This window comes from Ignavibacteriota bacterium (assembly GCA_016713565.1).
Taxonomy (GTDB): domain Bacteria; phylum Bacteroidota; class Ignavibacteria; order Ignavibacteriales; family Melioribacteraceae.
Genome location: JADJOX010000001.1, coordinates 1 through 230,686 on the forward strand (window position 1 = coordinate 1; position 230,686 = coordinate 230,686).

The 230,686-nt window shown below is 30.4% G+C and carries 197 protein-coding genes, 1 tRNA gene and 9 pseudogenes (1 of these 207 cut by a window edge); 109 read left to right on the forward strand and 98 right to left on the reverse strand.

The features are described 5' to 3' along the window. Window positions 1-784: 784 nt before the first annotated feature. The 3 genes from IPK06_00005 to IPK06_00015 are packed head-to-tail and all read right to left on the reverse strand — an operon-like array spanning window position 785 to window position 1,790. Window positions 785-1,156, reverse strand: a complete 372-nt coding sequence (locus IPK06_00005; protein MBK7978404.1) for a hypothetical protein — start codon at window positions 1,154-1,156, stop codon at window positions 785-787. Between the two features lie 2 nt (window positions 1,157-1,158). Continuing rightward, the gene (locus IPK06_00010) at window positions 1,159-1,362 is read right to left on the reverse strand and encodes an alkaline phosphatase family protein (GenBank protein ID MBK7978405.1); all 204 of its coding nucleotides are present in this window, start codon (window positions 1,360-1,362) and stop codon (window positions 1,159-1,161) included. Beyond that, complete coding sequence (locus IPK06_00015; protein MBK7978406.1) at window positions 1,332-1,790, reverse strand: hypothetical protein; 459 nt, start codon at window positions 1,788-1,790, stop codon at window positions 1,332-1,334. The genes IPK06_00010 and IPK06_00015 overlap by 31 nt, the downstream gene beginning before the upstream one ends. A gap of 531 nt (window positions 1,791-2,321) precedes the next feature. Here IPK06_00015 and IPK06_00020 point away from each other — a divergent pair. From IPK06_00020 to IPK06_00085, 14 genes and pseudogenes are all read left to right on the forward strand, one after another. Then, window positions 2,322-2,676 (forward strand): annotated as a pseudogene (locus IPK06_00020) (cupin). Window positions 2,677-2,743: 67 nt separating this feature from the next. Beyond that, a complete protein-coding gene (locus tag IPK06_00025; GenBank protein MBK7978407.1) occupies window positions 2,744-2,929 on the forward strand; it encodes a hypothetical protein in 186 nt (61 codons plus the stop codon). A 270-nt stretch (window positions 2,930-3,199) separates the two neighbouring features. Further along, window positions 3,200-3,418 carry a hypothetical protein gene (locus IPK06_00030; GenBank protein ID MBK7978408.1) on the forward strand — a complete coding sequence of 73 codons (219 nt, stop codon included), beginning with the start codon at window positions 3,200-3,202 and terminating at the stop codon, window positions 3,416-3,418. Between the two features lie 392 nt (window positions 3,419-3,810). Continuing rightward, a complete protein-coding gene (locus IPK06_00035; GenBank protein ID MBK7978409.1) occupies window positions 3,811-4,206 on the forward strand; it encodes a hypothetical protein in 396 nt (131 codons plus the stop codon). A gap of 62 nt (window positions 4,207-4,268) precedes the next feature. Further along, window positions 4,269-4,478, forward strand: a complete 210-nt coding sequence (locus IPK06_00040) for a hypothetical protein (GenBank protein ID MBK7978410.1) — start codon at window positions 4,269-4,271, stop codon at window positions 4,476-4,478. Window positions 4,479-4,519: 41 nt separating this feature from the next. Beyond that, complete coding sequence (locus tag IPK06_00045) at window positions 4,520-5,203, forward strand: hypothetical protein (GenBank protein ID MBK7978411.1); 684 nt, start codon at window positions 4,520-4,522, stop codon at window positions 5,201-5,203. Further along, the gene (locus IPK06_00050) at window positions 5,178-5,495 is read left to right on the forward strand and encodes a hypothetical protein (GenBank protein ID MBK7978412.1); all 318 of its coding nucleotides are present in this window, start codon (window positions 5,178-5,180) and stop codon (window positions 5,493-5,495) included. The genes IPK06_00045 and IPK06_00050 overlap by 26 nt, the downstream gene beginning before the upstream one ends. A 172-nt stretch (window positions 5,496-5,667) precedes the next feature. Further along, complete coding sequence (locus IPK06_00055; GenBank protein MBK7978413.1) at window positions 5,668-6,807, forward strand: hypothetical protein; 1,140 nt, start codon at window positions 5,668-5,670, stop codon at window positions 6,805-6,807. 11 nt (window positions 6,808-6,818) lie between these two features. Further along, a complete protein-coding gene (locus tag IPK06_00060; GenBank protein ID MBK7978414.1) occupies window positions 6,819-7,601 on the forward strand; it encodes a response regulator in 783 nt (260 codons plus the stop codon). Between the two features lie 179 nt (window positions 7,602-7,780). Next, window positions 7,781-8,221: a hypothetical protein gene (locus tag IPK06_00065; protein MBK7978415.1), complete on the forward strand. Its 441-nt coding sequence runs from the start codon at window positions 7,781-7,783 to the stop codon at window positions 8,219-8,221. A gap of 28 nt (window positions 8,222-8,249) precedes the next feature. Then, window positions 8,250-8,780 (forward strand): hypothetical protein, encoded by a 531-nt coding sequence (locus tag IPK06_00070; GenBank protein MBK7978416.1) that lies wholly within the window; start codon window positions 8,250-8,252, stop codon window positions 8,778-8,780. Window positions 8,781-8,837: 57 nt separating this feature from the next. Beyond that, a complete protein-coding gene (locus IPK06_00075; GenBank protein MBK7978417.1) occupies window positions 8,838-9,266 on the forward strand; it encodes a hypothetical protein in 429 nt (142 codons plus the stop codon). Window positions 9,267-9,301: 35 nt separating this feature from the next. Continuing rightward, window positions 9,302-9,775 carry a hypothetical protein gene (locus IPK06_00080; GenBank protein MBK7978418.1) on the forward strand — a complete coding sequence of 158 codons (474 nt, stop codon included), beginning with the start codon at window positions 9,302-9,304 and terminating at the stop codon, window positions 9,773-9,775. A 105-nt stretch (window positions 9,776-9,880) separates the two neighbouring features. Continuing rightward, entirely contained in the window at window positions 9,881-10,306 is a 426-nt protein-coding gene (locus IPK06_00085) for a hypothetical protein (protein ID MBK7978419.1), read from the forward strand. Between the two features lie 531 nt (window positions 10,307-10,837). Here IPK06_00085 and IPK06_00090 read toward each other — a convergent pair. Further along, window positions 10,838-11,833 (reverse strand): SDR family oxidoreductase, encoded by a 996-nt coding sequence (locus IPK06_00090; protein MBK7978420.1) that lies wholly within the window; start codon window positions 11,831-11,833, stop codon window positions 10,838-10,840. A 157-nt stretch (window positions 11,834-11,990) separates the two neighbouring features. On the opposite strand from IPK06_00090, the gene IPK06_00095 reads away from it, so the two are divergent. Beyond that, entirely contained in the window at window positions 11,991-12,422 is a 432-nt protein-coding gene (locus tag IPK06_00095; protein MBK7978421.1) for a lipocalin family protein, read from the forward strand. Window positions 12,423-12,426: 4 nt separating this feature from the next. On the opposite strand, the gene IPK06_00100 is transcribed toward IPK06_00095, so the two are convergent. Beyond that, window positions 12,427-14,595 (reverse strand): TonB-dependent receptor, encoded by a 2,169-nt coding sequence (locus IPK06_00100; protein MBK7978422.1) that lies wholly within the window; start codon window positions 14,593-14,595, stop codon window positions 12,427-12,429. Continuing rightward, a complete protein-coding gene (locus IPK06_00105; protein MBK7978423.1) occupies window positions 14,592-15,140 on the reverse strand; it encodes a hypothetical protein in 549 nt (182 codons plus the stop codon). The genes IPK06_00100 and IPK06_00105 overlap by 4 nt, the downstream gene beginning before the upstream one ends. A gap of 147 nt (window positions 15,141-15,287) precedes the next feature. Between IPK06_00105 and IPK06_00110 the strand changes: the two genes are divergently transcribed. The 3 genes from IPK06_00110 to cysK all read left to right on the forward strand — a co-directional run bounded on the left by IPK06_00110 (window position 15,288) and on the right by cysK (window position 19,079). Further along, a complete protein-coding gene (locus IPK06_00110; GenBank protein ID MBK7978424.1) occupies window positions 15,288-16,976 on the forward strand; it encodes a glucose-6-phosphate isomerase in 1,689 nt (562 codons plus the stop codon). Window positions 16,977-17,301: 325 nt separating this feature from the next. Continuing rightward, on the forward strand, window positions 17,302-18,144 hold the full coding sequence (locus IPK06_00115) for a serine acetyltransferase (protein MBK7978425.1): 843 nt from the start codon (window positions 17,302-17,304) through the stop codon (window positions 18,142-18,144). A gap of 23 nt (window positions 18,145-18,167) precedes the next feature. Then, window positions 18,168-19,079, forward strand: coding sequence for a cysteine synthase A (gene cysK / locus IPK06_00120; GenBank protein MBK7978426.1), 912 nt, complete (start codon window positions 18,168-18,170; stop codon window positions 19,077-19,079). Between the two features lie 33 nt (window positions 19,080-19,112). On the opposite strand, the gene IPK06_00125 is transcribed toward cysK, so the two are convergent. Then, the gene (locus IPK06_00125) at window positions 19,113-20,333 is read right to left on the reverse strand and encodes a T9SS type A sorting domain-containing protein (protein ID MBK7978427.1); all 1,221 of its coding nucleotides are present in this window, start codon (window positions 20,331-20,333) and stop codon (window positions 19,113-19,115) included. A 220-nt stretch (window positions 20,334-20,553) separates the two neighbouring features. On the opposite strand from IPK06_00125, the gene IPK06_00130 reads away from it, so the two are divergent. Continuing rightward, window positions 20,554-21,546, forward strand: coding sequence for an NAD(P)-binding domain-containing protein (locus IPK06_00130; GenBank protein ID MBK7978428.1), 993 nt, complete (start codon window positions 20,554-20,556; stop codon window positions 21,544-21,546). 138 nt (window positions 21,547-21,684) lie between these two features. After that, window positions 21,685-22,458: a ParA family protein gene (locus IPK06_00135; GenBank protein MBK7978429.1), complete on the forward strand. Its 774-nt coding sequence runs from the start codon at window positions 21,685-21,687 to the stop codon at window positions 22,456-22,458. Window positions 22,459-22,462: 4 nt separating this feature from the next. Here the strand turns inward: IPK06_00135 and uvrB are convergent, their stop codons facing one another. Both uvrB and IPK06_00145 read right to left on the reverse strand, forming a co-directional pair. Further along, window positions 22,463-24,475, reverse strand: a complete 2,013-nt coding sequence (uvrB, locus tag IPK06_00140; protein MBK7978430.1) for an excinuclease ABC subunit UvrB — start codon at window positions 24,473-24,475, stop codon at window positions 22,463-22,465. Window positions 24,476-24,548: 73 nt separating this feature from the next. Beyond that, window positions 24,549-25,196, reverse strand: a complete 648-nt coding sequence (locus tag IPK06_00145) for a DUF2807 domain-containing protein (protein MBK7978431.1) — start codon at window positions 25,194-25,196, stop codon at window positions 24,549-24,551. A gap of 153 nt (window positions 25,197-25,349) precedes the next feature. Between IPK06_00145 and IPK06_00150 the strand changes: the two genes are divergently transcribed. The 13 genes from IPK06_00150 to IPK06_00210 all read left to right on the forward strand — a co-directional run bounded on the left by IPK06_00150 (window position 25,350) and on the right by IPK06_00210 (window position 37,166). Then, complete coding sequence (locus IPK06_00150; protein ID MBK7978432.1) at window positions 25,350-26,078, forward strand: esterase family protein; 729 nt, start codon at window positions 25,350-25,352, stop codon at window positions 26,076-26,078. Window positions 26,079-26,319: 241 nt separating this feature from the next. Beyond that, window positions 26,320-27,159, forward strand: a complete 840-nt coding sequence (locus IPK06_00155; GenBank protein ID MBK7978433.1) for an ATP phosphoribosyltransferase — start codon at window positions 26,320-26,322, stop codon at window positions 27,157-27,159. A gap of 121 nt (window positions 27,160-27,280) precedes the next feature. Then, entirely contained in the window at window positions 27,281-28,564 is a 1,284-nt protein-coding gene (hisD, locus tag IPK06_00160; protein MBK7978434.1) for a histidinol dehydrogenase, read from the forward strand. Beyond that, window positions 28,561-29,607 carry a histidinol-phosphate transaminase gene (gene hisC, locus IPK06_00165; GenBank protein MBK7978435.1) on the forward strand — a complete coding sequence of 349 codons (1,047 nt, stop codon included), beginning with the start codon at window positions 28,561-28,563 and terminating at the stop codon, window positions 29,605-29,607. Before hisD ends, hisC begins: the two co-directional genes overlap by 4 nt. Further along, window positions 29,604-30,203, forward strand: a complete 600-nt coding sequence (hisB, locus tag IPK06_00170; protein ID MBK7978436.1) for an imidazoleglycerol-phosphate dehydratase HisB — start codon at window positions 29,604-29,606, stop codon at window positions 30,201-30,203. Before hisC ends, hisB begins: the two co-directional genes overlap by 4 nt. Further along, window positions 30,200-30,787 (forward strand): imidazole glycerol phosphate synthase subunit HisH, encoded by a 588-nt coding sequence (gene hisH / locus IPK06_00175; protein ID MBK7978437.1) that lies wholly within the window; start codon window positions 30,200-30,202, stop codon window positions 30,785-30,787. The genes hisB and hisH overlap by 4 nt, the downstream gene beginning before the upstream one ends. Window positions 30,788-30,886: 99 nt before the next feature. After that, window positions 30,887-31,606 carry a 1-(5-phosphoribosyl)-5-[(5-phosphoribosylamino)methylideneamino]imidazole-4-carboxamide isomerase gene (gene hisA / locus IPK06_00180; GenBank protein ID MBK7978438.1) on the forward strand — a complete coding sequence of 240 codons (720 nt, stop codon included), beginning with the start codon at window positions 30,887-30,889 and terminating at the stop codon, window positions 31,604-31,606. Next, window positions 31,596-32,351, forward strand: coding sequence for an imidazole glycerol phosphate synthase subunit HisF (hisF, locus tag IPK06_00185; GenBank protein MBK7978439.1), 756 nt, complete (start codon window positions 31,596-31,598; stop codon window positions 32,349-32,351). Before hisA ends, hisF begins: the two co-directional genes overlap by 11 nt. 46 nt (window positions 32,352-32,397) lie before the next feature. Continuing rightward, window positions 32,398-33,012, forward strand: coding sequence for a bifunctional phosphoribosyl-AMP cyclohydrolase/phosphoribosyl-ATP diphosphatase HisIE (locus tag IPK06_00190; protein ID MBK7978440.1), 615 nt, complete (start codon window positions 32,398-32,400; stop codon window positions 33,010-33,012). Window positions 33,013-33,219: 207 nt separating this feature from the next. Beyond that, the gene (locus IPK06_00195) at window positions 33,220-34,296 is read left to right on the forward strand and encodes an NAD(P)-binding domain-containing protein (protein MBK7978441.1); all 1,077 of its coding nucleotides are present in this window, start codon (window positions 33,220-33,222) and stop codon (window positions 34,294-34,296) included. Between the two features lie 97 nt (window positions 34,297-34,393). Further along, window positions 34,394-34,819, forward strand: coding sequence for a SufE family protein (locus IPK06_00200; protein MBK7978442.1), 426 nt, complete (start codon window positions 34,394-34,396; stop codon window positions 34,817-34,819). Beyond that, on the forward strand, window positions 34,819-35,682 hold the full coding sequence (locus tag IPK06_00205; GenBank protein ID MBK7978443.1) for a hypothetical protein: 864 nt from the start codon (window positions 34,819-34,821) through the stop codon (window positions 35,680-35,682). Before IPK06_00200 ends, IPK06_00205 begins: the two co-directional genes overlap by 1 nt. Window positions 35,683-35,732: 50 nt before the next feature. Further along, window positions 35,733-37,166 (forward strand): hypothetical protein, encoded by a 1,434-nt coding sequence (locus IPK06_00210; protein ID MBK7978444.1) that lies wholly within the window; start codon window positions 35,733-35,735, stop codon window positions 37,164-37,166. A 13-nt stretch (window positions 37,167-37,179) separates the two neighbouring features. Here IPK06_00210 and IPK06_00215 read toward each other — a convergent pair whose 3' ends face one another. Beyond that, window positions 37,180-38,373 carry an MFS transporter gene (locus IPK06_00215; GenBank protein ID MBK7978445.1) on the reverse strand — a complete coding sequence of 398 codons (1,194 nt, stop codon included), beginning with the start codon at window positions 38,371-38,373 and terminating at the stop codon, window positions 37,180-37,182. Window positions 38,374-38,716: 343 nt separating this feature from the next. Here IPK06_00215 and IPK06_00220 point away from each other — a divergent pair, with 343 nt between their 5' ends. The 5 genes from IPK06_00220 (at window position 38,717) to IPK06_00240 (ending at window position 45,018) form a co-directional block, all read left to right on the forward strand. Further along, window positions 38,717-40,951 carry a carbohydrate binding family 9 domain-containing protein gene (locus IPK06_00220; protein ID MBK7978446.1) on the forward strand — a complete coding sequence of 745 codons (2,235 nt, stop codon included), beginning with the start codon at window positions 38,717-38,719 and terminating at the stop codon, window positions 40,949-40,951. A 134-nt stretch (window positions 40,952-41,085) separates the two neighbouring features. Continuing rightward, on the forward strand, window positions 41,086-42,210 hold the full coding sequence (locus IPK06_00225; protein ID MBK7978447.1) for an ATP-binding protein: 1,125 nt from the start codon (window positions 41,086-41,088) through the stop codon (window positions 42,208-42,210). Between the two features lie 111 nt (window positions 42,211-42,321). After that, on the forward strand, window positions 42,322-42,897 hold the full coding sequence (locus IPK06_00230; protein ID MBK7978448.1) for a sigma-70 family RNA polymerase sigma factor: 576 nt from the start codon (window positions 42,322-42,324) through the stop codon (window positions 42,895-42,897). 17 nt (window positions 42,898-42,914) lie between these two features. Further along, the gene (locus tag IPK06_00235) at window positions 42,915-43,877 is read left to right on the forward strand and encodes a zf-HC2 domain-containing protein (protein ID MBK7978449.1); all 963 of its coding nucleotides are present in this window, start codon (window positions 42,915-42,917) and stop codon (window positions 43,875-43,877) included. A 1-nt stretch (window position 43,878) separates the two neighbouring features. Continuing rightward, window positions 43,879-45,018 (forward strand): hypothetical protein, encoded by a 1,140-nt coding sequence (locus IPK06_00240; protein ID MBK7978450.1) that lies wholly within the window; start codon window positions 43,879-43,881, stop codon window positions 45,016-45,018. A 65-nt stretch (window positions 45,019-45,083) separates the two neighbouring features. On the opposite strand, the gene IPK06_00245 is transcribed toward IPK06_00240, so the two are convergent. From IPK06_00245 to IPK06_00285, 9 genes are all read right to left on the reverse strand, one after another. Continuing rightward, window positions 45,084-45,263: a hypothetical protein gene (locus IPK06_00245; GenBank protein ID MBK7978451.1), complete on the reverse strand. Its 180-nt coding sequence runs from the start codon at window positions 45,261-45,263 to the stop codon at window positions 45,084-45,086. A 26-nt stretch (window positions 45,264-45,289) separates the two neighbouring features. After that, on the reverse strand, window positions 45,290-47,068 hold the full coding sequence (locus IPK06_00250) for a bifunctional metallophosphatase/5'-nucleotidase (protein ID MBK7978452.1): 1,779 nt from the start codon (window positions 47,066-47,068) through the stop codon (window positions 45,290-45,292). A 210-nt stretch (window positions 47,069-47,278) separates the two neighbouring features. Beyond that, the gene (locus IPK06_00255; GenBank protein ID MBK7978453.1) at window positions 47,279-47,491 is read right to left on the reverse strand and encodes a cold-shock protein; all 213 of its coding nucleotides are present in this window, start codon (window positions 47,489-47,491) and stop codon (window positions 47,279-47,281) included. 219 nt (window positions 47,492-47,710) lie between these two features. Beyond that, entirely contained in the window at window positions 47,711-49,219 is a 1,509-nt protein-coding gene (locus tag IPK06_00260) for an oleate hydratase (GenBank protein ID MBK7978454.1), read from the reverse strand. Then, the gene (locus tag IPK06_00265; GenBank protein ID MBK7978455.1) at window positions 49,219-50,205 is read right to left on the reverse strand and encodes an aromatic ring-hydroxylating dioxygenase subunit alpha; all 987 of its coding nucleotides are present in this window, start codon (window positions 50,203-50,205) and stop codon (window positions 49,219-49,221) included. The genes IPK06_00260 and IPK06_00265 overlap by 1 nt, the downstream gene beginning before the upstream one ends. Before the next feature lie 12 nt (window positions 50,206-50,217). After that, window positions 50,218-50,946 (reverse strand): lycopene cyclase domain-containing protein, encoded by a 729-nt coding sequence (locus IPK06_00270; GenBank protein MBK7978456.1) that lies wholly within the window; start codon window positions 50,944-50,946, stop codon window positions 50,218-50,220. Window positions 50,947-50,948: 2 nt separating this feature from the next. Next, window positions 50,949-51,794, reverse strand: coding sequence for a phytoene/squalene synthase family protein (locus IPK06_00275; GenBank protein ID MBK7978457.1), 846 nt, complete (start codon window positions 51,792-51,794; stop codon window positions 50,949-50,951). Next, window positions 51,775-53,256: a phytoene desaturase gene (crtI, locus tag IPK06_00280; GenBank protein ID MBK7978458.1), complete on the reverse strand. Its 1,482-nt coding sequence runs from the start codon at window positions 53,254-53,256 to the stop codon at window positions 51,775-51,777. Before crtI ends, IPK06_00275 begins: the two co-directional genes overlap by 20 nt. Before the next feature lie 10 nt (window positions 53,257-53,266). Further along, window positions 53,267-53,713 carry an SRPBCC family protein gene (locus tag IPK06_00285; GenBank protein ID MBK7978459.1) on the reverse strand — a complete coding sequence of 149 codons (447 nt, stop codon included), beginning with the start codon at window positions 53,711-53,713 and terminating at the stop codon, window positions 53,267-53,269. A gap of 119 nt (window positions 53,714-53,832) precedes the next feature. On the opposite strand from IPK06_00285, the gene IPK06_00290 reads away from it, so the two are divergent. Together IPK06_00290 and IPK06_00295 are read left to right on the forward strand one after the other, a co-directional pair. Beyond that, on the forward strand, window positions 53,833-54,759 hold the full coding sequence (locus IPK06_00290; GenBank protein ID MBK7978460.1) for a MerR family transcriptional regulator: 927 nt from the start codon (window positions 53,833-53,835) through the stop codon (window positions 54,757-54,759). 33 nt (window positions 54,760-54,792) lie between these two features. Then, window positions 54,793-55,347 carry a glutathione peroxidase gene (locus tag IPK06_00295; GenBank protein MBK7978461.1) on the forward strand — a complete coding sequence of 185 codons (555 nt, stop codon included), beginning with the start codon at window positions 54,793-54,795 and terminating at the stop codon, window positions 55,345-55,347. A 29-nt stretch (window positions 55,348-55,376) separates the two neighbouring features. On the opposite strand, the gene folE is transcribed toward IPK06_00295, so the two are convergent. The 3 genes from folE to IPK06_00310 are packed head-to-tail and all read right to left on the reverse strand — an operon-like array spanning window position 55,377 to window position 59,775. Further along, a complete protein-coding gene (folE, locus tag IPK06_00300; GenBank protein MBK7978462.1) occupies window positions 55,377-56,051 on the reverse strand; it encodes a GTP cyclohydrolase I FolE in 675 nt (224 codons plus the stop codon). Window positions 56,052-56,109: 58 nt separating this feature from the next. Beyond that, window positions 56,110-57,471 (reverse strand): deoxyribodipyrimidine photo-lyase, encoded by a 1,362-nt coding sequence (locus IPK06_00305; protein ID MBK7978463.1) that lies wholly within the window; start codon window positions 57,469-57,471, stop codon window positions 56,110-56,112. 30 nt (window positions 57,472-57,501) lie between these two features. Then, a complete protein-coding gene (locus IPK06_00310; protein MBK7978464.1) occupies window positions 57,502-59,775 on the reverse strand; it encodes a TonB-dependent receptor in 2,274 nt (757 codons plus the stop codon). Between the two features lie 263 nt (window positions 59,776-60,038). Between IPK06_00310 and carA the strand changes: the two genes are divergently transcribed. Both carA and carB read left to right on the forward strand, forming a co-directional pair. Further along, window positions 60,039-61,112, forward strand: coding sequence for a glutamine-hydrolyzing carbamoyl-phosphate synthase small subunit (gene carA, locus IPK06_00315; protein MBK7978465.1), 1,074 nt, complete (start codon window positions 60,039-60,041; stop codon window positions 61,110-61,112). Between the two features lie 151 nt (window positions 61,113-61,263). After that, entirely contained in the window at window positions 61,264-64,482 is a 3,219-nt protein-coding gene (gene carB / locus IPK06_00320; protein ID MBK7978466.1) for a carbamoyl-phosphate synthase (glutamine-hydrolyzing) large subunit, read from the forward strand. Between the two features lie 61 nt (window positions 64,483-64,543). Here carB and IPK06_00325 read toward each other — a convergent pair whose 3' ends face one another. Further along, the gene (locus IPK06_00325) at window positions 64,544-64,915 is read right to left on the reverse strand and encodes a hypothetical protein (protein MBK7978467.1); all 372 of its coding nucleotides are present in this window, start codon (window positions 64,913-64,915) and stop codon (window positions 64,544-64,546) included. Further along, a complete protein-coding gene (locus IPK06_00330) occupies window positions 64,912-65,676 on the reverse strand; it encodes an SDR family NAD(P)-dependent oxidoreductase (protein MBK7978468.1) in 765 nt (254 codons plus the stop codon). Before IPK06_00330 ends, IPK06_00325 begins: the two co-directional genes overlap by 4 nt. Window positions 65,677-65,955: 279 nt before the next feature. On the opposite strand from IPK06_00330, the gene IPK06_00335 reads away from it, so the two are divergent. From IPK06_00335 to hslU, 6 genes are all read left to right on the forward strand, one after another. Beyond that, window positions 65,956-66,519, forward strand: a complete 564-nt coding sequence (locus IPK06_00335; GenBank protein ID MBK7978469.1) for a DUF3109 family protein — start codon at window positions 65,956-65,958, stop codon at window positions 66,517-66,519. Window positions 66,520-66,521: 2 nt separating this feature from the next. Continuing rightward, window positions 66,522-67,982 (forward strand): RNA polymerase factor sigma-54, encoded by a 1,461-nt coding sequence (gene rpoN / locus IPK06_00340; GenBank protein ID MBK7978470.1) that lies wholly within the window; start codon window positions 66,522-66,524, stop codon window positions 67,980-67,982. Between the two features lie 117 nt (window positions 67,983-68,099). Further along, a complete protein-coding gene (locus IPK06_00345) occupies window positions 68,100-68,741 on the forward strand; it encodes a hypothetical protein (protein ID MBK7978471.1) in 642 nt (213 codons plus the stop codon). Then, window positions 68,738-70,558, forward strand: coding sequence for a peptidyl-prolyl cis-trans isomerase (locus IPK06_00350; protein ID MBK7978472.1), 1,821 nt, complete (start codon window positions 68,738-68,740; stop codon window positions 70,556-70,558). Before IPK06_00345 ends, IPK06_00350 begins: the two co-directional genes overlap by 4 nt. Before the next feature lie 35 nt (window positions 70,559-70,593). Further along, a complete protein-coding gene (gene hslV / locus IPK06_00355; protein MBK7978473.1) occupies window positions 70,594-71,178 on the forward strand; it encodes an ATP-dependent protease subunit HslV in 585 nt (194 codons plus the stop codon). A gap of 18 nt (window positions 71,179-71,196) precedes the next feature. After that, window positions 71,197-72,558, forward strand: a complete 1,362-nt coding sequence (gene hslU / locus IPK06_00360; GenBank protein ID MBK7978474.1) for an ATP-dependent protease ATPase subunit HslU — start codon at window positions 71,197-71,199, stop codon at window positions 72,556-72,558. 173 nt (window positions 72,559-72,731) lie between these two features. On the opposite strand, the gene radA is transcribed toward hslU, so the two are convergent. The 4 genes from radA to IPK06_00380 all read right to left on the reverse strand — a co-directional run bounded on the left by radA (window position 72,732) and on the right by IPK06_00380 (window position 77,805). After that, a complete protein-coding gene (gene radA / locus IPK06_00365; protein ID MBK7978475.1) occupies window positions 72,732-74,081 on the reverse strand; it encodes a DNA repair protein RadA in 1,350 nt (449 codons plus the stop codon). A gap of 3 nt (window positions 74,082-74,084) precedes the next feature. Further along, on the reverse strand, window positions 74,085-74,816 hold the full coding sequence (locus tag IPK06_00370) for an ATP-binding cassette domain-containing protein (GenBank protein MBK7978476.1): 732 nt from the start codon (window positions 74,814-74,816) through the stop codon (window positions 74,085-74,087). A gap of 112 nt (window positions 74,817-74,928) precedes the next feature. After that, complete coding sequence (locus tag IPK06_00375) at window positions 74,929-76,875, reverse strand: cache domain-containing protein (protein MBK7978477.1); 1,947 nt, start codon at window positions 76,873-76,875, stop codon at window positions 74,929-74,931. A 123-nt stretch (window positions 76,876-76,998) separates the two neighbouring features. Further along, entirely contained in the window at window positions 76,999-77,805 is an 807-nt protein-coding gene (locus IPK06_00380; protein ID MBK7978478.1) for a hypothetical protein, read from the reverse strand. 146 nt (window positions 77,806-77,951) lie between these two features. On the opposite strand from IPK06_00380, the gene IPK06_00385 reads away from it, so the two are divergent. Both IPK06_00385 and IPK06_00390 read left to right on the forward strand, forming a co-directional pair. Continuing rightward, complete coding sequence (locus IPK06_00385; protein ID MBK7978479.1) at window positions 77,952-79,499, forward strand: HAMP domain-containing histidine kinase; 1,548 nt, start codon at window positions 77,952-77,954, stop codon at window positions 79,497-79,499. Continuing rightward, complete coding sequence (locus IPK06_00390; protein MBK7978480.1) at window positions 79,499-80,185, forward strand: response regulator transcription factor; 687 nt, start codon at window positions 79,499-79,501, stop codon at window positions 80,183-80,185. Before IPK06_00385 ends, IPK06_00390 begins: the two co-directional genes overlap by 1 nt. A gap of 54 nt (window positions 80,186-80,239) precedes the next feature. Here the strand turns inward: IPK06_00390 and IPK06_00395 are convergent, their stop codons facing one another. From IPK06_00395 to IPK06_00450, 12 genes are all read right to left on the reverse strand, one after another. Beyond that, complete coding sequence (locus tag IPK06_00395; GenBank protein ID MBK7978481.1) at window positions 80,240-81,553, reverse strand: hypothetical protein; 1,314 nt, start codon at window positions 81,551-81,553, stop codon at window positions 80,240-80,242. A 132-nt stretch (window positions 81,554-81,685) separates the two neighbouring features. Further along, window positions 81,686-82,816, reverse strand: coding sequence for an ABC transporter permease (locus IPK06_00400; protein MBK7978482.1), 1,131 nt, complete (start codon window positions 82,814-82,816; stop codon window positions 81,686-81,688). Beyond that, window positions 82,816-83,943: an ABC transporter permease gene (locus IPK06_00405; GenBank protein MBK7978483.1), complete on the reverse strand. Its 1,128-nt coding sequence runs from the start codon at window positions 83,941-83,943 to the stop codon at window positions 82,816-82,818. The genes IPK06_00400 and IPK06_00405 overlap by 1 nt, the downstream gene beginning before the upstream one ends. Before the next feature lie 2 nt (window positions 83,944-83,945). Then, window positions 83,946-84,875: an ABC transporter ATP-binding protein gene (locus IPK06_00410; GenBank protein ID MBK7978484.1), complete on the reverse strand. Its 930-nt coding sequence runs from the start codon at window positions 84,873-84,875 to the stop codon at window positions 83,946-83,948. Between the two features lie 62 nt (window positions 84,876-84,937). After that, window positions 84,938-86,254 (reverse strand): TolC family protein, encoded by a 1,317-nt coding sequence (locus tag IPK06_00415; GenBank protein ID MBK7978485.1) that lies wholly within the window; start codon window positions 86,252-86,254, stop codon window positions 84,938-84,940. Between the two features lie 11 nt (window positions 86,255-86,265). Further along, complete coding sequence (locus tag IPK06_00420) at window positions 86,266-87,180, reverse strand: ATP-binding cassette domain-containing protein (protein ID MBK7978486.1); 915 nt, start codon at window positions 87,178-87,180, stop codon at window positions 86,266-86,268. Between the two features lie 48 nt (window positions 87,181-87,228). Continuing rightward, window positions 87,229-88,194: an efflux RND transporter periplasmic adaptor subunit gene (locus IPK06_00425; GenBank protein ID MBK7978487.1), complete on the reverse strand. Its 966-nt coding sequence runs from the start codon at window positions 88,192-88,194 to the stop codon at window positions 87,229-87,231. Then, window positions 88,191-88,799: a TetR/AcrR family transcriptional regulator gene (locus IPK06_00430; protein MBK7978488.1), complete on the reverse strand. Its 609-nt coding sequence runs from the start codon at window positions 88,797-88,799 to the stop codon at window positions 88,191-88,193. Before IPK06_00430 ends, IPK06_00425 begins: the two co-directional genes overlap by 4 nt. Before the next feature lie 85 nt (window positions 88,800-88,884). Next, window positions 88,885-89,340 carry a GNAT family N-acetyltransferase gene (locus tag IPK06_00435; protein ID MBK7978489.1) on the reverse strand — a complete coding sequence of 152 codons (456 nt, stop codon included), beginning with the start codon at window positions 89,338-89,340 and terminating at the stop codon, window positions 88,885-88,887. A gap of 22 nt (window positions 89,341-89,362) precedes the next feature. Beyond that, on the reverse strand, window positions 89,363-89,848 hold the full coding sequence (locus IPK06_00440; GenBank protein ID MBK7978490.1) for a peptide deformylase: 486 nt from the start codon (window positions 89,846-89,848) through the stop codon (window positions 89,363-89,365). A 14-nt stretch (window positions 89,849-89,862) separates the two neighbouring features. After that, window positions 89,863-90,633, reverse strand: a complete 771-nt coding sequence (locus IPK06_00445) for a DUF1080 domain-containing protein (protein MBK7978491.1) — start codon at window positions 90,631-90,633, stop codon at window positions 89,863-89,865. Window positions 90,634-90,693: 60 nt separating this feature from the next. Next, window positions 90,694-91,281 carry a GNAT family N-acetyltransferase gene (locus IPK06_00450; GenBank protein MBK7978492.1) on the reverse strand — a complete coding sequence of 196 codons (588 nt, stop codon included), beginning with the start codon at window positions 91,279-91,281 and terminating at the stop codon, window positions 90,694-90,696. A 111-nt stretch (window positions 91,282-91,392) separates the two neighbouring features. Between IPK06_00450 and IPK06_00455 the strand changes: the two genes are divergently transcribed. Beyond that, complete coding sequence (locus tag IPK06_00455) at window positions 91,393-92,712, forward strand: MFS transporter (GenBank protein MBK7978493.1); 1,320 nt, start codon at window positions 91,393-91,395, stop codon at window positions 92,710-92,712. Window positions 92,713-92,817: 105 nt separating this feature from the next. Here the strand turns inward: IPK06_00455 and IPK06_00460 are convergent, their stop codons facing one another. From IPK06_00460 to IPK06_00475, 4 genes and pseudogenes are all read right to left on the reverse strand, one after another. Then, window positions 92,818-94,470 (reverse strand): sodium-dependent transporter, encoded by a 1,653-nt coding sequence (locus tag IPK06_00460; GenBank protein MBK7978494.1) that lies wholly within the window; start codon window positions 94,468-94,470, stop codon window positions 92,818-92,820. A gap of 118 nt (window positions 94,471-94,588) precedes the next feature. After that, window positions 94,589-95,914 carry a DUF389 domain-containing protein gene (locus IPK06_00465; GenBank protein MBK7978495.1) on the reverse strand — a complete coding sequence of 442 codons (1,326 nt, stop codon included), beginning with the start codon at window positions 95,912-95,914 and terminating at the stop codon, window positions 94,589-94,591. Window positions 95,915-95,941: 27 nt separating this feature from the next. Continuing rightward, window positions 95,942-96,475 carry a putative metal-dependent hydrolase gene (locus IPK06_00470; protein ID MBK7978496.1) on the reverse strand — a complete coding sequence of 178 codons (534 nt, stop codon included), beginning with the start codon at window positions 96,473-96,475 and terminating at the stop codon, window positions 95,942-95,944. Window positions 96,476-96,477: 2 nt separating this feature from the next. Then, window positions 96,478-97,159 (reverse strand): annotated as a pseudogene (locus tag IPK06_00475) (mutarotase). Window positions 97,160-97,272: 113 nt separating this feature from the next. Here IPK06_00475 and IPK06_00480 point away from each other — a divergent pair. Then, a pseudogene (locus tag IPK06_00480) lies at window positions 97,273-98,507 on the forward strand (MFS transporter). Between the two features lie 41 nt (window positions 98,508-98,548). Here IPK06_00480 and IPK06_00485 read toward each other — a convergent pair. Further along, a complete protein-coding gene (locus tag IPK06_00485; protein ID MBK7978497.1) occupies window positions 98,549-99,235 on the reverse strand; it encodes an NAD(P)-binding domain-containing protein in 687 nt (228 codons plus the stop codon). A gap of 97 nt (window positions 99,236-99,332) precedes the next feature. Here IPK06_00485 and IPK06_00490 point away from each other — a divergent pair, with 97 nt between their 5' ends. After that, the gene (locus IPK06_00490) at window positions 99,333-99,716 is read left to right on the forward strand and encodes a helix-turn-helix transcriptional regulator (GenBank protein MBK7978498.1); all 384 of its coding nucleotides are present in this window, start codon (window positions 99,333-99,335) and stop codon (window positions 99,714-99,716) included. Window position 99,717: 1 nt separating this feature from the next. On the opposite strand, the pseudogene IPK06_00495 reads toward IPK06_00490, so the two are convergent. The 7 genes and pseudogenes from IPK06_00495 to IPK06_00525 form a co-directional block, all read right to left on the reverse strand. Then, a pseudogene (locus IPK06_00495) lies at window positions 99,718-100,645 on the reverse strand (alpha/beta hydrolase). 11 nt (window positions 100,646-100,656) lie between these two features. Further along, a complete protein-coding gene (locus tag IPK06_00500) occupies window positions 100,657-100,983 on the reverse strand; it encodes a GIY-YIG nuclease family protein (protein MBK7978499.1) in 327 nt (108 codons plus the stop codon). A gap of 46 nt (window positions 100,984-101,029) precedes the next feature. Next, on the reverse strand, window positions 101,030-101,461 hold the full coding sequence (locus IPK06_00505; GenBank protein ID MBK7978500.1) for a nuclear transport factor 2 family protein: 432 nt from the start codon (window positions 101,459-101,461) through the stop codon (window positions 101,030-101,032). Window positions 101,462-101,479: 18 nt separating this feature from the next. After that, window positions 101,480-102,105, reverse strand: a pseudogene (locus IPK06_00510) (carbonic anhydrase). A 30-nt stretch (window positions 102,106-102,135) separates the two neighbouring features. Then, entirely contained in the window at window positions 102,136-102,864 is a 729-nt protein-coding gene (locus IPK06_00515; protein ID MBK7978501.1) for a 16S rRNA (uracil(1498)-N(3))-methyltransferase, read from the reverse strand. Between the two features lie 16 nt (window positions 102,865-102,880). Next, window positions 102,881-103,422: pseudogene (locus IPK06_00520) on the reverse strand (DUF1697 domain-containing protein). A gap of 24 nt (window positions 103,423-103,446) precedes the next feature. Beyond that, entirely contained in the window at window positions 103,447-105,510 is a 2,064-nt protein-coding gene (locus tag IPK06_00525; protein ID MBK7978502.1) for a chloride channel protein, read from the reverse strand. Window positions 105,511-105,694: 184 nt separating this feature from the next. Between IPK06_00525 and IPK06_00530 the strand changes: the two genes are divergently transcribed. The 4 genes from IPK06_00530 to IPK06_00545 all read left to right on the forward strand — a co-directional run bounded on the left by IPK06_00530 (window position 105,695) and on the right by IPK06_00545 (window position 110,532). Then, the gene (locus IPK06_00530; protein ID MBK7978503.1) at window positions 105,695-106,930 is read left to right on the forward strand and encodes a DUF819 family protein; all 1,236 of its coding nucleotides are present in this window, start codon (window positions 105,695-105,697) and stop codon (window positions 106,928-106,930) included. Between the two features lie 10 nt (window positions 106,931-106,940). After that, entirely contained in the window at window positions 106,941-107,762 is an 822-nt protein-coding gene (locus tag IPK06_00535; GenBank protein MBK7978504.1) for a M23 family metallopeptidase, read from the forward strand. A 1-nt stretch (window position 107,763) separates the two neighbouring features. Beyond that, on the forward strand, window positions 107,764-108,174 hold the full coding sequence (locus tag IPK06_00540; GenBank protein ID MBK7978505.1) for a hypothetical protein: 411 nt from the start codon (window positions 107,764-107,766) through the stop codon (window positions 108,172-108,174). Window positions 108,175-108,297: 123 nt separating this feature from the next. After that, a complete protein-coding gene (locus IPK06_00545) occupies window positions 108,298-110,532 on the forward strand; it encodes a beta galactosidase jelly roll domain-containing protein (GenBank protein MBK7978506.1) in 2,235 nt (744 codons plus the stop codon). 55 nt (window positions 110,533-110,587) lie between these two features. Here IPK06_00545 and IPK06_00550 read toward each other — a convergent pair whose 3' ends face one another. Together IPK06_00550 and IPK06_00555 are read right to left on the reverse strand one after the other, a co-directional pair. Next, window positions 110,588-111,778 (reverse strand): aminopeptidase P family protein, encoded by a 1,191-nt coding sequence (locus tag IPK06_00550; GenBank protein ID MBK7978507.1) that lies wholly within the window; start codon window positions 111,776-111,778, stop codon window positions 110,588-110,590. A 52-nt stretch (window positions 111,779-111,830) separates the two neighbouring features. After that, complete coding sequence (locus IPK06_00555) at window positions 111,831-112,037, reverse strand: hypothetical protein (protein ID MBK7978508.1); 207 nt, start codon at window positions 112,035-112,037, stop codon at window positions 111,831-111,833. Window positions 112,038-112,188: 151 nt separating this feature from the next. Between IPK06_00555 and IPK06_00560 the strand changes: the two genes are divergently transcribed. Beyond that, entirely contained in the window at window positions 112,189-112,956 is a 768-nt protein-coding gene (locus IPK06_00560) for a GMP synthase (protein MBK7978509.1), read from the forward strand. Between the two features lie 11 nt (window positions 112,957-112,967). Here the strand turns inward: IPK06_00560 and IPK06_00565 are convergent, their stop codons facing one another. After that, on the reverse strand, window positions 112,968-113,591 hold the full coding sequence (locus IPK06_00565; GenBank protein ID MBK7978510.1) for a hypothetical protein: 624 nt from the start codon (window positions 113,589-113,591) through the stop codon (window positions 112,968-112,970). A 133-nt stretch (window positions 113,592-113,724) separates the two neighbouring features. On the opposite strand from IPK06_00565, the gene IPK06_00570 reads away from it, so the two are divergent. Together IPK06_00570 and IPK06_00575 are read left to right on the forward strand one after the other, a co-directional pair. Beyond that, window positions 113,725-114,474 carry a sulfite exporter TauE/SafE family protein gene (locus IPK06_00570; GenBank protein ID MBK7978511.1) on the forward strand — a complete coding sequence of 250 codons (750 nt, stop codon included), beginning with the start codon at window positions 113,725-113,727 and terminating at the stop codon, window positions 114,472-114,474. A gap of 4 nt (window positions 114,475-114,478) precedes the next feature. Continuing rightward, on the forward strand, window positions 114,479-115,087 hold the full coding sequence (locus IPK06_00575; GenBank protein ID MBK7978512.1) for a class I SAM-dependent methyltransferase: 609 nt from the start codon (window positions 114,479-114,481) through the stop codon (window positions 115,085-115,087). 111 nt (window positions 115,088-115,198) lie between these two features. On the opposite strand, the gene IPK06_00580 is transcribed toward IPK06_00575, so the two are convergent. After that, window positions 115,199-116,167: a threonylcarbamoyl-AMP synthase gene (locus IPK06_00580; protein MBK7978513.1), complete on the reverse strand. Its 969-nt coding sequence runs from the start codon at window positions 116,165-116,167 to the stop codon at window positions 115,199-115,201. Window positions 116,168-116,279: 112 nt separating this feature from the next. Here IPK06_00580 and hisN point away from each other — a divergent pair, with 112 nt between their 5' ends. From hisN to IPK06_00595, 3 genes are read left to right on the forward strand one after another with little or no spacing between them, the layout of a single operon-like run. Beyond that, complete coding sequence (gene hisN / locus IPK06_00585) at window positions 116,280-117,002, forward strand: histidinol-phosphatase (protein MBK7978514.1); 723 nt, start codon at window positions 116,280-116,282, stop codon at window positions 117,000-117,002. Window positions 117,003-117,047: 45 nt separating this feature from the next. Next, window positions 117,048-117,560, forward strand: coding sequence for an O-acetyl-ADP-ribose deacetylase (locus tag IPK06_00590; protein ID MBK7978515.1), 513 nt, complete (start codon window positions 117,048-117,050; stop codon window positions 117,558-117,560). After that, window positions 117,557-118,771, forward strand: coding sequence for a serine hydrolase (locus IPK06_00595; protein MBK7978516.1), 1,215 nt, complete (start codon window positions 117,557-117,559; stop codon window positions 118,769-118,771). The genes IPK06_00590 and IPK06_00595 overlap by 4 nt, the downstream gene beginning before the upstream one ends. A gap of 1 nt (window position 118,772) precedes the next feature. On the opposite strand, the gene IPK06_00600 is transcribed toward IPK06_00595, so the two are convergent. After that, window positions 118,773-119,663, reverse strand: a complete 891-nt coding sequence (locus tag IPK06_00600) for a DMT family transporter (GenBank protein MBK7978517.1) — start codon at window positions 119,661-119,663, stop codon at window positions 118,773-118,775. A 317-nt stretch (window positions 119,664-119,980) separates the two neighbouring features. Then, entirely contained in the window at window positions 119,981-121,270 is a 1,290-nt protein-coding gene (gene eno / locus IPK06_00605; protein MBK7978518.1) for a phosphopyruvate hydratase, read from the reverse strand. A gap of 153 nt (window positions 121,271-121,423) precedes the next feature. Between eno and IPK06_00610 the strand changes: the two genes are divergently transcribed. Continuing rightward, a tRNA-Arg gene (locus IPK06_00610) sits at window positions 121,424-121,497 on the forward strand. A 615-nt stretch (window positions 121,498-122,112) separates the two neighbouring features. Here the strand turns inward: IPK06_00610 and IPK06_00615 are convergent. The 12 genes from IPK06_00615 to IPK06_00670 form a co-directional block, all read right to left on the reverse strand. Further along, complete coding sequence (locus tag IPK06_00615) at window positions 122,113-122,622, reverse strand: SLBB domain-containing protein (GenBank protein MBK7978519.1); 510 nt, start codon at window positions 122,620-122,622, stop codon at window positions 122,113-122,115. A gap of 55 nt (window positions 122,623-122,677) precedes the next feature. Further along, on the reverse strand, window positions 122,678-124,111 hold the full coding sequence (locus tag IPK06_00620) for a sugar transferase (protein ID MBK7978520.1): 1,434 nt from the start codon (window positions 124,109-124,111) through the stop codon (window positions 122,678-122,680). A 158-nt stretch (window positions 124,112-124,269) separates the two neighbouring features. Next, window positions 124,270-124,698: a hypothetical protein gene (locus IPK06_00625; protein MBK7978521.1), complete on the reverse strand. Its 429-nt coding sequence runs from the start codon at window positions 124,696-124,698 to the stop codon at window positions 124,270-124,272. Further along, complete coding sequence (locus IPK06_00630) at window positions 124,685-126,499, reverse strand: carbamoyltransferase (GenBank protein MBK7978522.1); 1,815 nt, start codon at window positions 126,497-126,499, stop codon at window positions 124,685-124,687. The genes IPK06_00625 and IPK06_00630 overlap by 14 nt, the downstream gene beginning before the upstream one ends. A gap of 41 nt (window positions 126,500-126,540) precedes the next feature. After that, window positions 126,541-127,509 carry a glycosyltransferase gene (locus tag IPK06_00635; GenBank protein MBK7978523.1) on the reverse strand — a complete coding sequence of 323 codons (969 nt, stop codon included), beginning with the start codon at window positions 127,507-127,509 and terminating at the stop codon, window positions 126,541-126,543. A 10-nt stretch (window positions 127,510-127,519) separates the two neighbouring features. Beyond that, complete coding sequence (locus tag IPK06_00640; GenBank protein ID MBK7978524.1) at window positions 127,520-128,455, reverse strand: glycosyltransferase family 2 protein; 936 nt, start codon at window positions 128,453-128,455, stop codon at window positions 127,520-127,522. Between the two features lie 237 nt (window positions 128,456-128,692). Beyond that, window positions 128,693-129,094: a T9SS type A sorting domain-containing protein gene (locus tag IPK06_00645; GenBank protein MBK7978525.1), complete on the reverse strand. Its 402-nt coding sequence runs from the start codon at window positions 129,092-129,094 to the stop codon at window positions 128,693-128,695. Between the two features lie 185 nt (window positions 129,095-129,279). Continuing rightward, window positions 129,280-129,546 carry a hypothetical protein gene (locus tag IPK06_00650; GenBank protein ID MBK7978526.1) on the reverse strand — a complete coding sequence of 89 codons (267 nt, stop codon included), beginning with the start codon at window positions 129,544-129,546 and terminating at the stop codon, window positions 129,280-129,282. 17 nt (window positions 129,547-129,563) lie between these two features. Next, a complete protein-coding gene (locus IPK06_00655) occupies window positions 129,564-129,872 on the reverse strand; it encodes a hypothetical protein (GenBank protein ID MBK7978527.1) in 309 nt (102 codons plus the stop codon). 485 nt (window positions 129,873-130,357) lie between these two features. Next, window positions 130,358-130,582: a T9SS type A sorting domain-containing protein gene (locus tag IPK06_00660; protein ID MBK7978528.1), complete on the reverse strand. Its 225-nt coding sequence runs from the start codon at window positions 130,580-130,582 to the stop codon at window positions 130,358-130,360. A 99-nt stretch (window positions 130,583-130,681) separates the two neighbouring features. Beyond that, window positions 130,682-133,807 carry a CotH kinase family protein gene (locus IPK06_00665; protein MBK7978529.1) on the reverse strand — a complete coding sequence of 1,042 codons (3,126 nt, stop codon included), beginning with the start codon at window positions 133,805-133,807 and terminating at the stop codon, window positions 130,682-130,684. Window positions 133,808-134,010: 203 nt separating this feature from the next. Continuing rightward, window positions 134,011-136,476 carry a hypothetical protein gene (locus IPK06_00670; GenBank protein MBK7978530.1) on the reverse strand — a complete coding sequence of 822 codons (2,466 nt, stop codon included), beginning with the start codon at window positions 136,474-136,476 and terminating at the stop codon, window positions 134,011-134,013. 371 nt (window positions 136,477-136,847) lie between these two features. Here IPK06_00670 and IPK06_00675 point away from each other — a divergent pair. The 33 genes and pseudogenes from IPK06_00675 to IPK06_00835 all read left to right on the forward strand — a co-directional run bounded on the left by IPK06_00675 (window position 136,848) and on the right by IPK06_00835 (window position 184,918). Next, window positions 136,848-137,840, forward strand: a pseudogene (locus IPK06_00675) (NAD-dependent epimerase). Window positions 137,841-137,873: 33 nt separating this feature from the next. Then, entirely contained in the window at window positions 137,874-139,310 is a 1,437-nt protein-coding gene (locus IPK06_00680; GenBank protein MBK7978531.1) for an MBOAT family protein, read from the forward strand. Between the two features lie 52 nt (window positions 139,311-139,362). Then, on the forward strand, window positions 139,363-140,268 hold the full coding sequence (locus IPK06_00685) for a hypothetical protein (GenBank protein MBK7978532.1): 906 nt from the start codon (window positions 139,363-139,365) through the stop codon (window positions 140,266-140,268). Window positions 140,269-140,291: 23 nt separating this feature from the next. Beyond that, entirely contained in the window at window positions 140,292-141,797 is a 1,506-nt protein-coding gene (locus tag IPK06_00690) for a lipopolysaccharide biosynthesis protein (protein MBK7978533.1), read from the forward strand. A 24-nt stretch (window positions 141,798-141,821) separates the two neighbouring features. Further along, window positions 141,822-143,840, forward strand: a complete 2,019-nt coding sequence (locus tag IPK06_00695; protein MBK7978534.1) for a hypothetical protein — start codon at window positions 141,822-141,824, stop codon at window positions 143,838-143,840. 8 nt (window positions 143,841-143,848) lie between these two features. Beyond that, window positions 143,849-144,784 (forward strand): glycosyltransferase family 2 protein, encoded by a 936-nt coding sequence (locus IPK06_00700; GenBank protein ID MBK7978535.1) that lies wholly within the window; start codon window positions 143,849-143,851, stop codon window positions 144,782-144,784. 107 nt (window positions 144,785-144,891) lie between these two features. Then, on the forward strand, window positions 144,892-145,806 hold the full coding sequence (locus IPK06_00705; protein ID MBK7978536.1) for a glycosyltransferase family 2 protein: 915 nt from the start codon (window positions 144,892-144,894) through the stop codon (window positions 145,804-145,806). After that, on the forward strand, window positions 145,806-146,864 hold the full coding sequence (locus IPK06_00710) for a hypothetical protein (GenBank protein ID MBK7978537.1): 1,059 nt from the start codon (window positions 145,806-145,808) through the stop codon (window positions 146,862-146,864). Before IPK06_00705 ends, IPK06_00710 begins: the two co-directional genes overlap by 1 nt. Before the next feature lie 86 nt (window positions 146,865-146,950). Further along, window positions 146,951-148,714 carry a heparinase II/III family protein gene (locus tag IPK06_00715; protein MBK7978538.1) on the forward strand — a complete coding sequence of 588 codons (1,764 nt, stop codon included), beginning with the start codon at window positions 146,951-146,953 and terminating at the stop codon, window positions 148,712-148,714. A 2-nt stretch (window positions 148,715-148,716) separates the two neighbouring features. Further along, on the forward strand, window positions 148,717-150,075 hold the full coding sequence (locus IPK06_00720) for an O-antigen ligase family protein (GenBank protein MBK7978539.1): 1,359 nt from the start codon (window positions 148,717-148,719) through the stop codon (window positions 150,073-150,075). A gap of 445 nt (window positions 150,076-150,520) precedes the next feature. Beyond that, window positions 150,521-151,225, forward strand: coding sequence for a glycosyltransferase (locus tag IPK06_00725; GenBank protein MBK7978540.1), 705 nt, complete (start codon window positions 150,521-150,523; stop codon window positions 151,223-151,225). 6 nt (window positions 151,226-151,231) lie between these two features. Next, a complete protein-coding gene (locus IPK06_00730) occupies window positions 151,232-152,326 on the forward strand; it encodes a glycosyltransferase family 4 protein (GenBank protein ID MBK7978541.1) in 1,095 nt (364 codons plus the stop codon). A gap of 12 nt (window positions 152,327-152,338) precedes the next feature. After that, on the forward strand, window positions 152,339-153,334 hold the full coding sequence (locus IPK06_00735) for a glycosyltransferase family 4 protein (GenBank protein ID MBK7978542.1): 996 nt from the start codon (window positions 152,339-152,341) through the stop codon (window positions 153,332-153,334). Next, a complete protein-coding gene (locus IPK06_00740; GenBank protein MBK7978543.1) occupies window positions 153,277-153,525 on the forward strand; it encodes a glycosyltransferase in 249 nt (82 codons plus the stop codon). Before IPK06_00735 ends, IPK06_00740 begins: the two co-directional genes overlap by 58 nt. A 77-nt stretch (window positions 153,526-153,602) precedes the next feature. Beyond that, window positions 153,603-153,968, forward strand: a complete 366-nt coding sequence (locus IPK06_00745) for a hypothetical protein (GenBank protein MBK7978544.1) — start codon at window positions 153,603-153,605, stop codon at window positions 153,966-153,968. 45 nt (window positions 153,969-154,013) lie between these two features. Then, window positions 154,014-154,754 carry a glycosyltransferase gene (locus IPK06_00750; protein MBK7978545.1) on the forward strand — a complete coding sequence of 247 codons (741 nt, stop codon included), beginning with the start codon at window positions 154,014-154,016 and terminating at the stop codon, window positions 154,752-154,754. A gap of 176 nt (window positions 154,755-154,930) precedes the next feature. Then, entirely contained in the window at window positions 154,931-157,183 is a 2,253-nt protein-coding gene (locus IPK06_00755; protein MBK7978546.1) for a polysaccharide biosynthesis tyrosine autokinase, read from the forward strand. A gap of 94 nt (window positions 157,184-157,277) precedes the next feature. After that, window positions 157,278-158,087 carry a hypothetical protein gene (locus tag IPK06_00760; protein MBK7978547.1) on the forward strand — a complete coding sequence of 270 codons (810 nt, stop codon included), beginning with the start codon at window positions 157,278-157,280 and terminating at the stop codon, window positions 158,085-158,087. Then, a complete protein-coding gene (locus IPK06_00765) occupies window positions 158,088-159,272 on the forward strand; it encodes a glycosyltransferase family 4 protein (GenBank protein ID MBK7978548.1) in 1,185 nt (394 codons plus the stop codon). Next, entirely contained in the window at window positions 159,272-161,152 is a 1,881-nt protein-coding gene (gene asnB / locus IPK06_00770; protein ID MBK7978549.1) for an asparagine synthase (glutamine-hydrolyzing), read from the forward strand. Before IPK06_00765 ends, asnB (IPK06_00770) begins: the two co-directional genes overlap by 1 nt. A 16-nt stretch (window positions 161,153-161,168) precedes the next feature. Continuing rightward, entirely contained in the window at window positions 161,169-162,698 is a 1,530-nt protein-coding gene (locus IPK06_00775) for an FAD-dependent oxidoreductase (protein MBK7978550.1), read from the forward strand. Further along, complete coding sequence (locus IPK06_00780; GenBank protein MBK7978551.1) at window positions 162,698-163,678, forward strand: NAD(P)-dependent oxidoreductase; 981 nt, start codon at window positions 162,698-162,700, stop codon at window positions 163,676-163,678. The genes IPK06_00775 and IPK06_00780 overlap by 1 nt, the downstream gene beginning before the upstream one ends. 32 nt (window positions 163,679-163,710) lie before the next feature. After that, window positions 163,711-164,901 carry a polysaccharide pyruvyl transferase family protein gene (locus tag IPK06_00785; GenBank protein MBK7978552.1) on the forward strand — a complete coding sequence of 397 codons (1,191 nt, stop codon included), beginning with the start codon at window positions 163,711-163,713 and terminating at the stop codon, window positions 164,899-164,901. 25 nt (window positions 164,902-164,926) lie between these two features. Beyond that, entirely contained in the window at window positions 164,927-166,819 is a 1,893-nt protein-coding gene (asnB, locus tag IPK06_00790; protein MBK7978553.1) for an asparagine synthase (glutamine-hydrolyzing), read from the forward strand. A gap of 182 nt (window positions 166,820-167,001) precedes the next feature. Beyond that, a complete protein-coding gene (locus IPK06_00795) occupies window positions 167,002-167,601 on the forward strand; it encodes an acyltransferase (protein ID MBK7978554.1) in 600 nt (199 codons plus the stop codon). A gap of 26 nt (window positions 167,602-167,627) precedes the next feature. Beyond that, window positions 167,628-169,229, forward strand: a complete 1,602-nt coding sequence (locus tag IPK06_00800) for a Coenzyme F420 hydrogenase/dehydrogenase, beta subunit C-terminal domain (protein ID MBK7978555.1) — start codon at window positions 167,628-167,630, stop codon at window positions 169,227-169,229. A gap of 44 nt (window positions 169,230-169,273) precedes the next feature. Beyond that, window positions 169,274-170,278, forward strand: coding sequence for a flippase-like domain-containing protein (locus IPK06_00805; GenBank protein ID MBK7978556.1), 1,005 nt, complete (start codon window positions 169,274-169,276; stop codon window positions 170,276-170,278). A 22-nt stretch (window positions 170,279-170,300) separates the two neighbouring features. Then, complete coding sequence (locus IPK06_00810; protein ID MBK7978557.1) at window positions 170,301-173,222, forward strand: immunoglobulin domain-containing protein; 2,922 nt, start codon at window positions 170,301-170,303, stop codon at window positions 173,220-173,222. 216 nt (window positions 173,223-173,438) lie between these two features. Then, window positions 173,439-173,792 carry a hypothetical protein gene (locus IPK06_00815; GenBank protein MBK7978558.1) on the forward strand — a complete coding sequence of 118 codons (354 nt, stop codon included), beginning with the start codon at window positions 173,439-173,441 and terminating at the stop codon, window positions 173,790-173,792. Window positions 173,793-173,897: 105 nt separating this feature from the next. Next, on the forward strand, window positions 173,898-176,672 hold the full coding sequence (locus tag IPK06_00820; protein ID MBK7978559.1) for a T9SS type A sorting domain-containing protein: 2,775 nt from the start codon (window positions 173,898-173,900) through the stop codon (window positions 176,670-176,672). Window positions 176,673-176,866: 194 nt separating this feature from the next. Continuing rightward, complete coding sequence (locus tag IPK06_00825) at window positions 176,867-179,926, forward strand: VCBS repeat-containing protein (GenBank protein MBK7978560.1); 3,060 nt, start codon at window positions 176,867-176,869, stop codon at window positions 179,924-179,926. Window positions 179,927-179,999: 73 nt separating this feature from the next. Further along, window positions 180,000-182,285: a T9SS type A sorting domain-containing protein gene (locus IPK06_00830; protein ID MBK7978561.1), complete on the forward strand. Its 2,286-nt coding sequence runs from the start codon at window positions 180,000-180,002 to the stop codon at window positions 182,283-182,285. 89 nt (window positions 182,286-182,374) lie between these two features. Further along, window positions 182,375-184,918, forward strand: a complete 2,544-nt coding sequence (locus IPK06_00835) for a CRTAC1 family protein (protein MBK7978562.1) — start codon at window positions 182,375-182,377, stop codon at window positions 184,916-184,918. A 76-nt stretch (window positions 184,919-184,994) separates the two neighbouring features. Here the strand turns inward: IPK06_00835 and IPK06_00840 are convergent, their stop codons facing one another. The 4 genes from IPK06_00840 to IPK06_00855 all read right to left on the reverse strand — a co-directional run bounded on the left by IPK06_00840 (window position 184,995) and on the right by IPK06_00855 (window position 190,062). Further along, the gene (locus tag IPK06_00840; protein ID MBK7978563.1) at window positions 184,995-187,718 is read right to left on the reverse strand and encodes a T9SS type A sorting domain-containing protein; all 2,724 of its coding nucleotides are present in this window, start codon (window positions 187,716-187,718) and stop codon (window positions 184,995-184,997) included. Between the two features lie 305 nt (window positions 187,719-188,023). After that, window positions 188,024-188,818: a LysE family transporter gene (locus tag IPK06_00845; GenBank protein MBK7978564.1), complete on the reverse strand. Its 795-nt coding sequence runs from the start codon at window positions 188,816-188,818 to the stop codon at window positions 188,024-188,026. A 128-nt stretch (window positions 188,819-188,946) separates the two neighbouring features. After that, window positions 188,947-189,447: a histidine phosphatase family protein gene (locus tag IPK06_00850; GenBank protein ID MBK7978565.1), complete on the reverse strand. Its 501-nt coding sequence runs from the start codon at window positions 189,445-189,447 to the stop codon at window positions 188,947-188,949. A 15-nt stretch (window positions 189,448-189,462) separates the two neighbouring features. Next, on the reverse strand, window positions 189,463-190,062 hold the full coding sequence (locus IPK06_00855) for an HD domain-containing protein (protein ID MBK7978566.1): 600 nt from the start codon (window positions 190,060-190,062) through the stop codon (window positions 189,463-189,465). A 128-nt stretch (window positions 190,063-190,190) separates the two neighbouring features. On the opposite strand from IPK06_00855, the gene IPK06_00860 reads away from it, so the two are divergent. Together IPK06_00860 and IPK06_00865 are read left to right on the forward strand one after the other, a co-directional pair. Then, window positions 190,191-190,760, forward strand: a complete 570-nt coding sequence (locus tag IPK06_00860) for a hypothetical protein (GenBank protein ID MBK7978567.1) — start codon at window positions 190,191-190,193, stop codon at window positions 190,758-190,760. Beyond that, window positions 190,757-192,679 (forward strand): hypothetical protein, encoded by a 1,923-nt coding sequence (locus tag IPK06_00865; protein MBK7978568.1) that lies wholly within the window; start codon window positions 190,757-190,759, stop codon window positions 192,677-192,679. Before IPK06_00860 ends, IPK06_00865 begins: the two co-directional genes overlap by 4 nt. A 15-nt stretch (window positions 192,680-192,694) precedes the next feature. Here the strand turns inward: IPK06_00865 and IPK06_00870 are convergent, their stop codons facing one another. From IPK06_00870 to IPK06_00940, 15 genes are all read right to left on the reverse strand, one after another. Then, complete coding sequence (locus tag IPK06_00870) at window positions 192,695-193,291, reverse strand: SCO family protein (GenBank protein ID MBK7978569.1); 597 nt, start codon at window positions 193,289-193,291, stop codon at window positions 192,695-192,697. A 3-nt stretch (window positions 193,292-193,294) separates the two neighbouring features. Next, window positions 193,295-194,032, reverse strand: coding sequence for a sulfite exporter TauE/SafE family protein (locus tag IPK06_00875; protein ID MBK7978570.1), 738 nt, complete (start codon window positions 194,030-194,032; stop codon window positions 193,295-193,297). Between the two features lie 76 nt (window positions 194,033-194,108). Next, window positions 194,109-195,074, reverse strand: a complete 966-nt coding sequence (locus tag IPK06_00880) for a hypothetical protein (GenBank protein MBK7978571.1) — start codon at window positions 195,072-195,074, stop codon at window positions 194,109-194,111. Beyond that, complete coding sequence (locus IPK06_00885) at window positions 195,071-195,739, reverse strand: ABC transporter ATP-binding protein (GenBank protein MBK7978572.1); 669 nt, start codon at window positions 195,737-195,739, stop codon at window positions 195,071-195,073. The genes IPK06_00880 and IPK06_00885 overlap by 4 nt, the downstream gene beginning before the upstream one ends. Then, complete coding sequence (locus IPK06_00890) at window positions 195,736-196,848, reverse strand: FtsX-like permease family protein (protein ID MBK7978573.1); 1,113 nt, start codon at window positions 196,846-196,848, stop codon at window positions 195,736-195,738. Before IPK06_00890 ends, IPK06_00885 begins: the two co-directional genes overlap by 4 nt. Before the next feature lie 62 nt (window positions 196,849-196,910). Continuing rightward, complete coding sequence (locus tag IPK06_00895) at window positions 196,911-197,222, reverse strand: hypothetical protein (protein ID MBK7978574.1); 312 nt, start codon at window positions 197,220-197,222, stop codon at window positions 196,911-196,913. After that, a complete protein-coding gene (locus IPK06_00900; GenBank protein MBK7978575.1) occupies window positions 197,215-198,333 on the reverse strand; it encodes a nitrous oxide reductase accessory protein NosL in 1,119 nt (372 codons plus the stop codon). Before IPK06_00900 ends, IPK06_00895 begins: the two co-directional genes overlap by 8 nt. 109 nt (window positions 198,334-198,442) lie before the next feature. Continuing rightward, window positions 198,443-198,886: a FixH family protein gene (locus IPK06_00905; GenBank protein ID MBK7978576.1), complete on the reverse strand. Its 444-nt coding sequence runs from the start codon at window positions 198,884-198,886 to the stop codon at window positions 198,443-198,445. 23 nt (window positions 198,887-198,909) lie between these two features. After that, window positions 198,910-200,382, reverse strand: a complete 1,473-nt coding sequence (gene ccoG / locus IPK06_00910) for a cytochrome c oxidase accessory protein CcoG (protein MBK7978577.1) — start codon at window positions 200,380-200,382, stop codon at window positions 198,910-198,912. A gap of 129 nt (window positions 200,383-200,511) precedes the next feature. Continuing rightward, on the reverse strand, window positions 200,512-201,327 hold the full coding sequence (locus IPK06_00915) for a c-type cytochrome (GenBank protein MBK7978578.1): 816 nt from the start codon (window positions 201,325-201,327) through the stop codon (window positions 200,512-200,514). Beyond that, window positions 201,314-201,520 carry a cbb3-type cytochrome c oxidase subunit 3 gene (locus IPK06_00920; GenBank protein ID MBK7978579.1) on the reverse strand — a complete coding sequence of 69 codons (207 nt, stop codon included), beginning with the start codon at window positions 201,518-201,520 and terminating at the stop codon, window positions 201,314-201,316. The genes IPK06_00915 and IPK06_00920 overlap by 14 nt, the downstream gene beginning before the upstream one ends. Before the next feature lie 10 nt (window positions 201,521-201,530). Further along, window positions 201,531-203,654 carry a cytochrome-c oxidase, cbb3-type subunit I gene (gene ccoN / locus IPK06_00925; GenBank protein MBK7978580.1) on the reverse strand — a complete coding sequence of 708 codons (2,124 nt, stop codon included), beginning with the start codon at window positions 203,652-203,654 and terminating at the stop codon, window positions 201,531-201,533. A 40-nt stretch (window positions 203,655-203,694) separates the two neighbouring features. After that, window positions 203,695-203,877 carry a cbb3-type cytochrome oxidase assembly protein CcoS gene (gene ccoS / locus IPK06_00930; GenBank protein ID MBK7978581.1) on the reverse strand — a complete coding sequence of 61 codons (183 nt, stop codon included), beginning with the start codon at window positions 203,875-203,877 and terminating at the stop codon, window positions 203,695-203,697. Further along, window positions 203,877-206,294: a heavy metal translocating P-type ATPase metal-binding domain-containing protein gene (locus IPK06_00935; GenBank protein ID MBK7978582.1), complete on the reverse strand. Its 2,418-nt coding sequence runs from the start codon at window positions 206,292-206,294 to the stop codon at window positions 203,877-203,879. The genes ccoS and IPK06_00935 overlap by 1 nt, the downstream gene beginning before the upstream one ends. Before the next feature lie 235 nt (window positions 206,295-206,529). Continuing rightward, window positions 206,530-208,296, reverse strand: a complete 1,767-nt coding sequence (locus IPK06_00940) for a DEAD/DEAH box helicase (protein ID MBK7978583.1) — start codon at window positions 208,294-208,296, stop codon at window positions 206,530-206,532. Window positions 208,297-208,534: 238 nt separating this feature from the next. Between IPK06_00940 and typA the strand changes: the two genes are divergently transcribed. Further along, the gene (typA, locus tag IPK06_00945) at window positions 208,535-210,340 is read left to right on the forward strand and encodes a translational GTPase TypA (GenBank protein MBK7978584.1); all 1,806 of its coding nucleotides are present in this window, start codon (window positions 208,535-208,537) and stop codon (window positions 210,338-210,340) included. A gap of 87 nt (window positions 210,341-210,427) precedes the next feature. On the opposite strand, the gene IPK06_00950 is transcribed toward typA, so the two are convergent. The 3 genes and pseudogenes from IPK06_00950 to IPK06_00960 form a co-directional block, all read right to left on the reverse strand. Further along, a complete protein-coding gene (locus tag IPK06_00950; protein MBK7978585.1) occupies window positions 210,428-210,910 on the reverse strand; it encodes a pyridoxamine 5'-phosphate oxidase family protein in 483 nt (160 codons plus the stop codon). 30 nt (window positions 210,911-210,940) lie between these two features. Continuing rightward, window positions 210,941-211,577: pseudogene (locus IPK06_00955) on the reverse strand (MarC family protein). Window positions 211,578-211,703: 126 nt separating this feature from the next. Continuing rightward, window positions 211,704-212,315, reverse strand: coding sequence for a threonylcarbamoyl-AMP synthase (locus tag IPK06_00960; protein MBK7978586.1), 612 nt, complete (start codon window positions 212,313-212,315; stop codon window positions 211,704-211,706). Window positions 212,316-212,584: 269 nt separating this feature from the next. On the opposite strand from IPK06_00960, the gene queC reads away from it, so the two are divergent. The 5 genes from queC (at window position 212,585) to IPK06_00985 (ending at window position 218,870) form a co-directional block, all read left to right on the forward strand. Further along, complete coding sequence (gene queC / locus IPK06_00965; GenBank protein ID MBK7978587.1) at window positions 212,585-213,277, forward strand: 7-cyano-7-deazaguanine synthase QueC; 693 nt, start codon at window positions 212,585-212,587, stop codon at window positions 213,275-213,277. A gap of 10 nt (window positions 213,278-213,287) precedes the next feature. Beyond that, window positions 213,288-213,662, forward strand: coding sequence for an NADPH-dependent 7-cyano-7-deazaguanine reductase QueF (gene queF, locus IPK06_00970; GenBank protein ID MBK7978588.1), 375 nt, complete (start codon window positions 213,288-213,290; stop codon window positions 213,660-213,662). Window positions 213,663-213,871: 209 nt separating this feature from the next. After that, window positions 213,872-215,263, forward strand: a complete 1,392-nt coding sequence (locus IPK06_00975; protein MBK7978589.1) for a tyrosine phenol-lyase — start codon at window positions 213,872-213,874, stop codon at window positions 215,261-215,263. Window positions 215,264-215,492: 229 nt separating this feature from the next. Beyond that, entirely contained in the window at window positions 215,493-218,036 is a 2,544-nt protein-coding gene (gene glnD, locus IPK06_00980) for a [protein-PII] uridylyltransferase (protein MBK7978590.1), read from the forward strand. Between the two features lie 6 nt (window positions 218,037-218,042). Next, on the forward strand, window positions 218,043-218,870 hold the full coding sequence (locus IPK06_00985; protein ID MBK7978591.1) for a glutamate racemase: 828 nt from the start codon (window positions 218,043-218,045) through the stop codon (window positions 218,868-218,870). A gap of 15 nt (window positions 218,871-218,885) precedes the next feature. Here the strand turns inward: IPK06_00985 and IPK06_00990 are convergent, their stop codons facing one another. From IPK06_00990 to lysA, 5 genes and pseudogenes are all read right to left on the reverse strand, one after another. Then, window positions 218,886-219,416, reverse strand: a complete 531-nt coding sequence (locus IPK06_00990) for an NUDIX hydrolase (GenBank protein MBK7978592.1) — start codon at window positions 219,414-219,416, stop codon at window positions 218,886-218,888. 57 nt (window positions 219,417-219,473) lie between these two features. Further along, a pseudogene (locus tag IPK06_00995) lies at window positions 219,474-219,678 on the reverse strand (GxxExxY protein). Between the two features lie 122 nt (window positions 219,679-219,800). Then, on the reverse strand, window positions 219,801-220,142 hold the full coding sequence (locus IPK06_01000) for a DUF1232 domain-containing protein (protein MBK7978593.1): 342 nt from the start codon (window positions 220,140-220,142) through the stop codon (window positions 219,801-219,803). 89 nt (window positions 220,143-220,231) lie between these two features. Next, window positions 220,232-222,259, reverse strand: coding sequence for a S9 family peptidase (locus IPK06_01005; protein MBK7978594.1), 2,028 nt, complete (start codon window positions 222,257-222,259; stop codon window positions 220,232-220,234). A gap of 259 nt (window positions 222,260-222,518) precedes the next feature. Continuing rightward, a complete protein-coding gene (lysA, locus tag IPK06_01010; protein ID MBK7978595.1) occupies window positions 222,519-223,775 on the reverse strand; it encodes a diaminopimelate decarboxylase in 1,257 nt (418 codons plus the stop codon). A 138-nt stretch (window positions 223,776-223,913) separates the two neighbouring features. On the opposite strand from lysA, the gene IPK06_01015 reads away from it, so the two are divergent. Both IPK06_01015 and serS read left to right on the forward strand, forming a co-directional pair. Continuing rightward, the gene (locus IPK06_01015) at window positions 223,914-226,370 is read left to right on the forward strand and encodes a leucine--tRNA ligase (GenBank protein MBK7978596.1); all 2,457 of its coding nucleotides are present in this window, start codon (window positions 223,914-223,916) and stop codon (window positions 226,368-226,370) included. Window positions 226,371-226,482: 112 nt separating this feature from the next. Next, window positions 226,483-227,760: a serine--tRNA ligase gene (gene serS / locus IPK06_01020; GenBank protein ID MBK7978597.1), complete on the forward strand. Its 1,278-nt coding sequence runs from the start codon at window positions 226,483-226,485 to the stop codon at window positions 227,758-227,760. 4 nt (window positions 227,761-227,764) lie between these two features. Here serS and IPK06_01025 read toward each other — a convergent pair whose 3' ends face one another. Then, window positions 227,765-228,334, reverse strand: coding sequence for a YdeI/OmpD-associated family protein (locus IPK06_01025; protein ID MBK7978598.1), 570 nt, complete (start codon window positions 228,332-228,334; stop codon window positions 227,765-227,767). A 276-nt stretch (window positions 228,335-228,610) separates the two neighbouring features. Here IPK06_01025 and IPK06_01030 point away from each other — a divergent pair, with 276 nt between their 5' ends. Together IPK06_01030 and IPK06_01035 are read left to right on the forward strand one after the other, a co-directional pair. Continuing rightward, window positions 228,611-230,356 carry an ABC transporter ATP-binding protein gene (locus tag IPK06_01030; protein MBK7978599.1) on the forward strand — a complete coding sequence of 582 codons (1,746 nt, stop codon included), beginning with the start codon at window positions 228,611-228,613 and terminating at the stop codon, window positions 230,354-230,356. Beyond that, a protein-coding gene (locus tag IPK06_01035) for an ABC transporter ATP-binding protein (protein ID MBK7978600.1) crosses the window boundary here: on the forward strand, window positions 230,356-230,686 show its start. Its footprint extends 1,454 nt past the window's final position; 331 of the gene's 1,785 nt are visible here — the first part of the coding sequence; the start codon lies at window positions 230,356-230,358; the stop codon falls past the right edge of the window. Before IPK06_01030 ends, IPK06_01035 begins: the two co-directional genes overlap by 1 nt.

Below are 230,686 nucleotides of genomic sequence, written 5' to 3' on the forward strand. Positions count from 1 at the left end.
GAAAATTTATTTAAGCATTTATACACCCATCACCGTTTGATTATTTTGACGGAAAATCAATAGCTTATTTTCAACCGTTTTCTATCAGGCTTATACAAATTGGTTATTACAATTACGAAACAAGTGATTTTACTGATTTACTAATTGATGTAAGATAAATACGCCAGCAATATTTGTTTTGCTCCGTAAAATGCTGAATTAAATTTCAACAAAAATTAATCGGAAAATATAATGAGTTACATATATAACTATGGCGGCAATACTACTTTATATTTATGGCGGCAACGATACTTGGTCGGCTACAAGCGTCAATATTGGTCCAAATACAAACGCGGTAAAAGATTAAGAAAGCGGAAATCACCAGACCAGAATAAACAGTTTTACAGGTGATGAAAAAGAGAAAATTTATTCGACTTTAGAAAAATGGCTTAACATAAATTGAAAGATAATATTGCTGAATAAGTCACAATTAATTTTGCATAATTGCGACTTATTTTAAAACACGGAAAAAATTGGATAATTTTATTTTTTAAGCAAAAGGAATTCAATACAATCACTTGGCGGTGTTACTCCGATAAAATCACAAACCGTTCCGCAATATCTTCAATATAAGCTTCATCATTTCTTGTTTGGGCGGGAACATTTTTCCCATAAATTAAAATGGTATATGATTATCATAATTGTGTCTCGATCCATGCTGTGTGCCATATTTTTTTTTTTTCGAATTCCAAATAAAATGTTTTAGAGAAATAATATATATCCGGATCTTCTTATTACCATCCGTTCAAAATGTAATTGTTTGGTGATCTAAGATAAGACATTTTATCAAGTTCGGATTTCGTAAATACTTCGACATTTCAGGAAAACTGCTCAACATGTAATTTTTAATTTCTTGCTCAACTTTTATATTATCTAATTTTAGTTTAGAAATTTCTTCATAATTTAAGTAGAGATTTCTTGAAAATCTTGTTTTAATCAAATCTTTACTTCCAAAAACTTTCTCTAAGTGATTTGTTAGTTTTTCATTAAAGTTGGAATTATCTAAAACTCCGGCGTCAAAATGCATATCTTGAAGATACCGAGTATTTTCCATTCCGCCGTGATCGGCTGTAAGGAATAGTAAGTAATTGTCTTTCCCGACTTGGTTATCCAACATTTTCAGTAATTAGAAAGCTGCTCATCCAATCTTAAATAAGTATCCAATACTTCATAAGACTGTATTCCATAATCATGTCCAATCTTATCAGGAGTTGAAAAACTCACGGCGAGATGATCGGTAAATTCACCTTTGCCTAAATTTTCATTTTTTAATATTTCTTTAACAAAATCAATTAGTATTTGATTTCCAAATGGTGTATACAAGAGTTTATTAAACTTTTTAGATTGCTCAATATTTTCAATGAATGCGGGAATGACGTTTTTCCTTCATTAAAAACATCCTCTTCATATTGTGAATTATCGTCGGGTAAATTTTTATATATCTCCGGCGATTTTAATAAATTCCATTCTTTATTCAAATAAGAATCAACAATACCCGAATTATTAAAATTTGTTACCCAATCGGGTAATTTTTTCAGATAATAAAATGAAGAAATAAATTTTCCGGTGTTATCATCAAACCAATATGCCGCATTTGCGCTTCTTCCGGCAGGCAACATTGCCCCGCGATCTTTTATAGAAAGACTAATTACTTTGGACTTTCCAAAACTATTAAGTTTAATTTGATCTCCAATAGTTGTACTTAAAAGCTGTTCAGGTGAAAGTTCTTTATCAATTCCTTCAACAAGCATTTTGTCTGCTGGACTAACAGCTGTAACACAGTTAACATTTTCAAACGTTGTTCTATCTTTCCAATCATTGCAATAGTTCCGTGAAAGTACGGAATAGTTCCTGTATAAATTGATGCATGTCCCGCGCCAGTTACAGTTGGAATATAATTTATTTTACAATTTGTAAAATTTGTTCCCGTTGTTCAGCAATTCTTTTAAATCCGTTATTGCCAAAATGATTGTAAAATTTTTCCAAATAATCATAACGCATTTGATCAACAACAATTCCAAACAACTAATTTAGGTTTTTCATCTTTTGGGCATAGCCAATTAATGAAAATATAATTGAGAACAAAACAATATTTTAATCACAACAACCATTCTTTTTTAATAAAGGAATATAAAATAATAATTTGAATTTAAAAAAAATTATACATTTCATGAGATATAAAAATTTAACAAAAATTTAAAATTGAAAATCACATTATTGAGAAAATGCATTATATTGATTTATAAAATTTTGTAAAATTCATTTGTACAATAGAGGTTATTATGCCAAAAATAATTAGTTCACCGTCAATAATTGAATCAGCCGGAAATAAACCTAAAATAATTAAAGAATATTTTGGAAGAGTGAATTCACAAAGCGAAGAAGTAAGCATTGCCAAAATGAATAGTCCGCAAGGCTGGATTGAGCCGGGACAGCAGCCGGAATTCAACGAATATACTATTGTGTTAAAAGGAATTCTTAAGGTTGGAAACAGAAAATGAAAATTTTGAAGTTAAAGCTGGCGAAGCGATTTTAACGGAAAAAGGAGAATGGATAAGATACAGCACTCCTTTTGAAGATACCGAATATATTGCGGTTTGTCTTCCCGCATTTTCGCCAAAAACAGTTCATCGAGATGGAGAAGTAGAAAAAGATTATAACTATGTTGAAATTTTAAGAACATACAGCCAAAGTCGATATTGCAATGATCAAAAGTCTTCTTGATGGAAACGCGGATTATTATTTTCATGGTGAAAATTTTATGTCAATTAGACCATTATTAGAACCGGCTATTTTAATGGTAAATGAAAATGACGTTGATGATGTTAAAGAAATATTGAAAGATTTTGAATTGAATTTTTTGGGCGTGAGTTTTAAAGGAAGAGGATGATAATGAGGATGAATAATTTTAGAAAAATAATTTTAGTTTGCCAATAATCATATAATGAATTTTGACTTTAACATTTTCATTTGCTAATATTAATCCCCCACTTTGTCCCTTTTGAGAATAAATGTCAACCGAACTGCGACCCAGAATAAAGATAATTTCCAAACTTGGTAAAAACAAGTTATGGATATAATATTGCAAAAATATATGATCCTAATTCTCAATTTAAAGGATGGATCAAAGAAGGATTTGCGGTAATTTATACACTCCAAAATGATAAGCATATTTGGACACCGCAAATTAATCTTCCAGATAGATGAAATTGAAAACGGAACTGAAATACGCGGAACTATTGGTCCAAATGAAAATATTTGGACTGCTTTCGCGTTCACATTTTCTATATTGGGCTTTTTTGCGTTTGCATGCTTATTCTGGGGACTTTCACGACTAAGTTTAGGTTATTCCGCAACTATTCTTTGGGCAGTTCAATAATTCTGATCATTATTTTGGGTGTTTACATGCTTGCCAAAATTGGTCAGCAACTTAGCAGAAACGAAGTAAGACAATTAAGAAAATTTGTTGAATCCGCTTGTGAGGAATAACTATTTTTCCATTATGTATTTGTAAAATTAATGTAAAGTGCAAATTGCACAGAAAGGAAATTATTTTTGGGGAAAATAATTTTCGAAAAGTTTTTTTATTATTTTCAAATACATTGCTTCTACTACGCAATTATTTTTTTCCTATTAATAAACATCACCTCCAACTATTCTCAAAATTTAAGTTCAGGCAAAATAGGGCAGTTTTTTGTAAAAAATTATAGTCCAAATGAATACAATTCTGGAATTCAAAACTGGTGTATTTTACAAGATCAAAGAGGATTGATGTATTTTGGTAATGATGATGGAATTTTGGAATATGACGGTTCTTCTTGGAGATTAATAAAAACCAGCAACAATTCTATTGTCAGATCAATGTGTATGGATTCAAAAGGAAGAATTTATGTTGCTGCATCATCTGATTTTGGCTATTTAGATGCTGATTCAATTGGACAGCTTCAGTTTGTTTCACTTCGTAAACTTAGTTTAAATATTCCAAATTTTGGAGATGTTTGGGATGTTAACGAAAATTCAAATGGAATTTATTTTAAACCCAAGATCAAATTTTTCGTTTTCACAATAATAATATTACAATTATTGATTCAGTTTTTTCATACAGATTATATAAAGTTGGAGACGATATATTTGTTAGAAATAACGGAATTGGTTTACAAAAAATAATTGGTAACTCTGTCAAATTAATTCCAGATGGCGAAAGTTTTGCAAGCATTGGAGTTTATGATATGATTCCTTTTAATGATAAAATTTTAATTACTACAAACACAAACGGATTATTTCTTTATTACGGAAATAATTTTACAAAATTCAAAACCGAAGCTGATCAATTTTTATTTCAAAATAAAATTTATAATGCGTGTAAACTTTTAATGAAAATATTGCATTTGCAACTCAAAGAGGCGGAATTACTATTATTGATAAAAATGGAAAATTAATTCAGAATATTAATTCTACAAACGGACTTAAAACAGATATTGTGTATGATGTTTATCCGGATTACCAAGGAAGTTTATGGCTTGCAATGACAGATGGACTTGCAAAAATTGAAATTGATTCACCATTTAAAATTCTTCCAATTGAAAAAACCGGCAAAAATTATTTTTCATCAATTTATAGATTTAATAATAAAATTTATGCTACAAATTCATTCGGACTTCTCCAATATGATGAAACTACTTTAACATTCAAAACATTTAAAGGAATTTCTTCAAGCGGTTATAATTTTTTCTCATTTGGAAATTCACTTTTTGTTCTTACAATGGATGGAATTTCAAAAGTTAATAGTGATAATACAATTGAGAAATTATTTGATATGACTGCTTCCGTTGGATGCAAATCAAATATTGATACAAATATTTTTTATGTAAACCATAGAGAAGGAATAAATATTTTAAAATATAAAAATGGCAGATTTCAACTTTTAATAAAACTACCTCAAGTTCCTTTTGAAATTGCAAATATTAGTGAAGACGGAAATGGAAGTTTATGGCTAACAACTTATTACCAAGGCGCAATTCAAATTTCATGCAAGGATGATTATTTATTTAATGCTGTTGATTCAACCAAAATAAATATAGATTATTATGATAATAACAACAAACTTCCGGGAAATTTAGCATCAATATTAATAATTGATGAAAACCTTTTTTGCAACAGATAAAGGATTTTTCAATTTTGATGAAAATACAAAAAAATTTCATCCGGATTCAATTTTGGGAACGACTTTTACTAGTTCAACTCATTTGATAAAATTTTATGTAGAAGATTATGATCATAACTTTTGGATTTTGGCAAAAACGGAAAATGGATTAGAATTCGGTAAAGCTATAAAACAAAACTCAGATAATTATTTGTGGACACCATCTCCGGAATTTCAAAGATTAGACTTAAGCAGAATTTTTACAATGTATTCAGATTATAGTCCAATTGAAAAAAGGAAATTTTATGGATAAGTTCGGATGAAGGTTTAATTCAGTATTCTCCTAAAAATAATAGATTTCTGAAAGAAAAATTTGCAACATTTATAAGAAATGTATTTGTTAATCATGATTCATTAGTTTATGCCGGTACAAAAATCAAAAAACTTCGAAAAAAAATATTTTCTCTTTTAGAAATAATGATTTGGTGTTTCAATTTACCTCAACAAGTTATGATAAATCTGAACAAAATGAATATCAATTTATACTTGAAGGATATGAAGAAAACTGGTCGCAATGGAGTAATGAAAATATAAAGGAATATACAAATCTTTCAAACGGAGATTATACTTTTCGTGTTAAATCCAAAAATATATATGGAAAAATTGGAAGTGAAGATTTATATACCTTTACAATTCTTGCGCCCTGGTATTTAACGTGGTGGTCATATCTTATTTATGCATTTATATTTTTAGGAATATTATATCTTATTAGAGATTATGAGTTAAAACGAATTCGCAAAAAACATTCTTTGGAACTTGAATTAGCAGCTTTTGAAAAACTAAAGGAACTCGATCAGTTAAAATCCTATTTTTTTGCAAATATTTCTCATGAATTTAGAACTCCGCTTACATTAGTTTTGGGACAAATTGAAAGTGTTCTTTCATCAAATATTGAAACTAAGGAAAAAGGAAAACTTCACGTTGCAAATAGGAATGCACGAAGGCTTTTAGATTTAATTAATCAGCTTTTGGATCTATCAAAAATTGAAGCCGGAAGTATGAAACTTGAAGCTAAACAGCATAATATTGTTTCTTTTCTAAAAAGTTTATTTTATTCATTTGAATCAATTGCAGAAACACACAAAATTAGTTTAAAATTCAAATCTGATTTTGAAAACATTCCAGTAATTTTTGATCCGGATAAAATGGAAAAAGTTTTCTATAATTTCATTTCAAATTCAATAAAATTTTCAAAATCTGGCGGTGAAGTTTCGGTAAGTTTAAGTTTAAGAGGAGATTCATTTGTTTTAATAAAAATTAAAGATAACGGAAAAGGAATTAGTAAAAAGCACTTACCTCATATTTTCGATCGATTTTATCAAGTTGAAGGTTCAAACACTCGCGAATTTGAAGGAACCGGAATTGGATTAGCTTTAGCAAATGAATTAATTCTACTTCATAACGGAAAAATTAATGTTGAAAGTGAAGAAAATTATTGGACGGAATTTACAATTGAACTTCCTATGGGCGATTTAAATTTGGAAAAAGAACAATTGGTCGATTATTCCTCAAAATTTACAAATCAAAATGATATTGAAAATTTGAATGAAGAAAAGTTGAAATAATTGATTCACAGTTGGAAAATAATTCCCGAAATAAAAATTCCGAAATTATTCTAATTGTTGATGATAATACGGATGTGAGATCATATATAAAAGAACAAATTGAAGATGAATATAAAATTTTTGAAGCTTCGAATGGAGAGGAAGGAATTATAAAAGCAGAGGCTGAAATTCCGGATTTAATAATTACAGATGTAATGATGCCTAAAATAGATGGTTATCAATTTTGCAAAGAAATTCGCGGTAATAATAAAACAAGCCATATTCCAATAATTATGCTAACAGCAAAAGCAGCCTTAGATGATAAAATAGAAGGTTTGGAAACCGGAATTGATGCTTATCTAACGAAACCATTTAGTGCTAAAGAATTGATTGTTAGAATAAAAAATTTAATTTATCAGCGTAAACAATTAAGAAAGAAATTTAGTAAATCCACAATTCTAAAGCCTTCAGAAATTACAGAAATTTCTGTAGATCAAAAATTTTTGGAAAATGTAATAAAATTTATTGAATACAATTTTGATAATGAAAATTTTACAATTGAAGATATTGCATCTAAAGTTAATATGAGTATTTCTCAATTAAATAGAAAGTTAAATGCATTAATTGATCAGCCGGCTGGACAATTAATAAGATCACTTCGTTTGCAAAGAGCTGCGGATTTGTTAAAACAGAATGTTGGAAATGTAGCAGAAATTTGTTATATGGTCGGATTTAATGACCAAGCATATTTTTCCCGTTCATTTAAAAAACAATTTGGTTTCAGTCCATCAGAATATAAAAAAAGTACGGTATGAAGATTATTGATTAATCATTTGAATTAAATTTCCTTTCTAACTAAAATTTTCCCCCAAACAACTTATTTGAGCGAATAATACAAACTCTTGCGCAAATAATACAAGATATCCGCAATATTTCAAGTTACTTTTGTAATGAATTTTCAAACATTCAAAAATGTTAGAATCGATAGAAAATTGTGAAATCAATTACAATCAATGGAATTTATAGCAATCTCGGAAAAATTAAAATTGATTCTCAAAAATCAATTGAATGGAGAACAATTAGTAATGAAAATCCGCCAATTTTACCTTTTGGCAGTAAAATAGAACTTGCTATCTCATATAATGAAAAAGATTATCTAAACGGAAATAATGGAATTGTTTGGGCGACTTATGATTTAAGACAAGCTGAGATAATTCAAAATACTTTAGTTGCTCAGAATATTAATTGCGAAATGAAAAATGAAAACCTATCTGAATTCGAAATGTTTTTAATCAAAATTATTAATACTGAAGACATTAATGACGCCGTAAATTTTATTTGGAAAAGTAATACCGGTTTAAGACTTCTGCCTGATTGGAGTTATTCTTTTGGTGAAACAAATAAAAGTTTTGAACAGTGGTTAAGCGGTAATTAAAATTTTTAAATAAATATTCAGAAATAATATGAAAGGAATATTAATGAAATCCGTTAATTCAACTCTGTTTATAATATTTATAATAACCGCTATATTTTCCACTTTATCTGCACAAACCGATGAAAGAAAATTAGCTGAAACTCTAATGTTTGGAAAACCTTTCTTTAAACAAAATACTGAGTTTGAATGGGAATATTATGATGCATTAGCAGAAAAAAATAACTCAATTGAAAAGTTAGAAAACAAAGAATTGAGTTTGACATATCAAAATATAATTGGCAAAGAAATGGTTTTTGAATATGATCTATTTACCGTTGAAATAATTATCACAACTGATTCAACACTTTCTTGGAAGGATTCTAAAAGTAAAAAAATAAATAATGAAAAAACCAAAACAATTCACATTGATAATAAAACAATATTAAAGTCCTGGGTAGAAGTTGATAATACGCTAGTTGTTATGTTTGCAGATTTCTACCAAGGTGATACACACGCTTTTCTATACAATAGTGATGGAAAAATTGAAATAGCTAACGGATCAATTAAACTTAAAGATTAGATTTAAACTTTCAACAAACTTTGTAAAAATCAACAATATAATAAAGGAGATCATTCTATGAAATACATTCTTACAATCACACTTTTTTTACTTATTTCAATTTCGAGTAAATCAACATTTGCCCAGCAAACGGGTAATGCTTTTATAATTCAAAATCTTGAAGCAGCTTTCCCCGAAGATGGAAGCGCCGCTGAATTTGATTCACTTACTCATCAATTTCAAATAAAGGTTTGGGATAAAAATCCATATGTAGTTAGTCACAAAACTGTAAGACATTGGTGGGGTGATAATAACAGAGACATCATAGAAATAACAGAAATAAAATCTTGGGAAGATATCCCCAAAGCAATGCAGAAATTAGATGAACTATTTAAAGAGGTTTGGAAAACTAAGGAAGACCGAGAAAAATTTAATAAAGCATATGATAAATATTTTACCGGAAAGCATTCAGATGAAATTTATAGAGAAGTAGTATTTAATAAATAAGAATAATTAATAACAAGAAAATAGGAGTTAGTTACATGAAAAACAGATCAAAGATAATTTTATTAATCGCTTTAACATTTTCAATTTTCACCTCAAACTTATTTGCTCAGCAATGGAGTAGTGAACAGAAGGAAGTTTGGGCTGGAATAGAAAAATATTGGGAAGTTTCTTCAAAAGGAGATGTACAAGGATTTATGTCATATTTTGATGAAAGTTATATAGGGTGGAGCTATCAAACTGTTGTTCCCCAAAATAAATCTAATACCTCAAAATGGATAACAAATGAATTTAAAAATAATACTACATTACTATATACTTTGACACCGGTAACTATTTGGGTTAAAGGTGATTTTGCGTTTGCTAACTATTTTTATTCACAAATAGAAAAAAATAATCAGATCGGAAAAGAAGAGCAGACAGCAGGAAAATGGACAGATATCTTGATGAAAAAAGACGGTAAATGGTTTTTAATTGGTGATCATGGCGGAAGAACATCTAAAACACAATAATGACGAAATAAATTTTGTTAAAAATTCTCAATCGTAAATAAATAAATATTTCATAAAGAGGAAAAAATGAAAAAAATAAATATCTTAACTCTACTATCGTTAATCATGGTTCTATTTTCTGTAAGCTTATTCGGACAAGAGCATTATACAGAGGGCAATGTACGTGTGGTAAGTTTTTATAGAACAAAACCTGGACAGTTTGATAACTACATGAAGTATCTTCGCACTCACTTTTTACCAGTTCAGGAAGAAGCAAAAAAGCAAGGATTACTTGAAGGATATTATATTCTTCTAAATACACCATCAAGTCCTGAAGATTGGGATATTGCATTTGCCGCATTGTACAAGAATTTTGGTGTTGCACTAGATTATAACCAAGCCGACGAGGATAAAATGGATAAAATAAGTGAAATGCATTATAAAACTACTGATCAAGAAAAAATGCGTGAAATGACAGATATGCGGTTTGATATGAGAACTTATATCGGAACAAAATATTTCCGTGATATAACTCTTAAACCATTAAAATAATTTTGGGATAACAAAGTTATTACTTAATTAAGATGTCATTTTACTTTGAGGTGACATCTTAATTTTTTCTACAAAAAAACAATTACTTAAAACTTCCGATCAAATTTTAGAACTTGAGAATTAAATGATTATTAAGAAACGTTATTTACTAAATTTAATACTAATTTTATTCCGTTATTCTTAACATAATTCGGAAATCAATATCAACAAAATGATTAGATTTGGGATGTTGCAGTAAACTCAGAAGGCGTCTTTTTCAAAACTAAAAATAAAATTTATATAGATAGAGTTTTAAAATGAACTAATTTTATTTACAACTAAGATTAGCTTAAATCAACCCTTCATTTTTATTAACATTTTCTAATTCATCGCTATTTGGAATAAAATTAGATACAAAAGAAAGAATCAATCCAATTGGAAGAAGAATTATAAAAGTAAGTATTAGGTAAAGTATAAATGAAATAAGTGCAACGGAACCAATATCGAACTTTTTAATTTGTTACATGGCAACTCCAATTATATATTGTGAAATTATCGCAAAAAAATTTCTTCGTAATCATTAATAATTTTATCAATTAAATTATTACTTTCTTGTTTAATGATTTTTCTTTCTTGTTTTGCTTCAAACCAATTTATTGTTTCCTTAATTCCAATTTTAAACGGAATTGTAGCTTTAAAATCCGGAACAAATTTTTTTATTTTCGTGTTATCAAAAATTACGCTATAAGATTTATCACCTAACAAACTGCATTTCAAGTGTTCATCATATTTACCAATAAAATCCGATGGAATATGAATTATATTTGGTTCATTATTTATTGCTTCGGCAATTGCTTCATAAATTTGATTCCATGTCAAAATTTCATCACTAGTAATGTGAAACGATTCTCCAATGGCTTTTATGTTTCCTATTAAACCAATAAAACCTTTGGCAAAATCTTTTGCGTGCGTAATTGTCCATAGCGATGTTCCATCGCCATGCACGATAATTTTTCTTCCCGTTTTAATTCTGTCAACAACGGTGTATTCATTCCATCCGCCAATTGGAACCGGAATAACTGTATCATATGTAAGTGAAGGCCTTACAATTGTTACGGGAAACTGTTTTGATTGAAATTCTATCATTAAAGTTTTTTCACATTCTATTTTGTCTCTCGAATATTGCCAGAAAGGATTTTCTAAAGGTGTTGATTCGGTTATAATTGGTGAACTTGGCGGTTTTTGATATGCTGAAGCTGAGCTGATAAAAATGTATTGCTTTGTTTTTCCGGTAAATAATTTTAAATCTCTATCAATGTCATTTTTTGTAAACGCAATCCAATTAACAACTACATCCCAATTATGTTTATCCAAAGCAATTGAACAATTATCATAATTGGAAATATCACAAATAATTTCTTTTGCACCGGAAATTTTAATATTTCTTTTACCCCGGTTCAGCAAATAAAGCTCATAATTTTTTTCAATGCATAATTTACTGACTTCGGTACTAATGTTTCCGGTTCCGCCTATAAATAATATTTTCAATTACTTATCCATTTTTTGTTGTTAATAAAATTACAATATTTTATGAAAAATATTTTATTTACTGTAAATATTTTATTATTCATATAATTTTTTTGAAAAATTTCTTTTTATATTTTTTTATCTTACGTAACAAATTTATATTCTTGAAAGGGGAAAAATGAAGAAAATTGATTTTATATATATTTCAGTAATACTTTTCGCTGTATTAATTAGCTCGTGCAGTGAAGATAAAACCACAGAGCCTAAATTGATTTTAGATCCTGCTTTAGTAGGAACATGGGATTTAACTAAGATAATAGCAAAATTCGGTACTACAGATATTGAATTAACTCCGGAACAAGCCGGTTATAATGTAACAGCAAATTTTAAAGACGATCTCACTTTTGAGTCAACAACGGTAACTTCAGATTCAACAACAATAGATACCGGAACTTGGGGAACAAATGACGGAACTTTAACAATTACAATAGACGGCGAAGAACCGGAATCATCTCCATATACAATTGATGGAAATGTTGTTACTATTGAATCAACAGTACCTTACCAAGGCGTAGAAATTGACGCAAATTTGGAATTTACAAAACAATAAATAATTAGAAAATAATTTCCGTACTTAAAGAGAAATTTCTAAGTGGAGCTAAATTTCCTATTAGCTCCACATAATAATAATTAAATATATTTGCCGCAGTTAATGAGATTTTCCCAGGTATATTTAATGAAAAAAGATTTATTCCAACTCTTGCGTCAGTGACAAATATATCAACTCGTTTATCGCCATTTGGAATTAAGCCTAATTCTACGAATTCGTTATCAATATTTTCAACACGACTTGAATATCTAAAGTCAAATCCGCCAAAAAACATTTCGCTTTTGTAATTAAATCCAATAATTAAAGAATTTTTTGGACGGTACTTTAAATATGAATTTGTTTTTAGATCTTTTGCCCATAAAAAGTTATAACCGATATTTATCATTAAATTATCAATAATCATCGGCGTTGTAATATTTGTTTCAACTCCTTGAATTCTCGCTCGTGTCAAATTCATGAAAATAATGTCACCTACGGCATCAAATGAAGGTTCGATCATATCATAATATTCATTATTGTAAACGGCAAAGTCAAAATTTACTTTTTGGAAAATATTTGTATTCATACCGACTTCGGCTGATAAACTTGTTTCTGCTTTTAAAGTAGGATTTGGCTTAACCGTAACTCCGCTTGTGGTTGTTGAAGTAAATGCTTCCGCAAGTGAAGGTGTTCTAAATCCTTTACCGACTGAAGTTCTTAAATAGGTATCTTCTCCAACTTTATAATTTATTCCAAGTTTCGGCGAAATGGAATTTTCACTTTTTAGATCTTCAAGTTTGGAATTATCAAAACGTAAACCCGCCGATATATTCAAGTTATTTAAATATTTTAAATCCAGCTGAGAGTAAATTCCGATTCCGTCGGATTTTCTGTTACCGAAAATTGTTGAACCGACTTTATTATATTGATATTCAAAACCGGAAATTAAATTAACATTTGCCGAATATTTATAATTAATTTTTATCTCATTTCTAAATAATTTGCTGGTCGATCTATTACTGCTTTCGGATTGATCGGTCCAATAACTAATATAAGCGCTTGGAATATAGCTGAGTGAAAGTTCATCATTAAAAATATGATTGAACTTAAATCCTAAAATTGTTCTGTCAGATTTTATCGATTGTCCCAAATCGGCATCGGGAGGAACTAAAGGATCACTAATATCCTTCCAATAAATAAATGTACTTTTTTCTCGTGTATAGCCTGTTCCCCAAAATGAAAGTGTAGTGTTGACAGAAAAATTATAATCGGCTTTTAGAAATGCTGAATATCTTATTTGATCGTCATTTTTGCGATAACTTAAATCTTCATATCTTGATAATGAAGCAGATAGATTTAAGTTGCCAAGTGATCTTGAATGCGAAACAGATTGCTTATTAAAGCTCAGTGTTTTATTTGTCCATTTCCATTCATCATATTTAGGAGAAGAATAAAATCCGCCGTGCAGTTTTACTAAGGTTAACGGGTTTGAAGTAATTTTATTAGTGATAATATTAATTATACCGCCTATTGCGGAAGAACCATATAATGAACTTGAAGCTCCTTTAAGAATTTCTATGCGGTCAATATCATTTAAAGGAATTAATTCCCAAATTATTTCGCCGGTATCAGGCGTATATATCGGAATTTCGTCAATAGCAACAAGCACTCTTGTTCCGGCTCCTCTGCTGTAACCGCTTGAACCTCTTATGCTTATTTGATCTTGTGTCATTGTTATTCCGGGAACAAACCGGAAAGCATCATCAACTTTTTGATAATTTTTTTCTGAAAATGTTTTTGTATCTAATACATAACTGCTGGAAGAAATTTCTCGCAGATCTTGATCATATTTATTTGCTGAAATAGTCAACTGATCGAATTGATAACTTGTTGGTTTGAGTATAATAGTAATGTTTGTTGTATTGTCTTTAACTTCAATTAATTCCGATTTGAATTTTGTAAAACCAATAATGCTGGCCGAAATAAAATAATTTCCGTTTTTAACTTTTGAAAAGTGAAAATTGCCTTTGTCGTCGCTAGCCGCGCCAATTAAGGTCCCTTCAATTATTACATTTACACCCATTAAAGGATTATTGGAATTATCGGTAACCTTTCCGACAATATTTCCGGATTGCGCAAACATACTGCAACTAAATAACAGCGATATAAATAATGTGTAAAATATTTTAATCATTTTATTTTTTTCATCTCAAAAAAGGATTTGAGTAAATTGTTTATTTCGCTCGGCGGCTGAGGCGGAGGATTATTAAAATCACAAACAATATTTATATTTTCTACAAAAGTTCCTTGAGGAATGTTTAAAATTCCGGGCTGAGTTAAATTATTTTCCAAAGTATAAATTCCGGCAACAATCCAATCTTTTCTGGCTAATGATAAAGTATCCCTAATAGTTTGCGCTACCGCGACATATGAATAATCACCGGAATCAATATTGGATAAAACAGCGCCGGCATCATTTGTGGAATAACCGTATGTGCTTGAACCGAAAGGAATCAGCTCACTTACGAATTTCAAATTGAAAATACTGAAATCATCTATGGACAAAAGCGGATTTTTGAAGGCGACTACATACGTTTGTTTAGCTTCGGAATTCCAATTGCCAATAAAAGTAACAGTTCCGCTAAAACCGGCTTTTGTTTCAGCCAGCTCGGGCGACAATCCCTTATCGCATGATATAAGCAGAAATAATAAAATTATAATTATTGCAAATGCTCTCATACTTAAAAAATAATAAGCGGATTTTTAATAAACAATATTTGGCGGTTTAACAATATTTGAAAAACATGAATTTCAACTGATTCAGTCCGTCAATTGTAATATTGTTTTTATATTTTTAGATAAACAAAAAAATAAAATGAGAAAATAATGGAAAAACCAACTGTAAAAATTATCCTCGGCAAGTATGAGAATGAAATAAATAATTCGATAAATGAACTGATAGAGAAAAAAATTGTAACAAGAATTTGGGAAAAAGATTTTACGGTATGGTCAAATTCACCGCAAGAAGTAACTAACAGATTAGATTGGTTATTCAGTGCAGATGAAACTTTATCGCACATTAATGAAATAAATTCGTTTGTTAGTGAAATTAAGTTAGAAGGGTTTACTAATGCATTATTGTTGGGAATGGGCGGCTCAAGTTTAGCTCCGGAAGTTTTTTCATTTTCTTTCGGAAAAAAGCAAGGTTATCTTGAAATGAAAGTTTTGGATAGCACTGATCCAACTGCAGTTAAGAATTTTACAAATGATCTTGATCCTGAAAAAACATTGTATATTGTTTCTACAAAATCCGGCGGTACAATTGAAACACTTTCTTTCTTCAAATACTTTTTCACATTCTGCCAGAACAAACTAGGTGAAGACAAAGTTAAAAAACATTTTATCGCAATTACCGATCCCGGCAGCGGTTTGGAAAAAATGGCTCAGCAATTAAATTTCAGAAAAATATTTGTAAACAACCCAAATATTGGCGGAAGATATTCGGTACTTTCATTTTTTGGAACTGTCCCTGCCGCGTTAATTGGAATTGACTTAAATAAATTGTTATCAAATGCAAAATTTGTAGCGGAAGATTGTAAGAAAGAGAAGAATATTAGTGCGGAAATTGGTGTTATAATCGGTAAACTTGCAAAACTCGGAAGAGATAAATTAACATTTGTCTATTCAAATAAAATAAATTCATTTGGAACATGGGTAGAGCAATTAGTTGCCGAAAGTACTGGAAAAAACGGAGTAGGAATTCTTCCGGTTGAATCTGAAAGTTTAGAATCACCAGAGTATTACAGCGATGACCGAGTTTTTGTTTACACGCATTTTGTCGGTGAAAATTCAAGTTCCGGTAAAATTGAAGCGCTAAAAAGTGCAGGTCACCCAATAATAGAAATTATTTTAAATGATGAATATGACCTCGGCGGGGAATTTTTCAGATGGGAATTCGCTACAGCTGTTTCCGGATGGATCTTGGGAATTCAGCCATTTGATCAGCCTAACGTTGAATCAGCCAAAATTGAGGCAAAAGCAATGATTAGTAATTTTGTAGAAAAAGGAGAACTGCCGAAACTAAATTATTCAATTGATGAAAACGGAATTAAATTAAGCGGTAATGTTGGCACAAATAACTTGGAAAATGCACTGAATGAATTTTTGCAAAATTTAAATACAGAAAAATATAATTACGTTTCAATACAAGCTTATATTACTCCTAATGATGAAACAACAAATCTTATTCAAATACTAAGAACTAAAATTCAGAAAAAATACAAAGCTGCCGTAACAATTGGTTATGGACCTAGATTTTTACATTCAACTGGACAATTGCATAAGGGCGACGGTGGAAACGGAATTTTCATTCAATTTTTATCCGATCGAAAAGATGAGGAAAAAATTCCAAAAGAAATTGGCCAAAAAGAATCTGAATTTTCATTTGGAATATTAATTGACGCACAATTGATGGGGGACCGTCAAGCATTGTTAAATAATAATAGAAAAGTAATTACAATTAATTTAGGCAATGATGTAAATTCAAACATTGAAAAATTAACAAAGCTAATTTAAATGGATATCGCGGATTTTATCCGCGATTTACTATTTGTATTACTCAAAAAAAACGGGAATATAAATTATATCGGAAATTAATTTTACTCGTTTTTTATTCTTTACATTAATAAAATTTTATAAGTTGACATCGAGTATTTTATTATATATAATTCGGTAATGAAAAAATCAAATCATATATTACCTTTTAGCAAAAATACAAATTTAGCTCTCGGATACCATTCCACCTGCATCTGTTGATGCTCAAAATACACATTCTAAAAATTTTAAAATAATTTTTTAATCCAAATAATTATTCATTTGAATAATTGGAGGCTGTCTGTTAATGGAAACTAATTTAAATAATTTATCTAAAACTTTAATTGAAGTAAGAAAAGATCATAAATTCATTAAGCCAATAAAAGCTGAAGCACAGAAATTTATAAATGATCTAATGCAATTGCTGTTCCCGCATTTAACTGCGGATATTTATTATTCGGAAGAAGATATAAAGAGTAAATTAATTTTGCTGAAACGAAATTTAAAATTCCTACTTAAACTTTTGAACAATAACGAAGATAAAACAATTGACAAAATAAGCAATGATTTCTTTGGTAAAATTGAAAATATAAATTCCGAACTTTGGAATGACGCACAAGCAATATACGAAGGCGATCCTGCCGCGCATAGTGTTGACGAAGTAATATTAGCATATCCGGGTTTTAAGGCAATTGCGATTTTTAGATTCGCTCATGTTTTGTTTGATTTAAATGTACCAATACTGCCACGAATTTTAACGGAATATGCACACCAAGAAACCGGAATCGATATTCACCCGGGAGCAAAAATCGGACATTCTTTTTTTATTGATCATGGTACTGGAATAGTAATTGGTGAAACCTGTAAAATAGGGAATAATGTTAAAATTTATCAAGGTGTTACTTTAGGCGCATTAAGCGTTGATAAAAAATTAGCGCAGACAAAAAGACATCCAACAATTTGTGATAATGTAATAATTTATGCTCAGGCGGTAATTCTTGGAGGTAATACAGTAATTGGAAAGAACAGCATTATTGGAGGAAACGCTTGGCTCACGGAAAGTGTTCCTGAAAATTCAATAGTTTATCATAAAAGTGAAATTCGTCTAAGAAAATCAAACGAACCGGAACCTTTGGAGTTTATTATTTAATACAAAAAACGAAAGGAATAAAAATGAAAGTCAATAATATTTTACAAACAATTGGCAACACTCCACATTTGAAAATAAATAAATTATTTGGAGACAAAACAAATGTTTGGATAAAGCTTGAAAGAGCTAATCCAGGCGGTAGCATAAAAGATAGAATTGCATTAGCAATGATTGAAGACGCCGAACAAAAAGGAATCTTAAAAAAAGGAAGTGTTATTGTTGAACCGACTTCAGGCAATACCGGCATTGGTTTGGCGATGGTAGCTGCAGTAAAAGGTTATGAATTAATTTTGGTAATGCCTGAATCAATGAGTATTGAAAGACGAAAAATAATGTCCGCGTATGGTGCCAAATTTGAGCTTACTCCAAAAGAAAAAGGAATGAACGGTGCAATTGAAAAAGCAAAAGAAATTGTCAGCTCAAATTCAAATGCATGGATTCCGCAGCAGTTTGAAAATCCTTCAAATGTGGATATTCATTTTAAAACTACTGCCGCTGAAATATTTAATGATTTTCCCGAAGGAATTGATTATTTAATTACAGGAGTTGGAACCGGAGGACACATTTCGGGAGTTGCGAAAGCATTGAAAAGTAAATTTCCTAATCTGAAAGTTCTTGCCGTTGAGCCTGTATTATCTCCGGTAATAAGCGGCGGAAAGCCAGGACCTCATCCAATACAAGGAATCGGAGCAGGTTTCATTCCAAAAAATTTATATACAAATTTGTTAGACGGTGTAATTCAAGTAGAAAAAGAAGAAGCCTTTTTATTTGCGCAAAAAGCGGCAAAATTTGAAGGTTTATTCGGCGGAATTTCTTCCGGCGCTACTTTAGCCGCGATAAATAAAAAATTACCCGAAATTCCGAATGGAAGTACAATATTGGGTTTCAATTACGACACGGGTGAAAGATATTTATCAATTGCGGATCTTTATTAAAATTATTTAGTAGAGATTTGATTCTTCAAATCTCTACTTTATAACTGTCATTACTTTTGTTTTAGTTAAATTGTTGAAATATAATCGGTAAAAATAAATTCCGCTTGCAAGGTTTGAAGCATCGAATTGAATTTTGTATTTTTGAGGTTCACTAGTTTCATTGACTAATGTTTGAACCTCATTTCCTAAAATGTCATAAACTATAATTCGTATTGAATTTGAATTATATCTACGGTTTTTAAGATAGGGAATTTTGTACTCAATATTTGTAACCGGATTAAAAGGGTTCGGATAATTTTGATAAAGTTCAAATTCCGAAATTAACGTTTCAGAAAAATTTGTTTTGGTTGTATTTTCTCTCGAATGCTGCTGAAAAAAATCCCAAATTAAATCTGTCGCATTTATTTGTTTAGAAACCTGATCACCGCCGATTCGCGGAACTGTCCCGCCCGGCCAAGAATGTCCGCCGTCATAAGTTACATATAATACTATATTATTTTTATCTCTGCAATTCGTCCATGTTTCATGCAGATATTTTTCGTTATCATTAAAAACAGTGTCAAAAATTGAGCACGAATTTAAATTTGCCCAAATATTTAAAATTGAATCCAGAGGAGGATAAGTATAGTTTGCGAATCCATCGCCTAGACCGCCATCAATTGGAACATTATTATCTAAAAATGAATGAAAATGAATAATCGGGATTGCATTATTCGGTTCGAATTTATTTTCATTAACCATTACGGAAGCAACAGGTGCCACAGCGGCAAATCTATAGTTTAGCTCGGCAGCCAATCGATAAGTCATCATTCCGCCATTTGACATCCCGCTTGCATAAATTCTGTTTACATCAATCAAATATTTTTGCTCAATTGTATCTAATAATGCCGAGATAAACCCAACGTCGTCTACATTTGAACTTGCCGCATAACCGCAGCAACCGCCAGCATTCCAAGTTGAAATATTTAATGGACTTTTAACACCTTCCGGATAAACAACTATAAATGGTACTTTTGCCGTATCGGATTTGCTGCTGAATTGAGATTGTTCTTCAATATTATATGCATTTCCAAAACCGCCATGGAGAACTAAAACTAACGGATATTTTATATTTGCATTTTGATCATAATTTGCGGGCAGATGAACTAAATAATTTCTCCAAATTTCGTTGTGATAAAGTGAATCATATTGACCAGAAATATTTATTGTAAACAATAAAATGTAAAAAGTAATGATTGAATGTTGTTTTTTCATAAAATAATTATCAAATGTCGCATGTGTTTATTAATTAAATGTGTAATTTTCGACCACTTATATGAAAAATTAAATCAGCAAGAAAGTTACTGTAATATATCGAGTTTAAAAACAAACCTCTAAATAATAATTTTAAAATTATATGCTTAAAAAATGATTCTATTTTTGATAGAATCTTTGAGATAAATCATTCATCTTATATTGGAAAAAAGGAAACATAATGTTTGAAATACTTATTATCGGAGCTGGACCTGGCGGAATTAGCCTTGGTGCGGAAGCGCGTAATTTCGGAGTATCAAAAGAGAAAATTTTAATTATTGAAAAGTCTGCCGAGCATTCATTTACCATTAAGAAATATTATCCCGATAAAAAATTAGTTACGGCAAATTATAAAGGATTTACTCCGGTTTGCACTGGCGTAATGTGTTTAACAGATTCTTCAAAACATGAAACTATATCATATTTGGATATGGCTATTAATGATAATGAATTAAATGTGCACTATAATGAATCAGTATATAAAATAGATAAAATTGAAAGTGACGGGTCATTTAAAATTTATACAGATAAAAATATTTACGAATCAAGAGTAGTTGCAATTGCCGTGGGAATTTTAGGAAAACCAAATAAACCCGAGTATAAAATTCCAGTCGAACTTAAAGAAAAAGTGCTTTTTGATTTGACAACTTTTGAAATAAAAAATTCCAAAGTATTAGTTGTTGGAGGCGGTGATTCAGCTTCAGAATATTGTCAATTTTTATCAGATGAAATTGAAAATAATGAGGTTTATTTAAGTTATAGGAAAAACGAATTTTCACGTATGAACGACATTAATAAGCAAAGTTTATTAACTCTTGCTGAAAATAAAAGAGTCAACTTACTTTTAAATTCAAATATAAATTCAATTACTGCTGATGATAATAAACCGGTTGCAAATTTCAACGAAGAAATAATTGGAAGTGAAAAATTTGATTACATAGTTTATGCATTAGGCGGAAGCACACCGGAAAATTTTCTTAAAACAATTGGTATTGAGTTTAACGGACCTGACCCAATACTAAAAGAAGGTTATGAAACAAATATTGCCGGTTTATTTTTAATTGGAGATCTTAGCGCGGGACAAAAAGGCGGTTCAATAATATGGGCTTTTAATTCTGCAAATACTGCTATGCAGAAAATTTGTAAAAAATACTTAAGGTGTGATTTTAACTAATCTGATTCCTTGAAATAATTATTTCATTATTTGAAATATAAATATTGATTAGCGTCATAACATTTTATTCGAAAATTTAGTATACTAATTGTACAAGTAATTTGATTAGATTCTTATTTGGTTTAGGGGATAAATTTTTTGAGTAAAGTAATTTCTGTCATTCTTCCAAAAGGGGGTGTTGGGAAAACGACTTCTGCTGTAAATCTAGCTATTGCATTATCAAAAAGAGATTATAATACTCTTTTAATTGACCTTGATCCAACAGCATCTTGTTCTTTATCTTTAGGTTTTAATGAAGAAAATATTTTTGGAGATGTGTTTGATGTTTTCAGCTATTCAAAGACTATTGATAAAGTAATTCATCCTACAGAAATGGAAAAACTTTTTTGCATTCCTCAAATGAAATTAAATTCTATTGAAGAAGGAAGGCAAAATAGATTGTTAGCAAATAATTATTTGCTGCGAAATATTATTAATAGTATTAGAGAAAATTATGATTTCATAATTTTTGATTGTCCTCCTTATTTATTTGGTACAACTTCACTAGCATTAATTGCATCGGATTCAGTTCTTGCCCCCATTAGAACAGATGAATATTCTTTGGATGCGATAAAGACATTAACAAGAAGAGTTGACTATGTTAGAACATTATATAATAATAATTTGAAAATTGACGGCATATTTTTAACAGCTTACGAAAATAATATAAAAGCAGCGTTTAAGATAAAAACAGAATTGTATAAAAGATTTCCGAGCATGATGTTAAATATTTCTATACCGAAAGATGTAAATATGCTGAATGCTACTTTTAGGAAAAAACCACTTATTTTATTGTTGCCAAAATCCAGAGCTTCTGAGGCATATATGAATTTAGCGGATGAATTATTAACGAAATATAATTTGCAGTTTTAGTTTTCTATTTTATCATTTTTCTTAATTTCTCAATTTCATCTCTCAAAGAAGCAGCTTTTTCAAATTCTAAATCTTTTGCCGCATTTATCATTTCCTCTTCAAGTTGAGAAATCAAATCCTCTTTTTGTTCATTGGTCATGTATCGTAAAACTGGTTCGGCGACTTTTGTAAAAACGGCGTCTTTATCATTATCTTTTTTACGTAATTCCGCTATTGAGGTTGAATTTAGAATTTCCTCACGACTTTTATAAATTGTTTTGGGAGTAATGTTATTTTCTTTGTTATACTCAAGCTGAAGTTTTCTTCTTCTGTTTGTCTCATTAATTGTTTTTGCCATTGAGTTAGTTATAACGTCGGCATACATAATTACTTTTCCGTTAACATTTCTCGCAGTTCTGCCGGCAGTTTGCATTAACGAGCGCTCACTTCTTAAGAATCCTTCTTTATCGGCATCAATAATTGCAACAAGTGAAACTTCGGGAAGATCCAAACCTTCTCTAAGTAAATTTACACCTACTAAAACGTCAAAATCTCCTATTCTCAAATCTCTGATAATCTCTACTCTTTCCAAAGCATCAATATCGCTGTGAATATAACGGACTTTTATATTAATTTTATCCAAATAATCTGTTAAATCTTCAGCCATTTTTTTTGTAAGTGTTGTAACTAACACTCGTTCACCGGACTTTGATCTTGAGCGAATCTCTCCAATTAGATCATCAATTTGACCTTTTATTGGACGAATTTCAATTTCGGGATCTAACAAACCTGTTGGTCGAATAATTTGTTCAACGTAAGCCCCTCCGGTTTTTATTAATTCATAATCTCCGGGCGTTGCGCTTATATAAACAATTTGATTGGTCAGTTTGTCGTATTCTTCAAATTTTAAAGGGCGGTTGTCCAATGCCGATGGGAGCCTGAAACCATGTTCAACCAATGTTTCTTTTCTTGATCTATCGCCCAAATACATGCCCCTAATTTGAGGAATTGTAACGTGAGATTCATCAATGATTAAGAGATAATCTTTGGGAAAATAATCAAACAAACAAGACGGTCGTGAACCCGGAGGTCTTCCATCCATGTGGCGCGAATAATTTTCAATTCCGGCACAATATCCTATTTCTCTCATCATTTCAATATCATAACGTGTTCGCTGTTCAATTCTTTGAGCTTCAAGATATTTTTCTTCAGACCAATAGTACTTTAGTCTTTCTTTAAGTTCATCTTCAATTGTTAGAATTGCACTGTTAACTTGACTTTTTGTGGTGACAAAGTATTTAGCAGGATATATTGGAACAGAATCAACTTCTTTGATAAAATCACCTGTAATCGCGTCAATCAAAGAAATCTTTTCAATTTCATCATCCCAAAATTCTATCCTTATTGCTTCTTCATATTGGTAGGCAGGTATAATTTCAACAATATCTCCTCTTGCTCTAAAAGTACCTCTTGTAAATTCTATATCATTTCTAGTGTAATAAATATCAATGAGTGAGCGTAAAAGTTTCTTACGTTCAATTGTTTCGCCTTTTCGCAAAAATACAATTTGCTGTGCATATTGGTCAGGCGCGCCAATACCATAAATGCAGCTTACACTTGCAATGATTATTACATCATTTCTGCCTTCTATTAATGAAGTTGTGGCTTTCAATCTTAAACGATCGATTTCTTCGTTGACGGAAAAATCCTTTTCAATATATAAATCGCGTTTAACTACATAAGCTTCCGGCTGATAATAATCATAATAACTAATAAAAAATTCAACCGCATTGTTGGGAAAGAACGACTTAAATTCGGAATATAACTGTGCGGCTAATGTTTTATTGTGTGAAATAATTAATGTCGGTCTGTTAATATTAGCAATAACATTTGAAATTGTGTAAGTTTTTCCACTTCCGGTAACACCAAGCAATACTTGATGTTTTTCTCCGGAAATAATTCCTTCGGTCAACTGCTTTATTGCTTCCGGCTGATCACCAGATGGTTTATAAGAAGATACTAATTCAAATTTATTCATGCTTTTAAAAATAAAAATGTCATTTCAAACTTTGAAAATACGCAAAATTGAAATGACAATAGTTATTTAAAATTTACTTTTTGTTTACTGAACCGCCTTTTGATGTATCGATTGAAATATCTTCCGGGTTTCCATAATAATCAATCGAGCCCTCACCTTTTACTTTTGCTTTCAGTGACTTTCTTGCGTTTATTTCGGCTTTAGCTTCTCCGTAAATATTTACTGTGGCACTTTTGGTCTGCAAATCTTTAGCTAAAAGTTTACCGTCACCTTCCAAAGTAACTTTTAAATAATCTGCTTTTCCTTCAATTGAAATTTCTCCTTCGCCATCGCCGGAAAGTTCAAGTTCATCTGTGTTTAATCCTTTAACATTAATATAACTTTTGCCTTCTGAATCTAATTCAACAAGGTCATGTACTGAAATTTTAATATTAATTTCGCGAAGATTGGTAATTTTTTCTTTCAGTTTAATAGTTAATTTTTCATCTTCAACTTTTGTTTCAATTATTGGAATTATATTATCTTCCGCGTCAATTTTTAATGATGAAACTTCACCGCTGGTAATTTCGATATTAAAATTTCCGTTAACTTCAATTTTGCTAACGTAATCAATTTTTCTTTCCTCGGTTACAGAATTTCCGCTTCCTTTAATGCTTGAAGTAAAGCAGCCAGCTAAACTGACAGAAATAATTATTAGTGTAAAAAGTATTTTTATTTTCATTGCTACCTCATTTAAATTGAAATTATTTTTGAAAATATACTTATAAAATTTCGAAAAGTTTAGTAATGAAATAATTTTATACACTATTTTTAATAGTTGAATTTTCATTTTGGAAAAAATAAATTTGTTTTTGTTTAATTAAGGCTAATGTATATGAAAAGAGAAATCCATAAATGGTATAGTCCAAGTTTGTTTAAAGATATGGAAATTGCGGTTTACGGTCATTACGGAACTCCATTGTTAATGTTTCCAACTGCGGGAGCTGATTTTTTAGAATATGAAAGATTTCAATTAATTGATTCAATTTCGTGGTTTATTAACGAAGGCAAATTTAAGGTTTTTTCAATCAATAGCATCAATAACGAATCATGGCTGAATAATTCTATTTATCCTCCTCACAAATCATTACGGCACGGGCAATATAATCAATACATAATTGAAGAAGTTGTGCCTTTTATTTATAATAATTGTAGCAGCATTGTACCAATAATAACAACCGGTGCTTCACTTGGCGCTTATCACGCCGCAAATACTTTTTTTAGATCACCATCGGTTTTCAGAGGAACTATTGCGATGAGCGGTGTTTATGATCTGAAATATTATGCAAAAGGTTATTATGATGATCATGTGTATTTTAATTCGCCAATAGATTTTCTGCCCAACTCTTTTGATGAAAATTATTTGAATCAAATGAGGAATAATTTGGGAATCATAATTGCATCCGGACAAGGAGAGTTCGAAGATCCAAGTTCTTCAATCAGGTTATCTAATATTCTTAACTCAAAAAATATTCAGCATTGGTTGGATTTATGGGGATTTGACGTTAAACATGATTGGCCAACATGGCGAAACATGCTTCCTTATTTTTTAAGTAAATTTTAATAAATACACTTTTATGAATAAATTTACATTTATGTATTTATATATTTTTTTCTTAAAGATAGTAAGTTGATTTTAATTTTATTATAACTATTTTTACGCCAATTATGAAGAACTTAACAAAAATATTTCATCATCACCATTGCCTAAATTTAATTAGTGTCGGTGAAATTTAAATAAAATGAAAAATATTTAATTAAAGAACCCCGACAGAAGTTGGGGTTTTTTGTTATTAGAGGAAATTATGGCGGAAAATTTAAAATTAGCTGTTCAAAAAAAAGGCAGACTACATGAAAAATCAATGCAGCTTTTAAAAAGCTGCGGCATTGATATTGAAAATTTTCAAGACAGATTATTTGTAACCGCTTCAAATTTTAACTTGGATATTCTTTTTCTAAGAGATGATGATATTCCGGAATATGTTCAAGATAATGTCGCTCACGTGGGAATTGTCGGGGAAAATGTTTTGCTTGAAAAAGGGTTAAATGTAGAACTTGTAAAAAAACTCGGCTTTGGTAAATGTACTTTGTCAATGGGAATACCGGAAAAATTAGACTTAAAAAGTACATCTGAACTTGAAAATAAAACAATAGCAACCTCATATCCCAATATTTTGAATAATTACCTTAAAGAAAATAAAATTAGCGCAAAAGTTATTCAAATCAGCGGCTCAGTTGAAATTGCTCCTACGCTTGGAGTTGCGGATTATATTTGCGATTTGGTTTCAACCGGCAATACATTGAAGTTGAACAAATTAAAAAAATCCTTCAAAGTTTTGGATTCTCAAGCCGTTTTAATCAAAAGTAAAAAATTAGAAAACGATATAGAAATCAATAATATTTTTAACAAACTTCTTGTAAGAATTGAATCGTCGCTGAACGCGAGAAATTCAAAATATATAATGATGAATGTGCCTAAAGATTCTTTGAATAAAATAATTCAAATAATTCCTTCGTTAAAAAGCCCGACAATTTTACCGCTTTCGGATGAAGGACTTTATGCTGTACATGCTGTAATAAAGGAAGATAAGTTTTGGGAAATTAACGAACAATTAAAAGATGCCGGAGCTTCCGGAATTTTATAATTACCGATTGAAAACATAATTCTATAAATGTTTTGGGATTACTTTTTACAAAAATTTAAATTCAAATATATCGGTGTTTTCTTAAATATATAATAATCAACGAACGAAGCAATTTTTGAAAATGAAAACAATAATTTTCAGCAAACTTAGCAAAAAAAATAAAAGTTCAATTCTACAACGTCCGTCAATTGATATGACTAAAACATATCAAATAGTTCAGCCTATTTTAGCTGATATAAAGAAAAACGGAATTAAAAGTGTTGTTCAATACGCAAAAAAATTTGATGGGTTTTCAAGTAATCAAATTAAAGTAACTGAAAATGAAATAAATAATAGTGAAAAAAATGTAACAAACGATTATAAAAAAGCAATTAGAGTCGCGGTAAAAAATATAACTAAATTCCACAAAGAACAATTGCCAAAAAATTATTCCATTGAAACAATGCGAGGAATAAAATGCTCAAGAGAATTTAAAGCTATTGAAAATGTCGGATTATACATTCCAGGCGGAACGGCAATTTTACCATCAACTTTAATGATGTTGGCAATTCCCGCGAAAATAGCCGGTTGTAAGAAAATAATTGTGTGCTCACCTACAAAAAAAAATATGACTCCCGAAGTTTTATATGTGGCAAAATTATTGGGTATCAAGGATATTTATAAAGTCGGAGGAGCTCAAGCAATTGGTTTAATGGCTTATGGAACAGAGGAAATATCAAAAGTTGATAAAATATTCGGACCGGGAAATCAATTTGTAGCAGCGGCAAAAGCTTTAGTAAGTATTGATCCAAATGGCTGCGCGATTGATATGATAGCCGGACCAAGTGAGTTATTAGTAATCGCTGATGATTCTGCCGATCCAAAATTTATAGCTTCGGATTTGCTCTCACAAGCTGAACACGGAAATGATTCGCAAGTTATATTGTGTACAACAAGTATTCATTTAAGCAGAAAAGTCGCGCAGGAAATAAAAGTCCAAACAGAAAATCTTGAACGAAAGGAATTTGTTAAAGGTTCTTTGGATAATTCATTTATAATTGTTTTTGATAAAATTGATGACGCGATTGAGTTTAGTAATTCTTACGCTCCTGAACATCTAATTCTAAATTTTATAAATGTTAAATCAAAATTATCAAAAATACGAAATGCGGGCTCTGTGTTTGTCGGACAATATTCACCCGAAAGTGTTGGGGATTATGCGTCGGGAACAAATCATTCACTGCCTACTTACGGTTATGCAAAATCAATAGGCGGTGTTTCAGTAGAACAATTTATGAAAGGAATAACTTTTCAGCAATTAAGTAAGGAAGGATTGTTTAATATTTCTAAATCCGTTATTGAATTAGCTAATACTGAAAAGCTGCAAGCTCATGCAAACGCGGTTAAAATTAGGTTAATAAAATGATTGAAAAATTAGTTAGAAAAAATATTCTTAAATTAAAACCATATACTTCAGCGAGAGATTCTTTCTTAGAAGGAATATTACTCGACGCAAATGAAAATAGTTTGGGCAGTGTAATAAAAGATGATTACAATCTACAATTAAATCGTTATCCGGATCCGGCGCAAAATAAGTTAAGGGAAAAATTATCAAAATATTTAAATGTATCGCCGGATAAGTTATTTTTTGGCGTTGGTTCCGATGAAATTATTGATTTGTTAATACGAATTTTTTGTGAACCTAAAAAAGATTCAGTTATAATTCCTGAACCGACATACGGAATGTATCAAGTTGCTTGTGATATTAATGAGGTTGAAACAATTACTGTTCCGCTTAACAAAAATTTTCAAGTTGATGTTAATTCTACATTATCGGCGGTTAAAAAAAATACAAAAATGATTTTTTTATGTTCGCCTAATAACCCAACGGCAAATTCTCTAAGTAAAAAAAATGTAATTCAAATATTAAATAACTTTAATGGAATTGTTGTTATAGACGAAGCTTATATTGATTTTAACGAAACGAAATCATTTTTAAAGGAACTGAAGAAATATCCGAATTTAGTAATTACCCGAACATTCAGTAAAGCTTGGGGTTTGGCGGGAATTAGATGCGGATATTCAATAGCCGATGTGTTTATAACAAAATTATTATTTAAAATTAAAGCCCCTTACAATCTAAATAAATTAACCGCAAATGCTATTCTAAATTCATTGCAAAATGTAAAACGAAAAACCCAATTTGTTGAAAAACTTAATTCGGAAAAAGAAAAAATCGTAAGTGAATTAAAAAGTATTAAACAAATTCAAAAAATATACCCGAGCGACGCAAACTTTATTTTGTTCAAAATTAAAAATGCGACGGATATTTATAATAAGTTAGCTGCAAAAGGTGTAATTATAAGAAATAGAAGCAACCAATTAAATTTAGATGATTGTCTTCGCGTATCAATTGGAACTCCAAAAGAAAATAAAACATTTATTAAAAAGCTTAAAGAAATATTATGAACGGAAATGAACTTAAACGCAAAGCTGAATCGATTAGATCAACAAAGGAAACTAAAATAAAAATATCTGTAAATTTAGACGGAAGCGGTGAATCCAACATCAATACCGGAATAGGATTTTTTGATCATATGCTTGAGCAAATAGCCAAACACGCGAACGTTGATTTGGATATTCACGTTGACGGCGATTTGCATGTAGATGAACATCATACGGTTGAAGATGTCGGAATTACTTTAGGTGAGGTTTTGTTAAAAGCATTAGGTGATAAAAAAGGAATTCAGCGATATGGATTTTATGTCCCAATGGATGAATCGATTGCGTTATGCGTTATCGATTTAGGCGGGAGATTTTATTTGAAATTTAAAGCTAAATTTGAAAGAGAATTGGTTGGAGAATTTCCCACGGAATTAACAGAAGAATTTTTCAGGGGGTTGGCAAGCGGATTAAAAGCAAATATTTTTATTAAAGTGAAAGGGCAAAACGATCATCATAAAATTGAAGCGATTTTTAAATCATTTGCCAAAGCACTAAATGAAGCATGCAGACTTGATGAAAGAAACAAAGGAAGAATTCCTTCAACAAAAGGTATTATATGATAGCATTAATTGATTATGGCGCCGGTAATTTAAAATCCGTCGCAAATGCATTGGATGATCTTAAAACGGAATATAAAATCACAAATAAAAGTAATGAAATAAATGCTGCGGATAAAATTATTTTTCCCGGCGTTGGCGAAGCTGCTTCTGCAATGAATAAATTAAATGAAATGAATATTGTAGAAACAATTAAATCAACAAACAAACCGCTTTTGGGAATTTGTCTTGGAATGCAATTAATGGCTACTTTTTCAGAAGAACGAAACACAAAATGTTTGGATATTGTTAAATTAGTTGTTAAGCAATTTGATTCCTCAAAAGTAAAAGTTCCTCATATGGGTTGGAACATGGTTGAATATAAAACTACAAATAAACTTTTTACAGATGTTAAAAGCGGCGAAAATTTTTATTTTGCCAATTCGTATTTTGTACCAATTTCAGAATATACAATAGCTTCCACTAATTATGATATAATTTTTAGTTCGGCAATTAATAAACATAATTTTTACGGTGTTCAATTTCATCCCGAAAAATCCGGGAAAGTCGGACTTCAAGTTCTAAAAAATTTTGTTGAATTATGCTGATTTTAAATTTTATATAGTTGTAAAAAAATAATAAAACAATTTATTGTCATTGCTATTTTTAATATAGCATGATGTAATTTTAATGAAAGAAAAGTAATTATGTTAATTATACCTGCAATCGATATTATTGACGGAAAAGTTGTAAGACTTTCCAAAGGAGAATATAATTCAGTTGTAAATTATAATATTGATCCAATTGAACAGGCAAAAATTTATAACGAATTTGGTTTCGAATGGCTTCATGTTGTTGATCTTTCCGGTTCAAAAGATGGAAAAATTGAGACGATAAAAATAATTGAAGAAATTAAAAAAACAACTAAATTGAAAATTGAATTCGGCGGTGGAATTAGATCGTTAAATGACGTAATTGATCTTTACAATATTGGTGTTGAGGGAATAATAATAGGATCATTATCAATTACGAATAAAAATGAATTCGAATCAATTTTTGATAAAATTGAGCCATCTAAAATTATTATTGCGGCAGATGTTTTAGATTATCAAATTAGAATAAAGGGTTGGACAGAAAACTCTAATATACATTTGTTTGATCATATTGAATACTGCAGTAAATTAAAAATAGATAATTTTCTTTGTACCGATATTGCCGTCGACGGAATGCTGACCGGACCAAGCTACAATTTATATAAATCCGTAGCTGAAAAATATCCGAATATTAAATTAACGGCTTCGGGCGGAGTAAGCAGCATTCATGAAATTTTGCAATTAAAATATTTGCCATTGCGCGGCGTTGTAATTGGCAAAGCAATTTATGAAAATAAAATAAATTTAGAGGAGCTGGCAAAACTTGCTTTGTAAAAGAATTATTCCTTGTTTAGATATAAAGGACGGAATTGTTGTTAAGGGAACAAACTTCGTAAACTTACGCGAAGCAGGTTCAGCAGTTGAACTTGCTGAAAGATATTATGAAGAAGGCGCGGATGAATTGGTATTTTTAGATATTACCGCAACTTTGGAACGAAGAAAAACATTAGCTGAATTGGTTGAAGAAGTATCAAAGGTAATTAGAATTCCATTTACGGTTGGCGGAGGAATTTCTAAAATTGAAGATATTGAAAAATTACTTAACGCCGGAGCTGATAAAGTTTCGTTAAATTCTTCAATTGTAAAAAATCCAAATTTAATTTCCGACGCTTCAAAAAGTTTTGGAAGTCAAGCTATAGTTGCGGCAATTGATTCAAGAACAATTGGAGATATTCACAAAGTTTACATTAAAGGCGGAACCGAAGAAACTGAATTAGAAACAATTTCTTGGTGTAAAAAAGCTGAAGAACTTGGAGCCGGAGAAATATTGCTTACATCAATGAATAAAGACGGCACAAAATCCGGTTATGATATTGAATTACTCAAGTATTTGTCGGAAAATTTAACTATCCCGATAATTGCGTCCGGCGGCGCGGGAACAAAAGAGCATTTTCTGGAAGCATTTAAATATGCAAATGTCGACGCTTGTCTTGCCGCAAGTTTGTTTCATTATAAGGAATTGGAAATTATTGAATTAAAAAAATATCTATTCCAAAACAAAGTCAATGTAAGACTGTAAATATTATTCGCGTAATTTTTAATTTGCATTTATTTAAAAGGTTAATATGATAGACATTGAAAAAATTGATTTTGAAAAGCAAAACGGATTAGTTCCTGCGATTATTATTGATATAACTACCGATCAAGTTTTAATGCTGGGATATATGAATAAGGAATCATTGACCCATACAATTGAAAAGCAAAAAGTTGTTTTCTTCAGCAGAACAAAAAATAGGCTTTGGCTTAAGGGTGAAACTTCCGGAAATTACTTAAACTTAGTTTCTATAAATTCCGATTGCGATAATGATACATTGCTGATTTACGCAAAACCTGAAGGACCTACTTGCCACACCGGATCGTATTCATGTTTTTCCAATGTAGATAAAAATAACGTTCAATTTTTAAGTTACTTATTTGAGCTTATCAAAGATCGAAAAGTAAAAATGCCGGAAAATTCATATACAACAAAGTTATTTCAGAAAGGCTCAAACAGAATAATTCAGAAAGTTGGTGAAGAAGCAATTGAAACGGTTATTGCGGCAAAGAATAATGACAAAGCGGAATTAATTAACGAAGTTTCAGATTTATTTTTTCATTTGTTTGTAATGCTGGCCGATCAAAAAGTTGAATTTTCGGAAATTATTTCTAATCTTCAAAATCGTCATTCCAATAGAAAATAAAATATCAATAAAAATATATTATATCTTTTTATTTGTTTTATGATTAATTTATTGTCAAATTGACTAATCTCATTCTTACAAATCATTGTAAAATGATATAATCTTTAAATTAAAGGTTGGATTTCATTTTTCAACTTCTACTTTTTCAAAACCCCAAACTTTAATTATATAATTAATTAAAAATTTGAAAATAGAAGGAATGAAAACATGTTAAACAACATTGAAAAAAATAAATGGAATACTGTCATTATTGGTGCTGGTCAAGCAGGTTTAGCTACAGGATATTATTTATCAAAAAAGAATATTGATTTTATTATTATTGATAAATGCAGTAAAATAGGAGATTCTTGGCGTAAAAGATGGGATAGTTTACAGCTTTTCACACCTTCACAATATGATGGACTTCCTGGTTTAAAATTTTCAATGCCAAAAGATAGCTTTCCTACCAAGGATGAAATGGCAGATTATTTGGAAAAATATGTTAAAGAATTTTCACTTTTGGTCAAATTTAATACAGAAATATTTGAAATTAGTAAAATAACAGATGATTTTGAGATAGTTACATCCAATGGGATGATAATAGCTAAAAATTTAGTAATTGCAACTGGTACAAATCAAATTGGAAAAATTCCAGAGTTTACTCAAAACTTGAATAAGGATATTTTTCAAATTCATTCTTCTCAATATAAAAACCCTCAATCACTTCCAAATGGAAAAACACTTGTTGTTGGAGCAGGTACATCTGGTGTTGAAATAGCAATTGAACTTTCAAAAAGCAGAGAAACATTCATTTCTGGAAAACCAACTCCGCACATTCCCGATCCAATTTTTCGTTATGCGGGAGGAGCTTATTGGTGGTTTATAAGTAATATTTTAACTACTAATACACCGATAGGAAAAAAAGTTAAGGGTAAAATCTTAAAAGAAGGTGCACCATTAATTAGAGTTTCTTTTAACGAATTAAAATCTGCCGGGGTTAAACCACTTCCTCGAGTAATTGGAGTGCAAGATGGTTTGCCAAAATTGCAAAATGGTGAAGTTATATCAGTTTCATCAATTGTATGGTCAACTGGTTATAAACCTGATTTTTCTTGGCTAAACTTAGATGCAATTGATAAATCTGGATGGCCAGATGCTCAAAGAGGAATTTCGAATAAAATTAATGGATTATATTTTGTAGGCATGTTGTTTCAATTTGGTTTAACCTCAGGACTTGTTGGTGGAGTTGGGCGTGATGCAGCATTTGTTGTTGAGCAAATTATAAAAAAATACGGCAATAATTGATTTTTAATATTAATTTCAAATCGTACAAAAATATTTTTCCAGTTTATTTAATTTAACTTCTTAGTTAACTTTAGGAATTGAATAAAGAGAATCTAAAATGTCTGTAATTAATGAACAAAATAAATTGGTTGAAGAATTTTCCGAATTTACAGAATGGGAAGATAAATATTCTTTGCTTATAAAAATGGGTAAAGAACTTGGTGAATTAGATCCGGAAATTAAAATTGATAAAAACAAAATATCCGGCTGTCAATCGCAAGTTTGGATGCATGCAAAACTTGAAGACGACAGAATGATAATATTCGGTGATAGCGATGCGATGATAGTTAAAGGTTTAGTTGCATTGTTAATTAAAGTTTATTCAAACCAAAACCCAGAAGATATTCTTTCATCACCGCCGAATTTTTTGAATGAAATTGGAATCGATAAACATCTTTCTCCAACACGAAAAAATGGTTTAGGATCAATGTTAAAACAAATTCAACTTTTTGCAATTGCCTTTAAAACGTTAAGCAGCAAATAATGAATAAAATTATATTTTTTATTCTTTTTGTTTTTCATTTTACAATTTACCCACAAAACACTGTTCAAACAAAATTCGGCTCAATTTGCAGATTTGAATTTAATAATTCGCCTTTCCCAAGTAAATTAAGAGCGGATGGACATACATATAATAATAAATTCTATTCAAACGAAGAACATTATCAGGATTCTACTGTTTTAATTTTCATTCCAAAATATTTCAAACCGAATGATTCTGTTGATTATGTATTTTACTTTCATGGATGGTATAATAACATTGATTCCGCCTTGGTTCAATTCAATTTGATTGAACAGTTTTACAACAGTAAGAAAAACGCTGTGTTTGTTTTTCCTGAAGGACCGAAAAATTCACCCGATTCTTTTGGAGGAAAACTCGAAGAGAAAAATCGATTTACAGATTTGGTAAATGAAGTAAATGTAAAACTTGGAGAAATTTTTAAAACTCAAATTAATACCGGAAAAATTACTTTATCCGGTCACAGCGGAGCCTATAGAATAATAGCCTATATTTTATTAAACGGCGGACTTACAAACAAAATTAAAAATGTAATTTTATTTGATGCTTTGTATGCGGATACAGAAAAGTTTACATTTTGGATTGATAATTTTAACGGAAAATTTATCAATATTTATACAGATCAAGGCGGCACTAAATCAGAATCGCAAAATTTAGTTACATGTCTTGAAGGCTGGAATATTGATTTTAAAATTATTAAATCTGATGATTTTAATACTGAGGATCTTAAACAAAGCAGAATAATTTTTATTGAATCTAAACTTGATCATAATGAAGTTATAAGCACAAAAAATCAATTCCAAATATTTCTTGAATCTTCTTTTTAAAATATTAGTATTATTATTCAATAGCTTATTTAAAATAAAATGAATTAAAAATGCGACTAATATTAATTTTTCTGTTATTTATTTCGTCTTTATTATTTGCAAGCTTAAAGCCTTCCGAAACAGATAAAAAGATTATTGAGCTTGGATTAAATTATCAATTCGATGAAGCTGATAAATTACTTAAACAGCTTTTTGTAAATTCAAACGATATAAAAAATCATTATTTGTACCTTAATCTTGAGTTAATAAAAATAATTAAGGCTACAGATGACGCACCGGTAAATGAACGTCAAAAAGTAAAAGAATCTCTTAATAATAAAATGATACAATATTGTGAAAAAATTATTCCGCTGTATGAAAATAAAAAGTTATCTATTGATGAAAAGTTTTATTTAGGAAGTATATATGGATTGCTCGGCAGATTTTACGGAGTGAATAAATCATGGATGTCAGCTTTCAGCAATGGTAAAAATGGGAAGAATATTTTAGAAGAGATAATTGAAACCGATCCAAATTATACGGATGCTTATTTGCTTTTGGGAATGATGTATTATTATGCCGATAGATTGAGCGGAGTTACAAAATTGATTACAGGCGTTCTTGGTTTATCCGGAGATAGAAAAACGGGATTGGAATATTTACATAAAGTTGATAAGTATGGTGTTGTAACAAAGTGGCAAGCAACAATGATTCTTATAGAATTATACTCACGATTAGAAAATAACAAATTTTCAGCGCTTCCATTATTGGAAAAAATGTGTAAGAAGTTTCCTAATAATTCCCACTTTACAAATTGGTATTGTTATGAACTAATGAACGCAAACACGTTAAATGTTGTTGGAAAAATAATTAATTCTGACAATGCGAATAACATTAATGAAATTGTTAAAGCTCAATATTTTCACTTAACCGGTGAATATGGAAAATCCAATGAAATTTTAACAACTTTGTTCAAAGATGAGAATAAAATATTTCCATGGATTTATGAATATTCAAAATATATGAGAGCGGTAAATTATTATATGTTGAACGATACCGAATCATCAAGAAAAATTATAAATGGCTTAAATGAAGATTTTAAAAATTATTATGGTAAATTATTTACCAATTATGTATTTAGCAAAAACTTGCTGAAATATAGAGAATATATTTTAAAAGACGATTTTATCAAAGCGCAAGATATAAAGAATGAAATTGATAAAAATAAATTAAATGATTCGCAATTGGCTTTTATCAGTTTCTTTGATGGAATTCAAAATTATAAAGAGAAAAATTTAACAGATGCAGAAACAAATTTTATTAAATCTAAAAATTATAATAATGAAATTTACGGCAGCGATATCAATAATTACTTAATCAATATTTACAAATCAACAAATGCGAATAAAAACAACGTTGAAAAACTAATTGAAGAATTGGAAGATTCGGACGACGACAGATATGAAATAAGCATTGAAGAATTAGAAGAAAAATATGATTTATAAGAATTAATATTTATTAAACTGATTTTTTATAGTTTTTCAATTTAATATAAAGCAAAGCTGACGCGATACCGGAAAAGAATGTAAAAATCCATAATATTTGAGAACCCCAAACTTCGTAAATTTTGGCACCGCTCCAAGGCGCAATTATAAAAGCTAAACTATGCATCATTTGATAATAACCCATATATTCACCGCGTCTTTCTTCGGACGAAATATCTGTTGCAAAAGAAGCCGCAGAAGGAAAAAATATCATTTCGCCGAACGTCCAAATTATAATTGTAATAACTAATCCCCAAATTTCTGTAGTAAATGCCATACCGCCAAAACCAATGGCGGTTAGAACCGAACCCAATGCTAAACCTTTCCAATCTTCCCATTTGCTCATTAATGAGTTTAACGGAACTTCAACAATAATTATCATTACGGTATTTACAGCAATCAAAAATCCGAAAGTTGATCTTGAAAAACCTAATTGATCAACGACAAAAAGCGGCATCGAACTGAAATGCTGAAAGAAAACCATTACTACAGGTAAAGAAGCAAACAAGAAATACATAAATTTACCGTCCTGCCAAATTACTAATTTAGAATTAATCGTAAGATTTTTTTCTTCCAAATTTGAATCAACAGTTTTTGGTTTGATGTTCCATTTGGCAAAAACTAAAAACACTCCCGCTGCTATTGATGTTAAGCCGTCAACATAAAACAAAAGATGAAAATCTATAGAGCTTAATATTCCGCCGATTACCGGACCAATGCTCATACCTAAATTTATTGCCAAACGATACAAAGCATAAGCGGGTTTTCTTTGTTCCACTGTAACTTCATTTGATATGAAAGCCATTCCCGCCGGACGAAAAGATTCGGAAAATATTGCCAGAATTACGCTGATTACGCTTATGATTATATAATTATCAAAAAATGAATAAACAAAAAACAACAGTCCAGTTGAAAAAAGAGAGAACTTCATTAATGTTATTGGTCCTAGCTTATCACTTAACTTACCGGCAAAAGGTGACGTAATAAGTGCGCCGATACCATAAAAAGTAATTACTAATCCGGCTTTTCCGGGGGTTACTCCAATTTCTTGAGTTAGATATAATGCAAGAAACGGAAAAACCATTGTACCGGATCTGTTGATTAATGTTACGGCACAAATAAGCCAAATATTTTTTGATAAGCCGTTTAAGCTTTTCCACAAATTCATTGAGAAGATTTTAAAAGTGAGTGATAATTTTAATGAAATTAATTGTTAAATAAAAAGTAATGACTATGTAAACAGAAATTTTGTTTAATTATAAGCTTAGTATATGAATTTGAAAATTAAATGTAACCTTTTTGAAATATGATTCGTCTTAAAATGAAGAAAATAAAATATAGTTAGAACATTCTAAAAAAGAATCATTGAATAATCTTGTGACAACTTTTGACAATTCATAACAAAAAGATGACAATGGAACATGATTCACCGAGTATTTTTAATGGTAGTTTTTACAAAAGTTTTTTAATTCAGAATAAAATATCGAATAATTACTAAAATATTTAAACACATGAAAATATTAAAAACCATTTATCTTATTATAATGCTATCCACATTTCATGTGGTGATATTTGCAAATCTTCAATCAGACAAAGCAAAACCCGAATTCAATATTACCAAAATAGATAAACCAATTAAAATAAACGGCAAGATGGATAACATGCTTTGGCTTAAAGCGGAACCAATAGAAATAGCTTATGAATTTGTTCCAAAGGATAATGAACTTGCCAAAGAAAGGACAATTGTAAAAGCACTTTACGACGATGAATATTTATATTTTGGATTTAAGTGTTATGATTCTCACCCCGAAAAAATAAGGGCGAATTTATCCGAAAGAGATAAAATATTTTCAGATGATTATGTTATTTTAATTATTGATACTTATGGCGACGCGCAAAAAGGTTATGAAATTGCCGTTAATCCGCTGGGAATTCAAGGCGATCTTCTTGCGACATTTAATAATGAAGATATTAATTTTAATATGATTTATTATACTGCTGCGGAAAAGAATGATTCCGGATGGACCGCAGAAATGGCAATTCCATTCAGTAGTCTTTCATTCGATGACGTTGAAGAACCGGTTTGGGGATTTAATGCTGTAAGAACAATTCCGCGAGAAAGCAGAACGCAAAATTCATGGGTTCCAATAGATAAAAATATTCCGGGATTTATGACGCAATCGGGCATTTTAAAAGGATTGAAAAATTTGACATCAAGTTCTTATGTTGAATTACTTCCTTATGTAATTGGACAAAACACCGGAAATATTTCCGATTATGATAACCCAAGTTCTGAATTTAAATATAATTCCATTGAAGGAAGAATTGGAGGCGGAATAAAATATTCCCCAAATTCCAACTTAGCATTTGAGGCGGTTTTAAATCCCGATTTTAGTCAAATAGAAGCTGATGCCGATCAAATTAGTGTTAATACAACCTTTGCACTTTTTTATGAAGAAAAAAGACCTTTCTTCTTAACCGGTAACGAATTATTACAGCAGCCAATTTATTATTCAAGATCAATTAATAATCCTTTAGCTGCGTCAAGAATTGTAGGAAAAAGTGGAAAACTTTCTTATTTATATCTTGGAGCTTATGATAGAAATACGGTATTTGTAGTTCCGGGAGAAGAAGAAAGCAGCACGGTTTCAACAAATAAAAAATCCTTTGCAAATATCGGCAGATTAAGATATGATTTTGGTGATGAAGATTTTATTGGCGCAAAAATACTTACGCGAAATTTAAATGATGGTCATAATTATGTTGGCGGAATTGACTGGAATTTTAAATTTTGGAGTAACTGGATATTTGAAGGACAAGCTTATTTATCACAAACTAATGAAATAACAGATTCATCATTCATAGAATCGGAAAGAATTTTCGGAACAACAAAATATACCGCTAAATTAGATGGAGAGAAGTATTCGGGTAATGTTGTTCACCTTTTTCTTTCTCGTTCAGAAAAATCATTTTATTTCAATATTGAGTCTAACCATATAAATCCAACTTTTCAGACTTACAACGGATTACTGAACGTTAGCGCTTTCAGAGAACAAAAATTATATAATTCTTACAGAATTTATCCGGACAGTTCATTTTTTGATAGAATTGACATTAATTTGATTTCTCATATTCAGCATAGTTATAATGGAATATTGAGAGAATATAATATTACTCCGGCAATTAACTTAAACATGAAAGGGCAGACATATTTTTATGCTCAATATAATTTGTTGAAAAATGAGATGTATAAAAATGAAATGTTCAAAGAAGTAAGAAGTGCTTATTTTGAATTAAACACTCGGCCGGAAAAAGAAATTTCAATTAGCACATACGGTTCAATAGGAAAATTTATTTACAGATCGGATGATCCAACAATTGGAGTTGGACATAATCTTGGCGCGTCTTTAACTTTAAAACCTACATCAAATTTAAACATAAGTTTTTATTATGATCGCGCGAGACTTTCCGATAAAAATTCGGATAAATTATTTTACGACGGAAATATTTACAGAGGTGTTGCAATTTATCAGTTCACAGCCGAAGCATTTTTAAGAACAATTTTTCAATATAATTCATTTAACAAAACATTCAGGTTTTATCCGCTGTTCAGTTATCAAATCGGAGCCTTTACAACATTTTATGCCGGCGCGACAAGCAACTACACAAACTACAAACAAGATTTTGGAATTGTAAATACTGATCAGCAGTATTTTATTAAGCTTCAGTATTTGGTGAGTATGTGATTTTTTGTAGTTATCAATATTATTAAATCATTAGATTTTACACAATTCTCGTTACGAAAATTTCGTAATATTTATTACTTGATTGTTGTAGATAATTTTACGTAATTAAATTCATAATTAATTAAAATGAAATTATGAACAAGAGAAATCCATTTGTTACCTCGGGTTATGTATCGCCGGAATATTTTTGTGATAGAGAAAAAGAAACAACTCAAATCTTAAATGCGGTTAAAAATCAAAGAAATTTGACCATGTTTTCATTTAGGCGTATGGGAAAAACCGGATTGATTCACCATGTGTTTCAAAAATTATCCGTCAAAAAAGATTATTCCGTATTTTATTTAGATATTCAAGATACATCTGATATTGCGGAATTTACTAAGGAATTTGCAAAGTCGGTTCTTGGAAAGTTTGATACTATACCGAGCAAAATAATTCAAAATATTGGAAAAGTCTTTGCAAACTTAAGACCTTCAATAAGTTATGATTCCTTTACCGGTGAGCCGAAAATTAATTTGGAAATTAATACGGAAAGTGATGCCGTAAATTCTCTTCCGCAAATATTTAACTATCTTCAAGAACAAAAATCTAAAGTAGTTGTCGCAATTGATGAATTTCAGCAGATTTTAAATTATCCGGAAAAAAATGTCGAATCACTTCTTAGAAAACAGATTCAAAATGTGAAAAATGTAAATTTCATATTTGCCGGAAGTCAAAAACATATGCTGATTTCAATGTTCAAAGATCATAACAGACCATTTTATCAAAGCACTGAAATGCTGCATTTAAATCATATTGAAAAAGAAGTGTACAAGAAATTCATAGTTAAAAAATTTGCTGATTCGCAAAAAATTATAAGTGAACTTGAAGTTGATTATATTCTAAATTGGGCAAAGCAGCATACTTATTATGTACAGTTCATTTGCAACAGATTATATTCTTTAGACCAAAAAACAATAACACTTGAAATAATAAAAAATAGCATAAATGATATCTTAAATGAAAACAGAACCGTTTTTCATAATTATCAAAATTTATTAACCTCAAATCAATGGAATTTGCTGAAAGCAATTGCGAAAGAAGATACCGTAAAACAAATTACGAGTTCATATTTTATTAATAAATACAAATTAGGAAGCGCGAGCTCTACCGCATCTGCATTAAAAAGATTAGTTGAAAATGAAATGGTTTTTCAAATTGATGAGCAAAATTATTGCGTAAGTGATCTGTTCTTATCAAGATGGCTGAGCCGAATATAAAATATAAAAGTTAAGCCGTTTGTAAAAAAAAATATTAATAGAAATTATTCATTAATCATCACAACCTTTTTGCTATTATCCGGTCTAAATATTTAGAAAAATTAAAATTTTATGCAAGACGATAACCAATTAGTATTAAAAGCACAAAAAGGTGATAAACAAGCTTTTAAGCAGCTTGTTCTAAAGTATGATCAAAATGTTTTAAATATTGCATACAGTTATCGGAACAGTAAATCTGATTCAGAAGATATTTATCAAGAAGTTTTTTTAAGGGTTTACAAAGGTTTAAAAAATTTTCAGTCGCGTAGTCAATTCTCGACTTGGCTCTATAGAATTACGGTAAATGTATGCATCGAATATAAAAGAAAACAAAAAATTCATGATCATGATTCAATAAATAAATATGACGATGAAGAAGAAAATAAATTTTATTTTGAATCGAATTTGGACAGCGGTGAAAGAATAGATCAATATACAATTGATAATGAACAAAATGATCTTATAAGAAATGAAATCAATAAATTGCCGAGACAATTAAAAATGGCGTTTACGCTAAAACATTACCAAGAAATGAAAATTAAAGAAATTGCGGAAATTATGAATTGTACTGAAGGAACAATTAAAAGTTATTTGTTTGCGTCTTCAAGAAAATTGAAAGTAAAATTAAAACCTATTTTACAATACTAATTAAATGGTCATAAAAAATGGATCATAAAAAATATAAAGAATTATTGGAATTGAGGATACTTGACGAATTAAGTGAACCGGAAAAAATTGATCTGGAAAATCACTTTATGGAATGTACAGAATGTTTGGAAGAATATAATCAATTAAATAAAATGAATTCTTTGATTAAAAGAGAAAAAACTTCATTCCCAAATACACAAGAACTGCAGAATGTACGAAACAGATTATTCAATGAAATTGAAAAATTGCGGGAACCACAATCGTTTTTTTCAGGACTTAAACTTTTTTATACGGGAAATTTTGATCAAAAATATACATTGGCGTTTGGAAGTATAATTCTGATATTGATCGGTTTAACAATTGGCTACTTATTATTCAATAGAGAAACCGCTCCCAAAAATTACTTTACGGAAAATGAAATTGATCTTGATAAAATAGAAAACGGCGAAGTTAAAATAACCGATGTAAGTTTGCCTAAATCATTTTCTAATGCAGATGAATATGTTTTTAGGCTTGGAGAAAATAATCCAAAAATTTATAAGGGAAATTTAAACGATGAAACTATCCAAAAGTTATTGGCAATTACGTTTAGTGAAACCGAAAATCCGGGCTTCAAAATTAAAACCGCAAATACATTAATTGATTTTATGCCCAAAAATTTCAAACCTGATAAAAAAATTAAGGAAGTATTCATAAATACCGTAAAATTTGATAATAACCCTGGTGTTAGAAAAATCGCTTTGCAGGCATTAATAAATTTTCAATTTGATGATGAAATTAGAGATGCGCTGCTTTATACTTTGCAGAATGATGATAATGCTTCTAACAGAATGGATGCCATAAATGTTTTATTAACCATGAATGTAAACAAAGATTTAATTGATAATAAAGTGAAAAGCGAGTTAGAACAAAAAATTTTAAACGAAGAAAACTCGATTGTGAAACTGAGAACAACAAAATTTTTATTGGGAGAAAAGTAAAATGAAAAAGAGAAAATCAAAAATATTTTTAATGCTATTGTTTTTCGGTATTACCGTAATTGCGCAAACAAAGGAAAATTTAGTTAAAACATTTCCGGCAAGTAATGGAGAAAATTTAGATTTGAATATTAATCCCGGAAACATTGATATTAAAACTTGGGATAAAAATGAAGTAAAGATCGAAGTTGTTTCCCAAAAGAAATATGAAATAGAAAATATAATATCAGAAAAAAAAGGAAACACAATAAAATTTTATTTGGAATTGGACGAAGGCTGGAATAATAATATTACTGTTAAAGTAAATGCCCCTGCTAAATTTAATTACAAACTTCAAACAACCGGCGGGAATATTAATCTTACTAATTCAATCTTCGGAAAACTAAATGCTGAAACCGAAGGCGGCAACGTTAACTTTGATGATATTAATGGCAACGTAATAGTAAACACATCCGGCGGAAATATTAATGGAGAAAATGTTGACGGGGATGTTAAATTGCACACAAATGGCGGAAATATTTCACTCGGAAATGTTAAAAAGGGAAAATCAGAAATTGAAACAAACGGCGGAAATATAAATATTGGTGACGTTGCATCTGATTTAAAAGCAATAACCAATGGCGGAAATATTAATGTAGGCAATGTTGGCGGCAGTGCTGATTTATTAACTTACGGCGGACATATTTCAATTCAAAAAGTTTCAGGCTCCGCTAAGATGGAAACATATGGCGGTCATTTAAATTTACAGGGAGCCACAGGAAAAGTTATTGCTAAAACAATGGGCGGACATATAAATTTGGAAAATATTTCAGGTAGTATTGAAGCATCTACGGAAGGCGGACATGTTAATGCCGAATTAGATCCCAACGCAAATTCAAATTCTTTTTTAAGTACATCCGGAGGAAATATGCTATTAAGCATACCGGCTTCTGCAAAAACGGTAATTGATGTATTTATTGAAACAGACGAATTTGAAAAAGATGAAATAGAAAATATTTTGGTCTCGGATTTTCCCGCTGCAAAAATAAATGCTGACGGCGAAGAAGGTACGATAAACGCAACATATAATATTAACGGTGGCGGATCTAAAATTACATTAAAGTGCAGCGGCGGAAGTGTTCAAATTAAAAAATGGAATAAATAAAACAAAAGCATAAACAAACCGTAAGTTTATACTTGCGGTTTGCGTATCAAAAAAAAACTAAAAAATTATTTAATTATTGCTTCAATCGGTGTTCCAAAATAAACTCCCAAATAATAAGGCCAAAGTAGTAAAGCAAGAACCCCTTTCCAAAAAGTAAGGTTAAGAAAACCGAGTGTAAAAAGCCAGCCGACAAACCATAATCCGCCGCAAATACTATTATTTACAACTTTCACTTTTGAATCCATTCTTCATTTCTCCTAATTGTGAAATTCTAATATTTTCCAAAAAGCAATTTATAATCTTTTTCCTTAGCCAATTTTACCCATTCAATAGGCGTTACTTCCCAGTTTTTTGTTTCTGTTGGAGCAACGACTTTTTGTTTTTCAATCCATTGCATCAAATAGTATCTTAAATCTTTTTCGGTAGAATTTATAACTCTTTCAGTTAATTTATCCTGAGAAATTCCCGCTCCTTTTATTAAATGACCGCCGCCGCCGTTTCCACGATAACTATTTATCGCGACTTTATATTTTTTGTCCAAACTAAATTCTGAGCCATTTGAAAAAGATTTTATTGTTATTCTATCGCCGGGATTTTTGGAAACATCAACAATGTAATCGATTCCTTCGGCTGAATCAAAATTATAATATCTATTTTTCAATTCGGCTGTATTATTTCTTTTTGAAAAAATTAATTTTCCGTTTTCATCCTTTTCAAACATTAAAAGATCATCATCCTTATCTTTCATTGTGTTAAACCAAATTGAGTAAGAATATTCCAAATATTCTTTAATTTCTTTTCCGGTTAACTCCATTGTGTATAAAAGATTTTCGTATCTGTAGAGATCAAACATATCTTTTACATAGACTTTTCCGGAATCTATTTTTGCGTAAATAGATAGCGGAGCGGTAAACGAAATATCGGCGTTTGTCAATTCCAGCTGAATTTGGTGAATTAAGTCAACAAATGCGGAATTGCCGAAAACGGAATTTTTTGCGGAAACGGTTTTGGTAAAAGTTCCAATCTCTCTTGAAACAAAGTCTTTAACCAAATTAAATTCATGAGAAAATTTATTTATAAAAGTAGTATTGCTTTCAAAATTGGAGCTGCTAATTACTGATCCTAATATTTTCTTTTCCCATTTTTTATTCAAATTATTAAAATTCAATTCAAGACTTGCTTCAGTAAAATTATTTGACCTTGATGTGGGTCCTAAAATTAAAACCGAATCACCCTCAATATTTTTGATTTTAAAGTTCCATTCGTGATGATCATGACCGGAAAAAACTATATCAAAACCCGGGACTTGCTCTGCGACTAATTTTGCGGCATTTTCATTTCTTGGAGTTTCTGCGGTTTGATTATCATAAGTAAAATCCACACCGGAATGAAATAATCCAATAATAATGTCAGGTTTTTCTTTTTTCTTTATTATCGGCATCCATTTTTTTGCAGTTATTATCATATCTTCAAATTCAATTCCCGACCAGATATTTTTCGGAAGCCAATTAGGAATACCGGGTGTAATCATACCAAGTACGGCAATTTTAATTCCTTTTCTTTCAAATATTTGATAGGGCTGAAAATATGGTTCATTTGTTTTTGTATCTATTGCATTTGCCGCAAGCCAGGGAAAATTTAATTCATGATTAAATTTATCATAAACGGCATGTCCTGTTTCAATATCATGATTACCAACTGAACCGGCATCATATTTCATGAAATTCATTACATTTGCAAGAAGATGGCTTGTATCGGTTTTTACAAAATTATAATAATAAACAGATGGATCGCCTTGTAAAATATCACCGTTATCAAGAAGTAATACATTTTGAGAAGTATCAGCTCTTTCGTTTTCAACATAAGAAAAAATTTGTGCTAATGAGCTGTTTGACTTTTTATTTTCGGTAAAATCATAAGGAAAAATAGCGCCGTGAACATCGCTGGTTTGAATAATCTTAAATTTTACGGTTTGGGCAAAACTAAAATTTAACGAACAAAGAAAGTATATAAGATAAAATAAGGTTAGATTTTTAGTGTTAATTTTCATGTACGGTTTCTTAAGTTATTATTGAAAACCAAACTTAATAAATTTTTTTTTTGAAGTAATACTATTAGTGGTAATCTTTCAATTACAATAAGAAAAAATTATTCGAAAAATTATTTTAATTGAATTTTTAAACAGAGTAAAAATGTTAAGAACCATTTAAAATAAAAAGCTCCCTAAAAAGGGAGCGTGCAAGTAAATTTTGTAAAAGTTTTATTTTACGACTTGAACATCAGCGGCTTGAGGTCCCTTTTCACCATTGGTAACAACAAACTCAACTTTATCGTTTTCTTTTAAAGTTTTATAACCTTCGCCAATAATTGATTTAAAATGTACGAAAACATCTTCGCCATTTTCTCTTGAAATAAAGCCATAACCTTTTGAACTATTGAACCATTTAACGGTTCCTTTTGTACGCTCTGCCATTAACAGATTCTCCTAAATTAAATTAAAATGTTTTTTTTGACAGAGCTTTGAAAAGACTTTGAAAATTTAAACTGATGTAATTCGGTTTTTCTGAAACTACTTTTAAAGATACTGTCATTTGATACAAAACTATAGAAAGTAATTTGCATAGTCAAATAGAATAATTAATTTTTTTTAATTAAAAAAAATTCAAAAGGTGATTATTTAAGCGGGAAATTATTAATTTACCAATATTCCAATTTTGGGAACGGAGAAAATATTCTCGCATTGCAGATTTTCTTTTGTCAGAATATCATTAACCGCAAAGTAAGCTGAAGTCGCGGAAGCTTCCATTAGCATTGCCGGGGTTTCCAATTTTATCCAATCGCCGGTTATATATAAATTATTTATTTCTGTAATTGGCTCCGGACGATTTTTGTATAAACCAGTATGAAACGCGGTGAAATCTTTTTTGATTTGTAAGTTTTCATATAAAATTTTGGAATTCTTCAACTTTGGGAAATATGAAAAAAATTCCTTTAGAAACTGATTACGTACGTCATTTTCATTAAATTCATTTGGCAGAGCATATGAATGGAGTTCATATATTCCGCCGTTGTTTTTCTCTGCCCAGTCGGCGCTTTCCTTTTCCATATTATGATAAAATGTGACTGAATCAAGAATTTGTTCAGCGTCCGTAAATACGAAAAACGGAAGATCATCGCCAATTCTTTCATCCATCCAAATTCTAAGTACAGCATAACGCTGTGATATTTTTTGAGAATTAATTTTATTATAAAAATTAGGATGCTGATTTTTTATGAAGTTTGAATTATTAATTATACGCTTTGTTCCGTTTATGTCAGATGCAAAAATTACATAATCAAATAATTGTTTATTTACTTCAAACTTATTATATAATTTTTCAAATTCCGTTACTTCGGAATTTAAATTTATTTTACCGCCGTGCATTTTTATAAAATTTTCTGCTGGGTCTAAAAAAGTTTTGTAAAAGTCATCGTTTAAAACATCATAAATTAATCCGTTATCATTGCTAAGAAAGTAAAAATGAAAACTTTTTATCAATTCAGCTACTGATATATATTGAGGTTCGGCAAAAAAAGCCCGTGAAAATGTTGTGAACATTAACCTCATTTCGTTAGGCAAATTTATTTTTTCCGCAAAATCTTTAAAGGAAATGTTGTCGAATTTACTAAATGTTTTATCATTATCATAAGTCAGAAGTGCAAGTAATTGTGCAAATTTTGGATTTTTAAAAATATCTTTGAAAGAATAAATACCCGACTTTCTCATTGATAAAATATTTAGGACGGGAGTTTTAGAAATATCCTTAAAACTGAATTCACCGTAAGAATGTGTTTTTATCAGGTAATCATCAATTGGTATAAGATATTTATAGGAATCAATTTTTTTAAGAATTTCTCGCAAATTATAATACTGGCGAAAAAATGCGTGAAAACCGTGTTCAATATTTGTCTCATAGCCATCGTCAAATTTAACTTTCCAACTTCCGAGTTTTCCACCAAGAAAATTTTCCTTTTCAAACAATGTTACTTTAAAACCTCTTTCACTCAATAATATTGCGGATGTTAATCCTGCAATTCCACCGCCTATAATGGCAATTTCTTTATTTTCAGAAATTTTCTTGTTTAACTTTCTATCGACTTTATTAATCTTAACAATGTAATTATCTAATCTTCGTCTTATCAACTTTTCAAAAATATTCATCAATTTTCTTCCTTTAATCTCTTACGCCAATATTTTCTGAATGCTAAGGAAACTTCGTCTCCTTTTACGCTTACTTCATGCAGATTATCTTTTACTTTATCTAAAATTTCCTTTTGTGATTTCAGCAGCGCTATGTCTTCATTTACAATTTTATTGGATTTTCTCGCCATAAACCATCTTCCGAAAGCAGGGAAGAATCCAAAAATATTCTTCCATAATGTAATTTGGGTCATACTTATTTTTTTATCGTCAACTTGCATAAAATGCTCAAGTATTAATAAAATTCTATCGTTAAACCTTGCTTCTAAACGAGAGATATTAGGATAATAGAACCTATAAAAAACTTCAAGTTCCGGTTCATCACCAAAGTACATCTTTTCGGAAATATTCGCGGTGTTTGCTCTATAATATTTTCCGGAAATTCCGTCTTCGATTGTTTCAATTCTAAATTCCGCGGGAAATTCATTTATTTGTCCTAGCAATTGTTTAATAGAATCTTTATGTGTGTATTTAATATGATAAGGATCTATTAGACTTTCAGCTGCGGCTTCAAGATCAGCTTCAAAAATATGTTCTTTATAAGTGTAATTCCATTCAGCCATTTCAGGAATATTGGGTGGATTTACATTATTTACCTTTTCTTCATCACCGACAAATATCCAAACCCAATTGTTAAATTCTTTAATAGGATATTTTTTTATAACAGCTTTTGGCGGAATTTTTGTGCCTGGTAATTGAGATGGTATAAGAACACAATTTCCATTGCAGTCAAATTTCCAGCCATGATATCCGCACACAACATTATTTTCACTTAAATATCCGAGAGATAATTTTACATTTCTATGGCAGCATCTATCTTCTAGCGCGACAGGAATACCATTTCTTGTTCGATAAATTATTATGTCTTCATTTAATATTTTCTTAACTATTATTTTATTTGTCAGGTCCTTTGAATGACAAATTAAATACCATTTATTTTTAAGCATAGAAAATTCTTTTCATTTATTGTTTTGCAAACCGGAAATTGAATTCAGTATTTTTAATTTCTTCTCAAAAATAGTTGTTGAAAATATTATTAAAGAATATCCGAACAAAAAATCTTCAATTGGAATTGTAAAAATTCTAAATCCAATTTGATATACTTCATTATAAGTTACAATCGGTCGCCAAGTTAAATAGCCGTTAAAAATAAGAGTGAATAAGGAAACAATTGAAAGATAAATCCAAAACAATTTATATCGGATTATTTTAGCGCCGAACATTTTATCAAAAATTATTGAGCCAATTAAAAAAGTTAACGAAATTGAGGTATATTCTTTTTTAAAAATTAATGAAATTAAAATAAGAAATAAAAAAAATACAGAAATTACGGAAATAAAAAAATTTTCGTCGAAAGTCTGCTCGCTTGTAAAATACTTTTTATGATTTGTGTTATTAAAATTATTTAACATTACCCAAGTAAATAAGCAGGCAAAAGGTACTGTTATAAAAAACATTATTTCTTCAATTGGCAATTCAAAAATTCTAATTCCCAAAGTATATTTATCGGCAAAATACCAATGCCTGTTTGTTACAAATATATCCCAAATTATAAATGGAATTGCAGAAAATGCAATTGATATTATTGCCGGTCTCCAATAATTAAAAAAGTAGAATTTCTTAAATGAACCGAAAAATAAAGGTCCGGCTAAAACAATAATATTAAATATCAGATATTCGTATTTCACGGCTAAGTTAATTTTATGACTTTTATTTCCCAAAAAGATTTGAGAAAAAGATATAGTTTATAGAAGTTTGAAATTCTTACTCTTTTACTCATCAGTTGTTTTACGTCCAATCTTTTTATTTTTTTGAAAAGCATTAAATAATAAAGATAAGCCGAATATACTCCAAGTTTAACTCCAATTGGTAATTTCAAAATCCCTTTTAGTGCTTCGTGAAATTCTTCTTCAATTTCAAATTCCAAACATCTTTTATTAGTATTATTTATAAGCATTTCATGATGAACGTCGGGCAAATAAATTCTATTGCGATCATTTAAATCACTGTTTATATCTCTTAAAAAATTAACTTTCTGAAATGCCGATCCAAGCATTTTTGCCGAATAAACAAGTTCGTTGTACTTTTTGCTTTCGCCGTTGCAAAAGACTTTTAGGCACATTAATCCAACTACTTCTGCAGAGCCGTAAATATAAAGGTCATAGCTTTTTCTTTCATGGGAAGTTTCTTCAAGATCCATTTCCATACTTGTTAAAAAAGCATCAATTAAATCTGCTTCAATATTATACTTTACTGCAACTTTTTGAAATGAATGAATAATTGGATTAGTTGAAACTCCGTATTTTATTGCGTGATAAGTATCTTCTTTAAATTTATTCAATAAAAATTTCTTGTCTGCATGATGAAAAGTATCAACTATTTCATCTGCAATACGAACCCAGCCGTAGATTGCAAAAATAGGTTCTCTATACTCGGGAGAAAATGCTTTAATTCCCCAACTGAATGAAGTACTGTAAGCTTCGGTTAACTTCTTACTTATTTTTGAACATGTATTTTCATAATGATTGAACGTCATTGTTAATCCTTTCTACAACTAGTTTTGAACTAATTACAACCATTGGTAAGCCTGTTCCAGGAGTTGTTGAAGCTCCCACATAATAAAGATTCGTAAATTGCTCATCTTTGTTTTTGGGTCTGAATGCGCCGACTTGATTTAAATCATGAGCTAATCCAAGTCCGCTTCCTTTGTATAAATTGAACATCCGCTCCCAATCAATTGGTGTTTTAATTGTTTTCGAAATTATGTTTTCTTTTAAGTTAAAATTTGTCCTTCTGGAAATATCATCAATTATGTTTTCTGATAATTTTTCAGCGTCGTCCCAATTATTTTTATATCTTAAATCTGGTACGGGACAAAGAATAAATAAATTTTCACAGCCGTCCGGAGCGCATGATTCATCGGATTTTGAAGCGGCGTTAACATAATAATATGGTTTTTTAGGACTTACAGAAGAGGTAAAAATTGTGTCCGCATAATCTTTAAAATTGCTGCCGAGAAAATAATTATGATGAAGTAATCCCGGGATCTTTCCTTTTACACCAAGATAAATTGTAAATGGGGAAAGTGTCCAATGCATCTTATCCAATTTCTTTTCTATAAAAGCTTTTCTTTTTAAAACCTTACCTCTGAATGATGCCGCATCGCTGTTACTTATAAAAATATCCGCGTTCCACCTTTTACCGGAATTATCAATTACTTCGTATAATTTTCCGTTATTCGTGCCAATTGATTGGATTTCGGTATTAAAATTAAATTCTACGCCTCGTTCTTTTAAAACAGCCACAATGGATTTTATAATTGAATACATCCCCCCATGAATGCTCCAATAACCATTGTGGCGCATTTCTGTATAACTAAGCAAAGAATAAATTGAGGGTGTATGAAATGGAGTTGAGCCCAGAAAAAATGCTACCAAGGAAAAAATAATTTTAACTTCTTCGGAAGAAAAATTTTTATCAAGTTCAGCCCACATTGTTCTGAATAAGTAAGGGATATGTTTGAAAGGAACTTTCGACATTTTATAAAAATAATCCAACATTCCTTTGTAATTCGATTGAACTATTTGTAATTCAGTATCGTGGAAAAATTTACCCGCGCGATTTAAATACTCATCCAATTTTTTAGCGAGATTTGGTTCAATGTCTTTAAATTCATTTTCTAACTTTACTAGATCCTTAAAAATTTTCAATGGTTCTTTTCTTCCATCAAAAAAAACTTGATAAATTGGATCAAGTTCTCTCATGTCCAATGGATTAGAAATCCCTGCATCTTTAAAAAGATTGTCAAATTCGTAGGTCATACTCATAAAAGATGGTCCAAGGTCAAAGGTAAACCCATCCTTTTCAAGAATATTTAATCTTCCGCCCGGAGTTGAGTGCTTTTCTAAAATAGTAATTTTATAATTCGGATTTTTTGAAAGCCGTAACGCAGTTGAAAGTCCGCCTAACCCGGCACCTATAATGACAATTTTTTTCATTATAATTTTATTAGTTAAATTTTTCGCGTAAATAATTTTTTCTGAAATCAAAAATCTTTTTAATGTTTTTACTTACATATAAATTGTTTATCAAATTTTTCAAGGGATATAGGAACAGATCATATTCAATAATATCTGTCATTTTTGTTTTTCCATCAATATCTTCAAATAAATGTGTATGTTTCCATTTTTTATAAGGACCAAACTTCTGTTCGTCTATAAAAATTTTATTTGGATCATATTTAGTTATAAGAGTTCTCCAAGGAAATTTTAATAATCCCAATTTAATTGTATATCTAAATTCCGCTCCTTCTTTCATTACTAAAGGTTTTGGAGATATTATATTGAAACGTAATTCATTAGGTGTAATTATTTCTAAGTTCTCGGGATTTTCAAAAAAAGGAAATACTTCATTCACTTTTTTGTTAAAAACTTGTATTTGCTCAAATTTAAACATAATCATTTCTCTTAACAAAATATAGACAAATGTCTAATATTTGTCAAGATATATTTAAATTATCAAATTATTATATCAAAAAAAGTTGACAATAATTAGACAATTCTGTATTTTTAGGTATGAAAAATAACATTAAATATCCAATAAAAGCTGTTTCTGATTTAACAGGACTAACCGAACATGTAATAAGAGCTTGGGAAAAAAGATATAATTTAGTTATACCTGATAGAACAGAAACTAATAGAAGATTATATTCAAAAGATGATGTTGAAAAATTATCTCTGCTTTCAAAAGCTTCTAAAAGCGGATATTCAATTGGTGTAATTTCAAATTATTCCTTAGAACAATTGAATCAATTATTCGGTGAGAAAGAACCCTATATTAAAAAAGAAGAAATCACAGCTACTGATACTACAATAGATAATGTTATTGAGAATTGTATTTCATTCGTAAAAATTCTGGATAAAAAAGCATTTGAACATGAGCTTTATTCAGCTCAAATAAAATTTTCACAACCGATTTTAATAGAAAAGATAATTACTCCTTTAATTGAGAGAATCGGCGACTTGTGGAAATCCGGTGAAATTAGAATTATGCACGAGCATATTTCAACAACAATAATCAGAAAATTTTTAACGCAAATAATTGACGCAAATTTGGTGGATACAAACGCTCCGAAAATAATTATTGCTACACCCAAAGGTCAGCTTCATGAATTAGGAGCATTAATTGTTGGTGTTGTTGCCTCCTCTGACGGCTGGGATGTGACTTATATTGGTCCGGATTTACCGGGCGAAGAAATTGCAGCGGCAATTGAAAAAATAAATCCCAAAGTTGTAGCTTTAAGTATTGTTTATCCTTCAGACGATGTTCTTCTTGATAAGGAAATGTTAAAGATTAGCAGATTAATTAGCAGTGATACAGTTGTTTTAGCTGGCGGAAGAAGTGTTTTGTCTTATGAAAATATTCTTAGAAAAATGAATGTTAAAATAATTTCCGATCTTAATGAGTTTAGAGACCAGCTCGCATTAGCTCGATTAACATAACAGTACAAATTCATTTTAAATGAAAGGTATATAATGAATACAAAGACATTAATTTTAACAATTAGTTCATTACTTGGGATTTTTAACTCTAAAGGTGAACATAAACCAAATATTACAAATATTGTTGTTAAAGATATAAATATGAAAGAAGTAAAACTCTCCGATTATAAAGGAAAAGTTTTATTGATTGTTAACGTTGCAAGCAAATGCGGATTTACAAAACAATATGAAGGTCTGCAGAGAATTTATGATAAATTTAAAGATAAAGGATTTGTAATTCTTGGTTTTCCTTGTAATGATTTTGGCGGACAAGAACCCGGAACTAATGAAGAAATAAAGCAGTTCTGCTCATTAACTTATAGTGTCAATTTTCCAATGTTTGATAAAGTAAAAGTATTAGGAGATGATAAATCTCCATTGTTTGAAGTATTGACAAACAATACAAAAACCGGGAAATCCGATATTAAATGGAATTTTGAAAAATTCTTAATTGATAAAAACGGAGATGTAGTAGATAGATTTAGAAGCATTACAACTCCGGAAAGCAGTAATATTACCTCTCTAATTGAAAAAGAGTTGGCAAAATAAATTTTAAGTATCTTAAATATTAAAATGAATTACTGTTTTATATAATTCAGTAATTCATTTTTAATTGATGGTTCTGCAAATTTACCGCCGTAACTTGATGTAATTGTTGAACTATTTACATCATTAACACCTCTTGAAGCTACACATAAATGTTCCGCGTCAATTATAACAGCAACGTCTTCGGTTTTAAGAACATTTTTTAATTCATTTGCTATTTGAATTGTAAGTCTTTCTTGCACTTGCGGTCTTTTGGCAAAATATTGAGCAATTCTGTTCAACTTGGAAAGACCAATTACGTATTCTTTAGGAAAGTAAGCAATATGAGCTTTTCCAATAATCGGTACAAAGTGATGCTCGCAATAAGAATAAATTGTAATATTTTTTTCAACCAACATTTCGTTGAAATTAAATTTGTTTTCAAATAATGTTGGTGCGGGTTTGTTTTTCGGATCCAATCCGCTAAAAATTTCTTTAACAAACATTTTAGCTACTCTTTTAGGAGTGTCTTTTAAACTTTCATCTTCCAAATTCAAACCAAGTATTTCCATAATATCCGAAAATTTAGATTTTATCAATTCAATTTTGAGATCATCTTTTATATTAAATGCATCGGCTTTAATTGGAGTTTCCAAAGTTGTAAGCAAATGTTCATTATTATTTTCTTCGAATAATTTATGTATTACATTATTTCCAGGGTCTCGCATATTTATTCCTTTCAGAATATTTTAAATAAAAAATATAATTATTGTTTTATCTGCAAATTCAAAACAAACTTTGCTGATCAGTTAATTTGAATTTTTCCATATAACTTTTTACATCGAATTTTCTTTTACAGCCGTTATAGTTCATGTATCTTATTTTGCCGAAAACATTTCTTTCATTCCAAGCTCTATCGTGAGTTCCGCCAACTGACCAGGCAATTCCAGCATAGCCGTTTGGGTCTCTCCCATCTAATTCGTATTTATCATTTAGGTAAATTGCATTGTTGAATGCATCCTCAGGAGATTTAGTCCACTCCAATATTTTTTTTGCCCAGTACATTCTCATATATCCGTGCATCTTTCCTGTTGTATACATTTCTAATTGCGCGGCGTTCCAAAGCGCATCATGAGTTTTTGCCAATTCAAATTCTTCTAAAGAATAAACAAATTCTCTTTTATCGTTTCGATGAAGATTTAAAGTTTCCTTAGCCCAAGGATGAAGTCCGGTAAAGTTATCATAGTTTGGATTATAATTGCAAAAATTATCCGCAAGCTCGCGTCTTATAATTAACTCCTCTAAATATGAGGCAACCGAAACATCCGTTTGATCAAAATCATTTAGAAGTAACGCAATTCTTTGGGCTGAAATATGTCCAAAATGTAAATATGGAGAAATATTAGAAAGTCCATTTTTATTCGGATCATTTCTATCAATTGCATAATTATTCAGTTTGTACCAAATAAATTTTTGGAGAATATTTATAGCGGCATTTTCTCCGGGAATTAAATCATCCGCTGGTTTTACGCTAAAATTAATTTTTAGATTTTGATATAATTTATCCCAATCTATTTTATTTGAAATAAAATTCGACCTTTTTAATTTTTCCAACTTTGGAAATTCATGTAAATATTCAGGCAATAATTTTAGAATTTTTGGTCTTATTGTATAAGCCGCAAATTCAAGTTTTTTTGACGCTTTCCAAACCGGAATAATATTATGAGAATCAATTTCAAAAAATGGAATTTCAATTTTTTTTGCTGTCTTTTCCTTCCAATTAGATATTATTTTTAGAGGATTAAAATCAGTTACTAATAAGCCTGCATTGTGCTTAATTATAAAATTGGGAATTTCATCTTCAGGATTACCTGTAGTTATAAAAAAGCTGATATTTAGTTTTTCTAAATTTATTTCAACTTCCTTCAATCCTTCTATCATAAAATAATATTGCCTGAAAGTTGCGTTCTGAAATTCAGTTACTAAATTAAACACAACTATTAATTTTTCATTTGTTTCTTTAGCTTTTTCATAAGCATAAATTAAAGCCCAATTGTCTGAAACTCTTTGTTCGCGCTGCATCCAATAAACAACCGGTCCTTTTTTAGAGTCAGCGCTTTTTAATATTCTTAATCTATTTTCTATCATTATAAAAATGAAATGTTAAATAGGTTTTAGTTAAAATTCTAAACTAATACCGATTGAAGGTAAAATTCCAATATCAGCTTGTTCATCAATTTGCATTAATTTATAATCCCATTTAACTGTGTTTACATTTTTATGATTATAAATATTTTGTATGTCTATATAAGCAATTAAAGACATATTACTGAAATTCCATCTTCTATCTACTCTAATATCCAATCCGTGATTTGCGTTAAGCCGCTCAGTTAAATAATTAGCAACACTTTGTGTTCCATCATTATTATACGGAGTATACGCATTTCCGGTTGCGAGTCTGAACTTAACGGCAGCTTCCCAATTTTCGTTAAATATAAACCCTGAACTTAAACTGATTATCCAGCTTTGATCATATTGCCCGGTTCTTTCAATTCCATCAATTCCGGTAAACTTTGTTTGACTGTAAGTAACACTTAAGATACCATACAAATTATTTTTAGAAGATTTCTTTTGAACGGAAAATTCCACACCTCTTGAGTAACCTTTACCTTGACTTGATAAAGTTTCAAAACCATATGTAGAAAAATTATCGTCGGATCCGGGATAACCGGCGCCTGTATTGGCTAAAACTAAATACGGTCTTAATACGCTTGCAGGGTATTTTGAATAATCTTTGTAAAATCCTTCCAATTTTACTTGGGTATCTTCACTCAGTAAATGATCCAAGCCAATGATAAATTGATTGACTTGTATTTGTTTTAATCCTTTATTTTCATCAAGAGTCAACCAAATGTAAGAAGGATTCTGCCTGTAAATTCCGGTGCTGAAATTAATATTTGAAATTTCCGTAATTTTGTATGCGAGAGATAATCTTGGACTAAAAGAAATCTTCGTATCAATCGCATTAAAATAATCTCCTCTTAACCCCAAATTTATTCTCAATTTGTTAAACAAATTTGTGCTGTATAAACCATAAAGTCCTACTTTGTAAAAATCACTATTAACAATTGCAGAAGTAATGGGAAGTGTTTCACCAAAAGTAGTTACAAACTTTTCTGGAAAAAGAATATTGCTTTTATATAAAATATATTTTCCTGAAATTCCGAAATTCAATTCTGAAGTTTGATTTAACTTATAAACCAAATCTGTTTTTAATTCGTGTTCTGCTTCTTTTGATTTGTTAAGAAAGATCGGGTTTAACAAAGTATCATTTTGAAATCCATCGTAACTGACATAATTTCGGCTTAAAGAAACATTATAAAAACCATTTGAAAATAAATGCCGGAAAGAAATTCCCGTTACATATTGGTTTTGGTCATTTCCTAAAATTCTTGCATTATCAAAAATATCTTCAGAATTCTTGTTGTTAAATTTTACGCGGTCCAAAGCTCCTACTAATAAATAAGAGAGCTTATTATTGCTGTCAAAATCATAAGTATATTTTCCAAGCAGATCATAATATTCGGGGACAAAATTAAATCCTGCCGCGTCAAAGATAAAATCAAGATAACTTCTTCTAATTGAAAATATAAAATTATTTTTATCGGTAATCGGACCTTCTAAATTTAATCCAAATTGTGATGCAGAGACCAGAGCTTTGCCACCAATTTTATCTTTTCTGCCTTCTCTTAAATCAATCTTCAAGACGGAAGAAAGTTTATCTCCGTAATTTGCCTGAAATCCTCCGGTCGAAAAAGTTGTTTCGTTAACATAATCTAAATTAACAAAACTCAAAGGTCCGCCTGTTGCTCCCTGGTTTCCGAAATGATTAATGTTAGGTAGAACAAAGCCGTCAACCACGTATAAATTTTCTGATGGAGCGCCTCCTCGTACAACTAGATCATTTCTTCCGGCTCCTTGTCTTGCAACACCCGGCAATACAGAAAGAGCTCTAACAACATCTTCAAAACCACCAGGCGATCTTCTTATTTCTTCATAACTAAATTTTTTAACGCTGTTTACATCAATATCGGATTTATCAAAGTAACTTGAAGTAACCGTAACGTCTCCTAGCTCGATTACTGTCTGTCTAAGTTTTATTTCCAGGAAAGTTGGTTTTGCGGAGTTTACAACTACATCAAATTTAATAATTGTATTATATCCGATATAACTAGCTTTAACTTTATAACTGCCCATAGGAACATTATTTATTTCAAATTCTCCGCTTAGGTCTGATGAAGCTCCTAAATTCGTTTCCTCAATTACAATGTTTACACCGGGTAAAGCTTCATTAGTTATTTGGTCGGTTACTTTTCCGGTAATTTTTCCGTTATTTTGTGGGAGAATAATTCCGTACGTAAATAATAAAAGTATAAGAAAACTTAATTTCATAAAATTCCTAAAATTTTACTGTAAAACTAAAACATTGTCTAAATATTGTCAATATATTTTTAATTTATTTTAGACATATTTAGACAAAAATTCGACAAGCTTATCAAACATTTATTCATTAAAAATTCATTCCAGTGTATAGAATCATTATAAAATTCAGATTTATTGCATAACGCAAAATAAAACTATGGATATTACTTATAAAAATTGTATAATTGGCAAATCAATTTTTACAAACTTAACACCCCAAATTTTTATTTTTCATGCAAAAATCCAAAAGAATTTCGCTAATCCTTGAAGATGGCTCAGTCTATCACGGATTTTCTTTTGGTTACGAGTCTTCTACAGCCGGTGAAGTTGTTTTTAATACGGCAATGACCGGTTACCCTGAAAGCTTAACAGATCCTTCTTATTATGGACAAATTCTAATTTCCACATATCCTTTAATTGGAAATTATGGAGTTCCGGATGATAAATATGAAAATGGAATTCCGGATATTTTTGAATCTGAAAAGATACAGGTTAAAGGTTTTGTAATTTCAGATTATTCATTTGCTTACAGTCATTGGAATGCTAAAAAAAGTTTATCTGAATGGCTGATTGAAAATAAAGTGCCTGGAATTTTTGGCGTAGATACTCGGGCATTAACAAAAAAATTAAGAGAAAAAGGATCAATGTTAGGAAAAATTGTTTTTGAAAATGAAGATATTGATTTTTTCGATCCAAATGTAGATAATCTTGTTGATAAAGTTAGTGTGAAAGAAAAAATAGTTTATGGCAGTGGAAAGAAAAAAATTGTTTTAGTTGATATGGGTGTTAAAAACAATATTGTAAGGTGTTTATTAAGAAGAGATACAACTGTTATAAAGGTTCCTTGGAATTATGATTTTACAAAAGAAGAATATGACGGTATTATATTATCTAATGGTCCCGGTGATCCGACTTTTTGTAGTGAAACTGTAACGAATTTAAAAAATGCCATTAAAATTGGGAAACCGATTTTTGGAATATGTATGGGCAATCAATTACTTTCACTTGCCGCGGGCGGATCAATTTATAAATTAAAATACGGACATAGAAGTCACAACCAGCCTGTATTGCAGATTGGAACAAATAAGTGTTTTATAACTTCGCAGAATCATGGATACGCTGTTAATGATTCACATTTGGATGAAGGTTGGGAACAATACTTTGTTAATTTAAATGATGATACTTGCGAAGGAATTAAGCACAAAACTAAACCTTTTTTTTCAACTCAGTTTCATCCTGAAGCATCGAGCGGACCGACAGATACTGAGTTTTTATTTGATGAATTTTTAAATTTGATTGATAATTAAAGTAATTCTTAAACTGAAGAATGAGTTTTACAAATAATTCGATTAGATAAAAAATAAAGTAAAGCAAAATAAAATATGTTCTTCACAAATAACATATTTTAACAACTTGAACCGGGTTTAAGCCGGATTGATAGATTAAAAAAGTAATTTAATGAACAAAGAAATTAAAAAAGTTTTGATATTAGGTTCCGGGGCGCTTAAGATAGGCGAAGCCGGAGAATTTGATTATTCAGGTTCGCAGGCTTTAAAAGCTTTACGTGAAGAAAATATTGAAACTATTTTAATAAATCCAAATATCGCAACAGTTCAAACATCGGAAAATATTGCTGATAAAGTTTATTTCCTTCCGGTTACACCTTACTTTGTTGAACAAGTTATTGCCAAAGAAAATCCGGATGGCGTACTTTTATCATTCGGCGGACAAACCGCGTTGAACTGCGGAATTGAACTCTTTAAAACAAACATTTTTGAAAAATATAATGTTAAGGTGCTCGGGACACCAATAAGAGCGATAATTGATACCGAAGATAGAGAGCTTTTTGCAAATACCCTTAAAAAGGTAAATATTAAAACACCTAAAAGTATTGCGGTAACTTCAATTGATGATGCACTAAAAGCCGCAGAAGAATTAAACTATCCTATTATTGTTAGAGCCGCGTATACTTTGGGCGGACAGGGAAGCGGGTTTTGCTCAAATTCGGATGAATTAGAAATTCTTGCCTCAAAAGCTCTTTCATATTCAGATCAAATTTTAATTGAAGAATCCTTAAAAGGATGGAAAGAAGTTGAATATGAAGTAGTTCGCGATTGCTACAATAATTGCATTACGGTATGCAATATGGAAAATTTTGATCCATTAGGAATTCATACAGGAGAAAGTATTGTTGTCGCGCCTTCTCAAACATTGACAAATACAGAATATCATAAGCTAAGAGAAATTGCGATTAAATTAATTCAGCATATTGGAATTGTAGGTGAATGTAATGTTCAATATGCGTTGGATCCTTTTTCAGAAGACTATAGAGTTATTGAAGTTAACGCAAGATTATCACGTTCAAGTGCGCTTGCATCAAAAGCAACCGGATATCCGCTCGCTTTTGTAGCCGCCAAATTAGCTTTGGGTTATGGACTTTATGAACTAAAAAATTCGGTCACAAAAACCACATCAGCTTTTTTTGAACCAGCTTTAGATTATATTGTCTGTAAAATTCCACGCTGGGATTTGAACAAATTCCATGGAGTTTCCAATCAAATCGGAAGCAGCATGAAAAGCGTTGGAGAAGTAATGGCTATCGGTAAAACCTTTGAAGAAGCAATTCAAAAAGGTTTACGAATGATTGGTCAAGGCATGCATGGATTTGTAGGTAATAAAGATATTCCAGTTTCCGATATTAAAGATATGCTTATAAATCCGACCGATATGAGAATTTTTGTAATAGCTCAAGCATTTAAAGAAGGATTAACGGTTGATGAAATTTATGAATTATCAAAAATTGACAAATGGTTTCTTGTTAAACTGAAAAATATTTTTGATTATAAATATGAACTACAGAATTATAATTTATTGGAAGAACTGCCCGATCAACTGCTGATTGAAGCGAAAAAATTGGGTTTCTCTGATTTTCAGATTGGGAAGTTTGTTCTTAAAAGCATCACAACAGAAATTGAAAAAGATATTTTAAAAGTTAGAAATTATAGATTAAGTAAAGGCATAAAACCATTTGTAAAACAAATTGATACTTTAGCGGCTGAATATCCAGCTCATACAAATTATCTTTACTTAACTTACAGCGGAATTGAACACGATATAAATTTTATAAATGATGAAAAGTCAGTTGTAGTTTTGGGTTCCGGAGCTTATAGAATAGGAAGCAGCGTTGAATTTGATTGGTGCGGCGTTAACGCATTAAATACTATCAAAAAGGAAAATTATAGATCAATTATGATAAATTATAATCCCGAAACAGTAAGTACGGATTATGATATTTGCGATCGGCTTTATTTTGATGAACTAACATTAGAAAGAGTTCTTGATATTGTTGATCTTGAAAATCCTAAAGGAGTTATTGTTTCAACGGGCGGACAAATTCCAAATAATTTGGCAATGCGTTTACATAAGAGCAGCGTAAATATTTTGGGTACCTCTCCGCTTTCAATCGATAGAGCAGAAAACAGACATAAATTTTCTCAAATGCTAGATGATTTGAAAATTGACCAGCCAAGATGGAAAGAATTAAACACTATCGAAGGAATTAAAAATTTTATCGATGAAGTCGGTTTTCCTGTTTTGGTTCGTCCTTCTTATGTTCTATCAGGCGCGGCAATGAATGTTGTTTCAAACGAAAGCGAGTTAAACCACTTTTTGCAGTTAGCCGTTGAAGTTTCAAAACAATATCCTGTTGTTGTTTCTGAATTTATTGAAAACGCGAAAGAAATTGAAATTGACGCGGTTGCCGATAAAGGAGAAATTATTCTTTATGCAATAAGCGAGCATATTGAATTTGCGGGAGTTCATTCAGGTGACGCTACAATGGTTTTTCCGCCTCAGAAAATTTATTTTGAAACGGTTAGAAGGATTAAAGCCATTTCAAGAAAAATTGCGTCAGAGTTGAATATTTCCGGACCTTTTAATATTCAATTTCTAGCAAAGGATAATGATGTAAAAGTTATTGAATGTAATTTACGAGCTTCAAGAAGTTTACCTTTCGTTTCTAAAGTTTTAAAGGTGAATTTCGTTGAACTTGCGACCGATATAATGCTTGAAGCAAAATATATTAAACCTAACAAATCATTGTTTGAGCTTGATTATATTGGTATAAAAGCACCGCAGTTTTCATTCTCAAGATTGAGTAAAGCCGATCCGATTCTTGGTGTTGATATGGCATCAACCGGTGAAGTTGGATGTATCGGGGATGATTTTTATGACGCGCTGTTAAAATCAATGCTTTCAGTCGGTTATAAAATTCCTAAAAAAAATATTTTACTTTCAACAGGACCGGTTCAATCAAAGGCAGAACTTTTGGAAAGCTGTAAGTTGCTTATTGAAAACGATTACAATTTATTTGCTACGCGCGGAACGCACAATTTCTTAAAAGACAATAATGTTGAATCCGTTCTACTATATTGGCCGGATGAAAAACAAAGTCCTAATACAATTGAATATTTAAGAAAACGAAAAATTGATCTTGTAATCAACATCCCCAAAAATTTATCTAAAAGCGAATTAGATAACGATTACAACATTAGAAGAAGCGCAATAGATTTTAACATACCGCTAATAACCAATTCCAGATTGGCTCAAGCTTTCATTACCGCATTCTGTAAAAAAGATTTGGAAGATATTTCAATTAAACATTGGAATGAACATTAAATTTTAGAAGTAATAAAAAGAATCGAATCGTTTCAATTCTAATTTTATTTTTAAATAAATATTAAAACGAAGAAATTAAATAAATTAAGCTTCCGGTTAAAAACAAAATAAACAATGCGGCAGAGATTATATTTTTTAATCCGAAAAAATAAATTTGCTGCAAAGCTCTAAAGAACCAGAAAAACGCTATCAATTTTAATAATACTTTGCCCAACTGAGTTGAAATTAATTCGTTTGTATATAGTAATGAAATGTATGCGAAAATTATAAAAACGAATGTTAATGAAAGGTTTAATATTTGTAAAATATTTCCATTAACATAATTCATGCGTTTTAGTTCTTTATTCCATTTAAAGATTTTCCAAAATAACAAATGAAAAACGGCAAATGCTATATTGTAAAATCCCCCCAAAAGTATGATTGTACTTTTCACTTTTTATATTTTTCCACCGTTAAAGATTCCAATTTTTCATAGATCCAATTTGGAATTAAGGGAATTAGTCTTGTTGCAATTACAAGCTGCCATGGAAATTGAATCATTCGTTTTTCACTTTCTATTCCTTCAATAATAATTTTGGCGGCTTTATCCACATTCATCATAAACGGCATTTTAAATTCATTTTTATCAGTCATGGGGGTTTTCACAAAACCCGGACGAACAGTCAAAACTTTTACATTGTATTTATTTAATTCCGTTCTTAATCCTTCTAAATAAGTTGTTGCGGCGGCTTTGCTTGCGGAGTAAAATCCGCTTTTTGAATAACCTTTGGAATCAGCTAAACTTGAAACGCCGACAATTATTCCACTTTTTCTTTGCATAAAATCCGGAATAATTTTCTCTACCCAATAAATAATTCCAAAAACATTTGCGCCAAAAGTTTTTTCAGCTGCTTCGGAATTATAATTCTCAACGGGCATTCTTACGGAATAACCGGCATTTAAAATTGCAACATCAATTCGATTAAATTTTTCTATTACTTTTAAATATGCGGCGTTTACTTCATCTTTATTGCTAACATCACATTTAATAACTAATAGATTTTCATTTTCCGAAAAATTTTCCCTTAATAGATTTTCTCGCCTTGCAACTAAAGCAAGCTTAATATTTTTTTGGGCAAGCAATTGATGAGCAATTTCATTTCCAATTCCGGTTGATGCTCCGGTTAATAAAACTACCTTATTATCAAATTTCATTTTTAGTTTTTGCTTTTTCAATTTGTTAATTTACTAATTTGAAAAGTTTAAAATTACATCCAATGTAAAATTTTAGAGGCATTTATTTAGTAAAAGTTAATTATGATAATTTTTTAATGCAATATTTATTAATAACTTAGTTATTAATTTAAATACAATTTTTATTCAACTATTTAAAAATTGTAAATTTGCTAAAAATTTCTGTATTATTTTAAGAATTAAAACTTTGCAAGTAAACCTTTTTTCATTATCTTAGCAAAAATTATTCCAAAAATTGATATGATTGATTTTGAAGATATAGATAATGTTTTAGTGAGCAGAGAAATTTTAAAAACCAAATTTACCTGCAACTTGGAAATTTGCAAAGGCGCTTGCTGTACAATGAAAAGTGAATTCGGAGCTCCATTAAAGAAAGAAGAAATTGAAGAAATAGATAAAATATTAGATATAGTAAAAACTTATTTGCCTGCTAAAAGTGTTAAAGAAATTGAAAAAAACGGATTTTGGGAAGAAAAATACAAAGAATTAATGACTAGAAGCGTTGGGAAAAAAGATTGCGTTTTTGTTTTTTACCAAGATGATGTTGCTAAATGTGCCATTGAAAAAGCTTATTATGACGGAAAAGTAAATTTTATTAAACCTATTTCCTGCCATTTATTTCCGATAAGAATTTCTGATTTCGGCGGTGATGTTTTAAAATATGAAAAATACGATGTTTGCGAACCAGCATTGGAGAAAGGAAAAAAAACTAAATTATCAATTTTAGAATTTTGCGAAAAATCAATAAAACGTGCATATAATTCTGAATTTTACAACAAATTAAAGAAACTTAACGGAAAGTAACTATGTTATCTTTGCAGCAAAAACTCTCACTACAGCAAAAATTATCTCCTCAGCAAATTCAATATCAAAAATTATTGCAGTTAAATACCCTGGCTCTTGAGCAAAGAATTAAAACAGAATTGGAATTAAATCCTATTTTGGAAGAAACTTTGGAAGATGAAATTGAACTAACGCAGGAACAGGAAGAAAACTCCGACGATAAAGATGAACAAGAAGATGAAATTGAAATAAGCGGCGATGATGAGTTTGATGCCGAAGATTATATGAACGACGGCGATTTGGATAATGATAGAATAAATAAAAGTCCGGATGATGAAGATAACCGACCTATTGCGCCAGCAAAAATTTCCCAGACAGAAAGATTATTAGATCAACTCCATATTTTAAAATTGCCCGAACATCAAATTATTTTGGGTGAAGTTATAATCGGAAGTTTATCTAAAGACGGATATTTTAGAGAAGACCTTTCAAAAATTGTTGATGATCTTAAACTTTTTGAACACATTGATGTTACTTTGGAAGACGCGCAAAAAGTTCTAAGCATGATACAATTATTCGATCCGATTGGTATTGCCGCAAGAGATTTGCAGGAATGTTTATTGATACAAATCAGAAATTCATCTTACGATCCTTATTATTCTTATCTTGCAGAAAAAATATTGAGCGAAAATTATACTGATTTTGTTAATAAAAGATTCGACGCAATTCAAACAAAAATGAATCTTTCGCGTGAAACATTAAAATCAACTTTGGATTTAATTCATAAACTAAATCCTAAACCCGGAGCCGGAGCGCTCGAATCGGAAGAAGCAAATCAAATTACTCCGGATTTTATTATTGAAAAAGTTGATGAAGATTATATTATTACATTAAACGATAAAAGTATGCCATCAGTAACGATAAGTTCAACATATTTGGAAATGATTGACGGTAAAAAAAGAAAAAGAAAAGTAACGCCTCGTGAAAAGGAAACACATCAATTTTTAAGAGAAAAATTTGAATCCGCTAAATGGTTCATCGCTTCAATACAGCAAAGAAGAGAAACATTGATGAAGATCATGCGTTCAATTTTTGAAAAACAATATGAGTTTTTTGAAGGCGGTCCCAAATTCTTAAAACCTATGATCTATAAAGATATTGCAGATGAAATAATGATGGATATTTCAACAATTTCAAGAGTTGTAAACGGAAAGTATGTTCAAAGTCCGGTTGGAATTCATGAGTTGAAATATTTCTTCAGCGAAGGACTTTCAACAGATGACGGAGATGAAGTTTCAAACAAGCATATTAGAATTCTGATAAAAGAAATTTGTGATTCCGAACCTAAAGGCAAACCTTACAGTGATGAAAAAATCGCCAAAATTCTTGTCGATAAAGGAATTCATATCGCTAGAAGAACCGTTGCAAAATATCGCGAACAATTGCAAATTCCAGTTGCTCGTTTACGTAAAGAATTGCGATAGACTAATTTTGAATGCCTATTTTGGATTTATATACCTGACTTTTATTTATCTCTATTGCTAATGATTTTAAATGGAATCTACAATAATATTTTTAAGTTTTGATCAAAGCCGATTTTTATGAATTATGTATTTGATGCTCTAATTATTACTTTATTATTTTTTCTTTTCGCGCTATCTCATTCAATTTTAGCGGCATTTAATTTAAAGAAAAAAATTGCGGAAAAAGTTGGAACAAAGATCGCATTTTACAGATTTTTTTATAACATAAATTCATTTATTATTTTTGCCGCAATTTATTACATTTCACCCAAACCTGAAGTAAAAATTTACGACTTACAATTTCCTTACGATCTGTTTATTTTTACCGTTCAATTTGTTGGTATTATTGGTTTGTTTTGGGCATCATCATTCATAAACTTAAAAGAGTTTATCGGGTTAAATCAAATTAAAAGATATTTTCAAAATACATATGATGCCGAGAATTTAGATGAAGATCATGATTTGATAATTAAAGGACCTTTTAAATTTTCACGTCATCCAATTTATTTTTTTACAATTATAGTTCTGGGATTTAGACCTTATATGGATCTTTTTTATTTGATATTTTTTATAAACATAGTAATTTATTTTTATGTCGGTTCACATTATGAAGAAAAAAACCTGATTAAAAAATATGGCGAGGCATACCGTAAATATAAACTTTCTGTACCTAAAATTTTTCCAAATCCATTTAAACTAAATTCTAAAATTCCTTTATGAAAAAAATTAATTTCATAGTTCTGCTTTTTGCCCTTTCCATAAATATACATTCACAAAAAAAAGATGAAGTTTTGGCTAAGGTTGGTGAAAAAGTAATTACGGCGGATGAATTTAAAAACAGATTTGAATTATCGCCGCAGATTAAAAGAAAAAATTCCGAAAAGGGAATTCAAAAAGCAAAAGAAGAATTATTATATACATTAATTGCCGAAAAACTTATGGCAATTGAAGCGGAAAAATTAGGCTATGATTCTTCAATTTCGATGAAGATGAATTATGTACCAATGGAAAAAATGAATGTGCGCGACGCGGTTTATAAAAAGGAAATTAAAAGTAAAGTTGAACTGAATAATAAAAAGTTTTCAGAAGGTTTAATTCTGGCAAATAAAAAATACTTTGTTGATTATATTTATTCGCAAAATAAAGAAGCAATAGATTCGGCTTATCAGATACAATTAAATTCGAAAAATTATGATTCAACAGCCGCGCTTATTAAAAATGTTGAATTTGTTAAAGAACCATATGAAGTCACTTATGGTAAAATGGCAATTGAACCGGAAACGGCTATTTTTGCTTTAAAGAAAAATGAATTTACAAAACCGCAGGAGTCTCCAGACGGCTGGTATATTTTTAGATTGTTAAATATTTCCGGCGCGGAATATAAATCGATTGACGAAAGAGTTTCGCTAGTTGAAAAAACTGTAAAAAACAGAACCGAAGATTCGTTATATGATTCTTTCTGGAATAGTTTTTTCAAAAACAAAAGAGTTATTACCGATGGAAATCTTTTTTGGTATACAGCCGATTCGCTGCAAAAACTTGTTGAATATGTAAAGAACAGAGACAGCGTTGCCGAAAATCAAAAAATTCAAATTGGAGATGATGATTTTATAAAATTCAAAAATTCGTTGAGCCCCGATTCATTAAAAAAAAATTTTATAAAGTTTGATAAAAACCCAATGACATTGAATGATTTTTTGAATTTATTCATGTTCGAAGGTTTCTATGCATATTCTTCCGATATAAATTATATTGCCGAGCATTTGAATCAAAGAGTTAAAAGACAAATAGAAATGGAATTGCTGACACGCTACGGTTATGAACTTGGTCTGCAAAATGCAGACGAGGTAAAATCTTCAACGGAAATGTGGAAAGCAAATTATCTATCAACACTCTTTAGAAAAGATATTGTTTTGGAAACCAAAAAGGAATTTGAAAGTTCTGAAGTAAAATCAACAAGTGAAGCAAATCTGTTTGAAACCAAACTTAAAATTGTTGAAGTGTTAAGCGACTCTTTGGAAATAATACAAAAGGCGCTGTCGATTGCCGACAATACCGAAGATTTGAAACAATTTGCAAAAGTTCATTCGCAGCGAAAAGATGAAAAATTTAATTCTGGAGAATCGGAATATTTATCTGCAATTGAGCTGGGAGAAATTGGTAAAGTTGTTTCGTCCATGGAAATTGGCGATGTATTCGGTCCTTTGCAAATTGAAGGAAAATATTCATTATTTAAACTTGTAGATAAAAAAGAATTAAAAATTGAAAATTCAGGTAATGAAGCCGAAGAAAAAAACAAAGAAAACATTTTGTACAAGGAAACTTTAGATAAATTAGAGAACAAAACCGTAGAACTTGCTGAAAAGTACGGCGTCACAATAAATGAAAAATTACTAAACTCAATGAAATTAAATAATCTGCAAATGATGGTTATAAGATATATGGGTTTTGGCGGTTCAATGCTTGCATTTCCATACGTTTCGCCTTTTTACAATTGGAAAGAAAAGTTGGAACAAAAACAAAAAGAACCATTATAAAGTTTATTAAAAGAGAAATTTAACGTCCGAGGATAATGTTCCGCGGAGATATTTTTGATATAGAATTGGAGATAAAATTGGAAAGAAAAATTAGATCAACAACGGTCTTAGGCGTAATTCACAGTGGAGTTGCGGCACTTGGAGGAGACGGACAAGTTACACTTGGCAATACAGTTATGAAACATAATTCAATGAAAATTAGAAAATTACTCGATGGAAAAGTGTTGGTTGGTTTTGCGGGATCTGCCGCAGACGCATTTACACTTCTTGGTAAATTTGAAGAAAAGTTGGATCAATATAGAGGAAATGTTGAAAGAGCGGTTGTTGAATTGGCCAAGGATTGGAGAACCGATAAATATTTAAGAAAGCTTGAAGCATTATTGGCGGTAGTTTCTTCAGAAAAAACTTTTGTTGTTTCCGGAACTGGTGATGTAATAGAACCGGACGATAAAATTATTGCAATTGGTTCCGGAGGAATGTATGCTTTATCGGCAGCAAAAATGCTGGTAAAATACAGTAACTTGCCAGCTGATGAAATTGTAAAAGAAGCATTAAAAGTTGCTTCAGAAATATGCATTTATACAAATGATAAAATTAACGTTGAAACAATAGGGAAATAAATAGTGAAAAAAGATAAAATGAAAAATTTAACACCGTCGCAAATTGTTACAGAATTAAATAAATATATAATCGGACAAGATGAAGCAAAACGCGCTGTTGCAATTGCACTTAGAAATAGATGGAGAAGACAGCAGGTTACAGAAGGTTTAAAAGAAGAAATAATGCCAAACAATATTATAATGATCGGACCTACCGGAGTTGGAAAAACTGAAATAGCAAGAAGATTGGCAAAATTAACTGGCGCTCCTTTCTACAAAGTTGAAGCTTCTAAATTTACCGAAGTTGGTTACGTTGGAAGAGATGTTGAATCAATGATAAGAGATTTAACAGAGCTTGCGGTTAATATGGTAAAATCCGAACAAACTGAATTGGTGAAAGAAAAAGCCGACAAATTAACTGAAGAAAAAATTCTCGATTTACTTATTCCTCCGGTTAGAACAACCGTTAAATCAAACAATGAAATTGATAACGGCGAAAATGAAGAAATTGTTAGAAATGAAAAAACCCGGGAATGGATGCGTGAAAAACTCAAAAAAGGTGAGCTTGACGATAAACTGATTGAGTTCGATACCACAACTGCCGCAATGGGAATGCAGGTTGTAGGACCATTTGGCATGGATGATATGGGAATGAACATTCAAGAAATAATTGGAAGTATGATTCCCAAAAAGAAAAAGAAGAGAAAGACTACAATAAAAGAAGCCAGAACAATAATGGCGCAAGAAGAAGCGCAGAAATTAATTGACATGGATAATGTGCAGAAAGAAGCCGTTAGAAGAGTTGAAGAAACCGGAATCATTTTTTTGGATGAAATAGATAAAATTGCCGGAAATAAAGGCGCGCATAATGGGCCTGATGTTTCGCGAGAAGGTGTTCAAAGAGATCTTTTACCAATTGTGGAAGGTTCAACGGTAAATACAAAATATGGACCGGTTAAAACTGATCATATTTTATTTTTAGCTTCAGGCGCATTTCATGTTTCCAAACCTTCGGATTTAATTCCCGAATTACAAGGAAGATTTCCAATTCGTGTTGAGCTTAAAAGTTTAAACGAAGCCGATTTTATAAAAATTCTTACAATTCCTCAAAACGCATTGCTGAAACAATATGCCGCGCTTTTAGAGACCGAGGAAGTTGAAATTGTTTTTGAAGACAGCGCTATTAAAGAAATTGCAAAAACCGCCACAATTGTTAATGAAGAAGTTGAAAATATTGGCGCGCGCCGACTGCATACAATATTAACCACTTTGTTGGAAGATATTTTATTCGATGTGCCGGACAAAATGCCGGAAGGAAAAATTTCAATAACCGGAGAAATGGTTAACGCGAAACTGGATAATATTGTTAAGAACCGTGATTTGAGTAAGTATATTCTTTAATTTTTTGCGGAGATCTTAATTATGAGATCTCCTCATTTTTTTGAAAATAATTAAATAAATTATTACAGAATAAATAAAAAGTTTACTTCATTAACCTTCACTTTGCTGTGTTTTATTTATACATTAAATTTTTTGAGGATAAGCTCACTAAACTAAAGTATTTAATAAATCTCTTACTCTATTAACAAATTTATCGCTTCTTGAAGTTCTTCCGCGGAAATAATATTTATACTGCTTTTGTACTTTTTAGATTTGATATTATTTTGAGGAATTAAAATATTAGAAAATCCTAATTTTTCTGCTTCTTGTATTCTTTTATCAATGTGACTTATACTTCTGATCTCACCACCCAAGCCGACTTCGCCGAGTACGACAAAATTATTTTTCACGGCTTGGTTTTTCAAACTGGAAACAACTGCGGCACAAACAGCCAAATCAATTGCAGGTTCGTCTATTTTTAATCCTCCGGCAATATTTAAAAATACATTATATGTTGATAATCTTAATCCAGCTCTTTTTTCCAAAACAGCCAGCAATATTGATAAGCGCCGGTAATCAAAACCGGTTGTAACTCTTTGCGGATTGCCGAAATTTGTAGGAGTAACGAGTGCTTGAACTTCCAGCAAAACTGGCCGCGATCCCTCTATTGTTGATGTAACAACAGCGCCGGTTACATTTTCATTTCTCTCACCAAGGAAAATTTGACTAGGGTTTTTAACTTCTGATAAGCCGTTATCATGCATTTCGAAAATGCCGATCTCATTTGTATTCCCGAATCTATTTTTCTGCGCGCGTAAAATTCTGTAAGAATAATTTTTTTCGCCTTCAAATTGAAGAACAGTATCTACAATATGTTCCAGCACTTTTGGTCCGGCGATAAATCCTTCTTTGGTTACGTGTCCTATTAGAATTACGGAAAAGTTTAGTGTTTTTGCAAGATGCATTAAAAAATTTGTGCATTCACGTATTTGTGTAACAGTTCCCGGAGCATTATCAAATTCCGGTTTAAACGTTGTTTGGATTGAATCAATTATAACAACTTCCGGTTTGAGTTTATCTATTGCCGAAGTTATAATATCAAGATTTGTTTCAGAGAGAATAAAAATACTTTCTTCGTTTACATTTAATCTTTTGGCTCTAAGATTTATTTGCTTAACGGATTCCTCACCCGTTACGTATAATACCTTTGATTTTATTGAGGATGCGGCTTGCATTACCAACGTTGACTTACCAATTCCGGGGTCGCCTCCGATTAAAACAACTGAACCGATAATTAAACCGCCGCCTAAAACTCTGTCGAATTCATTTAAATTAGTTTTTATTCTTATATCTTCTTGAGAATTTATTTCGCTTAATTTGAAGATATTTTCTTCACTTACTTTTTGCTTAGATTTTTTTGTTTTGGATTCAACAAATTCTTCTGAAAATGAATTCCATTCTTCACAGTTTGGACATTTGCCAAGCCATCTTAATGATTCAAATCCGCAGTTTGTACAAATATATTTTATGGTTTGTTTTGACATCTGTTAAATTTCTGTTCGGTGAATAAAATCTTTAATAATTTTATCGTTTGATGATAAAAGCTGTTCCGGTGTGCCTTCAAAATAAATTTTTCCTTCGTGTACCATCGCAATTTCATCAGCCACATTTTTTACGCTGAACATATCATGTGTAACAACAATTGAAGTTACTTTTAATTGGTCGGCTAAATTTTTTATCAGATCATCAATAGAATCCGACATAATCGGATCTAACCCTGTTGTCGGTTCATCGTATAAAATGTATTCGGGTTCGGTTATTAAGGCTCTCGCTAAGCCGACTCTTTTTTTCATTCCGCCTGAAAGTTCGGAAGGTTTCAGATTTTGCGTTTTAGGCAAATTAACTAATTCGAGCATTTTCTCAATTTTAATATCTAAATCTTTCTGGGTTATTTTATATTCATTTTCGATTATTGGTAACGCAATATTTTCACCAACTGTCATTGAATCAAAAAGCGCCGCGCCTTGAAATAAATAGCCGAATTTCCTTCGGATATCATAAAGTTCTTTATGATTATTAGGATCGACTTTCTTACCGCCGACTTTTATATAGCCTTGATCTGGAAAAAGTAAACCGACAATATGTTTAAGTAAAACGCTTTTACCGCTTCCGCTTTTGCCTATTATTACGCTTGTTTCACCTTCTTCAATTGTCAGGTTTATACCATTTAAAACTTTTTTACCGCTGAACATTTTATGAAGATTTACAATTTCAATCATTTTTGTAATTAGATAAGTTAAAAACTATAATAAAAATAACACTAAATATTTTTAGAAAATGAAATAAAATCGGTTAATAGATAACCGATTTTATTTTAACTTAGGAGCGAAATCAAACTGTTGCGTAGGATTTTATTTTTTTATTCCTTATAAATTCTTGAGGAGTTTCTTCCAAATCGTTTACTTTAAAAGATGAAACTAAAGTTAAGAGCAACTCAGAACTTTTTAACAATTCGGTTATTGATTGAGAAACTTGATGTATCCCTTCAGAATTCTCACTTGAAACTGAAGAAATTCCATGAATATTTTTACCAATTTGCTCCGCGGTTGATGATAGTTCTTCATTTGCGGTTGCCACTTGATCTATTTGTGATTTTACATCTTCTACAAATTTAGTTATTTCATCCAGCAATATTTCCAATTCAACAATGTTTTTCATCCCGTCATTTACAACACTTTTTGAATGTACCATCTCTGAATTTGCGAGTTGAGCATCATTTTGAACTTCTTTAATTGTTTGCGCAATTTCCTTTGTCGCTGTAGATGTTCTTTCTGCTAATTTTTTTACTTCATCTGCAACTACCGCAAAACCCCTGCCTTGTTCACCGGCTCTAGCTGCTTCAATTGCAGCGTTCAATGCCAATAAATTTGTCTGTTCCGCAATTTCATTAATTACTTTTGCTACATTACCAATTTGACTTGTTCTGTTTGCCAAAGAAGTAATGGTTGTTGAAGTAATTTCATTGGTATCAACAATTTTTTGCATTTTTAATTTAGATTCTTTTACCTTGCCTAAGCCTGCTAAAGCGCGTTCATTTGATTTAAGCGAGGATTCAAATGCTGCAGTTGAATTATGAGAGGTCTCTAAAATTGTTTTTGTCATTTCCTCTACTGCAGTCGCTATTTCTTCTGCTTGACTACTTTGTTCAAGCGCGCCGGCAGACATTTGTTCCATTGTTGCTGATATTTCATTTGTAAAAGAAGTATTTGTATTAGCTGTATTTTTAACTTTATATAAAAGTGAACTAATATTTTTTGCTACTAAATTAAAACCATCGAAAAGTCTGCCGATATCATCATTGGCATTATGGGCTTTTATTGTTGTCGTTAAATCACCATTAGCTGCTTTTTCCATTGCGTCTAACATAATTACTGCGCTTTTTGAAAGATATTCTGATTTTTCTTCAGATTCCTGCTGAGCGTTTTGAGCTCTTTCTGCAGCTACTTCAGCCTCTTTGGATTTCTGATTTATTTCTTCAATCGACCGCTGAATACTTCTGCTCATTAAGTTGAAGTTACGAGCAAGTTTTCCAATTTCATCTTGAGTGTTAATTTCTACTTCTACATTTGATTTCCCGGTAGCTAGCGATTCAGCAGCTTTGGTTAATTCTTTAATTGGCTTTGAAATTTTTATACTGCTGAAGATAATAAAACTTAATGAAATTAAAATGAGAATTCCGAAAATTTTAAATATTTGTAAAGTAAGTTCTGAGACTGCTACTTCAACATCTTCAACATAAATTCCGGCGCCTAAAACCCAATTCCACTCTTTAAAATATTTTACATAAGATATTTTTGGTACAGGTTTATTATATCCTGGTTTTGGCCAGTAATAGTCAACAAATCCGCTTCCTTGAGATTTACAAACTTTTGCCATTTCATTAAATAAATAAACACCGTTTGGATCCTTTATATCGCGAAGTGATTTGCCGTTTAATTCAGGTTTTATAGGGTGTGCGATCATTTTGGGATAATCATCATTAATCCAAAAATAATTTTGTTCGCCGAATCGTAGTGCTTGAATCTGATGAATTGCTTCCTTTTTTGCTTCTTCTTCTGTTAAAGTATTATTTTTAAAATCATTGTAAACATTTTGAATTATTCCATAAGCAACTTCTACGGCTTGCTTAATATTTTCACCTTTATCATTCATCATGGATTTACTGAATTGCGGTAAAATTTCCATAAATAAGAATAAAGTAAAAGGAATAATAGCAGTTAAGGATAATGCTAGAATTTTGGCAAGTATACTCCAATTTTTAACGTTCAGCTTGTTCATTTCCCCCCTCATGAAAAACTATTGTTAATAATCGGAGGAAAAAGAAAAAATATTAAATGTTTCGAATAGTTTTTTATATAAAACTGCTGAAATTATCTAAATTCCAGCAGTAATTAGGAGAGTTTATTTTACAATTATTTTTTTTCTAATCTCTTTTTTTCCTTTGGAATCAATTTTCTCTTTTTCAAGATATTTTTCAGCTTCCTCTCCAACAAATGTTTCCACTTTTTCTTTACCGTTTTCTATGGTTTTAACCGTTACTTTTTTAACTCCGTTTTCTTCTTCCACATTTACATTTTTTTCGATTTTGTTTTTTACGCTATCACCTTTTTCAACCCAAATTGACATTGAATCGCCATCTTCATCTTCATTAATTTCAATTTTCATATCTTCACCGTCTTTCATCTTATCCAAGTAATCATCGGCTTCCTTGCCTTCATAAACTTCAATATTTTCCTCACCATTTTCTTTAGTTGTAACAGTAACGGTTTTTTCGTCATCAGCGCCTTCAACCTGTACCTTTACCGTTTTTGTTTTCTCAATTTTATCAAAATCACCATCGTCACTCTTGAACATTAAAACTCTTTTCCCTTTACCTTTGTGTTCAATTATATTACCATGACAACTATCAGATTTTATATAAAAAATATTTTCATTATCATCTTCCAATCCTTCAATATTTTCTGTAATAATTTTATCATCATCAGAAATTATTTGTATGCGTTTCTTTAAATCCTTTGATTTCATTCTTTGCAGTAATTTTTCGGCTTCATCGCCTTCAAAAATTACGTCGCCTTTATCAGTTGTTACAACAATTTTCTTTGCTTCTTTAATTTGGTTTAATTTCTCTTTGATATTTTTATCTTGACCCGAAACAAAATTGAATGTTAATAAAATTAACAAAGTTGTGAATATTGCTTTTGTTTTCATTTTCTCCTCGTTATTGAATTTATTAAAAAAATATTCTAACGTCAAAATAAAGCTTTGATTAATTCAATATTGTTAAAAGATTCTTAATTTTTGTTAAAAAATGTTAAAATCAAGCAATTTTGATTTCTTAACAATAACTTTACAGCATGAAAGAAAAATCATTAAAATTTATAATAGCGCTTATTACATTTGCCGTAATTGGATTAATTGCAATTCAATTCTTTTGGATCAAGCTGGCGCTTAAATTGGAAGAAGAAAAGTTCAACAAAAATGTTGGATTTGCCTTAAACGATTTGGTTAAGCAAATTGAAACAAAAGAAACGGCTGAAGTTATGGTTAAAATAATTTCACCGCAAAATGATAAAATATATTTGGGCAAAGACAAAAATAATACACAAAAGAAGATTGTAAAGCACAAAGAATATTTAAAGAATAATGTTTTGGTTTTTAATTCGGATGACAGCAGCGTAGTAACTGTAAATGTTGAGGGAAAGAATGATTCAAATTTCTCAACTATGAAAGTTGTTAAAAATTTATCGGCTAACGGAGACAGCACGGTTCAAGAAACAATTATATGGAATGGGAATCTTGATACATTAATTCATAAAAAGACCAAAATAATTGAAAATGTTTTTAATGATTTGGTTTTTTCGGAAAAATCAGAAAATATTTTAAATAGAATAAATGAATCGAAAATTGATTCACTGCTTGATGACGAATTAATTAAATACGGAATAAAAAGTGATTTTGGTTTTGGAATTATAAATAACGACAGTATTATTTATTCAAAAAATATTATTGATAAAAATGACGCTTTAAATTCAAGCTATAAAATTAATTTGTTCCCTAATGATTTTGTTAAAAATCAAAATTTCATTTCCTTACATTTTGATAACCGTCAGTCTTTTTTAATTAAGTCTATTTGGTGGATGCTGCTTCTTTCGGTAATTCTAACTTCGCTCATTATTGTTTTATTTTATTTGACAATAAAAATGTTAATAAGACAAAAAAAAATAACAGAAGTAAAAAATGATCTGCTGAATAATATTACACATGAATTTAAAACTCCAATCTCTACAATTTCACTCGCGGCAGATGTTATAAATGAAGAACCGGATATTGATAAGAAAAGATATTCGACAATTATTAAAAATGAATCACAGCGGTTGACTAATATGGTTGAGTCAATTTTATCTGCGGCTGAATTGGAAAGCAGTAAATTTACATTAAATAAAACTCTTGAAGATCTGCATGAAATAATTAAAGAAGTTTGCGGCAAATTTGAATTAACTATAGATAAAAAGAACGGTAAAATAAATTTGGATTTACGTGCATCCGATTCAAAATTATACTGCGATAAACTGCAGTTCTCAAATGCAATAAGCAATTTGATTGATAATGCAGTAAAGTATAACGAAAATGTTCCTGAAATTAAAATTTCAACAATGAACAGCAACTCCACATTTGAAATACTAATCGAAGACAATGGAATCGGCATGGATAAAAAATATCATTCAAAAATATTTGATACTTTTTACAGAATTCCAACCGGAAATATTCATAATGTAAAAGGTAATGGAATCGGCTTAAGTACCGTAAAAAAAATAATAGAAGCTCATTTGGGAAAAATATTTATAGAAAGTGAAAAAAATAAAGGTTCAAAATTTATCATTCATCTTCCAAAGATATATTAATGAAAAAGTATAAAATTTTATTAGTTGAAGACGATTTGAATTTGGGAAATATTTTAAGTGAATATTTATCATTAAAAAATTACGAAGTTGAACTATGCAAAAATGGTGAAGAGGGAATTGAGAAATTTAAAATGAATAATTTTGATTTATCCATTCTTGATGTTATGATGCCGAGAAAAGACGGATTTACTTTGGCTAAAGAAATTCGAGCAATAAATAAAAATATTCCAATAATTTTCTTAACGGCAAAGTCGATGCTGAAGGATAAAATTGAAGGTTTCAATATTGGAGCTGATGATTATATAACAAAACCGTTCAATACAGAAGAGTTGATATTAAGAATTAATGCCGTGCTTAAAAGATCACAAAATGTCATATATGAAGATGCTGTTTTTAATATTGGGAAATATATTTTTGATTACCGGAAAAGAACGTTGAAAACAAATAACAAAACCATTTCTCTAACATCCAAAGAAAATGAGTTATTAAAGCTGCTTTGCGAAAACAGTAATCAAACTGTGGAAAGGGAAAAAGCGCTTCCGCAAATATGGAAAGATGATAATTATTTTACTTCACGAAGCATGGATGTTTATATAACAAAATTAAGAAATTACTTAAAAGATGATAATTCCATTGAAATAGTAAATGTTCACGGTATTGGTTTTAAACTTTTAATAAACTCTTGATTTATAAAAAAAATAATTTTCAAAAAAGTAATTATATTAAATTTTCTATAAGATCTAGGAATCAACTTTATTGAATTTGGCTTTAATCTGATTAAAAGGAAACATTAAAAAACTTACCGCGCAAATTCTTCCAAAAATAAACGCAAGCATCGCAGAAGTAATTCCTGTAATGTTAAATACTTTTATTGAAATAAAAAGCGTTACAATAATTACAGTAACTTCTATTATTGTTGCAAAAGTAATGGGAGTTGTATTTTTATAAACGACAAGAATTGCTCTTTGTAATGAAATTAAAACAGTAAACGCCGGCATTATGGAAATTATAATTGTCGGAATTTTTGAAAAACTGCTTAGCTCAATCGAAAGTCCGGAAACGGTATTAAACCAAAAGTATGAAGCTGGAGTAAGTGAAATAGCAATTAAGCACAAAGCTAAAAACAGGGCAAGTCGTTTTGCATATTTTGAAATCTCAAAATAATTTTCGCCATTATCGCCGACCAAAGCGATTACAACTTCTTGATATGATAATCCCAAACTTCTAAATATAAATACTAATGAATTTATAACCGGAAGCACCGCAAGTGATTCCAATGACATTCTGCTTTGTCCGATAAAAAACGCGACTAAAGGATGAACTCCAAGTCCGATGAAAGAAGTAAGCGCTAATGGATAGTAAAAATTGAAAATGCTTTTATAAGTTAAAATTTCTTCGGAAATTAATTTATCATCTTTTATTTGTTTTAAAATTTTATTTGCCATTAATCTGCTGGCAATTGCTTCGGCTAAAACAGCTGATGATAAAGCTGAAGCGCCTACAACCGCACCCGGCAAATTACTGAAAGTGAATAATATTAAGGCTGTAAAAGTCATGCATGTTAATCTAACAACTGTTCCATAGGCAACGCGTTTTGTCAAATTATTTCTGATTAAAATTCCCTGATAAAACCTTCTGTAACCAATTGCGCCGGGCCATGGAAGAAGTACAAAAAATGCTTTATAAGTTAATTTTGTAACTTCTTTATCAAGTGAAATTAAATCGATTGCTATGAAATTAAAAATGGAAGGAATTAATATTATAAGCATGAATAAGGTGATGAAAGAACTGACTATAAAATTAAAATTCCTTAATTTCTTAAATGATGAATAATCTTTTACTAATGCTGTAGAAGCGCTCATCATCATAATTACTGGAGCTTCCACAATTAAAGCAAAGGAAAATGCAACACCGTAAGCCGCTAAATTATATTTGGGATCGATTAAACGCGCAATTACCGCGGCAAGAAACGGTCCTTCCAAAGACATCATTAACCAAGTTGCCGCAAGCGGAAACCAAAATTTAAAGATTTTTATTTGATTGAGTTTCTGCAAAAAATTTATAGAATTAAATTGTAAGTTGAAAGATATCTGTTTTTTCGAATTAAACAACAGAGCTTAATTTCTTTGCGGAATTTTTGAAAGGTCAAAGTTTATTTAAATTTATTCTTTTATTAAGAATTAAAGCTAATCAAGTTTTTTTCTGAAACGGAATGAGCTGAAAACTAAAATAAATATTCCCATAAAAAACAGAATCGTTATTTCCTGCCAAAGATCAACAATGCCGATTCCTTTAAGAACTACACCGCGAAGTATTGTCAAAAAATATTTTAAAGGTATAAAATAACTGATATATTGTAAAATTTTAGGCATGTTTTCAATTGGAAACGCAAAACCTGAGAGATAAACCATCGGCATCATAATTCCGAAAATTGCAATCATCATTGCCTGCTGCTGAGTTTTTGAAATTGTTGATACAAAAAGTCCTAAACCCAAAGTAGATAAAATGTAAAAGAACGAAGCTGTAAATAGAAAAATTATACTGCCTCTTACGGGAATGCTGAATAAAATATTCATCATTGTAATTACAAGAACAACCGAAATAAATCCCAAAATAGTAAACGGAACAAGTTTTCCAATAATCAATTGAAATGGTTTTATGGGGGTAACAATAATTTGTTCAAGCGTTCCAATTTCTTTTTCCTTTACAACCGCTAGCGAAGTTAAAATTAAAGTTATTATACTTAATAATAAACCGACAATTGCGGGAACCATAAAATATCTAGTCTTTAAGTACGGATTGTACCATGTTCTTACTTCGGCAGAAATTTGTCCTGCAGGCAATATTTTAATACCTTTCTTTGCGCGATAATCCATAATGATATTTTGCGAATATTCAGAAATTATTTTTGATATATATCCCGCGGCTATTGATGCCTTGTTTCCGTCGGAGCCGTCAAATATCGCTTGAAGTTTTACAGTTTCATTTCTGTTAATATTTTTAGAAAAATCTTTAGGAATAACAAAACCTACGAGAACATTGGCTTTATTTATTTGATCAGTTAATTCTTCATAACTATCCGCATAATAATCAATTGAAAAAAATCCCGAGCTTTCAAACCTTTCTATAAAATTTCTGCTCGTTTCGGTTTTATCATAATCCAAAAATAAAATATGAACATTATTTACATCCATTGTTGCCGCATAACCTAAAAATAAAAGCTGTAAAACGGGAGCGACTAAAACAATTCCAAACATTTTGGGATCGCGCTTAAATTGTGAAAATTCTTTTTTTATAATATTTAAAATGATCTTCATTATGAATTTTCCTTTTTGAGATAAATTTTACTCGCCAATGTGAGAAGTATTACAGCAAACAATATTAAATATAAAATTTGATCCCAAATTGCTTCAATGCCTACACCGCGCAGTATAATAGCTCTTAAAATCTTGATGAAAAATTTAGCCGGAGTAATGTTCGTTAATAATTGAATAAATGGCGGCATGCTTTCTATAGGAAAAATAAATCCGGATAAAATAACGGATGGAAGTAAAGAAACCATTGTGGCTACAGTGAAAGCAATTTGCTGCGAATCTGAAATTGTTGAAATAAAAATTCCGATGCTCGTAGATGTAAACAAAAATATAATTGTGGTAAACGCTAAAAGAAAATAATCACCTTTTACTTCAACGTTGAACAGTAAATATCCGAAAATCAAAATGAAAACCGCATTGAACAACGCCAAAACGATGAACGGAAAAGTCTTGCCTAAAAGCAATTCCAGAATTTTAATTGGTGAAACATTTATTTGTTCAATTGTACCTCGTTCTTTTTCACGCACAAGAGACAATGAAACGCTGACTACCGCAACAATAACAAGAATCATTGCAATCAATCCTGGTATTAAAAATCTAGTAGTCTGCAAATCTTTATTGAACCAGAAAATCGGATTAAAATCAAATGGAATATATGCCTTAATTCCTTTTTGCGACAGTAAGTAATTTGTTTTATGTGAATTGAAACTCGCGGTGGCGGCTGTTACATAATTTTGAACTATTGTCGCTGTGTTTCCATCTACTCCATCCGTTAAAAACTGAACTTTTACGTTTTGTTTTGAGTTGAAGTTTTGAGAAAAATCTTTTGGAATTATTAACACACATTGCGCTATTTTTTTATCCAGAATATCATTTACTTCACCATCGCTGTTTACAAAATAAGAAATTCGGAAATATTCCGATGAGGTAAGTGAATTATAAAACTCCCGGCTTAACTCAGTTTTATTTTGATCATAAACTGCCAGCTTAATATCCTTTACATCAAAGTTTACCGCATAGCCAAATACAATTAAAAGAAAAACGGGAAAGAGAATTAAAATGGATAACATTCTGATATCTCTGAAAAGATGCTTGAATTCTTTTTTCGTTATTGCATAAATTCTTCTAATACTCACTTTTTATCCTTTTCCAACAAGTGAATAAAAACGTCTTCTAAGGTTGGAACTATTTTATCTATTTTCTCAATATGAATTTGCGGAAGTTTTTTTAACTCATTAATAATTTGATTTTCATTTACAAAATTATTGTTCATTATAATATGAATTGAATTTCCAAATATTGAAGTCTCGTCTACAAAATTTGATTTATCAAAAATTTCCATAGCCTCAATTACATTGCTGCATTGAATTTCATAAATAGGGTTAGTTAGATATTTACTTTTAAGTACTTTGGAATTACCTTCTGCTATTAAGCTACCAGCATTAATTAAAATTATATTCCCGCAATATTCCGCTTCTTCCAAATAATGTGTGGTTACCAAAACCGTTATACCTTCATCGGAAAGATCATTAATCAAATCCCAGAAAGATCTTCTTGAAATCGGATCAACTCCGCTTGTGGGTTCATCCAGAAAAACAATTTTTGGTTTATGAATAACAGCTGTTCCCAAAGCTAATCTTTGCTTAATTCCGCCGGGTAAAGAGCCGGTTAAAATATTTTCTTTCCCGATTAAATTTGCGGTTTTTAAAATCCATTGCATTCTTTCATTAAGTTCTTTTCCCTCTAAACCGTAAACTCCGCCGAAGAATTTAATGTTTTCTTCAATTGTCAGGTCATTGTAAAGAGAAAATCTTTGCGACATATAACCAATATTTTTCTTTACAAAATCAGATTGTGATTTAATGCTGAATCCGCCTACAAGCGCGTCTCCGCTTGTTGGTTCAAGCAGTCCGCACAACATTTTAATTGTTGTAGATTTTCCCGCGCCATTTGCGCCGAGAAACCCGAATATTTCACCTTCTTTTACTTTGAAAGATATATTATTAACCGCAACAAATTTGCCGAAAGTTTTATTTAAGTTATTTACTTCTATCGAAAACATTTTTTTTATTATCCGGAGTATTTAATTCTTCATAAATCATTTTTTATACTGACAATATTTTTTTAATATAATTTTTTACCAACAGCTTTATCTAATTTTATTTTAGCCAATTCATAGTCAACCAATGAATTTAGCAATTCAGTTTGCGACGAAAATTTTGATGTTTCGGCATCAATCAAATCAGTAGAACTAACTAATTGTTCTAAATACTTATCATTTGTAATTCTATAATTTTCCTCCGCCTGCTCAACTGTTAACTTGTTAAGTTCTACTTTCTTCATTGCGGATTGCAATTGTAAAAATGTATTGTAAACATCAATTTCCACGGCGTCTTCCAGTTGAGCTTTACTCGTTTCCAATTGTATTAAATTACTTTCAGCCTGCTGCGACTGAGAGGAATTATAGCCCCAATTCCAAACATCCCAGCTTAATGAAATTCCAACGTCCCAAGTATCATCGAAACGGTCTTTCATAGGAAAAATTCTTTGATTTGGACGGCTGTAATAAAAATCTGAAACAAAGAATACAGATGGATACCAGCCGGATTTACTTGCGCTAAGTTGTTCTTCACCTGCGGATAATTTTTTTGCCAATGATTTTATTTCAAGTCGGTTTGATTTAGCCTCGTTCAATAAATCATTAAAATCAAAATTAACTTTGTTGAAATTAATTTCTCTGGAAGTAATTTCAATATTATCAGTAATATTATTTCCAATAGTTTTGTTGAGCAAAGCCTTCGCGACTTCCAAAGAATTATTAAGTTCAATTTGCTTTAATTGTACAGATGATTTCTGAACTTCCAGCTTCAGAATATCATTTTTGGTAATTAAATCATTTTCTAAAAAATTGCGCGAATCTTTGAGATGGGCTTCCAGACTTTTAATATTTTCTTCAACAATTTTATTGGCGTTTTCAATTTTATATACATTCCAAAATGCGGAAATAATTTTAAATGTTTCTTCATTCATTTCCTTTGTATGATCCAATTCAGCTGATTCCAAATTATAATTCGCGGCTTCATTAAGTGAAGACAACTTAAATCCGGTAAAAATCGGCTGCTGCAGTGATAACTTTAAATTATATGTATTTAAAATCGCATCTTGAATTCTAATTGGATTAGGTAAAAACGACATTGAAATTTCAAATGGAGGAACATCGCTTAAGCGCATATACGAAGCATTAAATTTAAGCTGTGGTAATCTTTGAGAATTGATTTCTTTAACCTTTGCCGACGCTGATAAAACTTTAGCGTCTGATATAATTAATGTTTTACTATTTTGAATTCCCAATTGAATAATTTCATCCAAAGAATATTTTTTATTTTGTCCGTAAATTATTGATGCGATTATAAAGGAAATTATTAAAATTTTATTTTTCATATAAAACTCTTTTATTTCTGATTGTTAACAAGATGAATGAAAACATTTTCCAGTGAAGGAATATTTATTCTATGATCGTGTATTTTAATTTTATTTTTTGTTAAAAGCTCTGAAATTTGCGAGTAAACTTTTTCCGGATCATCTGTAATTGTATCTAGTCTGTCTCCGAATAATTGAACGTCAATCATTAAATTATCTTTAATCATTTTTGAGGCACTTCTAACATTATCGCAAACAACTTCAAGCACTTTTTTATTAATTGAATCTTTAATGTTGTTTGGAGAATCCAAAGCGATAATTTCACCTTTATTCATCAAGGCAACTCTGTTGCATCTTTCGGCTTCGTCCAAGTATGGCGTCGACATAAAAATGGTAATTTCTTCTTTTAATAGATTTGAAAGAATTTTCCAAAAATCTCTTCTTGAAACCGGGTCGACACCTGTAGTTGGTTCATCTAAAAATAATATTTTTGGTTTGTGAATTAAACTGCAGGCTAACGCGAGCTTTTGTTTCATTCCGCCTGAAAGTCTGCCTGCTTGTCTACCGCGGAAATCTATAAGTCGAGTAAATTCTAAAAGTTCATTTCTTCGTTTGCCGTAATTTTTTACGTTGTGAATTTCCGCAAAGAATTCAATATTTTCATCGATCGATAAATCTTCATATAAACTGAATTTTTGCGATAGATAGCCAATATTATCTTGAATCTTTTTTCTGTTTGTTTTTAAGTCAAAATTAAGAAGTGAAATATTTCCGATGTCGGGTTTTAATAATCCGCATAAAGTTCTTATGGTTGTAGTTTTGCCGGCTCCATCCGGACCAACCAATCCAAACATTTCACCTTTGTTAACATTAAATGAAACACCATTTACAGCTTTAATAGTTCCATATGATTTGCTGAAAGACGATATGTTAATTATGCTGCTCATTTGCAAGTTTATCAAATTATGATATTCAAAATTTCTTATTACCCAATTTTATATTTTTATTTCAGCGTCAGCAGGCATTCCGCTTTTTAATTCTAAATCAGGATTGGCAATTTCCACTTTAACTTTGTAAACCAACTTTGTTCTTTCATCAGGAGTTTGAATATTTTTTGGTGTAAATTCAGATTCGGGTGAAATATATACGACTTTTCCACTAAAGGATTTATCTTCATATGCATCAATAAAAACATCCACCTTTTGATTAAGTTTTACTTTTGGAAGTTCTAACTCATTTATATAAATATCTAAATTCAGTTTTTCCAAATCGGCAATATTCAGCAATGACGACATCGGCGAAACTGTTTCACCCTTTTCGTAAAATAGTTCAACAACAAAACCGTTTATTGGTGAAATTATATTGCAATCGTTTATATTTTTTTGAATTAACTTTTCGTTGGCTATTGCTTGATTTAGCGCGGCTTCGGCTCGTTTTAATTCTTCAGGTCTCGCAATGTTTTTAATTTTTTTCAAATTTTCTTTTGCGGCGTCAAATTGTGATTTAACAATTTCAAATTTTGTTTGAACATCTTCAAACTGCTTTTTAGTTATTGAGTTGGATTCGAGAAGCTTCTGCATTCTATCTTTATCTTTTTGAGCTTGGGCATAAGTAACTTCAGCTTGATTAAACATGGCTTCCGATTGAAGAACGTCTTCTTTTCGCGATCCGTTCTTCAGCATTTGAAATTGTGCTTCTGCACTTTCTCTCATTGCCGATGCTTGAAGAAGCTGGAGCTGTAAATTTTCGCTGTCAATTTTTAGTATTGTGTCGCCTTTGTTTACCTTTGCTCCTTCATCAAAATATATTTTTAAAATTTCTCCAGCTGTTTTAGAACTTAACGTAACATTTGTTGCTTCAATTGTTCCGCTTGCTTTAATTTTATTATCATCATTTCCATTTCCGCAGCTCATTAAAATCAATGATGTTATTATGATGAATAACTTTAAAATACTTTTCATTCTTTATTTTCCTTTAAAGTTTTTATATAGATTTTTTTACCGCTTTCGGTTAATACTCCGTTTATCAACATTCCAAAAGTAATTTCAAAAGCATCTTTTATTGAAAGATTATGATTTATTAGGAAATTTGGATTTATAACTCCCTGCATTGCGCTGATTATTACTTGAACCATTATTTCACTTGGGTAGTCAATAATGTATCCTTCTTTCTTGCCTTGATCGAATATATTTTTCCATAATTTTTCAATATTTCTTGTTCGGAATTCTTCAATGTCTTGCCAAAGCTCAGGTCTGTGCGTTTGAAGATCATTCATCATTTTTGAGTTTACTTTTAGTGAAATTTCCGCAAACATATTTGTCAACTTTTTAATTTTTATTATTGAATTACTATCACTTTTTATAATTGAGTCAATTTTTGACTGCATAATAGACTGAAAAAGTTTAACTGCGGCTTCTACTAAAATATCTTTGGATATGAAATATTTGTATATTGTTTTTTTACTCATCCTCAAACCGTTCGCGATTTCATCCATGGTTATTTTGTAAAATCCTTCGCTTAAGAATTTATCTTTTGAGAACGAAATTATTTTTTCTTTTTCTTCCATATACTCACGAAACTAATTTTGTATTTATAGTTTCCAAAATAATAAACGGAAACTATTTTGTCAAGTATAGTTTCTTAAAAAATTTTTATATCAAGAGTTTTTTCATGCAGATACTTTCGGGAATGTTCTCATACGGCGGAAAGTTAGGAATTTTTTGATATCCCATATTTTGATAAAGTTTAATTGCTTCAAGCTGGTTGTTTCCTGTTTCCAAAATTGCATATTTATATTTTAATTCCGCGGCCCATCTTTCCAATTCAATTAATACAATTTTTCCAAATCCATTTGATCTGTATTCCTTTTCCACATACATGCGTTTAATTTCAACAGTATCTATTTGTTTATCTTCTCTAAATGATCCGCAAGCAATTGCCAAATTATTGTAATAAATTAAAACTGTTTTAACATCTGTGCTTAAAATATTATGAGGGGCAAATTTCGTTTCTTGGTCGACGTATCTTTCCCGTAACTCCGCATTCAGTCTTTTTATCAATTCATTGAAATCGTTATTATCTGCCGTTGTACGTATTTTCTTAATCATTTAAATATATTTTATTTTATTCTTAACTTCGCCATTTAAATGATTTATTGTCAATTGCGCGCATAGTTGCCAAAATACCGTTTAAGTGATCATATTCATGCTGAATTAATTCTGATAGATCATTTTGTAAATTCAATTCAATCACATTCCAATTTTCATCATAATATTTAATGTTACATTCTTTGTGCCGCTTAATTTTAACGAGTAAATTTGGGAAACTCATACAGTCATCCCAAAGCTCAAACATCTCATCGCTTAAGTAAGTAAATTCCGGATTGATAATCACAATAGGTTTATCAATGTTCACATATATAATTCTTTTCATAATGCCCAATTGAGGAGCGGCAATTGCTCTTCCAAAATTGTATTTCAATCGTATTTCTTTCATCACATTGTGAAGATCGGCTGTCCATGTTTTTATTAAATTCAATTCCGATTTTTCAACCGGAACTGAAATTTCATATAATTTTGGATTTCCAAGAAGCAATAAGTCATTTAAATTTTTCATCTAGTAAAAAAAGTTTAATCAAGTTCAAGTATTTCAATTTTTCTAAATTCAGTAGGATGGCTTTCAGCCTGTAAAGCAATATAGCCTTCGTTCAGCATAAGATTGTTATCCTTTGGAATTATTTTTTGCGCGTCGGTATCGTTTGGATCGAGTTGCGGTTTTTCATATTCCATAACTATATTACCATTTACAATATGCTTAATGATGGAATTTCCATGTACTTCCACTTCCATTGTAACCCATTGATCGCCATGATACGTCGCGGAATTTGATCCCGTGCAATGGTTTGTAATTAAGTTTTTCTTCATAACAATATTTGTTCCGGGCGTACAAACATTCCCGGTTGATCTTTCATCAACACCGTTTCCGCCTAACATTTGTGCCTCAATTGAAACCGGAAAATTTTGTTCTTTGCTCATACTTTCAGGAGCTTGAGAATGAATCATAATTCCATTATTTCTAAATGCCCATTCAGGTCCGCCCGCAACTTGATTTCCAATAAAGCGATATTCAACACGAATTTTATAATTGGAAAATTTCTTATTATAAAAGATATGACCGAATTTATTATTAAATTCTTTGTATTCATCGTAAGAAACCTGCAAAACTCCGTTGTTTACTCTAAATGTGTTTTTATAATTTTTTCCGAGATCTTCCCCGGCAAATTTTACAGTCCACCCGGTTAAATCCTTACCATTGAAAAGACTTACCCAATTATTCGAATCATTCTTACTTGATGAACATGAACTGAATGAAAGAAATATTGTTAATAAAATTAATCTCATTGATATTGCTAAAACCTTTTTTAATAATGAATTCATTTTAAGTTTCCTTTAATTGATTAACTATTTTAAGTTATACTTAGTTAAAAAACAATCTTTAACATTGGGCCATTCGTTTTCCAAAATACTATAATAAATTGTTTCGCGTCTTCTATTATTAGTCATTAAAGTATGACTTCTTAAAACGCCTTCTTCAACGGCGCCAATCCGCTTTAATGCATTTCTTGCAAATAAATTGAGTACATCGGTTTTAAATTCAACTCTTTTTAGATTTAATTCTTCGAAACAGTATTTAAGCATAAGATATTTTATATAATCATTAATTCCTTTTCCATGAAAATCACTTGCAAGCCATGTCCAGCCAATTTCAATTCTTGAATCATTATGTGAAAAATTTCCAAAGCTCGTTGACCCTATAATTTTATTTTCAGGTTTAAAAATAATTGCAAATGCTAAACGGATTTTATTTTTATTATCTGAAATAGCATTATAAACCCAATTATACAATTCATTTTCATCAGAAAGATCACTTGTAAAATAGTACCAAAGATTTTTATTAGTTGTAATTTTCTTAAATTCCAATATATCATTTTGAGTTATTGGTCTGAGCATTACAATTGTGTTTTCCAAAATTTTTTCAAAATTCAGCATTAAACTCTTTCAATTATTTTTAGATTAAAAATAAATATAATTTTTTGCAGATAAATAAAGTATTTTTGAATAATTCATTTTAAATATTACGATGTTCCAATTCGAAAGATCATGTTTGAAAATTCAGCAGCAATTAAAAATACACTCCGCGCATTAAAATCAAGAAATTACAGATTATTTTTTGGCGGACAGGGAATTTCACTTATCGGTACGTGGATGCAGCAAATTGCACTCGGCTGGTTTGTATACCGCCTAACCGACTCACCATTTTTATTGGGAGTTGTAAGTTTTTCGGCACAAGTACCGACTTTTATATTTGCCACATTTGCCGGTGTTTTCGCGGATAAATATGATAAACATAAAATTATAATTGCAACCCAAACTCTGGCGATGATTCAAGCTTCGGTTTTGGCAATTTTGACATTAACAAATGTTGTACAAATATGGCATTTAATTATACTGGCAATATTCAGCGGATTGATAAATGCTTTTGATATGCCTACTCGTCAATCATTCGTAATTGATTTAGTTGAAAATAAAACTGATCTGCCGAATGCGATTGCGCTTAACTCTTCAATGTTCAACGCGGCGAGATTAATTGGTCCAACAGTTGCCGGAGTAATTATTTCCGCATTTGGAGAGGGAATCTGCTTTCTTATTAATGCTGTCAGTTATATAGCAGTAATTGGGGCGCTGTTGTTAATGAAATTTGAAAAGAAGGCAATTCAGAAGACAAGTAAAAAAATATTTAATGAAATAAAGGAAGGATTCAGTTACGCATATAATTTTATTCCTATTAGAACGCTATTACTTTTAATAGCTACTCTCAGTTTATTGGGAATGCCGTATACAGTATTAATGCCTGTTTTCGCAAAAGATATTCTGCATGGAAATGCAAGCACTTTAGGATTATTATTTGGTGCTATTGGAGTTGGCGCTTTTATTGGAGCAATTTATTTGGCTTCAAGAAAAACCGTTTTGGGTTTGGGTAAAATTATTGTTATAGCTACAACGGTATTTTCAATTGGACTAATAATGTTTTCACAATCAAAAATTATTTATATATCACTTCCATTGATGATATTTACGGGATGGGGAATGATGACTCAGATGGCTTCTTCAAATACATTATTGCAAACAATTGTAGATGAAGATAAACGAGGAAGAATAATGAGTTTGTACGTTATGGCATTTATGGGAACCGCGCCGTTAGGAAGTTTGCTAGCCGGTTCATTAGCAAAAGCATTTGGAGCTCAAAATACAATATTGTTTTTTGGAATAATAAGTTTATTAACGGCTTTTTGGTTTTACAAACAATTGCCATTAGTTAGAAAGCATACAAAACCAATTTATATTAAATTGGGTATTATTCCGGAAGTTTCAACCGGTTTACAATCGGCAACGCACTTAAACATTCCGCCAAATAAATAATCTATTCATCTTTCTGAGGTGTTTTAAGTATTTTAATGAAGAATTTGGCAGTAAAGAAAATTATAACAGCCCAAGCCGATAACATTACAATTAAAGCAGAAGTTGTCATTTTATGTCAGCTCCTTTTGAAAGAATTTTCTTTTTCTTCCAAGATTTATGAACTAAAAAAGCAATAACAGTGAAAGTAATTATTAAAATAACTCTTGTTAAATCTTGAACAAAAACCTTTGTCGGCAGCCCATTCACAAACCAAGTTTTATCATTAGAGCCGACGTGAAATATTACGCCAATAACACTATCAGGTGCAAATTGCCAGCCGTTTCCTGAAAATAAATTAGCAATCGCAATAGACCAATCATTCGATGGTTTTACAGTCGCGCCAATAAAAATTATTAAGATAAAAACAGGAGTAATATATTTTATTAAAAATTTAAATATTTTAGGCACTGACATATCGGCGCCTCGAGTTATTTCAGCCCAGCCTTTATCAATACCAAAAACATAAGCAAACACAATTGATTCCAGTAGTGCAAATACGACGAGTGAAAATGTTCCGGTCCAAAAATCGAATTCGTCAAATGAACCGCCGGGATAAAGCCAAACGCAAATGAATCCCAAAGCAAAAATTGCCATGCCAGTTAATACAGCGCCCTTCTCCCGTGATATTTTAAATTCATCGTTAAAAAATGCTAAAATGGGCTGACCCATAGCAAGCGAAGAAGTAATACCTGCAAAGAATAAAAGCCCAAACCACATTGCGCCGGCAACGGGTGCAAACCATCCCCAATTATTGAATAATGTTGGCAAAGTTAAGAATCCTAATGCAAAACCGCTTCCTCCCGCTGTTGATGCCTGTACAACTTGAAGACCAAGGTACGCTGTTGCAATTGGAAGAAGTAACGAGCCGCCTAAAACGACTTCGACAAATTCATTCATCCAACCTGCAGATGAAGCATTTAATGCAATATCTTGTTTTTCTTTTACGTATGCAGAATAGCAGTGAATTGATCCCATTCCAACCGAAAGGGTGAAAAATATTTGTCCTGCCGCGGCCAACCAAGTAGTTGGATTAAATAATCCGGTGAAATTAGGTTCCCAAACAAAATTTAAACCTACTAAAGGACTTTGAACAACACCGGGATCGGAAGTATCTAATGTTAACCCTTTTACTACTAAAATAATTCCGAATAAAATTAGCAATGGCATTCCTATTTTAGCGGCAACTTCAATACCTTTTGCCAAACCTCGCGACAAAATCCAAACATTTAATAATAATGTTACAATGAAAAAGAAAAAAGCTTCAAGGGGAAGCGCAAAAATACTATTCTCATGAACTCCTAAAAATTTTGGAAAAAATTCTGTAGGTTTTATATCAAAAAAAGTTCCGGTTAATGAATGGAATACATAAGCTAATGTCCAAGATTCAATGTAAGTATAATAAGCCGCAATTGTGAGATTTGAAAATAAACCGAACACACCGATATATTTTAAATATTTCGATTTTCCCATCACATCAAACATTCCAGGCGTTGAATGGTGACCGTATTTTCCGCCATGTCTGCCAATTGACCATTCTATATATAGTAATGGCAATCCCATAACCACAAACGAAATTAAATAAGGAATGATGAAAGCTCCGCCGCCGTTCTGCGAAGCTTGTGCCGGAAATCTTAAAAAGTTTCCTAATCCAACAGCATTACCCGCCATTGCTAAAACTAAACCAACTCGGGATCCCCAAGATTCTTTTGTTTGAGACATAATATTCTATATTTATTTAAAAAAATGGATGAATTATCAATGTCAATAAAAGTACGCTCACTTTTTATAAAGTTAAGCAAATATTATTTTAAAATCGAAAAAATAATTTCATCCGAAATTATTCTATTATAAGTTGAATTTTTTCAGTATTCAATCGCGTTTTTAACCACTCTTTAATTTTAGATTGTATGTCCTTGTTAAATTTATATTTTTTTTCGGCGGTTAAAATTACAAAATTGATCTTTGTCGAATCAAAATTTTCAATTTTATGAATAGGCGTCTCAAAGTATGTACATGATGTAATTTGAGGATAAATTGCGTTTATTTCAGAAAGTAAAACTCTGCCGAAATTTTCTTTTAACTTCAAGGTATCGAGAAATTTTTGATTAAGTGATATGGAATTATTTAGTCTGTTTATTTCCGATTTCAAATGTTCCACTTCGCTTACGTTTTTATCAAGCTGGTTTGTTGAAAATCCTTGCTGAAAATTAATTTTTGCATCTTCCAAGTTAAAATCTTTTGCTCTATTTGCAATGCTTTTTTTTGTTTCTTCATTTAGTAAATTTCCGCCATAAATCAAACTTATTGTTCTTTCATCAGGAACTATTTCGTTTTTTAATAAATAGCTCCCTTCAAGAACGCTAATGCTCTGAACATATTTATTTGCAAAGTCCGCAAATTTTTCATTTTGAACCAACTTATAGCCGAAGTAAATACTTGGAATTATTATTAATGTACTGATAATAGAAATCCATCGATTGACTTTTTTCTTGTGTACTTCTTCGACAATTGTTCTAATCGGGAACTTTAATATTTGTGAAATTAAAACGGACGATAGAGCAATAAATACAGTGTTTATTGTAAATAAATAAAAGGCTCCGAAAAAATAATTAAACTGACCTGAGGCTAATCCGAATCCTGCCGTACATAAAGGAGGCATTAATGCGGTAGCTATTGCCACTCCCGGAATTACGTTTCCTTTTTGCTTGCTGCTTATTGCTACAATTCCAGCTAAACCTCCAAACAAAGCAATTATTACGTCATAAATTGTGGGACTTGTTCTTGCAAGCAGCTCCGAGTGCGCGCTGTAAATTGGACTAATGGTAAAGTACATTGTTGAAGCAATTAAGCTTACAATTACTGCAAATGTAAAATTTTTAATCGCCTGCCGTAGCAGTGGAAAATTATATGTTGCAATACTGTAGCCCATACCGTTTATTGGACCCATTAAAGGCGAAATTAACATTGCCCCTATTATTACGGCTGTAGAATTCATATTTAAACCAACCGAAGCAATTACAATAGCGAAAACCAAAATCCATAAGTTTGTACCTTTAAATACAATATCTTTTTCTATTGCTTTATGAATTGTTTCAAAATCATCAATTTCACGTTCAAGATTTATATGAGTTAAAATTTTTCTAAGTAATTTTAAATTTTTCATTTTTCAATTCCGGGAAATGTTAAATAATTACCAATTTTTAAGCTTTTTTAATTCAGTAATATGAGCAAGATGATGTTTGCAATGCCAAGCATAAATTGCCAGATTTTCTTCAAGACTTACTTCTCTTTTTGATTCCGGATGATAAAATTTCAGTTTCCAATCTTCATTCCGAAATGAAGATAAAAGAAAAACCCAGCGTTCGTGAATTCCCTCAATCGTTTTTAAAGCAGCGGTAATTGGCGACTTTTTACTGTCATCCAATTCTGCCCAGCGGTCTTCGTAATAAGGTTTAATTGTTGGTGTTTGTTCAGTTAATGCCAATTTAAATCTTATCAAACTATTCATGTGGCTATCAGCACAATGATTTACGACCTGTCTAATTGTCCAGCCTTCGGGACGATATTGAGTATCTAATTGTTCATCTGATAAATTTTCAACTTCGGATTTAATTTTTTCAGGGAATATTTTAATTATTTCGATAAATTCATTTTTCAAATTCGAAGTATATTTATCCGGTTTGGCAAATTTACCAATTGGATATTTAAGTTTTTCGATTTCCATGTCTAATCCAAATTTAATGTTTTCAATACCTGAACTTTTTCTTTCTTTTGATACCAATCATTTGCAACAAATGTAATTTGATTTACATCAAATTTACCAAACTCATAATCCTTAAATTTATTAAGAACTTGAACAAATTTTTCCTTCTGTCTAATTTTATTTTGAAACCTTACAACCGTAGAATGAGCGGTTTGAATTGAATAGCGTTTGTCAAGCGACTGCTCAAGAATTGTAAGTGCAAATTCTCTTCTCAAATTATCCCTAAACAAATTTAGGTGATTATTCGAAGGAAATCCTTGTATCATAATTGCGGATTGCGTGGCTGTAATTCCGCAAAATTCAATTGAAAAATTCTTAATATTTGATAAACAATTATTTATTACGGTTAGATAGTCCTTTACGTTTATCTTTTCTAAAGAAAAATTATTGTAACACGAAATTATTGACATAACGGTAATATGTATATCAGAATTTCTATAATAATATTGTTCCGGCTCAATTTTTTCAGTTCATTTAAAAACAGTTGAATTTTTCCTTAACATTTTCCGGAGGAACAATAACCAGCGTAATTCCAAATCTTTTATCCGCTGCTGAATAAAGCTGTTCATCAACTGCAACATTTGAAGAATTCAGCTTAATTAAAAATTCTGAATATAAATTGTTATAATGCTCTTTTAGGTTCAATTTTTACTTTTCTGTTAAACATTTCAATGAATTAAAATAAACTTTTAATACCATTTATTCTAAAAAAGTTTTATGTTATCAATCAATTTTGAAACCTTAAGAAAAATGAAAATATGGAAACATCTAATAAAAGTAAATTGTTCCAAGTTTTGAATACAACGGTTTTAGTTTCGGCGCTTGGTTATTTTGTTGATATTTATGATTTAATTCTATTCGGTATTGTTCGTGTTCCAAGCTTAACAAGTTTGGGTTTTGCCGGCGAAGATTTGATCAAAAACGGTGTTTTCTTATTAAATATGCAAATGACAAGGAATGCTTCTCGGAGGTATTTTCTGGGGAATTTACGGAGATAAAAAAGGAGACTTTCTGTTCTTTTCGGCTCAATTTTTCTTTACTCTATTGCAAATATTGCCAATGCATTTGTGACAAATATTGAATTATATGCTTTTTAAGGTTGCTCGCCGGAATTGGATTAGCGGGTGAACTTGGCGCGGCAGTCACATTAATAAGTGAAATTCTTCCAAAGGAATTACGCGGTTACGGAACAGCAATAGTCGCAACTATTGGCGTTAGCGGAGCAATCGGCGCGGCAATTGTCGCGGAAATTTTCACTTGGCAGACTTCATATATTATCGGAGGAATATTAGGAATTATTCTTTTGATTATGAGAATAAAAATGTTTGAATCCGGGATGTATAAAAACATTCAGAATTCACAAGTATCAAAAGGAAATTTCATAAAACTATTTACTTCAAAGGATAGATTTTTTAGATATTTAAACTGTATTTTAATTGGTTTGCCTATATGGTTTGTAGTTGGAGTTCTCATTACATTTTCGCCCGAATTTGCAAAAGTGTTGGGAGCAAAAGATGAAATTTCTGCCGGACAAGCTATTATGTTCACTTATATCGGATTGATCTTTGGGGATTTTGCGAGCGGATTTTTGAGTCAATATTTAAAAAGCAGAAAAAAAATAATAATGATTTTCATTTCGCTTACTATCATTTTTGTAATTGTTTATTTATTCTCATCTAATTTTACTTCAACATACTTTTACGGATTATGCGTAGCATTAGGAATTGCAATTGGATATTGGGCGGTTTTTGTAACAATTGCTTCAGAACAATTCGGCACAAATATCAGATCGACCGTAACAACAACAGTTCCAAATTTTATTCGCGGTTCTGTTGTTCCAATAACATTTTTGTTCAATTATTTGCGCGGCTCTTTTGGAATGGTTAACAGCGCTTTAATTGTCGGAATTATAAGTGTTATAATAGCATTTGTTTCGGCATACCATCTAAAAGAAACTTTTGGAAATGACTTAAACTATGTTGAAGAATTATAAAAAACTTTGGCGAATGCATTTTAACATTCGCCCGAAGTAAATTATTTTTTTACAATTCTAAAATTAAATTCGGAAGTTCCTAAAGCAGACCATAATCTAAGCCAAATTGGAAGCAGCATTTCTGTTCCTCGTGCGGTTGAAATATCGCCTAAATCAATTATATTGGATTTATCCCAGCCAAAAGAAATCAATAGTTTCTCTACTTCACCTTTGGCGGATTTATCATTACCGCTTAAAAATAAATTATGTTCACCGGGAATAATTTTTGGATTTACCATCAGATTCGCGTTCATTGTATTTAAAGTTTTTACAACTTTTGTATTGGGAAACAGTTTCTGAATTTGTTCTCCCAAGGAATCTGTATTGCATATTGATAAAGTCGGCGGCATGCCTTTTGAAAAATCCAATGGATTTGAAATATCTATTAAAATTTTATTTTCCAAATTTTCATTGCCGCACAATTTTAAAGCGGCTATTGATCCCGAACCGCTGGTAGCGTTTATAAGTAATTCACCGGAATTTGCCGCGGTGCTGAAATCAATTAATTTTGCTTTACTGTTAGACTGAAGCCAATCGTTAATCGGAGGTCTTCCAAAATTATCTTTATTTGTTTTTTCCATTGTGTTACTAACATCTCTGGTTCCAATAAAAACTTCATGACCAAGTTCTAATAATTTTTCCGAAATAGTTTGTCCAACAACTCCGGTTCCTAAAACTGTAATTTTCATTTTTTAATCCTTTCTATTACTATAAAAATGATAGTAGCTAATCTAAGTATAGTTTTATAAATTTACAATAACTGTCAAACTTAACAGTAGGGAAAAAATGATAATAAAAGGAAAAAAATACGTATTTAATGTAGAAGGGGAAATATTTCATTGTGCAATGGATTTAACAATGAAATTTATTGGAGGTAAATGGAAAACAATTGTGTTGTGGTATTTAAAAAATAAAACTTACAGATTCGGTGAATTGAAAAGGCAAATTCCTGATATAACCGAAAAAATGCTGAGTTTGCAGTTAAAAGCTTTAGAAGAAGATGGTTTGATAAAAAGAGAAGTCTTTGCCGAAGTACCTTTGCGTGTTGAATATTCGATGACTGATTTTGGTAAAACCTTAATTCCAATTCTGAATGAAATTTCAAAATGGGGCAGAAATTTAGGTGAAACAAAAGGTAAAATTGAAGAAGTTAGTTTAAAAGAATATTAAATTATTCGTTTATAAATTCTACTATTGAATCAATCAAACCATCTTTTAACGGCAATTCCGGATTTGAATAAGGTTGAATATTTTTCTGCAAATCCATTTCACTTTCCTTTAATATATGGTTCATTCCATTAATAATTTTTATTTGTGAGTTTTTTATTTGCCGCGTGCAAAAGTTCCGCATCTTCTACTTTTACCTGCAGATCAGTCGTTCCCTGTATAATTAAAATTGGCATCTTAAGTTTTGCAATTTCTTTTTGAGGATCATACTTGAACCAAGAAATTAAGTAAGGCTGAATGCCGGGTCTGAAAAGAGCATAATAATTTTGATCAACGCTGTCAATAATTTCTCCTTTTTCTAATTTGCTTAAATACTTAACCGAAGTTTCATAATATTCTTTCGGCTGATTTGACAGCTGCTTTCTTAAAATTAAATTTGCAGATTCTCCGGCTCCGGCAAGTGAAATGAATTTATTAACTTTTTTATTTTGAGAAGCTATTATACCAAGCAGTGAACCTTCGCTGTGACCAATAACTATAATTTTATTAAACGATGTATCTTTTGATAAATAATCAATCCAGCTTTTTGCGTCTTTTACATAATCCTCAAAACTTAATTTACTTTCGTCAAAATTTTGCACAATACTTTTTCCGATTGCCCGTTTATCGTAGCGTAGTGATGCAATACCGTTTTCTTCCAGCGCATAAGCCAGCATTTTTAATGAATTGTTTTTCATTACGGAATTATTTCCGTCTCTATCTGTAGGTCCTGAGCCTGCTATTATTAATGCAATCGGAATATTTTGTGTTTTATAAGGTAAGAGCAAGCTTCCTTCAATTTTACAATTCGGCGTTTCTAGCGTTACAATTTTTTCATTTTGCGCAAATGAAAGTGATAATAAAGAAAAATAAAAAAAGTATAAAATTCTCATCTTGCCTATCCTTATTTAACATTTACGTTTATTGTAGCCGAATTCATTATAACTTTTAAGTTTTTCGATCCACATTTCTTCAAGTATTTTAAGTTCCTCAACATAATTTTTGATTCATTATCTTTTGGTTCTAAAATATCTATAACCTCAAAAATAAAATTATTACCTCCAAAGGTATTATAATCTTCTTGCAAACCTTTATTTGGATGTGAATTATTATCCAATTGAAATTTACAACCGTTAATTTTACCTTTTACATTCAGTCCAAAATCTACAAAGAGTTTATTGTTTACGGCATTCTCGACTTTAAAAATTCCCATTGCGGGAAGATTTTGCAAATACTGTTTTTAATTAATTTTTTATTCATCATACTTTTCCAATTTCTTAATCCCAAACGTATTTCCAGCTATTATCATGCTGACGTTTCCAAATAGTTGTGTAAATTCCTTTATATTCTACAATTGAATCATTAATAGAATTTTTCCAAATATATTTTCCATAAGAGTAAGCCAGATCTCCTGATTCGGAAACTTCTATAAAATCCGGCTTCCAATTAACTTTTGCGTTTTTATAAAAATCTTTAGTGTAATATTTAAAGATATTTTTCTTTCCTGAAATTAGAGAGTCGTTTCCTCTTTTAATTACAGCGGATTCATCCGCGAAAAATGTAAAAGCATCGGCAATACTTTTTTCACCGCACATTATTTCAAATTGCTTTTCTGTTTCTTCAATTTCTGCTTTAATTTTGTTTTTATCAATATTTGTATTGCAAGCATAAATGAAAATCGTAAATATTAATAAAAGTAAATTTTTCATTTTAATTCCAAATGTAAACTAAGCTATTTTTTCAAACTGCTTTATTAATGTATTGTAATTAAATATGTCTCCGGTTTCAATTATGTAATACCAGCCCAAAATATTTAATTCTTTTTTCTTAAACTTTTTTTTATGAAAGGATAAGTTAATAGATGTTTCATTTGCTCAACAATATTTAATTGCTCGGTCATCCATTCTCTTTTTGCGTGATCGTTATGAATGTTAGGCACTTCGTTGATTTTATCTTTGACGGAATTTGAAAGTTCCAGCCATTTTTTTGTATTCGGAATTTCCGAAAATTGCGATTCGTTAAAAAACATTGCATTGCATCCGCCGCAATTTGAGTGACCGCAAATCAATATATTATTTACGTTTAATATTTTTACCGCGTATTCAATTGCGGAAGTAGTTGCGGCAAATTCCTGAGATACTCTATAATAAGGCACAATATTAGCGATATTTCTTATTACAAAAAGTTCGCCCGGTAAAGTTTTAGTAATTAAATTAGGGACTAATCTTGAATCGGAACAACCAATAAATAAAGTGTGCGGATTTTGTTTTTTACCAAGTTCTGCAAACAAATCTTTATGCTCTAAAAAATCATTCGAATTAAATTCTTTAACTCCGTCAAATAAATTTTCCATAAAATTCTTTCAATAATAAAATAAATATAATCAAAAAGTTAATAATTCTATTTGCGATAATGCGGCAGTAACAGCACTTTCAACTCTTAAAATACTTTTACTCAAAAGAAATTTTTCAAAACCAAAATTCCGCATAAAATTAATTTCGAAATCATTCCATCCGCCTTCGGGACCAATAGCCAAAGCTATATTTTGCGAATTATAAAATTTAATATTCATTAAATTGATTTCAGAATCCGGATGAGCTAATAATTTTATATCATAATTATTCGGATTAAATTCATCTTCAAAGAATTTTTTAAATTGCTTGTGAAAAGATACTTTAGTCATATTAATTTTCTTGCCCTGACTCAATCCTTCCATCAAAAATTTGGAATAGTTATCTTCCAAAAGCATTGGAGAATGGAAATAACTTTTTTCTACTTTTTCAGATTTAATAAAAAATAATTGTCCTACTCCCATTGTTGCCGAAATTGATAAAACTTTCTTTAATGTCTGTGGTCTAGGCAAAGCGCAAACTATGTCAATATTAATTTTACTTTCATCCGCGTTCTTTAGTTCAATTATTTCCAATCGAATTTCATTTGAACTCCGAAAAGTTATTTTTGCTTTGCCGATTTTATCGTTAAGTAATCCGATCTCCAGAATATCTCCGGTTTGAGCATTTAAAATATTTGAGATATGAATAAATCTTTCGTCGGAAATTGTAAATTGATTTTGGTCAATTCGGTCTTTTTCAGTGAGTATAATAATATTCATTAAGTAAATTAGAAAATTAATTTTGTTTGGAAAGTTCTAACAATTTATTAACCGTCTGCCAGTTTCTTGTTGTAGCAATAACCTTTAATTTATTCTCAATAAAATTATTGTTCATTTTCGCGTTGCCGTAACCATTTGGAGAATAAAAGTAAAAAATATTTTTATCAATAAAATATTCTTCAGGTGAAAAGTCTTTTTCTTTGAGAACCAAGATTCTTTCTTTTGCCGGCTCATTAAACAGAAAAGTAACGTAGTTTTTGCTTTCATCTTTATTTTGCTTAATGAAAGGATTATTTTCCATAACCATTTTTAATTCTTCAGGTGTTTTAACAATAGTCTCAACTTCAAAATCGTATTGCATCTTTATTTTATCAAAAATTAATTTTTCAATTTTTTTGGATCAGAGATTTTGGAATTAAATATCACATTGCCGCTTTGGATATAAGTAATAATTTTTTTAAAACCAATTTCTTCAAAATAAGATTTTAGATAAGCCATTTTAATTTTCTTTTGGCCGCTAATATTTATTCCTCTCAGAAGACAAATAAATGTATTCATAAAATTGTAAAATAATTATTTAAGTTATTTCCATTCACTAGTTTTTGCTACGTTTTCATCAGAGCCAAATAATACAAGAATGTCATCGGCTTTAATAATATAATTAGGATCCGGAATAATTAATTTAGGCATTGCGGCATTTTCATCAAACAACGATTTTTTTTGTTTGATCATTAAGACTTCTAAGCCATATTTGTTTCTGAGTCGAAGCTCCGCTAAAGTGCTTCCAACAAATGCAGAATTTACATTACATTCCACAATTGAAAAACCTTCAGCCACTTTTGAAACGTGAGTTTTATCAATTGATTTTATCTCACTAGCAAAACCATCTGCCAAATTATGTTTTAAACTTTCCTGATTATAAGCGGAAATAACGTCGTGGCGCCAAATTGTTCCAATTACTTTTAAGGAATCTTTAGATGATATAACCGGAAATTGATCAACGTTGCTGCTTCCGAATAATTTTAAAATATGATCAAGATCATCAGATTTTAAAACTGTTACAACTTCCGCTTTTGCAATATCGCCTGCAATTAATGTATCTCTGATTTGTTCGTATTCGGTAATTATCGGGCGAAGTTCATTTTCCGTAATTGTGCCGACTAAATTTCCATTTGTATTTATTGTATAGAATGTTGCGTGAGGACTTTCAAGAAGCAGACTTATTAATTTTGATATGGACGTATTTTCAGGTATTAATAAAATATCGTCGCGCATAATATCTTCCACAAAAATCGATTTTAAGACATTTGTTTCTTTACCGCTTGATATTCTATAACCTTCCCGTTCCAGATGCTTTATTTGGATTGAACCTTTAAGAATTATTTGCACTATTGTTGTACTAATTATTACGCCAAGCATCAGCGGTAAAATAAAAGTGTGATTTTTAGTCATTTCAAATATTATTAGAATTGCAGAAATTGGAATTGTACTAACGCCACCAAGAATAGCTCCCATTCCAACAAGAACATACGCTGTAGTATCTAGATTTAATCCGAAAAGGAAATTTAATGAGTATGAATATAAAAACCCTAAGCAAGCGCCTATAAATAAAGAAGGCGCAAATATTCCGCCAAAACCTCCCGAATATAATATAATTGGAACAAGCAAAAATTTGAGCACAAGAAGAATTATAACAACTTGCCAAATTTCATTTGAAGCCAATATACTATTTATTGTATTATATCCAATTCCGAAAATACCTTTGAAATAATATCCGGCTATACCCATCATCAAACCGGCAATTACCATAACTATCCATCTGGGAATAGATAATAAAATTTTATTGTTAATTATATTATCTACAAACTCAGAATATCTGATAAACAATAAGGAAAAAAATCCGGATAAAATTCCCAATAATGCATATAAATAAAAATCGGAATAAGGACCAATTGAAATTTCAGGGAACGAAAATGTGGGTTGATTTCCAAGAAGAATTCTTGAAATTGCGCTTGCAGTTACTGAGGCCAAAACCAAAGCAGAAAAAGTTTGTGTTTGAAAATCATTTAATAAGATTATTTCTAGCGCAAAGAAAATACCACCGAGTGGTGAATTAAAAACGGCAGCAATAGCAGCTCCGGCGCCGGCCGCGGTAAAAATCCTCCTTCTTGAATCAGACATGCCAATAATATTACCAATCTTGCTTGAAATTCCTCCTCCTAGTTGTGCGGTTGGACCTTCAGGACCGAGTGTATTACCTGTTCCTATACAAATTACAGGTGCGAAAAAGTGAAATAATGTTATTCTAAAAGGAGAATATCCTCCTCTCATCGAAACGGCTTTTATTACTTCCGAAATACCTTTTCTTTTTGCAATATTTGGAGCAAGATATGTCATTATACTAAGTATTAACATTCCAACGGCTGGAACTAAAAACAAATAAATATGCGTTTCTGAATTTAAAAATAATTCGGTTGTCCAATTAATGGAATCGTGGAATACTACCGCGGCTATGCCTGCCATTGCTCCAATAAAAATTGCATAAATGCTGAACAACGCATATTCAGGTATTGGAATTTTACTAATTAATTGTTGAATGGAAAATTTTACTTTAAATAAACTTTTAATATTGCCTACTTGTAACATTTATTATCTTCTGTTTTTAAAAATTTCTATAATTTAATATTTTTATTTTAATTCCGAATAACAAGTTATTCATTTTTAAAATTTATTTTTTGATAAAAATTCAATATCTCTATTTATAATTTTTTAGAAATGATTTTAACCAATCATTTGTTTAACTTTTAATATCCTAAATCGTTGATAAATTATGAAATTTCCACTTACGAATGATGCCGTTGTCTTTGCTATTTTGTTAGCCATTTTGGCTTTCGTTTTTACAACATCAAAAAGCAATAAACCGTTTTGGTTAAAATTCTATAAATATGTTCCTTCATTGCTGCTTTGCTATTTTATTCCGGGAATATTTAATTCACTGGGGATTATTTCTGCAAAAGATTCCGGACTTTATAGTATGGCTTCAAAATTTTTACTGCCGACGAGTTTGGTACTTTTAACATTGGGTATTGATTTCAATAGAATAATTAAGTTAGGACCGAAAGCAATAATTATGATGCTTGCCGGAACATTTGGAGTAATAATAGGCGGACCAATTGCGTTTTTTTTAGTTTCAACTTTTTTTCATGATTTCATCATTCACAGTGGCCCATTGGCAACCTGGCGGGGATTATCAACTATTGCCGGCAGCTGGATAGGAGGCGGAGCAAATCAAACGGCAATGAAAGAAGTATTTAATGTTGACGGTTCGGTGTTTTCCGCGTTAATTGCAATTGATGTTTTAACATACAGTGTTTGGTTTGCAATTTTGTTATATGGAATAGGTATTTCCGATAAGTTGGATAAATTTTTAAAAGCTGATTTAAAATCAATTGAAGCAATCAAAAAAGGTATAGATAAAGATCATACCGAGGAATTTGATTTTTCCAACACTGCATCAATGATAAAAATATTGGCAGTGGGATTTGGCGTAACCGGAGTTTCTCAATTTTTAGCGGATATAATTGCGCCATTCTTTCAAAATAATTTTCCACAACTCGAAAAGTTCAGCTTAACATCCAACTTTTTTTGGCTTATTGTATTAGCAACAACGGGTGGATTATTATTAAGTTTTACAAAATTTAGAAAGTTGGAAAACAGCGGAGCTTCAAAAATAGGAAATTTGTTTTTGTACATTCTGATCGCAACTATTGGAATGGAAATGAACATAATGGGATTTTTCCAAAACATACAGCTTTTATTGATAACTTCAATTTGGATCACTTTTCACGCACTATTTTTATTTTTTGTAGGAAGATTAATTAAAGCGCCGTTTTTCTTTTTAGCCGTTGGAAGTCAAGCTAACATTGGCGGAGCGGCATCCGCACCAATTATAGCTGCGGCTTTTCATCCTTCTTTGGCGAGTGTCGGCGTTTTACTCGCGGTACTTGGTTATGCACTTGGAACATATGGTGCTTGGCTTTGTGCAATTTTAATGTCTTTAATTTAACAAGGTAACAATGAATTTTAATAAAATATTTATCACTTTATTGTTTTCATCCACTATTATATTTACTCAAGAGGTGAATTTTTTTGGAAAACTTAAACAAGGTCATTTGATATTTGGCAAAGCGGAAAATGTTGCTGATATTACAATAGATTCGGCTAAAATATCATTTGATAAATTTGGAAATTTCATTTTCGGTTTTGATAGAGACGATACTGCTGAACACATATTTGTTTTTAAATTTGATAATAAAACAATCGTTAAGAAACTTACACCCAAAAAAGAAAATTATAATATTCAAAGAATTAAGGGTATGAAGCAAAAATATATTGAAGCACCGAATGAAGAATTACCGAGAATTGAAAAAGAAAGAGAAATATCGAAAGCGGCAAGGGAAAAAGTCGGAAGCGTAAAAGATTTGTTATATCTTAAGGGTTTCGTAAAACCGATTGAAAAAGCCAGAATATCAAGTGTTTTCGGAAGTCAGAGAATATTAAACGGTATACCTAAAAATATGCATAATGGAATTGATTTTGCCGCGCCGCTTGGAACACCGGTAAAAGCAATGGCTGATGGGGTTGTTCATCTTTCCGCGGATAACTTTTATTACAGCGGAAATTATATATTATTAGATCACGGTTTGGGTTTAAATTCATTTTATCTGCATCTTAGTAAAAGTTTTGTAAAAGTTGGTCAATCGGTTAAGAAAGGCGAAATTATTGGTGAAGTCGGTACTACAGGAAGATCAACAGGTCCGCATTTGCATTGGGGAGTTCAATGGTTTGATAAAAGAGTTGATCCAAATTCTGTTTTTGATTTTAAAGAAGGGAAATAAATTGAAGCTGTTAATCTTTTACGTTAACTCATTTTCATTTGAAACAAATCACAAAGGTTTAGAATCTGCCGTTGAATCGAATATTAAAGAAGAAATTAATAATGCAGTATTAGGTTTTATTCATGTCGAAGAAAAAGATGAGAGCAATAGCTCTGATGTTGAAACAAAACTAATCAAGAATTTAAAATGGGCTGCGCGTAAAAATGAAACAAACAGAATAATTCTCCATTCATTCAATCACTTATCGGAAAGCAGCGCTAATCCCGAGTTTACAAAAAAAATGTTAAATAACGCCGAATTTAGATTAAGGAATTCTGAATATTCGGTATCTCAAACTCCATTTGGTTATTTTTTGAATATTAAAATGGATGCTCCGGGAAATCCATTAGCAAGAATATTTAAGGAATTTTAATTCTCCGGTTTTTTGCCTTAACTTATCAAATAATTTATAATTTTATTTATTTTACTTCACGGCATAATTACAAGTTCGCAAATATTTATTCATATAATCATTACATGAACGAGGGAAACAAACTTGAAAAATAAAATAATTTTTCTTTGTTTAATTTCTTTACTTAATACAAAAAATTTTTCACAGCTTTTAACACTGCCGCATAATTGGCAGTTTAAGACGGGAGATAATTTAGAATACATGCAAAGTGATATTAATGATTCTGAATGGGATTCTATATATGTTCCGGCAAACTGGGAAAATCAAGGTTATGAAAATTACAATGGATTTGGATGGTACAGAGTTCATTTCAATATTAATATTGATTCAATAAAAAGTACGGAATTAATGCTGCTGTTAGGAAAAATAGATGATGCCGATGAAACATATTTAAATGACAAATTGCTTGGAAAGACGGGATCGGTCGCGCCGAATTACAGCACTGCGTGGAATTTACAGCGAGCTTATGAAATTCCTCATGGTTTGTTGAAAAATGAAAATACTTTGGCTGTAAGAGTTTATGATGAAGTTGGCGGAGGCGGAATTTACGGAGGTGAATTTGGAATATGCGATAAGGAGACTTACATTGATCTGCTGAATTTGAAGCCGGCTCCCAAAAAATCTTTCAATCAAATAGTTACGTCAAACGGACTAATATCAGCCGTTTATAACGAACTTTCAAATTCAGTTGAATACGTAAAGCCTTATATATTTAGAGATTTTGATTCAACTCATTCAGTTAAACCGTTTGTCTATAATATTAAATTGAATGCAAATATTAAGCCCGGTAAAATTGAATATTTTGATAACACTCACGTAATTTGCGCTGATTATGAAAAGTATAAAGTTTATTATTTCGCGCCCTTTACTACATCAGATAAAATATTTTACGCCGCGATTGCGGGTAAAAATGAAGATGTTAAAAATCTCAAATTTACTTATGAAAAATCATATTGCAATATTTTAAGCGAAGAAAAAATTATTTCATTTCCTAATAACGAAATTGTAAAATATTTTCTATTCTCTTTCAACGATTCACTGCAAAGCAATACTCAAGATTTTCAAAAAGCTTTATCAATATTAGATTCAATAAATATGCTTGATAATGAGATTTTATTTATGAAAAATGTTTTTGCCAAATCGCATTATCCGCAGAATATTTCGGCAGACGAAAAAAATCTTTATGAGCAATCGATTACAGTTTTAAAAATGGGACAAGTTGCAGATAATGAAATATTCCCTAAATCGCGCGGACAAATAATCGCTTCTCTTTTGCCAGGCAATTGGAATATCGGATGGGTGAGAGACGCAGTTTACTCAATTATGGCATTGAATAAATTGAACTTATTTGATGAGGCAAAAAGCGCTATTAACTTTTTCCTTAATGCCGATGCCGGATATTATAAAAATTTTATCTTAAAGGAAGACGGAATTGATTACGGCGTCAAATCCGATTACCAAATAAGTGTTTGCAGATATTTTGGCCCAGGTGTTGAAGAAGCTGATGGCGGTGATAATCCGAATATTGAGCTTGATGGTTTTGGATTATTTTTAATTGGATTTTCGGATTATATAAATCAAAGCAATGATATAGAATTCCTTAAGGCAAACTATGAAAAAATAAATAAACTTATTGCTGATCCGATACTCACTTTTATTGATTCAAATAAAATCATTAGAACTGAATCCGGACCATGGGAATATCATCTTCCCGGAAAGCAGTACGCATTTACAGCAAATGTAAATTCAGTTGGATTAAGAAATTATTCCGAATTGCTAAAGCATAATTCTCTTAATAATTATGAAAAATATTTTTCAGCCCACAAAGAATTGACGGAAGGGATAAAAAATAATTTTATTTATGAAGGCAAAACAATTAAGGGATTTAAAGCTGCGGAAAACCCAAATACAAAGGATTTTTACGACGGCGGAACAATAGAAATATTTAATTTCAATATTATTACCGACCAGAAATTTTATGAAAGTTATTATAATGATTATGAAAATAATTTGCGAATTAGCGAGCGCAGAGGCTTTTCAAGGTTGAATAATCCCGATTGGTATACAATAAGTGAATGGCCTTTTTTAAATATGAGAATTATTTCCACTTTGCTTAAATTTAAAAAATATGAAAAGGCAAAACAACTCTTTGATTGGACAACAAATTATTCAAAGTTAAATCATAATTTAATAGCCGAACTTTATGATCATGATACTGAAAATTACGGCGGTGAAATTCCAATGGTTGGTTATGGCGCCGGCGCATATATTCTTACATTAAATGATATGGCAGCTTATTTGTATAGTTTTAAGAAATAGAATATTATCAAAAAAAGTTCAATAATATTCTATTTTATTGAATGTTAATTTTGGACTATTTAATTATATATAATTCTGTTTGCGGTTTGGATAAATATTCAACGCCATTTTCTTTGATCCAAACAATTTCTTCCATTGTTGCAATTCCGTAATTTTTAATTGGAAGTCTGGGTTCAATTGTGAAAACATTTCCTAATTCCAAAGGAAGAAGAGGAAGATTTCCGTACCGTTCCCATTTAGGTCCCATCATTGCCCCGCCATCATGCGCAACTCTGCCAACTTGATGACCTAAACCATGAGGATATTCTTCATAGCCGTTTTCAACAATATAACTGCGCGCGATATTATCAATTTCCCATGCTAGCTTTCCTGGCTTCATAGCGTCACCGGATTTTATAATTGCGTTTTTAATTACGTTAAAACCCCTTAAAACTTCTTCGGGAGCTTGAGTTTCTTCTTCTTTTAAAACATACCAAGTTCTTTGCAAATCTGCGCAGTATCCGTTTTTCTTTACTCCAAAATCCATATTTATAACATGACCTCTTTGAATTTTTCTATCTGTTGGTCCCGAATGTGCTCCGGCTGTATCTGGTCCGGTAAATACAGCGGGACAATGTTCTTCGTCCCAGGCAAAGTCAAAACCGCGTTCTTTAACTTTTCGGCGGACAAAATCCGCGACTTCTTTCTCAGTTTTACCTGGCTCAATAAAATCTGTTACTTCATCAAAAATAATTAATGTTTCTTTTATTGCATCTTTTATAAGATCAACTTCTGCTTTAGATTTTCTCCCTCTTAAAGCTGCAACAATTTCTTCTGACGAAACAAATCTTTCAGCGTAAGGTGTTTCTTTCAGCAAATCTATTAATTCCAAATAAACACCATGAGTTAAGCCATCAGCCATTGATGAATTTCTTGAAAAATTTAATGCTATTTTATTCGGGTTATACTTGTCTAAAATATTTATTAAATCCGCCTTAACAGATTTTAAATATGGAACAATTGTTTTAAATGTTCCTACTGATTTCATATTGGCTTCTTCAAGCGAGCCGATAATTGCAACAGTATCGCCTTCCTTGGTAATAATAAATGCCGAGTGCCAAGTTGCGCCGGTTCCAACAATCATTTCCATAATTGGATCTTTAATATTTCCGGTTTCCCTTACAAAAGTCATCCACATGTCAATATTTTTTTCTTTAAGAATTTCAGCGGCTTGTTTTTGTTTTTCTAATATTAATTGATCAGCCATTATAAATCTCCCAAATTTATTATAACATATATAATTTTAAACTAATAATAATTTACCTGCCAACAAACTTTTTTAAAATATTTTCATCGGAAGTAGCTAAAATTTGCTCTTTGCAATTTGCACAAATAAATTTAACTGATTTTGGTTTCGCGCTTAAACCTAATATTGTTAAAAGAAACCATCCCCATTTTGAATATTCGCATTCATGAATGACCAATGGATGATCATATTTGTGTCCGCATTTACAATGTTCGTTCATAATAAAAAATGATTATTATATGAAAATACTAAAATGCATTTAGATTTTATAGAATATTTCTATATTTACACAATGTTTTAACGAAAAAAGGATTAAAGTGGAAATAAAAACCGCAATTATTGATTTGTATAATGGTGAAGAAAATCAAGGAATGAGATGTATTAAAGACATTTTGGAAGAAACAAATGAAAAGAAATCTGACATTAATTTAACATACAATATATTTGAATCGAGAAATAAAAATGAAGTTCCTTCTAGCGACTACGATATTTACATTTCTTCTGGCGGACCAGGTGATCCATTTGACGGTGAAGGTACAAAATGGGAAAAAAAGTATTTTAATTTAATGGATAAGATTTGGTCTCATAACCAAAACAATAAAAGTAAAAAAAAATATGTGATATTCATTTGTCATTCGTTTCAAATTATGGCAAGATATTTCAAACTTGGTGAAGTTATACCGAGAAATTCCAGATCATTTGGAATTCTACCTGTTCATAAAACTGAAATTGGAAGGCTTGATAATATTTTGCACGGGCTGCCTGATATTTTTTACGGTGCCGATTTTAGAAGTTATCAGGTTATTAGTCCGGATAAAAATGTGTTTAGGGAACTTGGCGCAAAATTAATTGCGATTGAAAAACTTAGACCGCATATTGAATTGGAAAGAGCAATGATGGCAATTAGAGTTTCCAATGAATTTATCGGTACACAATTTCACCCTGAAGCCGATATTGTTAGTATGAGGCATCATTTTGGGCAAGCTGAAAGACAAAAACAAGTTGTTGATGAATACGGAGAAAAAAAATTAGCCGAAATGTTAGAACATCTGGAAAACCCGGATAATATTATTTTAACTCGTAATACGGTAATTCCAAATTTTTTAAATATTGCAATCGAAGAATTAAAGGTAAAATAATTTTAAGAAAGTTAAATATTTTTAATATATAAATCCTTGACGGTTTTATCTCGGAGAAATCCGATTTTTGTAAGATATTTTTGATGTGATTCAACATTAGATTCCGCAGTTAATATTTTATAACCTTTTTTTACAAAATGATTTGACTGTGCAAAGTAAATAAATCTCGCGTTCTTCAAATCCCTATAATCAGGTATTGCGTAATCAAGTTCAATTAATATCCTTTGTGTATCAACTTCCTTATATGCAAACAACCCAACGGGAATTAAATTCCTTAGTATAAAAAAACTTTTATCTTCATCAATTTTGGAAATTTCAAAATTCGGAAAAAATTTCAAAATGTCGGTTTTATAAAAATCATAAAATTTATTTAATAATGAACCATGTGAATTTTCAATTTGCAATAACGTAAAATATTCTTTCTTTCGCTTCATTTCTATTATGTAATAAATATCAACAGCGGAAATGAAACTATTTAAAACGAATACCGGAATTGCTCCAACCATTAAACCATATGTCGCAAATGTTGCAGCTCCTATAAGATTAATTCTTCTTAAGTAAAAAATATTTTTCATCATTAGGGAAATTGCGACTAATGCCGAACCCGTATAACCAATAATTTCTATAAAATTCATAAGTTTTTAAAATAATTATGTGAATAAATTAGCGATGTTATTTATTTTAACACAATTATTTTTGTTTGTAACATGAAATAATTGTAAGTGTTAAGATAAACTAAAATTAAATATTATCTGCAAACTAAATTTTATGAATACATTTTTTGAATTAATTTTACTTTTTACTGCCGGGGTTATAACAAGTTTTATTAACGTAATGGCAGGAGGCGGTTCAACCTTAACGCTTCCAATTTTAATTTTTTTGGGTTTAGACGCGCCGGTTGCAAACGGAACAAACAGACTTGGGATATTATCTCAAAGTATTTTTGGCGCTCTTTCGTTTCATAATCAAAAAATAAGTCAAATTAAGTTAAGTATTAAATTAAGTTTATTAACACTTCCCGGAGCAATAATAGGCGCATTTTACTCGACAAAAATTGAAAATGAGCTTTTCGAAAAAATTCTTGGCGTTGTAATGATAGGAATCGTAATTACAATGTTGATCCCAAATTCCAAAAAAGTCTTAAATGATAAAATATATGAAAAGCTTCCATGGTTAATTTATCCATCAATGCTGGCGCTTGGATTTTACGGCGGATTTATTCAGGTAGGAATAGGATTTTTATTAATGCTTACATTGCACAATATCTTAAAGTTAAATTTGGTATATGTAAACTTTCACAAAGTATTTATTGTTTTGATATATACAATTCCGGCATTTTTAATTTTCGTATTTACAAATAACGTTAATTGGTTATATGGAATAAGTCTATCAGCCGGCAGTGGACTCGGAGCTTGGTGGGCGGCAAAAGTTGCGGTCAGAAGGGGAGAAAAAGTAATTAAAATAATTTTAATAGTATCAATTATTATAATGGCTTATCAGTTACTAATCGGATTCTAAAATTATGAATGATAAAAAGCATTGGTATGATGGAAAATTTTATGATAAATTCATTGCGCCGAACCAGGATAAAATATTTGAACAAATAATAAAAATAATTGCAAAAGACACTTTGATTTTGGATGTAGGCTGCGGAACCGGCAGATTGGCGTTTCAATTATCCGGACACTGCAAAAAAATTGTAGGCGTCGATCTTTCATCTAAAAATATTGCTGTGGCAAATATGAATCACAACTCAGAATTCAATAATGTTGAATTCCTTCACGGAAGTATCGCCGAAGTAAAACAAAAATATTCATACAAATTTGATTATGCAGTTCTTACGTTTGTTATTCACGAAGTACCTGAAAAGGAAAGACTGGATTTATTGACATCCATTAAGAGTGTTTGCGGGAAAATAATAATCTGTGATTATATTGCTCCGACTCCAAAATCTATTTGGGGAAAACAAAATGTTGTTGTCGAATTTCTTGCCGGAAAGGATCACTATATGAATTTTAAGAACTACATTAAAAACGGCGGCTTGGATTATTTGGTGAAAGAAGCTAATCTTGAAAAGAAATTCGAAGTCAAAAACCAACCGCAAACAACTCATCTTGTTGTTTTGGAATAAATATACTACGGCTTGAATACGATTAACTTTGTTGATCAACTCGGACGCTAAAAGACGTTGTCGTTGAATTTTTAAAACAAGATATTGAAATTATCAAGACGGCAAAGAATATCACAAATATTTATTTACTGCTTTAGTCAATCTATCCATAATTGCAGAGCCAAGACCAATGTTATCCACTTTTTCCACAAGGATTAAATCCAAATTTGAATTTTCCAATTCATGCAGATGCGCAAATAAATTTGATGCGGCTTCGTGTAAGTCAGCTTTTCCGGAAAGCACTTTAATAATTCTAAATTTATCAGCATTTTTAATTTCGCTGAAAAAAATGACGCCGATATTTTTGTTTAAATAATCTTGCAATATATTTTCACTATAAAAATAAATAGGAATATTCGGCGCGTAATGAATATTTAATTGTCCGGGAGAATTAGGTGAAATTGAATTTTGATTCAGACTTGATAATTTCCCAATTACTTTTTCAATTCTTTCCCTGGCAATGCCTCCGGGTCGTAATAAAATTTGAGAATTGTCGGTTACTTCAATTATTGTAGATTCGACGCCTACTTCGCAGTTTCCGCCGTCTAAAATAATATCAACTTTATTTCCCAGTTGTTTAACAACGTGTTCGGCTTTAGTCGGACTTAATTTACTAAAACTATTTGCGCTTGGTGCGGCAATTGGTTTTCCCAATTTGGAAATTAATTCCAATGCGATTTGATTATTTGGCATTCTTACGGCAACGGTTTCTAATCCGGAAGTTACGATATAAGGTACATTGTTTTTCTTTTTTAGAATTAGAGTTAAAGGTCCGGGCCAAAAATTATCTATTAATTGAGATATTTTTTCGTTAGAATTTTCAGCAATTTCATTCAGCATATCTAATGAAGAAACGTGTAAAATCAACGGGTTAAAAGTGGGACGTTGTTTTACTTCAAATATTTTAGAAACGGCAATATCATTTAATCCGTCAGCGCCTAAACCGTATACTGTTTCTGTCGGAAAAGCTACAAGTCCGCCGGATTTAAGTTTTTCAACGGCAAGATTAATATTTTTTGAAGTTGCTTCTAAAAGTTTCATAAATAATTTATTTTATCACCTAATAATAAGAAAAGTATAGTTCAAAATTACAGAGAGGTTTTAAGTGTTGGATAAAAAAGAAATTGCGGAATTTTCAAAATTTTGTAAAAAAATGACAGAAATAAGCGGTAAGAATATTAGAAAATATTTTAGAAGCGGAATAAATGTAGAAACAAAATCAGATGATTCTCCGGTAACTATTGCAGATAAATCAACTGAAGAAATGTTACGGGAAATGATTATGAAAGAATATCCGGAACATGGAATATTGGGAGAAGAATTTGGTCAGCACAACGAAGGAGCTGAATATCAATGGCTTTTAGACCCAATTGACGGAACGAAAAGTTTTATTTGCGGCACTGTTACTTTCGGAACGTTAATTTCTTTGACAAAAAACGGCAAACCCATCATTGGGGTTTTTCATCAGCCGATTTTAAAAGAATTTTTAATAGGTAATAATTCTGAAACCTTTCTAAATAATAAAATTGTTAAAGTTAATGATGTAAGTAAAATAGAAGAAGCAGTTCTACTTACAACAGATCATTTATCTGTTGATGAATTTCAGAATATTAAAAAATTTGAAAAATTAATGAGGAAAGTAAAACTTTACAGACTTTGGGGAGATTGTTACGGCTATTATTTGGTTGCTTCTGGTTATGCTCAAATTATGATTGATCCGATTATGAACATTTGGGATACAATGGCATTAATTCCAATTATAAACGGGGCAGGAGGAATTATTACAGATTATCAAGGTAATGACCCGGAAAAAGGTAACAGTATTATAGCTGCTACTCCAAATATTCATACAGAAGTAATTAAGATTTTAAATTAGCGCAATTATTTGGCAATCACTTTAAAATAATCCTTTAATGTTAAGATGATTGAAATAATAAAAGGTGATATTACAAAAACCGCTGTGGATGCAATAGTTAATGCTGCAAATGAAACATTATTGGGCGGAGGAGGAGTTGACGGCGCTATTCATAAAGCGGCAGGACCAAAGCTTCTTGATGAATGCAGAAAATTAAACGGTTGCAAAACAGGAGAAGCAAAAATTACAAAAGGTTACAATTTAAAAGCGAAATATGTAATTCATACTGTTGGACCAATATGGAGCGGCGGAAATTTTAATGAAGAAAATTTATTAAAAAGTTGTTATGAAAATTCATTAAGAATTGCCGAAAAATATAAAATCAACTCTATCGCTTTTCCAGCAATAAGCACAGGCGCGTATCGTTTTCCATTTGAAAATGCTTCCAAAATTGCATACAATACCGTTAAATCATTTTTAGAAAAAACTGAAAGCATTAAAAAAGTTATTTTTGTATTATTCAGTGATATTGATTTAACGACATTTATAAAAATATCTAATGAAATGGCGGGAAAATGACATTATCAAAACTTATTATAATTTTATTGGGATCACTTATTATGTCAGGCACACTAAATGCGCAAAATAAAAATTTATTGGATAAAATAATTAGCGAGAATTATCAGCAATTATTACCGGCAATTCAAAATTTAGAAAAGTATGAAATCCAGATCATTTATACAAAAATTGAGAAAGATGAAAATGGCAAAAAAAAACTGCAAACATTTTCATTTAATGAAAATTCCAATAAATACTTTTATCCGGCAAGCACTGTAAAATTTCCTGCAGCAATTCTTGCTTTAGAAAAGTTAAATGATTTGAATATTTCCGGAGTAAATAAATTTACTCATCTTTCCATCGACAGCGTTTATGAAAATCAAACTGCGTTCAATAAAGAATTCAAGGACGAATGCGGTTATCCGAATATTGCTGACTATATAAAAAGAATTTTTTTAGTGAGCGACAATCAGGCATTCAACAGATTATTTGATTTTCTAGGACAAAAAGAAATTAACCAAAGACTTAGGAAAAGAGGGTTTGATAATACTAAAATCCTGCACAGATTGGAAGTAACAAGAACAGAGGAATTAAATAAGCAAAATAATCCAATAAATTTTTACGATGAAAATAATAATATTATTTATCAGCAGCCCGCAAAATTTGAGGGAGATGAAATTGAATTAAAACTGACCGATACTAAAAAGGGAATTGGATATTATGCCGATGGAGTTCTTATTAATGAACCTAAAGATTTTTCGCAAAACAATTTTTTTGGATTAAGAGATCAGCATAATTTAATGATTAGAATAATATTTCCTGAATTATTTGATGAAATGGAAAGATTCAATTTAACAGAAGATGATTACAAATTTCTAAACAAATATATGTGTATGCTGCCTCGTGAAAGCGAATGCCCAAAGTATGATTCAACCGAATATTATGACGGTTATGTAAAATTTTTCATGTTTGGAAATACGAAGGAACAAATTCCAACTAACATTAAAATATTCAGTAAAAGCGGATTGGCTTATGGATACTTAATTGATAACGCTTATATTAAAGATGTTGAAAATAATGTAGAATTTTTTCTATCTGCAGTAATTCACGTAAATGAAGATCAAATTTACAATGATGATAAATATGAATACGATGAAATTGGTTTACCGTTTCTGGCTAATCTCGGTAAAATAATTTATAATTTTGAAATTAATAAGGAAAAACAAAAATAATCTATCGCAAAAATAAAATTGCGATTCCAATTACTGCAATAAACGCGCCGAATATTGAAATGAAACTCAATTTTTCTTTGTAATAATATTTTACTATTGGAAGCATTATTATCGGCATTGTTGACATTAAGGTAGCGGCAATTCCAACTTTTGTATTTGATATTGCAATTAAGCTGAAAGTTATACCGAGAAATGGACCAATAATAGAACCGACAATAATAAACTTCAACGCATCTTTTCTTTCTTTTAAAATTTTTAAACTAACTTTTCGGCTCTTATAAAAATATCCTAAAATGTACATTAAAATTATAGAAGGCAGCATTCTGTAAAAAGTTGCGACAAAGCTGTTAATTTCTCCGTAACTAAATGCTTCTTTTGCGAAAATTAAATTGATTGCTTGACCCACTGCACCGAGCACGGCAAAAATGTACCCCAAATTATTTTTCTTATAATCGGTCGAAGGCTGTTCTGATCTTTTAAATACTACAATTGATATTCCCGAAATAGTAATAAGTATTCCTATAATTCCCCACATAGAAAGAACTTCACCCAAATATAAATATGCAGTTAAAGAAGCTACAGCCGGAGACAACGTCATTATCAGCATACTTAATCTAGCGCCAATATATTGATATGATTTAAATAAAAATCCATCGCCGAACACTAAACCGATAATTCCGCTCAAACCAAGCAAATAAATTTGATGCAAAGAAATTTGCCAATTTAAATTAAATAGTAAAATAGTTACTACTAGAAAAAAAGTAGCCAATAACAAGCGCGTTAAATTAACTGTAAATGAGCCAACCATTTTTGTAGCTTCAGAAAAAGCAATTGCGGTTCCAGACCAAAGTACTGCGGTTATTAAAGCTGCAATTTCTCCAATATTAATCATAATTGACTTTTGTAAATTATTAAGTTAATTGAAATATTAAATTTAATTAAGGAAGTTTAATTTCCGATAATATATTGTTCATGATCACAAAAAAAATCTTTTATTTCATTTATTTGAATGAATATAATTGAGAAAAAATTATGGAAACAATCATTTATATTTCTTGTATCTTAGCCTTTCTTGGCGGTATCTTTTTTATTATTCTACGAAGTATGTCTAACTATATTAAAAACAATTAAATATACCTTCCGAATTCTGACTTTAATAAAAAAAAAGCGCCCAAACAAGGACGCTTTATCAAAACAAATTTAATATAATTATTTACAATTTATAGCAGATAATCCGGGATAAATTGCGGTTGAATCCAATTCTTCTTCAATTCTTAAAAGCTGATTATATTTTGCAATTCTATCGCTTCTGCTTGCCGATCCGGTTTTAATTTGACCGGCATTTGTAGCAACCGCAATGTCCGCAATTGTTGTATCTTCAGTTTCGCCGGAGCGGTGACTAATAACATTTGTATAACCGGCACGTTTTGCCATTTCAATTGCATCCAATGTTTCTGTTAAAGTACCAATTTGATTTACTTTTATTAGTATAGAATTTGCGATTGATTTTTCAATACCTTCGCTTAATCTTTTGGTATTTGTTACAAATAAATCATCACCAACCAATTGAACTTTTTTGCCAAGTGTATCGGTCAAATTTTTCCAACCTTTCCAATCATTTTCATCTAATCCGTCTTCAATTGAAACAATAGGAAAATCTTTGGTTAATTTTTCATAGATTTTAATCATTTCGTCGGATGTTTTTTCAGATTTATCGGATTTAAAGAAAACATATTTGTTTTTCTTTTTATCATACATTTCACGTGAAGCAACATCTAGTGCAAGACTTATTTCTTTACCTGGCTTGTATCCAGCTTTTGTAATAGCTTCAAGTATCAATTCCAAAGTTTGCTCATTTGATTTTAAATTTGGAGCGAATCCACCTTCATCACCGACAGAAGTTGAATAACCATTTTTCTTTAAAACAGATTTTAATGAATGGAAAGTTTCCGTACCCATTCTTAATGCTTCAGCAAAACTTGCGGCGCCGTGAGGCATAATCATAAATTCTTGAAAATCAACCGTATTATCTGCGTGAGATCCGCCATTTAAAATATTCATCATTGGAACTGGCAATACTCTAGCGCTTGTGCCTCCAATGTATCTGTAAAGCGGCAATTCCAAAGCTTCTGCGGCGGCTTTGGCACACGCTAAAGAAACACCTAAAATAGCATTGGCGCCTAATTTCGATTTATTTGGTGTTCCGTCTAATTCAATTAAAAAATTATCAATTGCAACTTGATCGGCGGCGTCAAAATCTATTAGTAAATCTGCAATAATATCATTTACATTGCTTACAGCTTTTTGAACACCTTTACCATTATATCTTTTCTTTTTAACGTCTCTTAATTCAACAGCTTCATGTTCTCCGGTAGATGCACCGCTGGGAACGGCTGCGCGACCAATAACTCCAGAATCTAATAAGACTTCAACTTCAACAGTAGGATTTCCTCTGGAATCAAGAATCTCTCTGCCCAAAACATCAATTATAGTGGTCATTTAATAACTCCTTTTGATTTTATAAAAATATTTTACACTTCTAAAATTATCTAAAAAGGGAAGTAAAAACAATTTTGTGAATTCTTAATTTAGAAAATTTGATAAGAAAAAGAATATTCTTATTTTTTACAGTTAAATGCAATTTACTTATATGCCCCGGTAGCTCAGTAGGATAGAGCGACGGTTTCCTAAACCGCAGGTCGGAGGTTCAAATCCTCTCCGGGGTACTCATTATTTATTTATTCATTTCTAAATGCTTTTCAAAAAAATCAAAAATCAGATATAAATTTAAGTAACTAAATTTCCGTTTAATCATGAACATACACATCTAAACGAATAATTATCAAGTATTTCAATTTTAGAGTTATTAAAAGTTTAACAATTTCTTTTATAATGGAAGTTTAATATTGCATTATTCTTTTTTTTTAGTTGTAATACTATAGAATAAAAGATGAATTATTGGAAAATGGTAGTAAAATTTATATTTAAGTTGACAATTTAAAATATCCAAAATCCAATAATTAACTTTGATTTGAAAACAATAACAGAGATCTAATTTAAGAAGGTTTAATTCTTCATGATAATTGTAAGTCGCGGAAATATAACAGATTAATTATACTTATCACAAAATAATGTCATTTTCATAAACACTTATTTTTAGTATACTTTTAGAAAATTTGACATTACAATAAAACAAGGGAAGTTATAATTGTATTAAATATAAGAAAAATGAATTAACTCTCGAATTATGGAGCATTCAAGTGTTCAAAATAACATTCAGCAATTTTTACAGTATGATAAAATATTGACTAAAAATATAAAATCTTTAGCCTAATTTAATTTTACTTTAATCTAAGAATTAGTAGCCATAAGGAAATTATTGCAGAAAATATACTTAAACCTACTTGAAACCAGTTTCTAAAATACAACCTTGGCGAACCTGGAACAACTAATAGATCGCCACCTTGTAACTTTGGCAATTTTCTGTTTTGGTTTTCTATTTTATCAGCCCATAAAATATCATTAAAATTAAATGAAAATAAATGCTGAGTAGAATCTTCCATAACTCTATACAATCTTAAATCTTCTAAATCGGATGCATCGGAAGGACCTCCAGCCAATGAAAGTAAATCATTTACATTTGTATATAGTGGCACTTTATACCTTCCTGGATATCTTACAAATCCCCAAACCGCAACGCTTATATTAATAGCCTCAGGATCGGAATAATCATAAAAGCCGCCTTGTTTTTGGACTGCAATGCCGGAATAATTGGATCCAAGTTTAACATCTGTTTGAGCAAATAAATTGCCTACGAATAGGAGAAAAAATAGTAACAAAAGTTTTTTCATTACAAAAGTATCCTTTATAAAATCATTTTTAGGGTATAAAATAAGCAAAAAAAAATTATTTTCCACCCTTTGAAAAGAGCATAACAGGAACAGTCTTCAAAATTAATTGAATATCCAGCCAAGGGGACATATTATTAACATAATAAAGGTCTAGAACAACAGAGTCTCTAAATGAAACTGTACTTCTACCCCACACTTGCCATACACCGGTACAACCAGGCAATACATTAACACGTCGTTTTTGCCAAGTATCATAATTTTCAAATTCATAGGGCAAGCTTGGTCTAGGTCCAACCAAACTCATTTCACCTTTAATAACATTTATTAGTTGAGGTAATTCATCAAGTGATAATTTTCGTATTATTTTCCCAATCCAAGTTACGCGTTTTTCATTAATAATTTTTGTATCGCCATTATTTATGCCGCTGTTTTTAATAAACTCAATCATTTGTTTTTTTCTTTCTTCTTCACCGTTTTCATCAATTGTCATTGACCGGAATTTATAGAATTTAAAAGGTTTACCACCTTGTCCAATTCTATCTTGTTTGAAAAATACAGGTCCTTTTGAGGATAATTTGATTAAAATTGAGATAATTAAAAATATTGGAGAAAGGAAAATTACTCCAATTAGAGATAATATTAAATCTACGACTCTTTTAAATTTTAATGTTAAATTATTGCTATAGTGTGGAGAAACGCCCAATACCGGAATCCCGGCATATTTTTCTGTTGAAACTTTTTTCGTAACGATGTCAAATAATTCAGATGTTAGTTTAACAGTAACCTTAAGTGAGTTACACAAATCTAATATTTCTAATAAACGCTCATAATTAATATCATCAATTGCAATAATAATTTCATCGATATTAAATTCATTACTAATTTGCTTTAATTCATCAATTGTGCCTAATATTTGTATTCCGTTAAGCTTTTTTTCTGGTACTTGATGGTTAACCACAAAACCTAAAATATTAATTCCTTCCGGGTTTTCAAACAGCAATTTTGTCGCTAAAAGTTTCCCGGTTGTTCCATCTCCAACAATTATTACATTACTGTTAAACTGCTGTTTGTACTTTAAAAATATTCTTCTTCCTACTTCTACCCTGAATATATAAAGTGTAGGAACAACTATAATGATAAACATGAAAATGATTAAGCGTGAATCAAAAATTGCTGATGATTTGACAAGATGGGAAATAACAACAACATTTAGTGTACCATAATATAGAGATTTAATAATCGCTGTTAAGTGAGCCGAACGATTAAAAATAATATTTATTCTATATAAATTGTTAATTTGAAAAATAAAAATAAAAAAAGCCGAAGCGATTAAAAATAAAGATAATATGGGATAGCTGTTTTTAATAAATTGTGTAAGTTCGAGAGCCTTATTATATCTAACTAAATAAGCGGCCAAAATAAAAGCCACTGATAGTGTAAGAAGATCAAATAATGCAAAGTAAAATTTATATTTCGGAACTTTTGTCATATTAAATATTCTTTCATTATGCTATAAATATAATTATTTTAATCAAATAATTAAATGCATTTGTTATTTTTTGTCAAAATAAAATACATATGTCAAATAAATGAAAAATTTGAAAAATTATTTGATTAATCTCACAGTTTTTCTCAGAAACTAACAAATTAGAACATTTTCTCAAGATTTTTGTAAGAGGAGTTTTTTAAGATCCAAAATGAAGTAGTATTTTTTTTATTTGATATATTTAATATATCTTTGCCTAAAATTTTCATTGTATATCCAATTGGAGTTATTATAAGGAAAAAAAGAATTGTTAGAATAATTCTGGAAACAAACCAGCCGAGGACCAAGGCTAAAATCATCCAATATTTATAAATAATAGACAATTTTTTGGGTAAAAGAATCCCGAAAATTGTTAGATACAGCCCGATTAGAATAAAAAATATTGAATGAATCTGGATAGAATTTTTCCAAATAAAAACTAATCCAATCGCAAGAAATATTAGACCTATTGTTAATCCGAATTTCTTTAACGATCTTTCACTAAAATCTATTTGATCAAGTTCGTATTTTGTGTCATTAATCAAGCTCATATTTATCTTTCCAATTTATGGTGTCAATAAATTCGGGTTGATTTTTCTTATCAAGAATAAAATTACCCATTACCAGATAATCCATTTCGGTACGCATAAAACATTTATAAGCATCAAGCGGTGATTCTACAATTGGTTCTCCTCTTACATTAAATGACGTATTTATTATAACCGGGCATCCGGTTTTATCAAAGAACTTTTTTATCAGTTGATGATATCTGGGATTGTCTTCTTTATTTACGGATTGTATTCTTGCCGAATAATCTATATGAGTAACCGCAGGAACTTCCGATCTTACAATATTTAATTTATCAATACCGAATAATTTCTGTTCGGCTTCAGTCATCAAATTTTGCTTTTCTTTTTTAACGTCTGCAACTAAAAGCATATAAGGACTTTCTCTATCGATTTCAAACCAATTACTTATTTCTTCAGCAAGAACCGATGGGGCAAATGGTCTAAAACTTTCTCTGTATTTAATTTTCAAATTCATGATTTTCTGCATTTTAGAAGAACGCGCGTCGCCAATTATTGATCTGTTTCCTAGTGCGCGCGGTCCAAATTCCATTTTCCCTTGAAACCATCCAACGACTTTTTCATCAATTAAATACTGACTTGTATAATCAAATAAAATATCATCCGTTACTTTTTCATGAGGAATTTTTTGTTTATTCAAGAATAATTGAATTTCATCATTTGAATATTCAGTGCCGAAATATGAACCGCCTTGAATTGATCGGGTAGATTTTATCTTAGGATTTTTTAGATAATCATGATAAACCATTAATGCAGAGCCTAAAGCCCCGCCGGCATCTCCGGCCGCTGGTTGTATCCAGATATCTTCAAAAATATTTTCTCGAAGTAAAATTCCATTTGCTACGCAATTCAGGGCAACTCCGCCAGCTAAGCATAAATATTTTTCATTTGTAATTTTCTTTACGTGTCTTGCCATCCTTAGCATAATTTCTTCAGTTACAACTTGAACTGATTTTGCCAAATCCATTTCACGCTGGGTAAGTGTTGATTCTGCTTTTCGTTCAGGACCATCAAACAATTCGGCAAATTTTTTATTTGTCATTCTAAGTCCTGTTGGATAATCAAAATAATCCATATTCATTGTGAAAGAACCGTCTTCCTTCAAATCAATTAAATGATCATAAATTTTCTGGACATATTTAGGTTCACCGTAAGGTGCTAATCCCATTACTTTATACTCGCCGGAATTGACTTTAAAACCTGTGAAATATGTGAATGCCGAATACAATAGTCCAATTGAATGGGGGAAATGCTGTTCCGCTAAAATTTCTATTTTATTCTCATTTCCAATTCCAAAGGATGAAGTTGCCCATTCGCCAACGCCGTCAATCGTTAAAAATGCGGAGTGTGAAAATGGTGAAGGAAAAAATGCAGACGCTGCGTGTGATTCGTGATGTTCTGGAAAAAGAATTTTTCCTTCATAATTTAATTCTTTTTTTATTAAATCTGGAATCCAAAGTTTTTGTTTTAACCATAACGGCATCGCGGTTATGAATGATTCCAAACCTTTACCAGGAAACGCCAAATAGGTTTCCAGAAGTCTGTTGAATTTTAAAAGCGGCTTGTCGTAAAATGCCACAAAATCCAATTGATTGCTTTTAATATCAGCCGATTTTAAGCAAAATTCGATAGCGTGTTTCGGGAAATTATAATCGTGTTTTTTGCGCGTAAATCTTTCTTCCTGCGCAGCTGCAACAATTTTCCCATCTTGAATTAAACAAGCGGCTGAATCATGATAATATGCTGAAATACCTAGAATATACATGACGGAAAGATAAGAAGTAAAATATTAAGAGGAAATATTTCTTATTCTTTTACTTCATTTTTTGGAAAAGAATAAACATCTTCTATAATATAATCTTTAATGTCTTTTGCGTGCGTGAAAATTATTAGTTCACCAACAAGACCTATTGCAAATGCCAATATTCCAAATACAATTAAGAGAATACTTACTAGTACAATTGGTCTGTCCGCAAGCGGAACATCAAAAAATATTCTTTGAATGAAAAGTATAAATCCTAACAACAAACCTAAACTAAAAATAATTAAACCGGATGAACCGAAAAACCTAATAGGTTTTTTTGTGAATTTAATTAAGAAGAATAACGATAAAAGCTCCAAAGCTCTTTGTACATAACTTTGAAGAGGGTATAATTTTTGCCTATAATCTACTTTATGCTGTTTAACTTTAATTTCTTTTACTTTATAGCCTAATCTCCAAGCCCACAATGGCAAAAACCTGTCTTGGTCGCCATACATATAAATATTTTCAAGAATTTCTCTTTTAAATAATCTTACATTACACTTTAAATCATGGAAATGAATTCCAACAAACGATTTGACTATTTTATTAAAGACTTTTGACTGTAAATTATTAAGAAAACTATCTATTCTCGGATATCTCCATCCAACTACCATATCACAATCATTAATATTGTTTACCATATTTGGAATTTCTTCAGCTTCAACTTGCTGAAAAGAAGGAAGCGTAATTATTAAATTGCCTTCGGAGGCCTCGAATCCGGCTTGCAGAGAAGTTGCGTCTCCAAACCATCTTCCTAATTTGACTATTTTAATATTATGATTTTTTTCTCTTAAGAATTTTACTTCATTCAGAACGCCCGGCATATTTCCGTCTATAACAAAAATAATTTCATAACTGAGATTTGTCTTATCTAAATTTTCTTTGTAGGTCTCAAATAGCGGCTTAATGTTATCAAATTCATATTTTTGATAATAAATTATAATTGCCGAAAGATCAAATTTTTTGTTCATTAAAACTCCGTTAAAAAGCTTTGCTGATTTTAAGCTTATACATTTTTTCTATTTTTAAATTTCCGCTCTTGTAAATTAAATGACAAATAATTCCAAGAAATGTAAGTGTGAATGATAAAATTCCGAATAAAGCGGTTGATCCTAAAAGTACAACTAATGGAAAGCCCGGATGAAGCAGCCAAACTGAAAATGTTAAAATCAAAAAGATGATAAACAGTAAACCCGAAATTAGAGCCGCAGTGCCGAAACCGAATAGAGGTTTGTTGAAGGAAGAAAAAACTGTTTTCAACGCAATCAGATCTAATATTACTTTGTATATTCTTGAAAGTCCATATTTGGATGATCCGAATTTTCTTGCATGATGCTTTACGGGAATTTGCGTAAATGAAGCACCTGTCAACGCATTTATAACCGGAAGCAATCTATGCATTTCCGAATACATGGGAAATTTGTTTATCGTTTCCGCTTTATATGAGCGGATTGCGCATCCATTGTCTTTTACCGGAATTCCGGTTACGTTTCTTACTAATGAATTAGCAATTTTTGAAGGGAGTAATCTCGTAAACTGACTGTCTTGTCTATGTTCCCGCCAGCCTAGACATATGTCATTTCCTTCGCCTAGTTTTTCCATCATTCTGCCGATATCCGATGGATCATTTTGGAGATCGCCATCCATAGTTACAATATATTTACCAACAGCATTTTGAAACCCTGCATGTAAGCCTGTTGTTTGTCCGTAATTTTTCTTAAGCTTAACGACTTTTAATCGAGGATCACTTTTTGCAATTTCCAACATTTTATTTAAGGTATTATCCTTGCTTCCATCGTCAACTAAAATCAGTTCGTAGCTATAGGTAAGTTTAGCCATTGACTCAGTTACAGCATCATAAAGAGGCTTAATAGAATCTTCTTCGTTATAAAAGGGAATTACAATTGATAAATCCATTGGGTCTAAATTTATTTAAAAAATTAGAATTTCATAAACCATACCAAAAAAATAGCAATATTTGGCTCAAAAAAATACATAAACTTGAAAATAAAGTTTCGTTTTAAAACTAATTGCTGATTTTTATCAAAATGAGATTTCTGATAGGGTATTATCGGTTAATTTATTGTTTTGTTAACTTATAAATTTTTAATGAAGTTTATTCATCCATAATTACAAATTCCCAGTTTTCACAACCTATTTAATCAGATTCATTTTTTTAACTTGAGAGAATTTGCCGTCAATGTTCAATTGGTAAATATATGTACCGCTGGCAAGTCTGGAGCCATCGATATCTATTTCATGTATTCCGCCGCTTAATTCTTCATCCAATACAGCCAATACTTTCTCTCCCAATATATTATATACATCCAACTTTACCACTCCGGTTTCCTTCATCTTCACTTGTACCTTGGTACTCGGGTTAAACGGATTTGGATAATTCTGACTTATTCCATATTCTGCCGGTATTACTTCTTCTTCTCCCTCGTCTACTGCCGATGAACTGTTTGCTCCGTATATCTCCGCTTCCCATACATTGGACCATTGTCCCGGATTATTTTTTGTCCCTATTATTTCCAACTCTACATATCTTCCCAATACTTCCTCTCCTATTATTGTCTCACTCCATTCCGTACTATCCGATTCCTTTGAACTTACTATTTCTTCCCAATTCTTCTTATCCTTGGATACCTTTACATTATATGTATATGTTCTACCTTTATCATAGTAAAAAAATGAAAATCTTGTCCTTTTTATCTTTTTCTCTTCCCCTAAATCTAATATCAATGTTGAAGGTATTGTCTGTGTTGCCCATCTTCCATTTCCTTCTCCATCATTTTTCCTTTTCCATCTATTACTCCTCTAGGTGTTGTATTGGTATCTGTTGTTGAACTTGCCTCTACTCCAATTATTGTCAATTTCTCTTCTTTCGTTTCTGTACTTTCAAATTGTACGCTTGTGTGGCTTTCCGGATTGGTGATATTCTCAAAGTTTTTCCCCGTTATTATTGTACTTACTGTGCCTTCAAAATCCCACTTTATTCCCAGCAAACTAACTTTGCTTATGTCTATTTTCCCTCTAATACAAATCTTCCTACTAATGTCTTTTTAGATATTACATCGTTGCCGATAAACGATACGAATGTCAATTCCGCTGTTCCGTCTATGTTCTCTATGCCTACGTATAGATCCGGTGTGTTCAATAGTTCTGAGCTTCCTTCAACATAACTCAGTTTTAAGCTTGATAATTCTAATTCTTGGTTTATGCTTAACGCGCACTGATAGCTTGTAAGTTCAAATGATTCTCCTACATTCTCTATATATACTTCCGCACTTACTTTATCTATCCCTTCTATTTTTATATCTTCTATACTCATCTTATATCTTACTTGGCCTATAAGAATTGAAGAATAGAACAATATACTTAAAACACTAAATAAATAAAATTTTAGTTTTTTATTTTCATAAAAATTGGTAAGTTTGTACCGCATTACAAATACTCCCATTCCTTTTGTTAATGCATTTAGGGCTAACAAGTTGCCGCTTGTTAGCCTTTCTTATTTATACGCTTTTACATCCAGTTTTCCTTTGAATATGAGTAGATCAATGCCAATAATGATGCCAATGTGATTAAGCTCACAAAAGTTTACAATTAGTGTTGAAAATCAATTTGACGTTTTTAATGTATCAAATTGTTAGTTTTTATTAGAACAAATGATATGAAAGTATTATTAATTTGGGACAAGAAATGATGATAGAAATTGAGATTTAAATGCTTGAGTTGAATTATAAACTTTATACTTGAAGAATGAAATGAACTTTGGCCTAAAATTTAAAAAGTATCGATCGAATTAATTCGAATCTATTTAAGAAGTATCATTTTTCTAAGTTGAATAAAATCGCCTGCGGTAATTTTATAAAAATAAATTCCGCTTGACAAATTACCGGCATCGAAAATTAATTCATAATTTCCCGCATATTGTTTTTGGTTAACCAAGGTCGCTACTTCTTTTCCAAGTATATTATAGACCTTTATGACATAGTTTTTTTTGATTTGTAGTAATATTATAACCAGTATTTGGTGCAATTGAATATCTTATTTTTGTTGTTGGATTAAATGGATTTGGATAGTTTTGAAATAATGCAAAATTGGTTGGTATTTCATTTAAATTAAAATCTAATCCTGTTAATTTTGAAAAATTAACCTTAATTGTTCTGTTTTTGTTGCCTTAAAAGTTAATATTGAATCAACAGAAATTATAGAATCATTTTCAGACCAATATTCAAATACCCAACCGTCACTAGGTAGTGCGGTAAGACTGACATTTGTTCCTCTAAGATATCGGCCTGATCCGTTAACTTTTCCAGCTTGCGATGAGTCATAAATTGCGTTTATAAAATAAACTTCATTTCCATTTTGATTTATAATAATGCTTTTGGATATAAAAGCATTTTTGAATGTAATTTTTGCATTCCTGTTTAAAGAATCTTGATTACTTGAACAAAATATCTTCAGTGTAGTACCACTTTCAATGGAATCTTTATCAATAATAAGCCAAGTAGTATCCGCAAAAATTTTCCAATTAGAATTTGTGTTAATATTAACATAAATAGAAATGCTATCTGAAGGAATATTAATTGAATCATTTAAAATATTATTAAATGACAAGAAAATTGAATTTCTCTTTCCCGGTGTACCTAAAATGCTGTGTGAGGACTGCCAGTTTTCACCAATAGAATTATCAAGATCAGGGTGTTTTAACTCCAAAGTTGTCCCGCTGCCATCTGGTTCAACAGGCCAAGGGAATTTATCATCAAATCTTACACTATCTATCAATCTTAGATTATTGTCAAATAAACGTAAATTCTCACCACTTCCTGAAAATCCAAATCCTAAATTACCAATTGAATTTGTAACACTGGGGAAAAGAGATGAAAATTTTGCTGAATCATTTACCAGAACCAAGAAGTTATCAGGTCTTAATATTGTCTCAGAAGGAATAATGAATGAATGATCATTATCTTCATCTTTAAATATCCAATTTGAAATATCTACAGAATCATTTGAGTTATTATAAATTTCAACCCAATCATCTGAATCAAAATCAATATTTGATTTATAGTTTATCTCATTAATTATAATATTAGGTATTTCTGTTGGTTCAATAATTTTAAAATTTGCAATGATATTATTAGAATCAGTCGGAACATATGTAATTTCTCTATTGGAAGAAGTAACACTACCACTCCAACCAATAAATTCATATCCTGGATTCGGTAATGCTATAAGTTTTATAGGTATTCCAGTAAAATATTCACCAGTCCAATTATTTGAATCAATTTTTAATGTGTTTATTTGTACAAAACCAGCTTCATTATTTGGAAAATTCAAGTTTAATGTTGTAACTCCATTTAAACCGAACTGATCAATAAAATGCTGGTTCATATATTGAAGGCGATTATTCGCAAAATTCCTTAATACATCAACTTCTTCGTTCCATTTTACAATATTATTTGGAGCTCCCCAACGTGAAATATGTCGTGGCATTTCATTTTCAATAACATGTTTAATTGAATCAATGATTGGAATTACTACTTCCGGTTTAAAAATCGAATTATGAAAATCCGCATATCTGTTGATGAACTTATTTTTAAATTCAATATTATTAATTAAACCATTAAAGATAACTGATGGATAATTGTTTTCATTTGTTATTTTATTAAACATATTTGTTGTTAAATGTGAAGCACTAAAACCAAAAGCAATATCAGTATCAAATAATATCCATCTCCATTTGCCAGTATTTTGAGAACGCCAAAACTTCATATTGTTGGGAAACCAATCACCATTTGAAAAGTACATTTCAGAAATCATATATGTGATATAATTATCAATATCCATTTGTGATTCAATGTACTTGTAGCTAGTTGTATCTCTAAGATCATTTGCAGCTATGAAATTATACATATTTCTATAATGGGTTGAGCTACCTTGAACAACCGTGTATTTATATTCCAAAATATCTAGTGAATCATTATTTACATTATTGTGTTTAGAAATATAATTATTATTGTTCCTTTCTCTAATATTATGAATTCCCCAATATTGGCCATTGATAAAAACAATCGCTGGTCTGTATGCCATAGTTTCCATATCTAAATTTTTAACCAATGTATGCATCATACCATCTCTCATCATAGTTTTGGAATTATCATTTCCAGAACTTCTTAATACGATTGCATCGTATTCACTAAATTTTAGATTTGGGAATATTTTATATTTTATATTATTTGTTCCATAATTATTTGTATTTATTTCTAATGACTTTTGAGGTAAAATTCTTGTACAACCACCATGTATTTGAACTCCGGCATCAATACTAAATCCTAAAGTTTCATCAGTTTCATAAAATTCAAGATGCGTTGGTCTTTCCCAATCTTGGTTCCAATTAGCTGTATCACCACAACTTCCTTTTTTACCATTATTACCCTTAACATAAATACCAATTTCGTTATCAAAAAAGTTAGCTGGATTTGTAGAAAGTGAAATAACAGGGAGATTTGTATTTTCATTTATAAAATAAGAGTGAGTAATTATTTTACTTGGCAATAATCCTTTCTCGAAAGTAATTGCTCTTAATACTTTTGTACTTGAAATAATAACTGGATTTGTATACTTAAATGATGTTTCTGATGGTTCTGAACCATCTAGTGTATAATAGATTTCTGCGCTATCTCTTGATGTTGATAATATCACTTCGATTTCACTATTGTAAAATCCGCCGTCACTGGAAAAAACAGGTTCTTCTGTTAATGCGTTATATCCAATAGTATTATTTTCATTACGCGGTGTTGGAGATGGAAAGAATAACCATTCCGTTTGGTTATTGAAATTTCTACCTAATGAAAAATCATTTGGTATAGCTGGAAACTCAACCTGATCGATTATATATCCACTGTTATCAACTAAAAAAATTGATTCGCCTGATGAACTGATTTTAAAATTTGTATGAAACTCATTTGTTGTTTTATTTTTATCGGAAGCAAAAACAATTATATACTGATTTGGAAATAAAGAAAAATCTGGGAATGTCCATTTGTTTAATAAGCTAATATCATCTGATAAAGAAAAGCCGTTAAGGGAAATAATTGTGTCGTTTGGATTATATATTTCAATCCAATCCGAAAAATCACCGTCTTCATCTTGTAAAACTGAAGAGTTTGAGGACATTATTTCATTTATTACAACTGATTGAGCAAATAAACGAGTGAAGAAAAGTATAAAAAACATTAATAAAAAATTATTTTTCATTGATTTTATTGCCATTATTTACATAAAAATAGTATAAAAAAATCATAATTTGAAAATTGATAAAAGTATTTTCAAAAACAATATTTATAATGGGATCAGGTTGTGCTGTAAGACACTTTTAAGAAATGTTTACTTATTCTCTAAATATGGATTAATTAACCTTATAGGAGTCGAGAATTGTTTGAATTATATATTTGTTAGAGTTAAGGAACTTGTGACTTTTTTAAGATATTTTTATTTATAATTGAATAGTCCAGTACGTTTATTGTTCCATTTAGATCTAAGTCACCGTTATTATATCCCTTGTACAATATTTTATTGGCAACAATACCAAAGTCTAAGTTATTGATGACTCCATTTGCGTCACCATCACCTCCAAGCATTCCATAAACCCCATTTTTAAGCTCCTTTAAGGCATTTTTACCATATGCCGCGTCTTGAGATTTTGTGAAATCATAACTAATCGGGATGCCATTTTTTATTGAGACCTTATTTTTACTCATTATCGAAAGATGATTTCGGTGATGGATTGCTATATAATAATCTCCTGAAGTTATATCATTAAATGAAAAATCAAAACCATCAGAATTGAAAATTTGCCCATTAGAATTAAGTACTGCGGGTTTTCTATAACTAATATTATTTATTTCCGATCTTAATTCTATTAAAAGCCAGTCAACGTAATTTGTTTTTGAACTTGAAATTGAAATATCTTCATTATAATTCCAAGGATTTATACTAAATGGTTGATTTGTAGGAATTTCAGAACTATTATTCATAACATTGCCATTAAAAGCAGTTTCTAAAAATACTTTTAGGATATGTACTTGAGGTTCTTCTTCAGGTTCAACTACTGAACTTTCACTATTTTGAACAGCGCCAATATTTGGTTTTTTTATGTTTATTGAATTACCAAATCTATCTTTAAAGTTTTCCGGAATAATTAAATTACCTGAATAATCTTTAAACGATGAAAGATCTTTACCGTTTACTAAAGCAATACTATTGCTTGGCAATGAGAAATTATTGTTTATCAGATCATTTTTATTGCCAATAAATTGTATGTTATCCGCTACTAATTTAGATGCTTCAGATTGATTTAAGTCATTAAATTCTTCAACAGAGTAACTTTTATTACTTGTTACGTAAAAAATAATTTTACTACTTTTATTTTGTAAGTTTTCGCTGAAAATTAAATTATTTGAGTGATTTGTAGGTTTTGAAGTACTAAGTCTTAATGGTGTACTTCTTTCAGTGCCTACATTTATATAAAGATTATTAATATAAAAAGCAGTTGTTTTTCCATTTGAACCGCCTCCATCAAAAAGATGAGGATAATCAATGAGATTAATAAAAGTATTGTTGATAAAAAAATTGGAATTAGTTTCCTTTTCTTGCTGCGTATCGGCAATAATTTGTGAACCAAAACCTCCGGCGCCTCTGGCATGAACATTTGAAGAAGTCTTGGTCATATTTTCAAAAATATTTGAAAATATATAATTATTGCTGGATGAAATCTGTAATCCAAAAATAATATCATGAATATAATTATTATAAAATTTTACATAAGTATTAGGATCTGTTCCCCAAGTTCCACCTGCGCTAACTTGCAAAGCTTTTCCAAAATTGTTGCGCGGTGAGGTAATTTCATTATTATAAATTTCATGGTATTGAGAGTTATCTGAAAAACCTATTACATAAATAGACATCCACCAGTCAAGAATAAAGTTATTTTTTAATATCCAAAAATTTGTTCCGCTTGCAGGAGCAATACATGTTGGCGTTCTTCTAGTGTAAAAAACATAATCATAGTTCCAATCACTATTTATTATACAGTTTGAGACAGTAACATAATCGGAAGTTTTATCTGAACTAAAATTTCTGTCACCAAATATTCCTCTCCAGTTTGTATACTTTCCTATATTACATTTCTCAAATGTAATATAATCGGCACCGCTTAATTCAATTGATGAATATAATCCACCTTGAATATCAAGATTTTCAAAAGATAAAAAATCTCCTCTAATATCAATAGTACATGAAGTATTAACTATGCCAGGTAAAATTATACTTGAAAAATAATTTGCTGGGTTGCTAGGTGCATATAAATATAGTGAGTTATTATTATAATCAAAATAAAATTGATGACTTTCACATACACCATTTGTACCATCTCCATTATCACCTAAAAGTAAATTTCCTTCAGCGCTTGAAGACGTCAATTTATAATAATGAGCTAAATTTGCTTCTTGATCGTTAAGCCATAATCTATCAATAGGAGTTTCGCAATCTAGTTTAATTTCCCATACATTTTTTAATTCGCTTACTTTTTTCCAACTTCCGCTTAATTGCCAATTTTCTAACAAACTTCTTGAACTAATAATTGGTTTGTCACCACTTCCATAAGAGGAAAATAAAATTGGGTTATTTTTATTACCGGAATCATTTATTTCAATAGTACTGTTAAACCAAATATCGTCACTTTTGAATAAAATTTTATCTCCGGGAAAAAATTTAATAGAAGCTAATTTATTTAGTGTTTTAATAGGCTTATCTTGAGATTTACCATTATTTTGATCATTACCTAAACTATTGGAAATATAATAAGTAGTTTGACCAAATATTGATAATGATAATATTATATTCAAAATAAAAAGTTTTCTTATCATAATGTTTTCTCATCATCTAAAGAATAATCAAATAATTATATAAGTATCGAAAAAAAATACAAATATTATATTGTTAACATTATACAACTATTAAGCCAAAAGGTTTTTTGCAATATTTTAGTTTTTAACAGTGTAAATTTTTCCGAAAATGAAACGATAATACCGGTGTTTTTAACATTTATTTCGTCGGCATAATTATTGTTTTATTTTAAGAATATTTGTTAAAAAATATAGCAATACATTAGAATTTTTAATAAGTTACTCCAATCATTTAAAAATATTTAGAAATCATGTATATAACTTATTCAAAAAAAATAAGTTAACTGTGATTCATATGGCGAAGCTTTAAAGAAATTAAACAAAATCATATTATGAAAAAAATATTAGTTACTGGCGCAGCCGGATTTATCGGTTTTCATTTAATTCGTAAATTAGCTCAAAATAACTATCAAATTTATGGATTAGATAACATTAATGATTATTACGATACAAAATTAAAGTTTGACAGATTAGATTTGCTTAAGCCAAATAAGTGTTTCATTTTTAACCAAATCGATGTATCACATAGAGACATTTTCTTAGAATATTTTGCAGAAATCAAACCAGATATTGTTGTTCATTTGGCGGCACAAGCAGGTGTTAGATATTCTATTTCGCATCCTTATTCTTACTTGGATAGCAATTTGGTTGGTTTTTTAAATTTACTTGAAGCATCTAAAAAACATAATGTTGAACATTTAATTTTTGCTTCATCAAGTTCAGTTTATGGCGCAAATACAAAAGTACCTTTTTCTGAATCTGATAATGTAGATCACCCCGTATCACTTTATGCGGCTACAAAAAAAGCAAATGAATTATTAGCGCATAGCTACGCGAATTTGTATAAAATACCTGTAACAGGCTTAAGATTTTTTACTGTTTATGGTCCATTTGGAAGACCTGATATGGCGTACTTTTCTTTTACAAAAAACATTATTGAAGGAAAGACTATTGATGTATTTAATTCAGGTAATCTTTACCGAGATTTTACTTACATCGATGATATTGTAAGTGGTATTGAACAACTGTTATTTAAGCCGCCCATCCCAAATTTAAATTGGGATCGTGAAATTTCTGATCCTTCTACCAGTTTTGCACCGTATAGAATTTTTAATATTGGAAATAATCAACCAATTAAATTGTCTCAGTTTATTGAAACATTAGAGAAAATAATTGGGATTAATGCGGAAAAAAAATATTTACCAATGCAGCAAGGTGATGTTGAAACAACTTATGCAGATACTAACAAACTTTATGAAATTACCGGTTTTAAGCCTTCTACATCAATTGAAGTAGGTCTTAAAAAATTTGTTGATTGGTATAAAAATACTACAATAAATAATCAAAAAAAAAATAATATGCTTTTTAACTCAATTGAATTTGCAATTTTCTTACCTTTAGTTTTTGTATTATATTGGTTTGTATTTCATAAAAATCTAAAAATTCAAAATTTATTTTTACTTATCGCCAGTTATTACTTTTATGCGTGTTGGGACTGGCGTTTTTTATTTTTACTTATATTCTCAACATTTTTAGATTATTTTACCGGTATAAAAATCTATGAAGGGAAAAATAAAAAGGAGAAGCTATTTTGGCTTTGGTTAAGCATTTCAGTTAATTTAGGATTTTTAGGCTTATTTAAGTATTATAACTTTTTTGCTGAATCTTTAGTTGATACGCTTACATTTTTTGGAATTAAATTAAACATTTGGACATTGCATGTTATTTTGCCGGTAGGAATCTCATTTTATACTTTTCATGGTTTATCTTATGTAATTGATTTATATAATAATAGAATTAAACCGGAAAAAGACTATATCAACTATGCTGTTTTTGTAAGTTTTTTCCCATTGTTAGTTGCCGGACCAATTGAACGAGCTACCCATCTTTTACCTCAGATAATTAAAAAAAGAGAATTCAATTATACGAAAGCTGTTAACGGCCTACGACAAATTTTATGGGGTTTATTTAAGAAAATTGTTATTGCAGATAATTGTGCAGAATACGCAAACCTTATTTTTAATAATTCTCAATCTTATTCCGGAAGTACTTTAGTTTTAGGAGTTATATTATTTGCGTTTCAGATTTATTGTGACTTTTCAGGGTATTCTGATATTGCTTTGGGAACTGCTAGGCTTTTTGGAATTGATCTTTTGAGAAATTTTGCATTCCCATACTTTTCACGCGATATAGCAGAGTTTTGGAGACGCTGGCATATTTCACTATCTTCTTGGTTTAGGGACTATCTATATATTCCACTTGGCGGCAGTCGCGGTGGAACTTGGATGCGTGTTAGAAATACTTTTATCATTTTTGTGGTTAGCGGTTTTTGGCACGGTGCAAATTGGACATTTATAATATGGGGAGCACTAAACGCTTTATATTTTCTCCCTTTGCTTTTGACAAATTCAAATAGACAAAACCTTGAAATTATTGCAAAAGGGAAGCTTTTTCCTTCAATCAAGGAATTCATTTCAATGATGACTACATTCACATTAACTTTACTTGCTTGGGTTTTCTTTAGAGCAGATAGTGTTAAGGATGCGATAAATTATTTAAGTGAAATTTTTTCATCCACTCTATTTAAAATGCCGGAAGTTTTTCCTCAAACCATCATCGTATTAATAATTTTTTTCATTATTATTGAATGGCTTGGACGTGAACATCAATACGCTATAGAAAACATAAATATAAAATTTTCAAAACCACTAAGATGGGCATTTTATTACGCTGTAATTATTGCCATATTTGTATTTAGCGGGTCTCAACAACAATTTATATACTTCCAATTTTAGATTAATGAAAAATTTTTCATTATAACATTTATATTTTCACTTTGCTGCCTCCTTGCAAATTTATTTAATTGATTTTGTTGTAAACAATGGATTGAAAAAATCAGATTATAAATATTATCATGAATGGAATCAAATATATAATTCAAAAATTAATGCTGATCTAATTGTTTTGGGTAGTTCAAGAGCAACAGGCCACGTTGACCCTCAAATTTTAGATACATTATTAGGTATCGACAGCTATAATTTAGGTATGCCGGCTTATAAAATAAATATGCAGTTGGCAAGGTTTTCGGTTTATCTTAAATACAATAAAAAGCCAAATTATATTATTCAGATTTTGGATTTCAATACATTTGCAAAAAAACAGCAACCTTATCAAATTCAGCAATTCTATCCGTATTTTAGCGATACAATTATAACAAATACATTAAAACACGAATTTAATGTGTTAAATTGGGCTATTTTTAATATTCCATTATATCGTTATGCAGGTGAAACCCAATTGATTAAAATGGGAATTCTTGAATATTTCAAAATAAAACATTATGATGAATTTATTGGTTATAAAGGTTATTATGCCGGAGATAAAAAATGGGACGGCACATTTGATAAATTTGTTAAAGATAATTCTAAAGGTGTGGAAATTGAAATTAATGATCAAAGTGTCAACATTTTCAATGGATTTTTAAAAAAATGTAAAAATGAAAATATAAAAGTCTATTTAGTACTTGCACCTGAATATCATGAATTATTTCACTATTTACTTAATAGAAAACAAGTACAAGAGATTTATAAAAATTTTGAGAGGGAATATGGGTTTAATTTTATTGACTATTCCGATAACCCAATTTCATTTAATAAATCACTTTTCTATAATTCACAACATTTAAATAGAAAAGGCGCTGAAATGTTCACTAGAGATTTATCATTAAAAATTAAAAATGTTATGAATAATTAATATAAGAGATAGTAGTATAAAATATGCAAAAATCGCTTACTGATAGAACATTAACTGGAATAAATTGGAATGTACTAAAAATATATGGAAAAGCAGGAATAAATATAATTGTTGGGGTAATTCTTGCCCGATTGCTTCCTCCATCTGATTTCGGACTAGTTGGAATGACAGTTATTTTCACGGGCTTAGCGGACTTATTTTCTACATTGGGAATGGGTTCTTCTGTAATAAAATTAAAATTCCTTTCAGATACGCATATTTATATTGCAACTTTAACAACAACACTTTTAGGGATAATAATCTTTTTTATATTTTACCTTTTATCACCAATTATTGCCAATTTTTACAATGAACCCAGATTATTAAGTATACTAAGAATACTTTCTCTTGTTTTTATACTAAAAGGTATGTCTACAGTAAGTTATAGTTTAATAATGAGAGAAATGGATTTTAAATCTATTTTAAAAATTGAATTAGTGTCATTTATTTTTGGATATAGTTTAATAACAATTGTTTTGGCATTAAGTGGATTTGGGGTATGGAGTTTGGTAATAGGAAGAATAGCCTCAGTGGTTGTAAGCAATATCCAAACACAAATTAGAAAACCAATCCAATTAAAATTAGTTTTTAGTAAAAAAGAATTTAACGAATTATTTGCATTTGGTTCGGGAGTGAGCATAAGTAAATTGTTAAATTATATTGCCTCTAACATTGATTATTTGATCATAGGAAAGTTCTTAAACTCATTTCAATTGGGTCTTTACCAGAGGTCATATAATTTAATGACATTACCGATTTCTCAAATGTCAGGTAGTATTTATAGTGTTTTGTTTCCTGCGTTTTCAGCGGTTCAAGATGATGTTCAAAAATTAAGAACAGCATATTTAAGAACAATAAAAACAGTAGTATTTATATTATATCCGTTACTTACCATGTTTTACATTGGCGGTGAATATATAATACTTGGATTATATGGACAAAAGTGGCATGGAGCAATAAATGCATTTAAAATCCTAACTTTATCAGGATTTTTCAGCTCAACATTAAGTTATTCAGGGGCAATAGCGCACGCAACAGGGAAGGTTTTTAATGAAGTTTTTCAACAGTTTGTTTATGTAACTGTTCTTTCAATTGGAGTATTTTACGGCATCAAATATAATATTGAAGGAGCTGCGATAGCGGTTGTTGTTGCATTAATTATTTTATTTATCTTGCAAAGCCAACTTGCAATTAAGATAGCAAAAATCCCATTTAAAGAATTTTTATTAAGCTTTTTCCCCGGGATATTTGTTTCAGCTGTTGTTTTCGCAAGCAACAATTTACTGATTTATTTATTTGATAGTACAATGCGTGAATTGCCATACCCAATTAAACTTATTCTTTTGGTTGGAGTTACATTAACAACTATTATTATATGTATATTATTTATGCCGAAAAGTATTAAAGGCGATGTAGTTGATTGGTTAATTTCAAAATATAACAATAAAATACCGAGACAATTCAAAGATCTTTATTATAAATATAACTAAGTCACTAAAACCAATAAATAATATATGTATAAACCTAAAATAACAAAAACTCAAAGTTATTTATTATTGCTTATCTCTATAATTTTTTTGATTGGCGCCTGGTTTCGTTTCAAAGGTCTTGGTAAATGGCCGTTTGCCTTGGACGAATATTACATAATTAAATCTGTCCAAAATATTTTAATTAATGGTTTCCCTCAATTCGATTTCGGAGGATACTATAATAGAGGGATTTTATACCAATACATGATTGCACTATTAATGTTGACCGGAATAAAAGCTGAATTTGCCTCAAGATTAATTCCAGTTATTCTTAATTTATTGGCAATACCAGCTTTATTTAAGATAACTAAAAAGATTTCTAACAGTAGTATTGCATTTGTGGCTATAGTATTTTTTACATTTTCTTTGTGGGAGATTGAGTTTTCTAGATTTGCCAGGATGTATTCTTTTTTTCAAACCATATTCATATGGTATTTATATTTCTTATTCAAGTATCTTTTTGATAAAGATAATAGATCGCTTAAATGGATGTTTGGGTTAAGTATAATAAGTATATTTATATATGAAGCCAGCATTTTTATCGCAATGCTGAATTTTATTATCTTCATTTGGGATAGAAAAGAAAAAAATTTCAAGTTCAATTTAAATTTTTTAAAAGAATTACGTTATCAATTTATATTCTCGTTATTGATCCTAATTTTTACGATTGGATTTACACTTTTTGACTTTAGGACATTAAATTCTACTAATTTACTTCCTCCCGAATTATTGACTTATTTTAACGAAATAAGTAAGGCATCAAAATTTAGGAAACCGTTTATTCTGTTATATTCTTCAACTTTTTCAATTAGTGGTATCCTTTTTACAATCACGATGATAGTAATAACTTTAATTGGTTTAGTTAAAATTTATAAAACTGAAAATACTAACTTGCTTACAAAAATTTCATTAGCTACAATTATAATATTATCCATACACAATCTTTATTCTATAATGTTTGTTTTGAGTTTAATTTTTCTACTTTTAGATTGGATTAAAATCAACGAATCAAGTAAGAAGTATTTAAAAATTTTTGGTGCATTAATTTTAGTTGAATTTATAGTGCAAAATTTATTTGCTATAGTCAACCCATCATGGAAATTATTAGTTCACTATAAGGTTGGTGCGGGTTTAATTAACAGTCTGAAAATATTGTGGAAGGAATTCCTGAATTATCCCAATTTTTATGAACTATTTACATTATTTAGAATTATATATTTTAAATATACGATAGGTTCGATATTAATACTTTCAATTGGCACAACAATATTGATTTTTAAAAAAGGTAACAAATATTTTCCACCTAAATTATTTTTTGCTCTTTTTTTTGTTTTGCTTTTAGTTGTAACTTTTATAAATACAAAATTCTTTGAGACTAGGTATTTCTTCTTTTTATTTCCAATGTTTATTATTTGTGTCCTTTTTTCACTAAATGAAATATTGAACCAGCTCTTAAGAAATGAAAACATCAGAAAAATAACTTTTGTTTTTTTGAGTTTAGCATTCTTTTTTATTTCCGGGGATTTTAATGCAAATCATCTCTTAAATATTGATACTGCAAAAATAAATTTTAGAACAGAAATGAATAAAAATTTACGAAATCATTTCTACCCCAGATGGGATTCAAGAGCAGTCTCAGATATTATAAATAAAATATCTCAAAAAAATGATATAATTATAAGCAATGAACAAATATCAAGCTATTATTTGAAGAGATTAGATTATTTATATAGATATTATACAAGTGACGATTTTGTACTTGAATCAGTGAATAGTGGCAAAAACGAAAGATGGACAAACGCTAAATTAATTTATCAGTATGATGATTTAGTGAAAATTCTATCAGATAGCGATAATCCGAAATGGTTAATAATTAATAAAACTTGGGGAATAAAATTATTAGAAAAACAAGGGTTATTTAAATTAGTTGATAAATATACTTTCTATAAAGATCAAGATAGTACAACATTTTTATATAAAATACCGAAAAACGTGAATTTTTAATAATTGATATGTCAAATAATGAAATTATATCGGTTGTTATACCTGTTTATAATAGAGAAAAGCTAATTGGTAAAACAATAAAAAGTATTTTAGAACAAACTTACAATAATTTTGAAATATTAATTATTGATGATAACTCTACTGACGGTACTAAAGAAGCAATAACAAAAATAAATGATTCTAGAATTAGATACTTTAAACAAGAATATAACCAAGGTCCATCGGCAGCTCGCAATAGAGGTATTAATGTATCCAAAGGCAATTATATAGCATCTTTGGATTCTGATGATTTATGGGATACTAATAAACTAAGCGACCAATTTAAAATATTTGATCAATATAAAGATGAATACGATGTTGTTTTTTCCGGCTTTAGAATTTTAGATTTGAAAACCGGATTAAAAATAAAAGAAAGTATAATTAGTGAAAGTATATGCGATAATTTTAAAAACGGAAAATATTTTTTAACTCCTTCGCCTTGTACATTATTAATAAGAAAACGCGCATTATTAGATGTTGGCGGATTTGATGAGCGATTGAAGGCTAATGAAGATACTGAATTAGCTATTAAATTGTGCAAAAAGGGATATAAGTTTTACAATCAAAAATATTCATTAGTAACCGTTTTCAGAAACCATGATTCTTTGATGTCAAATAAAAAAAATTATATTGATGCTAGAAAAATTATTATTGAGAAGCATCAGGAATATTTAAGTAAAACTATTAATTTCAATTTATGTAAACAAGTCGCGAATTATGTTATACTAAACAATGAATTAGATTTGGCAAAGGTATATTTATTAAAAGCAATTAAAATAAACCCAGTAAGTATTTCGACGATTGTTTTATATATCATTTTAATTATTAGTCCAAATCTGATACGTTTTCTTTATTCTACAAAATATAAAGAAATTCCCAATACTAGCGGAATAAATATAACATAGTCGTTCTTTAATTTATTTGTAAAACCTATATAAATATTTTTTGGTTTATATATTATTGAAAAATATGTTACATACTTTAACAAAAAAATAATTGTTATAGCTATAAAATGTACACAAACCAGCAAATATTAGTTTCGGTTGTTATTCCTACTTTTAATAGAGCACATTTATTAAGTCGCTGTATTACTAGTATAATAAATCAATCGTATAAAAATTTAGAAATAATTATTATTGACGATTTTTCGACTGATAATACAATAGAAATTATTAAAAACTTTGAAAAAAATGACCATAGGATTAAGTATTTAAAAAGCACGACAAAAGGTGGAAATAATGCCAGGAATACAGGAATTTTTGCTGCCAAAGGTGAATATATAGCATTGATGGACGATGATGATAAATCTTTAAATAATAGAATTGAATCACAAATAAATGTTGTTATAAATTCAAACTTCAAATATGATTTTATTGTTTCAGGTTATGAAATTAGAGATGAGAAGGAACATTTAATATCAACAATAAATTACTTGAAGCCATTGCAATCAATTGGTTTCCCATCTAGGTGGCTTGTGAAATCGGATAAACTCAAATCTGTCGGGGGTTTTGATCCACAACAGCCTGCAATACAAGAAATTGAACTCTTTTGGAGATTAAGAGAAATCTGTTCCATATATTTTGATCCGACCATTGTATTAGAGTTAATAGATTCACCAATATCTGTTAGTAAAAATTCTGATAATATGATTAAAGGGATAAAACGATTATTAGAATTATATGGCAATAAAATGAATAAGATCGAATATAACAGTTGGATTAAAACCATGGGAAACAATGGCATAAAAAAAAATGATAAAGAATTAATAAAATATTCACTTAAAAATATAAATCTAAAAAGTTTATTTATATTTGATTTATTTTTACTAATAGGATGGATTACAAAACTAAAGATATTTATTCGATTAAATAATTTTTTTACAAACTTATATTATAAGAATAACCAACTAAGCACATATAAAAAATAATGTTAGGCTTAATAACTATTTCTCCCGGCAGTAATTCATATATGGTTTCATTATTGGAAGCATATAAAAACCACAACGTAGATATTATATGTGATAAACATAATTTCTTTTATTCAAATATTATTCCTGATTTTGTACATATACATTGGCCAGAAATGTTGTACAATTGGTTTCCATTCATGGAAAAAAGCACAAATGATAAACTAAAAATTATTTCAGATAGGCTAAATTGGTATAAAAATAATAATGCCAAAATTATTTTTACTGTTCATAATATTGAGCCTCATGAATCATTGAATAAAAATTTTGATAATCAGCTATATAATTTGATAATTTTTAATTCAGATATTCTTGTTCACCATTGTAATGAATCGATAGAGGTGATGAAAAAAAATTATCCTGTAGTATCTGAAAAGAAGCATATTGTTGCCAATCATGGAGATTATCTGTTTGATTACATTAAAATAGATAAAAAAAAAGCGCGAGAATTATTAGGAATTGGCCCAGATAAATTTGTAATCTTAAATTTTGGACAGCAGCGAAAAAATAAAGGATTAACTTTTACCGAAAAAGTATTTAAAGAACTACCTATCAATTCAAAATTTTTATTAACCGCCGGAATTTATAGTTTTGCCGGATTATCAAACGTAAAGAAATATCAGACATTACTTATAAATTCAATTAAGAATAAGGTTATTTTTAAAAGAAAAAAATTTGTTTTGAGACCTATTAAGCAAAATGAAATTCCAAATTTTTTTTCTGCTTGCGACTTAGTCTTTTTAGGACACCAAAGCGGATTGAATTCTGGTATTATTTCAATGGCTGCAACTTATTCCAAACCTGTAATATTCCCAAATATTGGCTGTTTTGCTTCGCAAGCTGAAAATTGGGTAAGTGAAAAATATAGGGTTGCAGATATTAATGATGCAGTGGCCAATACTATGGTAATGTATTCCAAACTATTATCTCATAACGAAATTTTCGATAATTCTAAATGGCTTAGCTCGAATAATTGGATGACGCATGTTGAGAAAATACTTAGCTGTTTACGTACCTAACGAAATTCAAAATTAAAGCATGTTTTTAAAAAATATTTTTTATTAGATAATTATTTCGCAAGACTTAGAAAAATCAAAAGAAAATTTTGATTAATAATCTTGAGAAATTCAAGGCTAAAGAAACTAAATTAACTAGAATTTGGAATCTCACATCAAGTAATAATAGGGATCTAAAATTTTTGGGTTTAACTGAATATTCAATTTTTGGCAAGAAAATTAATTTGGAAGAGAATATAAATTGGCATCAAGATAATTTTTCAAATTTTACTTATCCAATTAAAAGATTTGATAAAATAAATCCGGTACAATGGTTTGATAAAGGAATAGAACTAGTTTATCCTTGGGAACAATCAAGGTTTTATTTTGGAGTTAATCTGGCTCAAAAATATTTAATTACGAGAAATGAATTTTATTACAATATTATTGTTAAACAAATAGAAGATTGGATAGATAAAAATCCATTTTTACAAGGGGTAAATTGGCTTTCCACTATGGATGTTGCTATTAGAGCCGTTAATTGGATAGTTGCCTTAAATTTGATAAATAATTTTGATAAAAATAAATATTCAAAAATTTCCAAGTCGCTAATAGAACATGCCGAATATATTAATTCTTTCCCGTTAATTGAAAAAAATGGCTTAACAACAAATCATACTACTGCTGCTTATACCGGACTACTTTTTATCAGTTTGACTTTCTTAAAAAATACAGTTGATGCAGAAAAATGGATAGAAAATTCAATAAATGGACTTGAAAAATGTATTGAAACTCAAATATATGATGATGGGGTAGATTTTGAAGGTTCAATTCCTTATCATCGTCTAGTTTTAGAATTATTTTCTTATTCAACAATAGTTGCGCATTCAAATGGAATAAAATTTTCCGATCAATATTATTGTAAGCTATTTAATATGTTTGAATTTGTCTCAGCCTATTTAAATATTAATGGTTTTGCGCCACAGATTGGTGATAACGATAGTGGAAGATTATTGATTTTTAATTCTGAGAATAATGATCCTTACGAAAATGAAGATGACCACGCATATTTATTAAATTTGGGCGAACATATTTTTGATCATCAATTTAGTTCTGTTAGTAATAAACGAGATAAAATTATTTATAATTACCTCCCCAAAATCGAAAAAATAAATTTATTTGAAAAAAAAATTGTTCCACGAAAAATAGGGAGTTCCTTCAGTTTTGAAAAAGGAGGATTTTATTTTTTAAAGAACAAGCATTTCGATTTATGCGTATCTCTTATTCCAATTGGACAAAATGGTAAAGGGGGGCATAATCATCTTGATGTTGGTAGTTTTACGCTTTCTATTGATGGAATGCAAATAATTGTAGACCCCGGTTCTTTTTGTTATTCACAAGACAAAATTGAAAGAAATAAATTCCGCAGTTATTATTATCATAATACCCTATATAATGAATTAGATGAAAAATTGGATTTGAGTGAAAACGGATTTTGGAATTTAAAGAAGTACTATAAATATGAAGTAATAAATTTCGAGAATAATATAATAGAATTTAAAATAAATTTTATAAATGATATAAATCCAAGATTTAGAAAATTTGAGCTTTCCGATAATATTTTAAAAATAAATGATACATATAATGGTAAGTTCTTTTCAAGAATTAATTTAGCATCACACATTAAAAACATAGAAATATTGAAAAATTCTTCTATTTATTTGGATACAAACAATATTTCTTTTTCTATATCAAATAGTAACAAAATAAAATTAGAAGAATATCAGTACTCTCCACATTACGGAAAGAAAGAAAAAGCCAAAAATTTATTAATTGAAGCAAAAAATAATTTAGTAACAGAAATAAAATTATAAATATGATTACAACTCTTTTGGTGCCGATAGGTGCTGTAGTTTTTTTAAGTTTAAATAGATTTTATCAATTTACAGTTTTATCATTAGCTGCTTTATTGCCATTCAGTTTCGGAAATTTTAGATCAATTCCTAATTTCCAATTTATTGAATGGATGCCAATATTAGTGTTTTTACTTTTAATCAATGAATTTATAATAATAAATAAAGCTAGATCAAAAGAAAAAAGATTAAATTTCAATGGACTTCAAATTTTTATTTTTTCAATTCTCATTTTAATAATTTGGGCTGCAATTAGCTATTTCCAAAATGAAGTTTTCACAACGTACTATACTAATATGGCAAATACTGGAAAAACAAGGATATATTTCACTATTATTAATAATATAATTTTATACTTTTCCGTTAGTATTTTTATTGTTCAATACTTTGAACAAATTGATTTTCAAAAATTCTTTAAAACACTTCTATATATTGCATTATTTTTAGGTTTCTTGAGAATAATTGCACATTTTCTCGATTTTAATATTCCTTTTTTATCTGGTGCATTTGATTATGGCGGCGAATATGGAAAATACAGGAAAATCCAATATGGTGGAACCGCATATAGACTTGGCGGATTATCGGAAGTAGTAATTATAGGAATTCCTTCTCTTTTTGCGATTTATGTCTCAGATAAAAAAATTAACTACTTTGCGCTATTATCATTGCTTTTTTTTCTTTTTTTAAGTGGTGGAAGAACAGTATTAATAGGGACATTTGTTTCTATATTTATTGTCTCATTTTTCTTTTTTCCGCGAAATTTTATTTATTTAATTGGAGTTGGTGCACTTTTTGTAATCGCTGCTGCAATATTTTTACCTGAAAGTGTTCTTCAAGGTCAAACAGGCAGACTGACAACTCTTGATGCCGGAAATTTTATGGGTCAAGACGCTTTTAGAGGTTTAGCTTGGAAATTTTACATAGAAACATTTTTGGAAAATCCAATTTTTGGAAAAGGTATAAATGTTTATTCGGGATTCATTTTTTCTTCTGTTAGAAATGCCGAAGAATTTGCAAGAGATTTATTATTTGCAGGAGGTCATGGTTCTTATTTCAGTTTGCTAGCTATTTTTGGAATAGGGGGAATTACGTATTTTATTTTGTTTGAATTTGGCGCAATAATATTATCATTTTCAAAAATCAAATACTTTTTCGATACTAACCAAACATTGACATCAATTTCTGTATTTGCATTTATGATGTTGATCATTAAATCAGTTGATTTTATTACTGCAGTGAACGGTATAAATGTACCAATATTATTTTATTTAGCCGGAGTAATATCATCTGTAAAAATATATCAAAATAAATTTGGTTTATAATGAATATAATTTTTTTTGGCGGGCATAAGTGGTTTGAAGGAGCTTGGTTTAGAAAGCAACAATTTGCTTTACGACTAAGTCAAAATGGCCATAAGATTTTTTATATTGAATCAAGCGTATCTATGATTAGAAAGAAAAACATGATTCAAATGATTATTTTAAAACAAAAATTAAAGAAGTAAACAATAATTTATTTATAATAACTCCTTCAGCTTTATTTCCTTTTCCCCAAAATTTTTTTTTAAGAAAATATTACAACAAAAAACTTTTTAACGATATAAAAAGATTTTTAGATAAAAAGGGTATAAACGAATTTATTATTTGGTTCAATGAAATTCAATTTAGTTCGTATCTTGAAAAAATAAATTGTTATAAAATTTTTGATCTTGCTGATGATAGACCGTATTATTCAATTTTAGCAGGTAATGTTAAAGAATATAAAACTTTGTTGAAATATTTAAAACTGGCATATTCAAACAGTAATATTTCAATAGTATCAGCACTGAAAATAAAAGAAAAATATCAAAATTTGTGCAGCTCGGAAATAATTGTAATACCGAATGGACATAATATTAAAATAAATAAATCTAATAACTTTGAAATTCCATCCGAAATCTTACAATTAAACGGGCCGATAATAGGATTTATAGGAACATTATTTAGATTTATAGATGAGCAATTACTGGAATTTATCATTTCAAAGAGACCAAACTATAATTTTGTATTTGTCGGACATACAGAAAGCAATTTTCCAATTGATTCGATAAAAAGGTATAATAATGTTCACTTGCTTGGACCAAAAGAAAAATCGGAAATTCCAAAATATATCAATTCATTTGATCTTTGTCTGAACCCATTTAAAGTACATGAAGTAAATGATTCTGTAAGTCCAGTAAAAGTTTTTGAATATTTAGCAATGAAAAAATTGATAATATCGACAAACATGTATTCTCTTAGAAAAGAAAAAGTTGCTGACTATATTATTTTCGCCGATAATTATGAGCAATATCTAAATGAAATAGATAAAACACTAACGTTGACTAGCAAAATAAATAATGTACCGGATTCAATTTTGGAAAATTACAGTTGGGATAATTTATTTGCTGCTTTGGTCTCAAAAATTAATTCACGAAATGAGATCAAACTTTAATCCATGATGAATATTATTCAACTTAGAGATACATTATTTCGAGGAGGTATAGAAGTACTATTACTTGATGTCTGCAAAAACGGGAAAACAAAAGGTTTGAACTTTTTTGTGGTTACATTTAATGAAGGTGATTTGGTTAATGATTTTATTGAAAATGGTATTGAAGTAATAAAGATTAAACGCAATAAACCGATTGATTTAAAAGTAATTAAAGAACTAAGGAAAATAATAATTGAGAAAAATATAAACGTTATTCACTCTCATCAAGCATTAGAAGGACTATATGCATATCTGGCAACGCGTGGATTGAATGTTAAAAATATAATTAGTCATCACGGTTCGGTTTATCCCATTAAAGATAAACTTGTTATGAAATTTCTCATAAAAAATGTTTTTGCAAATATTGCCGTAAGTAATAGTTATCTAAAAAGATTAAAAGAAGAAGAAAGTTTTAATACAAAAAATAATTTTCATGTAGTATACAATGGAATTGACGGTAGCAAATTAGAAAAAGCGGATGGAAATTTAAAAAATGAATTGATCCTTCCTAAAAATTCTTTACTGTTAGGAATGATTGGGAATTTTAATAATTCCGGAAGGGATCAGTTTACCATTTGTAAAGTATTACCTAAAATATATGAAAAATACAATAATGTAAATTTTGTGTTTGTTGGCGGATGGAATAACGGACCCGCAAGTTCTTATAAAAAATGCTATGAGTTTTGTAAAGAAAAAGGAATACTTGATAAAACATTTTTTCTTGGAAAAAGAAGTGATATTGGTAATATTTTAAAAAGTTTGGATATTTTCGTTTATTCATCTAACCATGACACATTTGGAATAGCTGTTGTTGAAGCAATGTTTTGTGGAATTCCAGCAGTTATAAACGATATCCCTCCAATGTTAGAAATTTCGAAAAATGGAGAATTTGCAAAAATTTTTAAATCAAAAGACGAAGATGATTTATATAATAATTTGTCGCAAATATTAGATTCTGAAGAATTAAGGCAGAATTTGTCATTTGATTCAAAAGAATGGGCAAAAAGTAATTTTTCTATTGATTTACATATAAATAATCTGGCTAAAATATACCGAAGCTGAAGTTAAAACAAAATGAAATCAGAAAAAATTAATATCGCACATTTAATACGTACATTTTTACAGCCATCAGAAACATTTGTATATAATCAAATAAAATTTGTTAATGAAGAAAATGAATATAAAGTTTTCGTATTATGTAAAAATTTTAAAGATGATTTAAATATTGAAAATATATCAATTTTAAAAGTCAATGAATTACTTTCAACTCGACAACAAAAAATAGACGATTTATATTATAAGTTTTTTAGAAAATTATCCAATAATGCGAAAAAAGCAATTTTAAATTATATAAAACTTAACAATATAAAATTATTACATTTTCATTTTTTAGTGGATGCAAGATATTATTTAGATGTTATAAAAGAAGCCCAGATACCGATTGTAGTTTCAGGTTATGGTTGGGATATAACCAACTTACCCTCAAAATATTATGGGGTTGGAAAGTTATACTTAAAGAAATTATTTAATTTTGTTGATATATTTCTTGCAATGTCTGAAGATATGAAAAAAGATATGTTAAAACTTGGCATACCTGAAAATAAAATTATTATTCATTATCATGGAATAAATACACAAAGGTTTTTTTCCCCCGACAGAGAATATCCACAGAAAGAGAAAATGACATTATTATTTTGCGGAAGGCTTACTGATAAAAAAGGACCGTTAGTTTTACTCAGGGCAGTAAATAAAATAATTAAAGGAAATAAAGAAGTTAATTTAAATTTAAAAATAATAGGTGATGGACCACTTAGAAGTAAAATTCAAGAATTTATTTCTGAAAATAATTTATCGAGTTATGTTGAAATTCTTGGACATATTCAGCATTTTAGCACTCATTTACTAAATGAATATAAAAATGCTGATATTTTTATTCTTCCTAGTATGGTTGTAAAAAATAACGGCAAAAGACAAAATGACAAAGAGGAATTCCTGGTACTCTTGTTGAAGCAATGTCAAGTGGTCTGCCAACAATTAGTACTTTTCATGCTGGCATTCCTGAAGTTATAAAAAATGGTGAAAATGGACTATTAATTAACGAAAATGATTTTATTGAATTAGCAGAAAAAATACTTTTATTAATAAATGATAATAATCTAAGAAAAAAACTTGGAAAAAATGCTTCGAATTATTCAAGATTATTAGATGTTAAAATTAAAACTAAAGATTTAGTCAAAATTTATAAAAATTTATTAAGTTAAATTCATTTAAAAACATCAATTTTTGTAGATTTACATTTTATAAATATTTTAAAAATTAAAAATTCAAAAAAATCTTAATGTATAATAAAAAAATTAATATCGCATTAGTAGTTCAAAACAATTCTTATCCGTTTGATAGCCGAGTTTTTAAAGAAGCAAACTCACTAAAAAGTGGTGGTTTTAATGTTTTTGTTGTTAGTCCTAGATCAAAAAGAGATAACAGTTCGTTTGAAGTTTTAAATGGAATCAACGTTTATCGATATAAAGATAATCAATCAAAGGGTAGTTTTTTCGGTTTTATTTTTGAATACATGACTTCTTTAATCAAAATATTTTTATATGTGACATATTTGGTTTTATTTAAAAAAAAAAAATTGTACACTTTGCAAATCCGCCCGATTTCTTTTGGCCGCTTTCATATTTTATCAAGATATTTGGAGTAAAATCAATTTATGACCAGCATGATTTAGCCCCCTGAGCTTTATAAAATGAAGTTTAAAAATAAGTTCATTTTAAAATTACTTTATCTAAATGAAAAATTAATGGTTAGAAGCTCTAACGCTATAATTGTGGTGAATGAATCATTCAAAAATAGATTAAATGAAAAATGGAATATACAAAATAAAAAATGTTCTATTATTTATAATGGTCCTTTGGATGAATTTAAAGCTAAAGAGAATTCAGAACTGATAAATGAGTATAAAAACAAGAAAGTAGTACTTTACGTCGGGTTGATGGCAATAACTGATAATATTGATTTTATTATTGAATTGGCGGAAAGTATTGTAATTAATTTCAATAAAAAAGATATAAAATTTGTTTTATTAGGTGATGGTGATATCAGAAACGAAATGGAAAGAATAGCTAAAAAAAGAAACCTTTCGGAATTTATAGAGTTTAAGGGAAATGTTTCGCAAAATTCTGTAATGGAGTATCTTTATGTTGCGGATATATGTATTGCACCTGATATGCCAAACAATCTTAACGAATTTTTAACTCTTGTTAAAGTTTTTGAATATATGAAGGCAGAAAAAGCATTTGTTAGTTTTGATTTGGATGAAACAAAAAGAATTGCAAAAGATGCCGGTATTTATGCAAAAAACAAGGAAGATTTTGTTAATAAAGTAATTTACTTATTGGATAATCCGGAATATTCAAGAGAATTGGGGAAAAAGGTAATAAAATTATTGAAGATCAATACCTTTGGAAATATTTCGATAATGAGTTAATAAATACTTACTTTACACTATTATATTCCGATAAAAAATAATATCCAAAATTTTCTTATATGTATGATTTTGATCATACTTCTTTAAATATTTTTCTTCTAATTGCGATTATGTATTTAAATTAATAAACGAAAAATTCGCAAAAATTATTAAAATTAAGTAAAAAAGGCAGACAAGTGGAGAATTCAGCAAACATAAAAAAAAATAATAATGCAAAAGGCAATACTGCTCATGATTATTTTTCTTTGGTAAAAAATAACATAGCTTTAATTCTTATAATTACCTTAGTATTTCTTATTTCATCTGTTATATATTCCATTTTTGCAGAAGATGTCTATAAAGCAACAACAACAATAAAAATTTCCAAACCCAAGGGGAGTATCTTAGATTCTTTTACTAAAGATTTTGGTTCAGGGAATAATGAATTATTTATTGCGAATGAAATTGAAACAATAACAAACATTACCATCCGCGAAAAAGTTGCACAAGTTATTCTTGACTCGGTTAAAACATTTAATAAAGTAAATGATTTGGATTTAATGTTGAGAGATGATGGTTTTTTTGAGAGCAAGAAAAACAAATTACGCTCGGCTAAATCTGCGGCAAATGTACTATTGCAAAATGTTGAAATTATTCAAAAAAATGGATTAGATTTTATGGAGATTTCAGCTGAATCTCCTTCACCTTATGAGGCCGCTTTAATGGCAAATTCATATGCTGATGTGTATAGACAATTTAATCTTGCTGAGAATAGAGAACAACTTACAAAAGTAAAAGAGTTCTTACAATCCCAAAAGGAACTAAAGCATCAAGAATTAATGCAAGCAGAAGAAAATATTAAAATTTATCAATTGCAAGGCGGAAGTATTGAGTTAGACGGACAAGCAAGCAATTTAATACAAACTTTAACAAAATTTGAATCTGAGAAAAATGTTGGCAAAATTGAAATTTCTATGTTGCAAAAGACTCTTGAAGAATTAAAAAGTGAATTAGCTAAAAAAGATCCTACAACATATGATTATCTAGTTTCCAAATCTGATGAACCTGCAATCAAAATGCTTCAGGAAGAAATTTCTAGAATTGAAACGCAGCGAGCAATTGCGATTACAGGCAGCGGGCAAAAATCTGCAAACACTGAAATAGTAAAAGAATTAGATCAGAGGATTTTGAAACTTAAAAAAGAATTAAATGTTAAAATTGAACAGTATCAATCACAAATATATTCATCAAGCCCTGAAGACATGAGGCAATTAACAAAAGAAATCTTTAAAACAGAGGTTGAACTTAGGGCAAAACAAGCTGAAAATTATAAAATTAATGATGTAGTTAATGAATATGATACAAAATTTAGAGCGTTACCTCAAAAAACGTTAGAAATTGCTAGGTTAGAAAGAGAAAGGCAGTCTTTAGAAAAATTATATTTAGTATTAGAAGATAAATACCAAGAAGCTTTATTAAATGAACAATCTATTCCGGGTAATGTTCTTATTTTAAGTGCTGCGACTGTTCCGGATTTGCCAGATTCTCCAAATAGAATTAAAATTGTTTTAATTGGGCTTTTGGCTGGTATTTTAATTTCATTTGGTTTTGTGTATATTAGAAATATTTTTGATACTGCCATTAAAACGCCGGAAGATGTAAAAAATGAAGGTATCTCGGTTTTAGCTACAATTTCTAAATATGTTAAAAAAATTGATACTTCGGTAAAAAATGCGGAAATAATAATCAAGGATAATAGTGAAGTTGCAGCAGCTGAATCATATCGTGCTTTAAGAACTAGAATTCAGTTTTCAAAATTAGACAAAGGCTCTAAGTCTATTCTTGTAACTTCATCGGCTCCCCAAGAAGGAAAAACAACTTCAGTTGTTAACTTGGCTGCAAGTTTTGCCCAATCCGGGAAAAAAGTTATAATCCTTGATTGCGACTTAAGAATTCCAAGAATTCATTCTGTTTTTAATGGAATCAGTTCACCTGGATTTACTAATTATTTATTCGGACAAGTTTCGTTTGCGGATATTTTAAGAAAAACAGATGTTGAAAATTTATTTTATATAGCTTCAGGAACAATTCCAACAAATCCTTCGGAAATACTTGGATCAGCACAAATGAAAGAGTTTGTTGAAAAATTGAAAAAAGAATTTGACATTGTTTTACTTGATTCACCGCCTATTATGACGATAACAGATGCAGAAATTCTATCACATATAGTTGATATGTCTATTTTAATTGTTTTTGCAAATAAAACTCAAGTTGATTGGTTAATTGAATCCCATGAATTATTAACAAAAAATGGTCAAGATTCATTTATTGGCGTTGTATTAAATAATTTTGATTATAAGTCAGGTTACCGATCATATCATAAGTATAACAAAAATAAATATTATGAAAGAGTTAAAGAATCAAAAGAAACAGAATGGACTAAACTCTAAAAATTTTCAGAAATGTCGGATTTTTTAACCACAATCCGACATTTCTTTAATTACTTGTCTAAACTTATCATATCCTTTCACAAAAGAATTTTATATGCAATCAATAATTATCGATGCGCACATTCATATACATGAATGTTATAATTTGGGCTCATTTTTTAATTCTGCAAAAGCTAATTTTATTGAAAAAGCTAAACAAAATAACATAGCAGATTTTTTATCCGTGCTATGCTTAACTGAATCACATAATGTAAATCAATTTGCAAAGATATCCTCTTTTTCAAAACGAAAGAAAAAAATAGGTGATTGGGAAATTACAGAATCTAAAAATCAAAACTCAATAATCTTAATTGATAAAAATAATTTTAAAATTATTTTAATAGCCGGAAGGCAAATTGTAACAAAGGAAAAGCTTGAGGTTTTAGCTTTAGGTTTAATAGATGATCCAAATGATGGTGAAAAAATAGATAAAATTCTCAAATATGTTAATGAGAAAGGTTCAATTTCTGTAATTCCTTGGGGAGTTGGAAAATGGTTTGGAAATAGAAAGCAAATTGTTGAAAAATTAGTGTTGCAAAATAATACATTTCCTTTATATTTGGGTGACAATGGAAATCGTCCTTTTTTTTGGAGACAACCAAATATTTTTAGTATTGCTTTGAGAAAAGGTGTGTTAAATATTCCGGGAAGTGATCCGCTTCCGTTTATTCATGAAGTTAAGAAACCAGGTAGTTTTGGATTTATTATCAATGATAATATAGATATTGAAAAACCATTCGATAGTATTTATAAAAAAATAACTGATTCTAAAACTCAATTTAAAACATTTGGTAAATTAGAAGGTGTTTATAATTTTATAAAAAACCAAATTTCAATGCAAATTGTTAAACGAAATAGAAAATAAATGAAAACTTTAGTTATTGCACCTCAGCCTTTTTTTTCGCCAAGAGGAACACCATTTTCTGTTTATTACAGAACTTTAATAAGTTCAGAATTAGGTGTTAAAATGGATTTTCTTACTTATGGTGAAGGTCAGGATGTTGATATTCCCAATGTTAATATTATAAGGATCCCTAGATTTAAAATATTGGGTAATGTAAAATTGGGACCATCTCCATTAAAATTATTTCTGGATATATTTATTATATTAAAAATGATTTGGCTATTAACTATAAATAAATATGATGTTGTTCATGCTCATGAAGAAGCAGTATTCTTTGCTTGGTTCTTTAAACCTATTTTTAGGTATAAACTAATTTATGATATGCATTCAAGTTTACCACAACAATTAACTAATTTTCAATTTACAACATCTAAATTTCTAATCAATACTTTTAAAACTTTGGAAGACAAATGTCTGCACAGTGCTGACGCTGTAATAACAATTTGTCCTGATTTAAGAGATTATGTAAATACAATCATCACAAGAAAAGAAAAACACTTCCTTATTGAAAATTCAATATTTGAGCCGGTGAAACAAAAAAATTATAATCAGCAAAAGTCAGTTGAATCTGAACTGGATTTTAAAGTTGAAGATTTTGTAAAAAACGATGAACAACTTTTGGTATATGCAGGAACACTTGAAAAATATCAAGGAATTGATATTCTAGTACAATCAATGAAAAATGTTATTGCAGCAAATAAAAAGGTAAAGCTAATTATTGCAGGCGGAACACAAGATCAAGTAAATGAATTTAGAAAATTGGCAAATGAAAATGGAGTAAGCAATTATATTAAATTTACAGGTAGAGTAGCGCAAAAGTATGCAAAAGAATTTTCCGCAAAGGCAGATATTTTACTTTCACCAAGAAGTGACGGAACAAATACACCACTTAAAATATACGAGCAATTAGCTTCGAAAAAACCCCTGGTTGCAACGAAGATATATTCACATACACAAGTTTTAACAGATGATGTTTCATTTTTAGTAGAACCCAATCCGCAAAATATGGCTGAGGGTATTTTACTCGCAATAGATGATAAGAATTTATCAAAACAAAAAGCGGAAAATGCATTAAAATTGTATGAGAAAGAATATTCGAGAAAAGTATATACCTCTAAACTTAAAAAATTATTGGAGAGTTTGTAATGTGCGGAATTGCCGGTGTAGTTACTTTTCAATCGATCCCAGCAATTTCTAATGAATTGTTGAAATCTATGGTTGATACTTTGTACCATCGCGGACCTGACGAAGCCGGATTGGCAATTCACGGCAACGCAGCATTGGGTATGAGAAGATTATCGATTATTGATTTGAGCGGTGGAAGTCAGCCAATATATAATGAAAATAAATCTATATGGACAGTTTTCAACGGAGAAATATATAATTTCCCCGAATTAAAAAATGAATTAACAAGTAAAGGTCATATATTCAAGACTAATTCCGATACAGAAGTAATTGTTCATGGCTATGAAGAATGGGGGATAGATTTTCCAAAGCATTTAAATGGAATGTTTGCCATCGCAATGCATGATATAAATAAAAATAAATTTTTTCTTGTTCGCGATCATATTGGAATTAAGCCGGTTTACTATGCGTTCAATAATAAACGTATTATTTTTGGCTCTGAAATTAAAGCCATTTTGGAAAGCAAATTAGTAGAAAAAGAACTTGATATGAATTCACTTGGAGAATTTCTTTCTTGGGAATATATTCCCGGTGAATCAACTTTAATTAAATCCATAAAAAAATTAGAACCAGGAAAATATTTAGAAATAGATATTTCAAATCCTAAATGTAATCCTAAAGAATATTGGGATGTTCCGTTTCACAGCAATATTCAAAATATTAGTGAAGCCGAGTGGATTGAGAAAATAGATTGGCAAATTAAAAAATCAACTAAAATGCAGATGATAAGCGATGTACCGCTTGGAGCTTTTCTATCCGGAGGGGTTGATTCGTCTTTAATTGTAGCTTCTATGGGAAGTGCTCAAACTTTTAGTATTGGGTTTGATGATCCGACATATAACGAATTAAATTGGGCTCGAAAAGTCGCGGATCATCTTGGTGTTGATCATAAAGATGAAATTATTAAACCAGATGTTTTGGATTTGTTCAATCATTTAATGCAATTTATGGATGATCCGATTGGCGATTTCTCAATTTTCCCTACATATTTAGTTTCCAGACTTGCAAGAAAACATGTTACCGTAAGTTTAAGCGGCGACGGAGGTGATGAATTATTTGGCGGATATGAAACTTATCTTGCAAATCATAAGGCAAATCAATTTGAAAAAATTCCTTCTTTTTTGCGAAAAGGTTTAATTGAACCGGTTATTAATTCATTTAATCCAACAATTAAGAAAAAAGGTTTGATAAATAAATCGAAAAGATTTATTGAAGGTCTGCAATTTGAAAACGAACTTTCACATACTAGATGGCGCATGTTTATCGGCGATGTTGTAAAACAAAGTCTGTTTACAAAAGGTTCTTTGAAAGAAATTAATAAAAATTCGGCAGATCATATTCTAAAATTATTTAGTAAAGCAGGTGATAGAGGAGAACTTAACAGAAGTTTATACGTTGATGTTAAAAGCTATTTGGTTGATAATATTTTAACAAAAGTTGATAGAATGTCGATGGCGGTTTCTCTAGAAGCTAGAGTTCCATATTTAGATCCTGATGTGGTTGATTTAGCATTTCAGATTCCTGAAAAATTTAAAACTAATTCATCAGAAACAAAAATAATTCTTAAAAAAGTTGCCGCTCAACATGTTCCGAAAGAATGTATTTATAGACCTAAAGAAGGATTTTCGATACCAATAAAAAATTGGTTGAATAAAGAGTTTAAACCTTTAATGGATAACTTGCTAGATGAAAACAAAATTAAAGAAGATGGAATATTTAATTTTGAAATGATTAATAATTTAAAAAGCGAACATAATTTGGGAGTTGCCAATCACAGTCATATTTTATGGTCGCTAATTGTTTTTCATGATTGGAAAAAAAGATGGTTGGATTCTAAATAATTATAATAAATTAAAAATGACTAAAATAATTAGAGATATTAATTCCGCAAGAAAAAATAATTATGACATGATCATAATTGGCGGAGGTTTTTATGGTGTTATGCTTGCCTATGAATCAACTTGCAGAGGATTGAAAACACTATTACTTGAAAAAAATGATTTTGGTTCGGCTACAAGTTTTAATAGTTTACGTATAGTTCATGGTGGATTAAGATATCTGCAATCTTTGGATTTGCATAGATTTAAAGAATCAGTTGGTGAAAGAAAATGGTTTCTTAAAAATTTTCCGAATTTGACTAAACCAATTTCTTGCTTAATGCCTTTGTATAATAAAGGATTACAAAGAAATTCAATAATGTGGGCAGCATTAAATCTAAATGATATTTTATCAATGTCACGAAATAGTGAAGTTGAAGAAAAAAATAGTCTACTAAATGGGAAGGTAATTTCAACAAAGAAAGTAAAAGAAATTTTCCCAATGGTAGATACAAATGAATTAAAAGGCGGCGCAGTTTGGAACGACGGAGCCATAGATGATTCTCAATTGGTAATTTTGGAAATTCTTAAAGCATCTATAAATAATGGTTCTACTGCTTTAAACTATATTGAAGTAAAAAATATTGTTCAAGCTGATAACAAAGTTAAAGGTGTTATTGCTCTTGATAAAGAATCAAATACTGAAATTGAATTTAATTCCCAAATAGTTATAAATTCTACTGGTCCATGGAGCAGAGAATTGGCAAAAACATTCCACAAGGATTTTGAAAGGTTATTTATGTATTCAATCGCATGGAATATTTTATTTGATGTTGATTCGTTGTCCGAGCATGCGCTTGCAATTACACCGCCAAAAGATAATGCAAAAGCTTATTTTTTACGTCCATGGAAAGGGAAACTTTTTGCAGGAACCACACATCAAGCATGGGATGGAATAGAGGAAAATCCAATTCCAAATGAAGATTCAATAAATAGTTTTATTGATGATTTGAATTTATCAATACCTAATTTGAATTTAACAAAAGATAAAATTTTGCAAATATATTCTGGGTTGCTTCCTGCTAAAAAACAAGGAACAAATGAAATTGCAGTTAGAGAAATAATAATTAATCATTTCGAACATGGCGGACCTCAAGGTTTATACAGTTTATCGGGAGTTAAATTAACTACTTCACGACTTGTTGCCGAAAAAGTTTTGAATAAAATTTTCGAAAATAAAAGTATTGGCAAAAGAAAAAATATTAAATTCCAAGCCAAAACAAATGTGGAATACGGAATTTTTGAATGGAATTGGAATTTAGAGAACAAAGAATTAAAAGAAATTATTAAATCAAAAGCTCAAAACGAATCTGTTGTTCATTTGCAAGATTTACTTTTGCGCAGAACAACATTAGGAGATAATCCCATCAATTCTTTAAAGTATGCTGATAAAATTTGTGATATAATCGGATGGGATAAAATTAAGACGATAAAAGAAATTGAGGATTTAGAAAGATATTATTCAAAAAGAGGTTTTACAATTTCTGAAAAAATAGGAGTTTTGGATTAATGAAAGCTTTAGTCACCGGAGCAAATGGATTTACAAGTTCATACATGATAAAAAATTTGTTAAAAAATGGCTACAATGTAAAAGGAACAATTAGAAAGACAAGCAACACCGAGTTGTTGAAGGATTTGGATATTGAATTGGCTTATATTGATTTAGCAGAAGATGAAATTGACGATAATTTGATGAAAGACATTGATGTTGTTTATCATATTGGAGCAGCATATAGAACTGAAGGAGTTCCCCAAAAATATTTTTGGGATGTAAACGTTGAAGGGACAAGAAAACTATTAGTTGCGGCAAAAAAAGCCGGAGTAAAAAAGTTCGTTCATTGCAGTACAGTCGGTGTTCAAGGTGATATAAAGAATCCTCCGGCAAAAGAAACACATCCGGATAATCCCGGTGATTATTATCAAGAATCAAAATTGGATGGAGAAAAGTTAGCTTTGAAATTTTTTAAGGAAGAAGGATTAGCCGGTACAGTTGTTCGTCCTGTTGGCATTTATGGCCCCGGCGATACAAGATTTCTTAAGCTTTTTAAGACAATAAGCAATGGCAAATTTAAAATGATAGGAAGCGGAAATGTATTATATCATCTTACATTTGTTGAGGATTTGGTTGAAGGATTTAGATTAGCCGGAGAAAGCGATAAAGCAAATAACGAAATATTTACAATAGGCGGAAATGGATATTTAACTTTAAATGAGTTAGTAGAAAAAATAGCAAAGATTCTTAACAAACCCATTTCAAAAATAAAAATACCGGTATTTCCGGTTTGGGTTGCCGGTGCTTTGTGTGAGTTTGTCTGTAAACCATTTGGAATTTCACCTCCTATATTTAGAAGAAGAATAGATTTTTTTGTTAAAGATAGAGCTTTCGATATTACAAAAGCGCGCACAATATTGAATTACAATCCTAAAGTTACTTTAGAAGAAGGATTATCAAGAACAGCAATTTGGTACAAAGAAAAAAAGTTGATTTAAAGTTTTTTGAAATAAAAGGAGCAAAATAAATAATGAAAAGAATTACGGTTTTAGGAAATTTTTCCGGAAGAAATGCTGGCGATAATGCAATATTGGGTAATTTGCTAGATGATATTACTGAAAAATATTCCGACATTAAATTTTTAATTCCAACGTGGAGTGTTGATTTTGTAAATAAACATTTTGGTCATCATAATATTGAGGCAATGGGATTAAAACCATGGAATATGGCATTCAAAATATTTGGTTATCCAACTTATAAATCAATGATTGATACGGATCTAGTTTTAATAACAGATAATATATTATTTGATAGAAAATATTTTAATCCACTTTTCAATTATTTATCTACAATAGCCTTATTCGCTCCGGCTGCTAAAAAGAAAAATATTCCTATACTTCCATATAATGCAAGTTTAGGTCCAATCACAACGGATCGCGGTAGAGCCGCAATGCAGAAAATTTTAGATGCTAGTCCATATTTAAGTGTTCGCGATCAGCAATCAAAAGATATGCTTGACAATAATAAGCTGAAATATACAAAGATAATTGATGGTGCTGATTGCGCAATAAATACAAAGAATATCGATGAGCGCAAAATTAATGAAATAGCTCAAAAAGAGGGATTATTTAAGAATCCAAATGGAACATTGAGTTTTAATATAAACGCGTACATAGATTCATGGCAAAAAATAATGCATGGAGGTGAAGAATTTGGAAGAGAAAAATTCGTCGAACTAATTGCAAAAACACTTGATTCAATAATAGAAGAAATGAAGTTAGATATTATGTTTACAGTTACTCAAGTAATGGATATAACAATTGTAAACGAGGTATTAGCAAAAGTTAAAAACAGAAATAAGATTACAATTATTGCAAATGCAAAATATACATATCAAGAAATTACAAGTTTGTTAAGCAAATGCGGATTGCACATTGGAATGAGAACTCATTCTTTAATTCTTTCTTCTGCAGCATTAACGCCAATGATAACGATTAATGCTTATCCAAAATCCGGCGGATATGTAAAAACAATTGGGCAAGGTGATTGGATAATAAACTTTGAAGACATGAATTATGAAAATTTAATGAAAATTATTAAAGATGGTTGGAGCAAACGTCTTGATACAAAAGAGAAAATGATACCATTAGTTAGGAGAGAACAAAATAAAGCCAAAGATGTAGTTAATTTAGTAGGTGAATTATTAGGTCTTAAGAAATAATTTATTAAATCGATATAGGAAAAATATGTGCGGAATTTGTGGTAAAATTTACCATGATTTTAACAGATCAGTTGAAGAGCCGATCATCAATGATATGATGGATTCGATAGTCCATCGCGGACCTGATGACGAAGGAAAATATCTAAACAAAAATGTCGGACTTGGTTTTAGAAGATTAAGTATAATTGATTTAAGTCTTGGTCATCAACCAATGACAAATGAAGATGGAACTGTTTGGTTGGTTTTCAATGGCGAAATTTATAATCATCAGGAACTTAGAGAAATTCTACTAAATAAAGGCCATATTTATAAAACAAAAACAGATTCCGAAACCATAATCCATTTATATGAAGAATTTGGAGTAAATTGTGTCGATCATTTAAGAGGAATGTTTGCATTTGCAATTTGGGATAATAATAAAAAACAACTTTTTATTGCTAGGGATAGATTAGGCGAGAAACCTTTATTCTATCATTTTGATAATCAGAAATTTCTTTTCGGCTCTGAAGTTAAAACAATATTGCAAGAAAAAAATATTGAAAGAAGTATAAATTTTGAGGCTATGGATTGTTATTTGTCATTAAGATTTATACCCGCACCGAACACAATGTTTAACGAAATTAAAAAACTTCCTGCCGGACATTTTTTATTAGTGAAAGACGGAAAGTTAGAAATAAAGCAATATTGGAAACCTTCTTATATCGAAAAATATAAAGGTACAAAACAACAAGCCATAGAAGAACTTGATAATATGATGGCTGAAGTTGTTAAAATGAGATTAATGAGCGATGTTCCCTTGGGGGCATTTTTAAGCGGTGGAATTGATTCAAGTCTTATTGCCAGTTTAATTAGTTTGAAATCTGAAAGCAAGCCCAATACCTTTTCAATTGGTGTTGTTGATGATGATTATAATGAACTTCCATATGCAAAGGCTGTTGCGGAAAAATATAATACAACTCACAGAGAATTTTTAATCAAACCGGTAATTCTTGATATTTTACCTAAAGTAATTGATATGATGGATGAACCAACGGATCCATTCGCAATTAGCGTTTATAATATATCACAAGTAACACGCCAGCATGTTACCGTTGCTCTTGGCGGAGATGGAGGTGATGAACTTTTTGGTGGATACGACAGATATCATGGTAATAAATTTGTGAGTTACTTACATAATATTCCAGAGATAATTAGAAAAACAAGTTTAGAGACTTTAATTAAAATTTTCCCCGAAGATTTTTCAAAAAAAAGTTTATCACAAAAGCTGCGTTGGCTAAATCATATGTCATCATTTGATGATGATAGAAGATATTTTGAAAGTATGTCTTTTTTTAGATTTTTAGATAAAAACAAAAATGAATTGTATTCTTCAGATTTACAATCCAAACTAAATGGAGATCATCCATCAAAATATATTGGCAATTATTTTAATGACGATGTAACCAATAATTATTTGGATGCAATGATGTACACTGACTTAATGAGCAGGCTACCTGATTATACTCTTCAAATTCTTGATAGAATGACAATGGCACATAGTTTGGAAGGAAGGTCACCATACTTGGATCATAAATTGGTAGAATTTGCCGCAACATTACCTCCGGAATGGAAAGTTTCAAACGGAAAGTTAAAAGCAATTTTACGTGAATATTCAAAAAAATATTTACCTCCTGTTTTGTTAACACGTGAGAAACAAGGTTTTGGATTTCCTCTCAATCGTTGGCTTAAAAATGATTTGAAAGAAATGATAAATGATGTTTTTTCTTCTTCAAAATTAATATCAGATGGTTATTTTAATAGAAATTATGTTAATAAAATTAAAGATGAACATCAAAAAGGAATTGTTGATCATCAAATGAGAATTTGGGGATTATTGAATATGGAATTGTGGTACAACTCATTTATTACTAATAAATAAACAGAATAATATTTATGGAACATGTAAATATTAATTACGAAAAAAATGAAAATAATGATTCATTAACTTTTCATGAATTTAGTAAAAATAATATTTCACCTCTGAAAAAATATCAGGATTTAATAATTGGTAATAGAAAATTATCCAATTTAATTAAGTATGAAATTATTACTTTCTTTTTGATGAATTTACCTTCACTTCCGGGTTTGTTCCTTAGACAAAAATTTTATAAAATTTTATTTAACAAAATTGGGCGTGGTTCAACTATAGGTATTGGTGTTTCTTTACGGCAGCCGGGAAAAATTAGTTTAGGCAAAGGTGTAATTGTTGACGATTTAGCTTTGCTAAGTATAAGAGGCGACGAATCAAATATTCAATTGAATGATAATGTTTTTATTGGAAGAAAATCAGAATTGAATGTAAGAAACGGATGTATAATTATTAATTCTAACTCCAGTATTGGCACAAATTGTAGGATCGCGACAACAGAAGGAAAAGTAACAATTGGCGAATATGTTTTTATCGCTGCTAATTGTTATTTAGGCGGTGGAAATCACAAGACTGACAGAACTGATATCCCCATAGCGCATCAAGGCTTTGAGAGCAAAGGCGGTGTTACAGTAGAAGATGATGTTTGGCTTGGTGCAAATTGTATTGTTTCTGATGGTGTAAAAATTGGTAAAGGCTCAATTATAGGGGCATGTTCATATGTGAATAAAGATATACCGCCATATTCAATTGCTTTTGGCATTCCAGCTAAAGTTGTAAAAAACCGTAAATAATCAGTAAACGATTGAAAGATCAGATAATGAACAATATATTTAATTTAAAATCAGATTATGCAAATGACTTAAATAAAAATAATTTAAGTAACATTATAAATATTTTTAAAAAGAATAAAATTTCTTTATCAAATAAAAGTTACGTTATAACAGAAAGTGAAAGTTATAAATGGAGAATTATAGATAATGAAAATAAGTTAGATTTCATCCTTAATTTAGATAATGACATAATTAGTATTAGTAGGAATATACACATTGTTACGGAAATTGTAGATAAAGATCTCTGTGTCAGATGCGGTGCATGTGATCCGGCTTGTCCTGCAAACATAATTAAGTTTGATGATCAAGCATTTCCATATATTACAAAAGAAGAAGATTGTATTTCAAATTGCGTTAGATGTATTAAGGTATGTCCCGGTAAAGTCGTTGATTTCAATACTTGGGATGATGAAATGTTTGGAATGAGACCTCATCCTGAATCAATAACAGGAATTGTAAGAAAATCAATGGTAGGTTATTCTGTTAACGAAGATATTAGAGAAAAAGGAGCAAGCGGTGGAATAGTTACACAATTACTTACTTACATGCTGGATAAAAAAATTATTGATGGTGCTTTGGTTTTAAGCAGTGGTGTGGATGAAAATGGTTATCATCTAAAACCTATGATTGCCAGGACAAAAGAAGATTTAAGAAAAGCAGCACGATCAAAATATTTATTAATTCCGCATCTTGAACAAATAAGAGAAATTGAAAATGTTGAGGGTAATTATGCAATTGTTGCTTTGCCTTGCCATATTCATGCTATCAAAAAATATCAAAAAGTAAGTAAAAAGCTAAGAGAGCGATTAAAATTTATTATAGGTTTATATTGCAATGTGGCATACGAACCATATTTATTAGATGATTTAATTGAACTAAGCGGTTATAAAAAATCAGATATAATCAACGCAGAATTTAGAGCCGGAGAATGGCCTGGTTATATTGAATTGACACTAAGAAGCGGTGAGGTTGTAAGGCCATTTAAATTTGAGGAAATAAAAGATGCAATAAACAGCTTAAAACTTTTTTACACTGCGGGAAGATGTAATTTATGTATTGATTTTTCCGCTGAATATGCGGACATATCAGTTGGTGATCCCTGGCTAAGAGGAAAAGACGGTAATTATTTATATAAAGAAGGCTGGACAACCATTTTAACAAGAACAGAAATTGGTGATGAAATGATTGATAATGCTGTTAATGATGGTTATATAAAAGTTGTTGATCTTCCACTTAAAACTTATATGATGAATTTTGAAAAAAATGCAATTTATAAAAGAAATTTTGTTCCAAAGAATATTAATTTACGAAATGCATTTAATATTCCTTCGCCCGAATATTCAAGACCTTTCAAAAAATTCAAAAAATCATCTTACCTAGTTGCATCAGTTAAAATTATTTTACTTTATTTTTCAAGAAAAAGTAAAAAACTAAGATTTTTAGGGGTTAAATTTTTCCAAACAGGCTTTGCAATGAAAGTATTTGCTTGGAATAGAGATAGAAAAAAACAAGATTTTTCATCGGACTATAGTAGAATGGAGAAGTTTGTTAATCATGTTGGTGAAAAATTTATCGATAAATTAAAATAATTGTCTTTATTTAAGTGGCTTAATAATCTTAATTTTATTTAAACTTGAAAAATAAATTCTTATCTAATTTTATTAAAATAACTTTTACTGTTGCATTAGCTATTTATGCATTTTATAAATCAGGCCTTTTTGATGCTGATGGACAGGAAAAATTTCTGGGACTATTATCAAATGTTAGGGTAGGTTATTTAATTTTTTCAATTTTATTGGCTTTTTTTCTAAATCTGTCAAGTGCAATAAAATGGAATATGCTTTTAAATTCACGAGGTGTTTTTGTAAAATTATGGCGTATTTATGCGTTTTATAGCATTGGAAAATTTTTTAATTTAATTTTACCAACTAGTCTTGGCGGAGATGTTGTTAGAATTTATCAATTAGGACAATATACTGGTAAAAAACATACAGCTGCGGCTTCAGTTATTGTTGAAAGATTTTCAGGATTGATAGTATTGATGATTATGGCTGTTATTGCGGTTATTATTAATATTAATGTTTTTAATCAATTGTGGTTATCAATTGCATTATTGTCAGGTTCCATATTTTTAGGTATAATTGTTTGGATAATTTTTTCCCAATCGGTTTTTGATTTCTTTTATAATATTATTGGCAGAAAAATAAAGATTGTTGGTAAAATTTTTAATAAAATTCAAAAAATACGCCAGATGATTATTGAATTTAAATCAGATAAGAAAGCTATGGTTTGGGCTTTAATAAATTCATTGATATTTCAGTTATTGGCGGTTGTTAACGTTTGGATTTCTGCAAAAGCTTTTAATGATGAGTTGAGCTTTATTACAAGTTTGATTGCCGTACCCGTAATATTGTTTATAATGAATATTCCATTTTCGATTGGCGGAATTGGATTAATGGAATTTGGTTATGTTTTTACACTACCGCTTTTTGGTATTTCAACAGCATTGTCAATTTCAACAGCATTGTTAATAAGATTTAAAAGTATTTTAGATGCTTTAATTGGTGGAATATTTTACTTGTTCTTAAAGAATAACAAGTCAATTGTAGATGAAATTTCTAAAGAACAAATAACTTAAATTTTTTTTCGGATATTTTTTAATGAAATCCCTTTTTAATATCATCCTATTTTTTATTTTAGCCAATATATCATTTGCGCAATCAATTAAGTTAATTTCTCCTAATGGAAATGAAAAATTAATTGAAGGACAAAGATACGGCATTACTTGGAATTCCGAAAAAATAGAAAAAGTTAATATTTATTATTCAACTAATTTAAATGCGCAATGGATAAAAATTGCTGAAAATATAAATGCAGAATTAGGTCATTTCAGTTGGAAAGTTCCATATTTATCTTCCAAACAAATAAAAATAAAAGTATCTGATTATAACAACCAAAATGTAAATGCAAGTTCTGATAATTATATCGAATTAAGTAATGAAGGAAAGTACTCATTCCTTAAAAAATCAACCGGCGAACCAATAAAAATTCTTCCTTTAGGCAATTCAATTACTTTTGATAATAGAAAAAATGATACTAGAGCTGTTGAGGACAAAATTGGTTATAGATATCCGCTCTATCTTTTACTTAAAGATGCAGGCTATAATTTTGAATTTATTGGTAGTGAACATGCCGGAAGCAATTATTTCCCAGAAGAAGGATTTGATGCAAATGCCGGATTTCCGGGAATTTATGACAATGAGCTTAATAATCTTTTAGCGACAGGAATAGTTCATCTTTCATTAAATGGCAGATTAGACACTTTAACTGAAGGTCCGTATTTAGATACTTATTCACCTGATATTATTTTACTGCATATTGGGACAAATGGAAACGATGTTGCCGGTGGAACAAGCGCTGTTGATATTGAAAATATTTTAGATAAAATTGATGATTATGAATCTTCTAGCGGAAAAAGCGTAAAAGTATTTCTTGCAAGGATCATTGATAGAGTCCCAAATCAAACTTATGTAACTACCTTAAATAATAATATTCAGACAATGGCATTAGATCGTATAAATAATCCTTTGAATGATGCTTATCCGGATAATATTACAATTGTAAATATGCAAAGTATTTCGGGATTTGATTACACAATTAGTCCCGACCCAAATGGCAGTCCCGGTGATATGAATGACTTATTACACCCGAACGATAAAGGTTATGTAAAAATTGCGAATACTTGGTTTAATGCGATTAAAGGATATTTAGGAGATCCAATAAAAATTACAAAACAGCCGCAAACAGTTGCTGCAATTGAAGGGAATAGCGTTCAGTTTAAAGTTATAATTGAAGGATCACAACCGATTTCCTATCAATGGAAAAAAAATGGTTTAGACATAAATGGAGAAACAAACTCGACTTTGATTATTGATAATATTCAGCACTCTGAAAGTGGTAATTACTATTCATGTCTTATTTCAAATAATGCAGGTTCCGTAGAAACTGATAAAGCAAAATTATATGTTACGGAAAGTAATAAGCGAGTTACATATGGAGAAATTTTACATTATGATTTTAATGAAAGCTCCGGTATAAAAATTCATGATGTGGCTATTCCAAATGATTCTCTTAACCTAATTATAAATAATAATAGCAGTATTTTATGGCAGCCAAAGAATATTGATAATTATGGTCACTCAGAAATTAACACTCCGAATTCTGCAACCAAATTATTTGATTCATTGGTAAGTGCTGATGAAATGACTCTTGAAATTTGGCTGCATGCTAAAAATAATATCGCACAAAATTTATCAAGAATTGTATCTTTTTCTGAAAATAAAAATGATCTTAATTTTTCATTGATTCAAAATCAATATCAGTATGAATTCAAATTAAGAACAAGTCAAACAAATAATGAAGGACTTTCACTTCTTTCAAACAGTTTACAATCAAGTTTAGATAAAATCACTCATCTTGTATTTACTTTTGATAATAATGATACCGTTAAATTATTCATTAACGGCAATCTTATTTCAAAAACAAAAATTGAAGGAGATTTTTCCAATTGGAATTCTGAATATAAATTTGCTATTGCCAATGAACTTAATGAAGATTTACCTTGGTTAGGATCTTATTTTCTTTTATCAATTTATAATCGTGCACTTAGTGGCACGGAAATATATCATAACTACACTTTAGGAGTTGATAATATTAATAAAAATATTATTGCGCCTACAAACTTGGCCGGCTCTTTGATTTCCGGCAATAAAATTGTATTAAATTGGATTGATAATTCAAACATTGAAGACGGTTATATTGTAAGAAGAAAAAGAAATAATTCATTATTTGAAATTGTAAGTACACTTGGAGCGAGCCAACAGACATATATTGATAATTCAATAACTGATGGTCAAAATTACGTATACACAGTAAGCGCATTTAATTCTTTAGGAGAAAGTTTAAATTCTAACCTCAAATCACTTTCAACAGAGTTGATTGGTCCAACAGAGTTGACAGGTTTCATTAATGAAAGCAATGCCGTTGAGTTAAATTGGGTAGATAATACCGAAAATGAATTAGGTTATATTATTGAAGCTAAAGCAAATCACCCAGATTCATTATTTCATGTTATTGATACTGTTGGCATTAACACAATTAAATATATTGATGACGCTACTAAAAATTTTTCTCCATATATCTATAGAGTTATGGGTTATTCAGAAGTTTCATTTTCAAATTATTCAAATGAATTACAAATTAATGTAGTTGGAATAAATCTTTACGAAGCTGAAATACCAATTGAATTTGAATTAAAACAAAATTATCCCAATCCTTTTAATCCTTCGACTACAATAGAATTTTCTATTCCACAAACATCTCATACTAAATTATTTTTAACAAATATTCTTGGTGAAAAAGTACTCGATTTACTTGATGAAGAAAAAAAGACCGGTAAGTATAGCATCCTTTTAAAAGGACAAGGTTTAAGTTCGGGTATTTACTTTTATATTTTAGAAGCCGAAGGTTTGGAATCACCAAAGCATTTTAAATCTGCAAGAAAAATGATTTTGTTAAATTAATTATCACTTCTTCGTAAAATTCTAATCTCTATAACAATAGCCCAAATTCATTTAATTTTAATTTAGAATTTACGATTATAAACTTATAATGAATTATTTTGAGAAAATTCTCAAATTAACACATTATTTTATTAAATTTGTGTTAATATAACTTAAATTATAATTTGGAATAATATTTGCAATAAATAATATATAAATTCTTTAGGAGAGAAGTAAATGAAAAAACTTACAATATTGTTGTTCTTTTTTACAGTTTTTATTGGGAAATCCTTAGCACAAGTTGAATTGCTGTCAAATGGAACCTTCGACGCAGATAATAGTTGGCAAAAATCAAATGCAGGTGCTACAATATTGAATGGGCAAGTCACACTTGATGCATTAGTTTGGAGTAATCCCTATATTTTCCAAAATTTGATCGAAGGGTCACAAACTGGAAAATCGTTAATACTATCGTATAAAGTTATTGAAGATAATATAGGCTCGGATAAATTTGTAATTTATGGTGTAAATGGATTTCAAACTTCTATAGTAAATTCATATGTAGAATTAGATCATTGTTGGAATGCATAATTTGAAATTTTTCAGATGCAGATCCAGGAAGTCAATTAATTTTAGAATTTAGGCAGTACCGGTTCTTTAGTTTTAGATAATATTTCTTTAATTGATAATAGTCCATTGCCAAATGAAAGAGTTTCTGAAAATTTACAGGTTTTATACAACTTCAAAGATGGCACAGGATCCACCGTTACCGATGTTTCCGGCGTTGGTACACCATTAAATCTTTCAATAAATAATGTGAATAGTGTGGTTTGGACACCAGATGGTCTTAATGTTAATAATGAAGTAAGAATTAAATCTAATAATACCGCTACAAAAATTTACAATGCTTGCACAGCTTCAAATGAAATAACTTTTGAAGCTTGGATTTTGCCTACTGATATGACACAAAGAAATGTATACGCAAGAATAATGACATTATCAAATAACGACAGTCACCAGAGAAATTTGGGTATTATTCAGTATGGGGCAGATTATTATTCACAATTAAGAACCACTTCAACGGATTTGAATGGTTCACCGGCATCTGTTAGTTCAGCTAACATTAGAAAATTGACTCATATTGTATATACCAGAAACTCAAGCGGAAATGTTGGGATTTATGTTGATGGAACTAGAGTTGTAAATGAAACAATAAGTGGTAATTTCTCAAATTGGGATAATGCCTACTATTTATATCTTGCTAGTGAAGTCGCAAATGGATTTTATTGGGAAGGCACATATTATTTAGTTGCAATTTATAGTAAAGCATTTAATCAAAGTGAAGTTTTACAAAATTATAATTTTGGTGTTGAGTCAGATAATTTACCATTATTTATTAAAAATCCAGTTGGCGGACAAAATTTAAATGTCGGACAAACAGCGACATTTACCGCTAAAGCTATTGGAACAGCACCTTTGACATATCAATGGACAAAAAATAATAGTAATATTTCCGGGGCAACAAATTCTACTTATACAACACCTTCTGTTTCCTTGGCTGATAACGGAGCAGTTTATAGATGTGTTGCAACAAGCGCAGATGGTTCAGCTACAAGTTCACCAGCTACAATTACAGTTTCTGCACCCGACTCAAGAATTACAACAGATGTTATTGCATTATATACTTTTAGAGAAGGTTCTGGTAATACCGTAAATGATGTATCCGGTGTTGGTACTCCAGTTAATTTAATAATTAATACACCTAATTCAGTTGAATGGACTACTAATGGTTTGCAAATAAACAGTGAAGCAAATATTCTTTCACAGTCTGCAGCAACAAAATTACAGTCAATGTGTGCGTCAACAGATAGATTAACTATTGAAGCTTGGATTAAACCGGCAAATATCACCCAAACAGGGTCAGCAAGAATAGTAACTTACTCGATTGATCAATCGAACAGAAACTTTTTAATAGGTCAAGATGGCGATGATTTTGAAGGAATTGTTCGTTCAAATACATCTTCAAGTAATACAACTGCATCTACTGATGGTTCCGCAACAACTGATTTAACACATGTTGTTATTGAATTTAGAACAGATCAAACATTAATTTTGTTCGTTAATGGTGTTGAAAAATCCAGAAAATCATGTACTGGAGATTTTTCAACTTGGAATACATCTTATAGATTGGCAATTGCAAATGAAGTTTTAGATTCAAAACCATGGTTGGGAACATTTAACTATCTTGCAATTTTTAATAGAAGTTTAACCTCTGAAGAAATTTTGCATAATTATAATATGGGACCTTACGGACTTGAAAATATTAATTCTCCTACGGAATTAGTTGTTTCTACAAGTGAAGTTGGTAAAGTTAATGTTAGTTGGACAGACAACTCAACCAATGAAGATGGTTACCAAATAGAAAGAACGCTTGCCAGTCCGATTAATTGGCAGTTATTAACTATAGTCGATCAGAATCAGAATACTTTTTTAGATGAAACAGTAGGCGAAGGAAAAAATTATATCTATAGAGTTAGAGCAGCTAATGAATTTGCGGGATTATTTTCAGATTATAGTAATGAAGCTTCTGTTGTAACATTATTAAATAAACCTGTTAACTTACTAGGTAAAGCAGATGAAGTTGGTGTTATTTCTTTAATTTGGGAAGATAAATCTTCAAACGAAGACGGTTATATTATTGAAAGAGGAACTGGCGATCCTATAGTATATTCAATATTAGCAACTACAAATGCCAATGCAGCTTCTTATAACGACAACACTGTTCAGGAAGGTGTTATTTATTCGTATAAAATTAAAGCATTTAATAGTTTGTTGGAATCAGGATATAGCAATTCTATTATGCTGAGAAGTAAAGCTTCATTTGTCTTAGCTCCATCAGGCTTAAAAGCGCAATTAGATCCTGTTTTTGGTGTTCCTGTTTTAACATGGACTGACAATGCATTTAATGAATTAGGCTTTGTTATTGAAAGAAGATCTTCAAACGTAGGTTCTGTATTTTCAATTATTGATACTGTTGATATGGATGTAAATACATATTTAGACGAGAAAGTCTTAGACAGCACTTCTTATATTTATAGAATTTATGCTTTTAATGAAGAATATTTATCAGAATATAGTAATACCGAATTTATTGATGTATGGACAGACATTAATTCGCAAAAAGAAATACCTGATGAATTTGGATTATTGCAAAATTACCCTAATCCATTTAATCCAACCACGAATATAGCTTTTAATTTACCTAAAAGTTCAAAGGTAAGATTGAAGATATATAACCTTATTGGACAAGAAATCATGACCTTAACAGATAAAAATTATTCAGCGGGAGTTTTTAATATTACATTTGATGCAAAAAACCTGACTGCAGGTATCTACATTTATTCAATAAATGCTGAAAGCGAAGATGGACAGAAATTTGTTCAAAGTAAAAAATTAGTTTTATTGAAATAAAAAATTATAAATTTTCAATGATTTTTATTTAAGATCCATACTGTAAAAAATGCTCAACTTTGTTGAGCATTTTGTGTATAGGGAAGGAGAATGTATAAATAATATGTTAAAATATATAATAAAGAATAGAAACATGAGGTGGGTCACAAATTGTTTTAACAAATTATATTATTTAAATATTTGAAAGGAAAATTATGAAAAAAGCACAAATAAAAGAGTTGCTTCTGATGATATTAGTGAGCCTAAGCAGTTATGCGCAAAACAGAGTAACAGACGGATTACAGGTACTTTATAAGTTTAATGAAGGGAGCGGCAGTACAATAACAGATGTATCCGGAGTAGGTAGCCCTTTTAACTTGAAGATAAGCTCAATAGCCAATGTAGCGTGGGGAAGCAATTATCTACAGACAATAGGTGAAGCAAAAATAAAATCATTAACAACAGCGACCAAAATAATAAATGCGTGCAAGAGCAGTAATGAACTAACGTTTGAGATATGGTTTATACCAACAGATACTGTTCAGCATAATGTAGTAGCAAGAATGATGACAATGACAAATACGGATTATCACGCAGCAAATATTAAATTATGGCAGAAAACAAATGATTTCGGATTTCACTGCAGAGATTCATCAACGAGCGACGCAAATGGAATAGAATGGAAGTTTTATAATTATCCGGTAAAGCTGAGACATTTTATCTTTACAAGAAGTTCAGATGGACAAGAAAGATTGTATATGGATAATAAGCTATTATCACCGGAGAAGTATAATCAAGAAGACCCGGTTCCGGGAGATTTTTCGACATGGGATAATAGTTTTTATTTGTATTTGAGCGGGGATGCGATAAATGGATTTTATTGGTTAGGGAAGTACTATAAAATAGCGGTATACAGTAAATCATTAAGCGCAGAAGAAGTAGCCCAGAATTATAATGCGGGGTTGATAGAATATGGAGTAGCACCAATAACAGATATAACATCAACGAATTTGTTAGGAGATCATGCAAATAATGGAGAATACGGCGGGCATGGGATATATTGGGGAGACAGTGATGGAGACGGAGATCCGGACTTATATATAACAATGAACGCGACAACACCAATGGCAGATCAGTTTTTTGAGAATAACGGAGGAGTGTTTACAGAGAAAGCGGCAGAGAAGGGAATAGATAATGCGATAGAGAACGCGACAACGAAAGGAAGTCATGGGTGGGTATGGGCAGATTTGGATAATGATGGAGATTTTGACGGATGGAACGGATCATACAGTAGAAATATACCCTATAGGAATAAGAATAATCAGCCGGGATATTTTGAAGATATGTTTGCGACAAGCGGAATAGAGGATATAGCATTAGGCACAAGAGGAGTGACAGCGTTTGATTTTGATAATGACGGAGATTTGGATTTATTTGGGAATAATTTCACGGCAAGAACTCAGAACCAGCCAAATGAGTTTTATATGAACAACGGTAATTTCACATTTACGCGTATAAATAACGGATTGACCGGCCCGGTAGGAGATCAAGGTGTTTGTGATGGAGATATAGACAATGACGGTGATATGGATTTAGCTTTGGCAGTATTTGAAAGCAATACGGATGGAAGAAATGTAGTGATAATGGAGAATGTGAATGGACAGTTTGTGAAATTACAGAATACGGGATTGAATTTGGTTATTTCTGCAGATGGGCTAGGCAGTGTGGATGGAGTAACATTTTGGGATATGAATAATGACGGATGGTTAGATGTAGTGAGCGGGAAAAAAATATTCTTAAATGATCATGATAAAACATTTACAGAAGTTGCGAATGTACCGAGCGGATTTAGATTTATGCGAGGAATTGCGGATCTGGATAATGATGGAGATTGGGATTTAATAGATCCATTAGCTGGTAAAGTACATTTGAACAATGGCAATTTAACATTTACGACAACATCATATACAACGGGATTTGCGTCATCGGATCCGAATGTTACTGATTTAAGATGTGTATCATTTGCGGATATAGATTTAGATGGAGATGTAGATTTTGCGGTAGGAGTAAAGAATTTATATAATAGATTGTATAGGAATGAATACAGCGGCAACAACAAATATTTGAAGATACAATTAAAGAGCGCAGACGGACAGATCGGAGCGTTTGGAACAAAGGTATATTTGTATTCGGTAACGGGAGATACGTTATTAAGTTATAGACAAGCCCATGGCAGTCAAGGTTATTTATCTCAAGACGAGCCGGTATTGCATTTTGGATGCGGCAATAGAGATCAAGTTAAAGTAAAAGTTGTGTTCTTAAATAATAATCATTCTACTTTTGAATTTATTTCAAATACTAATAGAAATGTTAGTATTACTGATTTTTATCCTGACTTGGTTGCTCCATCTAAACCGACGAATTTTATTTTAAATGGATTTTTAGACAAAGTTGAATTAAGCTGGAATAAAAATCTTGAAGGCGATGTTGAGAAGTATAATATTTATAGGTCAACTACGGCCAATTTCGATCCGGATACAATGGCAACATTTACATATGCAGTTTTAGATACTGTTTTCACTGATACTAATGTTGTTTACGGAAATAATTATTATTATAGTATTGCTGCCGTTGATACCGCCGGAAATAAAAGTGATTACAGTGAAATTCTTGCGGTTTCAATTGCCGACACTATTGCACCTGAAGCGCCAACAGGTCTTAAAATTGTTTTGACCGACGAAAGTACGGCAAGTTTAAGTTGGAATAAAAATTTGGAAGGTGATGTAGAAAAATATCAAATTTATCGTTCAATGGTATCAAATTTTGATCCTGACACAATGGATACATTTACATACAGTACGACCGATACATTTTATGTTGATGTAAATGTGGATATTGATAAACATTATTATTACAAAATATCTGCAGTTGATATTCATGAAAACAATAGTGAATTTAGCAGTGAAGTTAATTTACTAATTACTGATATAGTAAATAATAATGTTTTACCTACTAAATTTGAGTTATCACAAAATTATCCCAATCCGTTTAATCCTGTAACCAAAATTAGTTATCAAATTCCACAATCAACAAAATTGAAAATTGTAGTTTATGATATGCTTGGTAATGAAGTTAAGATTCTTGAAAATGGTTATAAAGAAGCTGGCTATTATAATTTGGAATTTGATGGAAGTAAATATTCAAGCGGTATCTATTTTTATAAAATGATTGCCGGTTCATTTGTTGAAACGAAGAAATTTGTATTAATTAAATAAAAATTCATAAATGGTCTATTAAGTTTTTTAATAGACCATTTAATTTTTAAGACAAGTCAATTTATGAGGATATATGAAAATAAAACTAAATATTTTCGGATATTTATTAGTTTTTGCATTATTCAGTGGAAATGTTTTTTCTCAAGTAATTAATGATCCATTACAAGGTTCAACCGTTGGCACCAAATATGGCGGTTCATTTAATTCTGAAGGATATCAGCCGGGTATTGGAAATAATCATATTCTTTATGATATAAATCCCAATACAATAGTTAATGGATATATTGAATTTGAAGTAAAAGGATTTAACCCAGCCTCTTTACCGGTTGATGAAGATCATGCATTTGCAATATTATATGATGGTCGAGGTATTAGTGAACCCGTTGCGTATTTTAATGACTTTAAGTATAATTATTTTAGATGGAATTTCCATTGGAGACAAAATAAAAATGCATTCAAATGTGTTGTAACATGTGCGGCACCGACAGCAGAAAGAATTAACTCAACGTATGCAGTATATCCGGGCGGTGGTGATTTAAGAGATTGGTTTTCTGAACCGACTGGTACCGGAATAACTTGGAATACAAGTACCTGGTATAAAATGAAAATTGAATGGAATAATAAAACATTTACTGCATCAGTTAATGGAACAGTTGTTTGGACAACTTCTGGACCATATGATTATGTCCCTCAAGATTTAAGAATTTGGTTGGGAAGCGGACCTGATAAATATAATGCAGATGTAAATGTAACTTATAGAAACTTTAAACTTGTTGACTTAGGTGGGGGTAGTACTAATTATTTGAACATTTCACCAACTTCTAAATCTGTTTCCTCAAGTGCAGGATCTGCATCATTTAATGTTACCTCAAATGTTTCATGGAATATTAGTGATAATGCAACTTGGATAACGCTGGCACCCTCTTCCGGTTCAAATAATGCGTCTGTCACAGCAACATATCAACAAAATACAAGTACATCTAGTAGAACCGCTACATTGACATTAACTGGAGGCGGATTTACAAGAACTGCAACTGTAACTCAAAGCGGTTCAACTGCTACCGATTATTTAACTGTTTCAAAGGACACTTTAGAAACAATATCTTTAGTTGATACTTTAAGTTTTCAGATAACATCAAATATTAGTTGGACTATAAGTGAGAGTTTAGATTGGATTTCTGTAACTCCAGTATCCGGGACAAATAATGCAACAGTTCTTGTTGATTTTTTAGAAAATCAAAGCTTTTCAAAACGAAGCGGATTTATTACCGTTTCAGGTGGAGGAATTACAAAAAACATTTTTGTGGTTCAAAATGGTATCTATCCGTACATAAATGTTGACCCAGATACTCACAATGTTGATTATTCTGGTGGGCAAGTTGTTTCAGAAATTACATCAAATGTAAATTGGGTTGTTGATAAAAATGTTGATTGGGTAACTTTATCGACATCAGATAGTAGCGGAAATGTTTCTTTATTAATTACCTGTTCAAAAAATAATAATAAAGAAGCAAGAGAAACTTCAATTGCTGTTCATAATGACTCAATTTCCAAGTCAATTACTATAAAACAGGGTTCTAGTAATTTTTACCTTAGCGCATTTCCAAGTTCATGGAATGTCTCGAGGAATTCTGGTTCAGTTAATTTTAGTGTTGAATCAAACGTAAACTGGTCTATAATTAACCAAAGTGATTGGATAAAAACTTCAGTAATTGATAGTTCAGGAAATGCAGTAGTTTCCGCACAATACACCAGAAATACAGATACCACTTCAAGAGTAGCCGATTTAATAATTACTAATGATGAATTGTCAGATACTGTAAAAATTATTCAAGCGGCAGCACCTCCTGTAACAATTGATGTTCAGATAAATCCAGCTAATTCTGGTACAGTTAATGGTGCTGGTACATTTGGACAAGGCTCAAGTATTAAGTTGGAAGCTATTTCTTCTGAAGGCTGGAAATTTGATAATTGGACAGAAAATTCGACGATTTTATCGGTTGATACACTTTATTCTCTTGTTCTCAATGCTTCCAAGGTTATTGTTGCAAATTTTAGTATCAATACAGCTATTAGAGAATCAAATATAATTCCAACTGAATTTGTTTTATCACAAAATTATCCAAACCCTTTTAATCCCTCAACAAATATTCAATTTGGCTTACCTAAACGATCTAATGTAATTATTAAAATTCATAACGTTTTAGGAAAAGAAGTTTCACTTTTGCTGAATGAAACTCTTGAGGAAGGATTGTATAGAATTTCTTTTAATGCATCAAATTTACCAAGTGGGATGTATTTTTACACTATTGATGCTGATAATTTTAAAGCAACGAAAAAAATGTTATTAATTAAATAATATTTTCCACACAAGTCTTTAAAGCAATATATATTGGGTAATGATACAAATATATATTGCTTTTTTTTTGCAACAAAAAAAATATTTTTATGAAAAAAGCACAAATAAAAGAGTTGCTTCTGATGATATTAGTGAGCCTAAGCAGTTATGCGCAAAACAGAGTAACAGACGGATTACAGGTACTTTATAAGTTTAATGAAGGAAGCGGCAGTACAATAACAGATGTATCCGGAGTAGGTAGCCCTTTTAACTTGAAGATAAGCTCAACAGCCAATGTAACGTGGGGAAGCAATTATTTACAGACAAAAGGCGAAGCTAAAATAAAATCATTGGCAGCAGCAACAAAGATAATAAATGCGTGCAAGAGCAGTAATGAACTAACGTTTGAGATATGGTTTATACCAACAGATACTGTTCAGCATAATGTAGTAGCAAGAATGATGACAATGACAAATACGGATTATCACGCAGCAAATATTAAATTATGGCAGAAAACAAATGATTTCGGATTTCACTGCAGAGATTCATCAACGAGCGACGCAAATGGAATAGAATGGAAGTTTTATAATTATCCGGTAAAGCTGAGACATTTTATCTTTACAAGAAGTTCAGATGGACAAGAAAGATTGTATATGGATAATAAGCTATTATCACCGGAGAAGTATAATCAAGAAGACCCGGTTCCGGGAGATTTTTCGACATGGGATAATAGTTTTTATTTGTATTTGAGCGGGGATGCGATAAATGGATTTTATTGGTTAGGGAAGTACTATAAAATAGCGGTATACAGTAAATCATTAAGCGCAGAAGAAGTAGCCCAGAATTATAATGCGGGATTGATAGAATATGGAGTAGCACCAATCTCGGATATAACGGGTACAAATTTACAAGGAGATCATGCAAATAATGGAGAATACGGCGGGCATGGGATATATTGGGGAGACAGTGATGGAGACGGAGACCCGGACTTATATATAACAATGAATGCTACAAGTCCAATGGCGGATCAGTTTTTTGAGAACAACGGAGGAGTTTTAACCGAGAAAGCGGCAGAGAAGGGAATAGATAATGCGATAGAGAACGCGACAACGAAAGGAAGTCACGGGTGGGTATGGGCAGATTTGGATAATGATGGAGATTTTGACGGATGGAACGGATCATACAGTAGAAATATACCCTATAGGAATAAGAATAATCAGCCGGGATATTTTGAAGATATGTTTGCGACAAGCGGAATAGAGGATATAGCATTAGGCACAAGAGGAGTGACAGCGTTTGATTTTGATAATGACGGAGATTTGGATTTATTTGGGAATAATTTCACGGCAAGAACTCAGAACCAGCCAAATGAGTTTTATATGAACAACGGTAATTTCACATTCACGCGTATAAATAACGGATTGACCGGCCCGGTAGGAGATCAAGGTGTTTGTGATGGAGATATAGACAATGACGGTGATATGGATTTAGCTTTGGCAGTATTTGAAAGCAATACGGATGGAAGAAATGTAGTGATAATGGAGAATGTGAATGGACAGTTTGTGAAATTACAGAATACGGGATTGAATTTGGTTATTTCTGCAGATGGGCTAGGCAGTGTGGATGGAGTAACATTTTGGGATATGAATAATGACGGATGGTTAGATGTAGTGAGCGGGAAAAAAATATTCTTAAATGATCATGATAAAACATTTACAGAAGTTGCGAATGTACCGAGCGGATTTAGATTTATGCGAGGAATTGCGGATCTGGATAATGATGGAGATTGGGATTTAATAGATCCATTAGCTGGTAAAGTACATTTGAACAATGGCAATTTAACATTTACGACAACATCATATACAACGGGATTTGCGTCATCGGATCCGAATGTTACTGATTTAAGATGTGTATCATTTGCGGATATAGATTTAGATGGAGATGTAGATTTTGCGGTAGGAGTAAAGAATTTATATAATAGATTGTATAGGAATGAATACAGCGGCAACAACAAATATTTGAAGATACAATTAAAGAGCGCAGACGGACAGATCGGAGCGTTTGGAACAAAGGTATATTTGTATTCGGTAACGGGAGATACGTTATTAAGTTATAGACAAGCCCATGGCAGTCAAGGTTATTTATCTCAAGACGAGCCGGTATTGCATTTTGGATGCGGTAATAGAGATCAAGTTAAAGTAAAAGTTGTGTTCTTAAATAATAATCATTCTACTTTTGAATTTATTTCAAATACTAATAGAATAATTCAAATTCCTATTTCATTAAAAGTAAAAGTGTTTTTAGAAGGAGTTTATAACAATAATAAATTGGACATTAATTTAGAATCTCAATTACCTCTAACACAACCTTTTAATAATTCAATTTTTAACTATAACGGTAGTGAAGCAATTACAAGAGAATTTATTCTTAGTAATAAAATTGTTGACTGGGTACTAGTAGAATTAAGAAATATTAATAATTATAATATAGTAGTTAAAAAAAGGGCAGCATTGATAAATGAAAATGGTTTATTAATTGATTTTAATAGTAACGGATCTATTAGTTTTGATGGTGTAGCACCTAATAAATATTATTTAGTAGTTAAGCATAGGAACCATTTATCCATTATGAGTAAAATAATTGACCTAAACTAAAATTTACAGATATAAACTTATTTAAAATAAAAAAGCCTGCAATTCGCAGGCTTTTTTTATGCAATAAAATAAAATCTTACTCAAGAAGCATCATTTTACTAGTTTTAATAAAATTACCTGATCTTAAAGTATAGAAATAAATTCCAGAGGATAACTCTGAGGCATTAAATAATAAACTATAGGTCCCCTCAGATTTATATTCAGAAACTAATGTTTTAACAACTTGTCCTAATGAATTATAAACAGTCAATTCAGTATTTCCAGCTTTTGGCAACGAAAATTGAATAGTTGTTGTAGGATTAAACGGATTAGGATAATTTCCTAATGAATATTCTGTTGGAATTTCAACTATTTCAACATTCTCAGCATTCATTTCATTTACATCACTATTATTTGCTTTAGATAAAGCACCATTAGCCGATTGAGTAATTTTAATTGTTTTAATAGTATCATTGTTAATATTTCTGAAGATTAGCGAACCAGTTCTTGATTGCCCAGTTAAATTTTCTTGATAGATAAGAGTAACTTTACCATCTCCGATTCCTGTTTTTGGTTTTTTACTTAGCCATCCAGGAGTTCCAGTATTATCAGAAACAATCCAATTTATATTTGATTTAACATCAATTATAATGTTTCCACTTTTAGCTGATAAATTTAAAGTCTCAGGTACTGTTAAATAATCTCCACTTACATTTGAACCACCTGTATTACCTTGAATAACACGAATAATTTTTGTTAAACCACCACCGACAAAAATTAATGAACCTTCACGAGAAGAACCTGTAGAATTTGCTTGATAAGTTACAATAACTTGACCATTACCGGTACCGGTTTTTGGTGTTTTGCTTAACCATCCCGGAGTTCCAGTATTGTCGGAAACTTTCCAACTTACATTAGATTGAACGTTAACAGTAATTTGACCATATGAATTTGGAAGGTTAAGAATTTCCGGTACAGTGATAAAGTTACCTCCACCATTAGTAGAAGTTCCGGCTTGAGTTACAGAAACAGTTCGAGTAATACCTCCCCCAACCGTTGTAATTGTAGCTGTTCTGGAACTAGTAGATGTATTTTGGTCAAATGAAACATTAAGAGAACTGTTATTACTTCCTGAAGTTGGTGAAACATTTAACCAGCTAGCGTTATCACTCACTGCCCAACTAACATTTGAGGCAATTGAAAAATTTGTCGTACCGGAACTTGAGCCAACACTTTGTGAAGCTGGTGTTACTGCAAGTGTATTTGAATTTCCTGAACCTCCTTGAATAACACGAATAACTTTTGTTAAACCGCCACCGACAAAAATTAATGAACCTTCACGAGAAGAACCTGTAGAATTTGCTTGATAAGTTACAATAACTTGACCATTACCGGTACCGGTTTTTGGCGTTTTGCTTAACCATCCCGGAGTTCCTGTATTGTCGGATACTTTCCAACTTACATTAGATTGAACATTAACAGTTACTTGACCATATGAATTTGGAAGGTTAAGAATTTCCGGTACAGTGATAAAGTTACCTCCACCATTAGTAGAAGTTCCGGCTTGAGTTACAGAAACAGTTCGAGTAATACCTCCCCCAACTGTTGTAATTGTAGCTGTTCTAGAACTAGTAGAAGTATTTTGATCGAATGTAACATTAAGAGAACTGTTATTGCTTCCTGAAGTTGGTGAAACATTTAACCAGCTAGCGTTATCACTAACTGCCCAACTAACGTTTGAGGCAATTGAAAAATTTGTCGTACCGGAACTTGAGCCAACACTTTGTGAAGCTGGTGTTACTGCAAGTGTATTTGTAGTGCTGGATGTTCCTGCTTGAGTAATTGTTGCAGTTCTTGTTATACCACCACCAGTTACTGTTACTGTTGCGGTTCTTGAACTTGAACTTGAATTTACACCAAAGTTTGCAGTAAGTGTATTATTATTACTTCCGGAAGTTGGTGTAACACTTAACCAGCTTGCATTTGAAGAAGCACTCCAACTTACATTTGAAGAAACCGTTAGATTTGTACTACCAGCTGTAGATCCGACATTCTGTGATGAAGGACTTAGTGATAAACTATTGGTTGGAGTTACAGTTCCGCCATAACTAACAACTTTAAAATTTCTAAACACTTGATCGCTTACATCACTATTATATTTATCAGGACCGCTGCCAAGCCATATTCTTAAATCTTTTGGGGCATAATCATTTGGACCGCTTGTACTCCAAACAACGGTTCCATTAACTGATGCTGAGAATCTTTTATTATTCCATTCTATTTTCATTTTATACCAAGTAGATGCATTCCAACTCCAACCACTTCCAGTTGGTTCGGAAAACCAATCTCTTTGATCACCTCCACCTGGGAATACAGCATATGTTGAATTAAGTCTAGCAGTAGTTGGATTAGCGCATGTAATTACCGCTTTGAAAGCACTTTTATTTCCTCTCCAATGAAAATTCCATCTGAAGTAATTATACTTAAAGTCATTAAAATATTTTACAGGCTCAGAAATTCCTCGTCCATCATATAAAATAACAAAAGCATGATCTTCGTCCGACGGCATATTTGAAGGATGAAAACCTTTAACTTCAAATTCAACATACCCATTGGTTATTTGTGGTAATTTATATAAAATGTGATTTTCTCCTTTACCAGGCTTGTAACCTTCAGATGAAAAAGAGCCACCTACTTTTTCTCCGACTGTTGACCCATTTAATGGATCATTAACAACAGTTGTCTGTCCAAATAATTGTAAAGAAAAAATAAATGTAATTAAGGCAAAGATTATTGGTGCTAATTTTGGTTGATGAATCATAACATCCCCATTTTTATTTATGAAAAAAAAATTAAAACATTTTTAAAATCAGGCTTAAAATTTCATTATCTGAAGAGAATTAAGGTTAAAAGTCCCAATTTCGGTATTTGACTATAATATTTATATTATAACCAAAAATTTAAAAGGAATTTTAGTATTACTTATAAATTTATTTCGTGTTTTATATCACAATTGTTAAATAATTGTATCAAAATTTGAATATAAATAAATTATATACAACAAAAAGAAGATTATTTTTACCAAAATCCAAAAACTTGGAATCAATTATAAAAAAATAATTCATTTTATAAAAGGGAAAAACCTTGGTAAATTAAATAGAACGAAATTCCCAACAAAAAGAAACCAAGTAGCATAATAAATTTATTAAGCCAAGTAATACTTATTTTTTCTTTATATTTTATCAAAAACTTTGAAAGGAGGAAAAACCATAAATAACTGCCAACGCCAACCATTAAAGCGTATGTAAAACTTAAAACTAACGTCGGTAAAGATTTTCTTTTAATAATTGCGGTATTTCCGTTCGGCAAAAAATCATAATTTTCTAAACTTTCTATTTTTTCGCCTGTTATTTCTTCAATAGAAATTACATTATCATATAATAAAATATCCAAACCACCTGTATTTAATCCAATTGAAGATGCAAAGGATAAAAGTAGAAAAGAAGAAGTGAACCAACCTAAAAACAATGAAGGATTTGTTAAATTTATAAGTAAACCGGTTCTAAATCCTCCGCTGTTATCTAATTTTTCATTTTCAGCTGTTTTGTTTAAACTGTCAATTTGCAGCTTCGTTCTTATAATTTTTATTGCTACATAAATTAAAAAAGTGGAACCGACAATTAGAATTACTGGGATTGCTTCCTGATATAAATTGTAAATGGATGTTAATCCGAAAACAGCAATAAATACATATATCATCTCAATAATTGCGCCGCCCAAAGCTAATCTTAAACAGTATCTGATATTGCCCTTTAACGCATTTGAGGTAATTAAAATACTTATTGGTCCAGCAATTGGAACCGAAAAAAAGAATCCGGCAAATAAACCAAGACAAACAATTACTATTAAACTTTCGGTCATTATTTTAAATTAGCTGATATATTATAATTTCAATTTAGTAAATGAAAATGTTTTTACAAAAGTAAAATGTTAAAATAATATTGGGATAATGTAAAGTTCAGATCTTACACAAACTGGAAAATTTCAAATTAATTATTTAAATACTTTTTGGGGTATTCGAATAAAATCAATTTGCCGGTGTTTCCTTCTATTTCCTTCCACGAATTCAAATTAAAGTCTATATGTACAAATCCGCTCGTCGGCAGATTTTCAATATGTTTATCAGATAAGTAATTAGATAGCAAAGTAAATGTGGGATTATGTCCGAACAGCATTATTGAGTCAATGTCATCATTTATTGAATAGATAATTCTCATTATATCGGAAACGACCGCGTGATATATTCTTTCGTCTTGAATTATTTTTTTTGGATCAAAATGTAGAAATTCGCTGATAATTTCTGCCGTTGTTATTGCGCGTTTTGCCGGACTTGAAATAACGATTTGAGGAGTTTTTATTAATTTTGAAATAACACTTCCCATAAACGGTGCATTTTTCAAGCCTCTGTCATTTAAAGGTCTATCAAAATCTGGAATATGCCCATTTTCCCAGCTTGATTTTGCGTGTCGCATTAAGTAAAGTGATTTCAAAATATTAACCCGTAATTATTTTTTTGAAAATGTTTTATAGCTTTCGTAAAGTATTTCAAGATTTGTTTTTTTTATCGGTTCATAAAACTTATTTGCGTAATCTGTAAAAAATTTCGAGTCATTTACAAAATCGATGTTTTTCTTTAACCACTCATCGTCAGTATATCTTTTGTCCTTTCTAATTTCAATTTCCATTCTAAGCAAATTACTTTTCTCAAAGAAAAGTTCGGAGCCAACATGACTGATATCTGCATCGCAAATAATTTGTTCTAAAAAATTCATGGGTGTGTGAGGGAGTGCCGTAACTTTAATACATTTTATAATTACATCTATTTCTGAGTCTGGAACTTTACGGGACCTAAAATATTCCAATGCAAAATTCGCACTTAATTCTTCATGATCTTCCCAGATTTTTAGATGACCAATATCATGAAACCACGCTGCGGCAATTACCAAATTTGAATCGGATTGAGATAGATGAGAATACAGTGAAATTTGTCTTACGGCATTTACAACATCAACGACATGATTTATATTGTGATAAACAATTTCCTTTTGGCAATTATTATCATAATAATTTTTAATATAATTTTCTATTTCAAAAAGGTTGATCAAAATGTAAACTGTATAAATTTATATTATTGTTTTTTATTTTTTTGTTAGTGAAAATTTATGTGAATGTAACAAAAATACTAAATAAAATTTTATTTATTCTAAATCATTATTGTTAACTATTTTTAAAAATGAAAATGAATCTATATTGTAAAATAATTTTTCTGCAGATAATTTTAATATTTATTTATAATGGTATATCATTTTCTCAAGAGATTGTTTGGGAAAATATTTCATTTGGACCAAGCGTTTCTTACCTAATGTTTACTGAAGATTTAGGAAGTAATTGGGAAAATTCGCCTGCAATAGGCGGAGTAATTAATTATAAAATTCATAGTAATGTTTCAGTTATAGCAGAAGGATTAATCTCAAAATTTAACCCGAAGAAAGCAAATCTTCCGGAAATAGTTTATCTAGGATTAATTGGCGGAATAAAATACTCTTCTGATTTAGCAAAAAATGTTTCAATTCTATTTTCCGGCGGTATTCAAAGCAATTCGTTTGAATTTGAAGAACAAGGTGAACACCAACTTGAAGATAATTCCAGTGAATCTGAATTTGGTGTATTTATCGGAACCGGAATCGGTTCGACTTTTATTAACGAAATTCCATTGGAAATTAACTTAAGGTATCAGTCAATTTTTACCAAACCGACCGCAATTAAAATAATTTCAATTAGTCTTTCGGTCTTTATTTTATGAAAGCGTTTTTCAAATATATATTCTTATTCATTTTATATTTAATTTGTACGAATAATGTCTTAGCACAAAATAATGAAGTCAGTAAAAAATACTATCTTGACGAATTTTCTCTAAGAAATTCAAATTATTTTAATTCCGGTATTAACTACAATAATTATGGAGCAAACAGATTTTCCGCAAATCCTTCATTTTCGGTTTTGGATAACTGGAGTTCGCTTAATACTAAAATAATCTTAAACGATCTTCCAATAAATATTTCTCTGCTTGGTTACAGTTCGTTGGATTTTTTACCTATCGATATTTTAACAAATGAAATAATTGCACAAAATTTTTCTGAAGTTAATTCAATTAAAATTACAAGTCGAAAGATATCCGACAGTTTGGAAATTAAATTTAGAAGTTTTTTGGGCGGTGAAACCGGCGATCCGTTGATTTATATTTTTACACGACCCGATATTGCTCATGTTAATAAAAATAAAATAGTGCCATCTGCGGTTTTTAGTCTGTCTAATTCTTTTGATAAAATTCAATATAGAATTTCAGCGGGATATTTCGGATATTTTTCTACAGGTTCAATTAATGATCAAATCATGTTTAATAAAAGTAAATACTATTTTGGAAAACAAAACAAGCAGTTTTTAGCCGGGACCGAGTTAAATTATCAAATAAGTGAAACAAAGAACATCGAATTTAAATTTAATTTTATTAGTTATTATGGATGGGACATTCCACCATTTATAAATACCTTTTTACATTTTGAAAATTACTTTCACAGAGCGCAAATTTCGTTTAATAATTTAATAGAAAATTTTTCTTTCAAAATTAAAAAAGACGGGCAGATTGTATATTTCAATAATACTGAAACGGAAAAGGAAATAGGTGTATTAGAAAATGATTTTTCAATATTTGCTGATTGGAGAAAGAGTTATGATAAAAATTTATTATTTGTAAATACGGAAATTAATAATATTTCAACGGAAAATGTTAAAACTAATTCAAATAATATTTTTAAATACTATTTAAATAAGGAAATAAATAAAATTAATTTGAATGCGGGAATCGGTTATAAATATTTTATTAATGATAAAATAAATTCCTTACTGCGGATTGGTTTTAATAAACATTATATAAAATCATCTTTAAACTATAGTTTTAATTTTAATTATAAGTTTAACGAAAATAATGAAATAAATTTATTTCACTCTTCATTTGTAAATTATCCAAACGAAATTGAGCTCTACGGAAATTATATTAGAGAATTTACAAACTCCGAAAACCAATTAAATATGATTTCTCAAATTAAATCAAACGATAATTTGGATTATGAAAGAAGGATGAATTTTGGAATAACTTATTTAAGCAGATTTACCGATAATGTCAATTTTGAAATAGTTCCAATTTACGAAATTGTCAAAAATCCAATTGAAATGAAAAGCACAGCAAACTTTAGAGATTATTTCACAAATGAATTTGTAACAAACGGTTTTTACTTAAACGGCGAAAACAAAAGCGCATTTAGTGTCTATAATAGTTTAAATTTTAACTTATCAGAGAATATTAATTTTACTTGCGAATATAAATTTACCGAAAATTCCGGAGCCGGTTATTTTCCAAGACATAAATCAAAGTTAGAAATTAATTATAACTTACCTATTCTTGGATTTTTTGAGCTGAATTGGATTTATCAATCAAAGACAAGATGGAAAAATTTTGACCTTTCAAATAATGATTTAGGAATAATTGATAATTTCTCTACAATTAATTTTTATTACCGTTTAGAACTATATAAGTTTTACTTTATTGAAAATCTTCATTTTATAATCGGTTTGGAAAATTTATTGGATGAAGAAGTTAAGTTTATGCCGAACGGAAATGTGCTGAACAGATTGATAAAATTTTCACTAAGTGCGGAACTCTAATAAATTATTTATTTGTTATAAACCGGATAAAGTTTTTATATCTTGAATAATCTCATCGATACTTATTTTACTTCCATTATAATTTTTTCTTAAAATTCCATTTTGATCGATCAATTGAATTCTATCCGTATGAACATAATAATATTTTTTCATTCCGTTTTCATAAACCGTTGAATCCGATTTTATAATTACCATTCCAACATCTTTCATCAATGAATCAATAGTTTCTTTTGAACTCGTTAAAAAATTCCAATTCTCTAAATTTAAATCTCTAACTTTTGCAAACCTATTTAAGACGGAGGGTTTGTCTTCTTCCGGATCAAAACTTATTGAGACGAATTCCACATTTTTAATTTCTTGTTTAATCAAATTTTCTTGAATTAAACGCATGTTATTTGTGGTTAAGGGACAAACATCAACGCAATTTGTAAAAATGTAACCGATTACTGCTATTTTACCTTTAATTATTTTTGGAAACCGAACTTGAACGCTGTCTTGATTCAATAAAGAATAATTGTTCTTTGTAAAATCTTCCAATTCTTCTAAATCAGCTTTGCAGCCGGAAAATATTGAGGCAAATAGAATTGCAATTAAATATATAAATCTTTTCATAAATTATTTTTTTAGTGGTTGATGATTTTCAGGGTCGCAGTATTCGGCATTCTGCAATGAATCATTAGATAGTTTTGGACTAATATATTTTATATTTAAGTTCAACCCTCTTAATATAAAAATGATTGCAAGAACAACGGCAAAAACCGGAATTAATTTATTCATTTTGCGTTTAACATTTATACTTATAAATTTTCCAACTAAAGCTGTTCCTAACATTATCGGAGTTGTTCCCAATCCAAAAAGAGCCATAAAAATTGCACCGGATAAAGCATTTCCTGTTGTTATGGCGCCTGCTAAAGCAACATAAACAAATCCGCATGGTAAAAAGCCGTTAAGAATTCCAAAAATGAAAAGTTCAAAAGGCGAACCGGATTTTGTAAGTTTCTTAAAAGAATTTTTTACAAAGTTGCTCGGCAATTGATACAAAAATGTTGATGATAATTTTCCTTTAAATCTACTTGGCAATAAATAATAAAGCAGAATTGAAATACCAATCGCAATTGTAGCAAATCTTTGGAAACCGACAAATGTAATTCCTCTGCCGAAAAATCCAAACACCGCTCCGAAAAATGAATATGTAAATATTCTTCCTAAATTGTATAAAATTCTGCTAAGTATTAACATTGAGTTAGAAGAATTACCGGTCGGTAGAGCCAAAACAATTGGTCCGCACATTCCAACACAATGAAAGCTGCCTAAAAAGCCAATAAGAAAACCGCCTAAAACTTCTGGTCCCATAAATCATTTATTTTATTCATATTAAAATTAACCTGATTCTGCGTTAATTGGAAATGTAAAAAAATATTTACTTTGCCTAAAGCCAAACGCCGTTTATCAAATAATATTTAATTGGAAAAAATGAGACTAAACAAACATATATTGTATTAAAAATAATTGATGTTTTAAATGTGTTCAACTTTATGTCCCAAAAATATTTTAATGCAAAATTTGCAGAACCGAAAAATGTGCCGAGAAATAAAAAAATGAATATAAAATAACCAATAAAATTATAATCCTTTTGTAATATGCAGAAAGGGCAGTGATGAGTAGGCAATTCGTAAATGTAAGTCCCAAAAAAACTAGTAAGCGTTATTAACGAAAAAATTAAAAAAATAAAATTCACTACTCCTATAATTTTGAAATTATTTTTAAAAGTGAAAAATAACAGCACGATATACAAAGAATAAAATAAAGGCACAGATATAAAATTCGGGATTATAATAATTTGACCAATCAATGAACTTGTTCCTTCATTAAAAACTGTACTACAGCAGCTTACAATTTCTTCGGGATTTATATCAAAGAAATACAATAATTGAAGTATCAATTCTGCAGAAAAGAATAAGTAAATGAGCAAAAAATATTTAAACTTACTTTTGGTATAAGGAAAATTTTCATACTCCAAATCTTTATTATTTATTAAAATCCAATATCCGAATAAATAAATGTTGAAAAGTTTTGTTATTAATAAATAAATTCCAAAACCTGAAGCAGTTGTAACACCGACTGCGCACATTGCTCCCGGTATAACTGCAGATAATTTATCTATAGTATAAATAAAAAATACTATTAAAATAATTTTTAGATATAAAGAGAATTTGATTATATAAGACGCAAGATAGGTTTGCTTTTCCAAATTATATTGAATAGAAGTCGTTTCGCTTAAATTAAAATTCTTATAAATTCTATATGAAATTAAGGCAGCGATTGAATTAAAGATTAAAAGCAAAAAATCAATAACAAATAAAACAATAACTTCAGGCGTTAATAAAATGCTCATCTTATTTCGCCTAAATGGATATCAATTATGTTATCAAGAAATTCCAAACTGTTAAATAACGGATCATGACTTGCCAGCAGAATCGTAATTCCATTTGATTTTAACTTTTTAATTATTTCTATAAAATCATTTGAAAGTTTTTCATCTAAATTTGCCGTAGGTTCATCTGTTAAAATTATTTTTGGATTGTTGATAAGAGCTCTTGCAATAGCTACTCGCTGTTGTTCTCCGTTGGAAAGTTTTTTAATCAAAATATTTTTTTTATTATTTAGTGAAAAATCCGACAATAATTTATCAACTTTACTTTCAATTTCGGATCTGCTCAGTTTACCCGGAATTAAAGGAATTATAATATTATCGTAAACACTAAGGTCAGAGATCAAGTTAAATTTTTGAAAAATAAATCCTATTTTTTCTCTTCGCAATAAAGAAGAAAACTTATCAGGCAGTTTGGCGATTGATTTTCCATCTACAATAACTTCACCATCGGTTGGTTTTATCAATCCGCCTACAATTGATAGAATCGTACTTTTTCCACTTCCGCTTGCGCCTCTTAAAAGAATAAATTCATTTTCATTAACGTTAAAGTTGATTTTCTTTAATGCATGAATTTCGTCTTTTTCTCCTTGGTTAAAAATTTTATTTATATTGATAAATTGGATCAACGCATAACCTCATCTGCATCTATAATTGAAGCCCGCCAAGAAGGGATAATTGTGGCAATTAAATAAACCGGAACGGTTAATATGAAAACTAAAAAAAGAGAATTGAAATCTATTGCCGGAAGAAGCCGAAACTCAGGTTTTAATTTACTAACCCCAATAAATATGCTGCTTAAAATTGGCGCGTTTAGATTAAACACATAAAACAAGGCCAAACCTGTGCCTAAAAAAAACGAAAGGAACGAAATAAAAAATCCTTCAAGAAATTTTATTTGTAAAATATTTTCCGTCTGCCAGCCAACTGCTTTAAGAATTCCAATTTCCCTCTTATCTTCTTTGCTCAAACCGCTTGCTTTATCATAAATTAAAATGAAGAACGAAACAAAAGTTGATAAAAACAGCGCTAAAAATATACCGCTTTTATAATCGAAAATATTTTGGTAAGATGATTTAATATCATTTCGACTCACTATTCTTGAATCGGGAAACATGTTCTGCAGTTTCTGTTTCACAATTTCAATTTCATTCGGATTTGGAACTTGCACAATTATATCAGTCGCAAAATAATCAGATGTACCAAATATTTCTCTAACGTAATTCTGCGGCATTAAAATTACATCATTGGTTTCCAAGTTTGATTCACTTACGAATGTCCCCAATATTTTTGCTTCTAATTTTCCGCCTTCTACTTTATCAAAAACAAAATAATTTTTGAAGAAATTTTTTTCTAATATTTCAATAACTCCATTTCCTGCAATTATGAAAGGTTGCGAGGCGGTGTCAATTTTTTCAGAATAAAAATCAATAACGTCGTTAAAATTATTTTTATAATTATCTATATCAAAATCAATGCCGATAAGAGTAAAATTGACATTCTCATTTTTAAAATAATAATATCCCCAAATTCTTTCCTGTACGTTTGAAACTCCCGAAATTCCGGAAATTTTATATATTCTGTCCGTTGGAATTAAAGTTTGCCTTCCGCCGCTCATTCTTTGAACAATTAATTCTGGTAAATCAGAGACAGAAAATTCTAATTCCTTTTTAATCGAATTTGAAATTGTAAAGATAGAAACGAGTAAAAATATCAGTAACGAAAAAACAAATATCACTATAATTTTTTTTATGAAATTGCGCTGCAGGGATTTTAAAGTAAATTCGATTAGTTTAATATTCATCGTTTATTCTTTGATTCCAATTTTTTTTGCAAATGAATATTATAGACAAATGATGATGGATAATATTCCAATAAAGTTCCGTCTTCCGGAAAAATTGAAAAAATGCTTGTAATAGAACGATGCCGAATCCATATTGTTTCCGTGCACAACGCTAAATCGGGTAGTTTGGTTAAAGCCACAGATTTTCTTTTTGTATCAATTAGTCTTGAATTTCTATTGGAATAAAATCCATAATAAATAATTTCAAAAATTGTTAAAACAATTATGAAAATAAATATAAATAAAAATCTGTATGCCGATTTATTCATCTAATTTTAAAACGATTTCTTTAGTTATATCATTAAAATTCTTAATCAAATTTCCGCCATGATCTTTAATAAATTCGTTAGCGCTTTTTTCATCTGAAAACGGTATAAGCTCATTGCCCATTGGACCAATTATTTTGCTGTTGATTACATAAGAAGCATTTTTCCCGTCAATTATTTTTTGCGAATAATAATCTGTCACTTCAATTTTTTTAAAATTCGATTTATCTTCCGTTGAATATTTGTCGGGTTCGAAATAAAACTTCATTAAATCCTTAACTCCATCAAAATAAATATTTTTATCCGGTGTTTCAATAGAAGCCGCCCATTTAGGATATTTGTAGACGAACATTCCGCAAACCGGACATTTTTCATCTTGAGGTATTTCAAAAATTTGGATTTGACTTTTGCCGTTTTTCTCTTTTGATTTTACATCCCATAAATAAAGCGCAATTGAATGAAGCTTTTGTTCGTCGATATTTCCGCAAACATTATTATTTTTAATAAAAGCTTTAAGTTCGGCTACATTTGAAAAATTTTTGACATCAACATTTTTATCGCAAAGTTCAGAAAATAACTTTTCACCTTTTGGATAAACTTTCAACTCTTTTCTCTTCATCAGCATATTTATTTCTTCTGGCAGCTGCTTTTCAACCATTTCGGAAACAGTTTTGAAATCCATAATATTTTTGCCGTTGAATTTTTGACTGAATTCTTCCGCGTCTTTTTTTGTTGAAAATGCGATTTTACTTACATTCGACATGGTTCCCGGAACGCTACTTCCAACTATATAAAATGCGTCCTTTGCATTAATCATTTTTTCGGATTTTGAATCAACAACAAAAATATTTTTTATTTCATCCTTATGATTCGGTTTGTCTGCACATAAGCAATGCAGTGAACAGTATTGTTTAAATTCACCGTTTTTAAGTTCAACGGCATGATTTGTTTTGTAAAACATTTTTAAGTTCATACCGCAGACCGAACACCAATCTTTTGCTTCTCCTTTTTGCAAAATTACCGCATTTTGAGATTCAGCGTTTTTTACAAAATCATTTTTCTGAGCGAAATTTAAAATTGATATAAAAAATAATAATGATAAATATTTGAGCATATATTTCTCACTTTAATGGTTATAATATTGTAAAACTAATAAAAGTTATGATTAAAAATTTTCAACAAATTTAATTCAGCAGGAAGAAATAAAAATATTACAAAATGTATTATTGAACCATTATAATATCGTCATTAAGGTAAGAAATAGAATCGGCTGTCCAATCAACTTTTACTTTCCACATTCCGGAAAGCATATTGGCAGTGTTAATGGTTTGTAAATAATTGGAATCAGGTCGGATTGTAATAGATAAATCTTTATTTCTTTCCGAAGGTCTGTACAATAAAATATTTCCGTTAATATTTTCACTTTTAGATATTTTAGGAAATTGAAGCTGAATATTGTTTTCAATTACGGAAATTTTTAGTTTGTCAACGAGAGCGCTGGTTCTTTTAACTTTTTCCATTGTTTCATTATACTTTACTTCAGCTTCATAATAATCGTCTCTTACAAGATTTACATCTTGATTAAATGCAATGTAAATGAACATTACGGATATTAGCATAAATACAATAATTGAAACGGTAATTCCAACGCCCCAGCTAACTTTCATTTGAAATCCTCAATATCATTGAACTATTCTTTTGAAGAACTTTCTTTATGTTCATTCTCATGTTTTTCTTTTTCATTCATATTAAATTTTTTACCGGCAACTTTACCTAAAAATGAAGTTTTAATTACGTCAATAACTTTTCCTTCGGCTTTTACATCAATTTCTATAGGTGTACTAAGCATTTTGATCTTATCTTTTGGAATAATTACAAAAACTTTTCCTTCCGAAATTCCTTGAGGTTCGGTATTTAAATCACCTGCAACTAATTTAACTTCACCTTCCATATTTCGCAATTCCAAAGTGGCGGGTATAGTATTAAAGGTTTTATTAATTATTTTAACATCGTATAAATTACTAAGTTTATCTCCGGGCTGTTCTTGGGCCATTAAACCGGCAGTTCTTACTATGGATAGTTCAAAATCGGACCTGGTGGAAAGCAGAAATCCAATCAAAGAAAACAGTATAAATAATACTACCGTATAACCAATTGCTTTAGGAGTGAAAATTTTTCTCGTTCCGGTTTCTATTTCATTTTTAGACGCATAACGGATCAATCCGGCAGGACGTTTAACTTTTAACATAACATCATTACAAGCATCAATACAAGCTGTGCAGTTTATGCATTCTAACTGAGTACCGTTCCTAATATCAATGCCGGTTGGACAAACATCAACACAAAGATGGCAATCGACACAATCTCCCAAATTTTGTTCTTCGTTTTTTTTGATTTTACCTCTTGGTTCACCTCTTTTATAGTCATAATGAATAACTATGGAATTTGGATCAAGCATTACGCCTTGCAGTCTTCCATAAGGACAAATCATAGTACAAACCTGTTCTCTGAAATATGCGCCCATAAAATAAGTTGCGCCTGTAAAGAGCATCATTGCAACAAATCTTCCGAATACATCTGAAATAGGTTTACTAACTAATTCAACTAATGAATCAATACCAATAACCCATGCTAACAAAGCATTCGCAATTAGAAAAGCCAGTAGAAAAAAAATGATCTGCTTAAATGTTTTCTTAAATATTTTTTCACCGTTCCATGGCTGATTATTCAATGCTTTTTGTTTATTTGCATCGCCTTCAATTAGATACTCGACTTTTCGAAAAACCATTTCCATAAAAATTGTCTGTGGGCAAATCCATCCGCAGAAAATCCTTCCGTAAACAACTGTAAATAAAAAGATTGAAATTATGAATCCTATAATTGTAAGGGCAAATAGGTGAAAGTCATGCGGACCGAATGAGATGCCAAATAATATAAATTTTCTTCCTAAAATATCCAACAACATAAGCGGATGTCCGTTAACTTTTATAAGAGGAACAAAAAATAAAACGACTAAAAGCAATATCGCAACAATGACTCTATATTTGTGAAAATTGCCAGAAGGTTTTTTTGGATAGATCCAAATTCTTTTTCCTTCTTCAGTTACGGTTGCTAAATGATCTCTAAACTCTTCTTGGTCAGGTGTTTGGGTTGAAGTATTCATCGGTTCACGTTTTTTTATACTATAAAATAATATTTTGCAAATAAAACTTAAGACATTTTTTGAAAATAAAAAACCCTAATAATAATATTTATACTATTAGGGTTAGATTGAAAATCAGATATATTGCGCTCAATATGTATAAAGCGTTCCTTGCGGCTCCTTCTGGTTTGGAGGATTTGATCCTCTTAAGGATAAAATGTAGCTTGCAACTTCTTGCATTTGATTTGGATCGAGTTGCGCCTGCCAGCTGATCATACCTTTAGCAGGAACACCATATTTTATTGTTTTAAATAGATCGTTTATTTTGTTACCATGCAGCCAATAATCGTCGGTAAAATTTGGTCCAACTAAACCTTCACCGTTTTGACCATGACAAGCAGCGCAATTTTTAATAAATGTTTGTTTGCCATTTGCCAAAGCGGCGGCATCTGTAGCAACGGTAACATTATCTTCGTTTAAGAGTTTTCCAGACTTGTTTAGTATTTCTCTTTCCATTGCCGCAACTTGAACTTCATTTGTATATTCATCTTCTTGAACATTTCCGGAACCGAGAATATGGTAATCAACCAAATAGATGGTTCCCCAAATTAATGTTCCATAGAAAATTGCCATAAACCACGGCGGAATCTTATTGTTTAATTCTTTAATACCGTCAAAATCATGGTCTAAAAGAAGTTTTTGTTCATCTGTAATATTTGGTCTTTGGCTCAGCATATGCATAAATTTTTTAAAGCCCGATTCCTGCACCACATCACCTTTTTCCGAATAAACTAAGATCAACCACATAATTACCGCAACTAAGAATGCCGTAACTGCTACCATTATTTTTATAATTGATCCGAGCTCACTTTCTGTATTGGCTTCGGTTTGCGCAATAACAGGTGAGCTAATAATGAACAACAAAAACAGTACAGCCAGCGTTTTTAATTTTTTAATCAATTTCATTTTTGTTCTCTTTATTATTTGAAAAATTGTCATTATCTAAAGGAATGTTTTCTAATTTTGATATATAATCTTTATCTCTAGTATAAATCCAGATTAATGCCCCAACAAAAACTGCAAAGAAAAGTATCAATGTCAAAACCGGATAAATTCCTACATTTTCAATTGAGCTCAAGTAATTAGAAAATTTCATTATTTTCACCTATTTATTTTTGAGCAACTTCAGCTTTAATATCTGTACCTAAGCGCTGCAGATATGCGATTAAAGCCACTATTTCTCTATCCGGTTCAACAACAATTCCATTATCAAGCAGATCATCGGCAATTTTTTGAGCCTGCTGTGTTAATTCAGCTTTTGCTTGCGATTCAAAACCTTCGGGATATGGAACACCTAATGTTCGCATTGCAGAAATTTTTGCTTCCAGATGTGAATCATTTAATTTATTCTCCAACAACCATGGGTACCTTGGCATAATAGAACCGGGCGACATAGATCTTGGATTTTCCATATGCAGATAATGCCACATGTTTGAATATTTTCCGCCGACTCTATGCAGATCTGGACCTGTTCTTTTTGATCCCCATAAAAATGGATGATCATAAACAAATTCACCTGCTTTAGAATAATCGCCGTATCTTTCAACTTCAGATCTAAAAGGTCTTACCAATTGAGAATGACAACTGTTGCAAGCTTCTTTAATGTAAACATCTCTTCCTTCTAATTCTAACGGAGTATAAGGTTTAACAGATGCAATTGTTGGTATGTTTGATTTGATTAAATATGTAGGAACAATTTCAATAATTCCGCCAACAATTATGGCTAATAACGCAAGTACTGTAAATAATACTGCTTTTGATTCAAGATATCTGTGAATCATACCATATTTTAATTGTTCAGTCATTGCTCCGCGCGGTGCGGCTTCTGCAGCTTCGTTTGGTTCAAATGAACCTTGTTTCATTGTTTTTACTAAATTATAAACTGCAATAAACAATCCGGTAATATATAAAGCGCCGCCAAGCGATCTAATAATATACATTGGTACAATTTGCAATACTGTTTCCAAGAAATTTGGATATTTCAATAAACCAAGCGGAGTAAATTCTTTCCACATAAGTGATTGTGTAATACCTGCCCACCACATTGGAATAACCCAAACAACAATTCCTAAAGTACCAATCCAAAAATGTGCGTTGGCTAATTTTTTAGAATATAATTCTGTTTTCCACATCTTTGGAACGAGCCAATATAACATTCCAAATGTCATAAAACCGTTCCAGCCTAGAGTACCAACATGAACGTGAGCAACAATCCAATCTGTAAAATGCGCTAAAGCATTTACGTTTTTAAGAGAAAGCATTGGTCCTTCAAATGTTGACATTCCATAAGCTGTAACGCCGACAACAAAAAATTTAAGTACCGGATTATCTCTAACTCTATCCCACGCGCCTCTTAATGTTAAAAGCCCGTTTAACATTCCGCCCCAAGAAGGCATCCATAACATAATTGAAAAAACAGTTCCGAGTGATTGTGCCCAGTTTGGAACCGCCGAATACAATAAATGATGAGGTCCAGCCCAAATGTAAATGAAAATTAAAGTCCAAAAATGCAAAATGGACAATTTGTAAGAGAAAATAGGTCTATTTGCAGCTTTGGGTAAGAAATAATACATTAAACCTAAAAATGGAGTGGTTAAGAAAAATGCAACCGCGTTATGACCATACCACCATTGAACAAGCGCATCTTGAATTCCTGCATATACAGGATAACTTTTTAAGAAGGTAACAGGAAGTTCAATTGAATTTCCAATGTGTAAAACGGCAACCGTAACAAAAGTGGAAATATAAAACCAAGCAGCAACATAAATGTGTTTTTCTCTTCTTTTTATTAAAGTTCCAATCATGTTTACGCCAAAAACAACCCAAACCAAGGCAATTAAAATATCAATAGGCCATTCAAGTTCTGCGTATTCTTTAGAAGTTGTAATACCGCTGACCAAAGTAACTGCAGCAAGAACAATTATTAATTGCCATCCCCAAAAATTAATTCTCCCCAGAATATCACTAAACATTCTTGCTTTTGTAATACGTTGTAAAGAATAATAAACGCCGGTAAAAATTGCATTACCTACAAATGCAAAAATAGCAGCATTCGTGTGTAAAGGTCGCAGACGCCCGAAAGTAGTGTATGATATTCCAAAATTTAGATCAGGGACGTAAAGCAGAATTGCAATCCACAATCCCGCAAGAAGTCCAACAACTCCCCAAACAACCGTGGCTATCAAAAACATCTTAACTATCTGGTTGTCATAGTTGAATTTTTCAACATTCATAAAAGAGGCTCCTTATATGGTTAATTAGATAGAATCTATTTCAATTTATTTCATCTTTAGTCTTTTCTTGGTCATTTTTTCTTACCTCATTATCAAATAAAACTCTTACAGATGGTGTATAATTATCATCATATTGACCGGTTTTAACCGACCAGATATATGCCGCTAAAAAAATTAAAGCAACAAAAGAACTGAAGGCTATTAAAACAAATATTACATTCATTACAACAAATTCCTCCTTTTCGCCATTAAATTTGTAGTTAATGTAGCAAAAGCAACTACAGAAATGGAACTTAAAGGCATCAATATTGCTGAAACAACGGGTGAAAGTTTTCCTTGAACGGCAAAGCTTAACCCAATTACATTATAAAAAAAAGAAATTATAAAACTAATAATAATAATATTTTTACTCGTCTTTGAGAACTTTATAAAATCATCCAATTTATTAAATGATTGAGAATCCAATATCCCATCGCAGGCGGGTGAAAAATTATTGATATTTTCCGCAATCGAAATTCCCACATTACTTTTTTTAAGTGCGCCTGCATCGTTTAATCCGTCTCCAATCATTAAAACTTGTTCGCCGTTTTCCTGCATTTTTTCTATACATTTTAATTTATCGAAAGGAGACTGCTTAAACAACATTTCGGTTTCGAGGTTAAAATAATCGGTAAGTAATTTTCTTTCGCTATCATTGTCTCCCGAAAGTAAAGATAACTTGTAATCGTTTTGTAATGCGGAAATTACTTCTTTTAGATTTTCTCTATACGAATTAGAAATTTTAAAGAATCCTCGAACCATATCGTCAAAAGCTAAAAATACTTTTGTGCTTAAATTGTTTTCAACTTTTTCTTTAGTCTCTGAGACGTAAACTTTTGATCCGATCTGAACTTTTATGCCGTCAATTATTGCAGAAATTCCTTGTCCGGGAATTTCCTGATATTCAAAAATTTTAAACAATTCCGCATTAGGAAAAATTCTAAAAATATTCTTGCTAAGCGGATGCGAAGAATTATGTACTAGAGATTTTACCAATTTTATTTCAAACTCGGAAAGATTATCACCTATAAATTCAACATTTGCATTTTGAGTTTCAGTAATTGTTCCGGTTTTATCGAAAACAATTGAAGTTATCTTAGATAATTTTTCAATAACATGAGTGCTTTTCAAATAAAATTTATTTCTTCCGAAAATTCTTAAACTGTTTCCCAAGGTAAATGGTGTAGAAAGCGCCAAAGCGCATGGGCAAGCAATTATCAAAACCGCAGTCAATGAATTAAATGCTATTGATTTATTAATTGGTAACCAATAAAATGCTGCGGATGCTGCTATAAAAAGTATAACAATCGTAAAATATTTACTTACAATATTAACAAATGCGTCAATTCTGCTGTCGTCTTCTTTTTGAAATGTTTTGTTATTCCAAAGCTGCGTTAAATAGCTTTGTGAGACTTCTTTAATTATTTCAACTTCAATCGCGCCGCCGACTTGCCTTCCGCCAGCATAAATCAAATCTCCGTTTACCTTTTCTACCGGATTTGATTCACCGGTAACAAAGCTGTAATCAATAAACGCATTTCCATTAATCAACACAGAATCAGCGGGAATCAGCTCGCCGTTTTTAATAATTATTCTGTCTTTAACTTCTAATTTTTCCACCGGTTTTGTGGTTTCAATTTTATTCTTCAATATTGTTACAGCAATAGGAAAGTAGGATTTATAATTCCTTTCAAAATTTAAGGCGGCGTAGGTTTTGCTTTGAAACATTTTTCCAACAATCATAAAAAATACTAGCGCTGTCATTGAATCCAAATATCCGGCGCCGGTTCTCGAAAAAATTTCGTATAGGCTTCTTAAAAAAAGAACTATAATTCCAATTGAAATAGGAACATCAATATTTACAATTTTTTTTCGTAAACCCTTATATGCGGAAATAAAATAATCGCTCGCGCTGTAGAAAAATACTGGAAGCGCAAATAAAACATTTAAATAACTAAAAACCGGTTTTACGCTATCGGTTGTAATTTCGTTTAAAGAAAGATATTCGGGAAAACTAAAAAGCATTATATTACCGGCGGCAAAACCCGCAACGCCAATTTTATACCACAACTTTTTATTTATTATAGCCGACTTTTCAACTTCTTTTTCAGCAAGGTTCAAATCCGGTTGGTAGCCAATGGAGTCAAGCAGAATTACTATTTTCTTAAGACTTGTTTTAGATTCATCAAATTTTATTGAGACAATTTTCTTTAAGAAATTGGCCTCCGAATGAATAATTCCCGAATCCATTTTATAAAGATTTTCCAATATCCAAATACATGAACTGCAATGAACCTGAGGAATACTGAAAGTTATACTTGTTATTTTTCCATCAGTAAAATCTATAAGTTTTTCTTTAAGATCAGAATCGTCGAGAAAATCGAAGTTTTTCTTTATATCATTTTTTTGTGTTAGACCGGGGTTTTCGTCAATAGAATAATAAGTGCAGAGGTCGTTTGCATCCAATAGTTCGTAAACGGTTTTACAACCGTTGCAGCAAAAAACTTTTTCGTTTATTTTTATTTCATTATCACTGCATTCTTCACCGCAATGAAAACAAATAAGTTTTTCTGAAATACTAATTTGATTTACAGCCTTCACTTTCTTAATAAATTGTGGATGATTAAAAAGAGTTGTTTAAATTAATTATCTAGAACTAAAGATAAATAAAAAAAAGACAATTCGTACTGATTTTTTTTTACTTTTAATTCACAATTCAAAAACTTCGATTTTGAAATAAAAATAGGACATTTTACTCTTTTGAAATAAATATAAATTGAAACTCAAACTAAAAATACATATGTAATTTTAGTTTGAATTAGCAGGAAAATTTTTATTATTTCCGCTTTTTTCTTTTCAATTTTGAGTCATTTTTTTCGGAATGTTTTCTACTCTTGCCCGAAATGAATTTTTCTGAAGATTTTCTTTCAAACCTTTCACTCTTTTCATTTTTGTCTTTTCTGAACCTTTTGCCGGAATTTGCGCTGTCGCTTTTCTTTTGCGAAGCAATTTCTAAGTTGATTTTTCTTCCTCTATAATCTCTTCCGGATGTATTTTTAACTAAAATATCTTGAAATTCAGATTCGGTTTCAAAAAACGAAAACGTTTCTTTGATTTGAATTTCGCCAATTTCAATTTCCTTGTTGCCGGAGTTATCTTTTATAATTCCAATAATATCAGTTGGTTTTAATTTATCTTTTTTACCAAGGTTAATAAAAAATCTTGCCATTTGGTTATTGGATTTACTGTTTCTGCCTTCACCAAATTTTTTATCCGGTTTATTTAAATCCGGTAAATTTTTATAATATTCAACAAATCTGTTAAACTCTACCGAAACGAATTTTTTAATTAATTCTTCTCGGTCAAGCCATTCTAACTTTTTAATTATTTGAGGAAGGAATTCATCAATTTGCGTATGATCAACGGTAACTTTTTCCATTCTATCAATAAGGTGGAAAAGCTGCTTTTGGCAGATTTCCTTGCCTAGAGGAACTTCTAAAACTTCGAATTTTTTACCGAGCTGTTTTTCGATCATGCCAATTTTGTGCTTTTCTTTTAAATTAGCAATAACTATAGAACTGCCTGATTTACCGGCTCTTCCTGTTCTTCCGCTTCTATGTGTATAAATTTCCAATTCATCAGGTAGATTATAATTTATTACATGAGTAAGATCATCAACGTCTAAACCCCTCGCGGCAACATCTGTGGCCACCAGCAGCTTTAAATGTTTGATTCTAAATTTATTCATTACAATATCGCGCTGTGCTTGAGACAAATCTCCGTGGAGCGAATCGGCATTATATCCGTCTTGAATTAATTTATCCGCAATTTCCTGTGTTTCATTTCTGGTTCGGCAAAAAATAATTCCATAAACTTCCGGATGAAAATCAACAATTCGTTTTAACGCCAAATATCTGTCCTTTGAATGAACAAAATAAATTTTATGACTTACATTTTCCGCCCCAATATTTTTTCTGCCAATTGTAATTTCTTCTGCATTGGACATATATTTTTTAGAAAGCTGAAAAACTTCATTTGGCATTGTAGCTGAAAAAAGTAATGTATTCCGCTCTTTGGATGTCTGGTTAATTATAGCGTCCAGCTCTTCTCTAAATCCCATATTTAACATTTCATCTGCTTCATCTAAAACAACGGTTTTCACTTTAGATAAGTCAACAACATTTCTGTTAATTAAATCAACAAGTCTTCCCGGAGTTGCAGAAACAATATGAACCCCGCTCTTAATTGCCGAAATTTGTTTTTCAATACTTGATCCGCCAAACACTGCGGCAATCTTTACGTTTTCAGAATACAGTGAATAGTCCTTTAAATCATCGGCAATTTGCAGACATAATTCTCTTGTAGGACTTAAAATTAAATGTTGTACTTTGCTAGCTTTTCCTTTAGAATTTTGAATTATTGGGATGCCAAATGCGGCAGTTTTACCGGTTCCGGTTTGAGCAAGAACAACAAGATCTTTTGGGTTATTTTTAATTAAATGCGGTATTACTTCTTCTTGCACCGGCATAGGAGACTGAAATCCTAACTCTTCTAATGCTTTTACAATATTACTATCAACACCTAACTCAATAAATGACTTCATATAAATTTTTAAAACTCCTAAATATTTTTAAATCAACTGTAAAAGTAACGAATATTAAGTTAGAATTTATAAATATTTGGATAAATGATTTATTTTATTTACACTTGCAGCCGGTAAAAATTTTGGCTAATAGTTTTACAAGTAAAAATTCATTTAATCTGCGGAAAACAAAATCTGTTCGTCAAACACTTATTTTATAATTTTCAGTATCTTTCAATTCCATTAAAAAAGGTATTATTTGAAAAAGTTAAGAAATATTGCAATAATAGCGCATGTTGACCATGGAAAAACTACTTTGGTCGATCAATTATTAAAACAAGGAAATGTCTTTAGGAAAAATCAAGTCGTTCAAGCCCAATTTTTAGATTCAAACGATTTGGAACGTGAACGAGGAATTACAATTCTCGCAAAAAATATAAGTATACCTTATAAAGATATAAAAATCAATTTGATTGATACTCCCGGTCACTCTGATTTTGGCGGTGAAGTTGAACGTGTTTTAAAAATGGCGGATGGAGTATTGCTTCTTGTTGATTCTTTTGAAGGACCAATGCCTCAGACAAGGTTTGTATTGGAAAAAGCGTTGCATCTTCATTTAAAACCAATTGTTGTAATCAATAAGATAGATAGACCTGATAACAGACCTTCAGAAGTGCTTGATGAGATATATGATCTATTCATTGATTTAGATGCTGATGAAAATCAACTTGATTTTCCGATAATTTACGCAAGCGGAAGAGACGGATGGGGAGTAATAGATTTAAATGACGAACGCAAAGATTTAGTCCCGCTTCTTGAAACTATTGTAGATAAAATACCCCAGCCTATTTTTGATAATGGTCATGTTCAAATGCAAGTAACAACATTGGATTATAATGATTATGTAGGAAGGATTGGAATTGGCAGAGTTTTCAGGGGAGTATTAAGAAAAGGAGATCCCTTAAGCGTTATTAAAAGAAACGGAACAATTCATAAAATTTCCATTAAACAAATATTTCTGTTTGAAGGTTTGGAAAGAATTGAAGTTGAGGAAGTATTAGCTGGAGATATTTGTGCAATTGTAGGTATTGAAGATATTGACATTGGTGATACAATTGCTGATAGCGAAAATCCAGAACCGCTTCCAATTATTTCTATTGATGAGCCAACTATTAGTATGAACTTTACCGTAAATACATCTCCTTTTTATGGAAAAGAAGGAAAATATGTAACATCAAGGCATTTACATGAAAGGTTACAAAAAGAACTTCAGCAGAATGTTGCATTGCAAGTTCATGAAACCGGTTCGCCGGATACTTTGAAAGTATCCGGAAGAGGAATTCTCCATCTTTCAATTTTAATTGAAAATATGAGAAGAGAAGGTTACGAATTGGCTATTGGTCCTCCAAAAGTTATTTACAAAGAAATTGATGGCAAAAAAGCCGAACCTATTGAAATTTTAGTTATTGATGTTCCGAGCGAATCTGTTGGAAAAGTAATTGAACTGGTCGGACAAAAACGCGGCGAACTCGTAAAAATGGAGCAGAAAGGAAGTTTAACAAAACTTGAATTTCATATTCCATCAAGAGGTTTAATGGGATTAAGAAATAAAGTTTTAACCGTTACTTCCGGCGAAGGAATTATGCATCACAGATTTTATCAATATGAATTTTTTAAAGGATCAATTGCTCATAGGCAAAACGGAGTATTAATTTCAATGCATGAAGGACAAGCAACGGCTTATGCAATCGACTCTCTGCAGGACAGAGGAAAGTTTTTTATCGATCCGGGCGATTTAATTTATCAAGGGCAAATTGTTGGCGAATACAATAAAGATAACGATATAGAAGTTCATGTTCAGCGCGGAAAAAAATTGACCAACATGAGAGCATCTGGATCTGATAAAGCCGCAAAAATTGCTCCTTCAATTAAATTTACTTTGGAAGAAGCGCTTGAATATATTAAGGATGACGAATTAGTTGAAGTAACGCCAAAATCAATTAGGATGAGAAAATTATATCTTGATACAAACGAGAGAAAAAGATTTAATCTGAAGAAAATATAAACAAATGTTTTCAGTAATGATATTCAGTTTTTATTCTGATTAAATCAGAATAAAAACAAAAACCGGGTTGCAAAAATATTGTTCGATTCATTTTTCCAATGATTCCAAACTTTGTTTTGTTAAATTAAAAGTATTTGCAAAGCCCGCGATATATCGTCCATGCTCTATTTCGATTTTGTAAATGTGAAAATCATCCAAATTGAAAAGCAATTCGGCAGTAGGGTATTTTTTCAAATAATTTTCTTTAATTGAGTTATAGTTTATATCGGCTCTACCTACTTCCAAGGCATTTCCGGTAAGTGTAACACGAGCGAGTGAAAGCGGGTTTGTATTCGTATCTTCCGATTGACTGATCATTAAACTTACTTTGCTGTTATCAGTAATATTTTTTGTATGAACTGCGAGTTTACTGATATGAATATAAAATTCCGTAAAATTTTCTTTGCATGAATAAGGCGTTAGTGAAACGTAAGGCTGATTTTCCTTGCATGTTCCCAATGACGCAGTTTTGGAACTTTTCATCAAGCTTAATAATAAAGATTTTTGATCATAATTCATTATAATATTCATCTATTATTTTAATTAAAAACTGAAATAAAATTAAATAATATTAAACGCTCCTTTAATTCCAGCAATTAACATTTGAACACCAATAACCGCAAGTATTAAACTCATCATTCTTGTAATCATTCCTAAAAATACCGGCACTAATAAATTTTGTAAGTTTTTCGCTTGAAACAAATAGTAAATAAGTAATTACGCAAAGAAACCCAAACGCGGAAATTGTAATTATCATTTGAATAATATTTCCGTTTGCGGAAAAATTCATTGCTGTAGCTATTGTGCCCGGTCCGGCTAATATAGGCATTGCCAAAGGAGAAATTGCAACGCTTAACTGATCGTCAATACATTTGTTGTTTTCTTCATCGGTTAAGTGATGAACGCTGGAATTATTTCCCTGCAGCATATGATAACCGATAATAAATACGATTATACCGCCGGTTATGCGAAATGCGAACATTGTTATTGAAAACATTTCAAATATTATTTTTCCGGTGATAGAAAAAACAACAATAATTAAAAATGAAATCAGCAGGGAACGGAATGCAATTATTTTCTTCGATTTTTTATCATCATTATTTGTCAGTGAAATAAAAATCGGTACATTTGCAATCGGATTCATAATTGCAAAAAATCCCATAAAAATGGTAAATGTATTTACAAAAATATTTTCCATAATAATACTCTGGTAGAATTTGATAATTATTGGACTGTCAAATTATAAAGAATGTCTTACGATTTAAAAAATATAAGAAAAATATATACTTATATCTAAAATATATGAAGTAAATTGGGCAAAATTTCAATTAAAAAAACTTAAATCTCCCGAACCTTCTCTAACAATTTCAACTGTATCACCGCTTAAATCTATTATGCTTGATGGGACTCCGTTCAACGCGCCCATAGAAAGCATTAAATCCACACTGTTGTTAAAAATTGTTTTAATTTCTAAAGGATCGTAAATTAATTCACCTTTTCTGGTAGTTGCGCTTGTGCTGATAATTGGATTTCCTAATTCATGAGCCAAAGTTCTTGCAATGTTATTATCCGGTACACGAATTCCAACCGTTTTTCTTTTTGTCCATAATAATTTCGGAACTTCTTTAGAAGCCTGCAATACAAAAGTGTAAGGACCGGGAATTAGTTTTTTCATCGCTCTGTATGCAAAATCAGAAACCTTGGCATATTTAGAAATATCTTTTAAATCGGAACATAAAAAACTGAATAGTTTTGTTTCTGTTTCATTTTTAATTGTATAAATCCTTTCAACTGCTTCTTTATTAAAAATATCGCAGCCTAAACCATAAACGGTATCAGTAGGATATATTATTACGCCGCCGTCTTTTAAAACTTCTACAGCTTTGTTAATATATCTTAACTGAGGATTAACCGGATGTAATTCATAAAATTCCATATTTTTCTCTACGTAACAATAAATTACTTTTGTATGGTTATATCTTATAAAAAAATAGTACAAAAACCAATTCCAATAATTGGCGTAAAAACGATTTTATAAATACAATTTTTCTAAATGAATTTTGCTGCTGAAAATTATAGCACAGAAAAATTATAAAAAGTTAGTAAAATGCAATTACGCAATCAAAGGATTAAAGGCAATATAAAGGTTAAGAAAATAAAATAATTGACTATATTTATAATTCGAAAATTTTTTGATGAGAAAAAATGGATAAAGAACTTGCCGTTGTAGCTGTAAGCGGCGGATTGGACAGTTGTGTAACTACCGCAATTGCAAATCAAGAATATGAATTGGCTTTGGTTCATATAAATTATGGACAAAAAACAGAATCAAGAGAGCTGCAGTCATTTCACAAAATTGCTGACTACTATAAGGTAAACAAAAAATTAGTTTTTGATTTTTCACATTTTCAAAAAATCGGCGGCTCATCGCTTACCGATAAAACAATGGAAATTTCAAAAGCAAATTTAAATAATAAAGAAGTACCGACATCATATGTCCCTTTTAGAAACGCAAATATTTTATCTGCATGTGTAAGCTGGGCAGAGGTAATTGGCGCAAAAAGTATTTTTATTGGTGCGGTGTTTGAGGATTCTTCGGGTTACCCGGATTGCAGACCTGAATTCTTTAAATCATTTGAACAAACCGCAAATTTGGGAACCAAACCGGAAACACGAATTAAAATTGAAACTCCGATAATTCATTTAACAAAAAAGGAAATTATAAAATTGGGATTGGATTTAAAAGCTCCGCTGGAATTGACATGGTCATGCTACAGTAACGGTGAGGAAGCCTGCGGCATTTGCGATAGCTGCGCATTACGCTTACGTGGTTTTCAAAGTTTAAATATTGTTGACCCAATCCCATATAAAGAAATTCCAAACTATAAAGAAAACTAAAGGATATTAAATGCAGAATAAAAGAAAAATATTAGAAACATTTGAAAATGAGTATCATGACAGAGATTATGTAATAGAACATACGGCTCCGGAATTTACATCTGTTTGCCCCAAAACAGGTCAGCCTGATTTTGCTACAATTATACTCGAGTATATTCCCAATAAACTTTGTATTGAATTAAAATCTTATAAATTTTATCTCAATTCATTTAGAAACGACGGAATTTATTTTGAAAGCGTAACAAACAGAATTCTGGATGATTTAGTATCAGTTTGTAAACCAAGATATATGAAAGTTAGAGCCGAATTTAACACACGCGGAGGAATTTCTTCTGTTATTGAAGTAGAATATGAAAAAGAAGGCGAAATCAGCAGTCTAAATTAAATTACTTGTGTTAATAAAATTTATAAATACAGCAAATAGTAAAATTCAAATCGATTTGTTTTATAGAGTCAGATTTTTTCTGACTCTGCTTCTTTCTTACTTGTCCTATTTCAAACAAAAAAAACTACTACTTTATAAGTATATGGCAATGTTATAGATATTCTTAATTCATTTAATAAATTCATTAATATAAATTAAAGGAGATTAAAATGATTAAGAAACAAATAACAAAAAGAAGTTGGGCAGAGCCTTTTAAAATTAAGGTTGTTGAACCATTAAAAATGACAACTAAAGCCGAACGCGAAAAAGCAATTAGAGAAGCCGGCTACAATACATTCCTTTTAAAATCTGAAGATGTTTATATTGATCTATTGACCGACAGCGGAACAAACGCAATGAGCGATAGACAATGGGCGGGAATGATGATTGGCGATGAAGCTTATGCCGGCAGTAAAAATTTTTATTATCTATGGGATAATATTAAAAAATATTACGGTATGCCTTACTTTGTACCTACCCATCAAGGAAGAGCCGCCGAACATATGATTTCCAAAATATTAATTCAGCCGGGAGATTTTATTCCCGGTAATATGTACTTTACAACAACCAGACTTCATCAAGAATTAGCCGGCGCGACTTTTATTGACGTAATTATTGACGAAGCGCATGATCCCGATATAGAACATCCTTTCAAAGGAAATATTGATATTCAAAAATTGCAGAATTTAATTAAAAAAGTCGGCGCAAAAAAGATTCCTTATGTTAGTATGGCAGGACCAGTTAACATGGCTGGGGGTCAGCCATTTTCGATGAAAAACTTAAAAGAAGTGAAGCAAGTATGCGATAAAAATGGAATTCAGCTTTGGTTTGACGCGACGCGCGCTACTGAAAATGCATATTTTATTCAAGAAAGAGAAAAAGGATATAAAACTAAAACAATTGCACAAATTTTATTGGAAATGTGTTCATACTTTGAAGGGATTTGGGTAAGTGCGAAAAAAGATTTGATGGTTAACATTGGCGGAATTATTGCGACTAGAAATAAAAAGTTCTATGAAGAAGCTAGAAACATGGTTGTAATTTATGAAGGTCTTCACACCTACGGAGGATTGGCAGGCAGAGATATGGAAGCAATGGCAATAGGCATTGAGGAAATGGTTGATTACAATAATATTCACGCAAGAATTGGACAGATAAGATATTTTGGCGAAGAGCTTGCTAAATACGGAGTTCCGTTTGTAAAACCAATTGGAGGACACGCAATATTTTTAAATGCCAAAAAAATTCTTTCACATTTGAAACAAGATCAATTTCCGGCTCAAACATTAGCCGCGGAAATTTACACTGATTCCGGAGTAAGAACAATGGAAAGAGGAATTGTGTCTGCCGGAAGAAATAAAGCAACGGGAAAAAATAATTATCCCAACTTAGAATTAGTTAGGTGTACTTTCCCGCGCAGAGTTTATACTCAAGCTCATATTGATGTTACGGTTGAATCGATTGTAAGCGTATTCCAAAATAGGAAATCGATTAAGGGTTTGAAAATGGTATATGAACCTAAATACTTGAGATTTTTTCAAGCCAAATTTAAAAAAATGTAAAATGAATTCTTGAATATTTAAAATGCCGAATTACTTATGATTTTATTAAATAATGAATAACACTAAATCTAAATAGTTAGATGTAATTTTTTGAATAATTTCAGCATTATTTTGAATTTAATCCCGCAGGCTCAACTTAAATAGTTTGCGGGATATTTTTTTATTATTATTATCAATTAAAAAATTAGAATAATGTAAATCAGCGTTTATAAAAATAATTTTTCAAATTATGGAAAATTTGCGGGAACAATTTTTAACAAATAGAAATCGGCTTTTCAACGACGAAGAGTTACTCAAAAATTCTTACAAATTCTGTGTCCGTTACAGTTTACTAGTTGAAGAATATATTTTAAGAACTATTAAACCAAAATCCGTTGATTGCGTTATGGTTGCCGCCGGCGGTTTCAGCAGAAGAGAATTATCACCGTTTTCGGATATCGACTTAATGTTTATTATTCCCAAAACCGAAACTCACGAACAAAATATTAGGGAAGCAGTTACAAAACTTTGGGATACAGGAATTGAAGTCTCGCATACTGTTAGAACCTTTAGCGATATTCAAAAATTTATGAACGAAGATCTTCACGCGTTTACTCAGTTTTTTGAAACGCGTTTTTTAATTGGAAGCAAACTATTGTATGATGATTGGAATAAAAAGGTTTTTGAAGTAATTGAAAAAACCGATAAGAAACAATTAATTTTTGATCTTTTTGAAGATGTTGTGCAGCGATATCAGAAATACGGAAGTTCACCAAAAGTATTAGAACCTAACGTTAAATTTACAGGCGGCGGATTAAGAGACATTCATTGTGTTGAATGGATGTATTCTATTAAAAATAATGTTCTGCTATCCAACCAAGATGAAATAACTCACACAGAAATTTTTCTTAAAACAATTTTGGAAAATGGTACAATAAACAGAAAAGCTTACAAAAGGCTATTCGAAAGTTACCAGACAATTTTAAATGCAAGAAATCATCTTCACCTTGTTGAAGGACGAAAAAACGACAGATTGGAGTTTGAACAGCAGGAACAGATTGCCGAAAGATTAGGGTATAAAAAAAATGACTGGAAAGAGTTTATGTACAGTTATTTTAAGGCATCCACAATTCTTAACCGCTTTTCAAAAACAATGATGAAAAGATACAAGCAGGCATACGCAACAACGATATCCGACTTTTTATCAATTGATCTTGACGATGATTTTGAAGTAAAGGGAAATGTTTTAATTTTTAAAGGAGATAGAGTTTTAAACATTTCTGAAATTATGCGCGCCTTTTATTACCGCGCCGTTCACGACGCATTATTTGAACTTAATCTCCGTTCATTGATTATTGAAAGTATTCACTTGATAGAAGAAACTCAAATTCCGGAAGTAACTTCTTCTGTGTTTTTTAGAGAACTACTTAAACTTCCGGCTAATGTAGCAAAAACATTATCTTCGATGAATGAATTTAGTTTCTTGGATGTGGTTCTGCCGGAATTCAAAAGTTTAAATGGATTTTTTCAACCCGGAGTATATCATTGCTATACCGCCGATGAACATACTTTGGTAGCTTTGCAAAATATTGAGAACTTAAGTAACGAAGACAACCATATTTCAAGAATATACAAAACCATTCAATCAAAAGATCTTTTATACCTTGCTACACTTCTGCATGATATCGGCAAACCAATAAGTGTTGCCGGTCATGAAATTATTGGAGCGGAGATTGCAAACAGCATAATGCAGAATTTGGGTTATGGACAAAATGAAATTCTATTCGTTCAGTTTTTAATAAGACATCATCTAACAATGGAACAAATCGCTTTCAGAAGAGATTTGAACGATCCCGCAACTTTAGATAATTTTATCTCCATATTTCATTCTGTCAGATCATTGGATTATTTATATATTTTAACTTATGCTGATCTATCGGCGGTTAATCCGCAGGTTTGGACAAAATGGAAAGCCGATCTTCTGAATGAATTATACCTTAAAGCAAAATCAATGCTGATGGAACAAGTTTCCGGCGAAGAATTAATGAGCGCCAGGTCATTCCAATTGATAAACGATAACTTTAATGATAATGCAGTAATGACGGAACATCTTGACCAAGTTGATGATTTGGGATATGTCTTTCATTTTACCGAAGACGAAATAAATCAGCATATTGAAGAAATTGAAAAAGGTTCAAAGGTTTCAGTATTTTTTAAGGAAAGCGAAAATTATACAAACATTACAATTTTAACAAAAGATTCCGATGCATTACTCGCGAGGCTTTGCGGCGCTTTGGCAATAAACGATCTGAACATTCACGACGCGAGGATCTTTACAAGAAAAGACGGAACAGTTATTGATAGTTTCAGCGTAACCGATTTTAGATCAAATTCCGTTGTTGAAAATTCTCGTTATCAAAAAATTGAGAAAGATTTAAAATCGGCAATTTTAAATGAATTGAAGATAGATAAAGAATTTGACAGAGTTAAGCAAAAGTGGAAAAGAATATTAAACGCTTCAGGCACTCATTCCAAAAATATTTTTGTCGATTTCGAAAATCAATACAACTTTTCAATTATCGAAGTTCATTCGCCGGATAAGATAGGATTGCTTTATACTATTACAAACAAGCTTGCCGAACTTGGATTAGCGGTTACATTCGCCAAGATTGTTACCAAACTTGATGGAATTATTGACGTATTTTATGTCCTTAAAAACAACGGACAAAAATTGCGAAAGAGCGAGTTTGAATTTATCAGATCGGAATTAATTACAGAAATTAAGGGATTATAAATTTTTATGAATTTTATGAACAAAACTAATCCAATCGGAGTTTTTGATTCAGGTATTGGAGGTTTAACAGTTGTAAAAAGTGTTAATACATTTTTACCAAGTGAAAAGATAATTTATTTCGGCGATACGGCAAGAGTTCCATACGGATCAAAATCTAACTCAACAATTATTGAATACTCAGTTCAAGACGCGCAATTTTTAGCAAAGAAAAATGTTAAGTTGATTATTGTAGCTTGTAATACAGCTTCTTCCGTTGCCTTAGATGAACTAAGAAATAAGTTCGATGTACCTATAATCGGTATGATTAATCCTGGCGCTAAAGCGGCAATTACGGCAACTGAAAATAAAAAAATAGGTGTTATTGGAACGGAGACGACAATTTCAAATAAAGCCTATTCGCAAGCAATAAATAAAATGGATAAAGCAATTGAAGTATATGAAAAAGCTTGTCCGCTGTTTGTGCCGCTTGCTGAAGAAGGCTGGATAAATCACCCGGCGACAAAATTAATTGCGCAAGAATATTTGGCGGATTTGAAAAAAGCGAAAATTGATACTTTGATTTTAGGCTGCACGCATTATCCTATTTTGAAAGACGTAATTCAAGAAGTAATTGGCGAAAATGTAAAATTAATTGATTCCGGTTCAGCGGCTTCTGTAGAAGTAAATGAGTATTTGGAAGGCAGAGGAATTAAAAATTATCAGCATAATATCGGCAGACATGAATTTTATGTAAGCGATGTTCCGAAAAAATTTAATGAAATAGCGAATAGATTTTTAGGTAAAGAATTAGAACATCTTGAAAAAGTTGATCTTGAAGAAATAATGAATGTTTAGTTAGAACATGTTAAACTATTTTTTCATGTTTTGAAAATAGTGTATTCCGCTTATTGTTTTTGCGTCCACAATTTTTCCGGAAGTGATCATATCATTAATTTCACTTAACGTAAATTCATAAATTTCCATTCCCTGTTCGCCTTCTTCTCTATTATGCTCACCGGATTTTAAGTTTTGAGCTAAGTAAATGTAAAGTATTTCATTGCAAAATCCGGGAGAAGTATAAATTTTTCCAAGCGGAGTTATAGCATTTGTAGTATAACCGGTTTCTTCGGTTAACTCGCGAGTCGCGCAAACAAAAGGATCTTCACCTTTTTCTAATTTTCCGGCGGGCAGTTCATACATCCATTCATTAAACGGGTAGCGGTATTGTTTAACTAAAATTATTTTTCCATTTTCTAAAACCGGAACAACAACCGCTCCGCCGTTGTGCACAATAACTTCTCTAATTCCTAAGTTACCGGAGTTATATTCAATTTGATCGACTTTAATATCAAATACAATTCCTTTAAAAACGGTTTCGGATTTTTTTACTTTAAAGTTCATAAAGTTCCATTCGATAAAAGAAGATTTCACCACAGAGAACAGAAAGTTCCGCGAAGATTATAGAGCAAATCTTGTGATTCCATCTTTTAATTTTGCTACGTTAAAATTAATTAGTAATTCTAAATGTTTTTTAGTTAATTCTAAATATGTTAATAATTGTGCTTTATGTATTGGTAAAATAATTTCGACAGATTTCAATTCCGCGACAACCAAATTATTTATTAACAAATCAATTCTATGTAACCTAAAATCAACAATTCATATTCAAACAAATTTTATAAATTGATTCCAAAAGTCCGGGACCTAATTCAGAATGAACTATTATATCACAAACATTAATATCATAATTATTTTATCTATTTCATTCTACAACTTTGTTGTGAATTATTTTTCATAATAAGGAATAATTTCTTTACCGAGATATTTTAAAACTGCGGTAATAACTCCCAAATCGTCCAAGTAGCCAATAAAAGGAGAAAAATCCGGAATTGTATCTATTGGAAGAATAAAATAAATCAACGCGCCGACAATAATGGTTTTTCTGTACCACGGAACATCTTTATCTCTGAAATATTTAAATAAAGCTTTTATATCTTTTGTGAATGAAATCTTTTTACCAACTCTTTCAACTTTTTCCCACAAATTTTCTTCAATGTAATCTGTACCTTTTGAAAAGGATTCGTGATCTTCGAAATTAGATTTTAGATCATGCAGAGCATTTTCCATATAATCTAGTTCGTCAATTTCATTAAAATTCGAATTATTTTTATTTTCTTCCATAATAATTTCCAATTGTGATAAATCAAAATTATAATTTACTTTTTATTTTCATCAAACCAATCGAATACTGTGTTCCACCATAATTTGGCATTTTGCGGCTTTGTAACAAAGTGATATTCATCAGGGAAATATAAGAATTTGCTTTTAACACCTACTCTTTGCAATGAAGTAAACAATTCCATCGCTTGTCCAATTGGAACTCTAAAATCATTTTCACCATGAATAACGAGCATTGGAGTTTTAAAGTTTTGTACAAAATTATGCGGCGACCATTTTTTATACAACTCTCTGCTTTCCCAAGGTGTTCCGCCGTTTTCCCATTCGGCGAACCATAGTTCTTCCGTTGCTCCGTACATACTTTCCAAATTGAAAACACCTGCATGACAAACCAACGCGTTAAATCTGTTATTGTGTCCTTCAATCCAGTTTATCATGTAACCGCCGTATGAAGCTCCTGCCGCAAAAATATTTTGCGAATCTATAAAATCAAAATTGTTCAAAGCAAAATCCAAAGAATTCATTAAATCGGTATAAACTTTTCCGCCCCAATCTTTAGAAATATCATCAGTAAATTTCTGTCCGTAACCGTAACTTCCTCTTGGATTTGTCGCAACAACAACATAACCTTTAGCCGCGAACATTTGCGTATTCCATCGATAATGGAAATCGTCTGTCCAATGTCCCTGCGGTCCTCCGTGAATTAAAAATATCAGCGGATATTTTTTGTTAGGATTAAAAAACGGCGGTTTGACCAAAATTGATTGAACTTTTGCGCCTTCAGCTCCTTGAGCCCAAAATGTTTCGATTGGTATCATTTCAATTTTTGAAAGAAGTTCCGCGTTTATATTTGTTATTTGTTTCAAATTTTTACCGTTAGTTTCAATTGAAAAAATTTCAAAAGGTAAATTTGATCTTTGATTTTTAAAAAATATTTTATCTCCGCTTGGAGAAAGTGTAATTGAAGACGCATCAACTTTTTCTGTAATTGTAAACAATTCTTTAGAAGAAACATCAATTTTGTAAATTGAAGTATAAATAGTATTTGCCGCGGTAAAATAAATATACTTTGAATCTTGTGACCAAATAATTTCAGCAGCCGATAAATCTATCGACGTAGTCAAATCAGTTTCTATCTTAAGATTTCTATTATACAGCATTATTCTTTGCTTATCGCCTTCAAAACCGGCTCGCGACATTGAGCAATACGCTATATATTTTCCATCTGGTGAATAAATCGGCTGATTGTCATTTCCCAAACTGACGGAAATTTTTTTATAAGGAGTTGTTTCACCGTCTTTAACGTCACTTAAATTTAACGTGAAGATGTCGTTATTTGTGCTTGTCGCGAGGAAATTACTTTCATTCATTGTAAACGCGATTTCTTTTCCGTCGGGTGAAAAAGAATAATCGTTTGCGCTTCCCAATGCAATTGGCGGAACATCAAATTTTAATCCTTGATTTAAATCGATATAATTTTCTTCGCCGATATTATGAAGAAACAAATGGCTGTATTTGGGTCCGCGCCATTCATTCCAATGTCTGTACATTAATTCGGTAAATATTTCGGCTTTAACTTTGCTTTTAGCATTTTCAACATCTTTAGCTTTATTGCAAGTTTGGTTTTTACAATCGGCATAAACTTTGGAAGCAAAGATAATTTTATTTTTTGAAGGTGAAAATTTTACTCCGCTCACGCCCGAATAAAAATCGGTAACTTTTGTTTTTGCCGTATCTTTAATGCTTTGTGAATATATTTGATCGCCAATGTTAAAGAATACTTTTTCGCCGATTATTTGCGGTGATGAAACTCCATTTTCAGTATTTAAAAATTCTTTTAAATCCTTTCCGTCCGTATTTACTATCCAAAGATTTGATTTGCCTTTATTTTCATCCATACTGTATGAAGTTACATCAAATATAATTTTCTTGCCGTCTTCGGAAATTGTAAACGAATCTATTCTTTTCATATTCCATAAATCTTCAACGGATAAAGCGTGTTTTTCCTGTGAAAAAATATTATTAAAATAAAGAAGGGAAATTGTTAAGAGTAATAAGTTTCGCATTTTTTTCTCATATTTTTTTTTACAATAACACTAATTTACAAAAGCAAAATGAAAAAATATGATCAAAATTGTATTAAGAATTTAACAAATGAAGAGTTTCGAAAATTTGAATAATTTCTCATTTTTCTAATTGAAGCTGATATTAAGAATCATATTAAATTTGTAATAATATAATATTCTAAAGCTGATCTGAAATTGACAATATTTTTGAATTAATGATTGATTATTTAAAAATCATTTCGGCAATAAAATTATTTTATTACAAAATTTCATTTTGAATTAATTGCTCAAATGTTTCTCTTGTTCTAATTGCATAAAATTTATCGTCATCGACTAAAATTTCCGCAGCCCGTCTTCTGGCATTATAGTTGGAAGACATTACCATTCCATAAGCTCCGGCTGACATTACAGCGACAAGATCATTTTTTTCGCATTTAGATATATTTCTATTTTTAGCCAAAAAATCTCCGCTTTCACAAACGGGACCAACAACATCTGCTAAAATATCTTCGTTTTGTTTTATTTCGATTGGCTGAATATGATGATAAGCTTTATAAATACTTGGCCGCAGCAGATCTGTCATTGCGGCATCAACAACAATAAAGTTTTTTTCCAAATTTGTTTTTGTATAAAGAACTTTTGATACAAGAACGCCGCCGTTTGCGGTCAATGCTCTTCCAGGTTCAAAAAATATTTCACAATCTGTTTGTTTTAATAAAGGGACAATTGCTTTTGCCAAATCTGCAATTGAAAATAATTTTTCATCATTGTACTTAACACCATATCCGCCGCCAATATCAATATGCTTAAGTTGAATGCCTATTTCTTTTAGCGAGCTAACCAATTTTGTTAATTTTGAAACTGCGTCGGCATATGGCTGAATAGTTGAAATTTGAGAACCGATGTGCATATCGATTCCATGTAATTTTATATTTGAGAGACTATTTGCTTCCTTAAAAATTTCTATGGCTAAGGTTTCATCAATGCCGAATTTATTTTCTGCTAAGCCTGTGGAAATATATGGATGTGTTTCGGGATCAACATTCGGATTTACTCTTATTGCTAAAGGCGCGGTTTTATTTAAACTTTTCGCAATTTCATTTATTCTGAATATTTCCTGCATTGATTCAGCTTTAATAAGTAATATATCGTTTTCCAACGCGAGTATTATCTCTTCGTCTGTTTTTCCAACGCCGGACATTATCATATTTTTTGCGGAAACTCCTGCGGCTGAAGCTCTGTAAAATTCCCCGGCGGAATTTACATCAATTCCGGCTCCAAGTTGATTAAATAATTTTATAACGCTGATGTTATAGTTGGCTTTGCAAGCGTAGAAAATTTTATTATTAAGTTCTTTGAACGCATTTTTAAATGAAAAATAACTTTCGGTAAAAAATTTTTTGCTGTAAACAAATGTCGGAGTTCCAAATTTCTTTCCAATTTCATCCAGATTAACATTTTCGCAAAATAATTTATTGTTTTTGTAGGTAAAGATTCCCGATTCAAAATATTTCATTAAATATTCCGTTTTTATAAATAATTACAAAATAACTCAAAAATTGAACACAAATATAAGCAATTTACCCGCTTATCTTGATAAACCTTTCGCTTTTTAATAGCTTTCTATTTCTTTTAAAAATTATTGTTGAATAAAATGAAATATCCACATCGAGAAATTGAAAAAAATTGGCAGAAATTCTGGGAAGATAATAAAATATTTAAAACAGATCTTTCCGATCTTGAAAAAAAATTATATACACTTGTAATGTTTATTTATCCTTCCGGTTCTAAAACTCATATTGGACATTGGTATAATTATGCTCCAACGGACTCTTGGGCAAGATTTAAAAAGTTAAGAGGATTTAATGTTTTTGAACCAATGGGTTATGACGCTTTTGGTTTGCCTGCCGAAAATTATGCAATCAAAACAGGTGTTCATCCTCAGGATTCCACACTTCAAAATATAAGTGATATTAGAGAACAGTTGAAAACTATGGGCTGTATGTATGATTGGGATGCTGAGTTAATGACTTGTGTTCCTGAATACTATAAATGGAATCAATGGCTTTTTCTAAAACTATATGAAAATGGTTTAGCTTATAGAAAAAAAGCTCCCGTGAATTGGTGTCCATCCTGCCAAACTGTTTTGGCTAATGAACAAGTGCAAAACGATGGAACTTGTGAACGCTGCGGAACTAATGTTGAACAGAAAAATTTAACTCAGTGGTTTTTTAAAATTACAAATTATGCCGACGAACTTTTGGATGGCTTGAATAAAATAGATTGGCCTGAAAAAACTAAAATTATGCAGCGAAATTGGATCGGAAAAAGTATTGGCGCTGAAATAAAATTTAAAGTTGATAAATATGATGAAGAATTTATTGTGTTTACAACAAGACCGGATACTTTATTCGGCGCGACTTATATGGTTCTTTCTCCGGAACATCCTTTAGTCAATAAAATTACAACTTTACCGCAAAAGCAGGAAGTTATTGATTATCAGGAAAAAGTTAAGAATTTATCAGAGATTGACAGAACCTCAACGGTAAAAGAAAAAACGGGAGCATTTACAGGTTCATATGCGGTAAATCCCGCAAATAATAAAAAAATTCCAATTTGGATTGCGGATTATGTTTTGATGACGTATGGAACCGGCGCAATAATGGCTGTTCCGGGTCAAGATGAGCGAGATTGGGAATTTGCCGAAAAGTTTGATTTGCCGATTATCAGAACAGTTCAGCCAAAAGAAGGTTTTGAAGGAAAAGCATTTACCGAAGATGGTCCGGCAATAAATAGTGAATTTCTTAACGGATTAAATGTTGCCGAAGCAAAGAAAAAAATGATCGATTGGCTTGTTGAAAATAATTTAGGTAAAGCTAAAGTTAATTATAGATTAAGAGATTGGTTAATTTCCCGACAGAGATATTGGGGAACACCGATTCCGATTATACATTGTGAAAGCTGCGGAGAAGTTCCCGTACCTTTTGAAAATCTTCCTGTCGAACTTCCTTATAAAGTAGAATTTAAACATGACGGCGGTTCTCCGCTTGCCGGAAATTTAGAGTTTGTGAATACTGCTTGTCCAAAATGCGGCAAACCGGCTAAAAGGGAAGTTGATACAATGGATACGTTTGTAGATTCATCATGGTATTATTTACGCTACTTAAATCCTAAAATAAGCGATAAAATATTTGATAATAATTTAGCAGATAAATGGACTCCGGTTGATACATATGTCGGCGGTGCAGAACACGCGACAATGCATTTACTTTACGCCAGATTTATTCATAAGTTCCTTAGAGAATTGAAATTAATCAATAGTGATGAACCTTTTCAACGATTGATTCATCAAGGTACTATTACAAATCAAGGCGCAAAAATGTCTAAATCAAAAGGGAATGTTGTTGATCCCGGAATTTTTACGAGTGAATACGGCTCCGATGTATTCAGAATGTATTTGATGTTCATGGGTCCTTATGATTTAGGAGGAGATTGGAGCGACAAAGGTATTGTTGGTGTTGATCGTTTTGTTCAAAGATCTTATACGCTTTTCCAGAATAATGAAAATGTGTTGAAAGAAAATCCGCCAAAAGATCTTTATTTGATGAGTGAATTATCCGATACGGAAAAAGATGTTTACAGAAAAGTTAATCAAACTTTAGATAAATATGACGGCGAGTTAGAGAATTTTCGATTTAACGTTGTAATAGCTTATTTAATGGAATTGTTAAATGAATTGTCTAAATCATTGCCGAATTGCAGAAAAGATATTGCCGCTTTTGCCTTGGAAAGATTTGCTTATCTATTAGCGCCAATCGCTCCGCATTTAGGTGAAGAATGCTGGAAACTGCTAGGAAATGATAATTCTATTTATCAAACCAAACAGCAATATTCTGTTGATAAAGATGCATTGGTTGTTGATGAAGTTACTGTGGTTGTTCAAGTTAATGGAAAGATTAGAGCAAAACTAAATCTGCCTGTTGATACTGAAGAATCTAAAGTAAAAGAAACAGCTTTTGCGGATGAAAATGTTAAAGTCCATACAGATGGTAAAACAGTAGTTAAAGAGATTTACATAAAAAATAAAATTTATAACATTGTTGTAAAATAAATACAATAGCATGCTGATTTATTTTGATGGTTACAATTGATAATTATAAACTTAGCGATATAACCGAGAAAATAATTAAATCATTGTTCTATTTTAAAAATAAGAAGGAAATATGTTAGACATAAAATTAATTAGAGAAAATCCAGAGTTTGTAAATAAAGGTTTAGAAAGTAAAAATGTTAAAAACGGCATAGACGAAATAATTGGTCTCGATTCATCCCGCAGAGAAAAACTGCAATTGGTAGAAGAACTTAAAGCAAAGCGAAATTCAGCTTCGCAGGAAATCGGCAAACTTAAAAAAAACGGTCAAAATGCAGACGCGATTATGGCTGAGATGAAACAGGTCGGAGAAGAAATTAAAATATTAGATGATGAGTTGAAAGAAATAAATGAGAATCTTCAAGATAAAATGAAAAGATTACCGAACTTGCCTCATTTGTCCGTTCCAATTGGTAAAAGCGCCGAAGATAATGTTGAAGTAAGACAGTGGCTTCCGGAAGGATTTGAAAAATCTCCCGTAGAAAAACCCTTGAATCATTTAGAATTGGGAATGAAACTTGGCATATTGGATTTTGAACGCGGTGCAAAAATTTCAGGCTCCGGTTTTCCGGTTTACGTGGGTAAAGGCGCGACTTTAGAAAGAGCGTTAATTAATTTCATGCTGGATTATCATATTGAAAATCATGGCTATAAAGAAATATTTCCGCCGTTTATGGTAAATTCCGATTCAATGTATGGAACCGGACAATTGCCCAAAATGCAGGAAGATATGTATTATGCTGAACGCGATGATTTGTACATGATACCAACAGCTGAAGTGCCAGTAACAAACTTGCATAGAGATGAAATTTTGAACGAAGATCAATTGCCTGTTAATTATGTGGCTTATTCCGCTTGCTTTAGAAGAGAAGCCGGCAGTTACGGTAAAGAATCGAAAGGATTTTTAAGAGTGCATCAATTCAACAAAGTTGAAATGGTGAAAATTGTTAATCCCGAAGGCTCTTATAATGAATTGGAAAAATTGGTTTCAGATGCTCAAGATATTTTACAGGAGCTAAAGGTTCCTTACAGAATTTTAATGTTATGCAGCGGTGACTTAAGTTTTTCCGCGGCAAAATGTTACGACATTGAAACATGGTCTCCCGCGGAAAACAAATGGTTGGAAGCTTCATCATGCAGCAATTTTGAATCATTTCAGGCACGAAGAGCAAATATTAAATTCAGAAAAAAAGACGATAAAAAAATAGAGTTCGTACATACATTAAACGGCAGCGGATTGGCGACGAGCAGACTTATGGTATCCATATTGGAAAACAATCAAACTCCGGAAGGCAAAGTAATTGTTCCTAAAGTATTGCAAAAGTATACCGGATTTAATTTAATAGGATAATTTTTCATCTTCTTAATCCCGGTATTCTCAAATTTTGTTCTGAAGATTCTATTAAAATTTTCAATCGACTTTTTTTAGTTTCCTCTTTTTTGGCGCTCATTATCCAATGCGATGAAATTTGTTTTATTGATGTCGGAAGATCGTTGAAATATTTCCATGCCTTTTTATTCTTTTTAATTTCATCTTCCAAATTTTCAGAAAGCTTTACATTTTTTCTTTCATAAGAATAAATTTTGGATCTTTCAGCTATTTTCTTGTTAAATGCTTCAATTCCTTTTTGATGCATTAATCCTGCTTTGGTAAGTTTTTCAAATTTCTCAATATTTACGGCACTCCAATTACTTTTAGGATTTCTAGGAGTAAATCTGATATAATAACTTTCTTCATTTATGGATTTTCTTATTCCGTCAATCCAGCCGAAACAAATTGCCGCGTCTACGGATTCCGACCAAGTTACGCTTGGCTTTTTTGTGTGTAATTTGTAAAAACCAAGCAATAGCTCTTTTTCCTTTTCATGATTTTGTTCAAACCAATTTCTTAAATCAGATGTTGAAGGAAAATATTTAATTTCCAGTTTTTTCATTTATTTTCAAAATCAATTGAAATCATTCCAAATAAATATAATTGATTTTATCAATAATTCATTTTAAAATAATTTGGAAATTTTGTTTTATTAATCTTTTCTGAATTTAATTTTAGAAGTATTTAAGTATTTCAAAAAAGGGAAATTTTTGAATAATTAAAAATTTTTGAAAGAATATAATATCAATCAATTAAAAATTTACCAAACGTCTCATTATTTTTTATGATAAATTTGAGTTTGTAATTTTTAAAGTTATGAAAGCTCTTTATGAAATCACTTTTTACACTTAATAAATACTTTTTCAAATATAAATTCACACTCATTCTTGGTTTGATATTTATACTTTGCTCAAATGCCGCGCAAGTATATATTCCCATTTTGCTTAAAGATAGCATTGACGCGCTTCAAAAAAATATTAGTCATGGTTTGATTTTAAAATATTCTCTTTTAATTGTAGCGACTGCAATCTTCGGTGGTATATTCAGATTTTTAATTCGCACAACAATTATAATAGTTTCTAGAAAAATTGAATATGATCTGCGCAGCGATTTTTGGTCACATATTCAAACGCTTCCCACAAAATTTTTCCAAAACAATTCTACGGGAAACATTATGGCGCACGCCACTAACGATATAAGTGCGGTAAGAATGTATATCGGTCCGGCCGTAATGTACACTTTAGATAATGCTTCAAAATTAATTATTGTTTTAATTCTGATGCTGAACTTAAACACATGGCTTACAATTTACGCATTGATCCCGCTGCCAATTCTCTCATTCTTTGTATATAAATTGAGTAAAAAAATACATACTAAATTTACAAGGATACAAGAAAAATTCAGCGAGCTTACTGCCAAAGCGCAGGAAAGTTTTTCGGGAATAAGAGTAGTAAAATCTTACGTTAGGGAAAAAGATGAGCTTAATCAATTCACAAATTTAAGCGGCGAATATTTAAATAGAAACATGGATCAAGTGAAAATTCAAGCATTCTTTATGCCTATTTTATTCCTAATATCTGGCATCTCAATTATAATTGTTATTTGGCTTGGCGGAACAATGGTTATTGAAGAAAAGCTGACTTTAGGAGAAATTGTTGCATTTGTTGCTTACTTAAGTTTACTGATTTGGCCGGTAATTGCATTCGGCTGGGTAACAAATTTAATTCAGCAGGCAGCCGCGAGTATGAAGAGATTGTTAAAAATTTTCGGTGAAGTAGATGATCTGAAGGATCCTGTTAATCAAAGTGAATTTTCCGGTTTAGAAGGTGAGATAGAATTTAAAGATGTAAATTTTAAATATGGCGAAAGGTTTCCGGAAGTTTTGAAAAATATTAACTTAAAAATTCCGGTTGGTAGCTCACTTGCAATTATTGGGCATACCGGAAGCGGTAAAACAAGTCTTATAAATTTAATTCCAAGATTATACGATGTATCGGAAGGTGAAATATTAATTGACGGCATTAATATTAAAAACATGTCTCGAAATATTTTGAGAAAAAGCATTGGACTCGTTCCTCAAGAAACGTTTTTATTTTCCGATACATTGTTCAATAACATTGCGTATGGAATTGAAAATCCCGATAAATCCTTTATCGATGAAATTTCTGAAATTGCCCAATTATCTAAGGATATAGAAACTTTTTCGAATGGATATGAAACAATACTTGGAGAGAGAGGAATTACTTTATCAGGCGGACAAAAGCAAAGAACCAGTCTGGCAAGAGCTTTAGCAATAAATCCCAAAATTCTAATACTTGACGATTCATTCTCTGCAATTGATACAAATACTGAAGAAGAAATATTAAGAAGACTGAAATATTATATGAAGGGAAGGACAAGTTTAATTATTAGTCATAGAATTTCAACGGTTAAAAATGCCGATAAAATTATTGTTTTAGAAAATGGTGAAATAATTGAACAAGGTACACACGATGAATTAGTTAATTTTAATGGAATTTATGCGGATCTAAATAACAAACAGTTACTCGAAGAAGAATTGAAAGAAATTGTATAATGGCTAAAGAAGAAGAAGCAGATGAAATAAAAGGTAAAGCTTACGATTCAAAATTAATGAAACGTTTGCTGGCGTACGCAAAACCATATAAAAAGTATATTGTCGCGGGAATACTATTAAATATTCTTGTCGCGGGACTTGGACCCGTTAGACCTTATCTTACAAAAATCGCAATTGATGATTCTATTGTACATAAAGATTATCACGGACTTTTAATAATAATTTTAATTTTGTTCGGAGCATTAATACTTCAAGCCGCAATTCAATATTCATTGACTTATTACACACAATTGATGGGGCAAAAAATCATTTATGATCTGCGTATTAAAT

What these genes read in the sequence shown, in the direction of transcription:
- IPK06_00750 (MBK7978545.1), top strand. Translation starts at nt 154,014, where the DNA reads ATGAAGTTTAAAAATAAGTTCATTTTAAAATTACTTTATCTAAATGAA.
- IPK06_00505 (MBK7978500.1), bottom strand. Translation starts at nt 101,461, where the DNA reads ATGAAAAATTTACTTTTATTAATATTTACGATTTTCATTTATGCTTGC.
- IPK06_00220 (MBK7978446.1), top strand. Translation starts at nt 38,717, where the DNA reads ATGAAAATATTAAAAACCATTTATCTTATTATAATGCTATCCACATTT.
- ccoG (MBK7978577.1), bottom strand. Translation starts at nt 200,382, where the DNA reads ATGAATACTTCAACCCAAACACCTGACCAAGAAGAGTTTAGAGATCAT.
- IPK06_00870 (MBK7978569.1), bottom strand. Translation starts at nt 193,291, where the DNA reads ATGAAAAGATTTATATATTTAATTGCAATTCTATTTGCCTCAATATTT.
- IPK06_00785 (MBK7978552.1), top strand. Translation starts at nt 163,711, where the DNA reads ATGAAAAGAATTACGGTTTTAGGAAATTTTTCCGGAAGAAATGCTGGC.
- IPK06_00975 (MBK7978589.1), top strand. Translation starts at nt 213,872, where the DNA reads ATGATTAAGAAACAAATAACAAAAAGAAGTTGGGCAGAGCCTTTTAAA.
- IPK06_00940 (MBK7978583.1), bottom strand. Translation starts at nt 208,296, where the DNA reads ATGAAGTCATTTATTGAGTTAGGTGTTGATAGTAATATTGTAAAAGCA.
- IPK06_00600 (MBK7978517.1), bottom strand. Translation starts at nt 119,663, where the DNA reads ATGATTAATATTGGAGAAATTGCAGCTTTAATAACCGCAGTACTTTGG.
- IPK06_00865 (MBK7978568.1), top strand. Translation starts at nt 190,757, where the DNA reads ATGAAAGCGTTTTTCAAATATATATTCTTATTCATTTTATATTTAATT.
- IPK06_00290 (MBK7978460.1), top strand. Translation starts at nt 53,833, where the DNA reads ATGAAAAATAACATTAAATATCCAATAAAAGCTGTTTCTGATTTAACA.
- IPK06_00760 (MBK7978547.1), top strand. Translation starts at nt 157,278, where the DNA reads ATGCAATCAATAATTATCGATGCGCACATTCATATACATGAATGTTAT.
- IPK06_00465 (MBK7978495.1), bottom strand. Translation starts at nt 95,914, where the DNA reads ATGAAAAATTTAAAATTACTTAGAAAAATTTTAACTCATATAAATCTT.
- IPK06_00430 (MBK7978488.1), bottom strand. Translation starts at nt 88,799, where the DNA reads ATGGAAGAAAAAGAAAAAATAATTTCGTTCTCAAAAGATAAATTCTTA.
- IPK06_00780 (MBK7978551.1), top strand. Translation starts at nt 162,698, where the DNA reads ATGAAAGCTTTAGTCACCGGAGCAAATGGATTTACAAGTTCATACATG.
- IPK06_00800 (MBK7978555.1), top strand. Translation starts at nt 167,628, where the DNA reads ATGAACAATATATTTAATTTAAAATCAGATTATGCAAATGACTTAAAT.
- IPK06_00620 (MBK7978520.1), bottom strand. Translation starts at nt 124,111, where the DNA reads ATGACAAAAGTTCCGAAATATAAATTTTACTTTGCATTATTTGATCTT.
- IPK06_00295 (MBK7978461.1), top strand. Translation starts at nt 54,793, where the DNA reads ATGAATACAAAGACATTAATTTTAACAATTAGTTCATTACTTGGGATT.
- IPK06_00535 (MBK7978504.1), top strand. Translation starts at nt 106,941, where the DNA reads ATGAATTTTAATAAAATATTTATCACTTTATTGTTTTCATCCACTATT.
- carB (MBK7978466.1), top strand. Translation starts at nt 61,264, where the DNA reads ATGAACAAAGAAATTAAAAAAGTTTTGATATTAGGTTCCGGGGCGCTT.
- IPK06_00155 (MBK7978433.1), top strand. Translation starts at nt 26,320, where the DNA reads ATGGCGGAAAATTTAAAATTAGCTGTTCAAAAAAAAGGCAGACTACAT.
- hisN (MBK7978514.1), top strand. Translation starts at nt 116,280, where the DNA reads ATGACAGAAATAAGCGGTAAGAATATTAGAAAATATTTTAGAAGCGGA.
- IPK06_00150 (MBK7978432.1), top strand. Translation starts at nt 25,350, where the DNA reads ATGAAAAGAGAAATCCATAAATGGTATAGTCCAAGTTTGTTTAAAGAT.
- IPK06_00625 (MBK7978521.1), bottom strand. Translation starts at nt 124,698, where the DNA reads ATGAGCTTGATTAATGACACAAAATACGAACTTGATCAAATAGATTTT.
- IPK06_00415 (MBK7978485.1), bottom strand. Translation starts at nt 86,254, where the DNA reads ATGAAAAATAAAATTTTAATAATTTCCTTTATAATCGCATCAATAATT.
- IPK06_01005 (MBK7978594.1), bottom strand. Translation starts at nt 222,259, where the DNA reads ATGCGAAACTTATTACTCTTAACAATTTCCCTTCTTTATTTTAATAAT.
- IPK06_00440 (MBK7978490.1), bottom strand. Translation starts at nt 89,848, where the DNA reads ATGAAAAATTTAAATGACTTATTGCTTCTTGGAAATCCAAAATTATAT.
- IPK06_00375 (MBK7978477.1), bottom strand. Translation starts at nt 76,875, where the DNA reads ATGAACAAGCTGAACGTTAAAAATTGGAGTATACTTGCCAAAATTCTA.
- IPK06_00880 (MBK7978571.1), bottom strand. Translation starts at nt 195,074, where the DNA reads ATGAGCATTTTATTAACGCCTGAAGTTATTGTTTTATTTGTTATTGAT.
- IPK06_00795 (MBK7978554.1), top strand. Translation starts at nt 167,002, where the DNA reads ATGAATTTACCTTCACTTCCGGGTTTGTTCCTTAGACAAAAATTTTAT.
- carA (MBK7978465.1), top strand. Translation starts at nt 60,039, where the DNA reads ATGCAAAAATCCAAAAGAATTTCGCTAATCCTTGAAGATGGCTCAGTC.
- serS (MBK7978597.1), top strand. Translation starts at nt 226,483, where the DNA reads ATGTTAGACATAAAATTAATTAGAGAAAATCCAGAGTTTGTAAATAAA.
- IPK06_00235 (MBK7978449.1), top strand. Translation starts at nt 42,915, where the DNA reads ATGGATCATAAAAAATATAAAGAATTATTGGAATTGAGGATACTTGAC.
- IPK06_00595 (MBK7978516.1), top strand. Translation starts at nt 117,557, where the DNA reads ATGACATTATCAAAACTTATTATAATTTTATTGGGATCACTTATTATG.
- IPK06_00190 (MBK7978440.1), top strand. Translation starts at nt 32,398, where the DNA reads ATGATAGACATTGAAAAAATTGATTTTGAAAAGCAAAACGGATTAGTT.
- IPK06_00100 (MBK7978422.1), bottom strand. Translation starts at nt 14,595, where the DNA reads ATGATTAAAATATTTTACACATTATTTATATCGCTGTTATTTAGTTGC.
- IPK06_00070 (MBK7978416.1), top strand. Translation starts at nt 8,250, where the DNA reads ATGAAAGGAATATTAATGAAATCCGTTAATTCAACTCTGTTTATAATA.
- IPK06_00215 (MBK7978445.1), bottom strand. Translation starts at nt 38,373, where the DNA reads ATGAATTTGTGGAAAAGCTTAAACGGCTTATCAAAAAATATTTGGCTT.
- IPK06_00370 (MBK7978476.1), bottom strand. Translation starts at nt 74,816, where the DNA reads ATGATTGAAATTGTAAATCTTCATAAAATGTTCAGCGGTAAAAAAGTT.
- IPK06_00380 (MBK7978478.1), bottom strand. Translation starts at nt 77,805, where the DNA reads ATGAAAACAAAAGCAATATTCACAACTTTGTTAATTTTATTAACATTC.
- IPK06_00840 (MBK7978563.1), bottom strand. Translation starts at nt 187,718, where the DNA reads ATGATTCATCAACCAAAATTAGCACCAATAATCTTTGCCTTAATTACA.
- IPK06_01030 (MBK7978599.1), top strand. Translation starts at nt 228,611, where the DNA reads ATGAAATCACTTTTTACACTTAATAAATACTTTTTCAAATATAAATTC.
- ccoS (MBK7978581.1), bottom strand. Translation starts at nt 203,877, where the DNA reads ATGAATGTAATATTTGTTTTAATAGCCTTCAGTTCTTTTGTTGCTTTA.
- IPK06_00030 (MBK7978408.1), top strand. Translation starts at nt 3,200, where the DNA reads ATGATAAGCATATTTGGACACCGCAAATTAATCTTCCAGATAGATGAA.
- IPK06_00195 (MBK7978441.1), top strand. Translation starts at nt 33,220, where the DNA reads ATGTTAAACAACATTGAAAAAAATAAATGGAATACTGTCATTATTGGT.
- IPK06_00200 (MBK7978442.1), top strand. Translation starts at nt 34,394, where the DNA reads ATGTCTGTAATTAATGAACAAAATAAATTGGTTGAAGAATTTTCCGAA.
- IPK06_00835 (MBK7978562.1), top strand. Translation starts at nt 182,375, where the DNA reads ATGAAAAAAGCACAAATAAAAGAGTTGCTTCTGATGATATTAGTGAGC.
- IPK06_00775 (MBK7978550.1), top strand. Translation starts at nt 161,169, where the DNA reads ATGACTAAAATAATTAGAGATATTAATTCCGCAAGAAAAAATAATTAT.
- IPK06_00730 (MBK7978541.1), top strand. Translation starts at nt 151,232, where the DNA reads ATGAATATTATTCAACTTAGAGATACATTATTTCGAGGAGGTATAGAA.
- ccoN (MBK7978580.1), bottom strand. Translation starts at nt 203,654, where the DNA reads ATGAATGTTGAAAAATTCAACTATGACAACCAGATAGTTAAGATGTTT.
- IPK06_00570 (MBK7978511.1), top strand. Translation starts at nt 113,725, where the DNA reads ATGAATACATTTTTTGAATTAATTTTACTTTTTACTGCCGGGGTTATA.
- IPK06_00205 (MBK7978443.1), top strand. Translation starts at nt 34,819, where the DNA reads ATGAATAAAATTATATTTTTTATTCTTTTTGTTTTTCATTTTACAATT.
- IPK06_00515 (MBK7978501.1), bottom strand. Translation starts at nt 102,864, where the DNA reads ATGAATATTATTATACTCACTGAAAAAGACCGAATTGACCAAAATCAA.
- IPK06_00530 (MBK7978503.1), top strand. Translation starts at nt 105,695, where the DNA reads ATGAAATTTCCACTTACGAATGATGCCGTTGTCTTTGCTATTTTGTTA.
- IPK06_00665 (MBK7978529.1), bottom strand. Translation starts at nt 133,807, where the DNA reads ATGAAAAATAATTTTTTATTAATGTTTTTTATACTTTTCTTCACTCGT.
- IPK06_00460 (MBK7978494.1), bottom strand. Translation starts at nt 94,470, where the DNA reads ATGTCTCAAACAAAAGAATCTTGGGGATCCCGAGTTGGTTTAGTTTTA.
- hisD (MBK7978434.1), top strand. Translation starts at nt 27,281, where the DNA reads ATGAAAACAATAATTTTCAGCAAACTTAGCAAAAAAAATAAAAGTTCA.
- IPK06_00075 (MBK7978417.1), top strand. Translation starts at nt 8,838, where the DNA reads ATGAAATACATTCTTACAATCACACTTTTTTTACTTATTTCAATTTCG.
- IPK06_00745 (MBK7978544.1), top strand. Translation starts at nt 153,603, where the DNA reads ATGTATAATAAAAAAATTAATATCGCATTAGTAGTTCAAAACAATTCT.
- IPK06_00105 (MBK7978423.1), bottom strand. Translation starts at nt 15,140, where the DNA reads ATGAGAGCATTTGCAATAATTATAATTTTATTATTTCTGCTTATATCA.
- rpoN (MBK7978470.1), top strand. Translation starts at nt 66,522, where the DNA reads ATGTTATCTTTGCAGCAAAAACTCTCACTACAGCAAAAATTATCTCCT.
- IPK06_00575 (MBK7978512.1), top strand. Translation starts at nt 114,479, where the DNA reads ATGAATGATAAAAAGCATTGGTATGATGGAAAATTTTATGATAAATTC.
- IPK06_00095 (MBK7978421.1), top strand. Translation starts at nt 11,991, where the DNA reads ATGAAGAAAATTGATTTTATATATATTTCAGTAATACTTTTCGCTGTA.
- IPK06_00305 (MBK7978463.1), bottom strand. Translation starts at nt 57,471, where the DNA reads ATGATAGAAAATAGATTAAGAATATTAAAAAGCGCTGACTCTAAAAAA.
- lysA (MBK7978595.1), bottom strand. Translation starts at nt 223,775, where the DNA reads ATGAAATATTTTGAATCGGGAATCTTTACCTACAAAAACAATAAATTA.
- IPK06_00130 (MBK7978428.1), top strand. Translation starts at nt 20,554, where the DNA reads ATGTTTGAAATACTTATTATCGGAGCTGGACCTGGCGGAATTAGCCTT.
- IPK06_00420 (MBK7978486.1), bottom strand. Translation starts at nt 87,180, where the DNA reads ATGAGCAGCATAATTAACATATCGTCTTTCAGCAAATCATATGGAACT.
- IPK06_00240 (MBK7978450.1), top strand. Translation starts at nt 43,879, where the DNA reads ATGAAAAAGAGAAAATCAAAAATATTTTTAATGCTATTGTTTTTCGGT.
- IPK06_00615 (MBK7978519.1), bottom strand. Translation starts at nt 122,622, where the DNA reads ATGAAAAAACTTTTGTTACTATTTTTTCTCCTATTCGTAGGCAATTTA.
- IPK06_00810 (MBK7978557.1), top strand. Translation starts at nt 170,301, where the DNA reads ATGAAATCCCTTTTTAATATCATCCTATTTTTTATTTTAGCCAATATA.
- hisA (MBK7978438.1), top strand. Translation starts at nt 30,887, where the DNA reads ATGTTAATTATACCTGCAATCGATATTATTGACGGAAAAGTTGTAAGA.
- IPK06_00085 (MBK7978419.1), top strand. Translation starts at nt 9,881, where the DNA reads ATGGTTCTATTTTCTGTAAGCTTATTCGGACAAGAGCATTATACAGAG.
- IPK06_00455 (MBK7978493.1), top strand. Translation starts at nt 91,393, where the DNA reads ATGTTTGAAAATTCAGCAGCAATTAAAAATACACTCCGCGCATTAAAA.
- IPK06_00565 (MBK7978510.1), bottom strand. Translation starts at nt 113,591, where the DNA reads ATGAATTTTATAGAAATTATTGGTTATACGGGTTCGGCATTAGTCGCA.
- IPK06_00860 (MBK7978567.1), top strand. Translation starts at nt 190,191, where the DNA reads ATGAAAATGAATCTATATTGTAAAATAATTTTTCTGCAGATAATTTTA.
- hisB (MBK7978436.1), top strand. Translation starts at nt 29,604, where the DNA reads ATGAACGGAAATGAACTTAAACGCAAAGCTGAATCGATTAGATCAACA.
- IPK06_00110 (MBK7978424.1), top strand. Translation starts at nt 15,288, where the DNA reads ATGGAAAAACCAACTGTAAAAATTATCCTCGGCAAGTATGAGAATGAA.
- IPK06_00410 (MBK7978484.1), bottom strand. Translation starts at nt 84,875, where the DNA reads ATGTTTTCGATAGAAGTAAATAACTTAAATAAAACTTTCGGCAAATTT.
- IPK06_00950 (MBK7978585.1), bottom strand. Translation starts at nt 210,910, where the DNA reads ATGAATATTATAATGAATTATGATCAAAAATCTTTATTATTAAGCTTG.
- IPK06_00845 (MBK7978564.1), bottom strand. Translation starts at nt 188,818, where the DNA reads ATGACCGAAAGTTTAATAGTAATTGTTTGTCTTGGTTTATTTGCCGGA.
- IPK06_00040 (MBK7978410.1), top strand. Translation starts at nt 4,269, where the DNA reads ATGATTCCTTTTAATGATAAAATTTTAATTACTACAAACACAAACGGA.
- IPK06_00425 (MBK7978487.1), bottom strand. Translation starts at nt 88,194, where the DNA reads ATGAAAAGTATTTTAAAGTTATTCATCATAATAACATCATTGATTTTA.
- IPK06_00330 (MBK7978468.1), bottom strand. Translation starts at nt 65,676, where the DNA reads ATGAAATTTGATAATAAGGTAGTTTTATTAACCGGAGCATCAACCGGA.
- IPK06_00255 (MBK7978453.1), bottom strand. Translation starts at nt 47,491, where the DNA reads ATGGCAGAGCGTACAAAAGGAACCGTTAAATGGTTCAATAGTTCAAAA.
- IPK06_00655 (MBK7978527.1), bottom strand. Translation starts at nt 129,872, where the DNA reads ATGAGTATAGAAGATATAAAAATAGAAGGGATAGATAAAGTAAGTGCG.
- IPK06_00710 (MBK7978537.1), top strand. Translation starts at nt 145,806, where the DNA reads ATGTTAGGCTTAATAACTATTTCTCCCGGCAGTAATTCATATATGGTT.
- IPK06_00905 (MBK7978576.1), bottom strand. Translation starts at nt 198,886, where the DNA reads ATGAAAGTTAGCTGGGGCGTTGGAATTACCGTTTCAATTATTGTATTT.
- IPK06_00560 (MBK7978509.1), top strand. Translation starts at nt 112,189, where the DNA reads ATGAGATGTATTAAAGACATTTTGGAAGAAACAAATGAAAAGAAATCT.
- hslU (MBK7978474.1), top strand. Translation starts at nt 71,197, where the DNA reads ATGAAAAATTTAACACCGTCGCAAATTGTTACAGAATTAAATAAATAT.
- IPK06_00400 (MBK7978482.1), bottom strand. Translation starts at nt 82,816, where the DNA reads ATGAAGATCATTTTAAATATTATAAAAAAAGAATTTTCACAATTTAAG.
- IPK06_00550 (MBK7978507.1), bottom strand. Translation starts at nt 111,778, where the DNA reads ATGGCTGATCAATTAATATTAGAAAAACAAAAACAAGCCGCTGAAATT.
- IPK06_00470 (MBK7978496.1), bottom strand. Translation starts at nt 96,475, where the DNA reads ATGGAAATCGAAAAACTTAAATATCCAATTGGTAAATTTGCCAAACCG.
- IPK06_00765 (MBK7978548.1), top strand. Translation starts at nt 158,088, where the DNA reads ATGAAAACTTTAGTTATTGCACCTCAGCCTTTTTTTTCGCCAAGAGGA.
- IPK06_00915 (MBK7978578.1), bottom strand. Translation starts at nt 201,327, where the DNA reads ATGAAATTGATTAAAAAATTAAAAACGCTGGCTGTACTGTTTTTGTTG.
- IPK06_00335 (MBK7978469.1), top strand. Translation starts at nt 65,956, where the DNA reads ATGATTGATTTTGAAGATATAGATAATGTTTTAGTGAGCAGAGAAATT.
- IPK06_00690 (MBK7978533.1), top strand. Translation starts at nt 140,292, where the DNA reads ATGCAAAAATCGCTTACTGATAGAACATTAACTGGAATAAATTGGAAT.
- IPK06_00815 (MBK7978558.1), top strand. Translation starts at nt 173,439, where the DNA reads ATGAAAAAACTTACAATATTGTTGTTCTTTTTTACAGTTTTTATTGGG.
- IPK06_00705 (MBK7978536.1), top strand. Translation starts at nt 144,892, where the DNA reads ATGTACACAAACCAGCAAATATTAGTTTCGGTTGTTATTCCTACTTTT.
- IPK06_00740 (MBK7978543.1), top strand. Translation starts at nt 153,277, where the DNA reads ATGTCAAGTGGTCTGCCAACAATTAGTACTTTTCATGCTGGCATTCCT.
- uvrB (MBK7978430.1), bottom strand. Translation starts at nt 24,475, where the DNA reads ATGAATAAATTTGAATTAGTATCTTCTTATAAACCATCTGGTGATCAG.
- IPK06_00025 (MBK7978407.1), top strand. Translation starts at nt 2,744, where the DNA reads ATGATCAAAAGTCTTCTTGATGGAAACGCGGATTATTATTTTCATGGT.
- IPK06_00695 (MBK7978534.1), top strand. Translation starts at nt 141,822, where the DNA reads ATGTATAAACCTAAAATAACAAAAACTCAAAGTTATTTATTATTGCTT.
- IPK06_00080 (MBK7978418.1), top strand. Translation starts at nt 9,302, where the DNA reads ATGAAAAACAGATCAAAGATAATTTTATTAATCGCTTTAACATTTTCA.
- IPK06_00250 (MBK7978452.1), bottom strand. Translation starts at nt 47,068, where the DNA reads ATGAAAATTAACACTAAAAATCTAACCTTATTTTATCTTATATACTTT.
- IPK06_00900 (MBK7978575.1), bottom strand. Translation starts at nt 198,333, where the DNA reads ATGCTCAAATATTTATCATTATTATTTTTTATATCAATTTTAAATTTC.
- IPK06_00875 (MBK7978570.1), bottom strand. Translation starts at nt 194,032, where the DNA reads ATGGGACCAGAAGTTTTAGGCGGTTTTCTTATTGGCTTTTTAGGCAGC.
- cysK (MBK7978426.1), top strand. Translation starts at nt 18,168, where the DNA reads ATGAAAGTCAATAATATTTTACAAACAATTGGCAACACTCCACATTTG.
- IPK06_00125 (MBK7978427.1), bottom strand. Translation starts at nt 20,333, where the DNA reads ATGAAAAAACAACATTCAATCATTACTTTTTACATTTTATTGTTTACA.
- glnD (MBK7978590.1), top strand. Translation starts at nt 215,493, where the DNA reads ATGGAAAATTTGCGGGAACAATTTTTAACAAATAGAAATCGGCTTTTC.
- IPK06_00590 (MBK7978515.1), top strand. Translation starts at nt 117,048, where the DNA reads ATGATTGAAATAATAAAAGGTGATATTACAAAAACCGCTGTGGATGCA.
- IPK06_00225 (MBK7978447.1), top strand. Translation starts at nt 41,086, where the DNA reads ATGAACAAGAGAAATCCATTTGTTACCTCGGGTTATGTATCGCCGGAA.
- IPK06_00630 (MBK7978522.1), bottom strand. Translation starts at nt 126,499, where the DNA reads ATGTATATTCTAGGTATTTCAGCATATTATCATGATTCAGCCGCTTGT.
- hisH (MBK7978437.1), top strand. Translation starts at nt 30,200, where the DNA reads ATGATAGCATTAATTGATTATGGCGCCGGTAATTTAAAATCCGTCGCA.
- IPK06_00720 (MBK7978539.1), top strand. Translation starts at nt 148,717, where the DNA reads ATGATTACAACTCTTTTGGTGCCGATAGGTGCTGTAGTTTTTTTAAGT.
- IPK06_00830 (MBK7978561.1), top strand. Translation starts at nt 180,000, where the DNA reads ATGAAAATAAAACTAAATATTTTCGGATATTTATTAGTTTTTGCATTA.
- IPK06_00490 (MBK7978498.1), top strand. Translation starts at nt 99,333, where the DNA reads ATGATAATAAAAGGAAAAAAATACGTATTTAATGTAGAAGGGGAAATA.
- asnB (MBK7978553.1), top strand. Translation starts at nt 164,927, where the DNA reads ATGTGCGGAATTTGTGGTAAAATTTACCATGATTTTAACAGATCAGTT.
- IPK06_00260 (MBK7978454.1), bottom strand. Translation starts at nt 49,219, where the DNA reads ATGAATATTTTTGAAAAGTTGATAAGACGAAGATTAGATAATTACATT.
- IPK06_00145 (MBK7978431.1), bottom strand. Translation starts at nt 25,196, where the DNA reads ATGAAAATAAAAATACTTTTTACACTAATAATTATTTCTGTCAGTTTA.
- IPK06_01000 (MBK7978593.1), bottom strand. Translation starts at nt 220,142, where the DNA reads ATGGAAAATGCTCTGCATGATCTAAAATCTAATTTCGAAGATCACGAA.
- IPK06_00050 (MBK7978412.1), top strand. Translation starts at nt 5,178, where the DNA reads ATGAAAACCTTTTTTGCAACAGATAAAGGATTTTTCAATTTTGATGAA.
- IPK06_00525 (MBK7978502.1), bottom strand. Translation starts at nt 105,510, where the DNA reads ATGTTACAAGTAGGCAATATTAAAAGTTTATTTAAAGTAAAATTTTCC.
- IPK06_00990 (MBK7978592.1), bottom strand. Translation starts at nt 219,416, where the DNA reads ATGAACTTTAAAGTAAAAAAATCCGAAACCGTTTTTAAAGGAATTGTA.
- IPK06_00210 (MBK7978444.1), top strand. Translation starts at nt 35,733, where the DNA reads ATGCGACTAATATTAATTTTTCTGTTATTTATTTCGTCTTTATTATTT.
- radA (MBK7978475.1), bottom strand. Translation starts at nt 74,081, where the DNA reads ATGTCAAAACAAACCATAAAATATATTTGTACAAACTGCGGATTTGAA.
- IPK06_00825 (MBK7978560.1), top strand. Translation starts at nt 176,867, where the DNA reads ATGAAAAAAGCACAAATAAAAGAGTTGCTTCTGATGATATTAGTGAGC.
- IPK06_00555 (MBK7978508.1), bottom strand. Translation starts at nt 112,037, where the DNA reads ATGAACGAACATTGTAAATGCGGACACAAATATGATCATCCATTGGTC.
- IPK06_00985 (MBK7978591.1), top strand. Translation starts at nt 218,043, where the DNA reads ATGAATTTTATGAACAAAACTAATCCAATCGGAGTTTTTGATTCAGGT.
- IPK06_00680 (MBK7978531.1), top strand. Translation starts at nt 137,874, where the DNA reads ATGCTTTTTAACTCAATTGAATTTGCAATTTTCTTACCTTTAGTTTTT.
- IPK06_00015 (MBK7978406.1), bottom strand. Translation starts at nt 1,790, where the DNA reads ATGCTTGTTGAAGGAATTGATAAAGAACTTTCACCTGAACAGCTTTTA.
- IPK06_00640 (MBK7978524.1), bottom strand. Translation starts at nt 128,455, where the DNA reads ATGGATTTATCAATTGTAATTCCCTTTTATAACGAAGAAGATTCTATT.
- IPK06_00310 (MBK7978464.1), bottom strand. Translation starts at nt 59,775, where the DNA reads ATGAAATTAAGTTTTCTTATACTTTTATTATTTACGTACGGAATTATT.
- IPK06_00265 (MBK7978455.1), bottom strand. Translation starts at nt 50,205, where the DNA reads ATGCTTAAAAATAAATGGTATTTAATTTGTCATTCAAAGGACCTGACA.
- IPK06_00960 (MBK7978586.1), bottom strand. Translation starts at nt 212,315, where the DNA reads ATGGAATTTTATGAATTACATCCGGTTAATCCTCAGTTAAGATATATT.
- IPK06_00450 (MBK7978492.1), bottom strand. Translation starts at nt 91,281, where the DNA reads ATGCTGAATTTTGAAAAAATTTTGGAAAACACAATTGTAATGCTCAGA.
- hslV (MBK7978473.1), top strand. Translation starts at nt 70,594, where the DNA reads ATGTTCCGCGGAGATATTTTTGATATAGAATTGGAGATAAAATTGGAA.
- queF (MBK7978588.1), top strand. Translation starts at nt 213,288, where the DNA reads ATGCAGAATAAAAGAAAAATATTAGAAACATTTGAAAATGAGTATCAT.
- hisC (MBK7978435.1), top strand. Translation starts at nt 28,561, where the DNA reads ATGATTGAAAAATTAGTTAGAAAAAATATTCTTAAATTAAAACCATAT.
- IPK06_00005 (MBK7978404.1), bottom strand. Translation starts at nt 1,156, where the DNA reads ATGTTGGATAACCAAGTCGGGAAAGACAATTACTTACTATTCCTTACA.
- IPK06_00735 (MBK7978542.1), top strand. Translation starts at nt 152,339, where the DNA reads ATGAAATCAGAAAAAATTAATATCGCACATTTAATACGTACATTTTTA.
- folE (MBK7978462.1), bottom strand. Translation starts at nt 56,051, where the DNA reads ATGCGAGACCCTGGAAATAATGTAATACATAAATTATTCGAAGAAAAT.
- IPK06_01015 (MBK7978596.1), top strand. Translation starts at nt 223,914, where the DNA reads ATGAAATATCCACATCGAGAAATTGAAAAAAATTGGCAGAAATTCTGG.
- IPK06_00445 (MBK7978491.1), bottom strand. Translation starts at nt 90,633, where the DNA reads ATGAGATTAATTTTATTAACAATATTTCTTTCATTCAGTTCATGTTCA.
- eno (MBK7978518.1), bottom strand. Translation starts at nt 121,270, where the DNA reads ATGACCACTATAATTGATGTTTTGGGCAGAGAGATTCTTGATTCCAGA.
- queC (MBK7978587.1), top strand. Translation starts at nt 212,585, where the DNA reads ATGGATAAAGAACTTGCCGTTGTAGCTGTAAGCGGCGGATTGGACAGT.
- IPK06_00390 (MBK7978480.1), top strand. Translation starts at nt 79,499, where the DNA reads ATGAAAAAGTATAAAATTTTATTAGTTGAAGACGATTTGAATTTGGGA.
- IPK06_00580 (MBK7978513.1), bottom strand. Translation starts at nt 116,167, where the DNA reads ATGAAACTTTTAGAAGCAACTTCAAAAAATATTAATCTTGCCGTTGAA.
- IPK06_00350 (MBK7978472.1), top strand. Translation starts at nt 68,738, where the DNA reads ATGAAAAAAATTAATTTCATAGTTCTGCTTTTTGCCCTTTCCATAAAT.
- IPK06_00245 (MBK7978451.1), bottom strand. Translation starts at nt 45,263, where the DNA reads ATGGATTCAAAAGTGAAAGTTGTAAATAATAGTATTTGCGGCGGATTA.
- IPK06_00385 (MBK7978479.1), top strand. Translation starts at nt 77,952, where the DNA reads ATGAAAGAAAAATCATTAAAATTTATAATAGCGCTTATTACATTTGCC.
- IPK06_00345 (MBK7978471.1), top strand. Translation starts at nt 68,100, where the DNA reads ATGAATTATGTATTTGATGCTCTAATTATTACTTTATTATTTTTTCTT.
- IPK06_00895 (MBK7978574.1), bottom strand. Translation starts at nt 197,222, where the DNA reads ATGAATAAATCGGCATACAGATTTTTATTTATATTTATTTTCATAATT.
- IPK06_00700 (MBK7978535.1), top strand. Translation starts at nt 143,849, where the DNA reads ATGTCAAATAATGAAATTATATCGGTTGTTATACCTGTTTATAATAGA.
- IPK06_00635 (MBK7978523.1), bottom strand. Translation starts at nt 127,509, where the DNA reads ATGAACAAAAAATTTGATCTTTCGGCAATTATAATTTATTATCAAAAA.
- IPK06_00230 (MBK7978448.1), top strand. Translation starts at nt 42,322, where the DNA reads ATGCAAGACGATAACCAATTAGTATTAAAAGCACAAAAAGGTGATAAA.
- IPK06_00115 (MBK7978425.1), top strand. Translation starts at nt 17,302, where the DNA reads ATGGAAACTAATTTAAATAATTTATCTAAAACTTTAATTGAAGTAAGA.
- asnB (MBK7978549.1), top strand. Translation starts at nt 159,272, where the DNA reads ATGTGCGGAATTGCCGGTGTAGTTACTTTTCAATCGATCCCAGCAATT.
- IPK06_00285 (MBK7978459.1), bottom strand. Translation starts at nt 53,713, where the DNA reads ATGTTTAAATTTGAGCAAATACAAGTTTTTAACAAAAAAGTGAATGAA.
- IPK06_00035 (MBK7978409.1), top strand. Translation starts at nt 3,811, where the DNA reads ATGTATTTTGGTAATGATGATGGAATTTTGGAATATGACGGTTCTTCT.
- IPK06_00670 (MBK7978530.1), bottom strand. Translation starts at nt 136,476, where the DNA reads ATGATAAGAAAACTTTTTATTTTGAATATAATATTATCATTATCAATA.
- IPK06_00485 (MBK7978497.1), bottom strand. Translation starts at nt 99,235, where the DNA reads ATGAAAATTACAGTTTTAGGAACCGGAGTTGTTGGACAAACTATTTCG.
- IPK06_00435 (MBK7978489.1), bottom strand. Translation starts at nt 89,340, where the DNA reads ATGATTAAGAAAATACGTACAACGGCAGATAATAACGATTTCAATGAA.
- crtI (MBK7978458.1), bottom strand. Translation starts at nt 53,256, where the DNA reads ATGAAAAAAATTGTCATTATAGGTGCCGGGTTAGGCGGACTTTCAACT.
- IPK06_00275 (MBK7978457.1), bottom strand. Translation starts at nt 51,794, where the DNA reads ATGACGTTCAATCATTATGAAAATACATGTTCAAAAATAAGTAAGAAG.